We start from the raw sequence: 230,686 nt of genomic DNA on the forward strand, positions 1-230,686 counted from the left end.
TCGACAGCGCTGCTGGTGTTGAACGGCCGGCGGCGCACGAACCTGATCCGGCAGCAGGACGCGGCGCTCGAAGCCGAGCACCAGGCAAGCCGCGCGGCACGCGAAGCGAGTCTCGCGAAAGACACCTTCCTCGGCATGATCAGCCACGAGCTGCGCACGCCGTTGCATGCGATCGTCTCGTCGGTTGAGCTGCTCGGCTTCAATTTTCATTCGGACGGCGACAGCAAGATCATCCGGCGGCTCGAAACGGCGGCGCGCCATCTCGAAGCGCAGATGAAGGACCTGACCGACTACGCGCGGCTCGGCGCCGGCAAGCTCGAATTGCGGCACGAACATTTCGATCCGCGTGAACTGCTGGCGTCGATCGTCGACGAGCATCATGTGGCGGCGTTAGCGAAACAACTGAGGCTCGATGGCGATGCACAGGGCGTGGCAGCGCGCGTCGATTCGGACCCGCACCGCATCCGGCAGATCGTCAACAACCTCGTCACGAACGCGATCCGCTACACCGAGAAGGGCGCGGTGAACGTGCGCTTCGCACTCGATGCAGCGCACGCGCCCGCCGTCCTGTCGATCACGGTTCGCGACACCGGCCCGGGCGTGCCGCACGCGCAGATTCCACTGATCTTCAAGGAATTCACGCAGCTCGATTCATCGCGCTCGCGCCGCTACGAAGGCGCGGGTATGGGGCTCGCGATCGTGCAGGGGCTGGTCGATCTGTTCGGTGGTCAGCTGGAGATCGAAAGCCGGTTGGGCGAAGGCACGACGTTCACGATCTCGATCCCGGTCGCGCTGGTGGAACTGGCCGCGCCGCCGCAGACTGTAGTACCCGCACCGGATGACGGCGCACGGCCGCGCGTGCTGATCGTCGACGACAACGAACTGGTGCGCGAGTCGCTGCGCGAGATGATCGAACACATGGGCTGCGATGCGGCCGCGCTGGGCAGTGCGGACGAGGCGATCGGGTGGCTCGACACCCACCACTGCGACGTCGTGCTGCTCGATCTGCACATGCCGGGCCGCGACGGTTACGCGTTCATCGAAGAGTTTACGGCGCGCAGCGGGCCGGCCGCGGGCGCGCCGGTGATCGTGGTCAGCGCGTATGCGCCCGAGCAACCGTCGGACGAAACCACCGCGTTCTTCGATTGTCTGGCTAAGCCAGTGCACTACGAAGTGTTGCGCGAAGCGGTGCAGCGTGCGCTGACGACGCGCATGCGGCCCGATGTCATGCGCGGTTGAGCCGCTTCGACAGATCGGCGACCAGAATCGCCATACGTGCGGGTTTCTCGTAGCAGGCGACGTCGTAGGTGCGGATCACCGCGCTGATTTCCGATTCGCTCGCCTTGCCGGTCAGCAGTTCGCCGGTCAGCACGAGAATCGGCGCGTCGGGGTTTTCGGAGCCACGTACCGCGCGGATCGCGGCAGCGGATGTCTGGCTGCCGAACAGCCAGTCGATCACGATGCCGTCGAATACCTGGGTCTGCAACGCTTCGGCGAATGCGGTGAGGCCGTAGAGGGCGAGCGCGGCGAAACCGCTGCGTTCGAGATAATCGCGCAGGTTGTCGGCGGATGAGTGATCGTCGTCGACGACGGCGATGAGCGGCTTGTCGGTTTCCGCGCGGCGCGGATAGATCTCAATCTTATGGACTTCGTAGGCGTTCTGATAAAGCGCGCCGTCGTGCCGGACCACGCGCCACTGGCCGAGTTTCGAATAGGCGACGAATTCAGGCCGGCTGCCCGGCTCGAGCGCCGCGCCGACCCATGCGGTACAGGACATGTCGATTGCGCCGACCGAGAACACCGCTTCCTGCGCGATCGCGCCGACCATGCCGGGGTCGAGCGTCTGCGCGCCGAACAGTTGCGCAGCCGGTTCGCCGAACACCTCGGCCACTTTCTTGATCTGCGAGAGCGTCCACGGGCTGTTACCGCGCAGTTTGCGGTGCCCCTGCGAGAAGCTCAGATCGAGAATCCGGCATAGCTCGGTGGTCTGCTGACGCTTACCGATGCCGTGCCGGCTCATCAGCTCGCGGACGCGTTCGGCGACCGCGAGGGAGTCGGGTGAAGTTGCTTCGTTGGCCATGCTGCGAAAAATGCCCGCCGATGTAAATTGGATAGCCGATGAGCCGTTCGAGACGGCGCGATGCAATACCCGGGACGCCTGGCCGGTGCCCCTGGGGACAGCAAATGTACCGCAAAAAAATGCCCCGTTGCTGCTTTTATGCGAAGCGCGGCGCCGGGAGCCGACCTTGGATAGACGTTGTGCACGGGCGTGCGGTCCCGGGCGCAGGCCGGTGCAACGGGATTGCAGCGAGCCGGTGAGCCTGCGAAGATGCTGCGGCACGGGCGTCGCGGGCGTTTTTACCTCGAGGTCCGGGCTGCGACTCAACGCGCATGCCACTCACCACTCACCACGCTGATCCGATGACGACGACCTATCCGCTGCACGCCACGCTGACGCCCGCCGACGAACCGTTTCCCGACGCCGCGGACGTCGTCATTGCCGGGGCCGGCATCATGGGTTGCGCCGCGGCGTACTATCTTGCGCGGCGCGGTTTGAAGGCCGTCGTGCTCGACAAGTCGCGCATTGCCGGGCAGCAGTCGACCCGCGCGTGGGGTTTCGTGCGCCAGCAGGGTCGCGAAGCCGCTGAAGTGCCGCTGATGATGGCCAGCATCGGCATGTGGGCACAGCTCGAAACGGAGCTGAACTTCGATCTCGAATGGCGCCAGGGCGGTTGCCTCTACGCTGCCAGCGACGAAAGCGAGTGGGCTTCGTTCCAGCAATGGATCGACGTTGCGCGCCAGTACGGGCTTGACACGCGGACGCTGGATCGCGCGCAGATCGATGCGCATGTGACCGGCATGCAGGGCACGGCACTCGGCGCGCTCTACACGCCGAGCGACGGCCAGGCCGAGCCGCGGCGCGTGGCGCCGGCTTTTGCCGCCCGTGCGGTTGAAGCGGGCGCGCGGTTTTTCGAAGGCTGCGGCGTGCTCGCTATCGAGCGTGCGGGCGGAGCGATTGCCGGCGTCGTCACCGAGCGCGGCACGATCCGCACGCGTCACTTCGTCTGCGCGGCCGGCGCGAGTAGCTGGCAATTGCTCGCGACACTCGGCATTGCACTGCCGCAGCAAACGGTGCGCGGCACCTGCATGCGCACCAATGCGTTGCCGCCCGTGACGGCAACCGCGTTCTGGGGCGGCGGCGTGGGCATTCGCCAGCGCGCGAATGGCACGATCAATCTGGCCGACGAGATGCAGGTCGACGTCGATATGACGCTCGGTCATCTGCGTGCGCTGAGCTGGTTCCTGCCCGAACTGTGGACGCAGCGCGATTCGTTTAGTTTTCATCTGAACGATGCGTTCGTACGCGATCTGCGCGACCGCCTGCCTGGCGTCGTGCCGGCTCGCGAACGCGTGCTGCAACCACGCGATCCGCAGCCGCAACCGAACCGTGCTCATGCGCCGCGTGCGCTGCACAAATTGCGCACGCTGTTTCCTGCGTTGAAGGATGCGCAGGTGGTCGAAGCATGGGGTGGGTTGATCGATGTGCTGCCGGATGGGATTCCGGTGATCGATGCGCCGTCGCAGATAGACGGGCTGCTGGTGGCGACCGGGTTTTGCGGTCATGGTTTTGCGATGGGGCCGATTGTGGGTCGCTTGCTGGCCGAGTGGATCGACGACGGGCAGCCCTCGCTCGATCTCGCGGCGTTCCGGTTGCGGCGCTTTGCGGACGGTACGACGCAGCGTCCGCGGAGCATGCTGTGACGGGCGGCACCGAACTTCGCCATACCGGCGTGCCGTATTACACGCAATGGGGCAGTCCGGAATGGGTTCGTCCGATCGTCGAGGACGGCGCCGATCCTTGCGATGATCCGGCGTGGACGCGTAGCGGTTTTGTCGACCCCGAGCGCTACCGGTTCTGGGCGAAACGTCTGTGTGGACTGACCTGTCTTGAATCGGCGCTGGACTTCTGGCGTATTGCACATGCGCCGCGCTCCATTCTCCTCGACGACGCGTTACGTCACGAGGTTTACCGGATGCGTGCCGATGGTGGCGTCGATGGATTGATCTATCAGCCGTTCGCGAACTGGGTAGCTGCGGAGTTCGGTTTGCAGGCCGATGTGTTGACCGACATCGCGATCGAGGACATAGCCAAGCGGATCGATAGCGATACGGTCGTCATCGTTTCGGTGAGTCCGGAGGTTCGCTATCCCGACCGGCCGAACAACAGGCGCGGCGGTCATCTGATTCTGCTGCACGGGCGCGATCATGACGGTGTGTGGTTTCATAATCCGTCGGGTGTTGCGCCGTATCAGCAGGATGCCTATCTGCCGTTCGAGACGCTAACGAGGTTCTATGCGCGTCGGGGGATTGTGTTGACTCGCGCTGAGTAGGCACAGCGCCGCGTAATTTCACTTCGGCGTTATATCCCGACGCACCCGCATGATGTGCTGCTCGACATAAAACGCCGCCGCCTCCCCATCGCCACCGACAATCGCCTCATAAATCAACCGATGCTCCGACACATAAAGCCGGATACGCGCCGGGTCATCGATCCCATCGTCCTTGAGCCGTTTCCACAACGGCTGATCCATCGTCTTCGCGACTTCATCGGCGATTTTCACGAGTAACGCATCCCCGGTCATCACCGCAAGCTGGCGATGAAACAGCCGGTCGCTATCGTTCCACAACGCCCGTTGCCCCGCATCGGTCACATCGACGATCGAATCCATCTGCGCGAGATAGTGCTCGGCGAGCGGATCGCGTCGCCCGTGCGCAGCCGCACGTCGGGCGATGGCCGGTTCGAGGATCAGCCGCACGTCGAGCGTCGAACTGGGACTGAAGTCGGGGTCCGCCGCCGGCGCCATGTCGTCAGGCGGGGCGGCTGAAAGCCGCTGCAGCGCATCCGCGCAAACATAGGTGCCGGAGTTACGCCGCGTGAGTACGAGCCCTTCGTTCTGCAGCGCGCCGATCGCTTCGCGCACCGCCGGGCGGCCAACGCCGAACCGCGCGGCCAGTTCGCGCTCGGATGGCAGCCTTGTTTCCGGCGCGAACTGGCCACCACGGATGTCGGCGCGAATCCGCTCTGACACCTGTTCGTAGATCTGCTTCGGGCGAAACGCGCTCTCGGATGCGAAAGTTGTCGTGACCATATCGCCAGGATTCGAGGATTGCGGGGAAACAGCTCAATACAGCTGATCCGTTTTCAAACCAGATCGCCGCGATTATTTTGAAACTGGTTGATGCGAAATCCAATGTGGTCTAGATTTTGGGCCAGTATAAAACAGCATCGAGGAGAACAGGATGGTCGGGGTGAAGGATGTCGGGGCCGCACAACGAGGGCGCGCAACAACATGAAACTGGATCGCGTCATCAGTACGGTTGAGGTGCATACCGGCGGCGAGCCGTTCCGGATCGTGACGAGCGGACTGCCGAAGTTTCCTGGCAAGACCATCGTCGAGCGGCGTACCTGGCTCAAGGAACACGCGGATCATCTACGGCGCGCGCTGATGCTCGAGCCGCGCGGTCATGCCGATATGTACGGCGGTTATCTGACCGAGCCAGTCAGCGAAGACGCCGATTTCGGCATCATCTTTGTCCACAACGAAGGCTATAGCGACCACTGCGGGCACGGCGTGATCGCACTTGCCACCACGGCCGTGGCGCTTGGCTGGGTTGAACGGAGCGAACCGGAAACGCGTGTCGGCATCGATGCGCCGTGCGGTTTTATCGAAGCGTTCGTTCGGTGGGACGGCGATCATGTGGGCAGCGTACGTTTCGTCAACGTGCCGTCGTTTATCTGGCAACGCGATGTGACGGTTGAGACGCCATCGTTCGGCGAAGTGCGCGGCGATATCGCATTCGGCGGCGCGTTCTATTTCTATACGTCGGGTAAGCCGTTCGGACTTGAAGTGTGCGAAAACGCGGTCGATCGACTGATCCAGTTCGGCGCCGAAGTGAAGCGTGCTGCGAACGCGGCCTTCAAGGTCGAGCATCCGCAGATTCCCGAAATCAACCATATCTACGGCACGATCATCGATAACGCGCCGCGTCATGCGGGCTCGACGCAGGCAAACTGTTGCGTGTTCGCGGATCGCGAGGTGGATCGCTCGCCGACCGGTTCGGGCACGGCGGGCCGCGTCGCCCAGTTGTATCTGCGCGGCGAACTGGCGCGCGATGCGACGCTCGTCAACGAATCGGTGATCGGTACGGTGTTTCGTGGCCGGGTGCTCGCAGAAACGAAATTAGGGCACTTCGATGCAGTGATTCCGGAGATCGAGGGCGACGCGCATATCTGCGGTTTCGCGAACTGGCTGGTCGACGAGCGCGATCCGCTGACCTATGGTTTTCTGGTGCGCTGAGCGAGTACGACGCCGCGCATGCGGCGAATCGACACCAATCGATAACGATCGACAACAGGAGCAGCGCAGGATGAGCAGCAGGACCACGCAGATCTACGACGCCACCGCGACCGCGCGTGCCACACCCTATGCGGCGCTCGTCGAGGCATTGCGCCAGGCCACCGGCGATTACGCGAACGGGCGCATCGTGAGCCCCGAGCGGCTGGTCGTGCCGCTCAACGACGGCGGCATCCTGCTGTCGATGCCCGCTACTGCGCCCGACCTCGCGATCCACAAGCTCGTGAACGTCTGCCCGCGCAACGGCGAGCGCTCGCTGGCGACGATCCACGGTCAGGTGATGGCCTTCGATGCCGATACCGGCGAGACGCTGTTTATCCTCGACGGTCCGACGGTGACCGGGCGCCGCACCGCGGCGATGTCGATGCTCGGCGTCGCCACGCTCGGCCGTGCGGCACCGCGCGATGTGCTGCTGATCGGCACTGGCACGCAGGCGGCGAACCACCTGGAAGCGATTGGCGAGTTGTATCCGGATGCGCATGTGCGAGTGCGCGGCAGCGTGCCGGAACGGGCGAGGGCATTCTGCGCGGCGCACGGTGTGAAAGTGCGCCGCCTCGAACCCTGCGACGACGCGCAGACTCCGGCCTCGGTCGATCTCGTGATCGCACTGACGACCAGCCGCGCCGCCGTCTACGACGAAGCGCCGCGCGCAGACCGGCTGGTGATCGGCGTCGGCGCTTTTACGCCGGAGATGATCGAACTCGGGTCGCGTACGGTGCTGGGCAGCACGCTCTTTGTCGACGATCTGGCCGGCGCGAAGCATGAAGCCGGCGATTTCCTGCAGGCGGGTGTCGACTGGAACACCGTAACGGGCATCGCGGCGGCACTGGAGCACCCTGCATCCGTGGTCAGAGCCGACCGGCCGGTCGTCTTCAAGTCGGTTGGCTGCGCGGCGTGGGACCTGGCCGCCTGCCGCGTCGCACGCAGTACGCTCGCTTCGGCGCACGGGTCGCAACCCTCGTAGCCGCGCCGCATGGGCTAACCAGCAAGCCCGCAACGGTCGCGACCTGAACCGCGACGCATGCAAAGCAACCCACATCGACAAAAAAGTGTCGTCTATGTGCCGCATGCTGCTGTGCAAACATTTCCAAAACGTTGCACCATAGGCGTCTTGCGAAAAACGGGCGGCCCGGCAAGATGCGGCCGCGCTGCAGTTTTTCGCGCCGACCTTTACCACGACGCTGCGACCGCACCATGACAACCCAGACCGCTCCTGCTTCGCCCGACCTTCCGCTCGACATGATCATCTTCGGCGGCGGCGGCGATCTGTCGGCCCGCAAGCTGCTGCCCGCGCTGTACATGGCGCATGTGCATGGCAATCTGCCCGCCGATACCCGTATTCTCGCGATCGGCCGCCGACCCTGGTCGCGCGATGAATACCTGTCGTTCATGGAAGAGCACTCGAAGCCGTTCGTCGGCGACAAGGTCATCGACGCAGCCGCATGGGACCGTTTTCTGGCGCTGTTCGAGTACGTGCAAGTCGACGTGGGTGCGGGGGAGGACTATGCGCGGCTCGCGCAGGTGTCGCGTCCTGGTGTGCGCCGGGTGTTCTATCTCGCGACGTCGCCGAACCTGTTCACGACGATCTGCGATCACCTTGCGTCGGCGGGGCTCGTCGACGAGCATTCGCGCGTCGTGCTCGAAAAGCCGCTCGGCTCCGACCTTGCATCGGCACAGGCGATCAATACGTCGGTCGGTACGCATTTCAACGAAGCGCAGATCTACCGGATCGACCACTACCTCGGCAAGGAAACGGTGCAGAACCTGATGGTGCTGCGCTTTGGCAACGCGATTTTCGGTCCGCTGTGGCAGGCACCGTATATCAAGAGCGTGCAGATCACGGTGGCGGAAACGGTTGGTGTCGGTAGTCGCGCGGGGTTCTATGACGAAACCGGCGCGCTGCGCGACATGGTGCAGAACCACTTGCTGCAACTGCTGTGCATCGTCGCGATGGAGCCGCCCGTATCGCTCGATCCCGACGCGGTGCGCGACGAAAAGCTCAAGGTGCTGCGCTCGCTGCGTCGCATGTCGCCCGAAGACATCGCGCACGATACGGTACGTGGTCAGTACACCGCGGGCGCGGTGGGCGGCGAACCGGTGAAGGGTTATCTGCAGGAAGACAACGTGCCGGCCGACAGCCGCGCGGAAACCTTCGTTGCGCTGCGCGTGCATATCAACAACTGGCGTTGGGCGAACGTACCGTTCTTTCTACGTACCGGCAAGCGGATGCAGAAGAAGGTATCGGAGATTGTTATCGAGTTTGCCGACCTGCCGTTCTCGATCATTCCGAGCGGTCCGCGCAACTACGGCAACCGGCTCGTCATCCAGCTGCAACCGGCGGAATCGATCCAGCTGCAGATGCTCGCGAAAGAACCCGGCAGCGGCATGCATATGCTGCCCGTGAACCTGAATCTCGATCTCGAACAGGCCTTCACCGAGCGCCGCGCCGAAGCGTATGAGCGTCTGCTGATTGACGTCGTGCGCGGTCGTCTCACGCACTTCATGCGCCGCGACGAACTGGAAGCAGCGTGGGCGTGGGCCGATCCGATCCTCGAAGGCTGGAAGAAATCGAGTGACCGGCCGCGCGGCTATACCGCCGGCACCTTCGGGCCGTCGGCTGCGACCACATTGGTGGCGCGGGAAAACATCGTGTGGGCTGAGGAATCCTGAGTACGCCATTCGGCGCATGGGTGGGGTAGATCCCTGGCTCGCCGCGCCGACGGTTCCAGCAGATAGAAACGGGCCCGTATCGCCATTGCAACATCGGCGGTGCGGGCCCGTTTTTTGTCGTCCTGTTTCCCCGATTGGGCCCATTCATCCTCCAAATGCGAACTGGCGGGTTCGCATTTTATGTATGTCCACCGGAATTTGCCTGGAAAAATTCGGTAGCGCTCACCCCGACATTTGACTTCGTGAGAGGCTAGATCGGTCATGCCATTTGCACGCTTTTCGCGTCCCGGCATGGCGTTTTCCTATCTTGTCACTTAAAAGAGGCCACACAATGGATCGCCTTAATTCCGCGGTGATAGCTACTCAATTTCTCCGCGAACACGCCGATAGCCCGGACTTTCCGGCCCAACTCCCCGCAGTAAAACAGGAGCGCTTGCCTTTTACGATTCGTATCGTCGCCGACGACAACGGCCTTGAAAAAGCCGTGCAAATGCGGCGCATTGCCTATCGACGCCATTTACCAGATTTTGCAGACAAAATGACGATCGAAAGTAGTGATCGCGAACCGGGTACGGTGGTGCTGCTTGCGGAGTCGAAACTTGATGGTGGGCCGCTCGGGACGATGCGGATTCAGAGCAACGAGTTGGCACCGCTTGCGCTTGAGCAGTCGGTGGTTTTGCCGGACTGGCTCGCCACGAGCCGCCTCGCGGAAGCGACGCGCTTTGGCGTGGACGGTGGGGCGATCGGGCGGATGGTCAAGATCGCGCTCTGCAAGGCGCTGTTCATGTATTGCGGACAGGAGCAAATCGATTGGATGGTGATTACTGCGCGTGCTCCGCTAGACCGCGAATACAAAGCCATGCTATTCGACGATGTTTTTGGTAAAGAAGAATTTCTGCCGATGGCTCATGTCGGCGGAATGCCGCATCGTGTGATGGCAAAACCGGTTGCTCTTGCTCAAAAGCGCTGGGCAGAAGTTCGTCATCCCCTATACCGGTTTGTCTTTCAAACTTATCATCCGGATATCGACCTAAATCGTGTGCATTTATCTTTCGGGCCGGAAACGGTAGGATGCCCGAGAGATTCGCAAATTGCCTAGGCGATCGAAGGAGACATTCCGGAAAGCCGGCAAAACCGGCATGGCGATGGCGGATGCGTTATGTGTTCGTCATCGCCTTCGCGGCGCCCACAGTGCATCACGGACAACCACGTATGGAATCGTCGGCTCTACTTTCGCGGTCAAGATACATGCGCGCGGGCATCAACCGGCTGCTGTATGCGTTTTCGGTCTATGTCGTGCCGATGTTGATCGCGGCGGCCACCATCGCGTCCCTGTTGTGGTCGCCCGAACGCTATGAATCGAGCGGCTCGGTACCCCTCGCACTGCGTGCCATCCACGACGAAAATGCCACCCTCGCTCCCGCGGCGGCGCTGAAACTGCTGCAGCAGGCACCGCTCACGCACCGCTACAGTACCCGGCTCGCCGAAACCCCCATCTGGTTCAGTTTTGACGCGCCTTCTACGGGACCTGCGCGTCCTGTTTTCATCGAATTGCCGTCGCGCCATGCGCAAACGTTGACGTGCTGGAATGCAGCGACACTGACGGCGCTAGGTACGGCTTCCCGCGTGTCCACCAGCGGCCGGATCAATCCGGTCAAGGCCGGCTTCTCGATCCAGCTCGATCCATTCTCCGGCACGCAGCCGGTCCTCTGCCGCGGCACCTTCTCTGGGCCGGCCTATATCAATGCGCTCGCATGGAACCAGCAGAGTCTCGCCGTCTCCGCGCTCCACTTCGAGGAAAGCGCCGCGCTGATCACCGGTGGCCTGCTGACGCTCGCCGTATTCGTGTTCGTGACTGCGCTGATCAATCGCGAAATGACCTATGTGATTTTCGCTGCATGGCTGGTTGGCAACCTGCGGTTGTGTGCGAACGCGCTGGGCTGGGACACCGAATGGCTCGGTCGCGCTCTTGCGCCAGAAGCCATGCAGATGGTGCGACAGGTCACCTTCGGCGTGTACTACCTGTTGACGGTCGCGCTGTTCGGCCAGTTGTTCCGGCGCGAGCTGAAGCGCGTCGGCTACCGGTGGGCATTGGGCATCGTCCAATACAACGGCGTGCTGATGCTGCTCGCGTCGCTGACGCTTTCCTATGCACATTTCATTCCGGTGCTCTGGGTGCTGAGCAGTTTCGGTATGGGTGTACTGATCTTCCTGCTCGTGCGACTGGTCTGGCTGGCGCGTTCGCGCACGGTGTTGTGGTACGTCGCATCGATGGCGGTCGTCCTGTTCGCGACGCTTTCCGAGGTGTTCGGGGCGGCTTTTGGGATCAAGCTGTTGTTCGGCGGTGTGAATCCGGTTATCACGGCGCTGTCGTCTAGCATGATGGCCGCGTTCGCCATCGCCGAGCAGGTGCGTGCCGAGCGCGAGCGCCGCCGGCAGATGCAAACCGAGTTGCGTAACGCCTACGAGGTCACACCGATCGGTCTCTTCACGCTCGACGGCAACGGTAATTTCGTGCGCGCCAATCCCGCACTGCGCACGATGCTCGATCTGCGTCGCGCCGATTATCGCGTGCGCGGCTGGAACGACTACTTCGAGCCTGGCGCGTGGGATGCGTTGCAGGCACTTGCGGCGAAAGGCAGCGACGGTGAACTCGAACTCGATGGCGTGGCGGGCAAAGGGGGCCGGCAGCGGCGTTTTCTGCTGAAGGCGACGCGTTCGAACGGCTGGATCGAAGGATCGCTGCAGGATGTCACCGAGCGCGCCAAGGCTATCGAACAACTGCATTTTCTCGCTGAGCACGATCCACTCACCGGTTCGCTGAACCGCCGCGGTGTGGAGAAGGCGATTGTTGCACAGACGTCGGATCCGCAGCCGTGGGCGCTTGCGTATATCGATCTCGATCGCTTCAAGCTGATCAACGATCTGTTCGGTCACCGCGCCGGCGACGAAGTCCTGAAGCAGGTCGCTGCGCGTACGCGGACGCTCTTCGAGGACCGCTATCCGGTCGGCCGGATCGGCGGTGACGAATTCGTTTGTGTGATGAGCAATACACAGATCGACGATGCTATCGAGCAGTGCCACGAACTGATCACCGTGTTGAGCGCCGCGCCATATCAGGTCGGTCGACGCTCGTTCCAGGTGAAGGCATCGATCGGACTGGTCGAATGTTCAGCGGGCGCGCGCGTGCAGGACACATTGTCGAACGCGGACCGCGCGTGCCGCGAAGCGAAGCGCGTCGCCCATGCGCGGCTTGTCACGTATCGCAAGGGCTCGGCCGCATTCGAGGAGCGCGCGAAAGAGCGGATGCTGGTCGAATCGCTTGGCCAGAATCGTGTGCCGGCCGGTCTCTTTCTCGTGATGCAACCGATCATGTCCCTGAGCGCGCCGACCGCTTCGCTGAACTTCGAGGTGCTGTTGCGCATGCGCGCGCAGGATGGCTCGACGCTACCGGCGGGCAAGGTCGTGGTCGCCGCCGAAGAATCCGGCAACATCGCTGCGATCGACCGCTGGGTGTTGACCACCGTACTTGAATGGGTCGATGCGAACCGCGCCGCGCTGCCGAATACGCGCTTCATTTGTGTGAACCTGAGCGGTGGTTCGTTAAACGACGAGCAGTTCGTCAACGATATCTTCTCGTTGTTCAGCCGCTACCGGTCGGTGGTGCACTACCTGTGCTTTGAGATCACCGAGAGTGTCGCGTTGCACGATCTCGAGAACACGCAGCGCTTCATCGCACGCGTACACGAGATGGGCGGCAAGATTGCGCTCGACGATTTCGGTGCAGGCTATACGTCGTTCCGCTACCTGAAGGACCTGTCGGCGGATGCGCTGAAGATCGACGGCGAGTTTATTCGCACGATGTGCGCGCATCCGGCGGACACCGCGATCGTCGAGGCGATCGTTGCGCTTGCGCGTAATCTCGGTATGCGCAGCATCGCCGAATGGGTCGAAGATATCGACACGCTGCGTGCGCTGAAGGAAATCGGTGTCGACTATGTACAGGGTTTTGCCATCGCAAAGCCGCAGGAGAGCGCGGCGATTCTGGCGGCGAGTTCGGCGGCGAGCTTTGTTATGGACCCGGAGGTCCTGAAATTCGTCGAGAGTTTGACGACGTCAGAAGAGGCACTGCAAGTCTGGAAAATGGGCAAGAAATCGTCTGTTCCGCTGGTGCGTTAAAGAACTAGACCAATCGTTGTCCAGATCGGGGGTAGCGATCTCATCGAAACACAGAGCGTTGCGATCGGATTCGACTCGCTAGCAAATCATGTCATTCGAATAAATTGTCCGCTCAGCCTCTCCAAGGCATTTGATTACTCTCCGTTCTGCCAGCTTCTACACGCTGTATTTATTGTGAGCGTAATATCTCAACAGGATTTATCAATCGAACACAGCTAAATATGAAATGGATTTTGATCGGGACCAGTAAAGACGCTCTCTTGGCATGAATATCCAGTTGGCATATTGTTCGAGATCGAAAATTCGTGTCGTTTCGCTCAGCCTTATGAAGGAACGAGGGTGCGACACAGCAGGGGAGAGGATAAGCGTCCTCTCTCCACATCGGTACAGGCCTGAGCGAAGATAACCAGGACGATGGCAGTACGGACGGAGGGAGTATGGGTTCGGAAGTAAAGAGGTTAGTAAAGATGTTTGTATCTACGGGGCACGACTACGAAAACAGGTTGCGTATCTATGAGCAGGATGCCGATGTCGTCGTCGAGCGCGAAACGATTTTCGGAGCAGGGCGAGAAGATGAGGTGGGCTTTACGGTGGTATACGCGGACACCGCTCTTCGAATTGAAGACTTGATTTCAAAAGATCCGGATAACCATCTGAGCATGCGGGGCACAGAATTTCTGAGCGGCCGGTTCCGGTCCCGTCCGGTTGAACGCGGCGATCAAGTAACGGATCAAGTTCAGACATTGGCAGGTATTACTTCGGAAGCAAAGCTGTGTCGTACGATCCAGGAGATGATTACGCCGTTGGGCGCCAAAGCATTCGGTGCAATATATGTGAGTTCCGACCCGCAGACACATCAACCGCGCACGTACGTGGCGCTGGCCACGGGCGACAACGGATTCCTGCAGATATTCGTACAGAAGAGATGGTTTGCAATCGCTCCTTTCTTGACTCACGCAGCTGTGTCCAACACACCTATCTATAGCTCTACCATCGGCTTGCTGGAGAACCTGACGGGTAGCTGGTACGAGATGGGTGTGACTGGCCGAAATTGTGGGTTATGCAGCTGGGCGGGGTTTCCTACACATCGTCCGGGGACGAATGACTTCGGGATACTTCACATTGCTTCGCCCACACTTCCCGTCGACGGCGGGGAGCGCCCCTTCCAGGAAAACGCGGTTTACTTGCGTGGCCTGGCAGCTGAAATATTTGATTGGCAGTTGGCGGCCAGACGTACGCAGGATCTTAACGACCGCAATTTCAACGCCCGAGATCTTCGGGTACTCAAGGCCGTCGCATCCGGTAACACCGCGAAGGACATCGCGTCGACACTCGATGTCACCGAGCGGGATGTCCTGAAGCGGGTATTTCCCGAGGTAGTCGCAAAAGCGCGCACCAGGAACATCAGGGACGCAGCACGCTATGCGGCCGATCGTGGCTTGCTTCCAACTCTCGACGGCAAGAAGGTCGTTTATGTCGCTGTATCCGATACGCACGGCGTCTACCTCGGAACCCGCATCGGTGAGCCGTTCTGGTCGAAGACCAATCCCTCTGGCATTCGTGACGCCTTTGCTTTTGCTACAGAGACAGAGGCACGCGAGATACTGAGCAATGTCGGGATAAACGACGGGTATCGCTTCGTTCGTGTCGAAGTAGACCAATCCGCCGATACGGTAACTGAGGAGATTTGCGTCGCCTTTGGCCTGCCAGGTTGGAACGACCCGAATGCGCAGTCGAGCCACGGATAGCTCCTGCACATTCCAGTCGCCTTTGCAAGAGAGGGAAAAGGCCGGCAAAGATAACTAGGATCGCCACATGGAAATAACGAAACGTGCTGGCTAGCCGCGCATCGGCGTCTGCCAGCCTTACTTTCATGAACTACGCCGATCTCGCTTCTCCCGATTTCTACCGCGATCCCTATCCGTTCTATCACCGCCTTCGGAAAGCCGGCAATCTCATCCCTATCGCGCCGAGAACGCTGATAACCGGGCATGCCGAAGTTGCCCGGATCGTGCTAGCTGACCGAAAGATGGGGAAAAGCTATCTGGAAGCCGTCCGTACCCGCTACGGGGAAGCTGGAATAAGCCAGCCGATCTTCCAGGCGCTATCAAAAATGTTGCTGATGATGAATCCCCCCGCGCATACACGTCTGCGTGCGCTGCTCATGAAAGCCTTCAATGCAAGACAAGTTGACCTCCTTCGCGATATCTCGCAGTCGTCGGCAGACGAGCTTATCAACGCATTGCAGGCGAACCGTCCGATTGACCTGATGTCGGAATTTGCGTTGCCGATGCCTATCAGGATTATCTGCAAAATAATGGATGTACCCCTCGATCACGCATCGATGCTCGGTGCCGACGTCAGCCAGTTTGCTCAGGCCTTCGAAGCCGCCCCACTCAGCCCGGACCAGATAGCAGCAGCCAATGCCGCACTAGAAAATCTCGAACGCTATTTCAAAGACGTCATCGCAACCCGTCGAGCGCACCCAGGCACCGACCTGATATCAACAATGCTATCGATAAACGACAACGGCGAGACATTCAGCGAAAACGAAATCATCTGGAACGTCATCTTCATCTTTGCCGCGGGTCATGAAACGACCTCGAACATGATCGGCAACGCATTGATTGCGCTATACCGGCATCCGGACCAGCTTGAAAAGCTACGAGCCCGTCCAGAACTCCTGACGCAAGCGATCAACGAATGCATGCGCTACGACAGCTCCGTACAGATCGTGCAACGCGTGGCACTTGAAGATACCGACGTCCACGGCATCGCCATCCCGAAAGGAACGATCGTCCTGTTGTCGCTCGGCGCTACGAATCGCGACCCCATGCAATTTGACCAGCCGGACACGTTGCTTATCGAGCGGCCGGAGAGTGCGAATCCACCCCTCGTGTTCTCAGGCGGAATCCACTATTGTCTCGGCGCGCGTCTGGCCATGTTCGAGCTCGAGACGGCATTGGGAACGATCCTGCGAAGACTGCCCGATCTCCGCCTGACCAATCTGGACTCGCTTCAATGGCATCAGAGAAACACGCTACGCGGCGTAACCTCATTGCTCGCACGTATCGACCAGCATCCGCTCGCCGCGTAGCGACTATGACTACACCGCCCCCCGCTCCCACTGATCCTTCTCCTGCGATTCAAACAACGCCTTGAAATTCCCCTCACCGAATCCGTCTTCCCCACGACGTTCGATGATTTCGAAGAACACCGGACCGATCTGACGTCGGGTGAACCGCTGCAGAAGGATGCGCTGCGACCCAGTCCCATCGACAAGAATGCCCCGGCCGGCCAGGCGATTCACATCGAGCCCATGCCCCGGTAACCGCTCGTCGATACCACCGTAGTAGCTCCGCGAAGGCGCCGCCATAAATTCGATTCCCGCGCGGGCAAGCTTGTCGATCGTGTCTTCGATATCGGAAGTCAGCAACGCGATGTGCTGGATGCCTTCGCCGCCATAGTCGCGAATGAACTCGTCGTTCTGGTTGAGCACGCCGGGTTTGTCGTGGGCTGCTGCCGCGACCGGAATCGACACGCGCCCGCACGGACTGACCATCGATCGGGCGCGCATACCCGACCTGTCGCCTTTGACTTCGAGATATTGCTTCTCGACGAATCCGAAGTTGTCACGATAGAAGTCCGCCCAGCGATCGAGATTGTCGGAACGCACGATGTTCGATGTGTGATCGACTGCGACGATGTTCGCGTCGCCCACTGGCACGTCACGTGGTTCGACTGGCAGGTGAAATACCGCACGAAAATCGGTGTCGACGAAGTACACGAGGCTATCGCCGATTCCGAGGATGGTGGGCGTGTCGGTGACGAACGCACCTTCGCGTTCCGGCGATGCAACGCGCGCACCACCCGCCAGCGCCTGTTCCAGCGCAACACGCGCATCATCGACGCGAATGCCGATTGCCCGCACCGATGCCCCATGCTGCTGCTGGAACGCATTGCGACTCCCGTTCACGATGAACGCGGCCGAGCCTTGCGTCATCAAGACCATGTCGTGCGCTGAGCGGCCACGAAGGCGAAAGCCGAGACGCTCGAACAACTCGATGAGTTCGACGGGGCGTGGCGAAACGAACTCGACGAAAGCGAATCCATCTGTCTTAACCTGGGTGGTCATATCCAGCTCCTGATTTTCAGTGACGTGCGCATGCGCCTTAAGTCTTAAGCCTTAAGCGTCGCGCGTTGCCGCGACCACCTTGATTTCAACGATGAGTTCCGGGCGCGCCAATGCCGCCACACCGAGAATTGTCCATGCCGGGAAATCCGCGCGAATGTATTGCTCTTTCACCGCACGAAAATCCGCGAGCTGCGAGCCGATATCGACGTGATAGGACACGAGTTCGACGATGTCCGTGAAATCCAGATTGAGATGTTTGAGGATCGCTTCGATCCGTTTGAAGGCCACATCGATCTGCTCTTTAGGCGAATCCGGAATCGAACCGTCGGCGCGTAAGCCGATCTGTCCGGCGATAAACACGAGGCCGTTGGCCGTGACGGCTGGTGCGTACTGGAAGAGATCAAACACACGGTTGCTGCCGAAAGTCGCATCGTCTTCCGGGAGGCGCAATCGTTCGATTCTGCTCATGACTTTTCCTTCTCGTAACGTAGAGGGCACGCGGCAGGATTGCCGATGTACCGGACTCTACTGACGAGGAAGGCGCAAGTCTGTATAGGCGTTGACGAAGTCAGCCGAGAAGTTTCGACGGATCGAGCACCCAGATGCGGCGCTGCCTGATCGCGATGGCGCCGACTTCCGACAATCGTTTCAGCGCACGCGTAACGGTCACGCGCGTCGCGCCCGTCATCGCGGCGATCTGCTCGTGCGTGAGCGATATCGTGATGAGCGTGTGTCCGTCGTGCTGTTCTCCATACAGATCCGACAGTCGTCCGAGCAGTTCGCCGATGCGCATTTCCGGCTTGGGGAGCGCCAGGTACTGGATACGCGACGCAAGGATGCGCTGTTTGAGCGCGATGACGCGTAGCAACGAAATCGCAAGTTCCGGGTTGGAGGGTATGGCCGCTGTGATGACCCCGATGTCGAACTCGAGCAACTCGGAGTCTTCGACGGTGATTGCCGTGGCGATGCGCGGATAGCCGTCCACCGCGGGGCTTTCGCCGAACATCGACCAGCGTCCCATGACTTCGAGAATGAATTCGGCGCCATCGTTCTGGAAAATGGACACCTGGACGCGACCCGACAGCAGGAAGTAGAAGGTGGATCCCTGGTCGCCCTGCCGATAGATCGTGGCGCCTTTGCCGTACTTCTTCCGACGTCCAAGATGTGCGGCGCGTATCCACGTGCCCGCCGTGGCATCGTCCATGTGCCAGGTTTCGGTGGTTAGCGTGTCGTGCTTTCTCATGCTTCGTCCTTGGGTGTCGGCGCGTGACGCATGTGGGCCTGTGCACGATCCATCGAGGCCGAAGCTCGCCAGTCGGGCGAACTGAGTGCTTTCTGTCATCGACTGGCCCCTCGTCAGTACCTTCGGGCATAGGAACCCAGGACGCGGATGTCTTTGTGCTCCGGCAGGTACGTTTTGAGCGCGCGCTCGTGCGCGTGGCCAGCGACCTCGATTAGATAGCGGTGGGTGTCGAGTGTCTTTTTGCTCGGCCGCTCGTATATGGTCAGTACCTGGATTCCTGCTTCGGCAAACGATGACAACAGACCGGACAGTTGTGCGTCGGCGACTTCCACGAGCAGGGAGGTCTTGTCGTGGCCTGTTGGCGCCGGCATGGTTTTACCGAGTACCCACCACCGGGTCACGTTCTGCGGTCCCTGTTCGATTCCATCGGCAAGCGAAACCAGACCGTAAATCGCTCCGCCGATTTTTGGACCGAAGGATGCGCTGTCGTGCGCGTCACTCTGTGCGACGGTCTGTGCCGCAGCGCCGCCGCTGCTTGCCGCTACGCGCGTGACAGTGGGCATTTCCTTGTCGAGCCAGGGCTTCACCTCTTCAAATGCGACCGGATGCGCATAGACCCGCCGGATATCTTCGCGACGGGTCCCGGGACGCGCGAGCAGGCTGTAACCGAGCATCTTCGGGTACTCCGCGACGACCTGTACTTCGGGCAGATCCAGTACAGCATCCAGATAGGGCGTAATGCCAACGGCGGAGGTCGTCACGGGCACACACGCGCGCTCGACGTTTCCGGATTCGTACGCTGAAAACAGTGTTTCCCGATCTAGTGGAACCAGTTCGTCCGGACCATAGAGATCCAGACAGGCCTGATGAGTCCACGAGCCGGCGGGCCCGAGATAGCCGATCTTCCCTGACGGATTCGCGGCGACGGTATGGGAGAGCGTCATGATGAGGATGGCAACGCACAGGGTTCGGATGATGGCGAGGTTCACGATAGCTTACTGATCCCATGAGTGACGCGCGGGTCGGCAACCGGATGCTGCGCAGGCAGCACCGGAGAAAGAACGGCTGCACATAGTGTGGTTCTGTACCGGGTGACACAAAAGAACCAGGAATGAACATTCCTGATGATCCAGAACCGGTCGTCAACGAAGTAACGACGCTAGTAGACGTCCACCCGCCCCGGAAACGTTTCATTGATCGCCGCCGCGTCGTCGGCCGGGGCCGCGCCGCGTTGCTCGCGAAACATCACCGGTGGCACGCCGAATTGCTTGCGGAATTCGCGTCCCAGGTGCGAAGCATCCGAGAAACCGCAACTCGATGCGATATCGGCCACGGTGCGATCCGAGCTGGTTAGGAGCCAGGCTGCGGTGCGCAGTCGCACCTGTTTGGCGAAGACCTGCGGGCTCTTGCCGGTCTCGGCCTTGAACAGGCGTTCGAGCTGCCGCGGCGACAGGTCGAGCTTGCACGCGAGTTCTTCGAGCGGCAGCGAACGCCCGACGTGCTGTTCCATCAGCAGGATCGCGCGCTTTACCTTCGGATGCGTAGCCGGTTCGAGCCCCGGCGGATGCGGTTGTGGTGCATTGCCTTTCTGCATTTCCCCGACCAGCAGGATGCGCAGCGCCTTCTGCACGGTCGCATGCTCGAAGTGCCGCAGCAGGATCGCGGCAGCGACGTCGATCGATGCACGGCCACCCGAACACGTAATGCGCCGCCGGTCGATCACGAACAGCCGGTCGGCGATCAGCAGGTCGGAATTCACGGCCGGAAAACGCTCGACGAAGTCCCAGTAGTGAAACCAGCTCACGCAGATCCGGTGCGCATCGAGCACACCGGCGCGCATCAGCGCGAACACGCCGGTGCAGATGCCGACCAGCGTCGCACTGGTGCGCGCGGCTTCACGGATGAACTGCAAGGTTTCGTCGTTAGCCTGTGGCCCCGAATGCAGCAACCCGCCTACGACGACCACGTAATCGAACGGCTCGGCGCTCGCGAAGGTTTCCCACGGGGTGATCTGGATGCCGCAACTCGCGCGCACCGGCGCCAGCGTATCGCCGATTACGCTCCACGAGCAACGTACGGGCTTGCTGTAGTCGCCTTCGTCGGCGGAGAGCCGCAGCATGTCGACGAAGCCCGAAAACGCGGTCAGCGTGAAGTTCGGCAGCAGCACGATGCCGAAGCGGATGCGCTCTTTCGGCGCGCCGTCGATGGAGGTGAGGGGTAACGGTTCTGCGGTTTTCATCGTGAAGCTGGGCCTGCTGTGGTATCGGGCGAACTGCGGGCGCGGCGCGATGGTCCTAGCGTCGCCGATCGGCTGCACGGCGACTTGCGCTTTTCCGCCGTGAACCATCGCAGAAACGAACGGCACGGGCTGGCGGGCCCGTCGTGGCGTCGCCGTCCCACGTCGATGCCGTTTTTGTTCTATCAGCGGATTTTACGCTTTGGTGTACTGGCGCCATCCTGGAGAAACGCGCACCGCGCCGGTTTTCCCCACTTACTCGCGAGGCAGCACCCCATGAACGTCAGCGTCTTCGATCTGTTCAAGATCGGCATCGGACCGTCAAGTTCGCACACGGTCGGCCCGATGATCGCGGCGTGCCGCTTCGCTTCGCACGTCGAGGACGCCAATCTGCTCGGCTTTGTGCGGCGCGTCAAGATCGAGCTGTACGGCTCGCTTGGCGCGACCGGCAAGGGCCACGGCACCGACAAGGCGGTGCTGCTCGGGCTCGAAGGCCATCTCCCGGACACGATCGATCCGGATCTGATCGCGCCGCGGCTCGCCGAGATCCGCGCGCAGAAGTCGCTGCGGCTGCTCGGCCAGCAGGCGGTGCAGTTCGACGAGCGCGAGCATCTGTCGTTCTATCGCAAGCTGATGGCCGGTACCGGTGTCGTGCATCCGAACGGCATGCGCTTCCAGGCCTTCGATGAAAACGGCCAGTTGCTGGTCGAGAAAGAGTATTACTCGGTGGGCGGCGGCTTCGTCGTCAATCGCGAGGGTGATCGGGTGAACGGCGTGCGCGCGGGCGGCGAGGTGCCGTACCCGTTTCGTACCGGCGACGACCTGATGCGCGTATGCCGCGAGAGCGGACTGTCGATTGCCGAGCTCACGCTGCACAACGAGTGCGCGTCGCGCCCCGAACAGGACGTGCGCGACGGTCTGCTCGCCATCTGGCGCACGATGGCAGCCTGCGTCGAACGCGGCTGCAAGGAGCGCGGCGAGTTGCCGGGCCCGATGCGCGTGAAGCGCCGTGCCGCCGATCTGTCCACACAACTGCGCGAGCGTTCCGAAGAGTCATTGCGCGATCCACTGTCGATGCTCGACTGGGTCAATCTCTACGCGATGGCCGTCAACGAGGAAAACGCCGCCGGTGGCCGCGTCGTCACCGCGCCGACCAACGGCGCCGCAGGCGTGATTCCCGCCGTGCTGCATTACTACGTGAAGTTCGTACCCGGTTCGAACGAGACCGGCATCGTCGATTTCCTGCTGACCGCAGCGGCGATCGGCATCATCTACAAGGAAACCGCGTCGATCTCCGGTGCCGAAGTGGGCTGCCAGGGCGAGGTTGGCGTTGCGTGCTCAATGGCCGCGGCGGCGCTTGCTGCCGTCATGGGCGGCACCCCGACCCAGGTAGAGAACGCCGCCGAAATCGGCATGGAACACAACCTCGGCATGACCTGTGACCCGGTCGGCGGCCTCGTGCAGATTCCCTGCATCGAGCGCAACGCGATGGGCGCAATCAAGGCGTTGAACGCGTCGCGGATGGCATTGAAGGGCGACGGCCAGCACTACGTGTCGCTCGACAACGTGATCAAGACGATGCGCGAAACCGGCGCCGATATGAAGACCAAATACAAGGAAACGTCGCGCGGCGGACTGGCCGTGAACGTCATTGAATGTTGAGCCGAATCTTGAACCAACCGATCGTCAGAAAAGCAATCAGCAAGGGACCCGTCACATGAGCCGCTATTCGATATTCAGTCTGTTTCGCAACGGGTTGTCGTATCACGAGAACTGGGAGCGTCAGTGGAGGAGCCCCGAGCCGAAACGCGAATACGACGTGGTGATCGTCGGTGGCGGCGGGCATGGGCTTGCTACTGCCTACTACCTCGCGAAAGAGCACGGCGTGCGCAACATCGCGATTCTCGAGAAAGGCTGGATCGGCGGCGGCAATACGGCGCGCAACACGACGATCGTGCGTTCCAATTACCTGTGGGATGAATCGGCGGCGCTGTACGAGAAGGCGATGAAGCTGTGGGAAGGGCTCTCGCAGGACCTCAACTACAACGTGATGTTCAGCCAGCGCGGTGTGATGAATCTCGCGCACACGTTGCAGGATGTGCGCGATACCGAGCGCCGCGTGAATGCGAACCGGCTCAACGGTGTCGATGCCGAATTCCTCACGCCCGAGCAGATCAAGGCCATCGAGCCGACGATCAATCTGAACAGCCGCTACCCGGTGCTCGGCGCATCGATCCAGCGGCGCGCGGGCGTTGCGCGTCACGATGCGGTTGCATGGGGTTTTGCGCGCGGTGCGGATCAACACGGTGTCGACATCATCCAGAACTGCCAGGTCACCGGCATTCGCCGCGAAGGCGGCGCGGTGATCGGTGTCGATACGGTGAAGGGTTTTATCAAGGCGAAGAAAGTCGCGGTCGTCGCGGCGGGCAACACGTCGACGCTCGCCGATATGGCGGGCATTCGCCTGCCGCTCGAAAGCCATCCGCTGCAGGCACTCGTGTCCGAGCCGATCAAGCCGGTCGTCAACACCGTGATCATGTCGAACGCGGTGCATGCATACATCAGCCAGTCCGACAAGGGCGATCTCGTGATCGGCGCAGGCGTCGACCAGTACACGGGCTTTGGTCAGCGCGGCAGTTTCAACATCATCGAGGGCACGCTGCAGGCCATTGTCGAAATGTTTCCGGTGTTCTCGCGCGTGCGCATGAACCGGCAGTGGGGTGGCATCGTCGATGTGTCGCCGGATGCGTGCCCGATTATCAGCAAGACCGATGTGAAGGGCCTCTATTTCAACTGCGGCTGGGGCACCGGTGGTTTCAAGGCGACGCCGGGCTCCGGCTGGGTGTTCGCGCACACGATCGCGAAGGATGAGCCGCATCCGCTGAACGCGCCGTTCTCGCTCGATCGTTTCTATACCGGCCACCTGATCGACGAACACGGCGCGGCCGCAGTCGCGCACTAACCCCACGCACAACGGAGATAACCACATGTTGCTGATCGAATGCCCGTGGTGCGGACCGCGCGCCGAATCCGAATTTTCCTGCGGCGGCGAGGCCGATATCGCTCGTCCGCTCGATACCGATGCCCTCACCGACAAACAGTGGGGCGACTACCTGTTCATGCGCAAGAACCCGCGCGGCGTGCATCGCGAGCAATGGCTGCATACGCAGGGTTGCCGTCGCTGGTTCATGGCGACGCGCGACACCGTGTCGTACGCATTCCAGGGCTATGAAACCTTCGACCGGCCCGCGCCGGCCAGCACCCCCAGCGAGGGCAATTCCTGATGAGCCAGAAAGACCGCCTCGGCGCCGGTGGGCGCATCAACCGCGCAATTCCGCTGACCTTCACGTTCAACGGCCGCACGTATCAGGGTTTTCAGGGCGATACGCTGGCGTCCGCGCTGCTTGCGAACGGCGTGCATTTCGTCGCGCGTAGCTTCAAGTATCACCGGCCGCGCGGCATTGTGACCGCGGGTGTCGAGGAACCGAATGCAGTGGTCCAACTCGAGCGCGGTGCTTACACGGTACCCAATGCGCGCGCCACCGAGGTCGAGCTCTACCAGGGGCTCGTCGCGACCAGCGTGAACGCGGAGCCGAGCCTCGAACACGATCGCATGGCGATCAACCAGAAGTTTTCGCGCTTTCTGCCCGCGGGCTTCTACTACAAGACGTTCATGTGGCCGCGCAAATGGTGGCCGAAGTACGAAGAGAAGATTCGCGAAGCAGCGGGCCTCGGCAAGGCGCCCGACACGCTCGATGCCGATCGCTACGACAAGTGCTACGCGCATTGCGACGTGCTCGTCGTGGGCGGTGGGCCGACGGGTCTCGCGGCGGCGCATGCGGCCGGTATCGCGGGTGCACGCGTGATTCTCGTCGACGATCAACGCGAACTGGGTGGCAGCCTGTTGTCGTGCCGCGCGGAAATCGATGGACGTTCCGCGCTGCAATGGGTCGAGAAAATCGAAGCGGAACTGTCGCGTCTGCCCGATGTGAAGATACTGAGCCGCAGCACCGCGTTCGGTTATCAGGACCACAACCTCGTCACCGTGACGCAGCGTCTGACCGATCATCTGCCGGTGTCGATGCGCAAGGGTTCGCGCGAACTGCTGTGGAAGATCCGTGCGAAACGCGTGATTCTCGCGACCGGCGCGCACGAACGTCCGATCGTGTTCGGCAACAACGATCTGCCGGGTGTGATGCTCGCATCGGCGGTATCGACCTATGTGCATCGCTACGGCGTGTTGCCGGGCCGCACGGCGGTGGTGTTCACGAACAACGACGACGGCTATCAATGCGCGCTCGATCTGAAGGCGTGCGGTGCGAACGTGACCGTGATTGACCCGCGGCCGCAAGGCAACGGTGCGTTGCCCGGTGCTGCGCGCCGGCATGGGGTGAAGGTGCTCAACGAGCAGGTCGTGACAGCGGCGCAGGGCAAGCTGCGGGTTGCGTCGGTGGAAGTCGCCGCTTATGAGAACGGCAAGGTCGGCGCACGCGAGGCCGATGTACCGTGCGATCTGCTCGCGATGTCGGGCGGCTGGAGCCCCGTGCTGCACCTGTTCGCGCAGTCGGGAGGCAAGGCGCACTGGAATGACGACAAGGCGTGCTTCGTACCGGGCAAGGCCGCGCAGGCCGAATCGAGTATCGGTGCGGCGGCCGGGGAATTCAGTCTTGCACGTGGGTTGCGGTTCGCCGTCGATGCTGGCGTAGAAGCCGCGAAGTCGACCGGTTTCGATGCACCGCGTCCGCAGGCGCCGCAAGCTGCGGACATTGCTGAGGCACCGTTGTTGCCGCTGTGGCTCGTCGGTAGTCGTGAGGCGGCGCCGCGCGGTCCGAAGCAGTTCGTCGATTTCCAGAACGACGTGTCGGCCGCCGATATCCTGCTCGCGGCCCGCGAAGGCTTCGAATCCGTCGAACACGTCAAGCGTTACACGGCGATGGGTTTCGGCACCGATCAGGGCAAGCTCGGCAACATCAACGGGATGGGGATTCTCGCCGATGCGCTCGGCAAGACAATTCCCGAAACCGGTACGACCACCTTCCGTCCGAACTACACGCCGGTCACGTTCGGCACGTTTGCAGGCCGCGAACTGGGCGATCTGCTCGATCCGATCCGCAAGACCTGCATCCACGAATGGCACGTCGAACACGGCGCGGCTTTCGAGGATGTCGGTAACTGGAAGCGTCCGTGGTACTACCCGCAAGGGGGCGAGGACCTGCATGCAGCGGTCGCACGCGAATGCCTCGCGGTGCGCAACAGCGTCGGCATCCTCGATGCGTCGACGCTCGGCAAGATCGATATTCAGGGCCCCGATGCGGCGCAACTGCTGAACTGGGTCTACACAAACCCGTGGAGCAAGCTCGAAGTCGGCAAGTGCCGTTACGGCCTGATGCTCGATGAAAACGGCATGGTGTTCGACGACGGCGTGACCGTGCGTCTCGCCGACCAGCACTACATGATGACCACGACGACGGGCGGTGCCGCGCGTGTGCTGACCTGGCTCGAACGCTGGCTGCAGACCGAATGGCCGAACCTGAAAGTGCGGCTCGCATCGGTCACCGATCATTGGGCGACGTTCGCCGTGGTCGGGCCGAAGAGCCGCAAGGTTCTGCAGAAAGTGTGTAGCGACATCGACTTTGCGAACGCCGCGTTTCCGTTTATGACGTATCGCGAAGGCACAGTAGCCGGTGTGGCCGCGCGCGTGATGCGTATCAGCTTCTCGGGCGAACTGGCCTATGAAGTGAACGTGCCGGCCAATCTCGGTCGCGCGGTGTGGGAAGCGTTGATGGCCGCGGGCGCCGAATTCGACATCACGCCATACGGCACGGAAACGATGCACGTGCTGCGCGCGGAGAAGGGCTACATCATCGTCGGCCAGGACACCGACGGTTCGATCACGCCGCACGATCTCGGTATGGGCGGGCTCGTCGCGAAGTCGAAGGACTTTCTCGGCCGGCGCTCGCTGGCGCGTTCCGATACGGCGAAGGCGGGGCGCAAGCAACTTGTCGGGCTGCTTACCGACGATGCGCAATACGTGATTCCGGAGGGCAGCCAGATCGTCGCCGGGCCGTTCCAGGGCGCTACCGCACCGATGCTCGGGCACGTGACGTCGAGCTACTACTCTCCGATCCTGAAGCGTTCGATTGCACTGGCAGTCATAAAGGGCGGCCTCGACAAGATGGGCGAGAGCGTGACGATTCCGCTCGTGAGCGGCAAGCAGATCGCAGCGAAGATCGCGAGCCCGGTTTTCTACGACACCGAAGGAGTCCGTCAACATGTGGAATGAAACCAGAAGCAATGCGCCGGGCGCCGCTGCGGCGATTGTGCAGGCGGAGTCGCCGCTCGTCGGGGTCGGCGATCTGTTGAAGAAGCATCAGGCAGGCGCCGCGAAGAAGTTTCGGCTCGAGGAACGGCCGTTTCGCGATCTCGTGAATCTGCGCGGAGATGCGAGCGATGCCGCGTTCGTCAACGCGGTGGAAAGCGTCACGGGTTGCCGGCTGCCCGTCAAACCGAATACCGTCGTGCGCGGCAACGGCTACGACGTGCTGTGGCTCGGCCCGGACGAGTGGCTCGTGCGTTCGCAACAGCAACAGGCGGCGACGCTCGAAGGCAAGCTCGCTGCAGCGCTGGCGGGGCAGTTCGCTACGGCGGTCGATATCGGCAGTGGGTATACCGTGCTGGAGATTAGCGGCGAGAAGGTGCGTGAGGTGATTGCGCGCGGCTGTCCGCTCGATCTGCATCCGCGCGAGTTCGCGCCGGGGCAGTGTGCGCAGAGCCACTACTTCAAGGCGTCGATCGTGCTGATTCCGGTGGCTGATACGACCTATGAACTGGTTATACGTCGCAGTTTCGCTGACTACTTCGTGCGCATCATGCTCGACGCGGCTGAGCCGCTGATGTCATGAAGCCTTTTGATGCACCGGTCGCCGCGTTTGCCGCGCCTTTGGTAGAGAGACAGGGGCGCGGCTGGCGCGTGTTCGTCGACGAGCTGATTGTCGCGACACGCGTGGGCATCCATCCGCACGAGCACGTTGCAGCCCAATCGATCTCCCTCGATGCGAGCCTCGTGTATCGCTGCGAGCCGTCGGAAACCGGCGCGCACGGACTGATCGACTACGAGCGGTATTGCGAGCGCGTAACGGCGTTTCTGTCGACGAAGCCGCATACAAGAACGCTGGAGACGCTGGCCGTCGAACTTGCAGTGCTGTCGTTCGGCGAGTGGCCCGCGCTCGATGCGTTGACGCTCGCGTTGCACAAGCCGAAGATTCGCGAGGGCACGCGCCGTATCGGCGTCGAACTCGACTGGACCCGCGCCGACTACGATGCGTGGTTGGTCCGTGCCGGTGCGCCGGGCGTGGCGAGCTGAGCGGCGCAAAGTCCAGGCACCCCCCAGGCGCCACTCATCGACGATGCCGCGCGCCCACACCTCCGAACTCGTCAAACGCGCCTACGATGCCGGCGATGCGCAGGCCGCGATTGCACTGCTTGAGCAAAGTATGGCGTTGGGTCATCGGCGGATTGCGCTGATCCGCTATTTGCAGGCAGAGCATCTGCATGCACCGCTCGATACGCGGTATCACGACTATGTGCGCGATATCGCGGCGAGGATGAGCGCCGCGACGCTGGCGCGTGTGGTCGGCGAAGCGCGAACGCGCGCAAGGCGCGCTCACGATCCTGTTGATGCTTCCATTCGCGACTTCGCTCACGATCCTGTTACTGGGCACGCGGACTGATCGCGGCATGCCACGGTGCGCGCAGCTGGTGCCTGGTGTTGCACGAGCAGACGCAACACTTCGCTCACGATCCCGTTGCCGGACACGCGGACTGATCGCGACATGCCACGGCCACGGCACGTGCAGCTGGTGCCTGACGCTGCCCAGGCAGACGCACTACGCCCGTAGTCAAGGCTGTACCCGCGAGTATCACGCCACAACCGATCGCCATCGCCACCGTGAAGGTTTCACCGAGAAAGAGCGCGCCCCACAGCACACCGAACGCGGGAATCAGGAACAGCGCCGTCATCGCGCGGGACGGTCCGACACTGGCGATCAGCCGGAAGAACAGCACGTAGGCAAACGCGGTGCAAGCGAGTGCGAGCGCGAACAGCGCCGCCCACGCGTGCGGTGCCGGTGCGGTTGCGGGCCACAGCGAAATGGCAGGCACTGCAAGCACGACCGCCGATACGATCTGGCTACCCGTCGCAACCGCGAGCGGCGAGACACCGCCAAGACGGCGCTTGCTGAAGTTCGCCGAGAAACCGTAGAGCAGGGTGGCCGCGAGACACGCGGCGATCGCGAGCGCGGTTGCATGCACCGCGGTATGCGTGGTGGCGTGTGCGCTCGCAATACCGTGCGCGGCGAGCGCGGTCTTGTCCCACACCAGCCACAACACGCCGGCAAAGCCGACGGCCAGACCGGCGACGCGCATGCCGCTCAACCGCTCGTTCAGCCAGAGCCACGCGATGACCGCCGTGAAGAGCGGTGTCGCCGCGGTAAATATCGACGAGAGCCCGGCGGGCAGCGTCAGCGCGGCGAAACTGAACAGCACGAAAGGCAGCGCCGAATTCGTGATGCCGACGAGCGCGATCGGCTTCCAGTGCGCGCGCAACTCGCGCAGGCCGCCTGCGCCACGCAGCGCGAGAAGCGGCGTCAGCAGCAGCGCGGCGAGGGCGGCACGTGCGCCAGCGAGCGGCACGGCGCCGAACTGGCCCGCGCCCATGCGAATGAACAGATACGACGCGCCCCATAGCGCGGCGAGCGAAATCAGCGTGGCTAGATCGGACCGTTTCATGGCAGTGCTCCCTGGTATCTGGATTTCAGCTGCGGGTAGTTTTGGTGCGGCTGGCAGGTGCGGCCGGCTCAACTCCGGCCAGCAACGGCAGCTTGCTGCACAGGACTGCCCGGCTTCGTGTAGACATCATCGACGCCTTCATACACGCGCTGCGTGGCGGGGCGGGTGCGGATCGACTCATACCAGCGCTGCAGGTTCGGAAAATCACGCAGATCCTGACCGTGCGGTGCGTGCGGCACGATCCACGGGTAGCACGCGATGTCGGCGATCGAGTAGCTATCGCCGGCAATGAACGTGCGGCCGGCGAGGCGCGTATCGAGCACCCGATACAGGCGCGCAGTTTCTTTCGTGTAGCGGTCGATCGCGAACGGCACGCGTTCGTTCGCATAGACACGGAAGTAGCCGCTCTGGCCGGCCATCGGACCGAGCCCCGCCATCTGCCAGAACAGCCACTGCAGGATCTCAACGCGCTCAGCCGCCGATGAACCGAGCAGACGCTCCGACTTTTCCGCGAGATACAGCAGGATCGCGCCCGACTCGAAGACCGGCAGCGGTCCGCCGGCGGCGGGTGCGGTTCCGGCGGCGGGCGCGTGGTCGACGATCGCGGGGATCTTGTTGTTCGGCGAGATGGCGAGAAAGGCGGGCGCGAATTGCTCGCCTTTGCTGAGACTCACCGGGACGACGCGATACGGCAAGCCGGTTTCTTCGAGGAACAGCCGGACCTTGAGACCGTTCGGCGTCGGGGAGAAGTAAAGATCGATCATGAGCAACCTCGTGTCAGCTGGAACAGGAAAGCTTGCGCGGTAGGAGCAGAATAGGCATTCTTCTGGTATGTATAAAGCACCATAAATGAGGAATTTTATGGAACCAGAACCGACGGCGGCGGGGTCTTCCTCGATGCCGTCTTCCCCCTTCGAATTCCCGCTGGAACTGCCATCACGCGATTCCCGCAACCTGCTGCGCGAACTGCACCGGCAACTGCGTACGGCGATTCTGGACGGCCGGCTCAAGCCGGGTCTGCGTCTACCGGCCACCCGGGCGTTCGCCGAAGCGTGCGGTGTATCGCGCAATACGGCGATTGCCGCCTACGACCTGCTGCTCAGCGAGGGTTATCTGGTCACGCGTCGCAAGGCCGGCACCTATGTGGCGGAGGTGCTGCCGCAGCCGGCTGCCCGGGCGCCAGTAAGCGCTCAGCCACGGCCGCAGTCGGTTCGACAGGGCGACCCACGCCTGAACGCCTACTGGCGCACAGCGCCGGCACCGTATGTGCCGATGCCGGCGCCCGCGCCACGCGATTTCCAGTTCGGCGTCCCGGAGAAGCAGTTTTTCCGCTTCGATATCTGGCAGCGACTGTCGAGCCGGGCCACCCGGGCGCTAGCAAAAGCACCTGCCATCTATTCGGACGCCCAGGGGCGCACCGCGCTGCGCGAAGCGATTGCGGCGCACGTTGCGTTTGCGCGCGCGGTGGCGTGCCGGGCGGACGACGTCATCGTCACCGCTGGTGCGCAACAGGCCTTCGACCTGCTGGCGCGGATTCTGGTCACGCCGGGCCGCACCACGGTCGCCGTCGAGGACCCAGGCTATCCGCCGATGCGCGCCGCCTTCGCGCTGGCCGGCGCGCGCGTGGTGCCGGTGCCGGTCGATGAGGAAGGGTTGATCGTCGATCGCTTGCCCGCCGATGCGCGGATTGTCTGCGTGACGCCGTCGCACCAGTTTCCGCTCGGCACGGCGATGTCGATGCGCCGCCGCACCGCGTTGCTCGAGTTCGCGCAGACGCACGGCGCGGTGATCATCGAGGACGACTACGACGGCGAATTCCGTCTTGGCGCACGGCCGCTCGATGCGCTACAGACACTCGACCGCACCGCCTCGGTGTTCTACGTCGGAACGTTCTCGAAGAGCCTGTTTCCGGCGCTGCGGCTCGGTTATGTCGTCGCACCGGCGTGGGCGCAGGGGCCGCTGATCTCGCTCAGGCAGCACGCCGAATGGCATCCGGCGGTGCTGCCGCAGGACACGCTCGCGGCGTTCATCGCCGAAGGGCATCTGGCGCGCCACGTGCGCAAGATGCGCGAAATCTATGGGATGCGGCGGCGGGTGCTGCTGGAGTGTCTGCAGCGTGACTTCTCCGGCTCGCTCGAACCGATTGCGTCGGATGCCGGTTTGCATCTGGCGGCGTTCGCGAAAGTGGAGCAGCACGAAATCGAACGCATGCTGAAGCGCGTGCGCGACAAGGGTGTGCGCTTCGAATCGCTCGGTGCGTATTACGCGGGGAGCAATGCGCGCAGCGGGATCGGTTTTGGGTACGGCGGGGTGGATGAAGCAGGGATCCGCGAGGGGCTCGCGATTCTGCGCGATGTGTGGCGCGCGGGATGATAGCTGGTGACAGGGCGCGCGTTACATCGCGCGCCCCGCTTCACGCGCTTACGGCAGCGAGATGGTGAGATTGGCCGACTGCGGCCCAAGCTGCACCACCTGCGAATACGGCGCCAGTGTGTGCTGCGTCGAGTCGCGCAGATACGTGTTCAGGCCCAGGTACGCCAGCAAGGCGACCAGCGCGAACACCGCGCCGATGGCCCAGATCGGTACTTCGCGCTTCAGACGGTGCGCGACCTGGTCGGGCAGTGCCCAGTGCGGAGCGAACGCTGCGCGCTTGCCCTTCATGCGCGCGATTTCGTCGCCGAGCCGACCGGTCAGATAAGCAAGTTTCTCGGGTCCTTCGAGCAGATATTTGCCCTGGAAGCCCAGCAGCAGACACATATGGAATACCTCGAGCGACTGCAGGCGCGCAGCGCCCTGTGCGCGGCATTCCTCGAGGTAGTGATAGAACTTCTCACCGGCAAGCTGCTCGCCGAACAGCACGAGTTGCAACGGACGGCGTTCCCACTCGGTGCGGATCTTGAACGACGACGACAGTACCGATTCGTCGATGGCCGCGCAGAACGCAAACTTCGACGCGTAGACGTCTTCGGCCGCGACGTTCAGTTTTTTCGCGCCGCGCTCGAAGTCGCCGAGAAACTGCTGGATGCGCGACGTGAACTCGCCGGCGTCACCGGGCTCGCGGCCGTTCTTCAACAGGAACAGCATGAAGAAACCGTCGTACAGCAGATCGAGCAGCGAGCGCACCTGATAGCTGGGTTCGCTCAGCGGGGCCGACGACGGGCTGGGGGATGGCGGATTGGCGTCGCCAAACAGGGAGGGCGCGTGGCTCATGATGTGACCGCGATCAGTTCGAGTTTGAGATCGTTAATACCGGACGGCGCGTAGATCATCGCCGACTGGGCCTGCAGCATGCGGTCATACAGCGCGCCGCGCGTTTCGAACGAGAAATAGCATGCACCCGGGCGCACGGGAATGGCGGGGGGCACCTGTGGTGTGTAGACGAGCCGCACGCCCGGCATGGCCGACAACACCAGCTTGTCGACGTCGTCGGGTGCGCCGACCTTGAAGCGCGCCGGTACGGCTTCGACGAGCTCGACGGTCGGCATGTTCGCCGACACGGCGATATAGAACATCGTCTTGTCGTCGATCTTGCCGGAGTCGAGACGACCGACGTGGAACGACGGACGCACTTCATCGAGGGCGATCGCGAAGTAGCGCGTCGAGATCACGGTTTCGAGCAGATCGCGCAGGATCGTGTCGAGACGCGCGAAGCCTGGGCCAGGATCGTCGTGCCGGTACGGCGGCAGATCGGCGAGCGCGTAGCCTTTCGAGAAGGTCATCAACTGGCCGGCGAGGCGCAGCAGTTCCTGGAACAGTCGCTCCGGATGCAGGCCCGCGTGCTGATACAGATGCGCAAGCGATGCGAAAGCCGCGCTCGCGGTGTGCAGCAGCCAGAACGACGCGATGTCGCCGGAACGGAATTCGATGATGTTCTTGGTCGGCTCGCGGTGAAAACCGTACAGCGCATTGACCTTGGCCTGCAGTGCGTCGATCAGCTGGCGCAGCCGTTGATGCAGGATCGGCGATGCGTCGATCGCGAGGCACGGCGGCACGAAAGTCTCATCGAGTTCGAAACCCGAGGTCGCGGTGCGGCGCACGCGCACGAGCGGCACCGACAGCAACTGGTCGCGCGGCTCGCTGTGCGCGAGCAGCTTGACGCTGGTTTTCAGGAACGTGATGTCGGCTTCGGCGGCGTCGGTGAAGTGATCGGCGACCGGCGACTGCTCGCTCACATAGCGCGACACGAACCCCGCGTTCTGATCGGCCGAATAATTCGCACCGGTCTCGCGCAACGGATGCAGCGCCAGATAGAACGTGAATTCGTTGATGCCGTCGGGCAGTGTGTCGAGCGCGATGGGCGGTGGCAGGTCGTCTGCCTGCGGCGCGGAGTAGAGCGCGCCGTCGGGGAACACCAGCGACAGCTCGCTCACGCGCAGCACGTTACTACCGAGCGCGTCGCGATCGAAGCGCACCGAGCGCACGCCCCAGTTGTACGGCTGGATCGCCTGGATCGATTCGAACAGGCGCGCCTCGTGATAGGCGTCCTGCCGCTGAAAATGCTGCGGCCTTAGAAAAAGGCCTTCCCCCCAGAGCACCTTAGCTGAATAACTCATGTCAAACCTGTTATATGCGTCGGGCGAACCGCAGATCCATACAAAGCAACCTTGAATCGCCAAAGACTGTTAAATGACATTTGAGCGACATCCATCACATCGATCCTGTCGCCCCTTATAGGTCCTTTAACCGCAACTGACCGATGAAAGCAGATTCAGCGGTTGTGCGGGCAATCCCTGTTCAGGCGGGATCACGGTGCCGTTGGTTACGGTCATTGCGCAGTTATGCAGGCCAATCATTATGCCGGATTTCTCCGACTTCGCAGGATCGAAAGCGAATTTCCAGCGTTGTAGCGCCGGAGCGCGAAACAGGGCGACGACGCCATAACCCTGCGCCTCGCGCGGGATCTTCTCGGTCACGGTGTAGTGCTGGCCCGGAATCAGCGTCACCTCACGCACACTGATCAGATCTGCACCCAGGGTGGCCTTTTCCTTGTCGGGGTCAGTGAACAGGTCGAACGGCGCCTGCAGGAATGAGGTCGGGTCCTTCAGCGTATACAGCCGCACGACCAGCGCGAGCGGCTTGTTGTCGTTCGCGGCGTTCAGGTTCGGCGCGGCGTAGAGCGTCAGGGCCACATTGCGCGGCGGCTTTTGCGCATCGGGCACATCGGGCTTGGTGAGACCGGTGGCCTGCATGACAGCCGATGCCGCGCTGCCCAGTAACGGCACTGCGGCTGCACAACCGGCGAGTACCACGCACGCGGAAAGAATCGCTGTATAACGGATAAAACGCGAATTCATTTATACCAGCTGGCTTTGCGCCGGCCGCCCCTGTGAAAGCGTTAAGGAAAGTCAAATTGGAACGCACCGTTTTCATGCAAAGCGCATCGAACAGACCGTTACCCCATAAAGAATTCGGAAATTTTTTCCGTGTCCGGCATTTGTCTTGTTTCGACGCCGGAAACTATTTCTTCTTGGCATCGAGACATAACCGGCATACGATTTTTCTGATCCACTGCGACTTCACACGAAAGTTGAATTATCAAAAATTGGCCTGTACTATACCCGCGCACTTCAAGCAAAGCAAAACTCCGGTTTTTCCTTGAATTAAAAAATCGCAAGTCGGTGAAAAACGATGAAACAGAGACTCTTTTTAAAACTATCTGGTGTTGTAGTAGCGTGTGGCGTGATTGCAGGCTGCGCAACACAGGGAAACAACGTTGCACCGACACCGGAGGCTTTTAATAAGAGCCTGGCGGATGCCGATACGGTCGCGAAGGGCGGCGACCAGGATCGCGCAATGGCGCTTTATCAGGGATTGGCCAAGGCCGACCCGACCCGTGAAGAACCATGGTCGCGAATTGCACAGATCCAGTTCACGCAGGGGCATTATGGGCAGGCGATCGTCGCTGCGCAGGAAGCACTGCAGCGCGATCAGACCGACCGGCAGGCGAAGAGCGTGCTGGCCGTGGCCGGGCTGAGAGTGGCAACCCAGTCGCTCGGCGAGTTGCGGCAGGATGCGTCGCTGGCCGGCGATGCGAAGTCGGATGCCCAGGCGCTCGCGAAGGAACTGCGCGACACGCTCGGCGAGGCTTCGCTGTTCCCGCCTGAAGTCGTCGACAAGCCGGTCCGCAAGCCGCGCAAGTATGTCCGCAAGGTGGCGAAGCCCACGGACGCCGCCGCGGCCACCCCGGGCGCAACGCCAGGCACCACGCCGGCGGGCACTACTGCCGCCGCGGCTGTCGTTACCGCGCCGACGCCGCCTGCAGCGATTCCCGCAATCCCGAAACCGCCTGCTCCGCCGCCTGCAGCTGCGAAAGCGCAAGGTGCTGCATCAGATCCTTTCAGTGCGCTGCGTTGAGTTTCGTCTTATCTATCGCTGATATCACACGCTAGTTTTTCTTGCATCTGGGGAGCCGACGATGGCGAAGAAAGAAAGTATTCAAAAGCGCTTGCAAAAAGTGCGCCCGCCGCGCGTTCAATTGACTTATGAGGTTGAACGTGGCGATGCGATCGAAATCAAGGAACTGCCGTTCGTCGTCGGTGTGGTTGCCGACCTCGCGGGGCAGTCCGAGGTCGAGCAACCGAAATTGCGGGACCGCAAGTTCGTGAATATCGACCGCGACAATTTCGATGACGTGATGAAAGGCATCGAGCCGCGTGCGGCGTTCCAGGTGGAAAACCGGCTGGCCGGAGGCGGTAGCAAGTTCGCTGTGGACCTGCGCTTCCATTCACTCGCCGATTTCAACCCGGACGAAGTCGTCTCGCAGATCGAGCCGCTGCAGCGCCTGCTCGACGCGCGTTCGAAGCTCGCGGACCTGCGTAACAAGCTTGCCGGCAACGACAAGCTCGAAGACCTGCTGAGCGAGGTTCTGACCAATACGCAGCAACTGCAGACGCTCAAGGGCGACAGCAGCGTGGGCGAACCGCACGACGGCAAGCCGGACAATGACAAGCAGGGCGAATAGCCACGGGGTGTGAGATGAATCAGCAGACAGCTGCAAATCAGGCAGCGGGCGCACCGGAGGCCAGCGCAGCGACTTCGTTGCTCGATGACATCGTCGAGAAGAGCAAGGTCGCGAAATCCGATTCCGAACATGCGCGCGCGAAGGATCTGATCGGCGAACTCGTGCATCAGGTGCTGGAAGGCACCGTCGTCGTGTCCGACAACCTGTCGGCGACGATCGATGCGCGCGTGGCCGAACTCGACCGGCTGATTTCCGACCAGTTGAGCGCGGTCATGCATGCGCCGCAATTCCAGAAGCTGGAAAGCACGTGGCGCGGGCTCGACTACCTGTGCAAGGAAAGCAATACCGGCGCGACGGTGAAGATCAAGGTGATCCACGCACCGAAGCGCGACCTCGTGCGTGACTTCAAGAACGCGATTGAATTCGATCAGAGCGCGCTCTTCAAGAAGGTCTACGAAGAAGAGTTCGGCACGTTCGGCGGCGCACCGTTCGGCGCGCTGGTCGGCGACTTCGAAATTACGCGTCAGCCGGAAGACGTCTATTTCATCGAGCAGATGGCGCACGTCGCGGCTGCCGCGCATGCACCGTTCATCGCCTCGGCTTCGCCGGAACTGATCGGACTCGAGACCTTTGCCGATCTGGGCAAGCCGCGCGATCTCGGCAAGGTGTTCGACACCGTCGAATACGCGAAGTGGAAGTCGTTCCGCGACTCCGAAGATTCGCGCTATGTCGGTCTCACGCTGCCGCGCTATCTCGGTCGTCTGCCGTTCAATCCGAAAGACGGCGCCACGGCGGAAGGCTTCAATTTCGTCGAGGACGTGGACGGCACCGATCACAGCAAGTACCTGTGGTGTAACGCCGCGTGGGCATTCGCTGCGCGCCTGACCGCTGCATTCGACGATTTCGGCTGGTGTGCGGCGATTCGCGGCGTGGAAGGCGGCGGTCTGGTTGAAGACCTGCCCACCCACACGTTCAAGACCGACGACGGCGAAGTGGCGCTGAAGTGCCCGACCGAAATCGCGATCACCGACCGGCGCGAAAAGGAACTGGCCGATCTCGGCTTCATCCCGCTCGTCCATTGCAAGAACTCGGACTATGCAGCGTTCTTCGCCGCACAGTCCGCGCAAAAACCGAAGAAGTACAGCACCGATAGCGCGAACGCGAACGCCGTACTGTCCGCGCAGCTGCAGTACATTTTCTCGGTGTCGCGTGTGGCTCATTACCTGAAGGCGATGATGCGCGACAAGATCGGCAGTTTTGCGTCCGCGCAGAACGTCGAGGTGTTTCTCAACCGCTGGATTTCACAGTACGTGCTACTCGACGACAACGCGCCGCAAGAGCAGAAAGCACAGTTTCCGTTGCGTGAAGCGTCGATCCAGGTCTCGGAGATTCCGGGCAAGCCTGGTTCGTATCGTTCGGTGGCATTCCTGCGTCCGCACTTCCAGCTCGACGAGTTGTCGATTTCGCTGCGCCTCGTCGCGGATCTGCCGAAGCCGGCCGGCTCTTGAGATTCAAACGAAGTCAAAAATGCCCGGGCTTCCCGGGCTTGCTGTAGAAACCACCTATCTGGGGAGTTGAAGCATCATGGCCAACAAGGACATCTATCTCAAGTTCGGCAGTCCGGCGATTCAGGGCGAATCGGCGGATAAGGATCACGGTAAGTGGATCGAGTGCACCTCATGGAGCCACTCGATTCTGCAACCGCGTTCCGCCACGACTTCGTCGTCGGGCGGCGGCACGTCCGAGCGCTGCGAACACAGCGACATGCGCTTCACGAAAGAAATGGATCTGGTCAGCCCGCTGCTGTATCAGCATGCGTCGGGTGGCACGACATTCGATGAGGTGACGGTCGACTTCATGCGCGCCGACGGTGAAGGCAAGCGCGTCAAGTACCTGCAGCTCAAGATGAAGTACGTGATCATCTCGAGCGTCACGCCGTCCGTCGTGGGTGAAGGCCTGCCGACGGAAGAGTTTTCGCTGAAGTACGCTGCTGTGCAGTGGACGTACACGCAGCAGAACGTCGGCGGTGGCCAGGGCGGTAACGTACAAGGCGCGTGGAGCCTGACGAAGAACGACAAGACCTACGCTGTCTGATGGTTCGGGCGGCCACCGCGCGTGTTGTTGCGCGCAGGTGGCCGCCTGCTGGTCGCTCGGGGTCCATCAGGCGGTCCGCAAGACTCTGCATGGCAACTCTCTCGAGGCGACATGATGCAGCACCACCGGTTCTACCCTTCCCGATGAAGCGATTCGAACCGAGTTTTCTCGACAAGCTGTTCGACGATGAACCGCATTTGCCCGCTTCTCCGGCCATGCGGCAATTGTCGCTGGAAGAATTGAAGGCAACGGTCGCGCGCGATGTCGAAGCGATTCTGAATACGCGCATCGCCTTGACCGAGCATGAACTCCTGGCGCTGCCGGAGTGCCGCAAATCGGTGTTGACCTATGGATTGAACGACTTTGCAGGGCTGAGCCTTGCGAGTCACTACGACCGCACGTTCATTTGCAAGTCGATCCAGGCGGCGATCGAGCGACATGAACCGCGCCTGCAGCAGGTGGCGGTGACGCTCGAAATGAGCCAGCAGTCGACCAATGCGCTGAATTTCGCCATTCAGGCGTTACTGGTTGTGCATCCGGCGGAAGAGCCGGTGAGTTTCGATGCGATGCTGCAGCCGTCGACGCTGCAGTATTCGGTGACGCGCGCACGCGCGAAGCTTTAATTCCGCTGCTTGTCGGGACGCGCCACGGCAGCGGCGGCGAGATCGACCGGGAAGTATCGGGGAGTTCGGGGACGATTGATGGAAGAACTGCTGCCGTATTACGAGCGCGAATTATCTTTCCTGCGGCGTTATTCGCGCGATTTTGCTGAACGATATCCGAAGATCGCGGCGCGTCTCGCCATGTCCGGCGAGCACTGCGAGGACCCGCACGTCGAGCGGATGATCGAATCGTTTGCGCTGCTCGGCGCCCGCATCAACAAGAAGCTCGACGACGATTACCCCGAGTTCACCCAGGCGTTGCTCGAGGTCCTGTACCCGCATTATCTGCGGCCGTTTCCTTCGTGTTCGATTGCGCAGCTCGGCACCGCTGCCGCGTTCAGCCATCTGACCGAACCCGCCACCATCGAGCGCGGCACCGAATTCAAGTCACGCCCGATTCGCGGTGTGCAATGCCGTTTCCGTACTGCCTACGACGTCACGCTCGCGCCGATCCGGATTTCGGAGGCGAAGTACACGTCGGTGGCGATGGCGCCGAGCGCGACCGTGCTGCCCGGCAACGCCACCGCGATCGTGTCGGTGACGTTCGAGTCGACCTCGCCGCAGCTCGATCTCGGCGCGATGAAAATCGACCAGCTGCGCGCCTATCTGCACGGCGAGCAGTCGTTTATCGCCGCGCTGTCCGACTGCCTGTTCGTCAACGGGCTCGCGGCCTATGTGGAAGGCGACCGGCGCGGCGTGTGGACCGCGTTGCGCACGCTGCCTTTCGCCCAGGTCGGCTACAGCGAAGAAGACGCGCTGATCGATTACCCGGCGAAGTCACACCCGGCGTACCGGCTGCTGACTGAATACTTCGCGTTCCCCGACAAGTTCAACTTCGTCGATTTCGATCTGCCCGCGATGACGCGCGCAAGCGGCCGCTGCCAGCGGCTCACGCTGCACATCGTGTTGAAGGAAGTGCGCAGCGACTCGCACGTCGCGCGGCTGCTCGACGGCCTCGCGGCGCATCATATGCGGCTCTTCTGCACGCCGGTCGTCAACCTGTTCAAGCAGCACGGCGAGCCGGTGCGCGTCAGTCATCAGGCCATTTCGTATCCGGTCATCGCGGAATCGCGGCGCGCGTTTGCGTACGAGGTCTATTCGATCGACTCGGTGCAACTCGTGCGACAGCAGGCGCACGAAGAAACGGTAATCGAATTCCGGCCGTTCTATTCGCTGCATCACGGCGAGGCGGCGCGCATGGGCCACTACTGGTTCTCGCGGCGCAACGACTGGGTGGCGCAGAAAAGTCCTGGCTACGAGACCGAGATTTCGATCGTCGATATCGACTTCGAACCGTCGTCGCCGCAAACCGATACGCTGAGCATCGAGCTGACCTGCACGAATCGCGACCTGCCGGCGAGTCTGGCAGTTGGCCTTGAAGGCGGCGATCTGTTTCTCGAAGGCGGCTCGCTGACCGGCAGCATTTCGATGCTGCGCCGGCCGACGCCGAGCGTGCACTTCGAACGCGGCCGCGCCGCGCATTGGCGCCTGATCTCGCATCTCGCGCTCAATCATGTCTCGCTCGCGAGCAACGGTCTGGCCGCGCTGAAGGAAATGCTCGTGCTTTACGATCTGCGGCGCACGGCGGTGTCGGCGCGCTATATCGATGGCATCACTGGCATCGAACAGCATGCGGCCGTGCAGTGGCTGCCCGGCAAGCCGTTCGCCACGTTTGTACGCGGCATTGAAATCCGCCTGACGATCGATGAAGAACATTTTGTCGGCACGAGTCTTGGCGCGTTCGTGCGGGTCATCGATACGTTTTTCGGTCTCTACGTCCATCTGAACAGCTTTGTGCAACTGGTCGTGCTGTCGAAGCGCACCGGCGAGGAAATTCTGCGATGCAAACCCCGCAGCGGCGAATCGATCCTGGCGTAATCGAGCGTCTGCTCGACGAGCCGCACCGCTTCGAGTTCTTCCAGGCGGTGCGGTTGCTCGAACGCTGGTTTACCGACGGCGACACCTCGCTGCGTCCAGGCGATGTCGTGGCCCGGCGAATCGGCTTTCGCAACTCGATCTCGCTTGGCTTTCCGCCGAGCGAGATCGAGAGCACGCTGCCGTACGACGACGAGGGTGTAGCGCTCAAGGAAAAGGCGCAACGCAGCGCGGCGCTCGACGACGATAAAGTGCAACGCGTCGATCTGACGCCCGCGTTCTTCGGTTTGCTCGGCGGGCAGGGCGCGTTGCCGCTGCACTACACCGAGCAGATCGTTGCGCGCGAGTATCTGAAGCGCGACCGAGCGGCGCGCGAATTCTTCGACGTCTTTTCGAACCGCGCGACGGCGCTCTTTTATGCGGCGTGGAAGAAGTACCGGCTACCGCTGCACTACGAGCTGGATCGCGACGAACGTTATCTGCCGCTACTGCTTTCGCTTGCAGGTGTCGCCAACGACGACTCGCGCGAAAGCCTGCAAGAAGGCACCGGCGCGCTGCTGGACGAAGCGATTGCCGGCTATGCGCTGGCCGCGCGGCACCGGCCGGTATCGGCGGCCTACCTGCAGCGCACGCTGTCCGATTACTTCAAGGTGCCGGTGCGGGTCGATCAGTTCGTCGGCAAATGGTACGACGTGCCGAAGGACCAGTTGACCGTGCTCGGCCAGGTGAACGCGCTGCTCGGCGCGACCGCGCTGGCGGGCGAGCGTGTCTGGCAGCGCGACATGCGGGCGCGGCTCGTGGTCGGTCCGCTGTCGAAGCGCGACTATGAAGCGTTTCTGCCCGGCGCGGAGTGCGCGGTGGCGCTTGAGCGCATGTTGACGCTGCTGGCCGGCGTCACGCTCGAATATGAAGTATCGCTGGTGCTGCGACGCGAGGAAGTTGGACCGAGCCATCTCGGCGCCGGCGCGCGGCTCGGCTGGGATGCGTTCCTCTGCACGCACGATGCTGATCGCGATCGCGCCGACGCACGCTACGAATTGCACGTCATACATTGACCGTCATTGACCCATAAGCGCTGAAACCCAGACCTGGATCGCACGACATGAGTACGCCGCTAAAAACCCTGATCGCGAAACTGAACACCACGAGCCGGCAGGCAGCCGAACGGGCCGCGAGCCTGTGTCTGTCGCGTGGCCACTACGAAGTCGATCTCGAGCATCTGCTGCTGACACTGCTCGACGAGCCGGCGAGTGACGTGTCGGTGGTGGTGAATGCCAGCCGCGTCGATGCGCACGCGTTGCGCGCCGATCTCGAGCACGAACTCGAGCGTGTGAAAACCGGCAACACGCGCACACCGGTCTTTTCCGTGCATCTGATCGCGCTGTTCGAACAGGCGTGGCTGATCGCTTCGCTCGATTCGCAGATCGGCCGCATTCGTTCCGGCCATCTGCTGCTCGCGCTCCTCACTGCACCCGATCTCGCGCAGTTTGCGCAGCGGATGTCGCCGCTGCTTGCGCGCATACGCGTCACCGACCTGAAGCACAAGTTCGACGAGTTGACGGCCAGTTCGTGCGAGGTGGAACGCAGCACCGAGGCGACGCCGGAGGGCGCCGCGCAGGATGCGGTCGACACACCGCAGCGAACCGTGTCGAAAACCCCCGCGCTCGATACCTACACGACCAACCTCACGCAGCGTGCCCGCGAAGGCAAGATCGATCCGGTGATCGGTCGCGAAGCCGAAATCCGCCAGTCCATCGACATCCTGATGCGGCGTCGCCAGAACAACCCGATCATGACCGGCGAGGCCGGTGTCGGTAAAACGGCGGTGGTCGAAGGGCTTGCGCTGCGCATCGCCGCCGACGACGTGCCCACGCCGCTGCGCGGCGTCGCGCTGCATGTGCTCGATATGGGGCTGTTGCAGGCCGGCGCGAGTGTGAAGGGCGAATTCGAAAACCGCCTGAAGAACGTGATCGACGAAGTGAAGAAGAGCGCGCATCCGATCATCCTGTTCATCGACGAGGCGCATACGATCATCGGTGCGGGCGGTCAGGCTGGCCAGAACGATGCAGCGAACCTGCTGAAGCCGGCACTCGCGCGTGGCGAATTGCGCACCATCGCCGCGACGACGTGGAGCGAATACAAGAAGTACTTCGAGAAGGACGCGGCGCTTGCGCGGCGCTTCCAGGTCGTGAAGATCGAAGAGCCGAGCGAGGCGCTGGCCGCCGCGATGCTGCGCGGTATGGCCGGACTGATGGAAAAACACTTCAACGTGCGCGTGCTCGACGATGCGATTACCGAGGCCGTGCGTCTGTCGCATCGCTATATCAGCGGACGTCAGCTGCCGGACAAGGCGATCAGCGTGCTCGACACCGCATGTGCAAAGGTTGCGCTCGCGCACGGTTCGACACCGGGTGCGATTGACGATACGAAGAAACGCATCGAGCGCATCGATGCGGAAATTGCTTCGCTCGAACGCGAGGCGGCGAGCGGTGCCACGCACGACGAACGGCTTGCCGAACTGCGCACGCGCCGTGAGGCCGATCTGCAGTCAGTTGCCACCGACGAAGCACGCTACGACAAGGAGCGTGCGCTGGTGACGGAAATCGGTACGTTGCGTGCCGACATCGACGCGGCGCGCGGTGGCAGTGCGGATGCCGAGCAGGCGCAGAAAGCGGAGACTGCCCGCGCCACATTGACAGAACGCGTGAACGAATTGCAGACGCTGCAGGCGGGCCAGCCGATGGTGCCGCTGCAGGTGGACGGCCACGTGGTTGCGGAAATCGTTGCATCGTGGACCGGCATTCCGCTCGGTCGGATGATCAAGGACGAGATTCAGACCGTGCTGAATCTGCAGACGCTGCTCGGTGCGCGCGTGATCGGCCAGGACCACGCACTCGAAGCGATCGCACAGCGCGTGCGGACCGCGAGTGCGAGCCTCGAAGACCCGAACAAGCCGCGCGGCGTGTTCATGTTCGTCGGCCCGTCGGGTGTCGGCAAGACCGAAACCGCGCTCGCACTCGCCGATATCCTGTACGGCGGCGAACGCAAGCTCATCACGATCAACATGAGCGAATACCAGGAAGCGCACAGCGTGTCGGGCCTGAAAGGCTCGCCGCCGGGCTATGTGGGCTACGGCGAGGGCGGCGTGTTGACCGAGGCCGTGCGGCGCAATCCGTATTCGGTTGTGTTGCTCGATGAAGTCGAGAAGGCGCACCCCGACGTGCTCGAGATGTTCTTCCAGGTGTTCGACAAAGGCGCCATGGACGACGCGGAAGGGCGCGAAATCGACTTCCGCAATACGCTGATCATCCTGACGTCGAACGTGGGTTCAACGGCGATCATGCAGGAGTGTCTGAACAAGAGCGCGGAAGAACTGCCCGACGCCGACGCGCTCACCGAGACGTTGCGCCCGCAACTGTACAAGGCGTTCAAGCCGGCATTTCTCGGCCGCATGAAGGTCGTGCCGTACTATCCGATTTCGGACGACGTGCTGGTCGAGATCATCGAACTGAAGCTCGACAGGATTCGCCGGCGCATCGAGGCGAATCACAAGGCGACGTTCGAATGGGACGATTCGCTGGTCGAGGCCGTGCTCGCGCGTTGCACCGAAGTCGATTCGGGGGCGCGTAACGTCGATCACATCCTGAACGGCACGCTGTTGCCCGAGATCGCGCAGGAGGTGCTCGAGCGGATCGCCGAGGGTGCGGCGATCGAGCGGATCACGGTGCGGGCCGATGAATCGGGCGCATTCGCTTACACGGTCGTCTGAATTAAACGCGACTTAGAACGCAACACAACGGATATCAACCGCTTTCGCCATGCTGACCGATCTTAACGCGCTGCTAGCGCCCATCAACGAGTCATCGCCGTGCGGCGACGATATGCTGTTCTCGTCCGACTTCGACGCGATCCAGAACGCGCGACGTTTCGAGGATGCGACGCTCGATCAGGGCGAATGGATCACCGACGTCAAGGAAGCCGACTGGTCGTTCGTCGTCGAGCGCAGTACCGATCTGCTGCAGACGAAGACGAAGGACTTGCGGCTCGCCGTCTGGCTCACCGAAGGCTGGGCGATCGAGGAGGGTGTGGCAGGCTTGACGCAGGGTTACGCGCTGCTCACGGGCCTGTGCGAACGCTTCTGGGAGCAGGTGCATCCGCTGCCTGAAGGCGACGATACCGAATACCGGCTCGGCAATGTCGGCTGGCTGGTGGGGCGCTCGGTGGAACTGCTGCGCGCAATGCCGCTGACCTCCGGCACGCGCTACAGCACGATCGACTGGGAAATGGCCACGCACGTCGCGCAGGCGGTGAAGCGCGATCCGGAAAACGCGGACGATATCGCGCGCGGCAAACCGTCGATCGAGCAGATCGATGCGGCCAAACGCATCACACCGGGGACGTTCTACCTGTCACTGCTGGCCGATCTGCGAGCGTTTGAAGCGGCGGTGCTCGACCTCGAGCAGGAACTGAATCGCCGCGCGGGTGACGCAGCGCCGAGCTTCCGCCAGATCAAGGAGGCTCAAGAGGCCGTTTATCGACTCGTCGAGCGGTTTGCGCGCGAAGTGGGTGTCGATCTCAACGCCGCGCCGAAAATCACGCATCCGTCCGATATCCCCGAACGTAGCGAACCGAGTTTCAAGACCCCGACGTTGCCGGAGGGAAACATGTCGACGCCGAGCGCGCACCCGCATACCGCAACACCGGCGGTCCCGCAGGCCGGAATCCAGACCCGCGCGCAGGCTGTCGACCAGTTGCGCGCCGTAGCGAAGTTCTTTCGTGCCACCGAGCCGCACAGCCCCGTCGCCTACCTGGCCGACAAGGCCGCGGAGTGGGCCGGCATGCCGCTCGACCAGTGGCTCTCGACGGTGGTGAAGGACGACGCGTCGCTCTCGCACATTCGCGAAATGCTCGGCGTGAAGCAAGCAGATGCAGGCGGCAGCTAATTGAATAACTGAGCAGTCTGAACGAAAACGCGGCCGGCTCGCAGGAATGCGATGACGGCCGCGTTGTTTTGCGCCTGCATGAAACTACGAGCGCTTACGAGCCCGCGCGGAACTCGATGCGCCGGTTGCGCGCACGGCCATCAGCCGTATCGTTTGAGGCAATCGGCTGGTCGGGGCCGACACCGGTCGCCGTCAACTGCTGCGACGGAATGCCCTTCGCGATCAGATAACCCTTCACCGTGTCGGCGCGTGCCTGGCTCAGCGCGATGTTCGATGCGCGTGCACCCGAGTTGTCCGTGTGACCAATGATCGCGACGGTGCGCGTGGTCAGCTTCGCGAGTACCGCCGCCATCTGATCGAGAATCAGCGTGCCCTGCGGTGTCAGCGTCGCACTGCCGGTTTCGAATTCGATCGTGCGGTTCGCGAGCGTCTGGTCGAGCACGCCCTGTTCGGATGCGCTCACGCGCAGGCCGTTGCGAATCGTGTAGGTCGGATTCAGCGAGTTTGCCATGTCGCTGGCGATCTTCTGGCGCTGCGATTCGTTAGGGACTTCGCCCTTCACGTCGATCTGCGTGCCGTCGATCGTCAATTGCCCCTTGTGGATCTGCGTCAGTTGCGAGCCGAGTAGCTTCTGGACATTGGTGGCCCAGTTCGGCGGCGTCGCGACATCGCCGACTTCGATCTGATCGACGACATTGCCCGCGCCATAGGTGTTGCGCAGCTGGCCGAGCACCGCGGCCTTGGTCGCTTCGTCCGGCACCTTGCCGCCCACCACGACCTGTCCGGGCACGGGATTCGCCGCAGCCGGTGTAATGGTTGCGGCTGCAGCGCCTGTCGTAGCGTTAGGCGCAGGCGTGGCGGGCAGCACCGTCGTCCGCACCTGCACGCCGCTGTTGTCGATCGGCGTGACGCGCGCGCCGCCGCCATCATCGTCTGCCCATGCGGCACTGTTTGCGAGAGCGCCGACGAGTAGCGCAAGCGGCAACGTACGGCGGATCGTACCGAAGTAGAAGAAGGTCATTGCGTCACTCCCCCGATGAAGGCTTCGCGGAACGTGTCGATGCTGACACGCAGCGACAGTTGCGGTTGATCGAGGTAACTGACCAGCTTGCTGATGCCATGATCGTTCTGTGCGTGATCGTTGATCCACTCGGGGTCGTCGATGTCGATGTTATGCGTTGCATAGGCCTGCGGGTCGACGACACTGTGCAGCGTTTTCGCCGAGGCGCCGTTGAAGCCGATGATGAGCCGCTCGCGCTCCGCAATCGTGCCGATGAAGATGGCCAGTTCGAAATCGGCCTGCGAGACAAACGGGGCGATCAGTTCGAGCCAGAATGCGGCGATCAGCGTGCGATAGAACGGGTCGGTCGGCAGCGGCAGCGTGAGGCCGCGCTCGAGGTGCGACGAGCCGCTTTGCATTACGGGCCGCAGCAGCGAACCGAGTGCGAGCATCGCACCGCGTAGCCGCACGGGATGGCCGCTCGCGAGCAGCATCTGTTCGAGGCCCGAGAGCGTTTGATGTTCGACGAAGTCGTCGAAGGTGCCGTCATGCGGATTGCCGGGCGCGCCGATATCGATCGGCACCTGCATGTCGCCGAGCGCCTGCAATGCGCCCGCTGGTTCGCTGGCGCCGAGCAGCGGCTTCATCTGCGTAGAGACACGCGACCACAACCGCGCGAACGCCAGCGGGCTGCGTGCGAGGAACGCAAGCGGCCGCTCGACTTCGAGCGCGGTTGCCGCGAGAAACGGGAAGCGCCGCGACGACAGATCGTGGCTCGCGACGATATGGCCGGCGATCGCCAGCTTGCTGCGCGAACCGAGAAACGCGAAATGCATCGGCTTCGCGTTTTCGTAGACGATCTTCCAGCGTGGATCGTCGGTGAGCATTTCCATTGCCTGCGCGATCCAGCGGTCGAGCGTCTGTAGCAGCTGCGGGTTGTGCGCACTCTTCACGAAGTCGCCACGCGACGGGATCTTGCCGAAATAGGCGATTTGCGCCTGGACGGTCGGCGTCATTGCGCACCCCCTGTGGTGGCCGGGGCCCGGTTTGCGGCGGGCGCGGCCGGTGCAGGGGCGGAACCAGGCGCCCCTGGCGTGATGCCCGAGGCGATCGCAGCCGCGGCATTCGCTCCGGCGCTGACATCCACGACCGAGGACGGCAGTTGCAGCCCGCGCAGGCTCTGCGCTTGCGGCGTGTCACTGCCGCTGCCGTTGCTGCTGGGCGTCGCCTGCGACGTGCTGATGATGCGCATGCTGACTTCCACGGAGACATTGCCCTGCGTCCACACCAGATCGAACGTGCCGTCCGGGCGGCGTTTGCGCTGCGCGGAGTTGATCAGCTTCTCGAGACCGTAGTGGCCGGGCTCATTGACGAGCTGGATCGTGCGGCCGTCGAATGTCGTCGCCGACAGCGTCGCACCCGGCGAACCGGACGCGTTCGGCCACACGAAGTTGGTCCACTGCGGCGGCGTGTTGCGATAGCGCAGTTGCTGGCCGTCGATCGCGATCGTGTACTCGGTCGTACCGGTGGCCGGCTGCGGCAGGATCTGGAACACGGTCTGCGGCTCGGACGAACCGCCGCCACCGCCGCCCCCACCACCACCTGCAGCACCGCCCGCAAGCGGAGCCACCCAGCGTGAGAAGCCGTTCGTGAGGTCGGGGGTAAGCGCGAGGCCCATGTCACCCCACGTCCGCGCGGTCAGCGTGTCGCCGCGGCGTACCGCGAGCGGTCCGAGCGTCGTGCCGACGAACTTCGCGATCGAGCCATCCGGACCGAACACCTGGCCAATTTCGCTGGCGGCGGCTTCGACCTTCGCGCTGCCTGAGAACGGATACTTGTTCGCGAGCGACCCCTGGAACGTCTGATAGACCTGCGCGTTCCACACCTTGTTGACTTCGACGCTGGCCGGCTGGATCACGACCGCGTACGCCTGCATCAGCGGCCGCACGAGGAGCGGTCGCAGCGCCTTGCGTTGCGTATCGGTGAGGCCAGTCAGCATCTGCTCGTCGACGTACTTCAGCGAATCGGCCAGCTCGGAGCCACTGCCATCGAGCGTCTGCTGCATCAGTTGACGTGCGCCTGGCCCAGGGTCGCCCTGATTCTTGAGGATGTTAAAGCGCGTGCGAACCTTCGACAGCGTGTCCATGTAGCCGCGCAGCATCGACGTATTGTCCTGCGTCGAGACGATCCGCCCGAGGCCCGCGAATTCCACCCCGATCGGCCCCATCGGCGCGTCGACCGGATTCCCGTTGATGTCGATATTCGCGCTCAGCTGGCCGACGGCGGACGGCGCGCGTGACGAGAACAACCGTTTGAACCAGTTCGTGACACCGGTCTGCGCGAGCTTCAGGTTCGCGTTGGCGAGCGACGGGTTATCCCACGATGTCTGGTCGTAAGCGGTTTCGAGCACCTTGCGGATCGGTGAATCCTGCGGGTCGCCGAGCCGGTTCATCGCATCGACAGCCTGATTGAAGCCGCCGAAGTTCTGCACCGCGATGCCCTGCATGAACTTCTGCCAGTGCATCGCGTACTCGGTCTTGTACATCGCGACGAGCGCCTTCTGGATCTGCTCGGGGCTGCCTTCGAGCGTCAGATCGTCGGTGGCCGAGGTATTGAGCACCCAGTCTTTCGCCTGCAGCTCCTTGGTCGCGGCATCGCGGATCGCCGGTTGCACGTACTGGAACCAGGCTTCGCGTGTGAACGTGCCGGGAATCGCGTAGCTACCCGCGACCAGCGCCGTGTTGCCTTCGCCGACAATGCGCGCGATGGTCATCGGTGCGAAGCGGGTCGACGCGCGTGCCTTGATTTCTTCGTACACGCGCTGCCGTGCCGGCATGCCGCGCACGACGTGGCGCAGGTTTTCGCGGGTCTGGTCGACGAGGGCGAGGTTCTCATCGACCATCGGCCAGTCGTCGTCCGACACGCGCGACAGATAGAACGTGATCATCCGCTCGGCGCTCTTGATCATCTGGTCGCGTGGCATGTTGCCGCGATTCGTCTCGAGCCAGCCGCGCCAGAAGCGTGCGATCTGATCGGTCAGATGCGCGGCTTCGACATGGCGCTTGTCGGACAGCATCAGGTAGGTCTTGAGCGCGTTGTAGGCGTCTTCGACGTTGGTCGGCGACGCGTCGCTATACAGGCCGCCCTGATTGTTCGTCGACATCGCCGCCGGGTGCGCGGACACCTGCACCGCGCCGGAATCGGGCGCATGTGTCATCGGCGCGAGTTGATCCGGGTGGGTGTTGACGTCCTTCAGGAACGACGCGAGGTTCTGCGAGACCGGTGCCAGCATGATCTGCTTTACGCCGCTGTAATACTGCGTCAGCAGATGTTGCTCGAGACGGTCGCCCTGATACAGACCGAGCGACACCGACAGCGGCCGGTCGCGGCGGAACTGTTCGAGCTGTTCGATCCGGTCTTCGAGAATGTCCATGGCCTGCAGGCGCGACTGCAGATCGTTGCGGTTCTGCTGCAGACGCACGACATTGTCGAGGTCGGCCTGCACATTCGCGGTGAGCTGCTGGTTGCCGATCGTCGACCATGTCCAGCCGCCCAGCGCGATGGCCAGCGCGGCGACGAAGCCGAAGAACGTCATGTAGCGCATGCGCGCTTTCGCGGGGCTGGCGAACTGCTTGACCGTCTGACGGTCGGCGAAGATCACCTTCGAGAACAGGTCGCGCAGGAAGAAGCCGTTCTTCGAGAATGCGGCGGTCTGTTTGGGCAGGCTGTCGGTGGCGAGACCGAAGCGGGTGGCGATACGCTGCGCGGCGGCGCTATTGGTTTCGCCTTCCTGCAGCGCACTCGTGAAATAGAAGCCGCGGAAAATCGGCTTGTACTGGAACGGGTTGGTTTCGAACAGCGTGGCAAGGAATGCACGCAGCGACGGCTTGATCGTCGAGAACTCAAGCGGGAAGCTGAGCTGTCCCGGCGAGAGCTTGGCACCGCGGTTGATCGACATCTGCGCGATGCTGATTTCCTTCAGCCCTTCGTAGAGTTCTTCGAAGCGTTCGTCGAACAGCGCGACGACATCGCGCTTTTCGTCCGGTTCGTAGGGCAGGGTGGCGCCCCACACGCGGTCGTATTCCTGGCGGTCGTTGCCGGTGAAGAACTCGGTGAAGCCGGTGATCAGGTCGACCTTCGTGAACATCACGTAGACCGGGGCGAACACTTCGAGCTTTTCGGTCAGCTCCTGCACGCGCTGGCGCAGGTTCTTCGCGAGGTTGATCGCGAACTCGGGACGATTGCCGGTCAGCTCCGCGATGCTCGCGGTCACGATGATGCCGTTGATCGGCGCCTTCGGCCGGTAGCGCTTCAGCAGACCGAGGAAGCCGAGCCATTCGCTGCGGTCTTCCTCGTGCACCGAGTAGCGGCCCGCGGTGTCGAGCAGGATGCCTTCGGTGGTGAAGAACCAGTCGCAGTTACGCGTCCCGCCGATGCCGTGAATCACGGCTTCGTTCTTTTCGGTGAAAGGAAACTGCAACCCTGAATTCAGCACGGCGCTACTTTTGCCTGCCGCCGGGTTGCCAATCACGATGTACCACGGCATTTCGTACAGCGCCGAGCCGCCCGACATCTGACCGATTTTCGAGGTCTTGATCGTCTTCACGGTTTCGACGAGACGCTGGCGCAGCGCGTCGAGTTCGGCCTGTTTGGCCGGCGTCGCGGCGACCGTTGTCTTGCCGGCTTCGGCCTGCTGCTCGAGCATGTCACCGAGCTTGCTGTTCGCCCGCCGGGTGCGCAGCACCTTCACGAGCCACACCAGCAGCCAGAGCGCGACGATGACGCCGATCGCGATCGCTGGCCATATCAGCGGAATCTGCAGCGTATCGGCTGCAATGAACAGCACCGCTGCCAGCGCGATCAGGCCGACGATGGAGAGCGTGCGGGGATGGGTCAACACGTTGAGAAAGCGTCGCATATGCCGTTCAGGTCCTGGTGCCTTGATTGCTGCTGTTGGGGCTATCGCTATTCGTTGTAGCAGGGTGCGGTGTTGTAGCGGGCGTAGCGGATGCGCGCTCGCGAGCGTAACGGATTTCGGTTGCGAAACAGTGTCCGCGTGTTGTGGATAGGGTCATTGGCTGGGCACGACTAGCGGTTTCGATTTTCCCATTACGAAGCCGGGTTTGTGATATTCGACGTGCCCGAGGTCCATCAATTTCCAGCGGCCGCCCCATGTCAGGCCAACCTGTTCGGCGCACTGTCCGTACAGTTGATAACCTCGCATGGCCCAGGGATCTTTTTCCGTAATGACGAGCTTGCCGTCGCGCAGAAATGCGTTATCCGCCGCGAGGCCATATTGGTGGTAGCTCTGAAACGCAGCGGCATTTGTGACTCCCCCCATTCTAGACAGCTGGTTTTGCCGTTCCGGGCTACGATAACCTTCCAGCAAAGCCATCTCATAACCGTATTGCTCGTGCATCATTTTGTAAACGAGCAATAAGCGTGTCCTGAAGTCAGCATCGAGCAGATTCCAGTCGCGGCTTGCGCCCTTTAGCGCGGGCCGGATCTGCTGAACTTCCTGCGTCTCGAAAATCTCGGGTGGCAACGGCGGCGGTGGGACAAGTTGTTCGCCGTTCAGGAGTGCGGCTATTTTCTCGTCGGGCACCCTGATAGTGTCGTCATATTGAAAAAACTGTCGTCCGCGTAATGCAATTGCCACCAATGGCGGCGTCGCAAGAATACCTGTGGTCGTAAAAATCAGCAAGCGTCGACGCACGAGTAAATTTTGCATATCGCCGAGCGTGGATTGCGAAATTCTTGCCGATTTTGCAATCTTGCCGCGAGCCTGTGCGGCACCGTGCGAAGCCCGGCGTACTATGCGGTTATGCAGATTGAATACGCCGCCAAAAAGCGATGTCCGAACCGACGGTAATAGCAGAATGGCTGCTACAAGGACGGCGATGGCAAAATAAGCAACCAGTGCAACAGCAATCAAAGAACCCCCGGAAAATTCGAAACAATTGTATTTTGTAATGCTTGCTCTTAGAATCAGGCCAGCCCGAACTTGGGCTCTAGCGTATTATCGCGGCTAAATAAGCCTGAATTCAATGAGCAGGTTTCAAAGAGACAGTGAATGAGTGCGCCGGATAGCTCCGATTCGAACAAAGCCCCTCCCAGCCTGCTTTCCGATAAGGAGAACGCAGCGCAAGCCAATGGCTCGCGCATTCTCGCGAATCTGGAGGGCCGCGTTGCACCACCTCCCGAAAAACCACAGCGTTCCCGTGCACCCATCGCGATCGTCGCACTGCTGGTAATCGCTGCAGGCGGCTGGGGCGCATGGCACCTTCAGCATCGCGGTGGCGAAGGGCAAACCGCCACCGTTGCCGCCGTGCCCGTGCCTGCCAGCGCAAGCCCGGCCGCGCCGGTTGCTGCGAGCGCCACGGCTCAGGTCACGGCGAAAACCGACGACCAGGCTTCGGCACCGCAAGCCGCCACGATCATCTCTGAAGATACGACGAATAAACCCGCGTCCGATTCAACGGCTACGGGTGCTTCGGGTGCCGATAGCGATAACCGCCTGTCGCGTGCACTCGCGACCGGTGCCGAAGAGGCGAGCGGTGTATCGCCGCCGGCTGCCTCGGCGGTGTCCGCTTCGGCTGTCGCAGTGCCTGCCGTCGCGGCGAAGACGACGCTGGCCGGCAGCAACGCGAAGCACGCTGCAAGTGCGGCGCGCGCGAAACGTGAAGCCGCGAATGCGCATCATGCGAGTTCGGCTACTGCGGTTGCGCAGGCGAAGAAGCCGGCGGCGCGCGACGCGAAGGCCGGTGCGCGTACGGATTCCGATGCCGATCTGCTGGCGGCGCTCGTTGCCCGTACCAAACCTGCTGGTGCGAAGACAGATACCGCGGCGGCGAAAAGCGCCCATGCGGCGAAAGCCGCTGCGCCACCGGCAGCCGCCAGCTCGGCAGGCGCCACTTCGCTTGCGCAGCGCGTGAAGGAATGCGGCACGCGCGGTTTCTTCGACGAGCAGATGTGCCGCTGGCACGTATGCGATGGGCACTGGGGCAAAGACCCCGCGTGCCCGAATGCAGCCCAGGCACACCAACCCTGAACTAGGGCCGCGACACTTCTGTCGCGGCTTTTTTCTTTAGCGCATCTATCGTCTGCGATACGTGCGATGCGCACGATCCGGCTAGCGCTCGCTACCGGTCAACTCCATCATCGAACCCATTCACACGAACGTTGCCGCGTATGCCATGCACGCGGCATGACGTTTTGTCCGCGCGATGTTTACGCTTATGATGAAACGCCTTCCGGCACGCCGCGTTCAGTGAACGTAACGAGGCATGGAATCCGGACAGAACATGAACAGGACAGGAGAAGTGTGTGAAGCGATCGATCGTGACGTTGGCGTGCCTGGCAGGATTAACTGCAGGACTAACGGGCATCGCGGCAGGGACCGCATACGGCGGCACCGTGCACACCGGTGGTCCGAAAGTCATCATCGATAGCGACTACAACACGTTGAGCGACGATGGCCAACTGGGCGTGATGGCGGTGCAGTTGCAGGCGCAAGGTCAGATCGATGTGCTCGGTATTACGGTCGTCAGCGGCAACCAGTGGTTGAAGCAAGGGGTAGCGGATGCGCTGAAATCGATGGAACGGCTCGGTGCCGGCAACCGCATTGGTGTCTATGTCGGTGCGAACACTCCGCTCTCGCACGACTACGCGACGATCAAGCAGGAGCTCGCGCAATTCCCCGGCGGCGACGGTTATCTCGGGGCATGGGGAACGCCTGAGCCGAAGTCGAATGCGAACCTGGTCGCACCGCCCGACGGCTTCGCGACGCACACGAAAGTGCAGCGCAAGAGCGCTGTCGATTTCATCGTCGACAGCGTGAAGCAGCATCCCGGCGAAGTGACGATACTCGCGATCGGTCCGCTGACCAACATCGCACTCGCGGCGCGCCAGCATCCGGAAATCGTGCCGATGATCAAGCAGATCATCTACATGGGCGGCGCGATCGATGTGCCCGGCAATACCACGCCGACGGCGGAATTCAACTGGTGGTTCGACCCGGTGGCCGCGCAGGAAGTGTTGCGTCTGCCGGTCAAACAGGTGGTCGTGCCGCTCGACGTAACGGACACGGTGAAGATGGACAAGGCGACCTATGACCGCATTGCACACGATCCCAGACACCAGACCATCATTACGCGGCTATTCAAACAGTTGAACGGCTATGGCTTCGACGGCAAGAACGGCTTCGAAACGAATCCGGGTTACACGACGAGCATCTGGGACACGCTGACCATCGCGTACCTGATGGACCCGACGTTCGCGACGCAAACCGTCGACGAATGGGTCGACGTCGACACACGCGTCGGCGCGAACGACGGGAAGGCCACCGGCTATGCGAACAATCCGCCGGCGGGTCTGCAGAAGATGACGATCGTGAAGCGCTTCGACAACGCGCGCTTTTTCGACTACTACGTCGATCTGCTGACGCGGCCGGTACCGGTGAAACTGCCGCCAAACTGATAACGCCCAGGCGGCCGGTTCAGGCCGCCTGGGCGTTGGATCGCTACATTAGATCGCTGGTTTAGATCATCAGGCCGGATGCAACCCGCCACGCAGCAACTGCCGCACACGCTGCAAATCCTTCTCGACGTGTCCGGCCTGCTCGAACAACTGCGCAAGCCAGTCGACGAACGCGCGCACACGTGGCGACACGCGCCGGCTTTTCACATACGCCACCGATACCGGCATCGGCACCGGCTTCCACTGCGGCAATACTTCGCGCAGCGCGCCGGAATCGAGGTACGCCTGCGCAGCGATCCGCGACGGCTGGATCAGACCGAGCCCTTGCAGGCCGCAAGTCAGATACGCGTGCTCGTCGCTGACCTTCACGAAGCCGTTCACCTTCACGCGCGTTGCGTGGTCGCCCACTTCGAAATCGAAGTCGCAGGCGCGGCCGTTCTGCGACGACATGCAGTTCACCGCGATGTGCGTTGCGAGGTCGTCGAGTTCGAGCGGCGTGCCATAGCGTTCCAGATAGGCGGGGCTCGCGCACGTCACGTGATCGAGCGTGCCGAGGCGCCGCGCGACGAGACCCGAATCGGGCAACTCGCCCAGCAGGATGCTGCAATCGACGGCTTCAGCGATGTGATCGATGCTGCGGTTGCTGATCCCGATCGCGAGATCCACGTTCGGAAAACGCAGGTGGAAATCGTCGAGCGCGGGCAGTATCAGCTCGGTGGCGACGGCGCCTGGCATCTCGACACGCAGGCGGCCATTCAATGCATCGGTGGTACCGCGCAGACCGGCTTCGAGTTCGTCGATGTCGGCAAGAATCTGCGCGCAGCGTTCGTAGTACGCGGCACCTTCGGTGGTGAGATTGAGCCGGCGCGTCGTGCGCGTCAGCAATGCGGTACCGAGCAGAGCCTCCAGGTTCTGCACGATCGTGGTGGCGGTGGCGCGCGGCATGTCCAGCGACTCTGCGGCGCGGCTAAAACTGTTTGTGTCTACGATGCGGACGAAGGTGCGCATCGCCTGAATGCGGTCGATCACGGGACATCTCCAGAGTGAACGAAACGAATTGATTGCGGGTAACGCGTAAAACGTCGACAGCGTGCACGGCAAGCAGCCGGTGCACCTTCCCGTCAGGGAGGTGAACCGGCGCAACGAGCCATGCGTAAGGCGGGGAGCGGGACAGGAGGCCGCGCGCGAGCGCAGCCCCCAGGGGGAAATGCGATGCGGTGTCCGGCTACCTGTCTTACTGCCTTAGCGAGTCGAGATCGATGACGAAGCGGTACTTCACATCGCTCTTCAACATGCGCTCGTATGCGTCGTTAATCTGCTGCATCGGAATCACTTCGATATCCGACGTAATGCCGTGCTCGCCACAAAAATCGAGCATTTCCTGCGTTTCCGCGATTCCACCGATCAGCGAACCAGCCAGACGCCGGCGCTTGAAGATCAGCCCGAACACTTGCGGCGACGGATGGTCGTGCTCCGGTGCGCCGACCAGCGTCATGGTGCCGTCGCGTTTCAGCAGGTTGATGAACGGGTTCAGGTCGTGCTGTGCGGCGACGGTGTTGAGGATGAAATCGAAGCTGTTCAGGTGGGTCTCCATTTCCTCCTGATTCTTCGAGATCACGACTTCGTGCGCGCCGAGCCGCTTCGCATCCTCGATCTTCGACGGCGACGTCGTGAACAGCACGACGTGCGCGCCGAGCGCACGGGCAAACTTCACGCCCATGTGGCCGAGACCGCCCAGCCCGACGATGCCGACCTTGTGGCCGGGACCGACGTTCCACTGGCGCAGCGGCGAGTACGTGGTGATGCCTGCGCACAGCAGCGGCGCGACGCCGGCCGGATCGAGGTTATCGGGTACGCCGAGGACGAACGCTTCGTCGACGACGAGACTGGTCGAATAACCGCCAAGCGTGATATCGCCGGTGACGCGGTCGGCGCCGTTATAAGTGCCGACGAAGCCGTTCTCGCAATACTGCTCGAGCCCTTCGGCGCAACTCGGGCACGTGCGGCACGAGTCGACCAGACAGCCGACACCGACGAGATCGCCCACGCGATGACGCGTGACGCCGGCACCGACCGCAGTCACTCGGCCGACGATTTCATGGCCCGGCACCACCGGGTAGATCGAGTTCCTCCACTCGTTGCGTGCCTGGTGCAGATCGGAATGGCAGACGCCGCAAAACAGCACGTCCATCTGCACATCGAGATCGCGCAGCGCACGGCGATCGAAAGTGAATGGCACCAGCTTCGAATTCGGATTGTGGGCCGCGTAGGCCTGGGTTGTCGTCATGGTCGCTCCTGCAGATGGGTGAGTGCCGCCAGCCGGCCGCGCGACGGGGTTCACGGAAGATTGTGTGAACCTCGTCGCGGGGCAGCGTGTGCGAGCAGAAAAGGGGGCTTCGGGGGCGTGTCCGGGTGTTTCCGGGGTGTTTCGAACGCCGTTGCAACAGGGTTCCCATCGTAGGGGTCGGGCGCGTCCTGGGGAATACCTGAATATCTTGAAGGTTTGCCTATTTCTCTGTGAGACAAGCACCCAAACCTGTTTAATGCTAGATTTCGAGCCTGTTTATCAATTCCCGCAGATTCCGCGATGAACCCGATTCCGTCTTCCTCCCCACTGCCGCCTACGCTCGGCGCGTCCCTCGATGCAGCGGCCACGGCGGTGCAGCAGAGCATGGTCGAGCTGTTCGACGTGCTCGCGCCCGCCGAAGGCTTCACGCAGACACCGCTCGATGGCGTCAAGCTGATGCGTTCGAACCGGCCGGTCGAGCGCAAGCCGGTGATGTACGAACCGAGCATCGTGATCGTGTGCCAGGGCCGCAAGCGCGGCTATATCGGCGAGCAGACATTTTTCTACGACGCGCAGCAGTACCTCGTGATGTCGGTGCCGCTACCGTTCGAATGCGAAACCGAGGCGAGCCCCGAAGAGCCGTTTCTCGGCATCTCGATCCGCGTCGATATGGGCGTCGTGGCCGAGCTGGTGCTAATGCTGAACGACACGCGCGGCGCGACCCACGACGAGCCGCGCGGCATCTATTCGACGCCGCTCGATGCGACGCTCGGCTGCGCGGTGCAGCGGTTGCTCGAGGCAATGGTGTCGCCGCTCGATGCGCGCATCCTCGGGCCCGCCATGGTCCGCGAGATCTGCTACCGGGTGCTGACAGGCGTGCAGGGCGATGCGATCCGCGCGGCGCTCACGCATCAGCATCACTTCGGGCGTATTGCGAAGGCGTTGCGGCGTATTCACGCGGACTACGAGAGCGAACTCGATGTCGAGACGCTCGCGAGCGAAGCGGGCATGAGCCTCGCCGTCTTCCACGCGCAATTCAAGGCCGTGACATCGACCTCGCCGATGCAGTACGTGAAGACCACGCGGCTGCATCACGCGCGGCTGTTGATGGTTCAGGACGGATTGAATGCGGGTGCGGCGGCGGGCAAGGTCGGCTATGAAAGCGCGTCGCAGTTCAGCCGCGAATTCAAGCGGCTGTTCGGACTGAGTCCCGTCGACGAGGTGAGACGGATGCGCAACGCGTTCGAGCCGCCGGCTCCGCGCAGTTTGCCGCCGGTTCGGCAGTATGTGACGGCGGTTTGAAGCCCTTTTAGACGTACACGCTGCCTAGAGTCCGCTGAACCAGTTGTAGCCCTGGTCTTCCCAGTAGCCGCCGGGGTTCGTGTTCGTCACGAAGATCTCGGCGATATGCTTCGGGTTCTTGAAGCCCAGCTTGGTCGGTACGCGCAGCTTGAGCGGATAGCCGTACTTCGGCGGCAGCGGTTCGGTGCCGAAATCGAGTGTCAACTGCGTTTGCGGATGCAGTGCGGTCGCCATATCGAGGCTCGAGTAATAGCGGTCCGCGCATTTGAAGCCGACATAGCGCGCCGTCGTATCGGCGCCGATGCGCTCGAGAAACGTGCGAAACGGCACACCGCGCCATTCGCCGATCGCGCTCCATCCTTCGATGCACACGTGTCGCGTGATCTGCGACGCCTGGGGCAGCGTACGCAGTTGCGCGAGCGACCACGAACGCTTGTTTGCAACGAGCCCCGACACTTCGAGCGCATACGACGCACCGTCGATCTCCGGCACATCGAACTCCTGATAGAACGCGTTGAACGGAAACGGCTTCGTGATCTGGCTCGCCGCATAGGTCGGTGCGAGCCGCGTGCCGCTAAAGAGCCACGCCTGCACGCGATCGTTCCAGCGCGACATCGCCCATAGCACCTTGTCGACAGAATCGCCGTCCTGCATGTTGCAGCCCGACAGCATGGCGAGCGCGCCGACGGAGAGTGTCGAGCGCAGGAACAGCCGGCGTTGCAGGCGTTCCAGTTGCGGACGATGGTCCGCGAGGACGATGCGTTCGGATTTAGCGGGGCGGGGCGTTTCGATGGACGTGTCGTCGACATCGATACGGTCCGCACGTGGGGTGTGCCGGTCGTTCATGCACTGTGACCTTTCTGTGTGTTGCGCGATTTCATCGCACGACCGGTGAACATCGGCGGCAGCGTGCGCGGTACGAGCATCACCAGCGCGAGATGCACGACGACAAAAGCGACCACGCCCGCCATCGCGCCGAAGTGCACCTTGCGCGCGAAGTCGAATCCACCGAATAGCGCGGTGAGCCACGCGAACTGCACGGGCTTCCAGATCGACAATCCGGACGCAACGAGCAGCACGCCGAGCAACAACACCGCGACATAGAGCGCGCGCTGCACGGCGTTGTAGCGACCCGTTTCGTGAGGCAGGCGCAGACGCATCGCCAGCAGTGCATCACGGGCTACTTCGCGCGGATGAACCGGCAGCAACTGCCGCTGCAAGTGCCGGCTCGCGAGTCCGTAAGTCAGATAGACGAGGCCGTTCGCGCACAACAGCCACATCGCGGCGAAGTGCCACGCAATCGACCCACCGAGCCAGCCACCAACGGTCGCCCAGACCGGAAAGCGAAACGCGAAGATCGGTGAGGCGTTATAGATCGCCCAGCCGCTCGCGATCATGCAGGTCATCGCGAACGCGTTGACCCAATGAGTGATCCGGACGACCAGCGGATGCGTGACGACGCGCGATGGGTTCTGCGGCATGGCAATGAGGGAAACCAGAAGACGATCGAATCGAAGCGCCGCCGCACGCAATCAAGCACACGCATGCGGCGGCGCATGCAATCACATCGGCGGAACGACGCCGTTCTTGCCGGCCGAGATGAAGTTCGCCGCGAGCGAACCGTCGGCTTCCTTGTGCGCAAACAGCACCACGTGCGCGCCCGGCACGAGCAGTGAACGGTCGCCTGCTTCGAGATTGACGATCGGCACATCCTGCGGAATTACGACCTTCTTTTCGCCGCCCTTGTAGTTGATCGTGACCGTGCGGCCATTGCTCACGACGACGCTGCCCACCGTGCCATTCGTCATCGAGCTGTTCGCACCCAGATCCCACGGGCGATGGCCGTCACCCATGCCGCGCATGCTGGCCGGAAACACGTGGACTTCGAGTGCTTTGAGCGTACCGTCGGCCTGCGGAATCGCGGCCGTGCCGATATAGCTGTCCGCCTTGATGTCGGCGATGTTAGCGAGCGTGACACCGCGAATCGGCGTGTCTTTGGCGAGCTTCACGTCGACGTCCTGACCGCTGTTTTCATGCACCTTGAGCGTGTCGCCTGCCAGCGCAGTGACCGTGCCGCGCACACCGGCCGGCGCGCTGCCCTGTGCGAAGGCGGCGGGCGCCGTCGTAGCGAAGGCGGCGACGATGAGTGCAGGCGCGGCGACTGTGCGCAAAAAATGGTGTACGGCGCTGGGTACTGCAGGTTTCATGGTGTTTCCCGGTGGTGAAAGACGGCTCAAGCGTAGTGCGCGTAATGGCTCGTGCGTCTGACGTCCGGATGACAAAAACGTCATTCATTCCCGGCGGTGGGCGGCTAGAATGCGGCAAAACACTTTGATGAATGCGCGCTGCCCTGTGTTTGTCCTTCAGTTACCCCCTGCAGTTACCCCCGCAGCGCGCCCGCGGACGATTGAGCAACCATGAGCATTCTCGTCATCGAAGACGACCCGAAGACTGGTGACTACCTGAAGAAAGGGCTTCGCGAGAGCGGCTATGCAGTCGATCTCGCGCGCACCGGCACGGACGGTCTGCACATGGCGCTCGAGCATGCCTACGAACTGGTGGTGCTCGACGTGATGCTGCCGGGCATCGACGGCTGGGAGATCATGCGTACGCTGCGCGCGCGGCGCGACCTGCCGGTCATCTTCCTCACTGCACGCGATCACGTCAGCGACCGCATCCATGGCCTCGAACTGGGCGCGGACGATTACCTCGTCAAACCATTTTCGTTCACCGAACTCGTGCTGCGCATCCGCACATTGCTCAGGCGTGGCGTTGTACGTGAAGCCGATGTGTTCGAAGTCGCGGATCTGAAACTCGATGTGCTGCGGCGACGCGTGACACGCGAAGGCATCGAGATTTCGCTTACCAACAAGGAGTTCATGCTGCTGCATCTGCTGGTGAAGCGGCAGGGCGAGGCGCTATCGCGCACGCAGATCGCATCGGAAGTGTGGGACATGAACTTCGACAGCGATACCAATGTCGTCGACGTCGCGATCAAGCGGTTGCGCGCCAAGATCGATCATCCGTTCGAGCGCAAGCTGATTCACACGGTGCGCAGCATCGGCTACACGTTCGGCCTCGAGACATGAAGTTCTGGACATCGCGCTCGCTCACCACCCGCACCACGATCCTGCTTGCGCTGATCGCGTGTGTCGTGAACGGCGCGCTGGGCGCGTATTTCTACCGCTCCGCGCAGGTGTCGCTGCAGCGCCGCGCCGACCTCGTGTTGCTCGGCCGGGTCGAGCATTTCAGCCGGCTCGTGCGCGAGATGTACACCGTCAGCGAGCTGAAAGACCGACCGTTGCTGTTCGAAACGATGCTTGGCGCCGAGCAGGACGTGTTGCTGTTTCGTCGGCCGGGTGAAACGTCATTCATCGACGTCAATCCGCAGAACGTGCCGGTGCCGGCGCTACGCACGCTGGATATGCAGCGGCTGCCCACGCTCGCCGATATTCAGCAGACCCGTCTGCCGAACGGCGTCATCATGCATTGGGCCGTCGCGCTCGCGCCGGCTCGCGAGGACGGCGCAGCGGTCGAAATCATCGCCGGGCACCCGATGACCGCCGAGAAACGCATGCTGGCCGCGTATCGCGACCTGATCGTTGCCGCGACGCTGGCAGGCATGCTGGCTACGACGTTGCTCGCGTACGTCGTGTTGCGGCGTGGGCTGCGGCCGGTGCGGCACATCGCGGCACACGCGGCGCAGATCAGCCCGACGAATCTCGCGGTGCGACTGAATAGCGACGACGCTCCGGTCGAACTGCGCCAGCTGACGCATGCATTCAACGCGATGCTCGACCGCCTTGCAGATGGGTATCAGCGGCTTTCGCAGTTTTCCGCGGATCTTGCACACGAGATTCGCACGCCGGTCGGCGCGCTGATCGGTCAGACCCAGGTGACGCTCGCGCAGCCGCGCGATACCGCCGAGTACCAGCAGGTGCTCGAATCGAATCTCGAAGAACTGAGCCGCCTGAGCCATATCGCGGAGAACATCCTGTTTCTCGCGCAGGCCGATCATGCGGGGCTGTCGATCGAGCGTTCACCGGTTGCGTTGAGCGACGAGTTGCACAAGATCGCCGACTACTTCGAAGGACTCGCGGATGAACGCGGCATGCGTTTCGCCGTGTCCGCCGATGGAGTCGCGTGGGCGAACCCGATGTTGTGCCGGCGCGCGATCAACAACCTGGTCGTGAATGCCGTGCGCTACGGTGCCCGCGATACGGTGGTGCGCCTGACCGGCAGCCAGGACGGGCAGGGTGCGATTGTCGTCGTGGAGAACGACGGCGCGGCGATTGAGCCGGAACAGCTGCAGCGGCTGTTCGACCGCTTCTATCGTGCGGATGCGGCGCGCAGCCAGTTCACCGAATCGAACGGACTTGGGCTCGCGATCGTCAAGGCGATCATGAACCTGCATCGCGGCACGGCGAGCGCCCAGTGCCCGACGCCGGGCGTGGCGCGGTTCGAATTGCGGTTTCCGGCGCAGGCTGGCTAGGCCAGCAATCGTCACATAGCAGCGCTTGATTCGCGCCGACATTGGCGCAGCGTTCAGTGCGCTTTTCCAGCCGCTGTCTTGAGTTCCTGCAGCCTTGCCAGAAACGCCTTGAGGATCGGTGAGGTGTTGGTCCTGCTATAGCCGATCACTACGTCGACGGTCGGCACTTCACCTTGCAGCGGACGGCTGACTACCGACCATGGCAGCAGATTCTCTGCATAGGCCGGCATCAACGCCAGCCCACGAGTGGAGGCGACAAGCGATACGGCCATCGCAATGTTGTCCACGCCGTGATCGAGCTGAATATCGAGGCCCGTGTGCCGCAGGTATTGCTCTGTGGCGGCTTGCAGGACCCCCGCCTTCTTCGACCCACCGATAAATATCTCGCCGACGAATTCGCGCGGATCGATCGTCGCGTGCGCGGTCAGGCGGTGATCGCTGGGCATCAGCACGATGAGCGGTTCCTGGTCGATCACTTCGTAACACAGGTCGTAACCAGGCTCCGGCCGCATGATCCCCGCGTCGAGCCGCCCTCGCGCCAGCGCGCCTGCCAGGTCCGGCGAGTAGTCGCTGGAGACGGTGACTTCCGCACCTTTGAGCTCGCTGCAGAGCAGGCTCATGACCTTGGGCAGCCACGCGACTTCAAACCCGCTCAGGAAACCCAGCGTGAAGGTTTTCGTGGCCGGGCGTCCTGCCTTGCGTGCCGCTTCCATCGCCGCATCGACCTGGGCCAGCGCGAGGCGCGCGTGGTCGAGGAACGCCTTGCCGGCCACCGTCAGCGCGACACCTTGAGCGCTGCGCGTGAGCAGTTCGATCCCGACCTCGCTCTCGAGATCGCGGATCTGCCGGCTTAACGATGGCTGCGAAGTGTGTAGCCGTTGCTCAGCAGCGGTGGTCAGGCTGCCTTCCTCCGCTACGGCGACGAAGTATCTGAGATGCCGGAGTTCCATATCTTTACCCATGCCTGGAAAGCATGCCGCCAGCTTATAAAGTCTTTTTAAAGAAGGCAACAGGGACCTAGAGTAATGCTCATTGAGGCTGAGTAGCCCCATTTCCCTACATTGAGAGGACACGTTCCATGGCAAACCTGACCAACAAGATCGCGCTCGTCACCGGTGCTTCCCGTGGCATCGGAGCGGCCATCGCCCGACGCCTTGCCGCCGACGGCGCCAGCGTGGCGATTACCTACACCAGAGGCGCCGATGCCGCTGCCGAGGTTGTGAACGCTATCCACGCCGCCGGTGGCAGGGCGATCGCGGTCCAGGCCGATGCAACCTCCACCACGGCCGTTAGCGCCGCGGTGGCGGAAACCGTCAAGACCTTCGGCGGGCTCGACATCCTCGTCAACAACGCGGGCACTGCCATCCCCAAGCCCTTCGAGGAAACCACCCTGGAAGAGTTGGACCAGATGCTCGATCTCAACGTGCGAGGCGTGTTTATCGCGACGCAGGCGGCGCTCAAGCATCTGAAGGAAGGCGGCCGCGTCATCAACATCGGTTCCTGTGTGGGCGAGCGGGCGATAACACCGGGTCTCGCGGCTTACTCCGCCACCAAGGCTGCCGTGAAACTGTTCACGCAGGGTCTGTCGCGCGAAGTCGGTCCGCGCGGCATCACGGTCAACAATGTCCAGCCCGGGCCTATCGATACCGACCTGAACCCCGCCTCAGGCGACTGGGCAAAACCGCAGCTCGAGAACACCGCGTTGAAGCGCTATGGTCATGTCGATGACATTGCCGCGATGGTCGCCTTCGTCGCCGGTCCCGAAGCGAGCTACATCACGGGTGCGAGCCTGACCGTCGACGGCGGCACGATTGCCTGAAGGAGCACGACCATGACGAATCTTTCCGGAAAAACGGCGCTGGTGACCGGCGCTTCACGCGGGATTGGCCGCGCGAGCGCGTTGGCGCTCGCCGCGGCGGGAGCCCAGGTGCTGGTTCATTACGGCAGCAGCGAAAAGGAGGCGGATACGGTTGTTGCCGACATCCGCAAGGCCGGTGGCAAGGCCGAAAAGGTGGGCGCCGATCTGCAAAAGCCCGAAGGCCCGCATGATCTTGCCCGACAGGTCCGCGCGATCGTAGGTGATCGCCTCGACATCCTGGTGGCCAACGCAGGCATCTCGATGGCGGCCAGCATCGAAGACACTACGCTCGAAGACTTCGACAGGCTGTTTGCGGTCAACGTCCGTGCACCATATTTCCTCGTGCAGCAGTTGCTGCCGGTGCTCTGCAAGGACAGCACGATCATCTTCACGTCTTCGCTCGTCGCACGTGCCTCGGCCGGGGCACTGTTTGCCTACGCTGCAACCAAGGGCGCGGTAGACACCATGGTCAAGCACTTTGCGGCCGCACTCGGGCCGCGCGGTATTCGTGTGAATGCGGTCGCGCCCGGCGTCGTCGAGACCGATATGTCGAACTTCACGAAAACCGAAGCAGGGCGCAATGCCGCGCTCGGAATGCAGGCGTTGAAACGGATCGCCCAGCCGGAAGACATCGCACCCGTCGTTGCCTTTCTCGCGTCGAACGACGCGCGCTGGATCACCGGGGACACCATCCACGTGGATGGCGGCTCGAAGCTCTGAATTTTTCACCGAACCAGAGGGAGAGCAACATGCCGATGTCTGCGGTTCGCATAGATCGCAGAGCGCGCCACGTCGCTCCTTGCTACACTTTCGCCTGTCGCCGTCTCCACACAACGCGTCCAGGTCATGAAGCCCTCCCTGCTGGTCCTGATTTCCCTTCGCGACGATAGCTACGCGAGCGTCGCCGCCTCCTTCGACATCCTTTACGCCCCGACGCCCGAGCAGCGCACACAGATCATCGCGTCGCACGGCGCGTCGATCCGCGCAGTGCTGACCAACGGCACGACCGGTCTGACCGCCGACGAGATCGACCAGCTTCCAGACCTCGAATTCATCAGCGCGCTGGGTGCGGGCTACGAGAACATCGCCGTCGATTACGCCCGCGCCCGCGACATCGTGCTAGTGAACGGCGCGGGCACCAACGACGACTGCGTGGCCGATCACGCGTTCGCGCTGCTGCTTGCGGCGGTGCGCGACATCGCGCAGCGCGATCGTGCGACGCGCGACGGCGTCTGGCGCGACAAGCTGCCGTTGCGGCCGAACGTGTCGGGCAAGCGGCTCGGTGTATTGGGGCTGGGCAACATCGGACTGAAGGTCGCGCGCCGCGCGGCGGGCTTCGATATCGAAACCGGCTATCACAACCGTAAGCCGCGTGAAGGGTCGCCGCTGCGCTACTTCGACAGCGTAGTAGCCCTTGCCGAATGGAGCGATTTTCTCGTGATCGCAACACCGGGCGGCGCGGGGACGCATCATCTCGTTGATCGGGCGGTACTCGACGCGCTCGGGCCGCATGGTTTTCTCGTCAATGTGTCGCGTGGCAGTGTCGTCGATACGGCGGCGCTGGCCGCTGCGCTTGAAGCAGGCACGCTCGGCGGCGCGGGGCTCGACGTCTACGAGGGCGAACCGCATCTGCCGCCGGCGCTCGTGCATCTGAAGAACATCGTGCTGACGCCGCACGTGGCCGGATCGTCGCCGGAAGCGATCGATGCATCGGTGCAGAATTTTCTTGTCAATGCGCAACGGCACTTTGCCGGCGAGGCGGTGCTGACACCGATCTGAACACACGCGCCGCGCGCACTTTCTCCTTCACGATTTCTTGCACAAGGATGCGATCACATGGCGACCCACACCGCGACCGTCGAATGGAGCAACAACGGCAGCCGGTTTACCGATCGACGCTATAGCCGCGCACATAGCTGGAGTTTCGATGGCGGTGCGGTCGTGCCCGCGTCGAGTTCGCCGCACGTCGTGCGTGTGCCGTTCTCCGATCCCGCCGGCGTGGACCCGGAGGAAGGCTATGTCGCAGCGCTCTCGAGCTGTCACATGCTGTGGTTCCTCGACATCGCCGCGCAGGCGGGATATGCCATCGAGTCGTATCGTGACGAAGCGCTCGGAGAGATGGGGCGCAACGAAGCGGGAAAGGAAGTCGTGACGCGGGTCGTGCTCAGGCCACTCATCGTATTCGGTGGGACGAAAGTGCCGGACGACGAAGCGCTTCGCCATCTGCATCATGAAGCGCACGAGTCGTGCTATCTCGCGAATTCGGTGAAGACGGTGATCGAGGTGGAGGGGAGCTGGACGCATCCGGATCGCGGCGCGTAAAGCTGCGGTTACACCACACACCGCGCCTCAAAACAGCTGCTTCTGCCCCGAGATCAAAGTCGTAAAGTCGTCGCGCAGCATCGGCAGAATTGCGTCGGCCACGGGTTGCAATTGTCGCGTGAGGTAGTGATCGTAGTCGATCGCCGAGCGCAGCGTTTCCAGCGGCTCCGGTCCCGCGACCGTCATCACGTAGCTAACCCAGCCGCCGTTCTGGTATTGCAGGGGCCGGCCTTGCTGGCGGTTGAATTCGTCGGCTACACGTGCCGCGCGCACATGGGGCGGCACGTTGCGCTCATATTCTTCAAGCGGCCTGCGCAGACGTTTCCGATACACCAGTTGATCGTCGAGCTTGCCAGCGAGCGTATCGCGCACATAGTCGCGCACATAATCCTGATACGGCTGCCGCGTGAAAATGCGCCGGTACAGGTCCTGCTGAAACTGTTGCGCGAGCGGCGTCCAGTCGGTACGTACCGTTTCGAGCCCTTTGTAGACGATGTCCTCGCTACCGTCCGGCAGGACGATCAGCCCCGCGTAGCGTTTCTTGCTGCCGTCCTCGGCACCGCGAACGGTCGGCATGAAGAAGCGCCGGTAGTGTCGTTCGAACTGCAGTTCCAGTGCACTTTCGATGCCGAAGCGTATCGGCAGCTCCCGACGCCACCACGCGTTGATATGCTCGACCAGTGCGCGGCCGATGCGGCCCGCGTCTTCCTCGTTATGCGCATGTTTGAGCCACACGAAGGTCGAATCGGTGTCGCCGTAAATCACCTCGTAGCCTTCGCCTTGAATCAGCTCGCGCGTGGTGTGCATGATTTCATGACCGCGCATCGTGATCGACGAGGCAAGACGTGGATCGAAGAAACGGCAACCGGTCGAACCGAGCACGCCGTAAAAGGCGTTCATGATGATCTTTAACGCCTGCGAAAGCGGCGCGTTATGTTCGCGTTTAGCCGCTTCGCGTCCTTGCCACACCTGGCTCACGATCGCCGGCAAACAATGGCGTGTGCGCGAAAAACGGGCGCCGAGAAAGCCGGGTATGGATTCATCGTCGGTGGGGTTCAGCGTGCCTTCTACGAGACCGAGCGGGTCGACGAGGAAGGTGCGGATGATCGATGGATACAGGCTCTTGTAGTCGAGTACGAGCACGGAATCGTAGAGGCCCGGTCGCGAGTCCATGACGAAGCCGCCCGGGCTTGCCGCGCCGGCTACATCGCCGAGATTCGGCGCGACATAGCCTTGCCGATGCATACGCGGCATGTACAGATGCGTGAATGCCGCAACTGATCCGCCGCTGCGATCCGCGGGTAAGCCGGTAACGGTAGCGCGCTCCAGCAGAAAGGACATCAACTCCGTCTTCGCGAAGATGCGCGTGACCAGTTCGCAATCTTTCAGGTTGTAGTGGGCGAGCGCGGGCTTGTCCTCGTCGAAGCGTCGCTGGATTTCATCCATGCGCTGATACGGATTGTCGATCGCCTTGCCTTCGCCTAGTACCGTGCGAGACACATATTCGAGGCTGAACGAAGGGAAACTCCACGTCGCGGATCGCAGTGCCTCGATGCCGTCGATAATCAGCCGCCCCGCAGCGCCCGCAAAGAAATGGTTTTGCTTCGCGCCGTGCTCGCGCCATTCCATCACCGACCCGCCGCGACCGAGCCGCAACGGCACGCGATACTGTTCGGCATGCTGTCGCAGCACGCGCAAATCGAACTGCACGAGATTCCAGCCGATGATCGCATCGGGGTCGTGTCGTTCGATCCACAGGTTTAGTTTTTCGAGCATCTGCGCACGGGTTTCGCAGTATTCGAGGTCGAAATCGCGGTCGACTGCTTCGCCGTTCGGCGGCCCGAGCATATAGACCTGGCGTTGTCCGCAGCCTTCGAGCGCGATCGAATAGAGCTCGGTGTGTGCACTGGTTTCGATATCGAGCGATACCAGCTTCAACGACGGACGATAACCGTTGACCGGTTTCAGTTCGCCGTTCAGCAGCGAGCCGTCGCGCTGCGTATCCCCGCCGAACTGCACGGGCGCGGTGATGAACCGCTCCATCATGTAACGTTCGGGCGGAAAGATATCGGCTTCGTAGACGTCGACACCGCCTTGCCGCAGATGCTTTGCGAAGCCGGTCAATTGCCGGTACTGCGGGCAATAAAGACCCATGACCGGCCGATGATGAAAGTCACGCAGTTCGAGCGGGCGCAGATCGAGCGGTGCCTCGCGGCGCAGAATGGTCTCGGCGCGCTCGCGATGTGCAGCGGGAATAAATGCAACCGAGGGTTGGTGACGCAGGAGGATGTGACGGGGCCCGCTGTCCGTTGCCAGCCAGAAATCGACCTCCGTACCGGCCGGTGTGTCGCGCCAATGCCGGGTCAAAATGAAACCCTGTTCAAGCTCGGTCAAACTACCACCTCTCACGCGGGCGTCATCGCCATGCGCGATTTTACCGCCCGCGCCTCGCCTAATGAAACACGACGGCTTTCGGTGTGTGGTCGAAGCGGCTCACCATGAGTTCGCAAACGGTGCAATAAAGCTCTGCTGCAAGCGCGTCCCGATGGTTTTTCCAGATCTCAAGGCGTACGCCCGTTGTCGGGTCCACGGTAGTTTGCGCCGCTTCCAGTTTTTCGATCAGCGTGCGCACTTGACGACGCCATCGTCTGACAGTGCGGATATCGTCGTCGGCGGGCTTCAGGCCGAACTGCCGTTCGACTTCGCGCATCGCTGCATCTGCCATCAGCCTCGTCTTTCGCTCGTCTTCGTCGGTCCAGAATCTCGGCTGGTCGCGTGCATAGGTCAGTGACAGGACGATCTGCATCAACATGTCCAGATCTAGTTGTGCAAGCGGGCGAGTGACGTGTTCAATCTGTTCGATCAAGATTTGTTGCAGATCCAGCTGTGTTGGCACGTCTTCCGGCTGACGTAGCCGATGACCATCCGCGAGTGCAATCGCGTCTCGGGCCAACTCCGTCCAGGCGCGGTTGTCGATGCGCGTGCCGACAAGTTCGCGTGCATGCAGCACGGCGAGCCGCGCGAAGATTTCATGTGCGCCACCTTCCTGTACGTATCGGACGAGTCCCCAGCGTCGGTCGTGCAGCAGTCCATACACGACGGCCGGTGCGACATCGGTGAGGTCCGCGCCCAGCGGAATCGCCTCGAACAGCGCGATCGTGCGTGCACGCGCGTAAGCAAGGCTTTCGGTGGCACAGGTCAGTCGCCAGAGCGTATCGATCATGTCGCCGAGGATGCCCGGTACGCCCACTTCCTCGACGAAGAATCCGGCACCGCCGGCCGCACAGTCGGAGGGTGGATGGTCGGCGCTGAACACGCTGTCACGCAGGCGCTTGAGACAGATCCGCTTGCGTGCTGCCTGACCGTGGAAGGCGAGTGCCGACGATGCGCAGAGTTCGTCGGCCCGTGCGGTATTCCACGGCATGCCGGATCCAAAGCGGTCTTCGATCAGCACTTGCAGGCGTGCCGCGGACGGCGCGACGAGCGTAGTGCGTAGCTCGCCCTTGTCGAAGAACAGGACGGTTGGAATACGGTGGATGTCGAAGCGTTTAACAATCGCTTCATGTTCGTCGACGTTCACCCTGACAATTTTCAACGGGCCAGCATGATGTCGCGCAACGCTGTCGAGCAACGGATCGATCGCACCGCACGGCTCGGACCACGGTGCCCAGAAATACAGCAGAACCGGCGACATTGAGTGGGCGACGTCGATCTCGAACCGCGCGTCGGTGGTATCCATAATCTGTGTGGTCATGCCTGCCTTCAATTCCATGGAAACGCTCCTGCGTGTGCCTGCGCATCTGTTTAGCAGGAAATGTAAAACGCGTGATGCAGCGCGAATAACGCGATAGAAACTCGCGATATTCCGGAGTCCGTTGTTGTTAAAGACGAACGAGGCAGAGGAAAGAACCAGCAGAAAGAGGATTCGCGATCACGAAACCGTCAACACGGCGCTCATGACCGGCAAGCTGCTACACGAGCGAGTTAGAAGTCGTACGTGCCGCTCAGAAAGAACAGGCGGCCGGACTGTTGCTCGAGGCGTTGATCCGCGTAGTCGTCATACAGCGCCCGGTTGAAAATGTTCTTTGCGCTAAGCGTCGCCGTCCAGCGTTTGGCGTGGTAATAGACGCTCACATCGGTGCGTGTCTGACCGGATTGCGGATACAGGTACCCAGAAGAATCGACTGCGTTGTAGTGAGCGCGAGCCCACACCCCGATCCCTGCGCCCCAGCCATGCAGGAACGCATTCTGGAAGTCATAGGTCGTCCACAGGCTTGCAACGTGGGCGGGCAGTTGTCCGACTTCGCCGTTGGGGGCCTGCGCATTGCTATACGTATAGCTCGCGATGACATTCCAGCCGGGCAACAGACGGCCCGTGATGTCGAATTCGACGCCGCGATAGGCGATATCCGGGACGACGGCATAGAAGCCCGGATGATTGAAGTCGCTTTGTAGCGCGTTGGATTCCTTGCTGCGAAACAGCGCAACGGTCCCCGTCAGATGATCGTCGAGGAGACTGAACTTCACACCGGCATCGATCGAGTGGCCGATTCTGGGCTGGGGGACGCTGCCGTTAAAAGTAGGAAACGTGTACTGCGGCAGGAAGCTATGCGTCGTGTTCGCAAAGAGGGTGAGGCTGTCAGTCAACTGGTAGGCAACGCCGATGCTGGGGGACCAGTTGGTCGCGCGTTCGGAAGGAATCCCGGCGGCATCGTGGGTGGTCCAGACCTGGCTGCGCCCCAGATTGACCAGCACATGGAGCGGTCCCCATGCCATCTGATCCTGTACGTACAGGGTCGTGAGCGAATCTCGCTGCACAGGAGTCTTGTTGACGCTCGATATCGCGACCGGTGGCAACGGCGGCACCGGTATGGACGTGGTGACCGATGTCCCGCTTCCGAGCGTCTGGGCATAGCGGTCCGACGACCACGCGAAACCGCCAAGCAGCGTATGCGTGATCGGCCCCGTGCGAGTCTTGAACTGCAGGTTGTTGTCGACGCTGATCTGATCCTGCTGGATCTGGTTGGTTTGCGGCAGGAAGGTCCCGCCAGCGGAAGTTAACCCCATGATGAGGTACTCCCGTGAGTTCTGGCTCGACGCGTCGTATCGCGCCTTGCTGTGGAACGTCAGCGAACTCGTGAGCTTGCGCGTGTAGTCGTAGTACAGCGCCGTGTCGTTGATCATGTAGCGGTCATCCGCGCGACCCAGCGGGGACGACAGTTTCATTGGGCCAGTCGGCAGCAGCAGCGAGTTCGGCGCAAACGGTTCCCGGTCCGAGTTCTGTTCCAGTCCCACCACGAGCGTGGTCTGCGCGTCGTGCCAGCCGATCGATGGCGCGACATAGAAATTGCGCTTGCCGTCGTAGCCGATCGAATCCTGGCCCGCGCGCTCTCCGGACATCACGAATCGATACGTCAGTTTTTTGTCGTCCGTGATCGCACCGGCCAGATCGAGCGAGGTCAACCAGTCGCCATATGAACCGGCCTGCACGGTGAGACGCCGCACGGGGTCGGCCTGCGGACGTTTCGTGACGATATTGACGAGCCCGCCCGCGTCCATGCTTCCCGCAAGAATCGAATCCGCGCCCTTGAGCACTTCGACGCGCGACACGGCTACAGGGGGCAGGGACAGCGGAATGTCGGACTGGCTCAACGCGACCGGCAGTCCGTTCAACAGCACGGGCGCGGCGTATCCGCGGATGTAAGGCAAACCCTGCACGCTGTAGCTCGCCACGCGATCGATCGTGATGCTGCTGATATTGCGCAGCACGTCCCGCACCGACTGGTCCTGCTGGCTGGCGAGCGTGTCCTGCGTGACGACGGCGATGGACTGCGGGATCTGGATGATCGGTGTGTCGGTGCGCGTTGCCAGGGAGCTGGATTGCGCGGCAAAGCCGAGGTCGTTCGTCGCGTTCGTGCCATTGACCATCACCGGGGGCAGGACGGTGACGACATCGCTCGGGCGGATCGTCAATGCTTCGGCCTCGGCGGGCGGCCCGTGAATGATGTAGGTCTTCTCGTCGCGCTGCTGCACGGTGAGCTGGGTGCCTTCCAGCAGGCGGTGCAGCGCTTCGGAGACGGTCAGCTTGCCCGACAGCGCGGGCGCGTTGTGATTGGCGGTCAGCTCCGACGGCGCGAGGATGTTGACCGCGCCTTCACGGGCCAGTTGCGAGAGCGAGAGCGAGAGCGCCTGTGCCGGCAGGGCGATCACCGTCTGCGCGTGGACAACCAGGCTTGCCATGCCGAGCGTACCCAGCATACCCGCGAGCGTTGCCAGCCGATATTGCGCGCGTGCCTTGCTTGTCCAGCTCGTTCTCATTCAAGGTCCAGGCGATCTACGTTGCATGCGGCACGCACGATAAAAGTGTGAAGCCAGGGTTGCGAGAGGTGCCAGGATTGAGCCGGCCCGGAAAGAGGACTCATCCTGAACGAAGAAGCCGTTAGAGCGGCTTCGAATAACCACGTCACGTGCCGGGGCGCCTGAGCAGCGAGCGCGCGACAGATGACGAGATAACATCGGTTGTCCTGCTGTGACGAACGTTGCAAACGCTGTTTTCTGGCTGCCGTTGCGGGCTAGTGGCGCGATGCAATGACGGCTGTGCCATCCGGCTTCATGGTAATCGTCACCGGCGCCACGGAAGGCAGTGTCTTGAGCAACTGTTCCGGATCGGCGATCGAGAAGCCGCCGCTCACGCGAAACTTGCCTGCCTTGTTGTCGGCCAGCACGATGGGTTTGCGCCGATAGCGCTGTAGATCCCCGATGACATCGACGATGCTCGTATTGTCGAAATCGAGCCGCTGGTCTTTCCAGCTCAGCATCGCGTTGACCGCCTGCGGTCCATTGACCGGAACCATCGTCGCGCCGTCGGTGCGGAGCGCTTCATTGGCTGTGAGCAGGGCGGGCGGTGTGTCGGCGGATGGCGTCACCGATACGCGGCCTTCAAGTACCGCGACACTCACGCCGGTTGGCAGCAGACGCACGCTGAACTGCGTACCGACGTCGCGGATATCGGCAGTGCCGGCATACACGTGGAACGGCCGCACGCTGCTATGCACGACCGAGAACATCGCTTCGCCTTTTTCCAGCGTCAGTTCGCGCGAATGAAGCCGGTTGACGAAATGAACTGCAGTATCGGTGTTGAGCAGGACGCGGCTTCCGTCGTCGAGATCGAAGGCGAGTTGCTGACCGACCGCGGAAGAACTGGTCTGATGCGACAGCACCGGATTGATGACCCACGTGGCCGCCGCGACCATCGCGCAGCAGGCCATCGCAATGCCGGGCCAGAAGCGCGACAGACCCGGCGCACGTGCGATCGTGGCAGAGGCAGCCGGCACGCGGCTTTCGATGTGACGCGGATAGCGGTTGCGCAGGGTCCCGACGTTGATCTCGACCGCCCGGTTGGCGGCTTCGAGACCCGCGATATGCGCAAGACGTTCGGCATCCCCGCCGGTCCATGTATCGAGGGCGGTCTGCGCTGACTTTTGCTGTGCGATATCGCCGAACTTCGCGGAGGCGAACAGATCGTCAGCGGTGTCGCGTTCTGGCTGACTCAGCGGCATGGGCCGGACGATTCCCAAGATACGAGCGTGGCTGGCCGCGTGCTAGGCGAGCACGACACGGCACTCGCGCAACGCTTGCACCAGATATTTGCGGATGACCGTGGGGCTGATGCCCATTTCATCGGCGGCTTCTTCATAAGTCATGTGATGCAGTTTGCACAGGACAAAGGCTTCCCGGCAACGGGGTGGTAAAGCGTCGATGATATCGCATAGCTGGTCGACGGCCTGACGGCCCGCCAGCGAACGCTCGGGCGTCACCTCCGAACACGCCAGCCGGTCGATATCGTCTTCGACCTCGTCGACCGACTGCCACGATACGCGGGCGAAGCGCCGGCCGCCGTCGATCTGCAGATTACGTGCAATACCGAACAGCAAACCGCGCGGCGAGTGTACTTCATGACTTTGCGCATAACGCAGTGCCCGCTCAAACGACGATTGCGCGACATCAGCGGCATTATCCGTATCCAGCTCGCGTGTCAGCACCCGTTTTAACTCGTGATAGCCGCTGACCAGTTCATCGAAAAGCCCCTTAGCCAAGTTAACTCCAGGCGAGTGCGACGAAGCGCGAGTTTATAGAAAGGAAGGGCGGTTTGACATGCTGCCTCGTATCACCGCTTTAATTACCACGTCCTGCCGAATGTTACCAACTTTTACCCGGCCAGATTTGCAGTGTCAAGCGGCGTCCAGACAGGACTGTCTACATGCTTGCGCTGCGGCGAGCGTGCGTGTAGCGGGCCATCGGATGTGAAGTAAGGGGCTCGATGCGCGGCGATTCGTTGCGGATAAAACCGGCCTGCGATGTTTAGTGAAATTCGGCGACATTGCCGAAGTTTTGCGTGCTTTTGCGCGACGGCGCATTGCCGGTTATTAGCTTATATGTTTCCGGCGATGAAGCGTATTTAACAAATTAACGTTTCGGCAGCGAATTGTCGTATCGAGTGGCGTCGCGCAACACACAAAAATCGACAAAACTATTTGTTGCATGCCGGTCTGTCGATCAACGCGTCGCGTGACGATGCGATGACGTGGTGCGGCGGCGAGTTCGCGACGCGTCGATCGGTATGGCTAACGCGGTGGGTGCGGTGAGCGCGAGATGCGCGCCGCCAGTATGTCTACTGGCGGGCGAGATGGAATACGCGATGGTGCACGCCTGCGCGTACAGGCCAGGCGATGCGAAGCGCGACGCACGGGTGGCGTCGACGCGAGATGACTGTGGTGCGATAACCGCGTACTACGCGGGCTCAGCCCTCGTCGAGCGGCAACACGACCGTCCCGCGGCGCTTGCTGCCACGGACGAGACCCCGGCGTGCCGCTTCCCGGAATGCCGCGTTAATGGTGTTGCGATGAAACCCGAGCGCGTCGGCGATTTCGCGTTGCGGGCGGAACAGATCGCCAGGACGCAGTACGCCGAGGCGCACCGCCTGCTCGATCTGATCGGCCAGCGCGATACGAATATTGCCGCGCAGGAGGGCGAAATCCGGTTGCCACGCCGACACGCGCGTCGCAACCGACGCGGTATGCGTCGCCCGGGGTTCAGGGGCGGATCGATCGGTATCGATCGAAATCCGATGGGGGATATCGCTGCTGCTGTGCGTCGGGATGCTGTGATCCGTGCGCAGATACTGCTGATCCATGCTCATTGCCCGTCCGATGCGATATACGGCGTCGCGACCGAAGCTCGTCCGCTTTCATGGCCTCGCCAAGGGTAAAGACGAACGGTTGAAAAAGTCGGACCAGCGCGGAGGGCGCAATTATTCTTATCGGATGTGAGGATCTGATAGGTATAGCATGCAGGACGCGTGAGCGACCCGTAGTGCGGCTGGGTCTGCGAATTCGCGTATACCCTTAGCTTTGACCCTGCCCGCGTGTGCGGCGTGTGCGAACACTCAGCGCACCTCGTCGACCGCCACGCGATAGGCAGCCACACCATCCACGCGTGTCTCCGACGCCAACGATTCAAGCGCGAGTCCCTTCGTTTCGATGCCAAGCACCCACACGGCAAGGGCAGCCACCACGAACGATAGCGCGCCGAGCGTAAACACGCCGCCCTGACCGAACACCGGCAGCACGACACCGACCGCATACGGTCCGATCAGCGAACCGATCCGGCCGATCGCCGACGCGAAACCGGAGCCGGTCGCGCGGGCACCGGTACCGTACAGCTCGGGCGTGTAGGTGTAGAGCACGGCCCACATGCCGAACAGGAAAAACTGCATCAGCAGGCCGGAACAGATGAGCAGCGTGACGCCCTCGGCGTGCAACGCGGCCTGGCCATACAGATACGCCATCGCGCCACCGCCGATCAGGGAAGCAATACAGGTCGGTTTGCGACCCCAGCGTTCGACCAGCCATGCCGCGCAGAGAAACCCCGGGATGCCGCCGAGCGAAATCAGCACCGTGTACAGCACGGATTTCGTCACTGCAACGCCGGCCTGCTGCATCAGCGCGCCGAGCCACGATGTCAGGCCGTAGAAGCCGAGCAACGCGAAGAACCACAGCGCCCACACCATGATCGTGCGTTGCCGGTAGGCGACGCTCCAGATCTCGCGGAACGCGCTGCGACTGCGTTGGCCGACGGCTTCGACGAGCATCGACGGTGCGGGCAGCGACGTCAGACCCTTCGACTTCATCACTTTCGCTTCGATCTGCACGAGCACCGAGTCCGCCTGATGCAGACGGCCGCGATGTTCGAGCCAGCGCGGCGACTCGGGCACGATGCGCCTGACGAACAGGACAAACACCGCGGGAATGGCGAGCAGCGCGAACACCGTGCGCCAACCGAACTGCGGCAGCACGAAATACGACACGACACCCGCCGTGATGAAGCCGAGCGGCCAGAAGCCGTCCATCAACGCCACGAGCCGGCCGCGCGACGCGGTCGGTACGAATTCGGACAACAGCGTCTGCGCAATCGGAAACTCCATACCCATGCCGATGCCGAGCAGGATGCGATAGACGATCAGCGAGTCGACGGAATGTGCCGTCGAGCAGAGGTAAGACGCGAGGCCCCACAACACCATGCTCCACTGAAACACGGGGCGTCGTCCGAAGCGGTCCGCGAGCAATCCGGCGACGGCCGCGCCGAGCACCATGCCGAAGAAACTCGCACTCGCGACCAGACCCGCGGCCGCGCTCGACAGTCCGAACTCCGTGCGGATCGAACCGAGCACGAAGGTCATCGTGCCGAGATCGACGGAATCGAAGAAGAAGGCGATCGCGATGATCAGGAAGATCGTGCGGTGGTAGCCGGAGAACGGTAGACGTTCTAGCCGGGCTGCGGCGCTGGGACGTGGGGTAGCGGGAGTAGCGGAGGTCGACATGGCATCCTCTGAATGGATGTGAGAAGGCGCGCTGGGACTGGCAACCCCGCCAACGTCTTCGCGGCCTCGATCCTTTCAGTAGACGTGACCATTATTTGCCGACATAGAAGGAATGCGGCATCTGGATAGGATGGGGGCGTCACCCAGGGCAAGCCCGTCAGCCCGTCAGCCCTTCAGCGCTTCACGTCGCGTGAATCGTCTCCGCTGCACGCTTGTGTGCTTCCGTGCCCCGCGCAGGTGCTCCATTCGCGACGAAATACCGCGCAGTGGAGCGCGCCAGTGCCGTCCGCCCGCGAATCTTGTCGGCGATTTTCTCGGCGATCATGATGGTCGGTGCATTCAGGTTGCCGGTTGTGATCAGCGGCATGATCGATGCGTCGACCACGCGCAGTCCGTCGATTCCATGCACGCGACCTTCATCGTCGACCACGGCCATGTCGTCGTAGCCCATCGCACACGAACACGACGGGTGATAGGCCGTTTCGGCACGCGCCCGCACGAACGCATCGATCTCCGCATCGCTCTGTAGCCTGGCACCGGGGTTCAGTTCATCGCCGCGAAAACGGTCGAGCGCCGGTTGCGCAATGATCTCGCGCGTAATCCGGATCGCGTCGCGGAACTCGCGCCAGTCGAGCGCTTCGGCCATGTAGTTGAAGAGGATCGACGGATGCTCGTGTGGATTGCGCGAACGCAGTTTCACGCGACCGCGGCTCGGTGAGCGCATCGAGCCGACATGCGCCTGGAAGCCGTGCATCTTGATCGCGTTCGTGCCGTTGTAGTTGATCGCCACCGGCAGGAAGTGATACTGGATGTTCGGCCACAGGTCATCATCGCGCGTGCGAATGAAACCGCCCGCCTCGAAATGATTGCTCGCGCCGACGCCGGTGCCTTTCAGCAACCACTCGAGTCCGATTGCCGGCTGGTTGTGCAGCAGCAGCGCGGGATAGAGCGATACGGGCTCCTTGCACGCGTACTGCATGTACATCTCGAGGTGGTCCTGCAAGTTCTGTCCGACGCCGGGCAGATCGAGCACCACCGGAATATCGAGTTCACGCAGCCATGCGCCGGGACCGACGCCCGAGCGCTGCAGGATCTGCGGCGAGGCGATCGCGCCACCGCACAGCAGCACTTCGCGGCGCGCGTGCACGGTGACCGGTGCACCGTTGTGCAGATACGCGACGCCGTTAGCGCGTTTGCCGCTGAAGAGAATGCGGTCGGTGGTGGCGTGCGTGACGATGGTCAGGTTCGGCCGCTGCCTGGCCTGGTCGAGATAGCCGCGCGCCGTGCTCGCGCGACGGCCGTGCGCCGTGACCGTGCGATCCATCGGGCCGAAGCCTTCCTGTTGATAGCCGTTCAGATCGTCGGTGCGCGGGTAGCCTGCTTGCACACCGGCCTCGACCATTGCTTCGAACAGCGGGTTCGCGCCGGGCTTGCTGGTGGTCACATGAACGGGGCCGTCGCCGCCGTGATAATCGTTCGCACCGACGTCGCGCGTTTCGGCCTTGCGGAAATACGGCAGACAGTCGAGATAGCTCCAGTCTTCGAGACCTTTGCGTTGCGCCCATCCGTCATAGTCGAGCGCATTGCCGCGGATATAGCACATGCCGTTGATCAGCGACGATCCGCCCAAGCCCTTACCGCGCCCGCATTCCATCCGGCGGTTGTTCATGTGCGGTTCCGGGTCGGTCTCGTACGCCCAGTTGTAGCGCCGTCCCTGCAGCGGATAGGCGAGGGCCGCGGGCATCTGCGTGCGGAAATCGAAGCGGTAGTCGGGGCCGCCTGCTTCGAGCAGCAGCACCGTCACGTCGCGTTCTTCGGTCAGACGCGTCGCGAGCACATTGCCCGCTGATCCCGCGCCGATGACGATGTAGTCGTATTCGTTCGCTGCCATGCGACGCTCCCTCAAAACACCGGTTGATACTTGCCGAGTTCCACCTGAACCGACTTGATGCGCGTGTAGTGCTCGAGCGTCGTGATGCCGTTCTCGCGGCCGACGCCCGATTGCTTGTAGCCGCCCACCGGCATTTCCGCCGGCGATTCACCCCACGTGTTGATCCAGCAGATGCCGGCTTCGAGACGGTGAATCACGCGATGCGCACGCGAGAGGTTCTCGGTGACGACACCGGCGCCGAGGCCGTAGATCGTGTCGTTGGCGCGCGCGATGACTTCCTCTTCGTCGGCGAAACTCAAGAGGCTCATCACGGGCCCGAAGATTTCTTCGCGCACGATCTGCATGTCGTCGCGGCAATCGGCGAACACGGTCGGTTGTACGTACTGGCCTTGCGCGTAATCGCCGTCGACGATCCGCGCGCCACCGGCCACGAGCCGCGCGCCTTCGCGCTTGCCGCTTTCGATGTAGCCCAGCACCTTGTCGAGTTGCGCGGCGCTCGCGAGCGGGCCGAAGTTGGTCGCGGGATCAGACGGCTTGCCGATGCGAATGCGCTTCACACGTTCGACGATGCGCGCTTCGAATGCTTTCTGCACCGACTGATGCACGAACACGCGCGTGCCGTTCGTGCAGACCTGGCCCGAGCTGAAGAAGTTGGCGGTGACGGCGATATCGGCGGCGCGATCGAGATCGGCGTCTTCGAAGACGATCAGCGGCGACTTGCCGCCGAGTTCCATCGTCACTTCCTTGAGCGTCGAGCCACCGGCCAGCGACATCACTTTCTTGCCCGTTGCGACGCCACCGGTGAACGAAATCTTCGCAATGCCTTCGTGCCCGGCGAGCAATGCGCCGACGCGACCATCGCCTTGGACGACATTGAAGACGCCGGGTGGCACACCCGCTTCGAGGTAGATTTCCGCGAGCTTCGATGCGGATAGCGGTGTGACTTCGCTCGGTTTGAAGATCATCGCGTTGCCCGCAGCGAGCGCCGGCGCCGACTTCCAGCAGGCGATCTGGATCGGATAGTTCCATGCACCGATGCCTGCGGTGACACCGAGCGGTTCGCGCCGCGTATAGACAAACGATTCGGCGCGCAACGGAATCTGCTGACCCTCGATCGCGGTCGCGAGCCCCGCGTAATACTCGATCACGTCGGCTCCCGTCACGATGTCGACCGCGCGCGTTTCGGCGATCGGCTTGCCGGTGTCGTGCATCTCGAGTTCGGCGAGCGTGTCGTTGCGCTCGCGCAGCAACTCGACGGCGCGACGCAGGATGCGCGAGCGCTGCATCGCGGTGAGCGCGGCCCACGCGCGCTGGCCTTCGCGTGCCGATTGCACGGCGCGGTCGATATCGGCGGCGCTGGCCTGCTGCACCGTAGCGAGCCTGGCACCGGTGGCGGGATCGAACGTATCGAAGGTCTCGCCGCTGGTGGCGTCGACGTATTCGCCGCCGATATAAAGACGTTGCAGGCCGTAAGAGGTCATGACGGGGTTCTCCTTGTATGCGAGCTGGATACGATGCAAACGCGTCAGGCTTCGTGCGCGAGCAACATGTCGATGTAATCGTTGGCGAGCCGCAGTGCGGCCCGGGTGTCGAAGGGATCGCCGGATAGCGCGCCGCGCAGCCACAGCCCGTCGATCATCGCCGCGAGGCCGCTCGCCGCCCGACGGGCGGCGCCGCGCGGCAGTTCCTTCGCGAATTCCGCGCACAGGTTCGAGTACAGGCGCCGTGTATTGACGCGTTGCAGACGGCGCAACTCGGGCTCGTGCATGCTTTCGGTCCAGAACGCGAGCCAGGTTTTCATCACCGGCCCGCTTACCTGCGACACATCGAAATTCGCGGCGACGACGGCGCGCAACCGCGCGCGCGGCTGCGTCTTCGCGGCGTTGCGCCGACGCGTGGTGGCGGCCCACAGGTCGCGCAGGATATGCCGCATCGTCGCTTCGAGCAGACCGTCCTTGTCGCCGAAATAGTGACTGACGATCCCCGTCGAAATATTGGCGCGCTGCGCCACTGAAGCGAGCGTCGTGCCGGACAGACCCGCCTGATCGATGGTGAGCAGGGTCGCGTCGATCAGCTGGGCGCGGCGCACTTCGCGCATTCCGAGCTTGGGCATGCTGTTGAACCCCGAAAAACCGTAAAAAGCCGTGAAAAACAGGCCGCACGAACCCGACGTCAGAGGACGCCAGGCTGCGAGGAAGCCGTAGCTTAGCGTTTTTTTATTGACCGTTCAATCAACAAAAACCGCAAAAAGCGACCGTGTCGGTTTTAGTCAGACGGATGTCGGGTTTCATACACCGGGTGCGGGTACCAAAGGGCTACGCTCGAAAGAGCGGCGTTCGCCGAATGCCGTGTCGAAATGCGTGACGTCAGACGAACATGGAGACGAGACAATGAGCAGCAATCGCGGTGTCGTGTATCTGGGGCAGGGCAAGGTCGAAATCCAGTCGATCGATTTTCCGAAGATGGTCGATCCGCGCGGTCGCGCGATCGGTCATGGTGTGATCCTGAAGGTCGTGTCGACCAACATCTGCGGCTCGGATCAGCATATGGTGCGCGGCCGCACGACCGCCGAAGTCGGTCTCGTGCTGGGCCACGAAATTACCGGCGAGGTGATCGAGGTGGGGCGCGATGTCGAGACGCTGAAGGTCGGCGACCTCGTGTCGGTGCCGTTCAATGTTGCGTGCGGTCGCTGCCAGACGTGTAAGGAGCAGCACACCGGCGTGTGCCTGAACGTGAACCCGTCGCGTGCGGGCGGTGCGTATGGCTACGTGGATATGGGCGGCTGGATCGGCGGGCAGGCGGAATATGTGCTCGTGCCGTATGCCGATTTCAACCTGCTGAAATTCCCGGATCGCGATCGCGCGATGGCGAAGATCCGCGATCTGACCTGCCTGTCGGATATTTTGCCCACCGGCTATCACGGTGCGGTGATGGCGGGTGTGAAGCCGGGCGCGACGGTGTATATCGCCGGTGCGGGCCCGGTCGGGATGGCCGCGGCTGCTTCGGCGCGGCTGCTGGGTGCGGCGTGCACGATCGTCGGTGACATGAACGAGGAGCGTCTTGCGCATGCGCGTTCGGTCGGCTTCGAAACGGTCGATCTGTCGCGCGATGCGACGCTTGGTGAACAGATTGCGGCGATTCTCGGTAAGCCGGAAGTGGATTGTGCTGTCGATTGCGTTGGGTTCGAGGCGCACGGCCATGGCAGCCATGGCAGCCAGGAAGAAGCGCCCGCTACGGTGCTGAATTCGCTGATGGACATCACGCGCGTGGCCGGTGCGATCGGCATTCCGGGCCTGTACGTGACAGACGATCCAGGTGCCGCCGACGCCGCCGCGCGCCGGGGTAGTCTGAGCATCCGCTTCGGCCTCGGCTGGGCGAAGTCGCATTCGTTCCACACGGGCCAGACGCCGGTGATGAAGTACAACCGCAATCTGATGCAAGCCATCTTGTGGGACCGTCTGCCGATCGCGCAGATCGTGAACGTCACGGTTGTTTCGCTTGAAGAAGCGCCGGATGGTTATCGGAAGTTCGATGGTGGGGCGCCGCGTAAATTCGTGATCGACCCGCATGGGTTGCTGAAAGCGGCTTGATGCGGTGGTGGGCCGCCTGCGTGGGGGCAGGCGGCTCGCGGGACAGCACAGGGTTTGGAAAGCGGCGGGGCCAGGCGTTGCGCGAGCCCTGAAAAGAAAAAAGCGTGGGTGGGCCACGCTTGCCAAAAGAAAAACCGTGCTGAGGAACCGGAAGTCAGACCTGCAGAGCATGCAACATGGTGGACTGCATCGGCTCAACGACACTGGCTTCTTCTTTGCGACCTAGCAGTGCCAACATTGCCTTACGGATATGCGGGTCGGGACTGTCTTCGAGCGCCGTGGCGTAGCTATGCCACATCGGATCGTTCAGTAGATACAGGCACAGCGCTTTCAGTTCGGGGTTCTGATCCTCCGGCAAGCCATTGACGACTTGCCATGCTCCCCGGACGTCTTTGCGCTGAAGCGCCATCAGTACGCGGAAAATCGGCATGTCCCTCGACGCAGGATGGACCTCGTGCAATTGCTGGAGGAGGCTTTCCGCTTCGTCCAACTGGTCGGCCAGGATGGCGTCAACTACGGCCCGCCCCAACCGGGCGGCCTCGCTGGTGTGGGGCAGATCCATAAAATTCCTTATGTTGATTGCGCAAACGGACTCGAATCAGGATTCAACTTTTTCCTGCCATCGTGGACAACGCTTGAGCGAGAAGTTGCTTGATTGATTCGCCCTCCGGAGACTGAGATGCGCCTTTCGTGTCGGTTTCGCTGCCGCCACCGCCTGCCTGGATCGGGCCGATTATCTCTTTCAGGTTCTTTGCCGTTTCAGTGGCGTGCGATACCCCTTCGAGACCATCGCTATGCTCTCCAGTTTTTTTAAGCAACTGCCCACCTGCATGACTAATTGAGCCGAGATTCATATCATTCTCCTGGATTGAAAGTTAATACAGGGTAAGAGCTACACCGAAACCGGTTGCTTCAGTGCCTGCAATCACTGTAGAGGAGAGGATGCGCCCGGAAACGCCAGCGTGCGAAACGAAGCGTGGGAAAGCGAAGCAACGGCGTCACGCGGGACGTCGAGGCGAAGAGGGTGATTCAAGCGACTTGCCGTAAAAAGCGGCGTTTAAACCGCTACCCGCACGCCCCCACTTCCCCACACGCCGTGCAGAAGTCGCAGCCATCCTTACGAATGACCGCATTCGCGCCGCACGTATCGCACTTGCGGCCGAGCATCGTGCGCAGTTCGAGTGGGCCTGCGCCTTCCGGCAACGCGGTAGTGTTGCCGCTATCACCATGATCCGGTTCAGCGGAGCCAGCCACAGGCGCCGCAGCCTCAGCAAGATACCCACGCGGCAAGCGCGCGAGCAACCGCGTCGGTACCTGATTACCTTCTGCATCGAGGAACCCACGTCGATGCAGAATCTGCTGGATCGCATAAGCAAGCGCAGCCACTTCCGAATCGTGCCAGCGTGGCGTCCGGTGTCCATCGAGCCGCAGCACGTCGCCGAGCCGCACCTGGCCGCGATCCCACGACACCTTGCGCAGATCCTGCAGATTGCGCGCCACGAAACCGCCGCGCGCCGCAAGCGACAGCGAACGCATCGTCGCCGTGATCCATTGCTGCGATTCGTCGCGCTGGCCGACCGGAATGAAAAACTCGATCGGCCGCTCGATCGTCATGTCTTCGCCGCCGACTCTGCCCGTCACCTCGATGAACGACACCGCGACATACAGCGACTTCTTGCCCACCTGCGTCAGGTATTCGACCTTCTCGATGATCGCGGGCAGTTCGCCCTTCGGCCGGTGATCGATGGCGACGCGCAGCGGATCGGCGTCGATTTCGGCGAGCGCATCGTCGGTGGATTGGGGCGCCACGCTCAGTACCGCACCGAGTGTTTCGTTGGGCCGGTAGGTGGCGAGTCCCTTCAAACCGCCTTTCCACGCATCGAAGTAGAGGTTTTCAAACGCATCGAAGGGATAGTCGGCGGGGACGTTGACGGTCTTCGAGATCGACGTGTCGATGTACGGCTGCACAGCCGCCATCATGTCGAGGTGATCGCGCGCGGACATGTCGAGCGCGCTCACGAAGTAGTCGGGCAACGCATCGACGTCGCCGCCGAACGCACGATAGACGCGATACGCGTGATCCTCGACCGCAAACGATGCACGGCTGCCATCGGCCATCACCTTCATCCGCGTATAGGTCCACGAGAACGCCGGCTCGATGCCATTCGATGCATTGTCCGCAAACGCGAGGCTCACGGTGCCGGTCGGCGCGATGGAAAGCAGATGGCTGTTGCGGATACCGTCGCGGCGAATCGATGCCTTGATGTCGTCGGGCAGGCGCGAGGCGAACGTGCCGTCGGCGAGATAACTGTCGGCATCGAACAGCGCAAACGCGCCGCGCTCGCGCGCGAGTTCGACCGATGCGCGGTACGCCTCGTCGCGCATCAGTTGCGCGATGCGCGCGGCGAAGTCGCGGCCTTCGGCGCGGTCGTAGCGCAAGCCCAACATGACGAGCGTGTCGCCAAGGCCGGTGAAGCCCACACCGATGCGGCGCTTAGCGCGCGATTCATCGTATTGCTCGGGAAGCGGCCACAGTGTTACGTCGAGCACGTCATCGAGAAAACGCACCTGCGTGCGTGTGCGCGCGGCGAGTTCGTCCCAGTCGAATGACGGCTTGCCGCCGCGCATCTGCGCAAACGGATCGATCACGAAGCGCGTCAGATTGAGCGGGCCGAGATTGCAGCAGCCATAAGCGGGCAGCGGTTGTTCGCCGCACGGATTGGTTGCGCGGATCGTTTCGAGCGTGCGCAGGTTGTTATCCTCGTTCATGCGCGAGATGAACACGACACCAGGTTCGGCGACGTCGTAGGTCGAGCGCATGATGCGCTCCCAGATTTCGCGGGCGCGTTTCTCTGCATACACCCACAAACCGTCTTCACGTTGCCGCAGGTCGCTAGCCGCGCGCAGTGCGGGCGAGGGCTCCGCGCGATGCACGAGTTGCCACGGCAGATCGGCTTCGACGGCCTGCATGAATTCGTCGGTGACCGCGACGGAGACGTTGAAGTTGTTCCAGCGTCCCTTCGAATGTTTGGCCTCGATGAATTCCGGCAGGTCAGGGTGCGTGCAGTCGAGTACCGCCATCTGCGCGCCGCGCCGCGAGCCGGCGCTCTCGACGGTCCGGCACGATGCGTCGAATACATCGATATAGCTGCACGGCCCCGATGCCGACGAACTGGTGGTGTGAACGCGCGCGCCCTTGGGGCGGATCGCCGAGAAGTTGTAGCCGACGCCGCCGCCGCGGCGCATGGTTTCGGCCGCTTGCAGCAGTGCCACGTAGATGCCGGGCAGACCGTTTTCGTCAACGCCCTGAATGCTGTCGCCGACCGGTTGCACGAAGCAGTTGATCAGCGTCGCGGCGATGCCCGTGCCAGCGGCGCTCATGATGCGCCCGGCACCGAGCGCGCCATGTTGCAGGTTCTCGACGAAGCGTGCTTCGACCTCTTCGCGCAGCGCGGGCGGTTCGGCCTGCGCAACACCATGCGCGACGCGCCGGTAAACGTCGTCGACGCTTTGTTCGTCACCCTTCGCGTACTTTTCGAGCAGGACGTCGAGCGAGAATTGTTGCGCAGCGACGGAGAGCGTGCGCACGGCGATATCGGTGTCGTTTTCGGCCATGATTTCCTGCCTCGGGCGAAGGGCTGACGGACTGGAGATCATTCACTATAGCGCCATACGAGGCTTTTTTCTGGCCATGTGTGGGCCACTTCGGACGCGAGGCGCGGGTGCCCCGGAAACAGATGGGAAGGGTGTCAGGGCGATGTCACGCCAGCACTGGCCAGGCGGATGCTTCGAGTCGCGGCGAATGACATACAACCAACCGGAGCGGCGCAAAGCACCGACCGGAAAGACTTGGGAGAAATCGCAGGGAAAGGTGCAGGAGGCGGAGGAGAATCAGGCCGGCAACGCCAGCCCACTTGTGACACCCGGCATGACGTGTGCAAGCGGCGCAACCTGTTTGCGGCGTTCGCGCGTGGGCGCTGTACCGAACGCATCGCGGTAGCTCTTGCTGAAGTGACACGCCGACTGGAACCCGCACGCCATCGTGATGTGCATGATCGACATGTCGGTCTGCAGCAGCAGTTCGCGCGCACGGCGCAGGCGTAACGTCAGGTAGTAGTGAGTCGGCGTCATGCCGAGGTGTTCGCGAAAGAGCCGTTGCAGTTGTCGTTGCGACATGTTCGCGAGGCGCGACAGCTCTTCACGCGACAACGGCTCTTCGATGTTGTTTTCCATCAGCGCGATCACTTCGAACAGCGACTTGTTCGCCGAACCAAGCCGCGCGACGAGCGGCATGCGCTGCTGTGCACTGGTATCACGAACATGCTCGACGATGAACTGCTCTGCGATCTGCGTGACGCGCGGCGTACCGACGCGCGCGGCGATCAGGTTCAGCATCATGTCGAGTGGAGCGACACCGCCGGTGCAGGTCACGCGGTCGCGATCGATGACGAACAGTTCTTTCAGGAAACGCGTGTCGGGAAACTCTTCCTTCAACGCCGACATGTTTTCCCAATGGATCGCACAGGCATAGCCCGCGAGCAGACCGGATTTGGCGAGCGCATACGTGCCGGTGCACAGACTGCCGAGCGCGACACCAGCACGCGCGAAGCGACGCAGCGTGGACAGATGGGCCGGGGTGGTTTCGCGCTGCACGTCGATGCCGCCGCAAACAAATACGATGTCGGGCTGGCCCGCACATTCCGCTGCAGCGGTATCGACGGCAAGACCGTTGCTTGCCGACACGAGACCGCCGTCCGGGCTGATGATCGACCAGCGATAAAGCGTTTGCCCGCTCAGGTAGTTGGCCATGCGCAGCACTTCGATCGCATTGGTGAAGGCGATCATCGTGAAGTTGGGCAGCGGCATGAACGCAAAGTGCGCCAGCGACGCGGTGCGGTCGGGAGACATGGGGGGCGAGTGTTCCTTCGACTCTGATCTCTGGTGTTGCAGCCGACGTGGGGGGGACGGCCGCACTATTCTGAGATCTAGCGCAACAAGCATGCCATACGGCTAAACCCTGGCTGGCACACGTGGCCGGACCAGGCGGGGGCAGCTTGCCGCACCTTGCAAGTGCGGTGGCGGCACTGTTCGCGGGCGAGCCGCGCACGTCGGGAGTGCGATCGCGCTGCGCCGCAGCATACGATCGAACCTCACGAATGATGCTGATACGCCGGAGCGGCCGACGGACGGGCCACACACCGGGCCACTTGTCCAAAACGGACCTGGATGTCGGAAAAGGCCAAGAACGCGTCTGAATTCGTAAATTGACGCGCGAGACAGCGGAGAAGAATAGAGCCGTCGGGAGCCGGTGCCGGCAGGCCAGTCAAGGGAAGCGGGAAGATATAGCGCGCCTGGCCGGTCTGTTCGAGTCGCCGCGCAACCCCATGCTTTCCATGACTAACAGATATCCCCGGGACACCCCATGACGAACGCCAATCCTTTCTTCTCGCAGCCCCTCGTCGAACGCGACGCGCCAGTCCGCAGCGCGCTTCTCAAGGAGCTTGAGCGGCAGCAGTCGCAGGTCGAGCTGATCGCGTCGGAAAACATCGTGTCGCGTGCGGTGCTCGAAGCTCAGGGTTCGGTGCTGACCAACAAGTATGCGGAAGGCTACCCCGGCAAGCGCTACTACGGCGGTTGCGAGTTTGCGGACCAGATCGAGACGCTTGCCATCGATCGTATCAAGCAGATTTTCAACGCTGGTTTTGCGAACGTGCAGCCGCACTCGGGCGCGCAGGCAAACGGCGCGGTGATGCTAGCGCTGACCAAGCCTGGCGACACGGTGCTCGGCATGTCGCTCGACGCAGGCGGTCACCTCACGCACGGCGCCAAGCCCGCGATGTCGGGCAAGTGGTTCAACGCCGTGCAGTATGGCGTGAACCGCGAGACGATGCGCATCGATTACGACCAGGTCGAAGCGCTGGCTAATGAGCACAAGCCGTCGCTGATCATCGCCGGTTTCTCGGCCTATCCGCGTGAACTCGACTTCGCGCGCTTCCGGGCGATTGCCGATAGCGTCGGCGCAAAGCTGATGGTCGATATGGCGCATATCGCCGGGATCATCGCGGCAGGTCGTCACCAGAATCCGGTCGAACATGCGCACGTCGTCACGTCGACTACGCACAAGACGCTGCGCGGTCCGCGCGGCGGCTTCGTGCTCACCAATGAAGAAGACATCGCGAAGAAGATCAACTCTGCTGTGTTCCCTGGTCTGCAGGGCGGCCCGCTGATGCACGTGATCGCCGGCAAGGCGGTTGCATTCGGCGAGGTGCTGCAGGACAGCTTCAAGACTTACATCGACGGTGTGCTTGCCAATGCAAAGGCGCTCGGCGAAGTGTTGAAAGACGGTGGCGTTGACCTCGTGACCGGCGGCACCGACAACCATCTGTTGCTCGTCGATCTGCGTCCGAAGGGCCTGAAGGGCGCGCAGGTCGAACAGGCGCTCGAACGTGCGGGCATCACCTGCAACAAGAACGGTATCCCGTTCGATACCGAGAAGCCCACGGTCACCTCGGGCATCCGTCTCGGCACGCCGGCGGGTACGACGCGTGGTTTCGGTGTGGCGGAGTTCCGCGAAACCGGCCGTCTGATCCTCGAAGTGTTCGACTCGCTGCGTGAGCATCCGGAAGGCGACCCTGCCACGGAACAGCGCGTGCGCCGCGAGATCTTCGCGCTGTGCGAACGCTTCCCGATCTACTGAACTGCAATAAACAACACGCGCGAGACACATGCGCCGCGTTTCCCCACACGCTGATAGCTGGAGCACCGAACCATGAGCACTCTGCACGAGAACAGCATCATCATCGACGGTCTGAACATTTCGAAGTTCGACCGCTCGGTGTTCGAAGACATGCAAAAAGGCGGCATCACCGCGACCAACTGCACGGTGTCGGTCTGGGAAAGCTTCGAGAAGACCGTCGATAACATCGCCCTGATGAAGCAGCAGATCCGCGAAAACAGCGAACTGCTGACGCTCGTGCGCACCACCAACGACATCCTGCGTGCCAAGAAAGAAAACCGCACGGGCGTGATTCTCGGCTTCCAGAACGCGCATGCGTTTGAGGACAACCTCGGCTATATCGAAGCGTTTGCCGACATGGGCGTGCGCGTCGTGCAGCTTTGCTACAACACGCAGAACCTGGTCGGTACCGGTTGTTACGAGCGTGATGGTGGCCTGTCGGACTTCGGTCGCGAAGTGATCACCGAAATGAATCGTGTCGGCATCATGGTCGACCTGTCGCATGTGGGTGGCAAGACGTCGTCGGAAGCGATCGCGTTCTCGAAGAAAGCAGTGTGCTACTCGCACTGTCTGCCGTCGGGGCTCAAGGAGCATCCGCGCAACAAGTCCGACGAGCAGTTGCGGGAAATTGCCGATGCGGGCGGCTTTGTCGGTGTGACGATGTTTGCGCCGTTCCTGAAGCGCGGCATCGATGCAACCGTCGAAGACTACGTCGAAGCGATCGATTATGTGGTGAACATCGTCGGCGAGGACACGGTCGGTATCGGCAGCGATTTCACGCAAGGCTATACCACCGATTTCTTCGACTGGATCACGCATGACAAGGGCCGTTATCGCCGTCTGACGAACTTCGGCAAGGTCATCAATCCGGAAGGCATCCGCACGATCGGTGAATTTCCGAACCTCACGGCCGCCATGGAGCGCGCCGGCTGGAGCGAGACCCGTATTCGCAAGATCATGGGCGAGAACTGGGTGCGCGTCTTCCGCGATGTGTGGGGAACCTGAGAGAACCCGTTGAATATAAAACGATGACGGGCGCCGCTACGAGCGCCTGCATCAAACCAGCACCGTCACGAATCTGCTTACCCCACGGAGTCACCCCGCGATGCAACCGCAACTGCCGATCGACGTCGATCCCAACACCGGCGTATGGACCACCGACGCACTGCCGATGCTGTACGTGCCGCGTCATTTCTTCACGAACAACCACACGGCAGTCGAAGAAGCGCTGGGCCGCGACACGTATGCCGAGATTCTTTATAAGGCCGGTTATAAATCGGCTTACCACTGGTGCGACAAGGAAGCGAAACAGCACGGCATTAGCGGAATGGCGGTGTTCGAACATTATCTGAAGCGCCTGTCGCAGCGCGGCTGGGGCATCTTCAAGATCGTCGAGGCCGACCCGGCGCGTGCGCATGCGCGCATCGAACTGCATCACTCGTCGTTCGTGCTCGCGCAGCCGGACAAGAGCGGCAAGCTTTGCTACATGTTCGCAGGCTGGTTCGCAGGCGCGATGGACTGGGTGAATGATACGACCGAGGCGGGTAAGCAAGCACCGCGTTCGCAGTCGAAGGAAGTGCAGTGCGCCGCCGAACACCACGCGCACTGCGTGTTCGAAGTGTCGCCGCTCGCCTGATTGTCGAGACTTTTACCGCACACCGCCCGAGGTCGATCGCGATGCGTTACCCCAATCTGTTCAAACCCTTGACGCTGAATCAACTGACGCTGCGCAACCGCATCGTCAGTACCGCGCACGCCGAGGTCTATGCCGAACCGGGCGGTCTGCCCGGCGATCGCTACATCCGCTACTACGAAGAAAAAGCGAAGGGCGGGGTCGGGCTGGCCGTGTGCGGTGGTTCGAGCCCGGTGTCGATCGACAGTCCGCAGGGCTGGTGGAAGTCGGTCAATCTGTCGACCGACAAGATCATCGATCCGCTCGCGCGACTCGCCGAAGCCATGCATCGGCACGGCGCGAAGATCATGATCCAGGCGACGCATATGGGTCGCCGCTCGGCATTTCACGGCGAGCACTGGCCGCATCTGATGACACCGTCAGGCGTGCGCGAACCGGTCCACCGCGGCAACGCAAAGATCATCGAGGTCGAGGAAATCCGCCGCATCATCGCCGACTTCGCGGCGGCCGCGAAGCGCGTGAAGCAGGCCGGCATGGACGGCATCGAAATTTCGGCGGCGCACCAGCATCTGATCGATCAGTTCTGGAGCCCGCGTACGAACTTCCGTACCGACGAATGGGGCGGCTCGCTGCAAAATCGCCTGCGTTTCGGCACCGAAGTGTTGAAGGCCGTGCGTGAAGCGGTCGGCGCGGACTTCTGCATCGGCCTGCGGATGTGCGGCGACGAATTCCACGAAGACGGTCTCGACCACGAGCAACTGAAGGAAATCGCCCAGGCGATGGCCGAGACCGGTCTGATCGACTACCTCGGCGTGATCGGTTCCGGCGCGGACACGCACAACACGCTCGCCAACTGCATGCCGCCGATGGCGCTGCCGCCCGAACCGTTCGTGCACCTTGCAGCCGGCATCAAGTCGGTGGTGAAGCTGCCGGTGATGCACGCACAAAGCATTCGCGACGCGGGTCAGGCCGAACGCCTGCTCGCCAACGGCATGGTCGACCTGGTCGGCATGACGCGCGCGCAGATCGCCGATCCGCACATGGTGATCAAGATCCGCGACGGGCGCGAAGACGAGATCAAGCAATGCGTCGGTGCGAACTACTGTATCGATCGCCAGTACAACGGCCTCGACGTGCTGTGCGTGCAGAACGCCGCAACGTCGCGCGAGGCGACGATGCCGCATGTGATCGAAAAGACCCGCGGACCGCGCCGCAAGGTGGTGGTGGTCGGCGCGGGTCCTGCCGGACTCGAGGCGGCACGCGTTGCCCGTTCGCGTGGTCACGACGTCGTGCTGTTCGAAAAGAACGACGCGGTGGGCGGCCAGATCATGCTCGCTGCAAAAGCGCCGCAGCGCGAACAGATGGCCGGCATCGTGCGCTGGTTCGACATGGAGACGAAGCGCCTCGGCGTGGACCGGCGCCTCGGTGTCGCCGCCGACGAAAAGACAATCATGGCCGAGAAGCCCGACATCGTCGTGCTCGCAACCGGCGGCTCGAGCTTTACACAGCAGGTCCCGGCGTGGGGCGTCGAGGAAGGGCTCGCGGTCAGCTCGTGGGACATCCTCTCAGGTCGCGTCGAGCCGAAGCAGCACGTGCTCGTCTATGACGGCGTCAGCACGCATGCCGGTGCGGGCGTCGCGGATTTCATCGCGAGTCGCGGGGCGAAGGTCGAGATCGTTACACCCGATGTGAAGATCGCCGACGATGTGGGCGGCACGACGTTCCCGATCTTCTACCGGCGTCTGTATGCGCTCGGCGTGATCCATACGCCGAACTACTGGCTCGATCGTGTGTATGAGGAGGACGGCCGCAAGATCGCGGTGCTGCGCAACGAATACACCGAAGAACTCGAAGAGCGTGTCGTCGATCAGGTGGTGATCGAAAACGGCAGCACGCCGAACGACGCGTTGTACTGGACGCTCAAGCCCGAATCGGTGAATCGTGGCCAGACCGATGTGCACACGCTGTTTGCGTCGGAGCCGCAACCGTCGCTATCGGAAGAACTTGGAAACGGTCGCTTCCTGCTGTTCCGCGTCGGCGACTGCATCTCGATGCACAACATCCACGGCGCGATCTACGACGCGCTGCGCCTCTGCAAGGACTTCTGACGATGAGCCCGGCGTTTCTCATCACCGCATTGCTGTGGGTATCGGTGGCCGGCCTTGCGTTCGCGGTCGCGAAGCGCTCGGCGTACTGGCGCCTCGGCCGCGCGACTGCGGCGGGCGCGTTCGGCTGGACCAACCTGCTGACGATCCCGAAGCGCTATTTCGTCGATCTGCACCACGTGGTTGCGCGCGATCCGTACATCGCGAAGACCCACGTCGCGACGGCGGGCGGCGCGATTGGCGCGTTCGCGCTGGTGTTTCTCAACTACGGGCTCGCGATCTACTCGCCGTGGCTCGACCGGCTGATCTTTATCGCGGCGCTCATCATGCTGGTCGGCGTGGTGTTCGTGTGGCGTCGCCGGCGCGGGACGAAGGCGGTGCCGGCGCGACTGTCACGCGGACCGTGGGACACGCTGCCGTGGCTGCTTGGCTCGTTTGCACTGGGTCTCGTGCTGTTTGTCGCAGTGCCGGCCGGTGCGATGTCCGGCGCACTTGCGGTGATCTTCGCGTTGCTGATTGCTGCGGGCGCCTTCGCGATGACGGTTGGCGCGGCCCACGGCGGCCCGATGAAGCATGCGTTAGCGGGCCTGCTGCATCTGGCGTTTCATCCGCGCCAGGAGCGCTTTGCGGCGTCCGGCGATGTCCGCCGCGCCGGTACCGTCAGCATGACGCCGCCGACCGCGTTGAAAACGCCGGTGCTGGAGCAGAACGAGTACGGTGTCGGCAAGCCGGTCGAATTCCGCTGGAACCAATTGCTGAGCTTCGATGCGTGCGTACAGTGCGGCAAGTGTGAAGCCGCGTGCCCGGCCTTTGCCGCAGGCCAGCCGCTGAACCCGAAGAAGCTGATTCAGGATCTCGTCACTGGAATGGTCGGCGGTTCGGATGCGGCGTATGCAGGCAGCCCGACACCGGGTTTGCCGGTGGGCCACCATACGGGCGAGCCGAACCGGCCAATCGTATCGAGCCTGATCGAAGCCGACACGCTGTGGTCCTGCACGACGTGCCGTGCCTGTGTGCAGGAATGTCCGATGCTGATCGAACACGTCGATGCGATCGTCGACATGCGCCGCAATCAGACATTGGTACACGGCACGGTGCCGGGCAAAGGCCCCGAAGTGCTCGCGAATCTGCGTGAAACCGGTACGGCCGGCGGCTACGACAAGGCTGCGCGTTACGACTGGGCCGTCGATCTGAACGCACCGGTCGCGCAACCGGGCAAAGCGGTCGATGTACTGCTGGTGGCCGGCGAAGGCGCCTTCGATATGCGCTATCAACGCACGCTGCGTGCCCTGGTGACCGTGCTGAACAAAGCCGGCGTCGACTATGCGGTACTGGGCGGCGAAGAGACCGATACGGGTGACGTCGCGCGCCGCCTCGGCGATGAAGCAACGTTCCAGCAACTTGCGCGGCAACTGGCGGGCACGCTTTCGAACCTCACGTTCAAACGCATCGTCACCGCCGACCCGCACGTGATGCACAGCCTGCGCAACGAATACCGCTCGCTCGGTACGCGTTACGACGTGCTGCATCACACGAGCTTCATCGCGGAACTGGTCGCGTCCGGCAAGCTGTCGCCGAAAGCCGCCGATGCGTTGCGCGACAAACGCGTCACGTACCACGATCCGTGCTACCTCGGCCGCTACAACGGCGAAACGGAGGCACCACGCAAGCTGCTGAAATCGATCGGTATCCAGATCGTCGAAATGGAACGTAACGGCAAGCGCGGACGCTGCTGCGGCGGTGGAGGCGGCGCACCGCTGACCGATATCCCCGGCAAGCAACGTATTCCGGATATCCGCATCGCCGATGCCCGCGCGATCGGAGCGGACGTGGTCGCGGTGGGATGCCCGAACTGTACGGCGATGCTCGAAGGCGTAGTGGGCCCGCGCCCCGAAGTCCTCGACGTAGCCGAACTCGTTGCCGCAGCGCTGGAGTGACGCGATGAACACGACCATCAAACGTATCGATCCGCGGCGGCCGTTCACGATCACGGCGGCAGGTATCCGGCGCATCACGCTCGGTGCGACCTTCGACGCGAATGCATCGAACGATCAGAGCCACGGTGGGGCCTCGGGCGGTGCGCACGCGCACGGCCAGGCTGTGAAGCCACTCCGCACGAGCCAACCTGCGCAGCGCACGGTACTGGTCGCCGCACACAGCGACCGCGGCGCACTCGACGAACACACGCGTCAGGTGCTCGCTGCCGCAGCGCTGATCGCAGACGCACAGACCCAGGTGGCGCTCGTCGTGTTCGGCGAACTGAAGGACGATGCGGCGGTACTCGGCGCGGATCGTATTGTTGAACTTGCAACGTTCGATCGTCGCAGGTTTGCGCCTGAGCGCGAGCTTCAGGCGCTGGCCGCATGCGTCGCACAGATTGCGCCGGCGCACATCCTGATGCCGGACAACGCAACCGGAGACGGCGACCTCGGTCGGCGTTACGCCGCTTATGCAGGCGCGAGTATCGCCACGCAGGTTGTCGAGATCGATGCTGCGCGTGTGAGCAGCTATGCGCAGGCGAAGCAGGCCTACGCGAGCCGCGCACTGCCCGATGTGGTGCTGCTGGCGGCAGGCGCAGTCGATCCGCGGTTGCCGTTTGTCGGCGCGGGAGAGCGCGTCGAGATTGCGCTGCCAGCCGAGGCTATAGGAACCGCAGAAGCTACCGGTTACAAAGATCTCGGCATCGAAGAAATCGACGCCGCGCAAGTCGCACTCGAAGAGGCGGATTTCATCGTCTCGGCGGGCAACGGCGTGGCCGATGTCGCCGCGTTCGAACAACTGGCCGGCGCGTTCGGCGCGGCGATCGGTGCGAGCCGCGTCGCGGTCGACAACGGCCTTTTCCCGCGCGACAAGCAGATTGGTGCGACCGGCAAGACCGTCGAGGCGAGCGTCTATATCGCGTTCGGCATTTCGGGCGCGGTCCAGCATCTGCAGGGCATCAAGGATTGCCGGCACGTGATCGCCGTGAATCTGGATGGCAGCGCGCCGATCGTCAAGCGCGCGAACCTGACGATCATCGGCGATACGCAGGCGACGATCGCGTCGCTGATCGACGAGGTCGCGCGTGCGCGGTCCACGCGTGCGTCGGCCGGGGCCACAGCTGCGACACCCGCCGCAACCGTTGCAGAAGGAGTCGCCGCATGAACCGCAAGCTCGCACGGATTGCCGTGCTCGTCTCGGTTGGCCGCCATCCGGTGAGTGGCGTGGCGCGGTACAGCCGCAACGATGCCGCCGCACTCGAAACCGGCCGCGCACTCGCTGAAAAGCACGGCGCGCTGCTCGACGTCGTGCATGCCGGGGACCCGTCCAGCCCGGCGCTCGAAGCCTATCTGGCGCTCGGCGCCGCACGCGTCGAGGTGCTAGTTTGCGATCCCGCCGACGATGCCGTAGCCGCGCTCGCACAGCGTGTGCAGGGCTACGATCTGGTGCTGACCGGCACCTGCGCGGAAGGCGCGTTCGACAGCGGCATGCTGCCGTATCGCCTTGCCGCTGCGCTGGGTTATCCGCTGGTCGGCTCGGCGGTCGACGTCGTGATCGAAAGCGGCGAGGTGACGACGGCGACGGTCAGGCAATTCTTGCCGAAGGGCGTGCGTCGCCGCGTGCAGACACCGCTGCCGGCCGTCGTTGCCGTGCATCCGCTTGCACCGGTCCAGCCGCTATACGCCTATGCAAGGCTGCGCGCCGGCACCGTCGACACCCGCACCGTCGCGCCGCGCGGCGCAGACGCCGAAGCAGCCCACTGGACTTTAGTGCCGGTGACCCGCAAGCCCGTGCGGCTCGCCGCATCGGAGAAGCGTTCCGGGCACGCGCGGATGATGTCCGCGACCACGACCGAAAGCCGCGGCGGCAGCGTCGTAATTGAAGGGACTTCGGTCGAAAAAGCACAAGTGATACTCGGCTATTTGCGCGAGCATCAACTCATCGACTACTGAAAAAGAGCGTTCCGGAGCACACGATGAAAGTATCGGCAGACATTCGCGCGCTGGTCGATCGGCGCAAGAAGGGTTACAGCCTTGAGGCACCGTTTTACCTGAGCGAAGAGATTTTCGCGCTCGACATGGACGCGATTTTCCGCCAGCACTGGATCCAGGTCGCCATCGAGCCGGACATCCCGGAGCCCGGCGATTACACGACGGTCCAGTTGGGCCACGATTCGATCCTGATCGTGCGCGACGACGACATGGAAGTCCGCGCGTTCCACAACGTGTGCCGCCATCGCGGTGCGCGCCTGTGCAATGAGGAGAAGGGCTCGGTTGGCAATATCGTGTGTCCGTATCACAGCTGGACCTACAACCTGAGCGGCCAGTTGATGTTCGCCGAGCACATGGGCGAGAAGTTCGACCGCTGCAAGCACAGCCTGAAGAGCGTGCACGTGCAGAACCTGGCCGGGCTGATCTTCATCTGCCTCGCGGACGAACCGCCGGTCGACTTCGAAGTCATGCGCGCCGCGATGGAGCCGTACCTGCTGCCGCACGATCTGCCGAACCTCAAGATCGCCGCCACGATCGACATCATCGAAAAGGGCAACTGGAAGCTGACGATGGAGAACAATCGCGAGTGCTATCACTGCGTCGCGAACCATCCGGAGCTGACTATTTCGCTGTACGAGTATGGATTTGGTTATCAGCCGTCGGCGGCGAATGCCGAGGGCATGGCCGCGTTCGAGCGCACCTGTGTCGAACGCGCGGCGCAGTGGGAAGCGATGAACCTGCCGTCGGTCGAAGTGGATCGACTGTCTGACGTGACCGGTTTTCGCACGCAGCGTCTGCCGCTCGATCGCAGCGGCGAATCGCAAACGCTCGACGCGAAGGTTGCATCGAAGAAACTGCTCGGCGAATTCAAGCAGGCCGATCTGGGCGGACTGTCGTTCTGGACGCAGCCGAACTCGTGGCATCACTTTATGAGCGACCACGTCGTGACGTTCTCGGTGATTCCACTGTCGGCCGGCGAGACGCTGGTGCGCACGAAGTGGCTCGTGCACAAGGACGCGAAAGAAGGCGTCGATTACGACGTGAACAACCTGACGGCTGTGTGGAACGCGACCAACGATCAGGACCGTGCGCTCGTCGAGTATTCGCAGCGTGGGGCATCGAGCAGCGCGTATGAACCCGGTCCGTATTCGCCGTTCACTGAAGGGCTCGTCGAGAAGTTCAGCGACTGGTATGTAGGACGGGTCGCGGCGCAGATCGACGAGAAAAGTGAAGCGCGCGCTCACAGCTAGCGCGTAGCAAGCAACGAACACAAGCAGACAACTGGCTGCCTCGGGCAGGTGGAGCAAACGATGATGCGGGATGCGGCAACTTTCGAACCCGTTGAGAGCCGGCTAACCAAGCCGCAATTCTGGGGCGCGCTGCCCGAGCGCTGGACGAGCGACGTCGAAGAGACGCTCGTGTGTTGCCAGGTGCGCGAGGAAACGCACGACGTGAAGAGCTTTTTCTTCCGTTCGCCGCAAGGTCGCGCGTTTGTGTTCGAACCGGGTCAGTTCGTTACGCTCGAACTGGAGATCAACGGCGAGACGATCAACCGTTGCTACACGATATCTTCGTCACCGACCCGGCCGCATACGATCTCGATCACCGTAAAACGTGTGCCCGGCGGCCCCGTGTCGAACTGGCTGCACGACAACCTGCAGGCCGGTGCGCAGGTTCGTGTGCTCGGACCGTCTGGCGAATTCACCTGCGCGCGGCATCCGGCGCGCAAGTATCTGTTTCTGTCGGCGGGTTCGGGTGTGACACCGCTGATGTCGATGAGCCGCGCGCATCATGAGCTGAGCGAGGATCGCGACATCGTGTTCGTGCACAGCGCCCGCACGCCCGACGACATCATCTTCGCGCGCGAACTCGATCTGATCGCATCGAACCAGAGCAATTTCCGCACCTCGTTTATCTGCGAACGCGTCGGTCCGCGCACCAACTGGCACGGCGTGACCGGTTTCCTCACGTTGCCGCTGCTGCAGGCCATTGCACCGGACTTCATGGAGCGCGAGATCTTCACGTGCGGCCCGGCGCCGTATATGAAAGCCGTGCGCGATCTGCTCGGCGACGCGGGTTTCGATCGCACGCACTATCACGAGGAAAGCTTCTCGTTCGAGACGCTGACGCAGTCGGCGCCCGAGATCGTCGTCGAAGCGCTCGCCGCCGATCCCACGGAACAGACCACGAAGACTTTTACGGTCAGCTTTGCGCGCAGCAATCGCGAGATTAGTTGTGGCAGCGATCAACACGTGCTCGATGCCGCGCGTCAAGCGGGAGTACGGCTGCCGTCGTCGTGCACGCAGGGCATGTGCGGTACCTGCAAGGTCAAGCTCGTCTCCGGCCAGGTCGAGATGAAGCACAACGGCGGCATTCGCCAGCGGGAAATCGATCAGGGGATGGTGCTGCTCTGCTGCAGCAAACCATTGACGGACCTCGTCGTCGAGAAGTGACAATCGACCTGTCCCAAACCGGACCGCATGGCATGAACCACCGATGCGCGCGGCCCGTGAATCCGGTCGCCCGACGGTTCAACGCACGAAGTTGATGCGTGTCGCATTTCCACAAACCGCTGTCGCAACAGACTATCCGCCGTCAATTCTGGCTGGCGATGCTCAGTGCTACACCGCGCTAGCGGCTATAAGGAGATCGACCATGAAACGCCTTAAAAAACTCTTGCTGTGCGGTGCACTCGGGGCCGCGCTGATCGCGACGATGAGCGCGAGCGTGACCGCCACAGCGGATACCAAACCGACGATCAAGATCGGTTACGTCGAAGGATGGGATGACAGCGTCGCGACCTCGAACGTGGCCGCGCAGATCATCGAAAAACGGCTTGGCTATCCGGTACAGCTTGTACCGGTCGCGGCAGGGATCATGTGGCAGGGCGTGGCGCGCGGCGATCTCGACGCAACGCTGTCAGCGTGGTTGCCGGTGACGCACGGCGCGTACTGGGACCAGTTCAAAGGTAAGGTCACCGACCTCGGGCCGAATTTCAACGACGCGAAAATCGGTCTGATCGTACCCGCGGACCTGCCCGAGAAGAGCATCGCCGACCTCGAAGCGCATAAGGCGGACTTTGGCGGTCGCATCGTCGGGATCGATGCGGGCGCGGGCGTGATGAAGAAAGCGGGCGAAGCGATCCAGGCCTACAACCTCAGTTTGCAGCTGATGCCCAGCTCGGGCAGTGCGATGACTGCGGAACTTGCGCGCTCGATGCATGCCAATAAACCTATTATCGTGACCGGCTGGGTGCCGCACTGGATGTTCGCGAAGTGGAAACTGAAGTTCCTCGACGATCCGAAGAAGGTATTCGGCGAGTCGGAGCATGTCGATAACGTAATCAACCCCGGGCTCGAGACAAAGGCGGCACCCGTGGTTGCGTTTCTCAAGAAATTTCAATGGAAGCCGGGCGAAATCGACAGCGTGATGCTGGCGACGCAGAACGGCGCCAAGCCTGCTGCCGCAGCCGATACATGGATCGCCGCGCACGGCGACCGGGTCGATAGCTGGGTGGCTGGAGCGCAATAACGTCTTCGCATTGACGTTGTCACGCAGTGTGCGGATCGCCGTTGCAGGGCGATTCGCATGCTGGGTTCAGGTTCACGCGTTCCAGTCCAGGCACAGGCTCTCTACAGGAGGCTCTGGATGGAACAGGCAAGACTGCGCACGCGCAGCACCCACGACGCTACACAAGGCGCCGCTCATGAAGAAGGCCACACGCTGCAACGCGGCCTCACATGGAAGGATGCATTCTGGGTGACGAGCGGTGTGCCGGCCGGCATTCTGTTCACGATAGGCGGCGTATGCGCGACGATCGGTCAACCTGCGTGGGCGATCTGGATCGCGGCGATCTCGATGGGTTTGATCCAGAGCGCGACGTATGCCGAGATTTCCTCGCTGTTTCCTCATAAGTCCGGTGGCGCGTCGGTGTATGGCGCGATGGGCTGGGTTCGCTACGGCAAGCTGATTGCACCGGTGTCGGTGTGGTGCAACTGGGTCGCGTGGTCGCCGATGCTGGCGCTCGGCACCGGTCTCGCCGCGAGCTATGCGCTTACCACGCTGTTCGCCCCCGATGCACTGATCAACACGTGGCAATGGACGTTGCTCGATCTCGGCTTCGTCAAGCACGGTCTTACGCTGCGCATCAACGCGACCTTCCTGCTTGCCGTCGCATTCCTGCTGATCACCTTCAGGCTGCAGCACAGCGGCGCAGCGAAAGCGGCGAAGACGCAGCGCCTGCTCGGCATCGCGTCGCTGACGCCGCTGCTGATTGTCGGCATCGTGCCGTTCGTGACCGGTGACGTGCCCGCTGCGCATTTGTGGCCGCTGCTGCCGCTTGCACACGATGCGCACGGCAACCTCAGTGCGGCATCGTTCGGCTCGTGGAACGGCACCGGTATCACGATGGTGTTCGGCGCGATGTTCATGGCGGGCTGGGCTGCGTACGGTTTCGAAACGGCCGTCTGCTACACACGTGAGTTTCGTAATCCGCGTACCGATACAGTCAAGGCGATTTTCTGGTCGGGTGCGCTGTGCCTGGTCGTCATGACGCTGGTGCCACTCGCGTTTCAGGGAGCGCTGGGTACGGCGGGTATGTTGAATCCGAAGATCGTCGACGGCACGGGTGTCGGCGCTGCGATGGCGCATATGGTGGGCGGTGGCGCTGTGGTCGCGAACGTGATCGTCGTCATGCTGATGCTGTCTATTTTGCTGATCGTGATGACCTCGATGATGGGATCGTCGCGCACGTTGTATCAGGCGTCGGTGGATGGCTGGTTGCCGCGCTACCTGTCGCATGTGAACGAACACGGCGCACCGACACGCGCGATGTGGACCGATCTCGGCTTCAACCTGATCCTGCTGATGATGTCCGATTACATGACGGTGCTATCCGTGTCGGGCGTGTGCTACATGATCTTTGTGTTTCTGAATTTGCAGTCGGGGTGGATTCACCGGATGGATCGTCCGAACGCGGACAGGCCGTTTCGCTGCCCGACCTGGTTGCTGGCGGCTGGTGCGGTGTGTGGTTATCTCGACCTTGCGTTCATCGGTGCGGGGGCCGATTTGCAAGGCGAGGGCACGCTGCGTAACGGCTTGATCGCGATGCTGCTGATAGTGCCGGTGTTCGTGTTCCGCCATTACTGGCAGGACCGTGGGCGCTTTCCTGCGCGGATGACGCAGGATATGGAAATGGAGCCGGGCAGTGGGGTGAGCGGCGTGCGGCGTGTGTTGCCTTATGGTGCGTTGGTGCTGGCCGCGCTTGTGGTGTGGGCTTCGCATTATCTTGCGAAGCCCTTTTATTGAGAGGCCACGGCCCATCACTCAGATCTGCATTCCTCCCGCAACTTCGATCCGCTGAGCGTTAACCCAGCCGAATGCGTCGGATAGCAGACCCGCAATCACCGGACCCACATCGTCGGGCACACCGACGCGTCCGAGCGCCGTGTGATCGGCCACCATCTTGTTTATCGCGGGGTTGTCGCGGACGATGCCCCCGCTGAAGTCAGTGGCAATGGCGCCCGGTGCCACGACATTCACCGCGATCCGGCGCGGCCCGAGTTCCAGTGCCATATAACGGCTGAGCGACTCGACCGCGGCCTTCATGGGGCCGTAGATCGCGCGGCCATTCATCGCCACCCGGGCAAGACCCGACGAAATGTTCACGATCCGGCCACCGTCGTTCATGAATGGCAGAAGCGCCTGCGTCAGCAGGAAAACCCCCTTGAAATGCACATTGAACTGCGCATCCAGTTCGGCTTCCGTGCCTGTCGCCAGCGATGCAGCAGAGGAAGTCCCAGCGTTGTTCACGAGATAGTCGAAGCGCTCCACGTTCGCTTCGCGCAAAGCGCGTGTGACTCGATCGATGAAATCCCCGAAACCTGCAGCGTTTCCGGTGTCGAGTTGCAGGGCGATAGCTGGAACGCCCAGATCCGTCGTCAGTGCGATGACCTTTTCTGCTTCTGCCTGATTCGAGTGGTAGGTGAAGATCGACCGCACACCGCGTTTTGCGAGGCTTATCACGGTGTTGCGTCCAATGCCCCGGCTACCGCCGGTGACAATAGCGATCTTGTTCGTTGCTGGGGTTGAATGTTCGACTGCCATGTTCGTGCTCCCGGTTAGAAACTGGAACCGAGTATAGGTTTGGGCATGACACAATCTGAATACCCAAATCGCCTCATTTCTTGCCTATTCCGACTCGGCGACGTATGGTGGTCAGTCAATGCCCGGAGCGGAGATCAGGCTCATGCTGGAAGATTTAGTGGCAGCGATGCTGCGATACACAGACCGCCAGGAGGGCGCGAGCCCCTACTTTACGGCGATCGATAGCGTGTTCATTCTTCGCTCGGATCACCCCAAGCCACCTGTCCATCGGATCTCGCAACCGGCCATGTGTATCGTGGCTCAGGGTGCCAAGTGGGCCAGCTTTGGCGAGACGCGTTACGAATACAGGGCGGGTGAGGCATTGATTGTCGGAGTCGAAGCCCCGTCGGTTGGCAAGGTAAGCGCAGCCAGCCCGGACCGACCTTGTCTTGTCCTCGCGTTCGAACTCGATCTTGCGATCATGCGCAGCGTTGCAGCGGAACTGGACGCGCCGCCGAAGGCGAGTGGCGACGTCGGTCGAGGTGTTTTCGTGACCGATTTTCTGGGGCCGCTCGCCGACTGTGCGCTGCGTCTCGTCAGATTGCTCGATACACCCGGCGCGATTCCAGCGCTTTACCCGCTCATCATGCGTGAGATCTGCTACTGGCTTCTAACCGGGCCGCACGGCGGAGACGTTGCGCGTATGGCACTGACCAATGCGCCGTCGAAAGGCGTGCTCAACGCGATGCGCTGGCTGCGCGAAAATCTTGCTGCACCGATTCGTGTCGAAGAATTAGCGACTGTTGCGCAGATGAGTCCGTCTTCTTTCAATCGACACTTCAGGGCACTGACGTCGCTCTCGCCACTTCAGTTTCAAAAGCAACTGAGGCTGCTCGAAGCCCGCAGGCTGATGGTATCGCTCGGGGCGAACGTCGAAACAGCCGCTTTTCAGGTGGGCTACGAAAGCCCGTCGCAATTCAGCCGCGAATATTCGCGCATGTTTGGCGAGCCGCCCAAGCGGAACGTGAAGCGGCTAGGGTCCGAGGTCGGTGAGACCGCACGCCATGCCGATCGCGAGATTGCCGTGAGAGGCGTTGCCTGAGCGGATGATGGCAAAGATTCAGCGGAAATCCCGTTCGAATCTCGGCAGTGGCTAGCCGCGCCTGGCCGGCCACCACCCGATATCGCACAGCAAGACATTCAAACGATATAGCTGGCTCTCGCCTCTTGCAGATAATCGGCAAGCCGCTTCGGAGAGCGTCCGATGAGCGACTCGAGATGGTCGGTGACGATAGAAAGATTTCCCGCCCGAACTTCCACTTCAATCGACGCCAGTGCGGAAACAAACACGTCAGGAACACCCGCCGCTTTCAGTCCCGCGACGAATTGCTCGTCAGTCACATGGACGACGACAAGCGGCTTGCCTGTAGCCCGGCTAGCAAGGTCGGCGATTTCTTCGTTGGACAACGCTTCCGGGCCTGTAAGCGTGTAGGTCCGGCTATCGGAGGCTGACGCGGCCAGCGCCGCGGCAATCGCTTCAGCGTAGTCCTCCCGTCCGGCGGACGACGTTCTCCCGCCTTGAGTCGCCGAATACCATTGCCCGCTCTTCAGCGCATGGGGGAGCGACCTGTGCAGATTCTCGTGATACCAGCTGTTGCGGAAAATCACGTGCGGCAGGCCGGTAGCCTTGATAGCCCGCTCTGTTTCCAGGTGGTCCGGCGCGAAGCTCAGAAGCGAGCTGTCCGGATTGGGCTGCGACGTATAGGCGAGACGCTTGACACCTGCCGCGACCGCCGATGCGACCGCATGGCGATGCTGCTTCAATCGTGTGTCGACCCCATCCATGGCATCTGTCGAAATGATCAGGACGGTATCGACGTTTTTGAAAGCTTCGATCAGCCCCTGAGGGTCTTCGAAGTCCGCTTCGCGAACCTCAATGCCTGCTGCTGCGAGACCGGCAAGTTTTTCGGGGCTGCGCGTGCCAGCGACGATGCGCTCGCGCGTCACGCCGCGTGCAAGCAGATGCTTGATAACAAGCTGCCCGAGTTGACCGGATGCGCCGGTGACGAAAATGGTGTCGCTCATGTACTCGCCTCATTGTGAGTGTTACTCTCTTTTTGAGAGTGACTCGATAGTCAGGCTTCGGTGCTCATCCGTAAAGAAGGCAGTTTTTCAGGAGATAGTTACCAGATGGGAACCACCAAGGTATCGACCAGCGTGCTCAAAGCGAGGCTGGAGAAGGCCCGGGCCGAACACGGCGCCTGGGCGAATTGCCCGGTGCGCGACGTCGTCGATGTGATCAGCGGGCGGTGGAGTTCGTTACTGATGACGGCGTTGGCCGAGCACCCATGTCGATTCGGGGAGCTGCGCCGGCTGGTGCCCGACATTTCACAGCGCATGCTGACGCAGACACTTCATGAATTGCAACGCGATGGTTATGTGTATCGCGAGGTCTTTCCGACCAAGCCACCGGGCGTCGAATACAGCCTGACCGATCTCGGGCATTCGATGTTCGATGCGTTGAACGTGCTGATTCAGTGGGCCGACGACAATCATGCTGCGGTCACGGCGGCCCGCCTGCGCTTCGATAGCGAGAAGGAATCTGCGTAAGCAGTCTTACGCCCCACCGTCAGGCGTGCAGGACCAGCTTCTGCACACGCCAGTTGAGCAGTTCGGCGACGAACAGCACGTTCTCCGATGGGCACGCCATCTGATGAATCCAGCCGAACTGCTTCGGCTGCTTACCCGCTTTGCCGAGCACACCGAGTATCTTGCCGTCGAGCGTCATCTTGTAGATGCGACCCGGAAAAGCATCGGAGCTATAGAGCACCTGGTTCGGCCCCGGCGAAATGCAGATCGCCCACGGCGAGCCTGGTGCAAACGTGCCGGCTGCGATGTCCGCTTCATTCGGCATGTTGCCGATCGCAGGGCGCGCATCCGCGGGCACCGGAACGTCGATCGTGAATTGCCGCAGGAACTTGCCTTCGGTGTCGAACACCTGAATGCGCCGGTTGCTGCGGTCCGCGACATAGACGTTGTCGTGTGCATCGAGTGCGATGCTATGCGGCGTGTGAAACTGTCCAGGCCCGGTGCCGCGGTCACCCCACGACTTGATCTAGTTGCCGTCGCGATCGACCTTCGCCACGCGCGAGTTGATATAGCCGTCGCTGATGTACGTGTTGCCTGCGATGTCCCACGCGACATCGGTGACCTGGCGAAAGCGCCCGGGTTCGGCGGGTAGCGGCGGGTTAGGGTGCTTGAGCGGACCGGTCTCTTCGTCGGCGGCTTCCTGCTTGCGGCCGAACACCATCGCGACGCGTCCCTCCGGTGTGAACTTGATCACCATGTCGGAGCCCTTGTCCGTCACCCAGATGTTGTCCTGCCGGTCGACCTTGACCGAATGCGCGAACGACCAGGCATACAGGTTGTGTCCTATCTCGCGGATGAAGCGTCCGTCGGGTGCGAACTCCAGCAGTTGCGCCGCAGCCGCGCCATAGGCCGGCCCCGTTGTGTTGCCGCGCGACAGCACGAAGATGTGCCCTTGCGAGTTGAGCGCGACACCCGAGCATTCGCCGAAGTAGGTGTCTTCAGGTAAACGAACGGGATCGGCAATCGAATCGTAAGGAATCGACTGCACCGGTTGTGCGTCCGCGAAAGCCGGCGGCATCACGAGTCCCGCAGCCGTGCCGGCGACGAGACTCATAAAAGTACGGCGACTCATCGCCCGATGCTCTGCGTTGCCACAGCACGGGCAAAACGACCCATAGTGCTCGCTCATCCGATGTCTCCTTGATAGTGCGTTCAACGTACCGAACGTGCAGAGGCAATCGTAGTGCACAAAACGTTGAATCGCTAAGTCGCAATGTGGGTCGCGAGGACGGCCATCGATTAGTGGAACGGCGATTGCCTCAGCAGGCGCTCGTTGCTATCGCTACTGCTGCTAAACGGCGTGCCGCCTTTGAAATCCGCTGCGAGCGTGCTCTGGATCGACGACAGGATGGCCGCGTTTGTCGTCTCGAGACCCAGCTCGCGATTCTTCGTCAGCGATGCCACCGAGAAATTCTCCGAGCCGATAAAGAGGTTCGCTTGCGGCGTGCCGTAATCGACGAGGATCGCTTTCGCGTGAATGTACAGCGACGCGCTCGATGCGTAAGTGCTGATCTGCACGCCGGCGGCGCTGAGCTTGTCGAAGTTGCTGACCCAATCGCTGCTGTAGGTCATCGCGACCTGGACGGTTACCCCGCGTTTTGCTGCGTTGACGAGTGCGGTGACGATCTTCGTATTGCTCATCTCTTCGTTCTCGACTTGCAGCGTGCTTTGCGCCGAGTTGATGAGATTGACCAGATCCGTTTGCGACTGCGTTGGGCTCCACACCAGATCGTCTCCAGCGGGCGGAGTGATCGAGCTGCTGTTGAAATCGGCGTTGAAGACCGTCTCGATAGCGGCCACGTCGTTGGCGTCGCTGTCGATCACCGCGAAATCGCGCGACGTCGAATAGTAGCGGCTCGTCAGATTGAGCGTCATGATCGCCGCTGTTTTTCCATCGACGACAATCGTCTTCTGATGCGTAGCCGCATAAGTCGGGTTGGCCCAGACGACGTTGACACCGTTCTGCGACAGGTAAGTGTAGGCTGCCTGGTTGTTGCTCGACTCGAGGTTCTGATCGAGGATCACGCGCACTGTGACGCCGTTGGCTGCGAGCTGGACGAGCGTCTGCTCGGCCGTCGTATCGACGAGTTCGTACATCGTCATGTCGAGCGTCCTGGTTGCCGATTGCATGAACGTATAGATCGGCGTGAGACCCTGATCAGGTTCGGTGATCAGCGTGGGGCTTGAAGCAGTTGCAGTGGCAGGCGTTTGAGCGGGCAGTGTAGCGGCCTGGGCGGTAGCGGATAACACTGTCAAGGCGCAAAGCAAGACAGTCAAAACGGTTCGACTCATGGACGACCTCCAGAAATTTGGGTATTCCCCGGGGGTACAGGTCTTGTCGTTTTGTGCGATCGGACATCTCGCCTGATCGGAATGGGTGCATTGAAATGTAGATGCACGCGACGTTATCGTCCATTCCGATGACATTTACTTGTCAGCGGGATTGAGTATTCGCTCAGGTACTACGGGAGGGTCATGTCAAGCGCATAGGCTTGCGCGTTGCTTTCAAGAAGGGAATGCGTGCGGTCTTGTTTATTCTGCGGGACTTAGGTCTATGGGTTGCGAAGACTTCAGACAGCTTGTCCCAACATTAACGCCGACTCATCATGGCGCCTGGGTCGCCGTGCGTTCGGGGAAGCGCATTGCATAAGATTCGAGCGGCAATTGCAGAGCATTGGTGAGGTAGCTTACGGTTCGGTAAAGACCTGCCAGCATCAGCATTTCAAGAATCGCTTCCTCGGAGACGTGGGCGCGTAGCGCCTGCCATGTGTCTTCGTCGATGTCGCAGTCGTTATGTAACGCGTCACACATTTGCAAAACGACTGAGTCTTCGGTCGACCAGCATGGGTCGTGAGGTGTGCCATGCACGAGCGCCTTGATTTGTTCCTCCGTGAAACCAGCACGTGTGCCAAAGAAGGTCACGTGTACACCCCATTCATACTCGGACCGACATAGGGCAGTGGTTCGATCGATGATCAACTCGCGCTGCCGTAACGTCAGGTGTCCACGACCCAGCAGACCGGAGGCGAAGAATTTTCCAAATAACCGCTCGTCGCGAGCTAGCGTGGTGAACAGGCTAAGCGCCGGAACACCCTGCGGCATGGTCTTCTCAATGCTTTCCTGAATGAACGGCGAAAAAGGTGGCTGAGCAGGTTCGATACGGGCTGGCATGGCGGATCTTTTTGCTATAATTTCGATAGCACATTCTGGGTATTTTGCTATGAAAAGTAAAGCATGAAAACACCGAAAGCTGGAAAGCCTGTACGCGGGTCGACGACAGGGCGGCCCATCATGGTTGCGCTCGACCTGCTAGGACGCCGGGCAGCGCTGCGTATCCTCTGGGAATTACGCGGCGAACCACTGACGTTTCGCGCACTACTGGAGGCGGCCGATACGAATCCCAGCTTGCTCAATACCCGGTTAAAGGAACTGCGCGAGGCAGGACTCATCGATCACGCGGGAGAGGGGTATTGCCTGACCGAGGGAGGGGTTGCGCTACGGGTAGCGTTGCGGCCGCTAAATAATTGGGCGGAGACCTGGTGCAAGTGATGTCCGGCTTCGCCTTCCATGCGACCCCCGCCCGCCTGGGGTATCTCAAGCGATGACCTTCTACCCGGCGGCAGCCTGCTCACGTATGCGACGGGCTTCGTCGCGAAGGAACTGCTGGTAATCGTCCAGATCGCCGTCGAAGGGTTCGACGCCGCCTTTGGTGACCAGCCAGAACTCATCGCATACGGCACGCAACAGGGCCCGGTCGTGACTGACCAGCATGACGGTGCCTTCGAATTCGTTAAGCGCCATGGCAAGCGCTTCGCGTGTGGCCAGGTCGAGGTGGTTGGTCGGCTCGTCGAGCAGCAGCAGGTTGGGGCGCTGCCACACGATCATGCACAACACGAGCCGCGCCTTTTCGCCGCCGCTCATCGTGCCAACCGCCTGATGCACCATGTCGCCACTGAAGTTGAAGGTGCCGAGGAAAGTGCGAAGCGATTGTTCGGTGCCGCTCTGGCCGGGGGCGCGCATGTGCTGCGGCGTGTCCTTCGCCAGCCGGATCATGTGTTCCATCGGCGTGTCGAGCGGGCGCAGCACGTCGAGTTCCTGCTGGGCGAAGTAGCCGATGTTGAGGCCCTTGCCTTCGCTGATTTCGCCGGCAATCGGCGTCAGCGCGTGCGCCACCGTCTTCACCAGCGTGGACTTGCCCTGGCCGTTGGCACCGAGGATGCCGATGCGCTGCCCGGCCAGCACGGAACGGTTGATGCCCCGCACGATGACCGTGGGCGGCGTGTCCGGCGGTGCGTCGGCCGGCGCCGGGTAGCCGAAGCTCGCGTCCAGCATCGACAGCAACGGGTTCGGGACGTTGAGCGGCTCCTTGAACTCGAAGGTGAACTCTGCATCGGCCAGCACGGGCGCGATCTTCTCCATGCGTTCGAGCGCCTTGACCCGGCTCTGCGCCTGCTTCGCCTTCGAGGCCTTGGCCTTGAAACGGTCGATGAATTTCTGCAGGTGGGCGATCTTCTCCACCTGCCTGGCCATCGCGGCCTGCTGCAACAGGAGCTGCTCAGCGCGCATGTCTTCGAACTTGCTGTAGTTGCCGCCATAACGCACGAGCTTGGCGTTGTCGACATGCACGGTCACCTGCGTCACCTCGTCGAGGAATTCGCGGTCGTGGCTGATTACGACCATGGTGCCTTGATAGCGCTTGAGCCAGGCTTCCAGCCAGACCAGTGCGTCGAGGTCCAGGTGATTGGTCGGTTCGTCGAGCAGCAGCAGGTCGGACGGGCACATGAGCGCGCGCGCCAGCTGCAGTCGCATGCGCCAGCCGCCGGAGAAACTGTTGACCGGGTGGCTAAGCTGCGCATCGGTGAAACCAAGGCCCAGGATCAGCGCCTGGGCGCGTGCGGGGGCGTCGTGCGCACCGGCGTCGTGCAACTCCATGTAGGCGTGCGCCATGCGCATGCCGTCGTCGCTGGCCTCAGCGGCGGCGACTTCGGCCTGCGCGGCCAGCAGCACGGTGTCACCGTCGACGACGAAGTCGGTCGCGCTCTGCTCGGTCTCCGGCATGTCCTGCGCGACCTGGCCCATTTTCCACGCAGCAGGAATCGAGAACTCGCCGCTATCTTCGTGCAACGTGCCGTTGAGAAGGCCGAAGAACGACGACTTGCCGGCGCCATTGCGGCCGACAAGACCGATTTTTTCGCCGGGGGTGAAGGTGATGGACGCGCTGTCGAGTACGACATTGACGCCGCGGCGCAGCGTGAGATTACGGACGGAAATCATAAGGAGCTACTTCGGAGAGGATTGGCATGATAGCTGACCGGACGTGCAGGGCTGTTTCTTTTCTGAGCCGCTTGCGCTTTTCGGCGCCCGCCGGCGGCAATGCAAGGCAGGCCCGGGCGTACCGGGCGCGGGGCCAGCGAACCGGCTGCGGGTGCCCAGTGACCGCCCATCGGAGACGCATTCAATAGCCTGATAGCATAGCGATCTACACAACCCAATCGACAAGAACATGACAAAACCCGTCCGGCGCTTCTCGATGATTCGTGAATTTCATCTTGCTGACTGGTTCACACTCGGTAACGCCGCCTGCGGCACCGGCGCGCTATTTTCGATCATCTCCTACATCGCGACGAACGACGTCCTGCACGTCTATTACGCGGCCGGTCTGATACTCGCTGCCCTCGTGTTCGACGTTCTGGACGGAAGGATTGCCCGCTGGCGCCAGAAATCGTCGACGTTGGGCCGGGAACTGGACTCGCTTGCCGATGTGATTTCGTTCGGCGTGGCACCGGCCATCATCGCTTATGGGTGCGGGATGCGCGGATTGTACGACCGGTTACTGTTGGTTTATTTCGTGGTGTGCGGTGTGTCGAGACTGGCCCGATACAACGTGACAGCCGAAGCGCTCTCGCAGGAAACCGGGAAAGTGTCCTATTTCGAGGGCACGCCGATCCCGACATCGATTGTGCTCGTGCTGGTGCTGGTCATCGCCGCGAAGCTCGATGCGATTGGCCCGAATCTGTGGTTCGGTGAGGTTCATATGCACGGCGGCACGCTGCATCTGATGACGCTGCTTTTCGGTTTGTCCGGGTCGTTGATGATTAGTCGTATCCGGATTCCGAAACCGTAATTGGGTGAGGGTGGCCGGATGCCGGTCGATAACCGCATTAGTCTTCGAGTCGAATGCGATAGCGGAAAGCTTCTGCGAATCCATATGCCGCTGTCTTCCTGAAACGCTCGATCAAGACACCGCCGCAAGCCGTAATGACCTTCTGCGAAGCCAGATTATCTGGAGCAACGGTAAGTTCGACATAGGGCAGGCCATGTCCTTTTGCTTCGAGCAGCATTAAATGCAGCGCCTGCGTGGCGTAGCCGTTGCGCCGCTTCCATGGCACGACTGAAAATCCGATGTGTCCGAGCACATAGGGCGGTAATTCTGCCGCGCCAGCTTGCCAGCGAAATCCGATTGTGCCGCTAAAAGAGTCGTCCCAGATCCATCGGATGATGCCGGGCAGGCGGGCGACGCTAGAGCCATCGGGCAAAGGAATCGGTCCGCCTGAGGCGGAAGGGTCATCTAGTGCGTCGACAAACGCTTCCGCGTTCGTTTTGATGGCGTGTAACTGTTCACGAGCAGCTACTTCTTTGCGAACGTTGTCGGGTGACCAACCGGTCTCGAGGGCCGCAACGTAGCCTGGTAATAACGCCGTCGTGGGTTTCAATAGTTGGATCTTGATCATTTGAGTCGGTACATCTCCGGAGATATCGACGACAGGTGATGGGTGATCGTTTCGATAGCCTGCGCAACCGAAACGTTAGCGGTATCGAATACAAGGTGCTCTGATTCCCACGGGTCATATTGACGCTCAAGCACGCTTTTCCATGTCGGTAGTTCATGACCAGGAATGTCGGCCCGTCGGCGCTCGACCCTCAAACGATGCATCGTTGTATCAGAACAAATCAACTCGATCTCAAGGATCGGTACACCTGCTTCGAGCGCCACGTTTTGCCAGGCGCTACGCGTAACGTGCAACGAATTGACGGAGTCCGCGATGACGGTCAGTCCAAGACGCAGGTTATCGGCGGCAACAGCATATCCGGCCAGATAACCCGCACTTCCGATATCCATCCGGTTGCTCGCCGATGCGATGAATGCCTGTTCCAAAGTATCGATACGCAAATAGACTGCGGCGAGCTTACGGGCCAATGTTTGAGCTACCGTCGTTTTCCCGGTTCCCGGTAGTCCTCCGAAGACAATCAACATTTTCAGTGCTCCGTGGTCAAAGAGAACACATAGCAATCTCTTGCCACGTCGCCGAACGCAGGAAGCACCAACCACTTCCGCAGCGTCCCCTCACAGTAAAAACCCAGCTTCTCCAGAACGCGCCGGGAGCCAACGTGTTCAACATCACACACGGTCCAGATTCGTTGAATGCCATGCGAGCGCCAAAGTGCGGAGATCGCAGCATGGCCAGCTTCGGCTGCGAGTCCGTGCCCCCAGAAGCGCTCACCGATTCCATAGTGAATTTCGATTCTGTGCGCCTCTGGAATCGCGACAAACACACCGATGGGTTCATCGTCGTCTCGCGTCGCGATGACCCACGAGAATGGCGCACCAGCCTCATCCCAGAATGCGTCGCACCACGTGTCGAGCATGGTGGCGGTACGAGCGATGTCTTGATGCACGCTACGCTGCAGGAAGCGCGAGCAGCTATGCACCCCCGTGTAGTTTTCGAACAGCACTGGAGCATCACCCTGGCGCGCGCGACGCAGCCGCAGGCGCTTTGTCAATAATTCAACCCGATCTTCCATTCCGAATCCCCATAGGTACTCGCTCGTTACAGCCCGATCGTTGCGAATCCCTCCGACCATGTCGCGAGGATATCGTGGGCGCAAGGACGTCGAAATACCCCTTCAGCCCGACTTCGCCACCAACGCTGCAGTCCGGCGTAGCCAGTCGGCGGGGTCCCCACGATGATAGATGTGCTCCGACGGTTCGATATTGTCGATGAACCGCTGATAGATCACTGCGCGTCTCGCCGTGGCGATCGGTGCAAGGAGGTCGATGGCGCGTGCAGGGTCACAGCCGGGCACCCTGGCCAGCCATTCGTGATTCCAGTGCGCCTTGATGGTCTCTACGTTTTCCGGCGCAACCGCATCGAGAAAGGCCGGTTGATCGAGCAACGGGTGGCCGATGCCGCTGTCGCCCCAATCAAGGAGTGTGAGGTTCGACGGTGTTCCGCGAAAATTGCCGGGATGGCAGTCGCCGTGGACAAGCGTATTCGGCAAGCCGCAGGCATCGGCTTCGGCAAATCGAGCTGAGAGATCTGTCACAAAGCGATCGAGCAGGGCACGTTCGTCATGAGACAGCTCGTCGCTAGTCCGCTGCACGACGTCGGCGATCTGCAGAGACAAACTCGGACCACGCCAATCGGGCAACTGCATCGCCCGCAATTCCTCGACGCGATCGATCCACGAAGCCTGTATGTCGACCAGCAGCGTCACCATGTCGACAAGCAGTGGCAGCGCAGCCTCGTACAGGTCATCGCCAGGAATTTCCGCAAGCAGAATACGCCCGCACTCATCACTACCCAGCAGGGTTGGAACTTGTCGGCCGGTCAACGCTGCAATAACGCGGCCTTCATGCCCGAGGAACGGCGGCACGACTTTCAGCCACGCTGACTGTTCGCCGAGCGGTACGCGCCAGACGCTGGAGAGATTCCAGGTGCGAATCTGGACGGGTTTGACGGTAGGTACCAGGCCGTGTCCGGCAAGTACCTGCGCCGCCCACGCGAGATCGGCGGCGGGACCACCGGGCTGGGCGTAACGTTGGCGCAGCGAATCGGCCTCCAACCTCCCAGTCCAGCGTTCTGCCGCTACAGGTTGCGCAATCTCGGCCAGATACGTGACTTCCCCGCCAGGCGCCCGCTCGAGATCTGCTTCGAGCAGGCGCAGGATCGTCACATCTATTCCATAGCGTTCGCGGGCTGCGCGCACAACAGACTCCATTTCCTGCCACCAGGGAATCTCGACAGGAATCGGCGGCAAGCAGCCGACCACCGCACCATCAGGCGTTACCAACACGAGCCGCGCTGTACGCTGCTGCATTGCCGTTTGCTCTTTGCTCTCCATCTTTTGTGTGCCTCTCGTCTTTAACCTATCTCGCGCTTACCCGTTTCTCTGCCGCGACCCGAGCGCGCACGTGTCCACTCATTCTGCCTCACGCAACCCGCCACCAAACCTGCGATCCACATACCGCGGAATATTCGCCGGAGTCACCACCACCACAGACGAAACATCGCCGATCGCCGACACCGGCAGCAGCTTATGAAAATGCATGATCTGATGACATGCGTTGCGCAGATCCAGCCGAAGATCATGATGCAACACCGCGCTAATACTGCCGTCGCGCAGCAGCCGGATGTTATCCCTGTCGAGGTCATGCGCAATGAAGCATCGTGGCGCTTTCCCCATGGCATGCAGGGCACGCAGTATCGCGACATTACCGGCTCCCATCGAATACACCGCCGCGATGGCTCTTTTTCTACCGACTGCTTTCCGCACATGCTCCTCGGTCTGATCATTCAACCCGTGGCCGCCGCTAGCGTCGACCAAAGTCAGTTTCGGATAGCGCCTGCGTAGTTCATCGCGAAAGCTGTCCTTGCGCTCCTCCTCGCCTCTGAAGCTGTCATCGCTCATCGTGACAAGGACGTTCCCTTGCGATTGTGCAAGCCACTGGCCGACCAGATAGGCGGCGGTCGCGCCCGCCACGTGATTGTCGAGACCCGCGTAGGCGATTCGCGCCGATTGCGGTATGTCGGTGAAGATCGTCACGACAGGAATGCCGCGTTGGTGTAGCAGGGAAATCGCCCCCGCGATCTCGGGCACGTCACGGGCCTTGAGCAAGACGCCATGGCTGCCGCGGCGGCCTATCGCGTCCAGGGCGTCGACAACCTGTGCAGTCGTCATGGTGTCCTGCATCGTGAAGCGAGGCCTGAATACAGCCGGTCGAAGTGCGGGAAGCTCCGATTCGAACGCCTCGCGTATCTCGTCGCAGAATCGGCCCGGCGCTTCCACGAGAACGTCGACGACAAGCTTTCTACCGGTCACCGCCAGTTGAAACTGCTGTTTCTCCAGTTCCTTGATCGCCTGCTGAACCCGCTGACGGCTACGCTCGTGCACGTTGAGACGGCCATTCAGCACACGGTCGACCGTGGCCAGCCCCACACCTGCCTGCAGGGCGATTTCTTTCATTAGAAAGCGATGAGCCATGGGGTGCCGATTGAGGTGTTTTTGATGTGTTTATGGTAACGCAGCGCGATGCAACGGCAGTATCGTTAGCAAAATCAATCGGGAGACGACATGGACCAGCAACGCGCACGCCAGGAGCCCGGGCGGAGAAAACCGTACCGCGAGCAGGACTGTACGGTGGACGATTTTCTTGCCGTACTGCACGACGGTCGCGATGCAGTGCAAATCAAATACGCAGACGAGCTGGTTGAGGACGTGCCGGTTTACGATTGCATTCCGCTGAATCGGTTACTCAAGGATGCGACGCTTCGCGCGGAGCTGCAAACCGAGTGGGCAGGCGTTCTCGAGCATGGTGCCGGTGTTTTCGTACTAAAGCGGGCTTTTCCCGATCCCGCGCCGATCGACGATGCCACCGGGATCTTCGACACCATCATTCGCGACGAGCGGGAAGCAGGCAGCGCGGCAGCCGATCATTTTGCAAAGGCAGGCGCCAACGACAGGATATGGAACGCGCAGCAAAAGCTTTGCTTGCGTGCTCCGTCGGTGTTCGCACATTACTACGCAAATCCGCTGCTGGTTGCCGCGGCAGAAGCATGGCTAGGTCCGTGTTTTCAGGTGACTTCGCAGGTGAATGTCGTGCGCCCCGGTGGCGCTGCGCAGCAGGCGCACCGTGACTACCACCTGGGGTTCCAGACCGTCGAGCAGGCCGAACGCTATCCGGCGCACGTCCACACCATGTCTGCTTTCCTGACGCTACAAGGTGCCGTCGCACACAGTGATATGCCCGTGGAAAGCGGGCCTACCAAGCTGCTTCCGTTCTCGCAGCGGTACGCGGAAGGCTACGTTGCCTGGCGACGGCAGGATTTCCGCAACTACTTCGAGGCCAATTACATTCAGTTGCCCCTCGAAAAAGGCGACGTGATTTTCTTCAACCCCGCGCTCTTCCATGCCGCGGGAGCGAACCGGACGGCAGGCGTTCAACGCATGGCGAATCTGCTGCAGATTTCGTCGGCCTACGGCCGTGCAATGGAGTCGCTGGATCGCACGTCGATGTGCGAAGCGCTGTACCCGGTTTTGCTCGATCAGCTCGCGAATCGCCGGTTATCCGAGGCTGAAATCGATGCGGTGATTGCATCGAGCGCGGACGGCTATCCGTTTCCAACCAACCTCGATAACGACCCGCCTGTTGGCGGCCTCGCGCCGGAGAGCCAGCAGATGTTGTTCGCGAGAGCGCTTCGGGAGTGGTGGACAGTCGAAGCGTTTACCGCCGCCGTTCGTCGGCAAGCGGCGCAACGGGAAGCCTGAAATCGATGACGCATTCGCGTAGGTCCGGTCAGCGTACGTCCGGTCAGATTGAACCTCGCGAGTTCGTCTTTACACCAACTGCGCTAACCAGACGCCCGCGATTTTTTGCGCAAGTAAAAGAACACGATGGCCGGGATGCCACAGAAAAACAGAGCGAACAGCGCTAGAGCAAGCGGACCGATCCACAGCCAGATCGACTCGATTTCGGCGTGCCCCGGATTGTTGGGATCGTAGAGAACGGGAATCGCGTCTCCGTCGGCGTACGGCTGATCGGTGGAACCGCTCCTGGAAGTGGCCTTAAAGGTGCGACCGTCTGGCGTAGTGAATTGAGCCTGCGGATACAGAAACGACCCGCCATGATTGCCACCGGACTTCGCAACGGCGCCCACGAAGGCTCCTTCGGTTCGGGTTGCGTGAACGACGAAGCTCAGCGTCTGCGTGAACGTCACCGCGAATGCGACCAGACAGATCAGGCCGATGATGAATGGCGGCAGGACAAAGAAGGTAGAACGGCGCTGGGGCATGGCAATTCCCGTTGACGTTTGCAGATCAGATCACTGTTCCTGGCAACACGGTATGCGCTCAAGCCGTCTTGCATGCCGGGACAACGCAAGCATACGCCCCGTTCCTGCCCGCTTCACGTTCGATCTTCAGGTACCTGTCGACGTGTACTTCCGCACGCCCAACCGCCACGCGGCAAAGCTAAGCGCAAGGAACAGGAATCCGACTACCGGCGTTAGAGGCAACAACCACTGGGGCGCACCCAGCGGGTCCGCTTTGTGCAGGATGGCCAGCACTGGAAAGTACGCGACGCAGGCAATCGGCACCACGAAGATCAGGAAATTACGGAACCAGCTCGTATAAAAGGTGAGGGGATACTGTGCAGCCTGCACACCGCCATAGGTGACGACGTTGACCACTTCGAGGCTTTCAACGGTCCAGAATGCGAGCGTTGCCTGCAGGACCAGCACGCCGAAGAACAACGCCACACCGCCCGCGATCGTCCAGATCGTCAAGGCAACCGCACTGACATCCCAGTGAAAATCGAGTGCGCGGGTGGCAACCACGATCACCGCGAGTCCCTGCGCGAAGCGCCCCAGGACCCGCAGCCTGAAATCATGTCCCATGAGCTGCAGCGTTGCGGCGCGCGGGCGCAACAGCACTCTGTCGAAGTCGCCCGTGCGCACGAACTGACTACCGAACACGTCGAAGCCGCGAGTCAAAAAATCGGCGATCGAAAAGCTGATGCTGATCGTGCCGAAGAACATGCAGATATCGCCAAACTGCCAGCCCTGTACGGCGCCGAACCGGTTGAATAACGCCCAGATTCCGGCGAGGTCGATGGCATTGGTCAGGAATGCACCGAAGCTCAACATCAAAGTCGAGGCGGGATATTGCAGTTGTGTACGGATCGATGTGACGAAGTAGCGATGCAACAGATAAAGGGAGTTCATCGCGTCAGCCCCCTTGCACTTCGAGGCGGCTCATCACAACGCTGAGTCCCTTGCGGCCAAGCATGACAAAGATCAGCGTCCAGAACACCTGGAAAACCAACCCCGCCCACGCCGCGCCACCGCTAAGCGCACCGATATAGATTCGCGAAGGAATGTCGAGCATGCCCGCGAACGGTTGAGCGATGAGAGCGGGTTGTAGCCAGTCGGGAAACAGACCGAGTGGGACGAGATTGCCCGAAAACAGGATCACGAAGGACGGTGCGAGTGTATTGATTCCCCGGTCCGTTAGCGTCGCGGTAATGCAGACGTTGATCAGCATGGTGAAAGCCGCGCCTAGCAGGATCATCAGCACTAGAGAGATCGCAAAGAGCCCCGCCTGGACGACGTCGGCCGGCGCTCTCCACGACCAATCGCCGAGGCCTGCGAGTGGCAGCAGAACAGCGGCAGCAGCGAACATCAGCGCGGCGCGCGGCAATGCGCGTGAGGTCATCCATGCCGTTGCCCGGATGAACCACCACGTGTACGTGTCGACCGGTCGCAGGCGGTCGTAGCCCACGGCGCCGGTCCGCACGGCACTCGCGACTTCGGGATCGCCACTCCACGGTTGCAGCGCGAGCAACGCCTGCCCCAGCCACGTATAGGTGATCACCTGTGCCAACGACATCGATGCATGCGCATGCGTCGAATGGCGATAGAACGCGGCGTACACCATAACCTTCAGCCCGCCCCACCAGCACTGGGTAGTGAAACCAGCGAGCGCGGCGGCCCGGTATTGCAGCATGGTCTTGAAGCGGGCGACGAACGCCGCGACGTAGGGACGAAGGACGTTCATCGAATCAGGCTTCCACGGCGCCGTGCAAGTGGTAGAACCGGGCGATGACTTCTTCGATCGCGGGTTGCTCGACGCGAATGTCCTCGACGGCATGTTCGGCCGCAATGCGCGCGATGAGCGCCGGTGCACCGATGACGCGAGGATCGAAAGCGAGTTCCACCGATCGACCTTCACGCCGAAGAAGCTGTGCACCATCGATATCAATAGCGGGCGCTTCGCCGGCGAAATCCACCAGCAGGCGACGATCGACCAGCACGTCGGCGCGTAGGGAATCGAACGATTGATCGGCCAGCACGCGGCCATGACCGATGACGATCACGCGCTCGGCCAGCGCCTCGATGTCGTGCATGTCATGCGTGGTGAGCAGTACCGTGACGCCGCGCTCGTGGTTCAGCTTCTTCACGAACTCGCGTACGGCGAGCTTCGACGGCGCATCGAGGCCGATGGTTGGTTCGTCGAGGAAGAGAATCGGCGGGGTGTGTAGCAGTGCAGCCGCAATCTCGGCGCGCATTCTTTGCCCAAGCGACAGTTGACGCACCGGCTGATCAAGCACGCGTTCGAGTCGCAGTAGCGCGACCAGTTCGTCACGAGTCCGCGCGTAGGCTGCCGGTTCCACGCGATAGATATCGCGCAGCAGATCGAAGCCGTCGATGACAGGCAAGTCCCACCACAACTGGCTGCGCTGCCCGAATACCGCGCCGATACGCGCGACGTGAGCGATGCGGTTATCGAACGGCACGCGACCTTCGATCACGACCTTGCCTGCCGTAGGGCGCAGGATGCCGGAGAGAATCTTGATGGTGGTCGATTTGCCCGCGCCGTTGGGGCCGATGAATCCGAGCAGTTCGCCGCGCTGCAGGCTGAAGCTCACATCCTTGAGGGCTTCGATCTCGCGCCAGCGACGGCGAAACATGCCGAGTACGCCGGGTTGCTTTTCGCCGACGCGATAGGTTTTCGCCAGGCCCTCAACCACGATCTGAGACATGCCATCTCCATTGAGTCGTTCACCGGGCTAACGAGTGTCGTCAGCCGGGTCATGCCAGCGGAAGAGGGCGAGATGTTATCAGAGGTGGAATGTCCCTGGCGATGTCGAAAGAGGTCGCGCAGTCGACACGTTATGGCCCAATGAACTACAACACCACCGTCCGATCCCCATTGATAAACACCCGCCGCTCGACAAACGCCTTCACGGCCCGCGCAAGCGTAATGCATTCGACATCACGCCCAACCGCAAGTAACCGCTCCGGCTTATACGAGTGATCGACGCGCTCGACGACCTGTTCGATGATTGGACCTTCGTCGAGATCGTCGGTGACGAAGTGCGCCGTCGCGCCGATCAACTTGACGCCACGCGTATGCGCCTGGTGGTACGGCCGCGCACCCTTGAAGCCCGGCAGGAACGAATGATGAATATTGATCGCGCGGCCGGCCAGCTTGCGGCTCGTCTCATCCGACAGGATCTGCATGTAACGCGCAAGAATCATCAGTTCGGCACCGGTCGAGGCGAACAGATCGAGCACCTGCTGTTCCTGCTGCGCGCGGTTATCCGCATTCACCGGCAGGTGCCAGAACGGCAGTCCGTGCTGCGCGGCGAGCGGTTCGAAATCCGGATGGTTCGAACCAATACCGACGATATCCATTTTCAGTTCGCCCATGCGCCAGCGGAACAGTAGATCGGCGAGGCAATGTTCGAGCTTCGACACCATGATCAGCACCTTGGGCCGCGCGTCGACATCGTGGATCGCCCACGTCATGTCGAAATCGGCGGCGATCGGGACGAATTCGCGACGTAGCGCGTCGAGGTCGAGCGCCGGGCGGTCCGATGCGTTCTCGCCACTGTCCGCGACACCGTGAAACACGCAGCGCACGAAAAAACGCTCGCTCAGGTCGTCATCGAACACGCTCAGCTCGTCGAGGTAGCAGTGATGGCGATCAAGCAGCGCGACGACGGCGGCGACCTGTCCTGCGGCGCTCGGGCACGACAGCGTCAGGACGTATTGATGGAAACGATCGGTAGCGGGCATGCGGGTCCTCGGCTTTTCATAGGATGGCCCGCATGAAGCCGACGGCGGCACAGGCGGGATGCTGCAGTAGAGCAGCCCAATTTCCCCGTGCATAGAATCGATACGCCGTGCTGCTAGTACCGGCACGCCAGGGCGGCGTGCCGGGTTTGGCGCAACAAAGATGAGCGTCGGGGCGGGGGCGACGTCGACCGCGCCCCGACTGATACCGCGAACTACTTGCGCCGGCGATGCACGTCGTGCGTGACGAAGCCCGCGTCGTTCTGCGGCAACGCAAGCGCATCCGGCACCGAGAGCGTTTTGCGGATGTCGGCGAGACCGGCGGCCCAATGGTCGCGCATCGTTGAAACTCCGAACTGGTAGTCCTTGTACTGATGTTCGTAGTTCTTTCGCTGGTAGATCAGATGCTGGACGTTGTAGCGCTTGCTCGACGACAGCGCTTCGGCTTCCTTGCACCACGGGTCGTCGCGGCGCTGCTTCTCGGGCACCTGGTCGAGCACCTGGCGCAGCAGGTTGCGATAGCGCTGCTCGCGCTGCATCGTGTCGGTCACGAAGCGCGTGCGGCTCGAATACTGCACGTCCTTCGTGCGCTCGGCGACACCCGCCATCGTTTCCGGCACCGGCCCACGCGCACTCCACAAGTCGACCTGAAACGCGAGCGTGTCGCGGCGCGGCGAGCTTTGCAGCACTTTCATCAACGGTGTGTTCGAGACGATGCCACCATCCCAGAAGAATTCGCCATCGATCTCAACCGGCGCGAACGCCGGCGGCAACGCGCCCGATGCCATGAAATGCTCGGGACGCAACTCCATGTGCGTATTGTCGAAGTAGACGAAGTTGCCCGTGCCGACATTGACCGCGCCTACCGAAACCCGCGTACTGCCGTCGTTGATGCGATCGAAATCGCATAGCGCAAGCAGCGTGGCGCGCAACGGCGAGGTGTCGTAATAGCTCACCTTGCCGGGTTCGCCCGGGATGCCGTCGATCGGCGGCGGAAAGCGCGGCACGAAGAAGCCTTTTTGTCCCTGCAGTATCGCGCTCATCGCCTGCGATGCGGTGAAGATCGAGCGCACCGATTCGTGGCTGTTGAACAGCGCAAATTCAAACGCGGCGGGCAGCGCAGGAAAGAACGCCGGCTGGCAGATCGTTTCCCAGAACTCGCGCAGCCGTTCCACACGCCGCTCGGGCGGGTTGCCGGCGATCAGCGCGGTATTGAGCGCGCCGATCGAGATACCGGCAATCCAGTCGAGCGGCATCTCGGCTTCGTGCAGACCTTCGAACACGCCGGCCTGATACGCGCCGAGCGCGCCGCCCCCTTGCAGCACGAGGGCGATGGTCTCGTAGGGCAGCGCGCGCACCGGCGTCGCGCCAACCTCGTTGTGCAGGTCGGTCGGATCGACGGCCTGCTTTTCGGTGCGGGCGCGTGGCTTCATTGCATGTACCAGCCGTGGCTGACCACGAACGACTGACCGGTCAACGCGGCGCTCGGGAAGGCCGACAGGAACAGCACGGTCTGCGCGACGTCCTCGACGGTCGTGAACACGCCGTCCACGGTATCGCCAAGCATGACGTTCTTCACGACATCGGCTTCGCTGATGCCAAGTTCCTTCGCCTGCTCGGGGATCTGCTTGTCGACGAGCGGCGTACGCACGAAACCCGGACACACAACGTGCGAACGCACGTTGTGCTTCGCGCCTTCCTTGGCCAGCACGCGTGCGAGGCCGAGCAGACCGTGCTTGGCCGTCACGTAGGCCGACTTCAGCGGCGATGCTTCATGTGAATGCACCGAACCCATGTAGATCACCACGCCGCCCTGATCGCCCTTGTACATGTACTTGAGTGCGGCCTTGGTCGTAAGAAACGCGCCGTCGACGTGAATCGCCTGCATCTTCTTCCAGTCGGAGAACGCATAGTTCTCGATCGGATTGACGATCTGGATGCCCGCATTCGACACGAGGATGTCGATCGTGCCGAACGCTGCCGCGACCTGATCGATACCGGCATTCACGGCTTCTTCGCTGGTCACGTCCATCGCGATACCGATGGCTTTGCCGCCGGCCGCCTTGATCTCGTTCGCGACTGCGTTGGCGCCATCCAGATTCAGGTCGGCGATCGCGACGGCCGCACCGGCCTTTGCATAGGTCAGCGCGATTTCCTTACCGATGCCGCTGGCCGCGCCAGTGACGACCGCTACTTTTCCGTTCAGATTGCTCATGACTGGGTTCCTGTTCGTTGTTCGTAAGTGAGTGAGAGGCGGCTGCGTTACTGCGCGAGATAGTCGTGCACGACTTCGCCGAGACCGAGCGTCAGGTCGGCGATCAGATGCCGCGCTTCGACGATTTCGAGTACCGGCAGATCGGCCACGGGCGCCAGCGCATGGTGCGCCAGTTCGAGCGATGCAGGGCCGGTCCACGCACCCTTCATCGTAATGTCCTGCAGGTAGTAGCGCACGAGTTCGCACACGCGCGCCGTACCGTCGACGTGCGGGATGATTTTCAGCAGGAAGTTCGGGCCGGCCAGGCGCTGCTGCTCTTTCGCGATGTCGAGCTGGCTGTGCTTGTAGCCCATCGTGCCGGTTGCGACGCGCACCGGACCGTAATCGAGCGTGCCGAGTAGCGTGTCGGTGTGAACCGCAAGCGTCGGCGAGGCGAGTTTTTTCGGGAAGCCCCACAGTTCACGGCCACCGGCGATAGGCGGGTGATCGTCGAGATACATCGCGAGCGTGTAGCCGCCTGCTACGCCGTTGTATTCGACCGGAATGACCTGGCCGCTTTCGGTGTAGTCGCCGAAACCGGTGGAGTCGGCCATGCGGATGAATTCGTAGTGGACGAGCGGCGAGGTGACTTTGAGCGGCTCGGGCACGATCTCGCGCAGACGGTCGATATCGGTGCGGTAGGTGATGATCAGGAATTCGCGACCGACGAAACGGTAAGGGCCCATCGGGAATGCGGGACTGGTAAGCGGCATCGCAAACGCCTTCGAGCGTACCTGGTCTTCTTTCATGCGTACTCCTTTGTCAGTCGTTTCGGTAGAAAGCGGCTCCGTCATCTTATGACGGACTGCGCAGGTTGTGCGACGCCGCAACTGGAAAAGTTCGTTGCGTAAATCGACTAAGTCATCCTATAAATGTTGCACCCGGCGGAACAACGGCGATACGAATGCACGGTGCCCGGCGTAGCATAACCACACCAGATGACATGCGTATGGGGAATTGTATTCGCTGGAGAAGGGCACGGAGCCCTGTGGGACGGTCTGTGTACTCGCGGACACAGGAAAGCCCGGTGATCGATGTTTGTTGGGTAATTGTCAGGATCGGCTGAAACGCGCGTCATGCCGGCGCGAATTCATTGCACCTTGCGACGATGTTGCGGCGCGGTGCTATCCGGTGCGATCTTGTATAAATCGACGCTAAGCGGCCAGCGCCCGGCATTCGTCGAACAGCCAGCGGCGAAACAGCGGCACCGCCGCAGCTTCAGGACGGGCGAGCGGGCAGACGAGGAAGTAGCCGCGCGCGGTGACAACCGGCTGGTTGAGCAGACGCACGAGCTGACCCGTCGCGACGAGTTCGTCGATAAGCGGTGTCCAGCCGAGCGCAACACCCTGGTTCATCAGCGCAGCATGGACCACGAGCGCATAACTGTTAAATGTCATGCCGTGTGCGTTCTCGCCGGATTCGACGCCAAGCGCTGCGAACCAGCTGTGCCAGGCAAGCCAGCGTTCGGGCTCGGTGGGTTGCACGTGCAGCAGCGGTAGATGAGCGAGATCGCCGGCGTGAACGATGTCCGGATGTGCGGCGGCGAACGCGGGCGAGCAGACCGGTGTGACTTCTTCGGGAAAGAGCCGTGTCGACGTGCACGGCGCCCAGTCGCCGTCGCCGAACGCAATCGCGATGTCCGCGTGATCGCGATGCGGATCGAAGCCCTCTTGGGACGTAACGATCTTCACGCTGACGTCGGGCATCGAATGTTTGAGACGCGCGAGGCGCGGCATCAGCCAGTAGGTGGCGAAGCCGAAATCCGTGAGCAGTGTGAGCGCGCCGGTGGCGCTGCGCGCGCGGATGTCGGCGGTCGCGACGCGGATTGCGTCGAGGCTCTGCCGTACCGCACCGAAGAGCCGTTCGCCGTCGGCGGTCAAGGTCACACCGCGGTGTCCGCGCTCGAAAAGCGGTGTACCGAGGTCGGTTTCGAGCTGCACGACGCGCTGGCTGACGGCGGGTTGCGTCGAACCGAGTTCGCGCGCAGCTGCGGTGAAACTCGCGAGCCGCGCGGCCGATTCGAATACCGATAGCGTCTGCATCGGCGGCAGGCGATCTTGTCTCGGCATAACCCCCCCTTATGGACCTATAAGCATTGCGCGCCTTCACAGAGCGTGATTAAGCGGCAATAGTGAGGACGCTTTCGTGCGCGGTGCGATGGTTCTGCCATTTCCGGTGCCGCACGCCACGATGCAGGCTAGACGGGCAACGCGGGCGATGCAGCCAGGTCGTTGCGAACCCGCCGCCGCAAACGAACTCTCGATTCTAATCGACCCCGCCCATGAGCCTTAACACAAAGCAGAATATCCTTATCTTGATGGCCGACCAGATGACGCCGTTTGCGCTGCGTTCATATGGTCATACCGTGTCACTGACGCCGCGCATCGACGCACTGGCACGCGAGGGTGTCGTGTTCGATTCGGCGTACTGTGCGAGCCCGCTGTGCGCGCCCGCGCGTTTCTCGATGATGGCGGGCAAGCTGCCGTCGAAGATTGCCGCCTACGATAACGCCGCCGAATTTCCCGCGCAAACCCTGACGTTCGCTCACTATCTGCGCGCGGCCGGCTACCGGACGATGCTCTCCGGCAAGATGCACTTCTGCGGTCCCGACCAGTTGCACGGTTTCGAAGAACGCCTCACCACCGATATTTACCCCGCCGACTTCGGCTGGGTACCGGACTGGGCGCAGCCGGAAGTGCGGCCGAGCTGGTATCACAACATGAGTTCGGTGCTCGACGCGGGCCCTTGCGTGCGCACCAACCAGCTCGACTTCGACGACGAAGTGACCTTCACCGCGCGCCAGAAGCTGTTCGACATCGCCCGCGAACGGGCTGCCGGCGGCGATGCACGGCCGTTCTGTCTGGTCGCGTCGCTGACGCATCCACACGATCCGTACGCGATTCCCCGCGAATACTGGGACCTGTATTCCGACGAAGAGATCGATATGCCGAAGGTCGAGCTGTCGCGTGAAGCGAGCGATCCGCATTCGCGGCGCCTGCGCGACGTCTATGAAGCCGACGTGACACCGCCCACTGCGCAGCAGGTGCGGGCGGCGCGCCATGCGTACTACGGCGCGCTTTCGTATGTCGATACGCAGTTCGGGCAGATTCTCGACGCGCTCAAGGCAACCGGGATGGCCGACGACACGATCGTGATCGTGACCTCGGACCACGGCGAAATGCTCGGCGAACGCGGGCTCTGGTACAAGATGACCTGCTTCGAAGGCGGCGTGCGCGTGCCGCTGATCGTGCACGCGCCGGGCCGCTTCGATGCGCACCGCGTGGCCGCGTCGGTATCGCACGTCGATCTGCTGCCGACGCTCGTCGAACTCGCAACGGGCGAGCGCCGCAGCGCATGGCCCGACCCTGTCGATGGTCGCAGCCTCGTCCCGCATCTACGCGGCAGTGGCGAAAAAGATCAAGCGGACAACAGCGCTCACGACGAAGCGATCGCCGAGTACCTGGCTGAAGGCGCAATCGCACCGATCGTGATGATCCGGCGCGGCGACTTCAAGTTCATCCACACGCCATGCGATCCCGACCAGCTCTACAACCTCGCCGCCGATCCGTTCGAGCTGCACAACCTCGCCACCGATCCCGCCGCAGCCACTGTACTTGACGCGTTTCGCGCGGAGACGTCGCGCCGCTGGGATCTCCCTGCGCTACACGACGCCGTGCTCGCCAGCCAGCGTCGGCGACGCTTCCACTTCGAGGCGACGACACAGGGGCGCATCCAGTCGTGGGACTGGCAGCCATTCACCGATGCGGGCCAGCGCTACATGCGCAATCACATCGAACTCGACACGCTCGAAGCGATGGCGCGTTTTCCGCGCATCGTTCGCTAGTGCATTCTTTATACGAACGAGAGGCCATGATGAAAAAACGCTACACGTGGTTGTTGTCTCCGCTGCTTTCGCTGCTGCTTGCCGCAGCGGGTGCAGAGATTGGCGCTATCGCCACCGTCACCCCGGCTGCCGCGGCCGAACCGCAAAGCTGCACCCAGGTGCGCATGGCTGACCCCGGCTGGACCGACATCGATGCGACCAACGCGATGGCCGGCGTGCTGCTGAAGGCGCTCGGCTATCAGCAGAACGTGTCGAACCTGTCGGTGCCGATCACCTACCAGGGGCTGAAGAAAGGGCAGATCGACGTGTTTCTCGGCAACTGGATGCCCGCGCAGGGACCGCTCGTGAAGCCATTCGTCGATGAGCATTCGATCGACGTGCTGCACGCGAACCTGACCAACGCGAAGTTCACGCTCGCGGTGCCCGACTACGTCGCCGCGGCCGGCATCCACTCGTTTGCCGATCTCGAGAAACATGCGAGCCAGTTCGACAACAAGATCTACGGTATCGAGCCCGGGGCGCCGGCCAACCAGAACATCAAGAAGATGATCGCCGACAAGGCGTTCGGGCTGGGCGGCTGGTCGATTGTCGAATCGAGCGAAACGGGGATGCTCACGCAGGTCGAACGCGCTGCACGCGACAAGAAATGGATCGTGTTTCTCGCGTGGGAACCGCATCTGATGAACACGAAATTCCACCTCACGTATCTGTCCGGTGGCGACACGTACTTCGGGCCGAACTACGGCGGTGCGACTGTCAACACCGTGACGCGGGCGGGCTTTGCCGGTCAGTGCACGAACCTCGCACGGCTGTTCCAGCAGATGACCTTCAACGTCGACCTCGAGAACCAGATCATCGCGAACGTGCTGCAGAACAAGGTCAATGTGAACACGGCGGCGCTGCACGCGTTGCAGGGCAATCCCGCGCTGGTGTCGGCCTGGCTGAAGGGCGTGACGACCGCCAGCGGCGCGGATGGCCTGCAGGCCGTGCAGACCCAGCTCGGTATCCGCTAAACCCTCAACTTGCGTTGCGTCCGCCGCCTTGGTCTGGGGCGGCGCGTTCGCATTGTCGTTTTCCCCCGGTTGTCGCATTCCGACTAATCGATGTCGCTTCAGATCGTATTGGCCGGAAATTGGATTTGTAATGTCCATCATCGGCGACGGGTTATGCGTGGTGGCACCCGCGACGAGCGTTGCACCGACAGTGCGTCATTCCAGCAAGACAGGCGATTTCGCCCGGTTAGCGGCGGAATCCTCTTTCCATCCAGCCAGGCAAGAGAGAACCACACAATGAAAAGACTGAATGCCGCAGCATTCTCCGGCGCAGCCCTCGTGCTCGCCAGCGTCCCGGCCATTAGCCATGCGCAGAGCAGCGTGACGCTGTACGGCGTCCTCGACGCCGGTATCACCTACGTGAACAACACCGGCGGCTCGCATGTCGTGAAGTTCGACGATGGCATTTCGTATGGCAACCGTTGGGGTTTGAAAGGCGTCGAAGATCTCGGTGGCGGGCTGTCCGCCGTGTTCGTGCTCGAAAGCGGCTTTCACCTCGGCAATGGCCAGCTCGGTTTCGGCGGTTCGGAATTCGGGCGCCAGGCGTATGTCGGCCTGAAGAACCAGTGGGGCACGCTGTCGTTCGGTAACCAGCTCGACATGACCGAAGAGATGGTCTATCTGTACAACATCTCCAGCTGGGGTAGCGGCTACGCGATCCACCAGGGCGACTTCGACCGTTTTAACGGCGACCGTCTGCCGAACTCGGTGAAATTCCTGTCGAATGAATTTGCGGGCTTCATGTTCGGCGGTATGTATTCGTTCGGCAACGTGGCCGGCAACTTCCACCAGAACAGCGCATACAGTCTCGGCGCGCACTATGCGAACGGTCCGTTCACGTTAGGCGCCGCGTACACGCAGTTGAACAACCCGAACGGCATCTACGCGTTCGATCCGTACGCGATGATCGGCACGAGCACCTTCCTCGGCCGTCCGACGGTCAGCGTCAACCAGACGACGGGCGCCATCACCGATCTGTATTCAAGCTCGTCGTTTCCGGTCGACAAGCAGGGCACGTTCGGCGTCGGGTCGAGCTACGCGATCGGCAACGTGACGCTAAATGGCGACTTCACGTACACGACGATCAAGGCGTTCGGCGTGTCGTCGCACATGAAGGTGCTGGAAGGCGGCGCGATCTGGCAGGTCACGCCGGCGTTCAGCACGATCGGCGGCTATCAGTACACGAACTTCGAAGGGCATCACTGGAACCAGGTGTCGGCGGGCTTCCACTATCTGCTCTCCAAGCGCACCGATGTGTACATCTCGGGTGACTACCTGAAGGCGTCGCAAGGGGTCGATGCGGTGATCGGTTATAGCTTTACGCCGTCTACGACGACGACGCAGGCTGATGTGCGGATCGGGATGCGGCATTCGTTCTAAACGCCGCGCGCGCTTGCGGCATGGCGCGCGCGACCTGAAGTGCCAGACATCATCGATGGGTAATGGGTAACGGCCCGCATCGCGAAGTTCGTGCGATGCGGGCCGTGTTGCGTTGTGTCGTGGTTCCAGCCAGCGAAGCTTCGCGATCCTGCTCGCAGAAATGGCTTACTGCGCAGCGACCCGCACCGGACTACGATCACGCCGCGGACTCGCACCAAACTTCGCACGATACGTCCGCGAGAAATGCGACGGCGATTCGAACCCGCACGCAACGCAGATCGACGTAATCGTCATGTCGGTCTGCTGCAACAATTCGCGCGCACGATTGAGCCGTAGCTGCAGATAGAAATGCGTCGGCGTGTCCTTTAGCGACGAGCAGAACAGCCGCTCGAGTTGCCGCCGCGTCACGCCAATCTCCTGCGCGAGCGCGTCGGGTGCGAGCGGTTCTTCCATATGCTGTTCCATCACGCCGATCACCTGGATCAGCTTGCGATTGTGCACGCCATAGCGTGCAGCAATCTCCATGCGTTGATGGTCCGAGCGCTGCCTGATCCGGCTCACGACAAACTGCTCCGACACTGCCGACGCCAACGCCGCGCCGTGACTGCGGCCAATCAGGTCGAGCATCATATCGATCGAAGCGGTGCCGCCCGCACAGGTGATGCGCCGCGCGCCGATCTCGAACAACTCCTGGCTGGCCTGTAGCGCCGGATAGCGCTCGCGGAACGCGGGCAGCGCTTCCCAATGCACGGTCAGGCTATCCGCCGCGCCGAAAAGCCCGGCCTCGGCGAGCACGAAACTCCCCGTATCGATTCCCCCGAGCGTCGCGCCCGCCTGCGCCAGTCGCCGCAGCCAGCCGGCGAGCGCGCGGCTGTAGCACGCAAGCGGATCGAAGCCCGCGACGATGAAAACGGTGTGTGCGTGATCGACCGTATCGAACGCAGCTTCGGCATTCAGCGAGATGCCGTTGCTCGCAGCGACCGGCGCGCCGTCGACGCTGAGAATGTGCCAGCGGTACAGATTCTCGCGAAAGCGGTTCGCGACACGCAGCGGTTCGACGGCCGACATGAAGCCGATCGCCGAGAAGCCCGGTAGCAGCAGGAACGAAATGTCTTCGGGCATCGTGCGGAGCGTGGGGTGCCTGGCGTGGACGGTTGCGGGGGACAGACGGTGGTGATCCGGGCGAGCGTAGCAAGCGGTGCACGCGCCCGCAAGGCCCGTCAATATTGGCGTTCACCGGATCGCGGCGATGTGCGCGGCGGCCATGCTGGTTTTCCCTCATGGTCGCAAGCAAGCAAGAACGGGTCGCAGCCGGTCGCTTTGGCGGGAATATGCGCTAGTACCTTTGCATCACGCCACGCAATACACGGTGTCCGGCCAGTCCGCCTTCCGGCGAATGGCGCCGCGACCCACCCACCAGGTATCAGAGGGGGAACGTCATGAAGCTTCGCGTCAAAGCCTTGTCCGCTGGTTTGCTATGCGCTGCAGCAGCACTGCTGCAACCGGCCTTCGCGCAAGACCCGGCCACCTGCCGCAACGTGCGCTTTGCCGACATCGGCTGGACCGACATTACGTCGACCACGGCGCTGGCGTCGACGGTCTTCGAAGGGCTCGGCTACCAGCCGGTCACGACGGTCGCATCGGTGCCGATCTCGTTCGCGGGTCTGAAGACCAAACAACTCGATGTGTCGCTCGGCTACTGGTGGCCGGTGCAGGAAAAGGCGATCGCGCCGTTCGTCGATGCAAAGACGATCGAGGTGCTGCAGCCGCCCAATCTGTCGGGCGCGAAGGCGACTTTCGCGGTGCCGACCTACGAATACGACGCTGGGCTCAAGACCTTCGCCGACATCGCGAAGCATCGGACGGAGCTGGACGGCAAGATCTACGGCATCGAACCGGGCAGCAGCGCGAACGCCGCGATCAAGAAGATGATCGACACGAACCAGTTCGGTCTGGGTGGCTTCAAGCTGATCGAGTCCAGCGAGGCCGGGATGCTGATCACCGTCGACCGCGCGATCCGCGACAAGAAGTGGGTGTTGTTCCTCGGTTGGGAACCGCATCCGATGAACATCCAGATCGACATGAAATATCTGACCGGCAGCGACGGTGTGTTCGGACCGAACGATGGTGAAGCGCGCGTCTATACGCTGACGGCGCCCGATTTCCTGACGCGTTGTCCGAACGCCGGCAAGCTCGTCAGCAATCTGCGCTTCACGACGCAGCTCGAAAACGTTGTGATGCAGTCGGTGATGAACAAGGAAAAACCGACAGATGCCGCCAAGGCTTATCTGAAGAAGAACCCTCAGGTGCTGGACACTTGGCTTGCCGGTGTGAAGACGTATGACGGCAAGGACGGGCTGCCGGCGGTGAAGGCTTATCTCGGGCTTTAACGTTACGGGCCGGGCGCGCGAGCGGCCGATTCGACATGAACAGACAGGACGACCCCGCATGAACCACGAAGTCATCGTTACCTGCGCCGTGACCGGTGCCGGCGATACGGTCGGCAAACACCCGGCCATCCCCGTCACGCCGAAACAGATCGCCGAGGCCGCGATCGAAGCCGCGAAAGCGGGCGCGACCGTTGCGCACTGTCATGTGCGCGATCCGCAGACCGGCCGCGGCAGCCGCGATCCGAACCTGTACCGCGAGGTGGTCGACCGCATCCGCTCGTCGGGCACCGACGTGATCATCAATCTGACCGCGGGCATGGGTGGCGATCTCGAGATCGGCGCCGGCGAAGATCCGATGCGCTTCGGTGCGGGCACGGATCTAGTGGGTGGTTTGACGCGACTCGCGCACGTCGAGGAATTGCTGCCGGAGATCTGCACACTCGATTGCGGCACGCTCAATTTCGGCGATGGCGACTACATCTATGTGTCGACGCCTGCGCAATTGCGGGCTGGTGCGAAGCGTATTCAGGAACTCGGCGTGAAACCGGAGCTGGAGATTTTCGACACGGGGCACCTGTGGTTTGCGAAGCAGTTGCTGAAGGAAGGGCTGCTCGATGCACCGCCGATGTTCCAGATCTGCCTCGGCATTCCATGGGGCGCGCCCGCCGACACCACGACGATGAAGGCGATGGCCGATAACCTGCCGCCCGGTGCGCAGTGGGCCGGCTTTGGCATCGGCCGGATGCAGATGCCGATGGTTGCGCAGGCGATGCTGCTCGGCGGCCATGTGCGCGTCGGGCTCGAGGACAACATCTGGCTCGACCGCGGTGTGCCGGCGAGCAACGGCACGCTCGTGCAACGTGCGGTCGAAATTATCGAGCGCCTGGGCGGCCGGGCGCTGACGCCGGCCGAAGGGCGTCGCAAGCTGGGCTTGCCGGCGCGCGGTGAACGTCTGCTCGAGCGGCGGCCGGCGGCGCAGTTCGCATAAGCAGTTTGCATAGGTGGTTGGCATGAACGTACTTTTTGCAGGGGATCGTCAGCAATGGCAGTGATCGTCGATATCAAGACATTTGCAGCAATCGGAGCCGGCGTGATCGGCAGCGGCTGGGTCGCGCGAGCACTCGCGAACGGACTCGACGTGGTGGCATGGGACCCCGCACCAGGCGCCGAGCAGCAGTTGCGCGCCAACGTTGCGAACGCGTGGCCCGCATTGGAGCGCGCGGGGTTGAAGGAGGGCGCATCGCAAGATCGGTTGCGCTTCGTCGCGACCATCGAAGCGTGTGTCGCCGACGCGGATTTCATCCAGGAGAGTGCGCCTGAGCGCGAAGAACTGAAGCTTGCGTTGCACGAGCAGATCAGCACGGCGGCGAAGCCCGATGCGATCATCGGTTCGTCGACATCGGGCCTGCTGCCCACTGACTTTTATGCGCGCGCGCTGCATCCCGAGCGCTGTGTGGTCGGTCATCCGTTCAACCCGGTGTACCTGTTGCCGCTCGTCGAGGTGCTCGGCGGTGAACGTACCGCACCCGCGACGATCGACGCCGCACAGCAGATTTACCGTTCACTAGGCATGCGACCATTGCGCGTGCGCAAGGAGGTGCCGGGCTTTATCGCGGACCGTCTGCTCGAAGCGCTATGGCGCGAAGCGCTGCATCTCGTGAACGAAGGCGTCGCGACGACCGGTGAGATCGACGATGCGATCCGCTTCGGCGCAGGTCTGCGCTGGTCGTTCATGGGCACCTTCCTCACGTACACGCTTGCGGGCGGCGATGCGGGGATGCGACACTTCATGCAGCAGTTCGGCCCCGCGCTCGAATTGCCGTGGACCAAGCTGGTCGCGCCGCCACTCACCGACGAACTGATCGATCGTGTGGTGGAAGGCACGGCCGAGCAGGTCGGCCCGCGCTCGATCAAGCAACTGGAACGCTATCGCGACGACTGCATTACGAGCGTGCTGACGGCAATCCGCGAAGCGAAGGCGCGGCACGGTTTGCATCCCGACGAGTAACCGTAGCGTGTAGATCAACCATCACAACGCGAAAGGAGCACGCTGCCCATGCCAGGACTGGAGATCTATCGCGACGAAGTACGCGCAGAGTGGGTCGATTACAACGGCCATCTGCGCGACGCGTTCTATATGCTGATCTTCAGCTTCGCGACCGATGCGCTGATCGAGCACATCGGTCTCGACGATGCCGTGCGCCGCGCGCGCGGCCGCTCGATCTACACGCTCGAAGCGCATATCAACTATCTCCACGAGATCAAGCTCGGCGCCAAAGTGCGCGTGACGGCGCGGTTGCTCGCGCACGATGCGAAGCGTCTGCACCTCTACCTCGAGATGTATGCCGACGCGCTCAGCGAGCCGGTTGCGGCGAGCGAACAGATGTTGTTGCACGTCGATACGAATGGTCCGCGGTCGGTCGCGTTCGATCCGGATGTTGCAGAGCGTGTGCAGGCACTGGGTGCATCGCAGGCCTCACTGCCGCCGGCGCGATATGCAGGGCGTGTGATTGGCCTGCCGCCTGCGCTTCGATAATCGACCACGTCGAACCCACGCGATCATGCTCGAACCTGAAATCGCCGCATTCATTGCGCGGACCGTAGCGATCTATCCCGCACACACGGCGCAGCGCCCGGTTGCTGAGCAGCGGGCCATTTACGACCGCTACGCGGCCGCCTTGACGCCGCCATTACCGCCGGGCGTATCGGTTGAAGATGCGCAGTTCGAATCAGCAGCAGGTCATTCGATCCGGCTGCGTCTCTACCAGTCCACACAGCATCCTGCGCACGGCACCGTGCTGTATTTTCACGGCGGCGGCTTTGTGCTGGGTTCGCTCGACAGCCATCAGATCGTCACGGCACGCATCGCCGCCGACACCGGGCTATCCGTAATCGCCGTCGATTACCGGCTTGCGCCCGATCATCCCGCACCCGCGGCACACGACGACTGCGTCGAGATCACACGGGCTGCGCTTGAAGGACGATTGCCGTTTGCCTCGTGGCAACGAACGTTGCCGGTGCCACTGCAACTCGCTGGCGATAGCGCCGGCGGCAATCTTGCCGCAAGCGTTGCGGTGTACCTGCGCGATTCGGGCGCCGACGGCGCGGCCGGAATTGCAGGAATGGCGCTCGTCTATCCGATGCTCGGTTTCGAGCCGCAACTGCCTGCCCGCGATACCGAGGCTCAAGCGCCCATGCTCACGCTGGCCGACGTCCATGCGTTTCGTCGGTTGTACTGGGGTGACATGCCACTGCCTGGGTGGACCGTACCGCTCGATGCGGGCCGTTTCGACGGTTTGCCACCCGTGCTGGCGATCGGCGTCGAGCACGATCCGCTGCGCGACGACGCGAGCGTGTTCGTCGAACGTATCCGTGCAACGGGTGGTGATGCGCGATTCTGGCTTGGCAAGGGGCTCGTGCACGGTTGCTGGCGTGCGCTTGATGCGAGCCCGGGCGCACAGCGCATGCACGACGAAGTGTGCCGCTTTCTGCGCGATACGGCGGCAGGCAACACCCACGGTATTCACGACGTCCCGGCCGTTTGACCCACACGGCATCGGGCGTTTTCTTCGGGAGACATGAGATGCAGGTTGCCGGATCGATGGTTGAAGACTGGCGCGCGTTTGCAACGAGCGCGACGATTGCCGGGACGACGCTCAGCGACGATGCGGTCGTCGTGCAGTGGAGCGATGCGCGCCGCTCGCCGTATCACTTCGTCTGGTTGCGCGACAATTGCGCGTGCAACCAGTGCGTGCATGCGCTGACTCGCGAGCAGGTCTTCGAGATCGCTGACATACCGGATGACCTGGCCGCCGTCGAGGTATCGATTGACGATGCAGGCGCGATGCAGGTGCGATGGTCGGACGGCCACCGTAGCGTCTACGCACCCGGCTGGCTGCGTGCGCATGCGTACGACGATGCATCGCGTGCAGAACGGCACGGTGGCAATACACGAAAGATCTGGGACGCGTCGGGTGGGTCGACACTTGCCGTCTTCGACTGGCGCGACGTCATGCACGACGAACGCGCGCTGCATGCCTGGCTCGTCGCGCTGCGCGATACCGGGCTCACGCTCGTGCGCGGCGTACCGACGGAGCCCGGCAGCGTCGCCGATATCGCGCGGCGCATTTCGTTTATCCGCGAAAGTAACTTTGGCGTGCTGTTCGACGTGAAATCGAAGGCGGTACCCGACAGCAATGCCTACACGTCGATCAACCTGCCGCCGCATACCGATCTGCCCACCCGCGAGTTGCAACCGGGCCTGCAGTTTCTGCATTGCCTCGTGAACGATGCGCCTGGCGGCGACAACGTGTTCGTCGACGGCTTTGCGCTGGCCGACGCGTTGCGCACGCACTGGCCCGACGATTTCGCGGCACTTACGACCGTGCCGTTTGAGTTCTGGAACAAGAGCGCTTCGAGCGATTACCGTTGCTCGGCGCCCGTGATCGCGCTGGACGGGCGAGGCGAAGTCAGCGAAGTACGGCACGCGAATTTTCTGCGCGGGCCGATCGACGCAGCCGCGCAGACGATGCCCGCGGTGTACCGTGCGTATCGCCGCTTCATCGGGCTCGCGCGCGATGCGCGGTTCCACGTGCAGCGGCGGCTCACAGCCGGCGAGATGTGGGCGTTCGACAACCGCAGAATCCTCCATGCCCGCACCGCGTTCGATCCGCGCGGCGGCGCCCGGCATCTGCAGGGTTGCTATGTGGATCGCGACGAATTGCTGTCGCGGATCAGGATTCTCGAACGATCGCTATAAGAACGGCGGGGCCGCCGCCTATATTTCGTCTGGTGCAATTTGTATTTAATATAAATGCATTCCGGTGTCTGTCCGGATAAGTGAGCGCACTGGAAAATTGACTAGTCAATCTGATAAATAACGGCGCTCGCAGCAACTTCCCGGTAGTTGCGGGTGCAACCAGGTCAATTTTCTTTGCCGGAAGTAACAGCCCGGTCATATTCCATCTTATCGCCCCGCCGACAACTACCCGGGCGCGTCAGTGATTTCCATGCAACTACATTTTCCGGTGGTGAAAATTAAAATTCTTCTTGTACAATTCGTCCAACCTAAGTGACGGCAAACGCAACCAGAGTCACGTCCGCGACAAGATCGTAGCGCCCTGCAGTGCCGACAGGCAGCGCGATGCAAGAACGCGAAGAGCGGACAGCGACTTTGAGGGCGACAGCCAGCGCCATCAGGATTCAAGAAGAAACGGACAGGGAATGCCGCGACGTCAAGCGATATAAACCGCTTGCCGGTGCGGGTGAAAAAAATGAATCGACAAGGGGTTTGACCGGAACGGAACAGGCAGAGATCTCCGCCAGATAGCACCACGTGCTGACAGGCAGGCCACGCATCGCTTTTTGCGAATACGGGCTGCCCCGGGCAGGGGTGTGTGCGCCCTGATAGTTAACGCGATTACGCGAAACGAGAATTATCGAAAGAGGCTCCTGTTGATTCGGGACTTTGGGGAATCGCTCGTGATTTCATCGGTGATTCACATTTGAATTCAGGATCGGAGTGCCGTCGCATGTAGTTGCGGGGGCAACAACCCGGTCGTGCATTAACAGAATTATCAGAAGCCGGTTATTTTGTTTTTTGCATGTTGCGCTTCGTTATGGGGGCGCACGTTTCCAACAAGAAACGAGGATAGAAATGAAGTATCGCGTGCTTGCGTCGTGTGCCGTGGTGGTGTTGGCCGCCTGTGTGCAAAACCCTCAGCAGGGCAATCTCGTCAGGATTTGCGACGACCACGGGTGTTCCGACCGGCCCAAAGATCAAGGGACGTTCGAAGCCGCCAATAATGCGCCCGATGAAAATGCCGACCCGCGTATCACTGCGCTAAAAGCGGCCGCCGAGAAAGAGCCGCGCGCGGCCTACGATCTCGGCCTGCGTTATTTCCGCGGCGACGGCGTACGGCAGGACAGCTATCAGGCGCTGGTCTGGATGCGCAAGGCCGGCGAAGCCGGAAACCTGCAGGCCGAAAAAGCCTTGGGGAGCTTCTATCTGTTCGGTCTCGAAGAGATGGGACCGGACCCGCGTGAAGCAGAGAAGTGGTTGATGCTCGCGGCGAGCCGCGGCGACCAGGAGTCGAAGAAGCTTCTGGTGCAGGCACGAGCCGACAAACTGGCCGACGCGGCCGACTACAAACGACAAAAAGAAGAGCGCGAGCTGTATTACGGCTACTGGTATTCGGGTTACGCGTATCAGGGCTATTGGCGTCAGCAGGCGTGGTACTGGTACTGAGCCCACCTCAGGACGGTACCGACGCGAGATTTGAGGCGGCCATTACGGGGGCTGCTTCATCAGGGGCTTATTTCGGATCGCCAGGACGAATAAGTCGAACATCGAGATCACTTACTACGACCATCAACCTATGAACCTCATTTCGAAATATTCGGGCGTCAAGGACGCCATCGCGATCGCCCTGGTCGGGTCTCTGGCTGCATGCGGGGGCATGGTGACCACGGGCAACCAGAATCTTGGCGTGACAGGCGCGGCGGGCGGTGCCACGAGCGCTGGCGCTGACGAATCGTTGCAGCGTTGTCCGGCGCCCCTCGGGACGATTGCCGTCGACGACGGCCGCAACGCCGACTGGTTCGGTCCGTTCGGCAGCGCCACGCAGGTGACCAGCATCGATCCGCTGCTGCGTCTCGCCGTGCAGGAATCCAACTGCTTCGTCATTACGTCGATCGGTAACCAGAAGACCGACTCGCGCCTGTCGCGCATTACGGACCTGCAGCGCAACTCCGGCGAATACCGCGCCGGCTCGAAGCAGCAGAAAGGCCAGCGCGTCGCGGCTGACTACTATATGGAACCGTCGATCGTCATCAGCAACTCGCCGATTGGCGGGATGGTCGGTGCGCTGGGCGGTCTGATCCCCGGGGGAGGGGCGATAGCGGCGATCGCCGGCAGCGTTCAGACGAAGGCATCGGTCGTGACGTTGACGCTGTTCGACGTGCGCTCGGCGGTGCAGATTGCGGCGGCCGAAGGCAGTTCGACGGCCACGAACTATGGTGCGGCGCTGGGGGCACTCGGTGGCAGCGCCGGCGGTGGCCTGGGCGGCTTCTCGAAGACGCCGGAAGGCAAGGCGACGGTGTCCGCGTTTATCGATGCGTGGAACAAGATGGTCGTCTCATTGCGCAGCTACAAGGCGCAGGACGTGAAGGGCGGCTTGGGCCGGGGTGGTCAGCTCAAGGTGAACTGACGCGTCTGCGGCGCTATATCGAGGCTGCCGTTTGTCGGGGCCCGCTTGCACGGTTCGTGTGAGCGGGCCTTTTGTTTCTGGATCAGGCCTCGGCGGTCAGCCCGCAGAGAATTTCAGCGGAGATCATGGCGGCGGCATTCGACGGTGCAGGGCGTTCAGCCGGTCGGAAGACGGCGTCGCCGCGACGGATCTTGCGGCGCGACACCGCACAGGTGCCCGAGGTGTGCGCAGAACGGCGGCGCCAGCGCTGCTCGCCATAATGACAGCGGCCGGGCTCGACCCAACGGATCACAAGGGTGGTGTCGGAGCGTTCGAGAATCTCGATACGAACGCCATTGGCGCCGGTCAGGGGGATGGACTCTGTGGTCTTCATCATCGGCTCCGGTAGGTGTGGTGTGCCGAATGTAGTCCTGCCGGGGACGGAGTGCCATTGTGCGCCAGTTGAAACACCGTTCTCCAAATAGCAACAATCGAACCCGAGCAATGGCCGACTACCGGGGGACGCGGCTTTGCGGGAACAATGGTTGCGATAGGACGGATTTTTGCAACAGAGTGTTGTACCGGGTGAGACAAGCCGAAGCGGTGTAGGCTGGCTGCAGCGCATCCATTAAGATGGGCGCTCTCGCCGGAATGCGCGGGCGGAGGGCAGTGTACCGCGCCTGTGCAGACCGGCGTCGCCAGCTCCGCAACCCGTATGAGGCTCCATGATCCAGCGTCCGTCGTCGCAAGACCCTCACTCTCCCAATCGCGCGCAGATGCAGCAGATCGCGTCGGCAGTTCTGTACGGCGTGCTGGTCGTGCTCGCGTTATGGGTCGTGCACAACTTCATTCCCGCGGTGGTCTGGGCGGCCGTGATCGCGATTGCGCTGTGGCCGGCGATGCGGGCAATCGAAGGGCATCGGCTGTTCAAGGGACGCACGACGCTGATCTCGATCGTGCTCACGACAGCGGTCGGACTGCTCGTCGTGCTGCCGATCGGTCTGGGGATCACCCAGGCGGCGCGCGAGGCGCACGACCTGATCGTTTGGACGCGCACCATCCAGGATAACGGTGTGCCGTTGCCTGCATTTGTCGAGCATCTGCCGTTCGGCGCGCAGCAGATCAGCACCTGGTGGCAGGCCAATCTCGCGCAGCCGCTGAATGCATCGCCGGCCATGAAAGGGCTGCACAGCGAAGCGGTGGTCACGTTCGGCCGGCATTTCGGCGCGCGTGCCGCGCATGGCTTGCTGGTGTTCGGCTTCACGCTGGTCACGCTGTTCGTGATCTTCCAGGCCGGACCGCGTCTGTCAGGTGCCTTGCTGAAAGGCGCGCGCCGGGCGTTCGGCGCCGACGGTGCGCAGATCCTGCAGCGCATGGCTGGTGCGGTGCGCGGCACCGTGACGGGGCTCGTGGTGGTCGGGCTCGGCGAAGGTGCGCTGCTCGGTGTCGCCTACGCCATTGCCGGTGTGCCGCATGCGGCGCTGCTGGCGCTCGTCACCGCGGTTGCGGCCATGCTGCCGTTTTGCGCGCCGATCGTATTTTGCGGCGCTGCGTTGTGGCTCTTTGCCGTGCAGGGCGCGGTGGCAGGCGCGATCGGTGTGGCGGCATTTGGCGTGGTCGTCGTGTTCGTCGCCGAGCATTTCGTGCGGCCGGTGTTGATCGGCAACTCGACGCGCCTGCCGTTTCTGCTGGTGCTGTTCGGCATCCTGGGCGGCGCCGAGACATTCGGTCTGCTTGGGCTCTTCATCGGTCCGGCGCTGATGACGGTGCTCGTCGTGCTGTGGGCGGACTGGGTGCAGTAGAGGGCGCGCGTCGCTGCCCGAAGCGCCTCGTCAGGCGGGGATGCGTACGCGCGGCGTCAGCACGCGTCCCAGCGGTACCGATGCCTTTGCCACGAGCAGCAGCGCACTGACCGCGACGGCATCGGCCAGCAGACCGAGCGGCACATTCAGATAACCGTCGGTGGCGGTATACAGCAGCGAATCGACGACAAGCGAAATCACCGCCCCCGCGACAAAACACAACAACCCCTTGCGTCCGACCAGGCCGATCCACGGCAACCACTGCGCAAGCTTCTTCGCGAAACCTATGCGGATCAGGTTCGCGACAAGCCACGCGATCGCCAGAAAATTCCCCACCCGTAACCACGACAGGTTCTGCTTGAGGCTACCGTCGGGCAGCGAGCTTTCGATAAAGATCTTGTAATACGCCGCGGCGATAACGATGGCGAGCGCCGCGAGGCTCACGATCCAGCCGAACCGATGTGCGGCGACCCGCTGGTACACCGGCTGGTAGCGCGCGAGTGCGCCGAGTACGAACAGCAGTTGCCAGGCAAACGGATTGAAGTCCCAGTGCGCGTCTTCGACTGTCGGCAGATAGCCTTGCAGCGGTCGCGCGACGGCCCACAGCGCCACGCTGCCCGCGAGCAGCAGCCAGGGCTTGCGGCGTGCGAGCGGCAGGATGGCGGGCGTGGTCAGCGCGAAGAAGGTGTACATCGGCAGTACCGATGCGAGATACGGCTGGCGTCGGAACAGCACGATGTCGCGCAGCCCGGCGAGCGGCGCGGCGATGAATTCGTCGAGGTCGTCGGTGGTCATGTTCGGCGCGTCGATGCTGAGCGCGACCAGTACCGCGCTGACCAGCAGCATCAGGGCCGCGGTGATCAGAAAGGCGCGATAGATTTCGAGCGCGCGCCGCAGGAAACGCTGCCGCGCGATGGCCTCGTTGCGCCGTTCGGCGAGTGCCGCATAGGCGGTCGCCGTTGCAAAGCCACCGAGAAATACGAACACTTCAGCCGCATCGCACAGCGCGTAGGCATGCAGCGTGAAGCGCGACAGAATGCTGCCACCGATGTGATCGACCACGATGATCAGCAGCACGAGCCCACGAAAAAAATCCAGCTCGATCAGACGGGAAGACGACGTTTGCATGCGTGTTGACAAAAGCGGTTCGTTGCCGCGGCGCGCGAAAGCTGGGGGACGCGTCGGCATGAACCTGAATTGGGAAGGCGGACGATATACGCAACGTTGCGAGCGGGCGGGGTCTCGTGCATCGTCCGATGCCGCCGTATCGTGAAAACAAGTGCGCGGCGGCAGCGTCGTAGAAACTGACACGACCCTGGTTCACGAGTTCCACCACGCGAGCGCAGATAGCCGTTCGGAATATTTCGTCGAATTACCCCGACGTCTGACGCACACCATCGAGCCGGCTCCGCGCAACTTGCCATCCAGATATCGCTCGCGCGCGGCAGCGCCCGATCGCGTCAATGCCGCCGATTGACGCACCCGACGTGGGCCTTTCACAACGCTTCATCCATCGGGCGTGAGTCGCTAATAGACGAGAATATTACATTATGTAAGGATTGCGATCGTCGCGCGGGCACAGCCGCCGGCATCAGTGGAGAACGCGACCTGAAACGACAGGCCGTCTCAAAAATAAGTTGTCCGTAGAGTTTGGAGATCGCAATGAAAAAGCAGGTTATCGCGCTGGCGGCATCCGCCGCTTTTACCGCACCCGTCTTCGCACAGAGCAGCGTCACGCTGTATGGCGTGATCGATGAGGGCTTCGTCTACACGAACAATACGAATGCCCAGGGCAAGGCGTCCTATCAGATGCAGAGCGGCTACGCACAGGGCAGCCGTTGGGGGCTGAGGGGGAGCGAAGATCTCGGCGGTGGCCTGAAGGCAGTCTTCACGCTCGAGAACGGGTTCGAACTGAACACCGGCAAGTTGCTGCAGGGCAACCGGATATTCGGGCGGCAGGCGTTCATTGGTCTCGCGGACGATAAGTACGGTACGGTCATGCTCGGTCGTCAATACGATTCGCTCGTTGACTATCTCGCGCAAATGACGGCGAACGGCAACTGGGGCGGTTTCCTGCTATCGCATCCGCTCGATAACGACAACACCGACAACTCGTTTCGCGTGAACAACACGGTGAAGTACGCGAGTCGGACTGTCTCCGGCTTGCAGTTCGGCGGTACGTACAGCTTCAGCAACGGCACGAACTTCGCGAACAATCGACAGTACAGCGTCGGCACGCAATACACGCGCGGACCGCTGCTGCTCGCGGCTGCGTATCTGCAGGCGAACAATCCGGGGGTTGGTGACAGCGGCGCGATCGCGGCCAACGATGCGAACTTCACGTCTGATCGCCTACGTGTTTTCGGCGGCGGTGCGAAGTATACGTTTGGTTCGGCAACCGTCGGCCTCGTCTACACCAACACGAACGTTAAGAATCCGGCGGGCACGGTGTACCTGACGGACGCATCGGGTAACTTCTCGCCGCTGGTCGGCGCGGGCGGCACGCTGAGCGCACTGAAATTCCAGAACTTCGAAGTGAACGGAAAGTATCAGGTCACACCGGGCTTCTTCGTCGGCGCGCAGTATGTCTATACGCTCGTGAATTACGAGGCATCGACGGGCAACCTGAGACCGAAGTTCCACACGCTTGGCCTGATGGCCGACTACAACCTGTCGAAGCGCACCGACTTCTACGTGCAGAGCGCGTATCAGAAGGTTGGTGGCGACAAGACTGGTACCGTGCTCGATCATGCAGCTATTCCGGGCTCGGGTGGGGTTTCGTCGGCGGCGAACCAGTTCGCGGTTCGTGCGGCGGTTCGGCATAAGTTTTGAGGTTTGGGTGGCGCGGCGCTGTGGCGTGGCGTCGCCACAAGCTTGACCTGGTTGGTCGGGTTTTCTTGTTTCAAGCTGATTCGAGTATCGATCCGAGAGGAAGGTGCTGCAACACGCTGGCAAGGTGTTCCAGGGACTATCCACGGAAGCGTTGTCGAGGGCGCTGAAGGCCAGCGTGTTACCGGAGGTTTGTTGTGTCGAGCAAGATCATTGAATCCCTGCGTGACGACCTGGCCGCACTGCATCAAGCGGGTGCGATCAGTAAGGTGACGTTGCGTGAATTCGACGCGATCGCCACCCCGCCTCTACACGCGTACGGCACGCGATTTTCTCGGCCGTGCCGTACGCGCAGTGTCCGGTTCACCCAGCAACTTCGCGACCCAATCGACGAAAATCCGCACCCGCGGCGCCAGATGCCTCCCGTGCGGAAACACTACCGAAAACGGTAGCGGCGGCGCTTTCCATTGCGGCAGCACCTCGACCAGCTCGCCGGTTTGCAGCAGCGTTTCCATCCCGGCGCGCGGTGCCTGGATCAACCCGAGGCCGGCCACGCAGCAAGCCAGATACGCATGCGCGCTGTTGACCGAGATCGCGCTGCGCATCGCAAGGCTACGTGCCTGCCCGTCCTCCTCATACTCCCAATCGAGATCCCGGCCGGTGCGGCTCGAAAAGAAACCGACCGCCTGATGATCGGCGAGATCGTCCGGTGTGCGCGGCAATCCGTAACGTTCGATATAGCCACGCGACGCGCAGTTGATCTGCTCGAACGCACCGAGTCTGCGTGCGACGAGCGTCGTGTCGCGCAGTTCGCCCACCCGCACTGCACAGTCGACGCCATCCGCAATCAGATCGATCATGCGGTCCGTCGCGCTGAGTACGACGCGAATGTCTGGATACTGCGCGAAAAAGTCCGGTAGAGCGGGGATCACGGTTTGCAGCGCAAGTCGCTCGGGCAGATCGACGCGCACTGAGCCACGTGGGCTCGCTGCCGCGTCGGCGAACAGCGACTCGGCGTCGTCGAGATCGGCGAGCACCTGCACGCAGCGCAAGTGGTAGGCCGCGCCTTCGGGCGTCAGCGCGACGCGTCGCGTCGTACGGTGCAATAGTCGCACGCGCAGATGCGTCTCCAGATACTGGATCGCGTTGCTGACTGTCGGCCGCGGCAACTGCAACTGTTCCGCGGCCTTCGAGAAACTGCCGAGCTGCGCGACTCGCGCGAAGACTCGCATCGCCTGCAGGTGATCCATGAGCATGACTCCATGAGCTCGGGTGGGCGCGGCAAGAGCATGTCGGACGTAACGGGCATAGCGGACGTAGTGGTCCTGAAGCACCGCGACTGTTAACACCCGTCGAACAGACTGATCGAACACCGCGTATTTATCGATTGACGCCGCGTACGCAGAATAGCGTTCATGCACATGGGCCGTTCAGCGCGAACCGCATTATCGGTCCGGATGTGCGCCCGTTCGAAAACATTCTGGAGCTGACACCATGAACACCCGCCAACTCGGTCACCAGGGCCCGCACGTTTCTGCCATCGGTCTCGGCTGCATGGGCATGTCCGATTTCTACGGTCCCGCCGATCGCGAAGAAAGCATCGCCACGATACACGCCGCGCTCGACGCCGGCATCACTTTGCTCGATACCGGCGATTTCTACGGCATGGGCGACAACGAAATGCTGATCCGCGATGCATTGCGCGGCCGGCAGCGCGAGAACGTGCAGGTGAGCGTGAAGTTCGGCGCGCTTCGCGATCCATCCAACGGCTGGGCCGGCAACGACACGCGGCCGGTAGCAATCCGCAACTTCCTTGCCTACACGCTGCGCCGCCTCGGCACCGACTATGTCGATGTCTATCGGCCGGCGCGGCTCGATCCGTCGGTTCCAATCGAAGACACGGTCGGCGCCATCGCCGATCTGGTCAAAGAGGGCTACGTACGGCAGATCGGTCTGTCGGAGGTAGGCGCTGCGACGTTGCGGCGTGCCCAGGCCGTCGCACCGATCGGCGATTTACAGATCGAATACTCGCTGATGTCGCGCGGCATCGAAGCGGAGATCCTGCCGACCTGCCGCGAACTCGGCATCGGCGTGACGGCTTACGGTGTGCTGTCGCGTGGACTGCTCGGTGGACAGTGGTCGAAAGCACGCGGCGAGCAGCGCGATTTCCGCAGCGTAAGCCCGCGTTTTCAGGGCGAAAATCTCGACCGCAACCTCGCGCTAGTTGAAACGCTGCGCGCAATCGCAGAGACGCGTCATAGCAATCCGGCACAACTCGCGATCGCATGGGCGCTATCGCGCGGCGACGATATCGTGCCGCTGGTCGGCGCACGTCGCCGGACTCAGTTGACCGATGCACTCGCCGCAGCGAGCCTGCAACTCGACGCCGACGAACTCGCGCGCATCGAAGCAGCCATTCCGCCGCAAGCGGTGGCCGGCGCGCGCTACAACGAAGTGCATCTGTCGCACCTCGATAGCGAGGGCAGTGCGCACTGAATGCACGTCGTGTGCACTCTCCCGGGATCGATCTGGCCGCTGCGTGGTCGTAGTACCCGCATCAACCGTACTATCGGGATGCAGATCCGCTGCGTTCCTTTCCCGGAGAACGACGTTCATGACCAATCGCGCGAACCAGATCCTTCCGCATCATCGCTTTGCCCCGTCGCTTGCTGCACCGCTCGCGTGTATTCAAGGCACGATCAGCCGCGTGTTCACGAGCCCGGAGAACCACCATGGCGCGAACCATCAGCAGTTCATCGTGACGATCGACAAGGTGGTGAAGTTCGACGGCGGTACCCAGAATCTCGTTGGTACCGAAGTTTTCCTCGCGGTGCGTTTCGGCGACAGCGAAGGGCTGGCTCATGAAATTCCTGGTCTGCAGGCGGGGCAGCCCATCGAGGCGCAAGGCGAGTACATCGCCGAGGCCAGCGCCTATCCCACCGAAGACAACGACAACCCGGTGCTGGCCGTGCTGCATTTCACGCATCATCCGGTGGGTTATGTGCTGTATCAGGGGCAGTACTACAGCTGATCTGCGTTTTTCTTTTCCTCCATCAAGTTCGTTCGCCGGGTTGCGCCGTCAGGAAACTGGCGGTGCGCCCGCGTCTGCGTTCGCGCTGAACACCAGACGTAAACATTTGTATCAGTTTGTGTTTCCTGCCCAGGTTTTTGTGACGCGCATTTTACAATGGCGCCCTGAAGGTTGAATGCCAGTCCGACCCCGTTTAGAGACGAACGAGGTGCTTTGCGCGCTTTTGCGTGCCGAAGTCGACTGGATGCATGATCGGGACCGGTTGCGGCTGCCGCGAGGCGGGCTCTCCGCAGGAAGCATCGGTCCCGGCGAATCGAGCAGGAGTCGAACATGTTGGGAAGTCGCTTCGACATCACGAAGATCGGTCTCGCGAGCCTTGGGCTCGCGATCGTAGTGAGTGGGTGTACGAACGTTGCACAGCAGAACCCGCCGACAATGGGCGCTACGCCGGTGGCGTCGGCGTCTACGGCAGTTGCGTCGGGCACCGCGGTGCCGACAGTGGCGGCCAGCCAGCCGGCAGCTACGCCGGCGCCAGCGCAGTTCTACGAGGTCCAGCGCGGCGATACGCTGAGCCGCATTGCGCAAGATCACAATTGCAGCGTGGCCGATCTACAGACGTGGAATGGCCTGAAGCGCGCGGGTCGTCTGAAGGCCGGGCAGACCTTGCGTCTGTCGCCGCCCGATGCGGAGAGCGCCGATGCTTCTTCGCAAACGGCGAAGCCTGCGAACGTACAGCGGGCCTCGAGTGCTGTAACTGCAAGCCCGTCGACCACGCCGAGCACCAATGCAACAGATACGACGCCGGATACCTCCGCCGCCCCCGATCCGGCAGTCAAACGTCAGGTGATGGCACAGACCGCACGTCACGCAAACCGTGTCACGTTGGCGTGGCCTGCGCAGGGCAAGGTCGTCGAGTCGTTCCAGCCTGGCGAAACGCGCGGCATCGAGATCAGCGGCAAGCCTGGCGATCCGATACGCGCGGCTGCGAGCGGCAAGGTCATGTATGCCGGCACCGGGCTCAACGAATACGGCAGCCTGATCATCGTCCAGCACAACAAGGATTTTCTGACGGCTTACTCGCATAACCGCAAGCTGCTCGTGAAGACCGGCGATTTCGTGCAGCAAGGGCAGCAGATCGCGGAGATGGGCGACGAAAACAATTCGCGTGTTGCGTTGCTGTTCGAAGTGCGACGCGACGGCAAGCCGGTCGATCCGATGCCGTATCTGCCGGGGAAGCAAGGTTGAGCTAGATTTCAGCTCCGCATAAAGCACTAACCGCGGCGTTTGAGTCGCCGGGGCTAGTGCTTTTCTACATGCGTGGAATCTAGAACGTATCGCCGGGAACCCGTACCCAGCCTTCCATCAACACGCGCGCGCTGCGGCTCATGATGGCTTTCTTCACGACCCATTCGCCGTCTACCTGGCTGGCCTCGGCACCGACACGCAGCGTGCCCGACGGATGCCCGAAGCGCACCGCCTGGCGTTCACCGCCACCGGCTGCGAGATTCACGAGCGTGCCCGGAATCGCGGCTGCGGTGCCGATGGCCACCGCAGCGGTGCCCATCATCGCGTGATGCAGTTTGCCCATCGACATCGCGCGCACCAGCAAGTCGACATCCGCAGCGGCGACCTGTTTGCCGCTGGAGGCCACATATCCGGCAGGCCGCGCAACGAACGCGACCTTAGGCGTATGCTGCCGCGTCGCGATTTCATCGATATGCTTGATCAGGCCCATGCGCACCGCGCCGTGCGCGCGAATCGTCTCGAACTTCGCCAGCGCCTTGTCGTCGCTATTGATCGCGTCCTGCAGTTCGGTGCCCTTATAACCAATCGCTTCAGCGTCGACGAAAATCGTCGGAATACCTGCGTTGATCATGGTGGCCTTCAACGTACCGACGCCCGGTACATCGAGGTCGTCGATCAGATTGCCGGTGGGGAACATCGAGCCGCCCACGCCGTCTTCTTCGGCGGCGGGATCGAGGAACTCGAGTTGCACTTCGGCGGCGGGGAAGGTCACGCCGTCCAGTTCGAAGCTGCCGGTTTCCTGCACCGCGCCATCGGTGATGGGCACGTGACCGATGATGGTCTTGCCGATATTGGCCTGCCAGATCCGCACGATGGCTACACCGTTGTGCGGAACACGGCTTGGGTCGACGAGCCCGGCGCTGATGGCGAACGGTCCCACCGCGGCGGACAAGTTGCCGCAATTACCGCTCCAGTCGACAAACGCCTTATCGATGGATACCTGGCCGAACAGGTAGTCGACGTCGTGATCGGGCTTGCTGCTCTTCGAAATGATGACGGTCTTGCTCGTGCTAGACGTCGCGCCACCCATGCCGTCGATCTGTTTGCCGTACGGGTCCGGACTACCGATCACACGCAACAGCAACGCATCGCGTGCGGCGCCCGGTGTCCGGGCAGCTTCGGGCAAATCCTGCAGACGGAAAAACACGCCTTTGCTGGTGCCGCCACGCATGTAGGTGGCGGGAATCTTGATCTGCGGTACGTGTGCCATGGCGTAGTTCTGTCCTGTTAAGACGCGGGCGAAGCGTCACCGCATCGCCCGCGTATCAAGCCCGGCGCGCAGCACAACACTGCTGTACGCCGTTGTTTCTCTCCATCAAGCCGCTGCTTTCGACGACTCAAGAAAGTCCTGCGCAAAGCGCTGCAGCACGCCGCCTGCTTCGTAGATCGACACTTCTTCCGCGGTATCGAGACGGCAGGTTACCGGTACTTCGACGCGCTCGCCGTTCTTGCGATGGATCACCAGCGTGAGATCGGTGCGCGGTTTGCGCTCGCCGGTGACATCGAACGTCTCGCTGCCGTCGATGCCGAGCGTCAGACGGTTCACGCCCGGCTTGAACTCCAGCGGCAACACGCCCATGCCGACCAGATTGGTACGGTGGATGCGCTCGAACCCTTCAGCGACGATCGCTTCAGCACCAGCCAGACGTACGCCTTTAGCGGCCCAGTCGCGCGACGAGCCCTGGCCGTAGTCGGCCCCCGCGATCACGATCAGCGGTTGCTTGCGTTCCATGTAGGTTTCGATCGCTTCCCACATGCGCGTGACCTTGCCTTCAGGTTCGATGCGAGCAAGCGAACCGGCCTTCACCTTGCCGTCTTCGAGCACCATCTCGTTCTTCAACGTGGGGTTGGCGAAGGTGGCGCGCTGCGCAGTCAGGTGGTCGCCGCGGTGCGTCGCGTACGAGTTGAAGTCTTCCTCCGGCAAACCCATTTTCGCCAGATACTCGCCCGATGCGCTATCGGGCAGGATCGCGTTGGAAGGCGACAGGTGATCGGTGGTGATGTTGTCGCCGAGCACGGCGAGCGCACGCATGCCCGCGAGCGTGCGCTCGCTGGCGAGCGCACCTTCCCAATACGGCGGGCGGCGGATGTAGGTGCTCATCGGGCGCCAGTCGTACAGCGGATCGGCGCGTTCGCCGGTGTCGGCGGTGACGGCAAACATCGGCTCGTACACCTTGCGGAACTGCTCCGGCTTCACGCTCGAAGCAACGATCGCGTCGATCTCTTCGTCGGATGGCCAGATGTCCTTGAGCATCACCGGATTTCCGGCGGCGTCGGTGCCCAGCACATCTTTCTCGATGTCGAAGCGGATCGTGCCGGCAATCGCATACGCGACTACCAGCGGCGGCGAGGCGAGGAAAGCCTGCCTGGCATACGGATGAATCCGGCCGTCGAAGTTACGGTTGCCGGACAGCACGGCAGTCGCGTACAGATCGCGCTCGACGATTTCTTTCTGGATTACCGGGGCCAGCGCGCCGGACATGCCGTTGCACGACGTGCACGCATAAGCGACCACGCCGAAGCCGAGCTGCTCCAGTTCCGGCAGCAGCTTCGCTTCTTCGAGGTAAAGCGTGACCGCTTTCGATCCCGGCGCAAGCGAACTCTTGACCCACGGCTTGCGCGTCAGACCGCGTTGATTGGCATTGCGCGCGAGCAGTGCCGCGGCAATCATGTTGCGCGGGTTGTTGGTGTTCGTGCAGCTCGTGATTGCTGCAATGATCACTGCGCCGTCGGGCATCAGCCCCGGCTCGTTCTCCACCTTACCGCTGATCCCGCGTGCGGCCAGCTCAGACACCGGCAACCGGCGATGCGGATTCGACGGACCGGCGAGCGTACGAACCACCGTCGATAGATCGAACTTCAACACGCGTTCGTATTGCGCAGTCTTCAGGCTGTCGGCCCACAGGCCGGTTTCCTTCGCGTACGTTTCCACGAGTTTGACGAGTTCGTCGTCGCGGCCCGTGAGCTTGAGGTACTTGATCGTCTGCTCGTCGATGTAGAACATCGCGGCCGTCGCGCCGAATTCGGGCGCCATGTTAGCGATCGTGGCGCGATCGCCGAGCGTGAGGTTTGCCGTGCCTTCGCCGTAAAACTCGAGATACGCACCGACCACTTTTTCCTTACGCAGGAATTCGGTCAGCGACAACACGGTGTCCGTCGCCGTGATTCCTGGACCCGGCTTGCCGGTCAGTTCCACACCGACGATATCCGGCAGACGCATATACGAAGCACGTCCCAGCATCACGCTTTCCGCTTCGAGGCCACCCACGCCGATGGCGATCACGCCGAGCGCATCGACCATCGGTGTATGCGAATCGGTGCCGACCAGCGTATCGGGAAACGCCACGCCGTCTTTCACCTGCACGACCGGGCTCATCCGCTCGAGGTTGATCTGGTGCAGGATGCCGTTGCCCGGCGGAATCACGTCGACGTTCTTGAACGCCTTCTTGGTCCAGTTGATGAAGTCGAAGCGGTCTTCGTTGCGTCGGTCCTCAATAGCGCGGTTCTTGTCGAACGCGTCGGGATCGAAGCCACCGCACTCGACCGCGAGCGAGTGGTCCACCACCAGTTGGGTCGGCACGACCGGGTTGACTCGCGCCGGGTCGCCACCCTGTGCAGCAATCGCATCGCGCAGGCCGGCGAGGTCGACGAGCGCGGTCTGGCCGAGGATGTCGTGGCAGACCACGCGTGCCGGGAACCACGGAAAGTCGAGATCGCGCTTGCGTTCGATGATCTGCCTGAGCGATGCATCGAGCGATGCCGGGTCGCAACGGCGCACGAGGTTTTCGGCGAGTACGCGCGAGGTGTACGGCAGCATGTCGTACGCGCCCGGCTGGAGCGCCTCGACCGCGGCGCGCGTGTCGAAGAAGTCCAGCTTGGCGCCTGGCAGGGGTTTGCGGTTTGCAGTGTTCATACCGTGGGGAATAAGAATGTGGTGCTCAGTGCTCTGCATGGGGGCGTCTTGCCGGACATCGCAGGACGTCAGCGGCAATTATCCCCCTTTCCCGATCAGCGCTTCACATCAACGTTTCGCGCGCGGCACGAATTTCAGGTTCTCCGGGCCGGTGTAATTTGCACTGGGCCGGATGATCTTGTTGTCGATGCGCTGCTCGATGATGTGCGCGCTCCAGCCGGCCGTGCGCGCGATCACGAACAGCGGCGTGAACATCGCCGTCGGCACGCCCATCATGTGGTACGACACCGCGCTGAACCAGTCAAGATTCGGGAACATCTTCTTGACATCCCACATCACGCTCTCGAGCCGCTCCGCGATATCGAACAGCTTCAGGTTCGAGGCTTCCTTCGACAGCTTGCGCGCCACTTCCTTGATCACCTTGTTGCGCGGATCGGAGATCGTGTACACCGGGTGACCGAAGCCGATCACGACTTCCTTGTTCTCGACGCGTTTGCGGATGTCGGCTTCTGCCTCGTCGGGGTTGGTGTAGCGCGATTGAATTTCGAAAGCGACTTCGTTTGCACCGCCGTGCTTCGGCCCGCGCAGCGCACCGATTGCACCGGTAATCGCCGAATACAGGTCCGAACCCGTGCCAGCGATTACGCGGCCGGTGAAGGTCGACGCGTTGAACTCATGCTCCGCGTACAGATTCAGCGACACATGCATCGCATCGACCCACGACTTCGACGGCGCAACGCCGTGCAGCAGATGCAGGAAGTGACCACCGATCGAATCGTCGTCGGTCTCGACCTCGATGCGCTTGCCGTTATGCGAGTAGTGATACCAGTACAGCAGCATCGACCCAAACGACGCCATCAGGCGGTCGGCGATATCGCGTGCGCCAGGCAGGTTGTGGTCGTCCTTCTCGGGCAAGACGGTACCGAGCACCGATGCGCCGGTGCGCATCACGTCCATCGGATGAGCCGAGGCGGGGATCCATTCGAGCGCGGCCTTCAGGTTCGCGGGCAGGCCGCGCAATGCCTTGAGCTTCGTCTTGTAGGCGGCGAGTTCGGCGGTATTCGGCAGCTTCTCGTGTACCAGCAGATAAGCGATTTCCTCGAATTCGCACGCACCGGCGATGTCGAGAATGTCGTAGCCGCGGTAGTGCAAATCGTTGCCCGTACGCCCGACCGTGCACAGAGCCGTGTTTCCTGCCGTTACGCCCGAGAGCGCGACGGATTTCTTCGGTTTGAACGCACCTGCGTTCGGGGTGCTGTTGTCTGCTTCGCTCATCGTATTTCTCCGGCGGCGTTCGTTACAGTGAGATTACTTTTGTGCGGCAAACAGCGCGTCGAGTTTGTCCTCGTACGTGTGATAGCCGAGGTAGCGATAGAGATCGGCGCGTGTCTGCATCGTAGCGACGGCGGCTTTCTGCGTGCCGTCACGCATCACCGTCTCGTAGAAGTTCAGCGCCGCGGCGTTCATCGCGCGGTAGGCGCCGCAGCAGTACAACGCGATGTCGACGTTCGCTTCGCGCAACTCGGTCGTCGTGAAGAACGGTGTCGAACCGAACTCCGTCAGGTTGGCGAGGATCGGTACTTTTACCGCGGCCTTGAAGCGGCGGTAGTCGTCGAGCGTGCGCATCGCTTCCGGGAAAATCATGTCAGCGCCAGCCTCGACATACGCGATGGCGCGCTCGATCGCGGCGTCGATGCCTTCGGCGTCGGCGGCGTCCGTGCGGGCCATGATCACGAAATGATCGTCGGTGCGCGCATCGACGGCCGCCTTCACGCGGTCGACCATCTCCGCAGTCGGCACGCATTCCTTGCCCGGCCGGTGGCCGCAGCGTTTCTGACCGACCTGATCCTCGAGATGCACCGCTGCAACACCTGCCTTGATGAACGAGCGGACCGTGCGCGCGATATTGAAGGCGCCGCCCCAGCCGGTGTCGATGTCGACGAGCAGGGGCAGGTTAGTCGCATCGGTGATGCGGCGCGCGTCGGTCAGGACGTCGTCCATTGTGCTGATGCCGAGATCGGGCACGCCGAGCGAATTCGCCGCTACGCCGCCGCCCGACAGATAAACGGCCTTGAAGCCGACCGCTTCGGCCATTTTCGCTGCGTAGGCCGTGACGGTGCCGACTACCTGCAACGGTTGCCCTGCGGCGACTGCCGCGCGGAACTGCGCGCCGGCGCTGGCCGGAGTTCGATGTGCTGTGCTCATGAAGCCTCCTGATAACAATGGCGTCGTGTTGTGCAAGGACCGGGCCAGCGGGCGTCGGGCCGCCCAAGTGCTTGATTCGTCGCTGGAACCGTCTGTAGTGGTGGGTGCTGGATATTCCATTTATGAAACATGAAATTTCATAAATGGAAGATTGGTTCATAATCGCGGCACGAACGTCGCACCTTTTCCACCATGTTTCCACCATGAACCGTCCTCCCGACACCCGCCCGCGTCCCCGCATCTGGGCCATCGGCATCAGCAAACTGCGCGACCTGTTTCGCGACATCGCCGGCGAATACGACAGCCGCGCCGAACTGCGGCTCGTATCGCGCGGCTACGAAGACGCGGTCACCGAAATCGCTGCGGCCGGCGCGCAGCGCCCGGATATCGTGGTCGCGGCGGGCTCGAACGGCACGTATCTGAAAGCGCGGATCCAGGTGCCGGTCGTGCTCGTTCATCCGACCGGTTTCGACGTGATGCACGCGCTCGCACGAGCCCGCCGCGATGCTTCGCCGGTTGCGCTCGTGACGCACGGTGAGACGCCGGCCGAAGTGCGCCGCTTCGTCGCGGCCTATGGCATCGATGTGGTGTTTGCGTCGTATCAGTCCGCGCAGGACGCGGAGGTCTGCGTGCTCGATCTGCGCGATCGCGGTATTGGCACGATCGTCGGGCCGGGGCTCGTTACGGACCTGGCCGCGCGAGCGGGCATGGCTGCGGTGTTCCTGTATTCGCGTGCGTCGGTGCGCGCGGCGTTCGATACCGCACTCGACGTCGCTCAAGCCACATCGAGCGAAGCGCTGCGCCGCCAGCGCCTCGACAACGTGTTGCAGCACCTGCGCGACGGCGTCGTCGCGCTCGATGCGCAGGGCCGCGTCGAAGCGATCAACCAGCAGCTTGCGCTCGCACTTGGCATCGATGCGGCGACGGCCGTCGGCCAGTCGCTGCTCGCGGTCGCGCCGGATCTGGCCGGCGCGATTCCCGATGCGGATGGTGAAACGCTGCAGACCGTGCGGGGTGTCGGCTACGTCGTGCATCGCGGGCCGCTCGTCGCTGCGGGACCGGACACGGCGACTGGCAGCGTGCTGACGTTTCACGAATCGCGCGCAGTCGAGCGGCTCGATCGCACGTTGCGTTCGCGGCAGCGCACGCAGCAATTCGTCGCGCGTTACCGTCTCGACGATCTGGTCGGCGAGTGCGCGGCGATCGAACGCGTGCGGCAACTCGCGCAGCGCTACGCGAAATCCGAGGCGACCGTGCTGATACTTGGCGAGAGCGGAACGGGCAAGGAGATGGTCGCGCAGGGTATCCACCGGATCAGCGCGCGTCGCGATTTTCCGTTCGTGGCGATTAACTGTGGCGCGTTTCCTGAGGCATTGCTCGAGAGCGAGTTGTTCGGCTACGAAGAGGGCGCTTTCACCGGTGCGCGGCGCGGCGGCAAGGCGGGACTCATCGAGGCGGCGCATCGCGGCACGCTGTTTCTCGATGAAATCGGCGAGATGCCGCTGCCGCTGCAGAGCCGGTTGCTGCGCGTGCTGCAGGAGCGTGAAGTCGTGCGGCTCGGCTCCACCGAGCCGACGCGCATCGATATCCGGGTTGTCGCGGCCACACATCGTGCGTTGATAGCTGCCGTCGATGCCGGCGTGTTCCGCGCCGATCTTTACTACCGGCTCAATATCCTGAACCTCGTGTTGCCGCCATTGCGCGAACGTGTGTCCGATGTGATGCCGCTTGCCGCCGAGTTGCTGCGCCAGGCTGCACGCCGCGAGCCACGACTCACCGCACGTATCCGCACACGCGAGGATGCCGCACGCGTGCTCGCGCTAGTCGGCGAACCGCTGCGGCAACATGCGTGGCCGGGCAATGTGCGGGAACTGCAGAATGTGATCGAGCGGATTGCGGTCGAACTCGCCGATAGCGACCCGGCTCGCGACGACGCTGCGAGCGTGCCGGAACTGACGCGCGACGTGCTTCATTCGATTGCGCCCGAGGTGTTTGGGCACGCGCAGCAGGTCGCGGCCGCACTGACGCTGCGTCAGCGCAGCCGGCGCGTCGAGGCGGAGCAGGTACAGGCGGCACTCGATGCGTGCGGTGGAGATCGCGACGAGGCATGTCGGGCGCTGGGTATCAGCAAGACGACGCTGTGGCGCAAGCTGAATGGCGGGCGGTGACGCGCTGGGCCGGGTCAGTTTGCGGGTGAGTCACGAAGCGTGCCAAAGATCAGGACACAAGCCGCGCCACAGATCAGCCCGCAAGAAAATCAAGCACAGCCGCGACGATCGCTTCAGGCGCATCTTCCTGCATCAGATGACCGGCGTGCGCCACCGGTGCGAAGCGTGCGCCAGGCACGATACCGGCCAGATGACGGCCGCGTTCGATGGGAATCCACTGATCGTCCTCGCCCCAGAGAATCTGCGTGCGGCAGCGTATCTGCGCGTAGCGGCTTTCGATCTCGTCGGTATAGCGCTGATCCATCTGCGCGATCTGCCGGTAGAACGCAGCCTGGCCCATATCGCCGAGCCACGGTGAGACGTACGGCGCGAGTTCGCTGTCCGCTATGTCGCGTGCAATTGCACCGCGCACATACGCATTGACGATGGCCTCGTGAATATACGGCGGCAGTCCCTCGAATGCGGCACTGTGTTCGCGCACGTGGCGCACGAACGGCGAACCCCATGGCGCGACCGCCACCGGATCGATCAGCGTGAGGCTGCGATATTCACAGCCGTCGAGCAGATGAGCGCGCAACGCGGTCGCGCCACCGAAGTCGTGCGCGACGACATCGGGTCTATCGAGCTGCCAGTGCGCGAGCAGTTCCGCCAGCAGTGCGTTCTGCACCCCCAGCGAGACGTCCTGTTCCTGCCGTTTTTCCGACTGGCCATAACCGAGCAGATCGTAAAGATGGACAGTCCGCACCCTTGCGAGATGCGGCGCGATGCGATGCCAGACATACGACGAGAACGGCGTGCCGTGTATCAGGACGAGCGGGGGACCGCTGCCTTCCACCCGAAAACGCACGGCCTGATTGCGAAACACGTAGTGCTGATCGAGCGGCCAGGGTTTCATTGGGCGTGATTGCGGTAAAGGGCGATCTGCTGACGTTAGCAGGGCCCGGTATCGCGTCTCAATCGGGGATTGCGCGAGGCGCCGAACGGGCTTTCATAATTGAAAGTTAAATGTAATGTGCCAAACTTTTTAAGGCGGCGTCAAATAAAGTTTGACGGGTAAATTTTTTCCCTGATATCTTCTGCACCCAACAGGAAACCGAAAGCTATATTACGTCGGACCGTTGTTCAGCCTACGATACCCCGTCTTTTATTACCTACGATTTCATGCAATTGCATGACGAGGGCGGCGCTTTGGGTGCGGTCGGGACAAGTTTTAGATGGGAAATAGGTACTAACCCGAATCAGTCGGAGTTAATGGCCAGAATAAGAGCCAGGGTTTCGCAACGTGTTAATCGGCAAGCCGGGCAAAACCACGATTTCAGTCAGTGCAATAAGCATAACGAAAAATTAGAGTGCGAATCTTTTCAAGCAGATTAGGTATACGAATCAAATAGTAACGCGGTGATGAATGCACCGCCCGGCAGTGAATACGAGGTGTCGCAAGCAGAGTGGATGGCGGTCGCGCCAGCACCTGCAACAGGTGGGTCAGGTAGTGGGCTTCAGGGCACGAGAAAGGATGCGGCGTTGCAACGCCGTGCATAGCGCGCCGACGGACGGTGTCGCGGCGCGAAACCGGTTGGATCTTACCGACGAGTGAGAGGGGAATAATGAAACAAAGAGCATTGGCCGTAGCGATCAGACGCATCGTTTGGGCCGAACTGGCATTTGCAGCGACGCTGGCCACACCGGCCTTTGCGCAGAGCCAGCCGGTGGCTGGCCCGGCATCGGCAGCCGATACGCTGGCGCAGGCCCCGGTGATCGTCGCGCAAGCGAACACCCCTTCGACTGCTCAGGGCACCAAGTCCCACACAACCCCGGGCGCGTCGGCCACCACACCCGCTACTCCTGCCACTTCCGCTACCTCCACGACACCCAATACGATCACGCAGGGCAAGGACGGCGTCGCGCAGCTCAAGCGCTTCGAGGTGACGGGCTCGCTGATCCGCAGTTCCGACAAGGTCGGCTTCAATCAGGTTCAGACGGTCACCGCGAAGGACATCGAGAACAGCGGTCAGAACAGCGTCGCCGACTTCCTGCGCAGTACCTCGGCGAACTCGGCGAGCAGCTGGGCGGAAGGCACGACGAACAGCTTCGCGCCTGGCGGCGCCGGCATCGCACTGCGTGGCCTGAGCGAGAAGTACACGCTGGTGCTGATCGACGGTCTGCGGGTGGCGCCGTATGCGTTCGCGACGAACGTCACCGATCAGTTCTTCGACCTGAACACGCTGCCGCTGAACATCATCGACCGGATCGAAATCGTCAAGACGGGCGCGGTGTCGCAGTACGGCTCCGACGCGATCGCGGGCGTGGTCAACATCATCACGAAGAAGAACTTCCAGGGCTTGCAGCTCGACGGTAGCTACGGCGGCGCGACGCAGGATGGCGGCGGCGCGGGCACGACCAAGTTGAGCGTGCTGGGCGGCTTCGGCGATCTGAACTCGGACCGCTTCAACGTCACGGCAGCCCTCAGCATGTATCGCTTCAACGGCGTGTCGGCCGCGGATCGCGATACCACGCAGAATCAGAATTTCTCGAACTTCCCCGGCGGCCTGTACAACCAGTCGACGTCGTACTGGCGGGATCCGACAGGCGCGAGGGTGCCGCTCAGCCCCTGTCCTTATAACGGCTCGCCGATCTCGGGCACGGCTACTGCACGGATTAACGGCGCGGGCACGGTGTGCCAGAACAACACGGCATACGCAACCTCATTGTCGCCGTGGACCGAGCGCCTGAGCGCGAAGGTGCACGCAGACTTCAAGATCAGCGACTCGATGCAGGCATTCGCCGATCTGTGGGAAAGCAACAACCGGACGAACACGAACAACTTCGTCGGTGGTCTCGGCAACAACACGCAGGCGTACGATCCGGCGACCGGCGGCCTGCACGTGATCTCCAACGTGGTGCCAGCGAGCAACCCGTACAACCCATACGGCGTGCCATCCAGGCTTGTCTATTCGTTCCCGAATACGCAATCGGTGCTTACCACAGCAAACTTCTGGCGTGCAGCTACTGGGTTGAAGGGCACGATCTCGACGCCGTACGTCGGAGACCTGGACTGGGCCGCGTCGTACTCGCATTCGCAGGACACGGTTTCGAACGAATTCACGAACCGGCTCAGCGCGAGCGCACTGCAGAACATCGTCCAGAACGGTGTGTTCAACTTCGAGAATCCTTCGGCGACGCCGAACGGTCTTGCAGGCCTGTACCAGAGCACCAACACGCAGGCGATCACGAAGCTCGATGCATTGGACGCGACGCTGTCGACGCCGACGCTGTTCAAGCTGCCCACGGGTAACGTCGGGCTGGGTCTCGGGGCGCAGTTCATGCACCAGAGCCAGTATGTCGGCGAAGGTCTGGGCTGGGCGGACGGTTCGCTGGTGACGCCGGCGCTGCAGTCGGTCACCGGCCAGCGCAATGTCGCGGCGGTCTACTACCAGATCGATATCCCAATCCTGCAGAACCTGACGTTCAGCCAGTCGGGCCGCTACGACCACTACAGCGACTTCGGCGGCGCATTCTCGCCGCGCTTCGCATTGCGTTACCAGCCGGTTCGCGAGCTGACGATGTACGGCTCGTATAACCGTGGCTTCCGTGCGCCGACGCTGATCGAGAACACCTCGTCGAAGAGCTTCAGTGCGCAGGCTGCGGTCGACCAGCACGATCCGAACAATCCGGGCGCGTTTGGTCTCATCGAGGAAGTCCAGGCCGGCAACCGCAGCCTGCAACCGGAACGCACGAAGAACTACAACGTGGGCTTCCAGTTGTCGCCGGCCCGCAACACCGATATCGGTTTCGACTGGTACAAAATTCACATCGACAACGTGATCGGCACGCAGGACATCCAGGCGACGGTCGACGCGAACGATCCGACGCAGGTGGTCCGCAATACGAACGGTTCGATTGCCTATGTGTTGATGCCGTTCCAGAACCTGGCGTCGCTCGACACCGACGGTTTCGAGACCACGTTCCGTCAGTCGCTGCCGACGAAGATCGGTACCTTCACGCTGTCCGGCGACTGGGCGTACGTGTGGCACTTCAAGATGCCGGTGGGTGGCGTATCGACCGACTTCGCGGGTAACAACGGTTCGCTGAACCAGCCGTTCGGCGGCAGCTTCCCGCGCTGGAAGGGCAATACGAACCTGAACTGGAACTACCAGAGCAAGTGGAACGCCACGCTGACCTGGCAATACACGGGTCCGTACACGCAGGCGATCCTCCAGCCGGGTCAGTATCCGAACCTGCAAAGCAGCGTGGCGTCGTATAGCCAGTTCAATCTGTTCTTCAGCTATACGGGTATCAAGCACTGGACGCTGTACGCGGGTATCGACAACATCTTCAACCGCGCGCCGCCGTTCGATCCGGTCTACATGAACTCGAGCTACCAGACCGGTTACGATTCGTCGCTGTACACCTACATCGGTCGCTTTGCACAAATCGGCGCAACGTATAAGTTCTGATGTAGCCTCGCGTCTATCGGGCATTTGACGGGCCGTTCCAGTCTCCGAACATCGGCGGGAACGGCCCGCTTCATTTACCCGACACCCTGCCGGGTTCGATGCGCAGTGAATATGTCAAGCCCGGTGGCATCGTACCGATTCAACGTCGGCCGCGTGCCGACGTATTCATGTATCCACGTATTCACGACCGGACGGATGATGAAATTTGCAACATCGCGTGCGAAGCAGATCACGCGGGCAGCCGCCGCGCTGCTAGTGGCGCTCACGGCATATGTGATGGCGCCGGATGCGGCGCAGGCCGTCACCGGGCTCGCGCAGTACGGCCAGCCGAAATACCCGCCCGGTTTCACGCATTTCGACTATGCGGACCCTGACGCGCCGGCCAACGGCACCCTGAATTACGAAAACTACGGTCCCGCGCAGAGCTACGATTCGCTGAATCCGTTCCTCTTGCGCGGTTCCCCCGCGCCCGACATCCAGATTCTGATGTTCGACACGCTGCTGCAGCGCAGCTGGGACGAACTGGCATCGTCGTACGCGCTGATCGCCGACGACGTCGAGGTAGCGCCGGACGGCCTGTCGGCAACCTTTCATGTGAACCCGGCCGCACGCTTCTCGAACGGGGATCCAATCACTGCCGCCGACGTCAAGTATTCGTTCGACACGCTGACGAGCCCGCAAGCGTCGCCGATCGTCAGTGCGCAGTTCTCGATCATCAAGCGGGCGACGGTCGTCGACCGGCAGACTGTCCGCTTCGACTTTGTCCGCGCCGATCGCAGCGCGCCGCTGATCGCTGGCGACCTGCCGGTGTTCTCGCCGAAGTGGGGGATGGACGCTAACGGCAAGCGCCCGCCGTTCGACCAGATCGCGACCGTGCCGCCCATCGCGAGCGGCGCGTACCTGATCGATCGGCGTCAGAACGACAAGCAGATCTCGTATGTCCGCATTCCGAACTACTGGGCGGCGAACCTGCCGACCCGGCGCGGGATGTTCCGCTTCCAGCGCGTCCTGTTCAAGCTCTATCTGGATCACTACACACAGCTCGAGGCGTTCAAGGCGGGCGATACAGATGCGCGGATGGAGTACAGCTCGAGCACATGGGCGCGCAAGTACGTCGGCAAGAATTTTCGCAACGGGATGCTGAAGAGGGCCACTTTCCCGGATGGTCCCGCGCAGATGCAGGGCCTGCTGATCAATATGCGCAAACCGATGTTCAAGGATGTGCGCGTGCGCCACGCACTGACACTTGCGTTCGACTACGACTGGATGAACCGGATGATGTTCTCGGACCAGTACCGGCGCACCAACAGCTTCTGGGAGGCGAGTCCGTTCAAGGCGACCGGCGTGCCGACCAGCAAGGAACTCGCATTGCTCGAGCCGTTTCGCGCCGAGCTGCCTGCCGAGGTGTTCGGGCCGATGACCCAGCAGCCGTCGACGCTGCCGCCGCGCTCGCAGCGCGCGAACCTGCTCGAGGCGCGTGATCTGCTCGCGCAGGCCGGCTGGCACTATCGCGATGGCGCACTGCGCGATGCGAACGGCACGGCGATGACGATCGAGATCATGGATGACCAGCCCGGGATGGACCGGATCATCCTGCCGTACACGCAGGCGCTCGCGATGCTCGGCATCCAGGCTCATCTGCGGGAGATCGATAGCGCGCTGTATCAGAAGCGGCTCGACAACTTCGAATACGACATGACGACGCTGATCTACAACCCGGTGACGATTCCGGGCGCGGAACTGACACGTCGGTTCGGCAGCGCGGCGGCGTTGCAACCGGGCTCGGAGAATTACCCCGGAGTGCGCTCGAAGGCCGTCGATGCGCTGATCGCCGCGGCGCTCAACGCGCAGTCGCTCGACGACCTCGAAACGGCGATCCATGCACTCGATCGGGTGCTGATCAATATGTACATCCTCGTCCCGGAGTACTACCTGCCGAACGCACGGATCGCGTACAAGAGCACGCACGATCATCCGAAGATCGTGCCGGATTCCTATCAATACGAAGACTGGATCATTAACTACTGGTACCAGAAACAGCCGGCGTCGTCCGGTGCAGTGCACTAGCGAGGACGAAACGATGCTCACCTACATACTCAGACGTTTGTTGCTAATGGTGCCCACGCTGCTAGGCGTCGTCACACTGACCTTTGTCGTCACGCAGTTCGTGCCGGGTGGGCCGGTCGAACAGGTGATGATGCAACTCCGCCACGGCACCAGCCGTGGCGGAGAGGCGGGGTCGGGCGGTGGCGGCTATCACGGCAGCCAGGGCGTCGACCCGCAGCAGATCGAACAGATCAAGAAGGAGTTCGGTTTCGACAAGCCGCCACTCACGCGTTACGTGCTGATGCTGAAGAACTACGCGACCTTCAACCTCGGTCAGTCCTACTACCAGCACGACAGCGTGTGGGACGTAATCCGCTCGAAGCTGCCGGTATCGATCACGCTCGGGTTATGGACCGTGCTGCTCACGTACCTGATATCGGTGCCACTGGGGATCGCGAAGGCGGTACGCAACGGCTCGCGCTTCGACACGGTGACGAGCGTACTGGTGCTCGCCGGTTACGCGATACCGGGCTTCGTGCTCGGCGTGCTGCTGATCATGCTGTTCGGTGGCGGCACGTTCTGGCAGGTGTTCCCGATGCGCGGCATCACTTCCGACAACTTCAGCGATCTCAGCGTCGCGGGCAAGATCCTCGACTATCTGTGGCACATCGCATTGCCGGTTACTGCATCGGTGGTCGGCAACTTCGCGATCGTCACGATCCTCACCAAGAACACCTTCCTCGAGGAGATCGGCCGGCAATATGTGCTGACCGCGCGTGCCAAGGGGGCCGCCGAGCGTGACGTGCTGTGGAAGCACGTGCTGCGCAACGCGGCCATTCCGCTGCTGACCGGTCTGCCGGCCGCCTTCGTCGGTGCCTTCCTGAACGGCAACCTGCTCATCGAAACGCTCTTCTCGCTCAACGGTATGGGTCAGCTGTCCTACGACTCCGTGATCCGCCGCGACTATCCCGTGGTGCTCGGCTCGCTGTTTCTGTTCACGCTGATCGGCCTCGTAACCAAACTTATTGCTGACGTCTGCTATGTCCTCGTCGACCCCCGCATCCAGTTCAACCGCATGGACCACTGAGTCCGCGGTCGTCACCCAGGCACCGTCACCTTCTCCGTGGCGGCGCACGTGGTGGCGCTTCAGACAGCAGCGGCTCGGTTACTGGAGCCTCATCATCTTCGGTGCGCTGTTTGTCATCAGCCTCTTTGGCGAGCTGCTGGCGAACGATCGTCCGCTCGTCGTGCGCTACGAGGGCCATTACTACTTTCCGATCGTGAAGGACTATTCGGAGCTGGTGTTCGGCGGCGACTTCCCGGCGCGTGCGAACTACCTCGATCCGTATATCCGCTCACGGCTCGAATCGAAGGGTAACTTCGCGATCTATCCGCCGAACCACTACCACTACGACACCATCGATTACTTCGCCGCGCACCCGTTTCCGGCACCGCCGTCGGCGACTAACTGGCTCGGTACGGACCAGTTCGGGCGGGACGTACTGTCGCGCCTGCTGTACGGGTTCCGGCTGTCGGTGCTGATGGCGCTTGCGCTGACGGTATCGGGTGTCCTGCTCGGGGTGCTGACAGGGGCCGTGCAGGGCTTCTACGGAGGACGCACCGACCTGATCGGCCAGCGCCTGATCGAGATCTGGAGTTCGATGCCGGATCTGTACCTGCTGATCATCTTCGCCTCGATCTTCGAGCCGACGCTGTGGCTGCTGTTTATCCTGCTGTCGATGTTCGGCTGGCTGGTCCTGTCCGACTACGTGCGCGCCGAATTCCTGCGCAACCGCTCCCTCGATTACGTGAAGGCCGCCCGTACCATGGGTCTCACGAACTGGCAGATCATGTGGCGCCACGTACTGCCCAACAGCCTGACGCCGGTCATCACGTTCCTGCCGTTCCGCATGAGTGCCGCAATCCTCTCGCTGACCAGTCTCGACTTCCTCGGTCTCGGCGTCCCACCGCCCACCCCAAGCCTCGGCGAGCTGCTGCAGGAGGGCAAGAACAACCTCGATGCGTGGTGGATCTCGATCTCGGCGTTCTCGGCGCTGGTGATTACGCTGCTGCTGCTGACCTTCATGGGCGATGCACTGCGTAACGCGCTCGACACGCGCATGCGCGGTTCGGCATTCGGCGGAGGCAAGTGATGGCCCAACCTCTACTGGAAATCGACCGCTTCTCGGTGCGCTTTGGCGACAAGGTTGCGGTGCAGGAACTAAGCCTGTCGATCGGGCGCGGCGAACGCGTCGCACTCGTCGGTGAATCGGGCTCGGGCAAGAGTGTCACCGCACTGTCCATCCTGCGGCTTGTCGCGCAGGCGGAACTGAGCGGACGCATCCTGCTCGACGGTGATGACCTGCTGCAGAAGACCGAGCAGCAGATGCGTGGCATTCGCGGTGCCGATGTGGCGATGGTGTTTCAGGAGCCGATGACCGCGCTCAACCCGCTCTATACGATCGGCAAGCAGATTGCGGAGAGCCTGCGGTTGCACGAGGGCTTAAGACCCAATGCGGCCCGTCAGCGCGGTATCGAACTGCTCAAACGCACCGGCATTCCCGAGCCGGAACGGCGGATCGACAGCTTTCCGCACCAGTTGTCGGGCGGCCAGCGCCAGCGCGCGATGATCGCGATGGCGCTCGCGTGCCGGCCACGCCTGCTGCTCGCCGACGAGCCGACCACCGCGCTCGACGTGACCGTGCGCCAGCAGATCGTCGACCTGCTGATCGGCCTGCAGGAGCAGGAAGCGGCAGACCGCGGCATGGCCGTGCTGCTGATCACGCACGACCTGAACCTGGTAAAACGCTTCGCGCAGCGCGTGGCGGTGATGGAGAAGGGCGTGCTGGTGGAAACCAACACCACCGAAGAACTGTTCTCGAACCCGCAGCACCCGTACACGAAGCGGCTGCTCGACAGCGAGCCGCAGCGCGCAATCGATGCGATCGAACCGGATGCGCGCACACTGCTCGACGTGGAGGGACTCGCGATCGATTACCGGATTCCGGCCAAGGGCTGGCGTTCGATGTTCGGCCGCGCGACGTTCCGCGCTGTACACGAACTCGATCTGAACCTCAAACGTGGAGAAACGCTGGGTATCGTTGGCGAGTCGGGCTCCGGGAAATCGACGCTGGCGGCGACCGTGCTGGGGCTGCAGCGACCTGCGACCGGTGAGATCAGGATCGACGGCATACCGTTGCCGAAGTCAGGACAGAGCCGCGAGCGTCGCGAACTCTGCGCACGCATGCAGGTGGTGTTTCAGGACCCGTTCGGCTCGCTCTCGCCGCGCATGACCGTCGAACAGATCATCGGCGAAGGGCTCGCGGTACACCATGCGCATATCGATCCCAAGGACCGGCGCGGACGGGTTGCAGCGCTACTCGAGGAAGTCGGCATGCCGGCCGAATCGATGGTGCGCTATCCGCATGAATTCTCGGGTGGCCAGCGGCAGCGGATCGCAATTGCACGCGCACTCGCGGTCGAACCGGAACTGCTCGTGCTCGACGAGCCGACCAGCGCGCTCGACGTGTCGATCCAGAAGCAGGTGCTGAACCTGCTGACGAAACTGCAGAAGAAATACCAGCTGAGCTATCTGTTCATCACGCACGATCTGGCGGTGATGCGCGCGATGGCGCATCGGGTGATCGTGATGAAGTCAGGGCGCATTGTGGAATCCGGTGATACGCTCGATGTGCTGCGCACGCCGTCGCATCCTTATACCCAGTCGTTGCTGGCGTCGTCGATTGGCAATCTGTCGTGAAGCGTGATGAGGTTGCTGCTTGACGATCTGAGTCTGGTGATGGAGTGCTCGCCGCCGATCACGATCAAGGTGAGCACTTCCAGGAGGGCGCTGCGTTTCATGATCGAAGCGCAGCCCCCAGCGTCAATGCATCATCGTCATTCAAGCCCACGCAGCACCTGCGCGACCCGACCATGCTCATGCAGCACCGCCGGGCTCGCCTGCAGCAACGGCAGATAGCGCTCAAGAAACGCGTTATTCGGTGTATCCGCCGAAAAGAGCGCACCCACCGACTGCGCGGCGGCAATACGATCCTCCGCAGTCGCCTTATCGTCGTCGAGCACTTCATCGACATTCGCAATCGTCGTCGACAGCGCCGACAACCAGCGAAACCCCGACCCATTGATCAGCACCTGCAGGAACGCAGCCGGCGTAGCGGGACCGAACTCCTGCTCATACGCTGCGCGCTCGTGATCGAGAATCGACTTGTGCAGCGCGAGCAGCGGCTTGCGCACGTCCGACAGAAACTGGATGGCTTGTGCTTCGTTCATGGTTCGGCTCCGTGCGGATAGATCGAAATGGTTTAGCGGCGAATCGTGGGCTCGCTCTATATATGGTTCCAGTCGCCGCCACTACAACTGCAATATCCATCGACGCCGCTTTTCCCGCAGCGCTACAATCATCGCACCTCTTCTGCACGGGCAGTCTACCGGGCAGTGCGCTCTTCAACGGCGGGATCGCTTCACTGTATCAGGGTCTATTGGCGTCTCTTGCAGAATAGATTGAGCGAGTCGCCGCATTTTAGTGTCGTGCCGGCATACAAACCGGCCAGCAAGACAGTCGACCCACCCTCGACTCACGATCAATAAACAACAACCCCACAACCGGAGCAGCCCATGACAACGCTCACCATCAACGGTCAGACCCACACCGTCGACGCGCCTCCCGACATGCCTCTGCTATGGGTGCTGCGCGATCTGATCGGTCTGACCGGCACCAAGTTCGGCTGCGGTATTGCGCAGTGCGGCGCCTGTACGGTCCATCTCGACGGCGTGGCGGTCCGGTCGTGCGTGCTGCCCGCAGCAGCCGTCGGCGACCGCAAGATCACGACGATCGAAGCGGTTGGCGACACGCCCGCCGGCAAGAAAGTCCAGCAGGCATGGCGGCAGCTCGACGTGGTGCAGTGCGGCTACTGTCAGTCCGGGCAGGTCATGTCGGCGGCGTCGCTGCTCGCACAGAACGCCAGTCCTTCCGATGCGGACATCGATGCGGCAATGGCAGGCAACATCTGCCGCTGCGGCACCTACAACCGCATCCGCGCAGCGATCAAGCACGCTGCGAAGGAGGCGTGACATGTCCCAAGGACTGCTCGATGCGCAAAACGGCGCATCACGCGCGACCGACGGGTCGCGCATCACACGTCGCACGTTCCTCAAATTCGGTGTGACGGTTGGCGTAGCGACCGGCGGTGGCCTGTTGCTCGGTTTCAGCCTGCCGGCGGCTAGCCAGGGCGGTACCGCCGCACTTCGCAAAACGGTGATCGGTGGCGATGGAAATGAAACCGCGCAGAACGGTGTGTTCGCGCCGAACGCGTTCATCCAGATCGATACCGCGGGCAAGGTCACGCTCGTGATCCCGAAGGTCGAGATGGGTCAAGGCGTGTACACGTCGATTCCGATGCTGATCGCGGAAGAACTCGAAGTGCCGCTCGACAGCGTCACGATCGATCACGCGCCGCCCGACGAAAAGCTCTTCATGGATCCGCTGCTCGGCGGACAGCTGACCGGCGGCTCGACGTCGATCCGCTATGCATGGGAACCGATGCGCCGTGCCGGTGCGACTGCCCGTGTGCTGCTGATCGGCGCTGCTGCGCAGCAATGGCAGGTCGATCCGGCGTCGTGTCACGCGGAGAGCGGTCAGGTGATCCATGCGGCGAGCAAGCGCAGTGCTGGCTACGGTCAGCTCGTCGGCGCGGCTGCGAAACTGCCGGTACCGAAGGACGTCCCGCTCAAGAAACCCGCCGATTTCAAGCTGATCGGCACGCCGGCCAAACGGCTCGATTCGCCGGAGAAGGTCGACGGCACCGCGGTGTTCGGGCTCGACGTGCGGCTGCCGGACATGGTCTATGCCGCGATCGCGAATTGCCCGGTGTTTGGCGGCACGCTCGAAAGCGTCGACGATACGAACGCGAAGAAGATCCCCGGTGTGCGCCAGGTGGTGAAGATCGACAACGCGGTAGCGGTGATCGGCGACCATACGTGGGCCGCCAAACGTGGCGTGATGGCGCTCGACATCAAGTGGAACGAAGGCGAGGGCGCGAACCTGTCGATGAAGCAGATCGTTGCCGATCTCGCCCAGGCGTCGCAGCGCAACGGCGCGGTCGCACGCAAGGAAGGCGATGTCGGCAACGCGTTCTCGAATGCGAAGACGCGCATCGACGCGGTCTACCAGCAACCGTTCCTTGCGCACGCAACGATGGAGCCGATCAACTGCACGGTGCACGTGCGGTCCGACGGCTGCGATATCTGGGTCGGCACACAGGTACCGACGCGCGCAGTCGATGCCGGCGTGAAGGTGACCGGGCTGCCAGCGGAGAAAATCGTCGTGCACAACTATCTGCTCGGCGGCGGTTTCGGGCGGCGGCTCGAAACCGATGCGATCACGCAGGCGCTGAAGGTCGGCAAGCAGCTCGGTGTGCCGGTCAAGGTGGTGTGGACGCGCGAGGAAGACATCCAGCACGACATGTATCGCCCGTACTACTACGATGCGATTTCGGCGGGGCTCGATGCGAATGGCAAGCCGGTCGCGTGGCAGCACCGGATCGTCGGCTCGTCGATCATGGCGCGCTTCGCGCCGCCTGCGTTCAAGAACGGTCTCGATCCGGACGCGGTCGAGGTCGCCGCCGATCTTCCCTACGATCTGCCCAACCAGCTCGTCGACTACGTGCGCCAGGAGCCGCACGCGGTGCCAACCGCGTTCTGGCGCGGTGTGGGGCCGACGCGCGGCACGTTTGTCGTCGAGAGTTTTATCGATGAACTGGCGGCGCAGGCCAAGGTCGATCCGGTCAAGTACCGGCGCGATCTGCTCGGCAAATCGCCGCGCGCGCTTAACGTGCTCGATGTCGCCACCAACGCGGCCAACTGGGGCAAGACGACCGTGCCGAAGGGGCAGGGACGTGGCGTGTCGGTGATGCATGCGTTCGGCAGCTTCTTCTCGATGGTCGCGGACGTGACTGTCGATCAGGGCGAGGTGACGGTGAACCGCATCGTGTGCGCAGTCGATTGCGGCATGGTTGTCAATCCGAACACGATCGAGGCGCAGGTGCAGGGCGGCATCATCTTCGGGATCACGGCGGCGCTCTACAGCGAGATCACGATCGAAGAAGGCCGTGTCCAGCAGAACAACTTCACCGACTACCGCATGTTGCGTATCGATCAGGCGCCGGAGATCGAAGTGCATATCGTGAAGAGCGCGGAAGCGCCCGGAGGCATCGGCGAGCCCGGCACGTCCGCGCTCGCGCCGGCGGTTGCAAACGCAATCTACGCGGCGACGGGCAAGCGGCTGCGGCAATTGCCGGTTGGCACGCAGCTCAAGACCGCATAACGGGAGACAGACATGAATCGCACACTCAAGCTTGTGAGCGCGGCTGTCTTCGCTACGTATGCGGTGCTGCCGTCGCTGGTCCAGGCTCAAGGATCAACACCGGCCGCGACAGCCACTGCCGACGATACGTTAGTGCAGCGTGGCGCCTATCTCGCGAAGGTCGGCGACTGCATCGCCTGCCATTCGGCGCCGCGCGGCAAGCCATTCGCCGGCGGCCTGCCGATGACGACGCCGATGGGCGCGATCTACACGACCAACATCACGCCCGACCCGGAGACCGGTATCGGCAACTACACGGAGGAAGATTTCTCGCGCGCGCTGCGCGAGGGCGTCGCGAAGGACGGCCACAACCTGTACCCGGCGATGCCTTATCCGTCGTACGCCAAGGTCAACGACGACGATACGCGCGCGCTCTATGCGTACTTCATGCACGGCGTCGCACCGGTGAAGCAGGCGAACCGCGAATCGGATATCAAGTGGCCGCTCAACATGCGCTGGCCGCTCATGTTCTGGAACATGGTGTTCCTCGACAAGGGCGTCTACCAGGACAAGACCGGCAAGGACGTTGCATGGAACCGCGGGGCCTACCTGATTCAGGGGCTCGGCCATTGCGGTTCGTGCCATACGCCGCGCGGTGTTGCATTCCAGGAGAAGGCGCTCGACGAAACCGGCAGCGCGTATCTGAGCGGTGGCGTACTCGACGGCTGGTTCGCGGCGAACCTGACCGGCGAGCATAACGTCGGACTCGGCCGATGGTCGGAACAGGACGTCGCGCAGTTCCTGAAGACGGGCGCGAACCAGCACGCGTCGGCGTTCGGTTCGATGACGAGCGTGATCAACAACAGCACGCAGGCGATGACCGATCCCGACGTCACCGCGATGGCGCGCTATCTGAAGTCATTGCCGCCGGTGGGCGGCAACGGTGCCGCGCCGTATACGTATGACGCACAGGCGACGAAGGCGTCGCTCGCGCGACCCGCGAACGATGCCGGCGCACGCGTGTACACCGCGTACTGCATGCATTGCCACGGCGTGGACGGGCGCGCCTTCGCACCGCTGCTCGCGCCGCTGGCGGGCAATCCGAACGTGCTGGAGGCGGATGCGTCGTCGCTCGTCAACGTCACGCTGAACGGCACCGGCGATCTGGTGATTCAGGGGATTCCGGCGGCGTATCCGATGCCGAAGTTTGCACCGGTGCTCAGCGATCAGCAGATCGCGGATGTGCTGACTTTTGTGCGCGCGGGGTGGAACAATCATGCGCCGGGTGTCACGGCTGCAGAGGTGGCGAAGCTGCGTAAGTCGACGCAGGCTGCTGCGCGATAGGGGCTTGTGCGACCGGCCGCCGGTTTGCGTGGCGGCCGGTTGTTCGTTGCCGGTTCCGTTGCAATCGTGTCCGATGATTGCCGGTGTGATGACGCGCTTTAAGGGCTTTGACTGCGCTGCCATCACGTGCGTTGACGTCGGGTTCCGGCGTCGCATCCGCAATGGTCGGTTCTGGTCGCGACATAGCCCTCGATAACACCTCTGCTTCGGATCTGCCGGTATTTCTTCGCATTGTTGCCGAGGGTGAGGACTCGACGTTCGTATGATCGACGGTGGATTGCTGTGCTGACACCGAGGAGCGTCATGAATCATCCCGCAAGAGTAACCGGCGACGCCCATCGCTATTGGGGAGATCCTCTTAAAGAGACCGGTTCTGTGTCTGTGTCCGGGCGCGCATCGCCGCAATCACCCATTCACGCAGGGCGGTTTGATTTGCCGCAGGCACCGAAGGCGCTGCTATTGACACGGACAGGGTCGCCGGGCGCGCCGCCGCTACCACCGAAGGAGTTGCCGGACCCGGATACTTCGGGCGGTGTGCCGCCGCAACCGCAGAGGGCAACATCGCCGGCTCAGCCACCTCCGCCGTACGAACCCGAGGCGAGGGATGCACCGCTGATTCCGCCGAGCGGATCGTCGTATCGGCCGCCGGTGCCACCGAAGCCGTGGTTGAGCCCGAAGGCTGCGGACAACGAACAGGCGCAGCGGCCGGGGGTAGCGTTGCTGGCCCAACCCTCTCCGCCGTACGAACTTGACGCAGGGTATGTACCGCTGAGTCTGCTGAGCGGGTCGTCATACCGGCCGCCGGTGCCACCGAAGCCGTGGTTGAAGCCGAAGACTCCGGATTGTGTGCAGCCACAACCGCAGAGATCAGCATCGTCGGCTCAGTCACTTCCTCCAACGTATGAACTTGAGGCGGAGTATGTACCGCTGACTCCGCGGAGCGCGTGGTCGGACGGGCCGCCGGTGCCACCGATGCCGTGGTTGGATCCAACCGCTTCGGGCGGCGCACAATCGCGACTGCCCGGATCATCACCACCCGTTCAACAACCTGTGCGCTATGAACTCGAGGCGGTGCCCGCCTCGATGGGGCAGCAGTGGACACCGCCAATGCAGACGTCCGGCCCTGACGCGTATCGGCGTGACGGACCGTTCGGCGAAACGTCGTTGGGTATGCCGGTAGGCCACGAGGGCGCACGTCCGCCGTATCGCGCTCAGACGATGCTCCCCGGACGGCGGGTATCCACCGTAGAGCAGTACCCGGTGGACATTGATTTTGAGCCGCAGGAACGGAAAAAGGAACTCGGCCCTGTGTTCTCGCCGGGGCTCGAGGCCTTCGGTGACCACTACCTTGGGAGTAGCCGGCCGCATCGATTGACAGCGCCCGGCAGGCTCCGAGGTGCGATGCGTTCTCTAAGGTCGGGCTTCAGGAAGCTCTTCTTTCCGTTCTCGCCGGGGAATCCAGATCGCCTGAAAAAGTACGAGTAACCGCTCTTCCACCTTGCTAGCCGCCGCGAAGGAGACCCGGTAGCGTCCAGGACGTGGTCGTTCTTCTGAACGCTACCGGTGCTGCCCGACCTTCTGGCGCTTCTCAAGCACCCGGGCGTACCACGTCAACGGAAAGCACATCGCGAAGTACAGCACCGCGACCATGCCGTAGATGGGAAACGGACGGAACGCGGCGTTAGTAATCATCGTGCCGGTTTTCGTGAGTTCGGTGAAACCGATGATCGACGTGAGCGCCGTGCTTTTCACCACCTGCACGAGAAAGCCCACAGTGGGCGCGACGGCAATTTTTCGCGCCTGCGGCCACACGATGTAGCGCAACTGCTGGCCGAACGTCATGCCGAGACTCGCGCCCGCGGCCCACTGGCCGCGCGGGACCGCTTCGACGCAGCCGCGCCAGATATCGACGAGATACGCGCTCGTGTAGAGCGTGAGCGTAACGGTCGCCGCGACCCACGGCGATACCTCGATGCCTATCAGCGGCAGACCGAAGAAGGCAAGGAACAACTGCATCAGCAGCGGGGTGCCCTGGAACAGCTCCACATACAGCACGACCACGCGTCGTAGCCACGGGAACGGCGACACACGCGCCGCGAGCAGCGCAAGACCGACGGCGCCGCCACCGACGAATGCGATCAGCGAGAGCAGGATGGTCCAGCGTGCGGCGAGCAACAGGTTGCGGGCGATGTCCCACAGCGTAAATTCGATCATCGGGCACGCTCCGTCGGCAGGGCGCGAGACGCGTGAGCGCGGCTGCTGCGCCACCTGAACCACGTATGCAGACGAACCGTTGCACCGGAGGTAGTGCGTGGCGCGCGCCCGGCAAAGAGGCCACCGCCGAGTCGGCTCAGCACCTGCCGCAACACGATTGACAGCGCCAGATAGACCACGGTGATGATCACGTAGCTCTCGAACGAGCGGAAATTGCGCGACTGGATGAAGTTGGCCGCATAGGTCAGATCGGGGACAGAGATCTGCGACACGACCGCCGAACCGAGCATCACGATCAGCACCTGACTCAGCAGCGCCGGGAACACATTGGCGAGCGCCTGCGGCAGCACGACATGGCGAAACACCTGCCGGCCATGCAGCCCGAGCGCATGCGCGGCCTGCACCTGGCCACGCGGAATCGATTCGATACCGGCACGGACAATTTCGATCGCGTAGGCGCCCAGATTCACAGTCATCGCGAGGATGGCGGCCTGGATTTCGTCGATGTGAATGCCGAGGCTCGGCAGGCCGAAGAACACGAAGAACAGTTGCACGAGAAACGGCGTGTTGCGGATCGCCTCGACATACGCTGAGATCAGCGTGCGAGCCCAACGCGGCCCGGACACCGCGACGCTTGCGCCCGCCACGCCGACAATTCCACCCAGCACCGTCGATACCGCAGTCAGGCCGAGCGTGACCCCCGCGCCGCGTACGAGCATGCCGGCATACAGGCCAAAGCCGCTGAAATCGAATGCATAGGTCATCGTGAAGTCTTCGTCGTGAGGCGAGCCACTGTACTCGACCAGAAAGATTTGCAGAAATAGCGTCGCCGGGATGGTCGAAGCGCCTGGTCGGGATAGCGATCGATCAAAAATCTCTCATTTGGGAGTTTGTTGACTTCCATTTGAGAAGTTTCTAGAATGGGAGTTACAAAATGACCAGATGAGAAGGGCCTCCATGACTGTGCTATCACACTCAGCGCTTGCTTCGGCAAAGCACGCAGCGTCCAGTGCCCGCAAGGCATTGGTCGGCTCGGGTGCGCTCGGCTCGCAGCCGCACGACTTCGAGACCTTCAGGAAAATGGATCCGCTGGAGCAACGTCTTACGATCCGGGAGGGCATGGACGCCATCATCGTCGAGCGGATTGCAAAGGAACTGCTCCATATCCCGTTGCAGACGGTACTCGCCGGCCTTGGACTGCCGAGCTCGACAATCCTGCGGAAGATTTCGAAGGAAGAGCGGCTGTCCGGCGCCGAATCGGATCGGGTCGCGCGGGTGCTTTACGTGCTCGAAGAAGCGACGCAGGTGTTCGAGGACGATGCGCTGGCTGCCGAGTGGTTGCAGCGGCCGCATGCCGAGCTAGGTGGGCTGAGGCCGCTCGAAGTACTCGATTCGCAACCGGGCTACGACCGGGTGCGCGATCTGTTGATGCGTATCACCTTCGGTGTCTCTGCATGAGGGTGTACCGGCTCGCGAAGGAGCGTCCCGGGCGCTATCTTGCGGACGATGTCAGCGGCAATGGCGCGGCACTGGCCGGCGGGCGCTGGAATCCGCGTGGGATGCGCGTGCTGTACACCTGTTGTCACGCTTCAACCTCGCTGCTCGAGGCGCTCGTCCACCTGGCGGGCCTTCTGCCTGCCGGTGGCTATTTCCTCGTCACGCTCGAGGTTCCGGACAGCGCGTACGATAACGCGTACGTCCCCGAGTTACCGCAGGATTGGGCCGAACTTACACGCGATCCGCTGTCGACAGTGGAGATCGGTCGGCGCTGGCTCGAGGCCGGGACCGATCTTGCGATGCGGGTGCCGTCGGTGGTGTGCCCGACTGATTTCAATCTTCTGCTGAACCCGATGCATGCCGATATGAAGGGGGTTCGCGTCATCAGCAAGGAGCTGTTTTCGCTGGATCCTCGTCTGTTTGGTTGATATGACGAAGATCGTTGCTGCATGATTTTTCCTGACCCGTGATGCATTCCCCGTCCATGCGCCGACTCCCCCCACTCAACGCACTGCAGATCTTCGAAACGGTCGCACGCCACCGCAGCTTCACGCGCGCCGCGGAGCATCTGTGTCTGACGCAGGGGGCCGTCAGCCGGCAGATTCTTGCGCTCGAGGAGTACTACGGTTTCCCGCTCTTCAAGCGCCACGCCAAGGGACTCACGCTGACCGCAGAAGGCGAACTGCTGCTACCGGCGGTCAAGGAGAGTTTTGCGCGCATCGAAGAAATCTCGTTGCGTCTCACGCGGCAGCGCACCGATCTCGCGCTGAAGATGCCGACCTGCGTGATGCGCTGGATGCTGCCGAAGATCACGCAGTTCCAGGCCGAGTATCCCGACCTGCATGTGCAGATCACGACGACATGGCAGCACGACATCGACTTTCAGGCAGAGCCGTTCGATGCGGCGATCATCTACGGGACGTCGCCAGGTGTCGACGTGCAGGCCGTGCCGTTATTTGAGGAACGCCTGACGCCGGTGTGCGCGCCCGAGCTGTTACGCGACCGGCCGCTCGCCGTGCTTGCCGATCTCGCACGCCACACACTGCTGCATCCGACGCGCGATCACCGCGACTGGAAAATGTGGCTCGACCATGTGGATGCGCGCGACATCGATGCGGCGCTCGGACCGAGCTTCGACACGCTCGATCTCGCGACCAACGCCGCCTTGCAGGGCTTCGGCGTGGCGATCAGCGATCTCGCGTTGATCGAAGAGGACGTCGCGGCGAAACGCCTGCTGCGACCATTCGATGCGGTGCTGACAACCGGCGCCCGTTATTACTTCGTGTATCCGGACGCCGTCGCGCATCAGCAGAAAGTGAAGCTCTTTCACGACTGGATCGCGGCGCACTGGGCGGAGTAGGCGCGCAGCGCGCGGGCTCGCTCGCGCGTGTCGCTAGGGCGCAACCGATAGAAACAGATATGCCGCGAACAGCGACAGATGCACCGCACCCTGCAGGATATTGGTACGCCCGGTGCTGAGCGTGAAGGTGCTGATCAGCAGCGTGAGAAACAGCAGCACCGTTTCCTTCCCACCGAGGCCAAGCGCGAGCGGCTGGCCGGTCCACAAGAACACGACCGCCACCGTCGGAATGGTCAACCCGATACTGGCAAGCGCGGAGCCGAGCGCAAGGTTGAGGCTGGTCTGCAGTCGGTCAGCACGCGCTGCGCGCACGGCGGCGAGCCCTTCGGGCAACAGAACCAGCGCGGCGATTACGATGCCGACCACAGCCTCCGGTGCGCCCGCCCCGAGCACGGCACGCTCGACCACCGGCGACAGCAGCTTGGCGAGCAGCACCACGGCGACGAGACAGACCAGCAGCAGCGCGCCGCTCAGCGCGGCGACGCCGCCGCTCGGTGGCGCGGCGTGAATGTTTTCGTCGGCGACGTTGGTGCTGTCCGCGAGGAAGTAGTCGCGATGGCGCACGGTCTGCACGAACACGAAGACGCCATACAGCACCAGCGACGAGATACCCGCGAAGGCCAGCCCCGAGGGGCTCAGCACCGGGCCGAGTTCGGTGCTCGTATAGTTGGGCATGACGAGCGTCAGCACCGACAGCGATGCGAGTACGGCAAGCGCCGCATTCGCGCCACGAATCTGGAAGTCCTGCTCGCGATGCCGTAGACCACCCACCAGCAGACAGATCCCGACGATGCCATTGCAGACGATCATCACAGCCGCGAACACGGTGTCGCGCGCGAGCCCGGCTTTTTCCGGGCCTGCGCTCAGCATCACCGATACGATCAGCGCGACCTCGATCACGGTGACGGCGATCGCGAGGACGAGCGTGCCGAACGGCTCGCCCACCCGATGCGCGACGACTTCGGCGTGATGCACGGCCGCGAAGACCGACCCCGCGAGCGCGACGCCGATGAGCACGAGCAGCCAGCCGCTGCCGGGCGCGGCAAGCGACGCCGCAAGGACGATCCATGCGGCGATCGGCACGCCGATCGTCCAGCGGGGCAGCATGGTGGAGGTCGTTGTCATGCGAAGTGTCCTGGTCGGTAAGCGAGAATGCGGGGACAGCTTGCCGTACGCGGTGCACGGGAACGCGGCGGCCAATGCTCAACCATTATGTCAAGAAAGTTGCGTATCGTATTAAAATAAAACAGATATTTCGTTTTAATCCTCGTGTTTGCGTACCCCTTAAAGCAGGTTCTGAAGGAGCCATTGTGATTCGTAGCCAGGAAACATTGAACCTGCTGCTCGACAGCATCGCGCGTTTCGTCCGGGAGCGGTTAGTGCCGAACGAGGAACTGGTTGCCGAAACCGACCAGATTCCCGCCGCACTACTCGATGAAATGCGCGAACTCGGCCTGTTTGGCCTGTGTCTGCCGGAAGAATACGGCGGGCTCGGCCTGACGATGGAAGAAGAAGTACTCGCCGCGATCGAACTGGGCCGGACGTCACCGGCGTTCCGTTCGGCAATCGGCAGCAACAACGGGATCGGCTCGACGGGCATCGTGCTCGACGGTACGCCCGAGCAAAAAGAGCGCTACCTGCCGCGGCTCGCGTCCGGCGAACTGATCGGCTCGTTCTGCCTGACCGAGCCAGAGGCCGGCTCCGACGCGGCATCGCTGCGCACCACAGCCGTGCGCGACGGCGACCACTACGTGTTGAACGGCACGAAACGTTTCATCACGAATGCGCCGGAGGCCGGCATCTTCACCGTGATGGCACGCACCGATCCGGCGGGCAAGGGGGCGGACGCGATCTCGGCGTTCGTCGTCGAGGCGGGCACACCTGGCCTGACACTTGGCAAGATCGATCGCAAGATGGGTCAGAAGGGCGCGCATACCTGCGATGTGATCTTCGATAACTGTCGGGTGCCGGCTGCGAACCTGATCGGCGAAAAGGAAGGTGTCGGTTTCAAGACGGCGATGAAGACGCTCGACAAAGGGCGCCTGCATATTGCCGCTGTCGCGACAGGTGCCGCGGAACGCATGCTGGCCGACGCGGTGCGCTACGCGACCGAGCGCAAGCAGTTCGGCAAGCCGATCGCCGAATTTCAGCTGATTCAGGCGATGCTCGCGGACAGCCAGGCGGAAATCTACGCGTCGCGCTGCATGATTGTCGACGCGGCGAGACGCCGCGATGCGGGCGAGCGCGTGACGAGCGAAGCCTCGTGCGCCAAGATGTTCGCGACCGAGATGTGTGGCCGGGTGGCCGATCGCGCGGTGCAGATTTTCGGCGGTGCAGGGTATATGAGCGAGTACGGGATCGAACGCTTCTATCGCGACGTGCGGCTCTTCCGTATTTACGAAGGCACGACGCAGATCCAGCAGATCGTGATTGCGCGCGAGTTGTTGCGCACGTTTAGCGGCTAACTGTTGCTGCGCACTGTCAAACGCCGCCCTTCATGACGAAGGGCGGCTGCCGCCATCGTATGGCGGGTTCTACTGCTTACTGACCTTCCGGACGGATCGACAGTGCGTTCTTCACCGAGGTCACGCCGGCCACACCCTGGGCGGTCTGCGTGGCCGTGTCGCTCTGTGCCTGCTCGGGTACCGAGCCTTGCAGGACGACGTCGCCGCCGCGTGCGCGCACCGTGATGTTTGCCATCGAGATGCCGCCTGCCTTGGTGAGTGCATTACGCACCTTGCGTTGCAGTGCGCGGTTGGCGGTTCTGACTGCTTTCTTCTCGGCCTTCGTTGCGCCGGGTGCGGCCGTCGTAGCCGGTGCGGCCATCGTGCCCGCCGGGGCGGTCGCGTCGCTCGATTGTGCGTACACATTGAGCGAAGCCAGAACGACGAGTGCGCTGCCGACGATCTTGATTGCCTGGGTTGCCTTCATTTGCTCTCTCCTGTTGTCATGCATGGCGATGGCCCCCGTTCGGGCCGGTGCACTACACTGCTGGAACACTGCGGATCAAACCGTTGACGGGACTCTACTGCGGGTCCTGCGATGATGCGCTGCGGATACTCACGCGGCGCGGTGCGCCTGCGTGCCGGTCGGGCTGTATCTTATCGTTTGCCGACGACGGCTGGGAGTAAAGATACTCCAATTGATGCAACGATGAGTTGAAGTTGCGCGCCACTACGCGTTTCGGCAAACCGACGCCGCGTTACCTTCGTCTGCCTATTCATTCCACTCTTGTCACGTTCCGTATGACTGTTGCTGCGCTTCCTGTCCGTGCGCTAACCCGCGACGACCTGCCTGTCGATACCGTCGAACTCGCCCGCTTCATGGTCGGCAAGTACCTCGTGCACGATCTGCCCGAGGGTCGACTGAGCGGGCGGATCGTCGAGACCGAGGCGTACCCGCTCGGCGATTCGACCAGTCACGCGTTTGCGGGCCGTCGCCCGCACAACGGGTCGATGTTTCTGGCGCGCGGCCATGCGTATGTGCGACTCACCTACGGGCTCTCGTACATGCTGAATATGTCCAGCGAGCAGGAAGACGTGGGCGCCGGCATTCTGATTCGCGCGGTCGAACCGCTCGAAGGAATCGCCGCGATGCAGGCGCGTCGTCCCGGCATCAAGCTGCTCGATCTGGCGCGCGGCCCAGGCCGTCTGACGATGGCGTTCGCGGTTGGTCCGTCGTTCGATGGTGTTGATCTGTGCACGGGCCGCGGGCTCTGGATCGGCAAGATGCGGACAGGCAAGGTGCAGGAACACGAGGTCGCGGCGACGAAACGGATCGGGTTGTCGCGGGAAATGCACCGGCTGCTGCGTTTTTACGAAGCGGGTAGCCCGTTTGTCAGCGGGCCGCGCAAGCTGTTGACGGGGCTCGTTCCGGGCGACGACGCGCGCAGCTGACCTCGTTTTTCAATCCCCCTGCAATTATTACGGAACACAGTCTACCGATCGGACTGAATTACGCATGCGCCAAGCATTCTTCCAGATTCTGCAACTATGTTTCTTCCAATTAAGGGTTTTCCCTTGATGATGAGCCTCCTACACTGAACTCACTGGCTTCACACATCGTGTGGGGAGCGCAGCAAAAAAACATCTGGAGGTAATCATCATGAAGACGTTCATCAAGGCAGCACTCATCGCCAGCGTTCTCGCCGTACCGGTCGCTTCGTTCGCCCAGGAAGTCGATGCGCCGGTGTCGCGCTCGCAGGTCCGCGCCGAACTGCTGCAACTGGAACAGAATGGCTACAACCCGGCGCAATCGAGCGACGCCCAGTACCCCGCCAACATTCAGGCTGCCGAACACCGCATCGCTGAAGCGAACGGCACGGCGCAGGCAGGTGCGAACGTGGCCGATACAAGCGGCTACGGCGCGTCGACCAACGGCTCGTCGCAATCCGGCGCCGTACAGCCGATGACATCGCAACGCTCGATCTACTTCGGTAACTGATCGACGTAGCAGAATTAGAGGCGGTTAAAGGCGCTCAAAGGCAATACCCGCCGGCAGGCGAGGCACCGGATAACCGGTGCCTCAAACGGCGGGGCGACACGCGACGCATGCGCGCCAACCCGACATGCGACGTAGCGGACAGGTTCGCAATAACGAACGAATCCACTACCGATACAAGCTCAAGAACCTCCGCTGCCGCAAGGTAGCTTCGCCCAACCTCACGGCTTGGGCTTTTTTTGCAGCATGTCGCGCAGGCAAGCGAGGGCGAGGGTGCGCTCAGGTGTGTTCGCCTGATATGTACTGCTCGAGCTGCTGGATCGTGAAGCGCTGGTCGGCGATGATGTTCTTCACCAGGTCGCCGATCGACACCATACCCACCAGTTTCTCCTGATCGATGACCGGCAGATGGCGCATGCGGTGATCGGTCATCAATGCCATGCATTCGTCGGTGGTCTGGTCGAGACGCACGAAGCGGACCGCTTTGCTCATGATCTCGCGCACCAGCGTTTCCTTCGACGAGCGCTCCATCAGCACGACCTTGCGGGCGTAATCGCGCTCCGTGACGATGCCGGCGATCGCGTCGCCGTCGGTGACGACCAGCGCGCCGATCTGCTTGTCCGCCATCAGTTTGATGGCGTTGTAGACGGAATCCGACGCGGAGATCGTGAAGACGCTATTGTCCTGCTTCGACTTGAGTACCTGGGCAACGCTAGACATGGGGCGGCTCCGTTTCGCAGTGCAGCACGCCAGCGTGTGACGCGCCGTTGTGAGGGACAGACAGATCCAGTATAAGCGGGAGCGGCGCGCGCGTCGCGCGCCATCCGATGCGTGATGCCGATTAGCGGTAAACTCCACTTCCCAACTTTATCCCCGGTGGTTCACGGGTTCATGTCAGTACCACAGCACAACGCCATGCCCACGTCTCACACACCGCCGCCCGTCGACTGCCCAGACGGCGAATGCGTCGTTCTCGACGCTACCGCCACGCTTCCCACGCGCTACGGCACGTTCCGGTCGTATGTGTTTCGCGTCAAGGATAGCGGCGAGGAACATCTCGCGCTTGTCATGGGCGACGTCGAGAACCAGCAGTCGGTGCTGACGCGCCTGCATTCGGAATGCCTGACCGGCGACGTGCTCGGCTCGTATCGCTGCGACTGCGGCGAACAGCTCGATCTCGCGCTGCGCTATATCGCCGCCGAGGGCCGCGGCGTGCTGCTCTACCTGCGTGGTCACGAAGGGCGCGGCATTGGTCTGAGCAACAAGATCCGCGCGTATGCGCTGCAGGAGCAGGGGCGCGATACCGTCGAGGCAAATCTCGATCTCGGTCTGCCCGACGATTCTCGCGAATATGACTCCGCCGCCGGCATCCTGCGTCTGCTGAAAGTGACGTCAGTGCGTTTGATGAGCAATAACCCGAAGAAATTCGATTCGCTGTCGGCGCACGGTATTCCCGTCTGCGAACGGGTCGCGCTCGCGATCCCGATGCGCGAGGAAAACGAGCGGTATATCCGGACGAAGCAGGCGAAGTTTGGGCATTACTTCGACGAGAACGAGTAGCATGGTTCGTCTGCTGTTGTGGGGCACACGCTATGTGCTGGTGGTGCGAGGAGCGGGGGCCTGCGGCATGACTGCCGCGAAGACCTGCGCAAGTTCAGTCGTACCGAAGCGCTGTTCGCCCACGCCTGCTTCGACATCGATGTGCCCTGCATTGTGCGCGTCGTACAGATCGACGATCAGTTGCGCATGCCCTTCGCTCAGTCCCGCACGCAGCAGGGTGGCGGTCCATGCGTCGCGCGGTAGTTCGCGTGCCGCAACCGGCCGGCCGCTAACATCGCTCAACACGCCCGCAACACCGTGCGCATCGACGCGTCGCGGACCTTCCACGCTCACGATGCGCAGCGGTGCTGTTGCTGCGTCGTCCATCAGCAGTTTCGCGGCGAGCGTCCCGACATCCTGGGCAGCGACGGTCGGAAAGCGCTTGTCGAGCGGATGATGCAGGCTCGGCAACTGGCCGGTCGCCAGCGCAGCAGGCATCACACGATTCCAGTTATGCATGTGCTCCGCTGCACGCAGCAGGATGAGTTGCGTCCTCGATCCGGCGAGTGGTTTCAGTTGCGTCTCGAGGTAGTGAAACAGCATCGTGATGCCAGTGCCTTGCTCGATCTGCGCGCCGTAGTCGGATAGCGCGAGCAGAACCGCCGGTGGCTGCGCACGCAATGCGATGGTTGCTGCGTCGATCATGCTGCGCATCGTGTGTTCGGGATGAGGGTCGCCCTGCGGTACCGGGCACAGCATCTGTACCGCCGTTGCTCCTTCCAGTGCCTGCTCAATCGATGCGCTGTCAGCAAGGTCCGCAAGCACGACACTGCAGCCGAGTTGCGCGAACGGTTCGCCTTGCTGCGCGTGACGCACGACAGCTCGAACCGGTTTGCCTGCGCGCCGCAGCGCTGCGATGCTGGCACGTCCCACATTGCCCGATGCTCCAAAGATCACATACACGGTTTGCTCCTTGTCTGTCTGACGATGAAGCGATCGTAGACGCGACAGGCATGCACCGCGCGCAGACGCGGATCGCGATGCGCAGATCCGGATGACGATTTTCGCGGGAGCCGGTCACGCCATCCGGCGGCGTCATGCAAAACGACTCGAAACGCAGCACAATGGTCGCTGACCTGCCTCCTGTGTAAGGACCCGCGATGCCTTCCGCCACACCAGACAAGCTGCCGTATTCAAACCCACAGGCGAGCCTGCGATCCAGTTCCGGTCGTGGCTGGAAAGGCTTCGGCGCGGAACTGGTTGCGGTTCCAGCCGGCCTGCACCGGGTTCCGCCGAGCTTGCATCATCGCGTGGGCGTACATGTCGGCGCGCCGGTCAAGGCGCGTTGCAGGTGCGACGGCCGGCGCTCGTCGCGCATCCAGGCACATGGCGATGCCGACGTGATTCCGGCCGGACTCGACGGCGAGTGGACCGATGAAGCCGATTGCACGATTCTGCGCATCTGGATCGGCAGCGAGTTCGCGCGCACGACGTTCGAACAGCTCGGTGTGTCCGCGTCGAGCGCGCAGATCGAGCCACGTTTCCAGATGCGCGATCCGCGCTTCCAGCATCTTGCGTGGGCGTTGCGTGCGGAACTCGAAGCCGACGACAGCTCCGACCCGCTGTACGCGGAAAGCCTTTGCACGGCGATGCTCGTGCGTTTGACGCAGGGCGCGCCGGCACTCGTCGAGCGACGCCGCACGCTGGCGCCGCGCACGGCAGCGCGGCTGATCGACTACATCGAAAGTCATCTCGATCAGCGCCTCACCTTGACCGAACTGGCTGCGCTTGCAGAACTCAGCGTGCCGCATTTCAAGGTGCTGTTTCGCGAAACACTCGGCATGCCGGTGCATCGTTATGTCGTGCAACGGCGTGTCGAACGGGCTCGCATGCTGCTGTTGCAAGGCAAGTTGTCTGCAAGCCAGGTCGCGCTCGAAACCGGCTTCGCGCATCAGAGCCACATGGCGCACTGGATGATGCGCCTGCTCAACGTGACACCGCGCGAGCTCGTCAAATCGACGAAGCATGCGATGCGCATTGCAGAACCTTCGAACGACGGCAACCGCGCCGCACCGACGTCTTTGCTGCAGTCGCGTTAAGCAGTTTGCGTGCGGGGCAGCGCGAACTGACGTGGAGTGCGCGCACTATTGATCATGTGATGGCTTCGAGTGCTAAATACGCCGACTTTGCACCGGAGACCGTCATATGACGAAATCAAAAGGTTCTCGTGTCGCTGCCTGGGCGCTGGCTGTCGCGCTGGGCAATGCATCGCTCGTCGCGCTACTCACGCTCGGTATTCCCGCGAGCATCGCTCCAGCCGTTGCCGCTACCTCGGCTGCCACCGATAACTACGCCGCTACCCGCTATCCGATCGTGCTCGTGCACGGTCTCGCCGGCACCGATAAATTCGCCGATGTGGTCGACTACTGGTACGGCATGCAGGCCGATCTCGAACAGCACGGCGCGACCGTTTATGTCGCGAACCTGTCGGGCTTTCAAAGCGATGTCGGACCCAACGGTCGCGGCGAGCAGTTGCTGGCATACGTGAAGCAGGTGCTCGCCGCGACCGGCGCAACCAAGGTCAATCTGATCGGTCATAGCCAGGGCGGCCTCACGTCACGCTATGTCGCAGCCGTTGCGCCCGAACTCGTGGCATCCGTCACGACAATCGGCACACCACATCGCGGCTCCGAGTTCGCAGACTTCGTGCAGAACGCATTGCAGAGCGATCCAACCGGGCTGTCTACGCCGATCATCGCAACCTTTGCGAACATTTTCGGTGCGCTCACGAGCAGCACGCACAACACGAACCAGGACGCGATCGCGGCGTTGAATGCGCTGACCACGGCAAGTACCGCGAACTACAACACGCTTTATCCGAGCGCGGGGCTCGGTGCACCTGGCTCGTGTCAGACGGGCGCTTCGAGTGAAACGGTGAACGGCAATACGCACCTGCTGTACTCGTGGGCCGGCAGCGCGATCCAGCCCGTGACGGTACTCGGTGTGACCGGTGCCGTTGATACGAGCGTCAGTGCGGCCGATAGTGCCGAGGTGCTCGATATCTCGACGCCCGCGCTGTACGCGACCGGCACCGTGATGATCGGTCGTCAGTCCGGTCCGAACGACGGGCTCGTGTCGGTATGCAGTGCGCTCTATGGCCAGGTGATCAGCACGACCTACAAGTGGAATCATCTCGACGAGATCAATCAGTTGCTCGGTGTGCTTGGCGCCAATGCCGCCGATCCGGTCGCGGTGCTGCGTGCCCATGCAAACCGGTTGATGCTGCAAGGTGTCTGACCGATGGCGCTCGCGCATGAGCGACGCATTCGTGTACGCAGGACGTGGCTCGTTGCTGGTGCGCTTGCGGCATCGGCTGCTGCGGCGTTCTGGCTCGATGCGGCAACCCATCGCGGGCATCGCGCGAGCGACGCGGCGCTTGCGGACCAGTCTCGTGCGGCGCAATTCGCCGCTTTCCATCCGGCCGGCGCGTCCGCTGCGAACGCGGCGCAGTCGCCGTTAAATGCACTACCGGATTCGCTGCAGGGATCGTCGCCGCCGCCTTTGCCGCTCGAAGCCGGTGGGCATCTTGCACGCACGCGCGCGGTCCGCGACTTCTTCGATTATTTTCTGACCGCGAGTAGCGAGCGTTCCACGCAGGCGCTCGATCTACTCGTGCGCCGCTACATCAAGATCCAGCTGGACGGCACACCTGCTGCCGATGAGGCTGTGGACGCGTGGCAGCGCTACACGGCATACCGCACGGAGCTAGATCAACTGCCACAACCGGCGGCCTCGCCTGGTGGCAAACCGGATCTCAACGCGATGCAGCTCGTACTCGACGAACGCTCGCTGCTTGCCTCACGTGTCATGGGCGAATGGAGCGTGCCGTTCTTCGGTACCGAGCTGCAGCGGCAGCGCAACGATCTTGCGCGGCTGCGCATCGCATCGGACTCGTCGCTGAGCGCTGCCGATAAAGCCGCGCGGCTCGCCGCGCTCGACGCCGCGTTGCCGCCGGCCGAGCGCGCCTTGCGTGAGCGTGTGCAGCAACAGCAGGCATCGATCGATACGATCGCGCAGATGCAGAAGCAGGGCGCGTCACTCGATGCGATGCGCGCGCAGGTCACACAGACGCTTGGCCCGCAGGCCGCCGCACGCGTCGTGCAGATGGAGCAGGACGAGCAGGCATGGCAGGCGCGCTACGCCGACTATGCCGCGCAGCGGGCGCAGATCGATCAGAGGGGGCTCGCCCCGCAGGATCGCGATGCGCAGGTCACGCAGCTGCGGCAGCGTTTTTTTACGCGACCTGGTGATGCGTTGCGTGCTGCGTCGCTGGATCGGGGCGCCGGTGGTTGAGCGATAGCCGTTCGGCTCTTCGCGATAGCCCAACTCCAATCTGCCGGAAACGCGCCCGGAGATTCGCCGTGGTCCCAATTCCCCCGCTTTAACCATCGATTTTCAGGTCACACCTCTTCCCAATCCAGAGTCACCAACGGTTTCAAAATCCAATTCACGCCCCACAACGGGTCATCCCCCCGAGTTTTAACTTTCCTTAACAATCAAAAAGCCGAAATTTAACAATCCATGACAGTAGTTTTTCCGAGATATCTCGAAAATACATTCATACGCTGCGGTACCGAATAACGTGTGTGGCAATCGTCGATTTAACACACGGAGCGGCGTCGATTCAGCAGTACCAGCAACGGACAATCGCTACGGGGCGAAAGCTGACGCTCGCAAGAGAAGTCGGCGCTCGGGGAGAACAAGAGCGGATCTGAAGTTCGCCATGTTTCTGGGGAGGCGGGACGGCTGTGTAAAAGATCCCGATTGCGGCGACGGCGACGACGGCAGGTGCGTGGTCGGCGGGCATGAGCAACGTCCGGGCGGACGTCATAGTCGATGGGGTGCGCGTGATCTACGAGGGGAGATCATGCAGCGTCACCGTCCAGCTCAGCCAAGACGACAATGCGCAGGCACGCGTTGGGCGCGACACCGGAAATCCGGATGCGACGCCCGATGCAGCGAAAGTGTCTGACAGGTTGTCGCCGTCGCGTTTTTGCCTGGAGCAGTTGCGAGCAGCATCACAGAATACCGAGGACGAGGCGGCGGGGCCATCCGGCGGGCAGACCGGCACGAAGCAAGGAAAGAGGCGCCCGCGCAAGCGGGCGCACAATCAACGCGGCGCGCTCCATCGCGCGCCCCGCGGCGGGACCGCGCGAAGAGACCAACCAGACAGTACCCGCACGACAGGGATCCGGCGTAGCGACATCGAACTCGATGCCGCTACGTCGATGCCTATGCGCAGGTTTAACCCGTCATCTAACAATCCTTAAACGATTTAATCCAGGACCCTTCTTATACTCGTCGATTGTTAAAAGTCTTCACGATTGCCCGCATATCGCTTTGACGACGGCACGCGAAACTTGCAATCGACGCAGGAAACGACAGGAAAAAAGAATGTTGTCCTTACGCAGGGAAAGGGATGCTTTTTAGACCTGGCACTACGCGTCTTCCATTTGGGGCGAGCGAGCGACCGCGCAAGAGCAACCGCCGTCTGCAGCGCGTCGAACTGGATCCATCAACCGATGCCCACGCGCGTGCGGCAATCGAGGCGTATGCGGATTCGTGTTCGAGCGACATGCCGTGGCTGGCGGAACTGCTGCGTGCATCGGCGGTGCCTGAAGCGGGCGCACTGACACATTGCGCGGCGACCACGCAGCGCGTTTTCGCGCTTGCGCAGCAATGGGCCGCGCAGCAACCGGACTACGCGCATGCCGCGTGGGAACACGTGCGCATTCATCTGGACGCGGCGCTACAGGTCAGGACACCCGCTAACGATGTACCGGGTTCGACGGCCACGTCTGGCGCCTCCGGCACGGACCCGCGCCCGCAGCTTGAAAGAGAGAGCCCGGCAAAGCCCGGGCCGGAACCTGAGAGAGAGTAGGTGGCTCGCCCGCGAGCCGGAAAACAGGATGCGGATATAGCGCATCCGTAAGGGGATGGCTGTTTTTCGATTATGATGAAAGCCCCGATCGCAAACGCAGGGCGACATGGCCGACATGTCGCCCTGCGCGCACGATGGATCGGATACCTTGCTGCACGGAATCATCTTGAGGTGTCCGGCGCTTTGTCGATGATCGATCAATAGCGTTGTCGCTGGTGCATATCGCATTAGCTGGCAGCGAAGCTATCCAGATCCGACGAACGTTGTTGCGTTGCGGGGTTTTATGAGAATTGCAGTTCTGGATGATGATCCGGCTCAGGCCGATTTTGTGTGTGCGACGCTGTCGGCGGCGGGACACATTTGCCATGCGTTCGCCGAAGGGCGGGCGCTCGTGAAGCAGTTGCGCCGCCAGACTTTCGACTTGCTGGTGCTCGACTGGAACGTGCCCGACATGTCCGGCGACGAAGTGTTGCGCTGGGTCCGGCAAAGCCTGTCGGAGCGCTTGCCGGTGCTGTTCATGACGAGCCGCAGCCGCGAGACCGACATCACGTCGATGCTCAACACGGGTGCCGACGATTACGTCGTGAAGCCGGTGCCCGCAGGTGTGCTGCTTGCACGTGTCGGCTCGCTGCTGCGACGGGCGTATCACCTGAACTCGGTGGCGGCCAAAGAGGTGTTCGGCGAGTTCGAGTTCGATGTGAGCGCGAAGCAGGTGCAGGTGAAGGGCACGTCGGTCGCGCTGACGGCGAAAGAGTTCGATCTTGCGCTGCTGCTGTTCCAGCATCTAAGTCGACCGCTGTCGCGTGCGCACATTCTCGACGTGATCTGGAAGCAGGCCACCGAGATTCCGTCGCGTACGATGGACACCCACGTGTCGATGCTGCGCGCCAAGCTCGGGTTGCGTCCGGAGAATGGCTATCGGCTCACGCCGATTTACGGTTATGGTTACCGCCTGGAGCGGATAGAGAAGGGGGATGCGTGATTAGTGCGTTAGCCGTGACTTCAATCACACCGGTAGCACCGCGGTTGCGGCTGCGCCGGCGGGCGTTGCCGCTTGCGCTCGCGTGTTTGGTTGCCACGTCCGGGCTGTTCTCGGGCCCCGCCAGCGCACAAAAGCCGAAGCCTTCTGCGGCACAGGCTACGACCCCTTACGTCACGAAAGCCGGCGATACGCTGTATGAAATCGCCGTGCGCTATCTCCGCGATCCAGGCGACTGGAAAGCCCTGACCCGCCTGAACCACGTCCCTGCGCCGCGTCGTTTGCCGGCGGGGATGCAGTTGCGTCTGCCGGTCGCATTGCTCAAGCAGGAGCGCATGTCGGCCCGGGTGATCGCGACGAGCGGTCCCGCCGAGCACGCGTCCGGTAACAGCCCCTACACGCCGCTTGCCACCGACATGACGCTCGGCGAAGGCGATCATCTGCGCACCGGCCCGAACGGTTTCGCCACGCTCGAACTGGCCGACGGCTCGCATCTGTCGGTCCCGCAGAACAGCCAGATTGATATCGGCTCGCTGCGCCAGACCGTGTTGACCGGCGTCAACGATCGTGTGATCGATCTGAAGCATGGTGAAGTCGACAGCGAGGTCACGCATGCGGTCAAGAAGGACGATCGCTTCCAGATCCGCTCGCCGTCGGTGGTGGCGGGTGTTCGCGGGACCGTGTTTCGCGTGAGTTACGATCGCGCCGATCAGTCGACGGCGGTCGAAGTACTCGACGGTGCTGTTGGCGTCGATTCGGCGGCAACGGCACCACGCGCGCCTGGCGTTCCGCTCAACGCCTCCTCGCAACTCGTGCCCGCCCACTTCGGTAGCGTCACGCACGCGAGTGGCGCCGTAGGCGGTCCGGTCGAGTTGCTGCCGCCACCGGCCGTCGCCGATCCGGGCAAGATCCAGGACGCCAAAGACGTCGTGTTCGACGTCGTGCCGTCGGCCAGCGCCCGCGGCTATCGCGTGCAGATTGCGCGAGATGCCGATCTGCTCGACATGATCCGCGACCAGCGCGTCGCCGAACCGAAGGCATCGTTTGGCGACATGCCGGACGGCACGTACTTCGTGCGCGTATCGAGCATCGACGTCAACGGTCTGCAGGGCCTGCCGCAGGTCTACGCGTTCGAGCGCCGTCAGCTCGGCCTGACCGCTTCCGCCGCGCAGCGCGCCGGCACGCACGATTACGAATTCCGCTGGTTCGTCGGCCGCCAGGGTGTGCCGACCCGGTTCCGCTTCGTGCTTGCCGGTTCCGCCGATCTGCACGATCCGATCATCGACCGCACTGATCTGACGAACGGCCAGATCGTCGTCAGCGACTTGCCAAAGGGCGTCTACTACTGGACCGTAGTCGCCGAGCAGTTCGAGAACGGCAAGTTCTATGCAAAGGGCAGCTCGGTGCGCTCGTTCACACTCGCCCGCTGATGCGGGCACTGGAGGCTCGCGCATGAGTCTCGATCCGCGGGCGCGCCTCGGGCGTCCGGTTGGGCGCCGGTTCCTGTTCGAATGGGCGGGCATCGGCTGCTTCGGTCTCATCGTGATTCTGCTCGGCGCGCTGGGGCGCCTCACCACCGGCGTTGACCATCTGGTCTACGACCGACTGCTGGCCTTTCATCCGGTACCGGTGCTCGACAAGCTGGTCGTCGTCGAGATCGACAATGCGAGCATCGCGCAAATTGGCCGCTGGCCGTGGTCGCGTAACGTTCACGCGCAACTGCTGGTACGGCTCGCCCAGGCGCAACCGGCTGCCGTTGTCTACGACGTGCTCTTCACCGAGGCATCATCCGACGATAGTTCGTTTGCCCGCGCAATCGCCGCCAACCGGACCTATCTGCCGGTGCTGCTGAGCCCGGAAGGGGCCGACGGCAAGCGCGATGTCGTCAAGCCGGTCGACCCGCTCGCGCAAGCTGCCGCGGGCCTTGGTCACATCAATCTCGAAGTAGACGGCGACGGAATTGTGCGCAGTGTCGCGCTGTTCGAAGGCGATGCGCGCTCGCACTGGCCGCAGCTCACGGTGCCGTTGTGGCGTGCGATTGCTGCAGGCAAGGTGCCGCTCACGCCGCCGTCGGGTGGCGCGTGGCATGTGCCCGGTGCGCAGTTCGACGGTAGTAGCGAGTCGCGCTTTCTCATCCCTTTCAGTCCACTCGCCGAAAGCTATCGCAAGGTGTCGTTCGCCAGCGTGCTGAACGGCGAGGTGTCGCCCGACGTCCTGCGTGGGCACATCGTCCTGATCGGCGCGACTGCATCGGGCCTCTACGATCGTTTTGCCACGCCGGTGTCGGGTGAGCTTGGTCTGCTGCCGGGTGTCTACATTCACGCAAACGTGCTCGACGCACTGCTCACCGGTCGCACGATCGAGCCCACCCAGGGCTGGCAGGTCTTCATCGTCTCGCTGGTGCCGCTCGCGGTGCTGCTGGCCGGGTTCCTCGTGCTGTCGCCGTGGCGCTCGTTGCTGCTCACAGCCGGCCTGTGCGCGGCGATGATCGCAGGTAGCGCCGCGCTGCTATACGGCGCGCGGATCTGGATGTCGCCGATGCCGGCGATCGTCGGATTGATCGCGGTCTACCCGATCTGGAACTGGCGCCGGCTCGAAATGACGATGTCGTATCTGCGCAGGGAACTGCAGCATCTTGCCGAAGAACCCTATCTGTTGCCCGGTGCGCCGCGCCAGCGTGCCGATTTCGGCGGCGATGCGCTCGAAAAAAATATGGCGCTGATGGCGCAGGCAGCGCAGCGCGTGCAGGACATGAAGCGCTTCGTGTGGGACAGTCTCGACAGCGTGCCTGAACCGATTCTCGTGAGCGACGTTCACGGCGTGGTGCTGATCGCGAACCAGGCGGCGAAGGCGCACTTCGCGCGGCTCGGCGCACCGACACCGGAAGGTAAACCGATCCGCGAAGTGTTCGGTGATCTGACGTACGTGAAATCGATCGATGAGAACCCGGACGCCGACGGTTTTGCGCGCACGCACTGGCCCGCGGTGCTTGATCCGGCGCGCTCGGAGTTCGCGGCGCTGATGGAGCGGGGCATCGAAGTGCAGGATCGCGACGCGCGCGATCATCTGCTGCGCTATGCGAAGTGCGCGAATGCGCAAGGCGAGGCGACCGGGTGGATCGCGGGTCTCGTCGATGTGACTGCGCTGCATGAGGCCGAGCGGCATCGCGAAGATGCTTTGCGGCTGTTGTCGCACGACATGCGCTCGCCGCAGGCGTCGATTCTCGCGCTGGTCGAGATCGAGCGCTCGCGTATCGAATCGGGTCGCATGCACGAGCTGCTCGAACGGATCGAACGCTATGCGCAGCGCGCGCTGACGCTGGCCGACGACTTCGTTCAACTGGCCCGCGCGGAATCGCAGACCTATGTGCTGGAGCCGGTCAATTTCGCCGAACTACTGATCGATGCCAGCGACGAGGTCTGGCCGCAGGCCCATGCGAAGCAGATTCGTCTCGAAACACCGCTGCCTGGCGCAGATGCCGACGCAGGCGATAACGGCGACGCTGCAACCGCCAGCGAAGACGACACCTACTGGATCTGCGCGGACCGCTCGCTGATCACGCGTGCGCTCGTCAACATCCTGAACAACGCGGTCAAATATAGCCCGCCCGACACGCGCATCGTCTGTACGATTGCGCGCGTCCAGGGCACGCCGGCCCATGTGCAATGTACGATTCGGGACGAGGGCTACGGCATTCCGACCGAGCAGCAGGCGAAACTGTTCGAACGTTTCCGGCGTTTTCACGAGTCGGAGCGACCCGAAGTGGGCGGCGCCGGGCTCGGCATGGCGTTCGTCAAGACCGTGGTGACGCGGCATGGCGGCGACGTCCACGTCGACAGCGAACCGGGCAAGGGCACGGCGTTCACGGTGTCGTTGCCGGCACTCGACGAAACCGCCGCACAGCCGTTCGAGGTGGACTGATGAACACGGACACAGGTACGGACCGCACTCTTATCGGAGCATGAACATGATGAAACTGAGGTCGATCTGCACCGCGCTCGCTGCGGCGAGTTGCGCGGTAGCGCTGGCGGGATGCGCCGGCGTGAAGACCGACGTGCATGCGTCGGCGCCGGCGGCTCCGCTGCAAGGCAAGACCTATACGGTCACGCGTCTGCCGTCGCAGGATTCGAATCCTGCCTATGCGCAGTACGAGACGCTTGTACAGAGCGAGCTTGCAAAGTATGGCTTCAGCGCAGCAAACGATGGTCACACGCGCTATCTGCTTTCGCTAGCTTATGAAACGCGTCCGGCGACGGTCGGTGTTGCGACGGGGGACTGCGCAGCAGCAGCGAGCGCCGCCACTGCGGACTGCCGCAACGCGGGCGAAACCTCCGCGTCTTTCTTCGGCCGTCGCGCGTATCGCCATACGCTGACGCTGCGCTTCCTGGAACGTGCTTCCGGCGAGGAGGCTTACAAGGTCAGCGCGACGAGCCGCGATCACGACGCCGACCCGCTGCATGCGATTCCGTATCTGGTGAAAAGTGCGCTCGCGCAGTTTCCGTACTCAGGGCATACGGACTGGCAGGTGAAGCTGCAAGCGAAGGACGAGACCAGTGCGCCGGATGTCGTATCGGTTAAACCGGTCGTGCCCTGATCCGGTTCCTGTGTGAGTGGTTCTTGCGGTGCGGGGACCATGCACTCGTGCATCGTGAACGTGCCCTAGCTCGACGACGGTTCGTCCTCAGGCCAGCCGTTCTCAAACACACAGCCAGTAAGGGGCATACGCGTCGCCCAACCTTCCTTTTCGAGCATCGGTTCGTCGTAGAACTGCGCGACATGACCGATGCACAGGATCGCCACCGGCCTGGCGCCGGCGGGCATATGCAGCAGCGCGGCGACTTCGTCGACGTCGAAGATCGACACCCAGCCCAACCCCAACCCCTCCGCGCGCGCGGCGAGCCACATGTTCTGGATCGCGCATGCCACCGATGCCAGATCCATCTCCGGCAGCGTGCGTCGTCCGAACACATGCTTCTCGCGACCGTCCATCAATCCGACGACCAGCAACTCGGCGCAGTCGAGCATGCCCTCGACCTTCAGCTTCATGAACTCGTCGCGCCGTTTGCCGAGCGCATCGGCGGTTTTCACGCGTTCGCGTTCGACCGTGGCGTGCAGCGCGTGACGCAGTGCGTCATCGGTAACGCGCGTGATGCGCCACGGCTGCATGTAGCCGACGCTCGGTGCATGGTGTGCAGCATCGAGCAGGCGTTGCAGTGTGGCCGGATCGACCGGATCGCGCACGAAATGGCGCATGTCGCGCCGCTCATAGATCGCGCGATAGACGGCTGCGCGTTCGCTGTCGTTAAAGGGTTGCGCCATGGAACAGGGCGGCCGTGAAAGCCGGATTGGACGGCCAGTAGCCGTGCATATAGGTCGCGACGATCGAACCCGAGCGGTACACGGACTCGCCGCCCGCAGCCGGCCCCGCGGCGTGCGGCCGGGTGGCGGTCAGTACGGGATCGAGTGGGGTGGTCATCTGCGTATAGTGGAACGTATGGCCTCTCAGTGTGCCGTGTCGCCCGTTCAGCTGCTGCATGCCGAGCGCCGCGAGTCGCGCCTGCATCGTTGCGTGGCCGGGTAGCAGGCCGAGCATCGGTGTCTGCGTACCGTCGATATCCGTCAGGCTGTCGAGCAGGTACAGCATACCGCCGCATTCCGCGACGATGGTCTTTTTCGCTGCTGCATGTGCGTGAATCGAAGCTGCCGTGCGAGTGCTGCGTGCGAGCGTGGCGGCGTGCAGCTCCGGGTAACCACCTGGCAGGTAGAGCGCGTGAGCATCGATTGGGACGGCTTCGTCGGCGAGCGGCGAGAAGAACGCGATCGTGGCACCCAGCGTTTCGAGTAGCGCGAGATTCGCCGGATAGATGAAGGAGAACGCGGCATCGCGTGCGATGGCAATCCGCATTCCGTCGAGCAGGCGCGGCAGCGGGGCGTTTTCATGCACACCGGATGCGGACGTGAAACCGACGGTGGGCGGCAGCGCGGCAAGCGCAGTTGCGGCGAGCGCATCCGCTACGCGATCGAGCCGCGCGTCGAGATCGTCGATTTCGTCGGCTTGCCGCAAGCCCAGGTGGCGGTCGGGGAGTTCGATGGCGGCATCGCTCGCCATGTGGCCGGTCCACGCGATGTCCGGCGGCAAGGCTTCCTGCAACAGTTGCGCATGACGCGCCGAGCCCACGCGGTTGGCGAACACGCCATGAAACGGCACCTGCGGATGAAACTTCACGAGTCCGAAGGCGATCGCGCCGAACGTCTGCGCCATCGCTTTCGCCGAAATAACCGCGACGACCGGTACGCCGAACGTCGTGGCGAGATCGGCACTGCTCGGCGTGCCGTCGAAAAGACCCATCACGCCTTCAATCAAGATCAGATCGACCTGCGTCGCGGCCTCGGCAAGCAGATCGCGGCACGCGTCTTCACCGACCATCCACAGATCGAGCGATTCGACGGGCGCGCCACTTGCCCGCTCGAGGATAGTCGGGTCGAGAAAGTCAGGTCCGGTCTTGAAGACGCGCACCCGCCGTCCCCGCCGCCGATGGTAACGGGCAAGCCCCGCGGTGATCGTCGTCTTGCCCTGACCCGACGCAGGCGCGCTGATGAACAACGCAGGACATGCCGGCATCGTCAGAACTCCACGCCGCGTTGTGCCTTTACATGCTGCTCGCGATACGGATGCTTGACGAGGCGCATTTCGGTGACGAGATCGGCGGCTTCGATCAGCGCATCGGGTGCGTGGCGGCCGGTCACGACGACGTGCAGCGCCGCGGGCCGGGCGTTTAACACGGCGAGCACTTCGTCGAGCGGCAGGTATTCGTATTTCAGCACCGTGTTGAGTTCGTCGAGGATCACCATCTGGTAGTCGCCGCTGTCGATCATGCGGCGCGCCTCGTCCCAGCCTTTGCGCGCGGTGGCGATGTCGGCGTCGCGATCCTGCGTGTTCCACGTATAACCGTCGCCCATCGTGACGAAATCGCAGTGCGCCTGGGCGCCGAGAAAATCGCGCTCCGAGGTATGCAACGCACCCTTGATGAACTGCACGACGCCGAGCCGCATGCCGTGGCCGAGTATGCGCACGGCCATGCCGAACGCGGCCGTGCTCTTGCCTTTGCCGTTGCCCGTGTTGACGATCAGCAGGCCCTTTTCGACGGTGGCCGTGGACTGCTTCTTTTCGTGTCCTTCGCGACGCCGTTGCGTCATGCGTTGATGCGATTCGGGATCGGTTTTCATCGGTCGAGGTCCTGGTCGGTGGAAGGGGATGGAGTGGAGCTAATGATTGGGTCGGCAACGAGCGCGACGGTGACGCCGTTATGCACCGTCTTGCCGACGATCAACTGGCCATAAGGTGCCGCGAGCCGCGCGCAGGGTTCGCACACACCGTCGATGCCTAGATGCGCTCGCACAGTGGTTGAGCGCATATGCGGCGCAAGCGGTACGGCAGCGATCTGCGTGGATGTGAAAAGGCGCAACGGCAAAGCATGACGTGCGCAAAATTCGAGCAGGCCGGGTTCGTTCGCTTTCGTCTCGACGGTGGCGATTTCCCGGATCTCGGCGAGCGAGCGCGTACCGAGCACGGCATGCAGCGCGGCATCGATCTGATCCGCCGACACATTGCGTCGACAGCCGATGCCGGCGATCAGAGTCTTCGTCATGGATGGATTTCGGATCGGGCGATGTGTGTCGGCAGAGCTCGACAGCGCAATAGCGATCGCTTGTTATCTTGGCGCCGTGTGTCTGTCCCCCGCAGACCCAGCGTTCGGCGCCGTCCTCGTCGCGTTCGACGTGGACGTACGCCCCCTCGTCTGGCCGGTATCCGGGCTGGCGGCCTCATGTCGTTGCCTTCCCATCCGCGCGGCGGACAGTGGCTTCGAACGACAGGTGCGGCTCAAAGGCCGCGGGCCGTTTACCGTTGCGGGGACAGCACAGGTTGAGCGCAATGCGCGCTTTCTGTTTCCCGTTTAACTGCACGCGCGAGCGCGCGTGCGGGCACCAAACGAGCGCATACGATATCACAGGGTGCGCGTGTTACACGGGGCGCATTCCTTGACGCAGCAAGGCCGGCGGCCTACACTCGCACGCACTCTGGTGCTCGCGTGCGCGCCTCCCGCGCACGCAGTTAAACGGGAAACAGGGCGTCCTCCCACCGCGGAACGGACCAACCTGTGCTGCCCCCGCAACGGTAAGCGAAAGCAGCGCGCAAGCGCTGCAAGACCGGCTTCGCTGCATGCACATCAACCCTGCATGCAATCGACCACTGCGCGACATGAGCGTCGCGTGGGAAGGTGAAGCGGTTCATTCGTTAGCCCGGATACCGGCCAGACAAAATGGGTTCGCGCCGCGGGGATGCGGCGTGTCGTCCACGATTTCCTTGTGTTTCCATTAGCGCCGGACTCTGCGTCATCGTCCCCGCGTTTCGTCTTCTACTCGCCTGTCACGGCGGCGTTCTGTCATATGGACGAGCAGTTGAACGACGTATCGCGAAGCACGTAGCGGAGCCCTCCGGTGGCGTGGACACACGCGGGTTGTCGGCGAATCCCTCACCGCCACCACGGAGCAGCGATGCAGACACAGATGCGCAAGATTCCCGCCACGATCGTCACGGGCTTTCTCGGTAGCGGCAAGACGACACTGCTGCGACACATTCTTCAACATGCAGGCGGCCTGCGCATTGCGGTGATCGTCAACGAGTTCGGCGAACTCGGCATTGACGGCGAGATTCTCAGGGGCTGCGGTATCGGTTGCGATGAGGACGGGCGCGAAACGGGGGGCCAGGTCTACGAGCTGGCGAACGGATGCCTGTGCTGTACGGTGCAGGAAGAATTTTTCCCGGTCATGGAGCAGCTTCTCGAACGGCGCGAGCAGATCGATCATGTGCTGATCGAAACCTCAGGGCTCGCGTTGCCGAAACCGCTCGTGCAGGCGTTCAACTGGCCGACGATCAAGAACAACTTCACGGTAGACGCCGTCGTCACCGTGGTTGATGGACCCGCTGCCGCGAGCGGTCAGTTCGCGGACAACCCCGTCGCCGTCGACGCACAACGCAAGGCCGATCCGAATCTCGACCATGAATCGCCGCTGCACGAACTGTTCGAAGACCAGCTTGCTTCCGCCGATCTGGTGATTCTCAACAAGACCGATCTGCTCGACGACGCGCAGCAGGCCGCTGTCGAAGCACTGATCCGTGAGGAGATTCCACCGCAGGTGAAGGTCGTCCGCGCGCAGAACGGTCAGCTCGACCTGCATGCGTTGCTCGGGCTCGAAGCGGCGTCGGAAACCACGATTCATCTGCGGCACGATCATCATGGTTCTGCAGACGATCCCGATCATCACCACGACGACTTCGATTCGGTGGTGGTCGAATGTACGGCGCTATCGCATGAGGCGACGATCGCCGCGTTGCAGCGGCTTGTCGAAACACACACCATCTATCGTGTGAAAGGTTTCGCGGCGCTGCCTGGCGCACCGATGCGGCTCGTCGTGCAGGGTGTGGGGCGCCGCTTCGACAGTTACTTCGATCGGCGCTGGTGCGCGGACGAACAAGCGAACGAGTCGCAGAAGAGCCGCTTCGTGCTGATCGGCGAAGATCTCGACCAGGTCGCACTGCAACGTGCGTTCGATGCTGCGCTGAACCCCGCGGTAAACGCGGAAGCACAGCGGGCCTGACGCGCCATGCATCTGCTGCGCACTACGCCGGGCGGTTTTGTCGACGATACAGCGGGCGTTGTCCGGATCGACCAGCGGCCCGCGGACATCGTGGTACTCAGCTCCGCCGATACCACGCTGTCGCTACTTGCAAGCGTAGTAACGCGGCTCGGCCCGGATTTCCCGAGCGTACGGCTCGCCAACGTGACCTACCTGCGCCAGCCCGCATCGGTGGATTTCTATGTCGACGACGTGCTGCAACATGCGCGCGTTGTCGTGGTCGACCATCTGGGCGGCGAAGCGTACTGGCCGTACGGCATCGAACAGGTAGTGGCGCTTGCCGGGAGGCGTGGGCAACTGCTGGCGATGTTTTCCGGCGATCTCCAGGAAGACCCGAACCTCGTCGCCAAAAGCACCGCCGATGCCGCGCTATGCGAACGGCTGTGGCGCTATCTGCGCGAAGGCGGTCCGCAGAATGCTGAGGCGTTTCTGCGCTGCATCGCCTGGCAGGCGTTTAGCTGGGGCAGTGAGCCCGCGTTGCCGCGATCGCTGCCAGCCGCCACGCTCTATCACCCGCAGCACGACCTGCCGACCATCGAAGCGTGGCAAACGCGTTGGCAGACTCACAGTGCAGCCGATCACGCGCCGGTAGTCGCGATCCTGTTCTACCGCGCGCATCTGCAGGCGGCCAATACGGCGGTTTTCGATGCGCTGATCGAAGCGCTCGAAGCACGCGGGTTGAATCCACTGCCGATCGCCATCACCTCGCTGAAAGACACCGTGAGTCGCGATGTGATCCAGCAACTGTGTGCGCGCCACAACGTCGCGCTCGTGCTGAACACGACCGCATTCGCCGCGAGCGCAATCGACGATCCCGAGCCGCTCGCGCTAGCCGGCGACGCCCCGGTGATGCAGGTGATCCTGAGCGGCGGCAATCGCGACGACTGGGTGAAGGACAACCAGGGTCTCAATTCGCGCGACATCGCGATGCACGTTGCGCTGCCCGAAGTGGACGGACGAATCATCACGCGGGCGATCAGTTTCAAGGGGCTCGCGTATCGCTGTCCGCATACCGAAGTGGATGTGGTGCGTTATCAACCGGATGCCGAGCGCGTCGCGTTCGTCGCCGAGTTGAGCCGGCGCTGGTGCCGGCTGCGTCAGTTGCGTAACGACGAGAAACGGCTTGCGCTGATTCTCGCCAACTATCCGCAGAGCGAAGGGCGTATCGGTAACGGTGTCGGTCTGGATACGCCGGCTTCAGTGGTCGGCATACTCGCGATGCTGCGCGACGAAGGCTATCGTGTGAGCGACCTTCCAGCCGATGGCGCCGCGTTGATGCAGCAGCTCACCCAGGGCGTCACCAACGATCCGGCCGTGCGCGACCTGCGACCTGCGCTGCAGAGTCTCGCGCTCGCCGACTATCTCGCGCATTTCGCACAACTGCCCGAGGAAGTGCGCCATGCATTGAATGCTCGCTGGGGACCGCCTGAGAACGATCCGACGCTGCGCCGCGGGCGCTTCATGATCGCCGGCTGGCGTTGCGGGAATGTGTTCGTCGGTATTCAGCCGTCGCGTTCGCGCGGCGAAGGCGACTATGCGAGCTATCACGATGCGGACCTCGTGCCACCGCACGCGTATCTCGCTTTTTACGTCTGGCTGCGTGAGCATTTCGGCATCGATGCAGTCGTGCATGTCGGCAAGCACGGCAACCTCGAATGGCTGCCCGGCAAGAGCGTCGCGTTGAGCGATACCTGCTGGCCCGACCTGGTGCTCGGACCGCTGCCGCATCTGTATCCGTTCATCGTGAACGATCCGGGCGAGGGCAGCCAAGCGAAGCGGCGCGCGCAGGCGGTGATCATCGATCATCTGATGCCGCCGCTCACGCGCGCAGAAAACTATGGGCCACTTCAGGATCTCGAGCGACAGGTCGACGAGTACTACGATGCGCTGATGGTCGATGCGCGCCGCGCCAAACTCCTGCGGCGCACGATCCTCGCGACCATCGTCGAGCATCGGCTGCATGAGGAACTGAGCCTCGCGGAGCCGGTCGGGCAGGATGCGGAAGATGCGGTGCTGACGCGCGTCGATGCATGGCTGTGCGAGTTGAAGGAAGCGCAGATTCGCGATGGTCTGCACACGTTCGGGCAATCGCCGGAGGGGGTGCAACGTCGTGACACGCTGCTCGCACTTGGCCGCTTTCCGGTTGGCGACGGACAGGGTGCGAACGCTGGTCTGATCGATGCGCTTGCGCGTGACCTGCAGATCGATCATCTGTTCGATCCGCTAACGGCGGACTGGTCCGCACCGTGGAGCGGGCCGCGTCCGGCGCTGCTCGAACAGGTGAGTGATGCGCCGTGGCGGCATAACGGCGATGCGCGTGAGCGGCTTGAGGGGCTGGCTGCTGCGTTGTTAGTGGCGTTGTGCGACGGTACGGGCGTGGATGTGGATGGAAGTGCAGACGTAGGCGCAAATGCAAGCACAGACGCAAGCGCGAACGCAGACACAAAGGTAGATGCAACTGCACACGCAGTCGTACCGTCCTGGCTACCGGCACCGGGCGAGTTGCCGCACGCCGAGCGCGTACTCACGCGCTTACGCAACAGCGTGCTACCCAGCCTCGACGCGTGCGGCGAACAGGAAATGCGTCATCTGCGGCGCGGCCTCGAAGGCCGCTTCGTGCCGCCAGGCCCGAGTGGTTCGCCATCACGTGGACGCCCCGACGTGCTGCCGACGGGCCGCAACTTCTATTCGGTCGATACGCGCGCAGTGCCGACCCAGGCCGCGTGGTCGCTCGGACTCAAGTCCGCACAGCAACTGATCGAACGTCATCTGCAGGAACACGGCGACTATCCGCGCGCGATCGGTCTGTCCGTATGGGGCACGGCGACGATGCGGACCGGCGGCGACGACATCGCCCAGGCCATGGCGCTGATCGGCGTGCGGCCGAAGTGGGCAGCAGGCAGCCATCGCGTGACCGATTTCGAAATCATGCCGATCGAAGCTTTCGACCGGCCGCGCATCGACGTCACGTTGCGCGTGTCGGGATTCTTCCGCGATGCGTTCGCGAACGTGATGCATCTGTTCGACGCCGCCGTGCAGGCGGTGGCCGAACTGGACGAACCACCCGAACTGAACCCGATCCGCGCGCGCGTGATGGCCGAACGCGACAGCTGGATTGCCCGCGGACTCGATCCGGCAGCGGCGCGTCAGCGGGCCGGCTGGCGTGTATTCAGCTCGCGGCCCGGTGCATACGGCGCAGGTTTGCAGCAGATGATCGACTCGCGCCAATGGCAAACGGACGCGGATCTCGCCAATGCTTACCAGGCATGGGGCGGCTACGCGTACGCGCAGAAGAGTGCCGGCGCTGAAGCGCGCGACGTTTTCGGCACGCGCCTCGCCGCACTCGATGTCGTACTGCAGAACCAGGACAACCGCGAACACGACGTGCTCGATTCGAACGACTACTACCAGTTCCAGGGCGGCATGACCGCAGCGGTGCGCCACCTTGCCGGCGCGCAGCCCCATGTCTATCACGCCGATCACAGCAACCCGGCGGCACCTCGCGTGCGCACACTGCATGAAGAGATCGCACGCGTGATCCGTTCCCGCGTCGTCAACCCGAAGTGGCTGGACGGCGTGAAGCGGCACGGCTACAAGGGCGCAGCAGAAATTGCCGCGACCGTCGACTATCTGTACGGCTACGACGCAACGGCTCGCGTCGTCGCGGACCATCAGTACGCGCTCGTTGCCGATGCCTATCTGAACGACGCCGACACGCGCGCATTTCTCGAACAGCACAATCCACATGCCTTGCATGCGATCTGCGAGCGACTGCTCGAAGCGATGCAGCGCGGCTTGTGGCAACAGCCCGGCGCGTATCGTGCGCAGCTTGAAGAGCATCTGCTGGCGAGCGAGCAACATATCGAAGGAACACGGTCATGAATGGGTCACTGCCTGCTTTTCCGTTCGCCGCGCTGATCGATCAGCAACCGCTGCAACAGGCGCTGCTGATCGCAGCCGTCGATCCCGGCATCGGTGGCGTGCTGGTTAGCGGTCCGCGCGGGACGGCGAAATCGACTGCTGCGCGCGCGCTTGCCGAGCTGCTGCCTGAAGGTCAACTGGTCACGCTGCCGCTCGGTGCGAGCGAAGAGCGTCTGATCGGCACGCTCGATCTCGAAGCGGTGTTGCGCGATGGCGCTGTGAAATTTTCGCCCGGGTTACTCGCGCAGGCGCATCGCGGCGTGCTGTACGTCGACGAAATCAACCTGCTACCCGATACGCTCGTCGATGCGTTGCTCGATGCAGCCGCGAGTGGTGTGAACACCGTCGAACGTGATGGTGTGTCGCATAGTCACGACGCGCGCTTCGTGCTGGTGGGCACGATGAATCCGGAAGAGGGCGAATTGCGGCCGCAACTGCTCGATCGTTTTGGCCTGATGGTGGAGCTGGAGAACTGTTTCGATCCGCAGGTGCGACAGCGGATCGTCAAGGCAAGATTGGCCTTCGATCTCGATCCGCACGGGTTTCGCCGTGCTTATGCAGCGCAGCGGTCGGACATCGTGCAACAGGTTAGCGCGGCGCGTAACGCATTGCCGGAGCTGTCCTTCGACGATGCGGTACACGAGCACGTGAGCCGGTTGTGCATCGACGCGGCCGTCGATGGTTTGCGCGCCGATCTCGTGATGCTGCGAGCAGCGCGTGCGCTTGCGGCGCTCGACGGTGCGGAGGCGGTGACCGTGGCGCATGTCGAGCAGGTCGCGACATCGGTGTTACTGCATCGACGACATGCGGGGGATGTGCGATCGGAGGTCGACGCAGCATCGCAGGAAACGGCTACTAGAAGCACCGATAAGCAAACGGAGAGCGGACAACCGGATTCATCGAACGCGAAGCCCGATGGATCTACTGGCGACTGGGGTTATCTGCCACCGGAGCCCGCAGGCATCGCGAACGTCAAAAGCGTCATCCCGCTCGCCCCAAAAAAACGCTAGGCCATCGGAACGGTGTCGCCGCTGATCAGCCCAGCGGTTTCCGGTGGTTGCAAGGCACGCGCAGCCGCACACGTACCCGCACGGTCGATGGTGTACCGGGTACGCGCATCGCATGGCCCGCGACGCTCGCCGCGAAACGTCACGCGCTGCTACGTGCCGATCATCTGCGTTTCGTGCGCGAGGCATCGCGAAGCGGTGAACTGCATTGCTTCGCGCTCGACTGCTCCGCTTCGATGCTCGCCGGTGCGCAACTTGCGCTTGCGAAGGGGCTACTGGTTGCGCTGTTCGACCGCGCCGCGCGCGAACGTGCGGAAGCGGCGCTGATCTGTTTCGGTGGTTCACGCGCTGATCTGCGGTTCGGGCCAGCCGTGCCGCGCTGGTGGAACGAGCGCTGGTTGAGGCCGATTGGCGGTGCTGGTGGCACGCCGCTCGCGCTGGGTGTGCAGCGCGCGGCGCATCTGCTCGAACGTGCGGCTCGCCGCAGGCCTGCGCAGCAGCGCTGGCTCTGGGTGTTGTCCGATGGCCGCAGCCGCGACTGGCCGGTGCGACCGGCCGCTGCGGATCGGATCGTATTCGTGGACTTCGAACGTGCGGGAGTGAACCTCGGACGATGTGCGCAACTCGCGCAGGCCTGGGGCGCGTTATGTTGCGTGCCCAAAGATTTGATCGAGCGCTGAGGTTTCGGCGTGGCTTATACGCGGCTCGATTTGGGGCGAGTGCGGCTCTAGTGTCGCTCAAGCATGGCGCAGGCGGGGCTCAAGCCAGACTCAGGCTCGGTTCGAGTCCAGCCCAAACACGGATCGAGCATGGTTCAAGCACGGCTGATTCCCGACTCAAACACACAGCGAAGTCACCCATACCACCGCGGCGTATAAACCCACTCACGCTCCCCATCACGAGCAAAACCCCGCGTCGTCGACGATCCGACGATCACCATCGTGCGCATATCCACATCCGATGCCCGCAACTGCCCGAGCGTGGTAGTAGTCAGCGCACCACCCGGTCTGCCGATATCGCGCCCAAGCACCACACGCGTCGCCGGCGCACGATAGGCACGCACGATATCGAGCGCCCGGTCGAGTTGCCAGGGTCGCGCATGCGAGATCGGGTTATAGAACGCCATCACGAGATCGGCCTCGGCTGCATGCCGCAGACGTGCCTCGATGATCGGCCACGGTTTCAGGTTGTCCGATAGCGAGAGCATGCAGAAGTCGTGACCGAGCGGCGCACCTGCCTGCGCGGCGGTCGCCATCGCGGCCGACACACCGGGGACGATGCTGAGTTCGACTGCGGCCCAGCGTGAGTTACCGGAAATTTCGAGTGCTTCGAGCACCGCAGCCGCCATCGCAAACACGCCCGGGTCACCGGACGAAACGACGACGGCCGAACGGCCCGTGCTCGCAAGTTCGAATGCATGGCGGGCGCGCTGCAATTCCTCGCGATTGTCGCTGCGATGTACCTGCTGATCGTCGCGAAACGGACCCGCCATTTTCACGTAGGTTGCATAACCGAGGATATCGGTGGCTTCGGCCAGCGCGTCGCGTGCCGCGGGAACCATCAGTTCGGCACAGCCGGGGCCGATGCCGATCACCGTGAGCCGGCCGCGTGCCTGACCGACGCGGGTGGGATCGAGCGGTGCGGCGGCGACCGCGAGTGCAATCGACGAACCGGAGCGGTGCAGCACATCGTGTGGAACAGGCAACGCCGCAGCGAGCAGGCGATGATGGATTTCATTGCTTTCGCCAACGAACCCGTCGGTGCCTGATTCAGCGAATCGCAGCGACACATCGAGCGTACGTGCTGCATGAGTAAGCGCAGCATCGCCGATACGATCGAGCGGTGCAAGCAACATGGCGAGCGACGAACGGGCAAGCTTGTGTACATCGAGCGCATCAACAATATGTTCTGCGATCGTGGCACCGTCGACAACCTCGCGCCCAGCACCGATCGCAGCAACGACACTGCGAGGATGAATCAACAAATCATCAGACTCGCCCACACCAGCGAACGGCGTCACTCGAATCGCAAGACGCGCCGACGGCGCGCGCGGCAACGACGCATCGTCGAACCAAGGCGCATCGCCTTCGATGCGTGTCGACTCACCCGCCAGCAGATCGGAGACGAAACGCTTGCCCTGAGCAAGGTCTGCAAGCGCGTAGCCCGGCGGTGGATTCAGTACGCATGTACCGAAGCGCAACTCGCCGCTGGTCGTGATGGCGGGCGAAACCGCAAGCATTGCGGCTATTTCGCGCGCCATCGTATTGACACCAACCAGCCCGCCGAGCAACGGAACGACAGCACTGCCGTCTTCTGCCAATGCGAGCACGGGCGGTTCCGCACCCTTGTTCAAGAGCAGCGGCGCGACGCAGCGGATGACGATGCCAGCCGCGCACAACGCGACGATCGGCGTACCACGCGCATACAGTTCACGCAGATGCGTACCTAGCTCGGTATAGCGCACATCGGCGTCAACACGTTCCGCAAGGCCATGTACCTGCGAGCCCGGATAACAGGCCTGCACGCGCCGCGCAAGTGCGAGCGCGCTCGCACCGAGTATCACGATGGCCGGTGGCGTCATGCTTGCCATTTCTTCCCCGGCACGACGAGCAGCGAAAAATACGGCGATGCCATCGGGTCGACGTCGGCGAGCGGCACGATCCGCTGGTTCGCCATCGTCGCGCGCTCGACATACAGCGCGCGCTGCGCGAGCCCGAGTTCGTCGAGAACACGCCGCACCTTGTCGAAATTGCGACCGAGCTTCATGACGACGGCTGCGTCCGCATCCGCGAGCCGCCTCCGCAATTCGTGTTCGGGCAACACACCCGACAGCACCGCCAGCGTCTGGTTGCGATAGACGAGCGGTGCGCCGAGCACGGCGGCACCACCGAGCATCGAGCAGACACCGGGCACGACTTCAGTCTCGAAGCGTGTAGCGAGCCGGTCGTGCAGATACATATACGAGCCATAAAAGAATGGATCGCCTTCGCAGATCACCGCCACGTCGCGCCCCGACTGCAGATGCGTAGCGACCACACCGGCCGCCGTGTCGTAGAAGTCCGCAATGATCGCTTCGTACGACTGCGGTGGCTCGAGCGCTTCGGTCGTAACCGGATAGACGAGCGGCAGATGCAGTTGCGTATCGTCGAGATGCGCTTCGACGATTCCGTAGGCGTTGCCTTTCTTGCCCTTGGCGACGAAGTACGCGACCACCGGCGCGGCCTGCAGCAGACGCACTGCTTTCAGCGTCAATAGTTCGGGGTCGCCGGGACCGACGCCGATGCCGAAGAGACGTCCTGCCTGGGTCATTTATTCGTCCTCCGAGGCGAGTGCGTTAACGGCGGCAGCGGCCATCGCGCTGCCGCCACGTCGACCTGCGACGATCACCCATGGCACATCGTTGTCACGCGCCGCAAGCGCCGCTTTCGATTCAGCGGCGCCGACAAAGCCGACCGGAAAACCAAGAATCAGCGCGGGGCGCGGGGCGCCTGCGTCGAGCATGTCGAGCAGATGGAACAGCGCGGTCGGCGCGTTGCCGATCACGACGACGCTGCCCGCCAGGTGCGGGCGCCACAATTCGAGCGCAGCCGCCGAGCGCGTATTGCCGAGTTGTCGCGCGAGTTCGGGTACGGCGTCGTCGCCGAGTGTGCAGAGCACGGGGTTACGCGCAGGCAACCGTGCGCGTGTGATGCCTTCGGCAACCATGCGTGCGTCGCACAGTATCGTGGCGCCGGCGACGAGCGCCGCACGACCGGCGTGGCCCGCGCCTGCGGAGAATTGCAGGTCGTCGACGATATCGGTCATCCCGCATGCGTGGATCACACGCACGGCGAGTTTTTCGAGGTCCGCGGGGATGTGCGACAGGTCGGCTTCCGCGCGGATCGTCGCAAACGACTGGCGGTAGATCTGTTGACCGTCGCGAAGGTAGTCATGCATCGGGTGGTGTCCGGGCTGGGCGATTCAGTTGAGCGGCGGCTTGTTCGATGCTCAGGTGGCGCGCGATGCACACGCCGAAGCGGCTTTCGTCGGGTGAGTCGACGCGCTGGTAGAGGTCGTAGCGACCGGTTGCGACTGCGAGCAGCGTATGCGGCGCGCAATGTGCGGCCGCGCAGGATCGCGTGCAGCCGGTCAGATGAACGCCGGACGAAGTGGGTCTGTCGTGAGTCAGTAATGAAGCGAGCTGTTGAGCATCCGCTTTAGTGTCGGCGGCGCTTTTCATACAGCCTGTCGAACCAGCACACGCGACGATTGCCGCATACGGATGCGACGGATCGCAGGCGAAGCCGAGCGCACGCAAACTCTCCAGCACTGCGTTAACTGAGTTCGTGGCGAGGTCCGGTAGCAGCACGCTTTGCCACGGTGTGATGCGCAGTGAGCCATCGCCATATCGTGAAGACAACGCGCCGAGATCACGCAGCGTTGCGGCATCGATTCTTCCGGCGAGCGGCTGGCCGCCTGCGTACCATCGTTGCGGATCGCGTTGCCGATGTGCGCCGAGCCGCAAGGTTGCATCGGTGGGAGTGCGGCGCCACGCGTCGACCTGTGAGCCACGTTGCAGTGCGATGCCTGCGCGATCGGCGGCACGTTGCAGCAGCGTGTGCGCGTCGTGGATAGCGAGCAGGTCGCGCATGCGCGTGTCGTCGGGACCGGCGAGATCCAGGAAGGTGTGCAGCAGAGCATCCAGCAACGCCAGCGCGTCGGTGTGGGTGACGGTAGCGAGTGCGCTGCCTGCGTCGAGCGACGGGCATCCCGCGAAACCGATCGCAAAGCGCGGCTCGTTCTTGTCGACCGGCATGGCGGAGAGCCAGATGTCGTGCGGATGATCGGTCGCCATCAACCGCTCGCCGCCATCGAGCAGCAGCGCGAATTTCGGCGACAGCGCCGCGAAACGCGGCTCGCCTTGCAGCAACACGAGAATCTGCGTGGCCAGCGCGCAGGTGTCGCAAAGCGCATGCGGATCGCGACCCGCGAGCGGGCTGATCATCACGTTTCGGATACCGTCGATAGCCTCGATGGTGTCGGGCGTGCTGTCCGATGTTTGCGGCCCGAGCCCCGCTTGCAGAAGCCGTGCGGTCAGCGCGGCTTCGTGTCCCGCCTTCACACCACGCAACTGCAGGTTCGCGCGATTGGTCAGTTCGATCACGCCCGATGCATACCGCGTGGCGGCTTCGGCAATCGCGGCCGCTTCGTGCGCATGCAGCACGCCGCCGGGCAACCTGATCCGGCACAATCCGCCGTCGCGCGCATCAACGATACGCGCAAGCGCCGGACACGCCGACGCGCGACGTAGCACCGGCGACGCAGGCGCGCCAGACGAATCAATAGACAAAGCAGCGGACGGAACGTGGTTCAAGCGATTACCGGGTTGGCGTCGCGCGACGGCCCGGTTTGTTCCTCGAGGAGGCAAACGCGGCATCGGTACACCCCGCCCGATGATGGCTGGCGCGAACAGTCTGGCCGGCAGGTCTCCTGGCTAGCAGGTCGTCGTCCGCACCAGCCTTCCCGGTTGAACCAGTGGCGTGTGGAGCGCGGACTCGCTGCATACAGTTGCGGGGGCAGCCACAGTGTCACTGTGTTCCCTGTTCGGCCCCGAAGGGCACCGGCGAGGCTGTATTATGCCTTCTTTCCATAGCGCCATGACCGGGGGCCCTTATGCGGCGCGCCATGGCGAGCAATCGAGAGAACGACGATGAGGATGGTGGGATGCCTGCCTGGCTGACCGTAGTGGGCATCGGCGAAGAAGGCTTCGCCGGTCTGGGACGCGCGGCGCGGCGCGCGCTCATCGATGCGTCGGTGGTGGTGGGCGGCGAGCGTCATCTTGCGATGTTGCCAGCGCGTCTGCGCGCGCGTCGCGAGTCCTGGCCGCGGCCCTTCGATCTCGCGCCGCTGCTCGCGCATCGGCACACGCCGGTATGCGTGCTGGCGAGCGGTGACCCGATGCTGTTCGGTGTCGGCGCGACGCTCGCCCGTGAGCTTCCCGCCGACGAACTGCGCGTGCTGCCCGCGCCGTCGTCGTTGTCGCTGGCTGCGGCGCGCGTTGGCTGGCCATTGCAGGACGTGACGGTGCTGTCGCTGGTTGGCCGGCCGCTTGCCGCGTTGCATGCGCATCTGCACGATGGCGCGCGTCTGCTGGTGTTGAGCAGCGACGGCGCGTCGCCGGCGGCGCTCGCAGCGCTACTCGAGGCACGTGGTTTCGGCGCAACCCGGATGATCGTGCTCGAACGTCTGGGCGGCCCGCTCGAACGCCGTATCGATGCACGCGCCGATGCCTGGCAAGCAGGCGAGGTCGCGGCACTGAATCTCGTTGCACTCGAATGCCGCGCGAGCGGCGACGCATCCGCATGGCCACTTACGCCAGGTTTGCCCGACGATGCCTACCTCAACGACGGTCAACTGACCAAGCGCGACATCCGCGCGCTCGCGCTGGCGCATCTTGCGCCCGTGCCTGGCGAACTGCTGTGGGATGTCGGTGCGGGGGCGGGTTCGATCGGGATCGAATGGATGCGCGCGCATCCATCGTGCCGCGCGATCGCTATTGAGGCCGATCCACAGCGGCAGACTTTCATCGCGCACAACCGCGATGCGCTTGGGGTGCCTGGCCTGCAGCTCGTCGCGGGTAGTGCACCTGCTGCACTGGCGGGGCTGCCTGCGCCGGACGCGATTTTCATCGGCGGCGGTGTCACGACGGCGGGCGTGCTCGATGCGTGCTGGGCTCATCTGCGGCCCGGTGGCCGGCTGGTGGCGAACGCGGTGACGGTGCAGGGCGAAGCGATGCTGGTCGAGTGGCGCGACGCGCATGGCGGCACGCTGACGCGCATCGCACTCGCGCATGTGCAGCCACTGGGCGGTTTCGATGCGTGGCGGCCGACGTTACCGGTCACGCTGCTCGATAGCCGCAAGCCACTCGATGAACCGGCGGTGTCGACTGCTGCGGCGGTTGTCAGTCCCGCACCACCTCAATGACGCGCATCCTGCTGCTCGGCGGCACCGGCGATGCGTTGCGAATCGCGCGCGCGTTACCTTCGACCAATGAACCTGATCGCCCCCACGTCTATAGCCTCGCTGGCCTCGGCAAGGTACCCGACGATCTCGCCTGTGCAGTGCGCGTCGGCGGCTTTGGCGGCGCGGCCGGACTTGCGCGCTATCTGCTGGACGAACGGATCGGGTTAGTAGTCGATGCGACCCATCCGTACGCCGCGCAGATCAGCGCGAATGCAGCGGCAGCAAGCCGCTCGGCGAACCTGCGTTACTGGGCGCTGCGGCGCGCAGGCTGGCAGCAGCAAACCGGCGACGACTGGCGCTGGTGCGATGACTGGGACGGCATCGTCGGTTTGCTCGCACCGTTTGCGCGGCCACTCTTCACACTGGGCCGCGAACCGCTTGCGCATCTCGACGCGATCCCCGTGCACCAGCAGTGGACCATCCGCTGTCTCGACGCCCATCCGGTCAATGCCCGCGCGCGCGTGCTCGATGCTCGCGGCCCGTTTACGCATGCAGGCGAACGCGCCTTGTTCGATAGACATGCATTCGACGTCGTAATCAGCAAGAATAGCGGGGGCAGTGCGACCTCGGCAAAACTCGACGTCGCACGCGAACGGAGCGTGCCGGTCATCATCCTGCGGCGCCCCACGTTGCCCGCGGCCGATCGCGAGTTCGACGATCCGGCCGACCTGCTGCACGCACTGCGGAACCTACCCTGATACGACGTGCGTGCGACACCTCGCAGCGCTCACAGCGTTTGACGAGCGCTGCCTCATCGCAGCTTCCTATTCATTCATTCTTTCTGATCACGGAGTGTGGCATGACGGTGTTTTTTATCGGCGCAGGGCCGGGCGATCCCGAACTGATCACCGTAAAGGGGCAGCGTCTCGTGCGCACCTGCCCGGTGATTCTGTATGCAGGCTCGCTGGTGCCGTCTGCCGTGCTCGACGGGCACGCGGCGGAGCGCGTCGTGAACACCGCCGATCTCGATCTCGACACGATCGTCGCGCTGCTGGTCGATGCCCACGACAAAGGCCAGGACGTGGCGCGCGTGCATTCCGGCGACCCGTCGCTGTATGGCGCGATCGGCGAGCAGATCCGGCGTCTGCGCGAACGGGGTGTGCCTTACGAGATCGTGCCGGGCGTCACCGCGGTCGCTGCGGTCGCGGCGGCACTGGGTTGCGAACTGACACTGCCGGACGTGTCGCAGACCGTGATCCTGACGCGCTTCGCCAGTAAAACGACGATGCCGCCCGGCGAACAGCTGGGCGATCTCGCGCGACATCGCGCGACGATGGCGATCCATCTTGGTGTGCGTCATCTGGCGAACATCGTCGATGAACTGATGCCGCATTACGGCGCGACGTGTCCCGTGGCCGTGGTGTATCGCGCGAGCTGGCCCGATGAGGAACGTGTGTCGGGCACGCTCGCCGATATCGTCGCGAAGGTGAAAGCGACCGACATCGAGCGAACCGCGCTGATTCTGGTCGGTCGGGTGCTGACGGCGGAGAAGTTTTCGGATTCGACGCTGTATGCGAAGGATGCGGGACGGCCGGCGGGTTGAGTGCCCGGGTGCGATGTGCAATGAGCCGCACGCCGTGTTCACGGCATGCGGCTCATTGCGCTAACAACGCTCAGTTACCAACGGCTCACGACGAACCGCTCACTAAGCCCGCGTCTGCGCAGCAGTTTCCCCAGACTGCACCCGCGGCTGCGTTAGCGCGCTCACCACGACGAACACGATGATGTTCAACGCGAGCGCGATGAAACCGATGTTCACGTCCTTCAGCGTGTCCGGGAGGAACGGCAGCAACTGGCCGACGCTCAGATGCATCAACGTCGTCACCGCCACCACCGCCACACCGGTGACGATCCCGCAGAACGCACCTTGCTTCGTCGCGCGGTTGCGCGGCGCAAGGCTGCAGATCAGCGCCGGGAACAGCTGCGTGACGAAGCTGTAGCCCATCAGCAGCAACGCCACGATCGTCTCTCCGCCGTGCAGCGTGAACGCCACCGCGACCAGCGCAACGGCCGGCACGAGTACGCGTGCAATCCGCGTCACGGTCGCGTCGGATGCATCGCGCCGTAGCCCGCCGCGGTACACGTCGTTGGCGAGCAGGGTCGACGCGGTCGTCAGGATCATCGAGCCCGGCACGAGTGCGGTCAGCACGCCGGCGGCACCAACCACACCGACGAACCACGGGTCGAAGGTCTGGATCGTCAGGCGGAACAGCGACAGGTCGATGTCGCCGCCCTTGAGGCCCGGTATTTTCAGCGTCGCCGCGAAGCCGACGAAGAACACGAACAGCAGGATCAACTGATAGAGCGGCAGGACAGCCGCGTTGCGGCGGAAGATGCGCTCGTCTTTCGCGGTGAAGACCGAGCCGAACGTATGCGGCCACATGAAGAAGCCAAGCGAGGTGAGCAGCACGGTCGACTGGAACCAGATCACGCTCGAACCCTTCGCGGGGAAGCTCAGGAAACCGGGCCGCGCGGTATCGATTGCATGGAACATGTCGCCGAGGCCACCGTAATAGTGGATCGGCAGATAGATGCCGAGAAACAGCACGACGCCGAGGATCAGTGTGTCCTTGACCACCGAATTCCACGCGGAGCCGCGCACGCCCGAGACGATCACATAGGCGGTGACGATGAGCGCGCCGATCCACACCGCGGCGCTCGAGGAAATCGCGCCATACGATGTGATCGCAACGATGATGCCGAGCCCCTTCAACTGCAGCACCAGATACGGAATCAGCGCCGCGACGCCGACAAGCGCCACAAGGACCCCGAGAGCGGGGCTCGCGTATTTGCGCGTGAAGAAGTGCGGCTGCGACACGAGCCGGTTCGCTTTGGCATAGCGCCAGACGGGCGGCAGCATCCAGTACGACAGGATGTACGCGAGCGTCGCGTACGCGAGGATGTAGTAGACCGGCGCGCCCTTGCCGTAGGCGAAGCCGCTGCCGCCAAGGAACGTGAAGGTCGTGTAGATCTCGCCGGCCATCAGCAGGAACACGAAGGCCGTGCCGAAGCTGCGACCGCCCACGGTCCACTGTTCGAGATTCATGTCGTGCCCGCGCCGGGCCCGCACACCGAGATACAGCGCGAACAGCGTGACGGCCGCGATGATGACGAGCGCGCTGCTCATGAACGGACCTCGGCGGCTGCGTCGGCGGGCTGCCGGTTGACGGGATCGAAACGGTAGACGATGGCCATGATGACCGCACTCAGCACGACCCAGAGTACGATCCAGGCGAGCACGAGCGGCATGCCGAACACCAGCGGCTCGACGCGGTTGACGAACGGAACGCCGAGCAGGATACCGATGAACGGCAGCGCGGCGAGCAGACGAAGGAACATAGGGACAACTCCTCGAACCGGGTTGAGCATCGCGTGAACAAGCGGGGCTTCGGCCCCGACTGTATGCCGGATGGTTCTGCGCCGTAAAGGTTGTCAAAAATGTGAAGGGGGGTTGAAAGACGTTGCACCGCCGGCCGCGGCCGTTTATAGACCGTGTTGCAGAATGCTGCGGACGATTTGTTGCGGTTACACTGAGCGGCCGGGCGCATCGTGCATCGGGCAGCAGCATGTTGCGACGCAAGAAAAAAACGACTGGCCGGCATCCTGACGATAGCGACGATGCGGGCCAGCGGTCAGCCGATGTGGACTCGACACCGACATGATCAATAGCCTTATTCCAGACATTCTGTTCGGCTTCACCGGACTCATCAGCATCATCAATCCGGTGGGCGTGGCTTTCGTCTTTCTCGATCGCGCCGAATCGCTCAGCAGCGTAGAGCGGACCGCACTCGCGCGGCGCGTGGCGATCAACTCGTTCTTCGTGCTGCTGGTGGCGTTCTTCGTCGGCACGCCGATCCTGCATTTCTTCGGTATTTCGATGGAGGCGCTGCGCATCGGCGGCGGTCTGGCGGTGGCGGTGAGCGGCTGGAAGATGCTTAACGCGCCCGACCGGCGTCCGGACGAAGCAGCGGTCCAGCAACTGAGCGCGGACGACGTGAAATCGAAGGCCTTCTTTCCGCTCACCATGCCGCTCACTACCGGGCCCGGCACCATTGCCACCGCGATCGCGCTGAACGCCAACCGTACGCACAAGCTCTCGGAGTTCGTCATGTCGGCGGTGGCGTCGGTGTCGATCAGCGTGCTGGTGATGTTCGCGATCTACCTGACCTACAGCCGCGCGGAAGTGTTCGCGCGCTACCTCGGCGTCGACGGGACGAAGGTCGCGCTGCGCGTGTCGGCGTTTCTGCTGCTGTGCATTGGCGTGCAGATCATTCTGACCGGGGTTTCGGAATTTCTCGCACCGCTTGCCGGCGTGCGCGGAGCCAACTGAGAGGAGACCGACCATGTGTCGCTGGCTTGCCTACACGGGGAACCCGATCCAGCTCGAAACGGTGCTGTTCCGGGCGCAGCATTCGCTGATCGACCAGAGCCTGCATGCACGCCTCGGCGCGACCACGACCAACGGCGACGGCTTCGGGGTCGGCTGGTACGGACATCCAACCGACATCCCGTTTCGCTATCGTTGCGTGCAGCCCGCGTGGAGCGACCGCAACCTGCGTGAGGCTGCACGCGCGGTGCGTGCCGGACGTTTCGTCGCGCACATTCGCGCGGCAACCGACACACCAGTGCAGGAAACCAACTGCCATCCGTTCCGTCACGGGCGCTGGCTCTTCGTGCACAACGGCTCGATCCGCAATTTCCCTGCGGTGCGACGCGACCTGATACTGGCGGTCGCGCCCGAGTTGTTCATGGGCATGGAAGGCTCGACGGATTCGGAACTGATGTTCTTTCTCGCGCTGACGTTCGGGCTCGAACATGAACCGGTCAGTGCGCTCGAACGGATGGTGGGGTTCGTCGAGGAAACCGGCAGACGGCACGGTGTCGAGCATCCGATCACCATGACCGTGTGTGCGATGGACGGCGAGCGGATTATCGCGGTGCGCTATTCGAGCGAGACCGACTCAAGGTCGCTGTTTCATAGTACGTCGTTCAGGCATCTGCACGAGCTGTACCCGGAGGACCCGCGCATCAAGGCGGTGGGCGACGATGCGTACCTCGTGTTGTCCGAACCGCTCGTCGATCTGCCGGGTGTGTGGGAAGAGGTGCCGGAAGCGACGGCGATCGTCGCGCACGGCGAGGATATCCAGCAGCGCGTATTTCGGCCTCAGGCGGGTTAGGCGGGCGGGCGCCGCTTTCTACGCACGTCAATCGATGTATCCGTGAATGGGTGAACGCATGACACAGGACTTCGGAAAGACACTCCAGGGGGAGACGCCCGGACGTCGATCGATACCTGTTAGCGCGGCGCTTGTCGTGGTGATACTCGCGGGTGTGCTCGGCTTTGAGGTCTACACATGGCACGCAGCGTGGAGCGACCCAGGGAGGACGACGCACACTGTCGGCGCTCACCTCTACGGCGAGTTACAGGCCGCGGAATCCGATGTTCTTTCGGGCAAGATCAAGGACGCGAATGATCCACGACTGGCCGCGATCGGGGACGAAATTTCAACGTACGAGAATACCCGTCAGGACCGGAGTTTCGAGGACACGGTGTTGTTCGAAGGGCTGCATGAATACGCGGTGGAGTTAGGCGCGATCGCAGGGCTCGATGTGAGCCGATTGCCGCCGATGGTTCGTGAAGACGATCTGATGCCGCTCAAGCAGCGTAAGGCGGAGATCGAGAAATACGTGAATTGAGCTAAACCTTTTAAAAACAGGAACGTCATGAAAATGCGCGCGGGTCTCGTTGTCGAACTGGTGTGCAATCTGCTCCTGCCGTGGCTCGCGTACCGCACGGCGCTACCGCTTTGGGGGCCCGTCGGGGCGCTCTATGCATCGGCTGTCCCGCCTGTCGTGTGGAGCGTGATCCAGTTCGCGCAATCGCGCCGGGTCGATGCGTTGAGTGCGCTGGTCGTGCTCGGTATTGTCCTGTCGCTGCTGATGATGGCGTTGGGTGGCAGTCCGAGTCTGCTGCTGATACGCGAATCGTTGGTAACCGGCGCGATAGGCGCGGTATTCCTGTTGTCGCTGATGTTCAGCAAGCCGGCAATTTTCTACCTCGCCCGTGCAACGGTGGCACGGAAACGCGAGAACGGCGAGGCAGATTTTGAGGCCAGGTGGAGCAAATGGCCGGAGATGCGCGCGTCGATCCGCCTGATGACATGGGTGTGGGGCATCGGACTCGTAGGGGAGTGCGCGTTGCGCTGCTGGCTCGTATGGCAATGGTCTGTCGAGCGCTATCTGGTGGTGTCGCCGGTCATCGGCTATGGCATCTTCGGTGGTTTGACGTTGTGGACCATGTGGTACGCACGAAAGATGCGGGAGCGAGCGAGTCTGGCCTCGGCTGGCTAGTTGGTTAGCCGGAACAGGACGAACGATGCTGAGCGGCAAGCGGGTTTCGATGGTCGCGGCCATGGGCCGGAACCGGGTGATCGGAATGGGCAACGACATTCCGTGGAAGATTCCCGGCGAACAGCGGCGTTTTCGTCACTTGACCGAGGGACAACTGGTCGTGATGGGTCGACGGACCTATGAATCGATCGGGCGACCGCTGCCGAATCGCGACGTGCTCGTGATCGGCTCGGTGCCCATCGTCGCGCCACGTGTGACAACGTGTGCCTCCATGGAGCAGGCGACAGCCGTGATTGCCCGCGACGCTCGCGACGAAGTATTCATCGCGGGTGGCGAGCAGATCTACCGGCTGTTTCTTCCGTATGCGGATCGGGTCTATCTCACCGAAGTAGACCTGGCGCCAGAAGGCGACGCGCGGTTTCCGGAATTGCCTGCTGGTTTTGTGTGCCTCGACGAAGTGATGGTCGAGGGTCCAGTCGGCTATGTGCACCGGACCCTGGCAATCAAGGCGTCCACCGATGCACGATGATGCTCGCGTTGTTGTAGTTATCTTTCGTGATCACATACTGCCCGGTCGACTGCAGGTACGCTCTGAGGCCATACATCGAATCGACGTCGTTACCGACACTCACACTGCTTGAGTTGGCGTTGATCAGTGTGGTGTCGAGCTTGCCGGTGGTCAGATTGAACACATCGATGTTGGGCACGGTGTGAACGTATCCGGCGAACAGATAGTTGCCGGCTGCCGTGATCGACTTGGGATTGCTGACAGTGAACACCGGGTTGGGGTTAGTCATATTGCCCGCGGCCCAGCCGTGATACACCTCGATCCGCGTTCCGATCGACGTCCAGTCCGCGCTGCCGATAATGCCTTGCGCGAGGATCATCGTGTCGCTCTCCGCGAGGTAGAGGATGCGCGTCAGTGGCTGGACGCTGGCCGGAATGGGCAGTGGAATGGCCGGGCCCCATGACGGCTTGCCGCTGGCGTCGAACCCCGTCAACGGATAGTGATAGATCTGGTTCGTCTGGTCGAGACCGGCCCAGATGTCTCCCTTGCTATCGAGAGAAAATCCCGCCGTGACCGCTGCGGTCGTGTTGAACGCCGTACCCGGAAGCGAGGCATCTGGTATCGCGATGTAGCCGTTCGCCGCGTTGAAATGGAACAGGTAGAAGACCGCGGGGTTCTGTCCGGACGCGACCAGAATCCGGTTGCCGCCTACCGAGACGAGCTGGCCGAAGTGTTCGTCGCGCTGCGTGTCGTTGATGTTGAGGCGCGGATCAGACGGATAGGTGAACGGATCGACGGTGTTCGCGACAAAGGTTCCGCCCGAGGTGCCGCTATAGACGTTAGTGCCGCTATAGAAGTAAGCCCCGTCCGTCCCCGGGTCCGGCGCGGCGACGCCCTCGAAGTTCAGTGATTGCAACTTCCACTGCGGGTTGCCCTGACTGTCGTAAGCGTGAAGGTCGGTGCCGCCGTTGCGACCGAGATCCCAGCCGCCGCCCCATGGGTTGTTGAGCACATACAGGTTGCCTGCGGCGTCTTTGCCGATGCCCGCGACGCGCGTGAAGCGCTTGTCGCCGACCTGACCTTTGGTGCCCGCCGTGCTGTCGAGATATCCGCCCTGAATACCAAATGTGCTGGCCAGCAAGGGTGTGCCTGCCAGCTTGTACACCTTGATGTTCATGTCGGGCCCTTCGTCGCCGACCATCAGCAACCCCGTCGACGCATCGAAATACAACGCCGACGGTTGCGAGCCAGTGGGCATCTGGATGGTATTCAACTGCGTGCCAGTCGAACTGAATTCGGCGATCGTGCCCGCACTCTTCTGCGCGATCCAGAGATTGCCGGAGCCGTCGATGGTGAGCGCGCCAGGGCCTGCGATGTTGATGTCCTGTTGCCAGACGCCGTCGGTGGTGTAGACGCGGACCCGATTGCCAGGAAGGTCGCTTGCATAAAGTTGTGAGCCCGATGTCGCGAGTCCGGTGATCACATCGGCCCGTTTCTCGGTGGTGTCGGCGCTGACGTTGATGAGCACATCGCGCTTTTGCGTGGTGCGGTTGTAGCGTCCCACCGCGCCGCTTCCGTACACCCGGCTCGCCTGCAAGGCGACGAAGATCGAGGTGGCGTTGCCGGTAATGGCGCTGCCCTGAAACTCGTTGTGCAGGCCCATTGCCCCGATGCTTTTGCCACTCTGGTAGAGCGCGACGCCGCCCTCGTTTTCATCCCAGAACGAAGCCGTGTAAATGACCCCTTCGGGCGCGACCCAGATGGAACGCGCGGCGCTACCCACGTAGGTGGTGCTGGTTCCAAACGTGTTGGCGATCCACTCGGTGGTGTACTGCTGCGCCTGACATGTCGGCGCAATCGTGGCGATCGTAGCGATCAGCACTGCAGCAAATGATGCGGAACAGATGCGTTGCGTGATCATCATCGATGCTCTCCTGACTGTAGCCGGGCGATGGCGCGTGCTCAGTATCGGAGAAAAAAATATTCGTCTGACAATAAAAAAATTCGCGCCCGTGACAAACCGGTACGCGAATGGGTATTCGAAAAACGATCGCTTCAGGAACGTGGATTGCTACTCGCTGCCAGCCATTGTCGAAGTCAACTCGTTGGCGCGGCGCCTCGCGTGCTTCGCTCGGTCAGCGCTTTGCCAAGAATCATCGATGGGCGTTCTATCAGGTGGTACGTGACAGCCGCCACTGGAATGACCAGCGCAGCGGCGAGAGCGAGCGCTACCCATGCGGTATCGGCTGATGGCATCAGATGGATGATCGAGAGCAGCACCACCGTATGCGTGAGATAGAGGCTGTACGAGAGCGAGCCTAAATACATCACGGGCTTAAGCTCGAGCAGCGACGTGATGCGGCTTGATGCGATCGATGTGCACAGGATCCCGGCAGCGCCTGCCGCGCATCCCCAATCGAACAGAAAATCTCCGACGCCATTGGGCGCGATACCGGGAATCGCTCTCGACATAAAGTAAAGCGCTAGCGATACCGCGAGGACCGCCATCTTGCGACCGCGACTGGACAACCATGCCTGCCAGCGTGCGCGGTGAATGGCAAGCACGGCACCGACGATGAAGATGGCGGCGTAATGCGCGGTCAAGGTCCAGTCGACGCGCAAATTGGCGTTCGCCGGTTCGCCGTTCCTCGTGACGAGGAGCACATACGCACCGGCGGATATCAGCATGGCCATCGCAAGCGAACCGCGGGGCTGCGCGCGTGCGGCTACGTACACCACCAGCGGAAAGAACAGCGAGATGCGCATTTCATAGATCAACGTCCAGATCACCGGGATGACATGATCGGCGTGGTATTTGCCGATGAACGTGACATGGCTCACGACGTCATCTTTTGAGAACGAACCGTCCCAGGCACTATTGGCCCACCCGCCTGCCCAGGGAACGGGGCCGTGAAATACCACGCTGATCACACCGTACGTAAACACCAGCACAACGACGTACGGCAGGTAGATCCGACAGATCCGCTTGATCAGGTATTGACTAAAGGTGGGGCCTCGCCGCGAAGTCAGTTGAAGCGTCAGAACGAAGCCGCTGATGATAAAGAACAGAATGACAGCGTCGTGACCGGTCAAAAGAAAACGCAATGGTGTGTTCCAGACCCAATGAAGCGGAGTGAGGATCGAGAGATGATTGAACACGATGGTTAGCGCGGCGATGCCGCGTAACGCGTCGAGTTGCTTGAAGTATGAGCTTCTGGGCCGGGTACCGTTGTTCATCGAGAAATCAACCACTCGAACAACTGCAGTGACATGCCGGCCAGGCGGATAGGGTCGATTTGAAGTAATGCACCAAAAGAATTTTCACCGGAACGAGGAGGGACCCTGAGGGGCGACACGGGGGGACGTCAGCAAGACTCGTTCCTCGAATGTCTCATCGTTCGGTGATAGCGTGAAAGACGGTTACGCGCACGTCCTTCAATGAAGGTCGATGCGCGAGACTTCACCGACCTGCGGATCTTTCGTTCATGCGATGTAGATTCTGCCAGCCGCTATAGCGCGTTTTACCGGGCTTTCGGTGCACGCCGATGGTGCGCGATAGCGCTGGCCAACGGCGTGCGATGAGTTTTATTGCGTTATTGCGCGTGTGAAGAAGTCGTGGCAGTTGCGCCGCTCGCTGCGGACGTGCCCGATGCGCTCGATGCTGCAGCAGCAGCCCGCGGCGGCGCATTTTTCACATAGCGGTCGAACCAGCGCTCCATTTCATACACGAGTTGCTCGTTCGATTCGAGCGCCGAATACCAGTGCGGTTCGTGCGGCAGCATCACCAGCCGTGTCGTCCCGCCGTTGCCACGCAGTGCTTCGTACAGCAGCGTGGACTGCAGCGGCGTAGTGCCCGGATTGGCATCATCCATGCCGTGCACGATCAGCAGCGGCGTCTTCAACTGATCGGCGTAGAAGAACGGCGACACCTTCAGATAAACGTCTTGCGCCTGCCATACCGAGCGTCGTTCGTTCTGGAAGCCGAACGGCGTGAGCGTCTTGTTGTACGAGCCGCTCGTTGCCACACCGGCACGGAACAGATTCGAATGCGCCAGCAGATTGGCAGTCATTAGCGCGCCGTGGCTATGACCTGTCACGCCGATGCGGTCCGGATCGACGACGCCAAGCCGCACGGCCTCGTCGACCGCCGCCTGGGCGTCGGCGACGAGCTGCTCGTTGTAGGTGTCGTAGGCGTGCTTCGGGTCGCCGATGACCGGGAACGACACGTTATCGATAATCGCGTAACCGGCCAGCAGCATCAGCCGGTAGTTCTTCAGGCGCGTGAACGTCTGCTCGGACCCGCTCACCTGGCCGGCTGTTGCCGCATCGGCATAGTCGAGCGGATAGGCGTACAGGATCGCCGGAACGCGCGTGCCTTCGCGATAACCGGGCGGCGTGTACAGCGTGAACGACAGATCGAGCCCATCGGCGCGCTTGTACTTGACCAGACGCTTCTTGATCTGGCGCACCACCGGCGTCGGATCGACGAGATGCGTGAGGGCGGTCGTGCTCGACGCGTAGCGTGCTTCACCTGCGGGCGCGTCGACCGGGGCGCCGAGTGTGCGCTGGAACAGGTTCGGCGGATCGATCGGCGTCTGGCGCCAGGTCAGGAACGACTGCGTGCCCTGACCGGTGAACGCGACAAAATACTCGAGGGCAGTCTTGTCGCTGCGGAACAGGCGTTCTGTTTTAAGTGTCGCGAGGTCGAGCCGGTCGAGGAACGGCCGGTTGCCCACGGGCGATGCGCCTTGTCCATCGAGAAAGATCGCGCCGTCGTCGACACGGATCACGCGAAAGCCATTCGGTTGCATCCGTGTGACCGGTGTACCGGGATTTGCATATTGCTCGTCGCTCGACAGATCCCACAGCACACGTTGCGTGATCTGCGGAGCGTCGACGTCGACCATGAACGTGCGCTGCCAGTGACGGTTGTTGTCGTACTCGGAGAGCAGCGCGAGATTGGGTTGCGAGGTCCAGCCGAAGCCCGCATAGCGTTGATGCAGACGCGTCAGCTCACGCGGCGCGCCATCGAACGGCGCCTTCAGCATCATGACCTTGTCGCGCTCGGGCACATCGACGTTCCAGTCGCCACCGTCCAGCGCCTCGGCCCACACCAGCGTAGCGGGGTCGGTCGGCCGCCACGAGAAGTCACGCGGCCCGAGCGGCACGCCGGAGATCGGCACACGGTCGGCGAGCGGGCGCGACACGATCAGGTGAGTCGCGATCTGTGTGCGGTTCGCAATGTCCCAGACCGTGTAATGGTGCGGAAAGCGCTCGGCAGTCGTCACGTACGAATACGGCCGGCGGATCGTGGACACCAGCAGGTGCCGCCCGTCCGGCGCCGGTGCGATGTCATCAAGCAATGCGGGCGACCCGAGCGGCGTGACAGCGGCCGTGCGTGTGTCGACCAGTGCGAGCTGCGAGGTGGCGTAGTAATCGAACAGCGCTTCGTCGTGGACGTTCCTGAGCGTGTCGCGTGCCTCGTACGTGCTGCTCTGGCCGCGCCGTCCGTCGGATTCCTGGATGCCTGGGCCAACCGATTCATCGCTGGCAACCGGTGGCGGGCCCTGGTGCGTGGGAATCATCTTGACGAGCAGCGAGGTCTGATCGGGCATCCACGTCAGATCGTCACCGAACATCGGATTCAACTGCACGCCGGGAAGGCGGCGCACTGCGCCTGTCTCCCCGTCGCCGACCCACAGGTCGACCGAATGCGCGGTTACGTTTTCGAAGGCGAAGCGCTTGCCGTCGACGCTCCAACGAGGGCGCGTCGCGCAGACGCCGGGAGGTAGCGCTATCGGCCGCGTGGCGCCGGTTGCGAACGGCACCAGTTCGAAACGGGTCGCGCACGCGGGGATGCCGTAGCCGCCCGGGGTGTCGTGGCGGCTGCGGTTGGCGGGTTCGACGCGCACGCCGGCAAGCCGCAGGAACGGTGTCGCCACTCGTCCGATGGACGGATATTCCTGAGCAGTGACGAGCAACGCGCGGTCGGTGTTCGGGCTGACGACTGGTGCCGGCAGCGGTGGCGCAAGCATTACATCGAGAATGGCTTTCGATGGCTGGTTATAAGCGGAGGCGGCGGACCTGGCCGGGGCTGTCGTCGACGTTGGGGTTGCCTGGGCGAATGCAGTTTGGGCCGTGAGCGACACTATGAACGCGGCAACAGCGAGACGGGATGTAACGAAGTGAGAGGTCATCGTATGCGTGGCAGATTGTGCGGACATCAAGTCTTGGGGCGATGTAACACCGCGCAGTATTGCATGTGGCTGGCGCGATGCCTTCAGCACATGTCAAATTCGAAGTCCGGTCGTAGGGGACCGGGCAGAGTGCGCAATATGCCCGGAAAACCGGACCTCGTGTTTGCTCGAGGCGATTTTCAGTGTTCGGGAGAGGGATAAAGATAGACGGCGTCAGCAGCGAATCGACGCGTGGCGGTTGCAGTACGGAGCCGCAGACGATGTCGAGGCTCGATGCGATAGATAGACAGCGCAGGCGCCTATTCGAATGCCCCTACGGATGTCTTTGGCACATTCTGCGTGTCGATATCAGGCGAGTGAACAGACGTCGCGCTCGCGATAAGCACATGGGCTTCAGATCGATTGTGCGGATTCGTCGTGATGTGGTTGAACGACCGGCCGCGCGACATCGCGCGCATGAGCGTTAGTGCGCGCCTCGATCGCCGTCAGTACCGCCGCCATATCGGCCCCCCCGTGCCCGAGTGCCTGCGTTTCGCGGTACAGCGCGTGACAGACATCCAGCAGCGGTGACGCGATACCGGCATCGCGTGCGGCTTCGGCGATCAACCGGTTGTTCTCCAGCACGTTCGAGATCGCAGCCTGAACCGCAAAATCGCGACCGATAAGCTTCGGTCCTTTTACACGAGACACATCGCTGGCCATCGGACCGGCGTCGAGAATGGCGACGAGCTGCGCCGTGTCGAGCCTGTTACGATCGGCGAAATGCACGGCTTCGGCGAGACCGGTCACCATCGAGATCAGATACAGATTGACCGCGAGCTTCATCAGCAGCGCGTTCGGCACGCTGCCGCAGAGCATCGTTTCGCGGCACATCGGTGCGAGCACCGGACGCACGCGCGCGGTCGTGCCGGTGTCGCCAGCGAGCATCGCGACGAGCTGACCCGCTTCGGCGGGCTTGCGCGAACCTGACACCGGTGCCTCCGCATAATGGCCGCCCACTGCGCGGATATCGGCTTCGAGCCCGCGCGAAAAACTGGGCGAAGTCGTGCCCATGTGAACGACGATCCGGTCTTTGACACGCGACGCGAAGTTCGGACCATGACGGTCGAGCACCGCATCGACTGCATCGCCGTCGACCAGCATCAGGAACACGATGTCCGCACGCGCAAATACATCGGCGGCGCTGTCTGCGACTTGCGCGCCGGCCGCGGCGAGCGGCGCCGTTTTCTCCAGCGAACGGTTCCACACCAGCAGCGGCGTGCCGGCCTTCGCGAGATTCAGCGCCATCGGCTCGCCCATTGCGCCAAGCCCGATGAAGCCGATCGGTCGTGCGGCGTCACTCATCTGTTTACTCCGTGTGTGTGGTTCAGGTCGAATCAAGGATCCGCGCCGCACGCAGCGAATCGCTGCACGGTTCATGCGCGAGCCGGTGCGGCGGGTAAGCGCGGCGCGTGCGCGGTGGTGTCGTCGATGGGGAAGTGCAGCAGCGCGGCGAACAGTCCGGCGAGTGCGGTGGCGCCCCACACCAGCGAATACGAGCCGGTCGTATCGAACACGAAGCCACCCGACCACGCACCGAGGAACGAACCCACCTGATGGCTCAGGAAACACACACCGAACAGCGTGCCGAGATGGCGTGTGCCGAACACCTTGGCGACGAGGCCGCTCGTCAGCGGCACGGTGCCGAGCCACGTGAGACCCATCACGGCCGCGAAGATCACGACCGAGAGCGATGTTTTCGGCAGCAGAAAGAACGCACCGATCGTGGCGCCGCGAATCAGATACAGCCACCCCAGCACGTACTGCTGGCGGAAGCGCCCACCGAGCCATCCGCAGGCCCAGCTACCCACCATGTTGAACAGACCGATCAGCATCAACGCTGTCGCGCCGAGTCCGACCGGCATGTGGCAGAGGAACAGATAGCCGGGCAGGTAAGTAGCAATGAACGCGAGCTGGAAGCCGCATGTGAAGAAGCCGAGTGTCAGCAGACGGAAACCGCGGTGTCTGCATGCCTGCGCCAGAACCTGGCGCAAAGGGGCAGCGGGCGGTTCGACGCGTGTGGCGTCGGCGGCTGAACGGCGATCGAGGACGATGCCGAGTGGTGCCGCGGCGAGCATCAGCAGCGCGAGCACGAGCAGCGATAGGGCGATGCCCGAGCTTTGCCGGACGCTTTGCGCGAGCGGGATCATCAGGACCTGGCCGAGCGATCCGCCGGCGCTGGCGAGACCCATGGCCAGACTGCGCTTTTCCGCCGAGGCAGCGCGACCAACCGCCGTCAGCACGACACCGAAGCTCGTACAACTGATGCCGATGCCGACCAGCAAACCGATACCGATCACCAGCATCGCACCCGACGGTACGAGTGCCGCGAGCGTGAGGCCGGCTGCGAAGACCGCCGCGCCGAACGCGACGACGCGCGCGCAGCCATAGCGGTCGGCGGCTGCACCGGCGAACGGTTGCGCGAAGCCCCAGACCAGGTTGTGCAAGGCGATCGCGAGCGCAATCTGCGTGACGGGAATACCGCGGTCATAAGAGAACGGGCCGACGAACAACCCGAAGGTCTGCCGGATCCCCATCGCAGCACTGAGAACGAGCGCCGCGGAGATCACGACGAGTGTCACCTGGTATTTCGCGGGTATTGCCGGGATAAGGTGTCCTTTCCTCACTGTTGCCATCGCCCCTTCCTCCTCCGGCCATAGTGGCAGCGGGCGAGCGGGGCGGCAAAGGAAAAGATTTTGATGACAGGTGAGGGATATTCACCTGTGAGACGCGCGAGTAGCTAACGGGTTACTGCGGGGTTACCGCGTTGTCACCGCGCGTGAAACGGCTGCCGTATCGTTTCCGAGCGGATCGTTCTCGAAGCGCTCCGCTTCAGCCAGTAGCCATTGCCGGAAATCGAGCAGATCGGGCCGCCGGTCCGCGTGCTCGGCGCTGACAAGCCAATAGACCGTACCTGCGGCAATCGTCAGTGGGCTGGCTTCGACCAGCGTGCCGGCCGCGAGATCGCGATCGGCGAGCGGCCGCCGGCCCAGCGTGACGCCGAGACCCATGATTGCTGCCTCGGTGGCCAACTGGATCGTGTCGACGCGCAGGCCAGCGGTCGGCTCGATGCCCTCTGTGACGGTGCGCTCGAGCCACGCCTGCCAGTCCTCGCTTGCGGTGCTCACGTGAATCAGCGTCGCGCGGCGTAGGTCGACGTTGCCGTGTTCATCGACGAGGCTGTCGCGATAGGCCGGGCTGCACACCGGCACCAGTTGCTCGCCGAACAGCCGGGTCCACGCGGCGCCCGCCACCGGCACCCGGCTCAGGCGGATGGCGAAATCGAAACCATCGACGGGGAAGCCGACCTGGCGATGTGATGTATCGACGGTGACATCGATATCGGGCCAGCGGCTGCGAAAGTGCGGCAGTCTCGGTAACAGCCAGCGAGACGCAAGGGTCGGCGCACAGCTGACGGCGATCGCGCGATGCGTCCCGCGCGTGGGCAACCGTTGCGTGCCGGTCGCAATCAGCGAGAACGCTTCCGACACATAAGACAGATAGTCGGCGCCCGCCGGTGTCAACGACAACCCGCGTGCTTCGCGCACGAACAACTCGACGCCGAGCGCCTCTTCCAGCCCGACAATGCCGTGGCTCACCGCGCTCGGCGTCACGTTCAACTCCGCTGCGGCGAGCTTGAAACTTTGATGCCGTCCGGCCGCTTCGAAGAAGCGCAGCGACGACAGTGGCGGAAGACGAAGCGGCATCACGCATCTCCGGCAGTGTGCGCAGCGTGGGTCGCGGCGCGGCTGCCTCGCAGATCAAAAAGCGACGCCGTTAGAGGGCGCCATCGGTAAGGACGAAGGGCTGGTCGCGGTCGACCGGCGCACGGCTGGAGCATACCCGATCGCCTGTGTGCCATATCATGTATCATTTGGAGTTATATGAATCGCGACAGCCGACTTTCCTCGATCCTCCACGTTCTGCTCCATATGGCGCACAGCGATCGCCCGCTGACGTCGGACGAATTGGCCGCCTTTCTCGACACGCATTCCGCGTTTGTGCGGCGCGAGCTGGCGGGGCTGCGCGAGCTCGGCTACGTGCGCTCGGAGAAGGGGCATGGCGGCGGCTGGACGATATCGTGCGACCTGTCGCGCGTGTCGCTGCGCGACATCTTCGATGCGCTCGGCACACC

Annotated in this window: 195 protein-coding genes, 1 pseudogene and 3 riboswitches (2 of these 199 only partly in view); of the genes and pseudogenes, 106 read left to right on the plus strand and 90 right to left on the minus strand. The window is 62.5% G+C overall.

From position 1 onward, the window contains the following. Positions 1 to 1,239: the 3' portion of an ATP-binding response regulator gene (locus BWP39_RS19805; RefSeq protein WP_096723285.1), read on the plus strand. The gene continues 618 nt to the left of window position 1, outside the view; 1,239 of the gene's 1,857 nt are visible here — the last part of the coding sequence; its start codon lies off the left edge, out of view; its stop codon occupies positions 1,237 to 1,239. Here BWP39_RS19805 and BWP39_RS19810 read toward each other — a convergent pair. Beyond that, the gene (locus tag BWP39_RS19810) at positions 1,226 to 2,080 is read right to left on the minus strand and encodes a helix-turn-helix domain-containing protein (RefSeq protein WP_096723287.1); all 855 of its coding nucleotides are present in this window, start codon (positions 2,078 to 2,080) and stop codon (positions 1,226 to 1,228) included. The two genes, BWP39_RS19805 and BWP39_RS19810, sit on opposite strands and share 14 nt — an antisense overlap. Before the next feature lie 341 nt (positions 2,081 to 2,421). On the opposite strand from BWP39_RS19810, the gene BWP39_RS19815 reads away from it, so the two are divergent. Continuing rightward, positions 2,422 to 3,762 carry an NAD(P)/FAD-dependent oxidoreductase gene (locus BWP39_RS19815; RefSeq protein WP_096726046.1) on the plus strand — a complete coding sequence of 447 codons (1,341 nt, stop codon included), beginning with the start codon at positions 2,422 to 2,424 and terminating at the stop codon, positions 3,760 to 3,762. Further along, a complete protein-coding gene (locus tag BWP39_RS19820) occupies positions 3,759 to 4,391 on the plus strand; it encodes a C39 family peptidase (RefSeq protein WP_096723289.1) in 633 nt (210 codons plus the stop codon). Before BWP39_RS19815 ends, BWP39_RS19820 begins: the two co-directional genes overlap by 4 nt. A gap of 18 nt (positions 4,392 to 4,409) precedes the next feature. Here the strand turns inward: BWP39_RS19820 and BWP39_RS19825 are convergent, their stop codons facing one another. Next, positions 4,410 to 5,150 carry a FadR/GntR family transcriptional regulator gene (locus BWP39_RS19825; protein ID WP_096723292.1) on the minus strand — a complete coding sequence of 247 codons (741 nt, stop codon included), beginning with the start codon at positions 5,148 to 5,150 and terminating at the stop codon, positions 4,410 to 4,412. A gap of 201 nt (positions 5,151 to 5,351) precedes the next feature. On the opposite strand from BWP39_RS19825, the gene lhpH reads away from it, so the two are divergent. The 7 genes from lhpH (at position 5,352) to BWP39_RS19860 (ending at position 16,362) form a co-directional block, all read left to right on the plus strand. Then, the gene (lhpH, locus tag BWP39_RS19830; RefSeq protein ID WP_096723294.1) at positions 5,352 to 6,359 is read left to right on the plus strand and encodes a trans-3-hydroxy-L-proline dehydratase; all 1,008 of its coding nucleotides are present in this window, start codon (positions 5,352 to 5,354) and stop codon (positions 6,357 to 6,359) included. Positions 6,360 to 6,429: 70 nt separating this feature from the next. Continuing rightward, a complete protein-coding gene (lhpI, locus tag BWP39_RS19835) occupies positions 6,430 to 7,380 on the plus strand; it encodes a bifunctional Delta(1)-pyrroline-2-carboxylate/Delta(1)-piperideine-2-carboxylate reductase (protein ID WP_096723296.1) in 951 nt (316 codons plus the stop codon). Positions 7,381 to 7,610: 230 nt separating this feature from the next. Beyond that, positions 7,611 to 9,086, plus strand: a complete 1,476-nt coding sequence (zwf, locus tag BWP39_RS19840; protein WP_096723298.1) for a glucose-6-phosphate dehydrogenase — start codon at positions 7,611 to 7,613, stop codon at positions 9,084 to 9,086. 331 nt (positions 9,087 to 9,417) lie between these two features. Next, positions 9,418 to 10,185, plus strand: coding sequence for an N-acyl amino acid synthase FeeM domain-containing protein (locus BWP39_RS19845; protein WP_096723301.1), 768 nt, complete (start codon positions 9,418 to 9,420; stop codon positions 10,183 to 10,185). 149 nt (positions 10,186 to 10,334) lie between these two features. Further along, positions 10,335 to 13,265, plus strand: coding sequence for an EAL domain-containing protein (locus BWP39_RS19850; protein WP_207556978.1), 2,931 nt, complete (start codon positions 10,335 to 10,337; stop codon positions 13,263 to 13,265). Between the two features lie 437 nt (positions 13,266 to 13,702). Beyond that, positions 13,703 to 15,013 carry a helix-turn-helix transcriptional regulator gene (locus BWP39_RS19855; protein WP_133116900.1) on the plus strand — a complete coding sequence of 437 codons (1,311 nt, stop codon included), beginning with the start codon at positions 13,703 to 13,705 and terminating at the stop codon, positions 15,011 to 15,013. Positions 15,014 to 15,138: 125 nt separating this feature from the next. After that, positions 15,139 to 16,362: a cytochrome P450 gene (locus BWP39_RS19860; protein ID WP_096723307.1), complete on the plus strand. Its 1,224-nt coding sequence runs from the start codon at positions 15,139 to 15,141 to the stop codon at positions 16,360 to 16,362. A 9-nt stretch (positions 16,363 to 16,371) separates the two neighbouring features. Here BWP39_RS19860 and BWP39_RS19865 read toward each other — a convergent pair whose 3' ends face one another. From BWP39_RS19865 to BWP39_RS19885, 5 genes are all read right to left on the minus strand, one after another. Further along, positions 16,372 to 17,400, minus strand: coding sequence for a 4-hydroxyphenylpyruvate dioxygenase family protein (locus BWP39_RS19865; protein WP_096723309.1), 1,029 nt, complete (start codon positions 17,398 to 17,400; stop codon positions 16,372 to 16,374). A gap of 51 nt (positions 17,401 to 17,451) precedes the next feature. Continuing rightward, positions 17,452 to 17,868, minus strand: a complete 417-nt coding sequence (locus BWP39_RS19870; protein WP_096723311.1) for a RidA family protein — start codon at positions 17,866 to 17,868, stop codon at positions 17,452 to 17,454. 100 nt (positions 17,869 to 17,968) lie between these two features. Continuing rightward, entirely contained in the window at positions 17,969 to 18,643 is a 675-nt protein-coding gene (locus BWP39_RS19875) for a Crp/Fnr family transcriptional regulator (protein WP_170043882.1), read from the minus strand. A 113-nt stretch (positions 18,644 to 18,756) separates the two neighbouring features. Further along, on the minus strand, positions 18,757 to 19,587 hold the full coding sequence (locus BWP39_RS19880) for a prephenate dehydratase (protein WP_096723315.1): 831 nt from the start codon (positions 19,585 to 19,587) through the stop codon (positions 18,757 to 18,759). Positions 19,588 to 19,802: 215 nt separating this feature from the next. Then, positions 19,803 to 20,882 (minus strand): GlxA family transcriptional regulator, encoded by a 1,080-nt coding sequence (locus tag BWP39_RS19885; protein ID WP_096723318.1) that lies wholly within the window; start codon positions 20,880 to 20,882, stop codon positions 19,803 to 19,805. A 273-nt stretch (positions 20,883 to 21,155) separates the two neighbouring features. On the opposite strand from BWP39_RS19885, the gene BWP39_RS19890 reads away from it, so the two are divergent. From BWP39_RS19890 to BWP39_RS19920, 7 genes are read left to right on the plus strand one after another with little or no spacing between them, the layout of a single operon-like run. Beyond that, positions 21,156 to 22,541: an L-serine ammonia-lyase gene (locus BWP39_RS19890; RefSeq protein WP_096726047.1), complete on the plus strand. Its 1,386-nt coding sequence runs from the start codon at positions 21,156 to 21,158 to the stop codon at positions 22,539 to 22,541. 55 nt (positions 22,542 to 22,596) lie between these two features. Further along, a complete protein-coding gene (locus BWP39_RS19895) occupies positions 22,597 to 23,841 on the plus strand; it encodes a sarcosine oxidase subunit beta family protein (RefSeq protein ID WP_091017935.1) in 1,245 nt (414 codons plus the stop codon). A 25-nt stretch (positions 23,842 to 23,866) separates the two neighbouring features. Beyond that, positions 23,867 to 24,163, plus strand: a complete 297-nt coding sequence (locus tag BWP39_RS19900; protein ID WP_096723320.1) for a sarcosine oxidase subunit delta — start codon at positions 23,867 to 23,869, stop codon at positions 24,161 to 24,163. After that, a complete protein-coding gene (locus tag BWP39_RS19905; protein ID WP_096723322.1) occupies positions 24,163 to 27,162 on the plus strand; it encodes a sarcosine oxidase subunit alpha family protein in 3,000 nt (999 codons plus the stop codon). The genes BWP39_RS19900 and BWP39_RS19905 overlap by 1 nt, the downstream gene beginning before the upstream one ends. Next, positions 27,152 to 27,781, plus strand: coding sequence for a sarcosine oxidase subunit gamma (locus BWP39_RS19910; protein ID WP_096723324.1), 630 nt, complete (start codon positions 27,152 to 27,154; stop codon positions 27,779 to 27,781). Before BWP39_RS19905 ends, BWP39_RS19910 begins: the two co-directional genes overlap by 11 nt. Then, positions 27,778 to 28,242: a dihydroneopterin aldolase gene (locus BWP39_RS19915; RefSeq protein WP_096723326.1), complete on the plus strand. Its 465-nt coding sequence runs from the start codon at positions 27,778 to 27,780 to the stop codon at positions 28,240 to 28,242. The genes BWP39_RS19910 and BWP39_RS19915 overlap by 4 nt, the downstream gene beginning before the upstream one ends. A gap of 43 nt (positions 28,243 to 28,285) precedes the next feature. Next, positions 28,286 to 28,609, plus strand: a complete 324-nt coding sequence (locus BWP39_RS19920; protein WP_207556981.1) for a hypothetical protein — start codon at positions 28,286 to 28,288, stop codon at positions 28,607 to 28,609. 64 nt (positions 28,610 to 28,673) lie between these two features. Here BWP39_RS19920 and BWP39_RS19925 read toward each other — a convergent pair whose 3' ends face one another. Together BWP39_RS19925 and BWP39_RS19930 are read right to left on the minus strand one after the other, a co-directional pair. Further along, a complete protein-coding gene (locus BWP39_RS19925) occupies positions 28,674 to 29,666 on the minus strand; it encodes a DMT family transporter (RefSeq protein WP_096723328.1) in 993 nt (330 codons plus the stop codon). 68 nt (positions 29,667 to 29,734) lie between these two features. Continuing rightward, entirely contained in the window at positions 29,735 to 30,430 is a 696-nt protein-coding gene (locus BWP39_RS19930; RefSeq protein ID WP_096723330.1) for a glutathione binding-like protein, read from the minus strand. 97 nt (positions 30,431 to 30,527) lie between these two features. Between BWP39_RS19930 and pdxR the strand changes: the two genes are divergently transcribed. Next, on the plus strand, positions 30,528 to 32,039 hold the full coding sequence (gene pdxR / locus BWP39_RS19935; RefSeq protein ID WP_207556982.1) for a MocR-like pyridoxine biosynthesis transcription factor PdxR: 1,512 nt from the start codon (positions 30,528 to 30,530) through the stop codon (positions 32,037 to 32,039). Between the two features lie 48 nt (positions 32,040 to 32,087). Here pdxR and icmH read toward each other — a convergent pair whose 3' ends face one another. The 3 genes from icmH to tssJ all read right to left on the minus strand — a co-directional run bounded on the left by icmH (position 32,088) and on the right by tssJ (position 34,960). After that, positions 32,088 to 32,876, minus strand: coding sequence for a type IVB secretion system protein IcmH/DotU (gene icmH, locus BWP39_RS19940; protein ID WP_096723335.1), 789 nt, complete (start codon positions 32,874 to 32,876; stop codon positions 32,088 to 32,090). Beyond that, positions 32,873 to 34,219 (minus strand): type VI secretion system baseplate subunit TssK, encoded by a 1,347-nt coding sequence (tssK, locus tag BWP39_RS19945; protein WP_096723337.1) that lies wholly within the window; start codon positions 34,217 to 34,219, stop codon positions 32,873 to 32,875. Before tssK ends, icmH begins: the two co-directional genes overlap by 4 nt. A 126-nt stretch (positions 34,220 to 34,345) precedes the next feature. Beyond that, on the minus strand, positions 34,346 to 34,960 hold the full coding sequence (gene tssJ, locus BWP39_RS19950; RefSeq protein WP_096723339.1) for a type VI secretion system lipoprotein TssJ: 615 nt from the start codon (positions 34,958 to 34,960) through the stop codon (positions 34,346 to 34,348). Positions 34,961 to 35,294: 334 nt separating this feature from the next. Here tssJ and BWP39_RS19955 point away from each other — a divergent pair, with 334 nt between their 5' ends. The 9 genes from BWP39_RS19955 (at position 35,295) to tssA (ending at position 46,201) form a co-directional block, all read left to right on the plus strand. Next, positions 35,295 to 36,020 (plus strand): tetratricopeptide repeat protein, encoded by a 726-nt coding sequence (locus BWP39_RS19955; RefSeq protein WP_096723341.1) that lies wholly within the window; start codon positions 35,295 to 35,297, stop codon positions 36,018 to 36,020. A 61-nt stretch (positions 36,021 to 36,081) separates the two neighbouring features. Beyond that, on the plus strand, positions 36,082 to 36,627 hold the full coding sequence (gene tssB / locus BWP39_RS19960; RefSeq protein ID WP_096723343.1) for a type VI secretion system contractile sheath small subunit: 546 nt from the start codon (positions 36,082 to 36,084) through the stop codon (positions 36,625 to 36,627). Between the two features lie 14 nt (positions 36,628 to 36,641). After that, on the plus strand, positions 36,642 to 38,135 hold the full coding sequence (gene tssC / locus BWP39_RS19965) for a type VI secretion system contractile sheath large subunit (protein WP_096723345.1): 1,494 nt from the start codon (positions 36,642 to 36,644) through the stop codon (positions 38,133 to 38,135). A 76-nt stretch (positions 38,136 to 38,211) separates the two neighbouring features. Next, positions 38,212 to 38,721, plus strand: coding sequence for an Hcp family type VI secretion system effector (locus BWP39_RS19970; RefSeq protein WP_096723347.1), 510 nt, complete (start codon positions 38,212 to 38,214; stop codon positions 38,719 to 38,721). 143 nt (positions 38,722 to 38,864) lie between these two features. Beyond that, entirely contained in the window at positions 38,865 to 39,344 is a 480-nt protein-coding gene (gene tssE / locus BWP39_RS19975; RefSeq protein WP_091017970.1) for a type VI secretion system baseplate subunit TssE, read from the plus strand. A gap of 78 nt (positions 39,345 to 39,422) precedes the next feature. Next, positions 39,423 to 41,261 carry a type VI secretion system baseplate subunit TssF gene (tssF, locus tag BWP39_RS19980; RefSeq protein WP_096723349.1) on the plus strand — a complete coding sequence of 613 codons (1,839 nt, stop codon included), beginning with the start codon at positions 39,423 to 39,425 and terminating at the stop codon, positions 41,259 to 41,261. Further along, positions 41,225 to 42,313, plus strand: a complete 1,089-nt coding sequence (tssG, locus tag BWP39_RS19985; RefSeq protein ID WP_096723351.1) for a type VI secretion system baseplate subunit TssG — start codon at positions 41,225 to 41,227, stop codon at positions 42,311 to 42,313. The genes tssF and tssG overlap by 37 nt, the downstream gene beginning before the upstream one ends. A gap of 47 nt (positions 42,314 to 42,360) precedes the next feature. Further along, the gene (tssH, locus tag BWP39_RS19990) at positions 42,361 to 45,027 is read left to right on the plus strand and encodes a type VI secretion system ATPase TssH (protein WP_096723354.1); all 2,667 of its coding nucleotides are present in this window, start codon (positions 42,361 to 42,363) and stop codon (positions 45,025 to 45,027) included. A gap of 49 nt (positions 45,028 to 45,076) precedes the next feature. Continuing rightward, the gene (gene tssA, locus BWP39_RS19995; RefSeq protein ID WP_096723356.1) at positions 45,077 to 46,201 is read left to right on the plus strand and encodes a type VI secretion system protein TssA; all 1,125 of its coding nucleotides are present in this window, start codon (positions 45,077 to 45,079) and stop codon (positions 46,199 to 46,201) included. 94 nt (positions 46,202 to 46,295) lie between these two features. On the opposite strand, the gene BWP39_RS20000 is transcribed toward tssA, so the two are convergent. The 4 genes from BWP39_RS20000 to BWP39_RS20015 all read right to left on the minus strand — a co-directional run bounded on the left by BWP39_RS20000 (position 46,296) and on the right by BWP39_RS20015 (position 53,136). Beyond that, on the minus strand, positions 46,296 to 47,222 hold the full coding sequence (locus BWP39_RS20000; protein WP_096723358.1) for an OmpA family protein: 927 nt from the start codon (positions 47,220 to 47,222) through the stop codon (positions 46,296 to 46,298). Next, a complete protein-coding gene (gene tagF, locus BWP39_RS20005; protein WP_096723361.1) occupies positions 47,219 to 48,217 on the minus strand; it encodes a type VI secretion system-associated protein TagF in 999 nt (332 codons plus the stop codon). Before tagF ends, BWP39_RS20000 begins: the two co-directional genes overlap by 4 nt. Beyond that, positions 48,214 to 52,119: a type VI secretion system membrane subunit TssM gene (gene tssM, locus BWP39_RS20010; protein WP_096723363.1), complete on the minus strand. Its 3,906-nt coding sequence runs from the start codon at positions 52,117 to 52,119 to the stop codon at positions 48,214 to 48,216. Before tssM ends, tagF begins: the two co-directional genes overlap by 4 nt. Before the next feature lie 153 nt (positions 52,120 to 52,272). Beyond that, positions 52,273 to 53,136: a M15 family metallopeptidase gene (locus BWP39_RS20015; RefSeq protein ID WP_096723365.1), complete on the minus strand. Its 864-nt coding sequence runs from the start codon at positions 53,134 to 53,136 to the stop codon at positions 52,273 to 52,275. Between the two features lie 138 nt (positions 53,137 to 53,274). Between BWP39_RS20015 and BWP39_RS20020 the strand changes: the two genes are divergently transcribed. Then, positions 53,275 to 54,252, plus strand: a complete 978-nt coding sequence (locus BWP39_RS20020) for a hypothetical protein (RefSeq protein WP_096723367.1) — start codon at positions 53,275 to 53,277, stop codon at positions 54,250 to 54,252. 335 nt (positions 54,253 to 54,587) lie between these two features. After that, a complete protein-coding gene (locus BWP39_RS20025) occupies positions 54,588 to 55,679 on the plus strand; it encodes a nucleoside hydrolase (protein ID WP_407944809.1) in 1,092 nt (363 codons plus the stop codon). Between the two features lie 69 nt (positions 55,680 to 55,748). Here BWP39_RS20025 and BWP39_RS20030 read toward each other — a convergent pair whose 3' ends face one another. Beyond that, on the minus strand, positions 55,749 to 56,708 hold the full coding sequence (locus tag BWP39_RS20030) for a LysR family transcriptional regulator (RefSeq protein ID WP_096723372.1): 960 nt from the start codon (positions 56,706 to 56,708) through the stop codon (positions 55,749 to 55,751). A gap of 205 nt (positions 56,709 to 56,913) precedes the next feature. After that, positions 56,914 to 57,966 carry an NAD(P)-dependent alcohol dehydrogenase gene (locus tag BWP39_RS20035; protein WP_096723374.1) on the minus strand — a complete coding sequence of 351 codons (1,053 nt, stop codon included), beginning with the start codon at positions 57,964 to 57,966 and terminating at the stop codon, positions 56,914 to 56,916. A 300-nt stretch (positions 57,967 to 58,266) separates the two neighbouring features. Between BWP39_RS20035 and BWP39_RS20040 the strand changes: the two genes are divergently transcribed. Beyond that, positions 58,267 to 59,268, plus strand: coding sequence for an AraC family transcriptional regulator (locus BWP39_RS20040; RefSeq protein ID WP_096723376.1), 1,002 nt, complete (start codon positions 58,267 to 58,269; stop codon positions 59,266 to 59,268). Positions 59,269 to 59,292: 24 nt separating this feature from the next. Here the strand turns inward: BWP39_RS20040 and BWP39_RS20045 are convergent, their stop codons facing one another. From BWP39_RS20045 to BWP39_RS20055, 3 genes are all read right to left on the minus strand, one after another. Continuing rightward, positions 59,293 to 60,114, minus strand: coding sequence for a molybdopterin-dependent oxidoreductase (locus tag BWP39_RS20045; RefSeq protein WP_096723378.1), 822 nt, complete (start codon positions 60,112 to 60,114; stop codon positions 59,293 to 59,295). Next, positions 60,111 to 60,749 carry a cytochrome b/b6 domain-containing protein gene (locus BWP39_RS20050; RefSeq protein WP_096723380.1) on the minus strand — a complete coding sequence of 213 codons (639 nt, stop codon included), beginning with the start codon at positions 60,747 to 60,749 and terminating at the stop codon, positions 60,111 to 60,113. The genes BWP39_RS20045 and BWP39_RS20050 overlap by 4 nt, the downstream gene beginning before the upstream one ends. Before the next feature lie 81 nt (positions 60,750 to 60,830). Continuing rightward, entirely contained in the window at positions 60,831 to 61,475 is a 645-nt protein-coding gene (locus BWP39_RS20055) for a hypothetical protein (RefSeq protein WP_096723382.1), read from the minus strand. A gap of 210 nt (positions 61,476 to 61,685) precedes the next feature. Between BWP39_RS20055 and BWP39_RS20060 the strand changes: the two genes are divergently transcribed. Then, complete coding sequence (locus tag BWP39_RS20060; RefSeq protein WP_096723384.1) at positions 61,686 to 62,357, plus strand: heavy metal response regulator transcription factor; 672 nt, start codon at positions 61,686 to 61,688, stop codon at positions 62,355 to 62,357. Then, a complete protein-coding gene (locus tag BWP39_RS20065; protein ID WP_096723386.1) occupies positions 62,354 to 63,760 on the plus strand; it encodes a heavy metal sensor histidine kinase in 1,407 nt (468 codons plus the stop codon). The genes BWP39_RS20060 and BWP39_RS20065 overlap by 4 nt, the downstream gene beginning before the upstream one ends. A gap of 53 nt (positions 63,761 to 63,813) precedes the next feature. Here the strand turns inward: BWP39_RS20065 and BWP39_RS20070 are convergent, their stop codons facing one another. After that, on the minus strand, positions 63,814 to 64,710 hold the full coding sequence (locus tag BWP39_RS20070) for a LysR substrate-binding domain-containing protein (protein WP_096723388.1): 897 nt from the start codon (positions 64,708 to 64,710) through the stop codon (positions 63,814 to 63,816). Positions 64,711 to 64,838: 128 nt separating this feature from the next. Here BWP39_RS20070 and BWP39_RS20075 point away from each other — a divergent pair, with 128 nt between their 5' ends. The 4 genes from BWP39_RS20075 to BWP39_RS20090 all read left to right on the plus strand — a co-directional run bounded on the left by BWP39_RS20075 (position 64,839) and on the right by BWP39_RS20090 (position 67,940). Further along, positions 64,839 to 65,579 carry an SDR family NAD(P)-dependent oxidoreductase gene (locus BWP39_RS20075; RefSeq protein ID WP_096723390.1) on the plus strand — a complete coding sequence of 247 codons (741 nt, stop codon included), beginning with the start codon at positions 64,839 to 64,841 and terminating at the stop codon, positions 65,577 to 65,579. 12 nt (positions 65,580 to 65,591) lie between these two features. After that, complete coding sequence (locus tag BWP39_RS20080) at positions 65,592 to 66,338, plus strand: SDR family NAD(P)-dependent oxidoreductase (RefSeq protein WP_096723392.1); 747 nt, start codon at positions 65,592 to 65,594, stop codon at positions 66,336 to 66,338. A gap of 126 nt (positions 66,339 to 66,464) precedes the next feature. After that, a complete protein-coding gene (locus BWP39_RS20085) occupies positions 66,465 to 67,397 on the plus strand; it encodes a 2-hydroxyacid dehydrogenase (protein WP_096723394.1) in 933 nt (310 codons plus the stop codon). A 57-nt stretch (positions 67,398 to 67,454) separates the two neighbouring features. After that, positions 67,455 to 67,940, plus strand: coding sequence for an OsmC family protein (locus tag BWP39_RS20090; protein ID WP_096723396.1), 486 nt, complete (start codon positions 67,455 to 67,457; stop codon positions 67,938 to 67,940). Between the two features lie 27 nt (positions 67,941 to 67,967). Here BWP39_RS20090 and BWP39_RS20095 read toward each other — a convergent pair whose 3' ends face one another. The 10 genes from BWP39_RS20095 to betI form a co-directional block, all read right to left on the minus strand. Then, positions 67,968 to 70,334, minus strand: coding sequence for a DNA polymerase II (locus tag BWP39_RS20095; RefSeq protein ID WP_096723398.1), 2,367 nt, complete (start codon positions 70,332 to 70,334; stop codon positions 67,968 to 67,970). 58 nt (positions 70,335 to 70,392) lie between these two features. After that, entirely contained in the window at positions 70,393 to 71,712 is a 1,320-nt protein-coding gene (locus BWP39_RS20100) for a thioredoxin family protein (RefSeq protein WP_096723400.1), read from the minus strand. Between the two features lie 212 nt (positions 71,713 to 71,924). Then, complete coding sequence (locus tag BWP39_RS20105; RefSeq protein WP_096723402.1) at positions 71,925 to 74,258, minus strand: TonB-dependent siderophore receptor; 2,334 nt, start codon at positions 74,256 to 74,258, stop codon at positions 71,925 to 71,927. 254 nt (positions 74,259 to 74,512) lie between these two features. Continuing rightward, the gene (locus BWP39_RS20110; RefSeq protein WP_096723404.1) at positions 74,513 to 75,499 is read right to left on the minus strand and encodes a FecR family protein; all 987 of its coding nucleotides are present in this window, start codon (positions 75,497 to 75,499) and stop codon (positions 74,513 to 74,515) included. A 42-nt stretch (positions 75,500 to 75,541) separates the two neighbouring features. Next, a complete protein-coding gene (locus BWP39_RS20115; protein ID WP_096723406.1) occupies positions 75,542 to 76,036 on the minus strand; it encodes an RNA polymerase sigma factor in 495 nt (164 codons plus the stop codon). Positions 76,037 to 76,740: 704 nt separating this feature from the next. Beyond that, positions 76,741 to 77,139 carry a winged helix-turn-helix domain-containing protein gene (locus BWP39_RS20120; protein ID WP_207556984.1) on the minus strand — a complete coding sequence of 133 codons (399 nt, stop codon included), beginning with the start codon at positions 77,137 to 77,139 and terminating at the stop codon, positions 76,741 to 76,743. 246 nt (positions 77,140 to 77,385) lie between these two features. Beyond that, complete coding sequence (locus tag BWP39_RS20125; protein WP_096723410.1) at positions 77,386 to 78,819, minus strand: MFS transporter; 1,434 nt, start codon at positions 78,817 to 78,819, stop codon at positions 77,386 to 77,388. A gap of 181 nt (positions 78,820 to 79,000) precedes the next feature. Beyond that, positions 79,001 to 80,710: a choline dehydrogenase gene (gene betA / locus BWP39_RS20130; protein WP_096723412.1), complete on the minus strand. Its 1,710-nt coding sequence runs from the start codon at positions 80,708 to 80,710 to the stop codon at positions 79,001 to 79,003. Positions 80,711 to 80,721: 11 nt separating this feature from the next. Continuing rightward, positions 80,722 to 82,191, minus strand: a complete 1,470-nt coding sequence (gene betB, locus BWP39_RS20135; protein ID WP_096726048.1) for a betaine-aldehyde dehydrogenase — start codon at positions 82,189 to 82,191, stop codon at positions 80,722 to 80,724. Positions 82,192 to 82,235: 44 nt separating this feature from the next. Further along, entirely contained in the window at positions 82,236 to 82,823 is a 588-nt protein-coding gene (gene betI / locus BWP39_RS20140; RefSeq protein ID WP_096723414.1) for a transcriptional regulator BetI, read from the minus strand. 277 nt (positions 82,824 to 83,100) lie between these two features. Between betI and fdhA the strand changes: the two genes are divergently transcribed. After that, positions 83,101 to 84,300: a formaldehyde dehydrogenase, glutathione-independent gene (fdhA, locus tag BWP39_RS20145; protein ID WP_091018034.1), complete on the plus strand. Its 1,200-nt coding sequence runs from the start codon at positions 83,101 to 83,103 to the stop codon at positions 84,298 to 84,300. 154 nt (positions 84,301 to 84,454) lie between these two features. Here fdhA and BWP39_RS20150 read toward each other — a convergent pair whose 3' ends face one another. The 4 genes from BWP39_RS20150 to BWP39_RS20165 form a co-directional block, all read right to left on the minus strand. Continuing rightward, positions 84,455 to 84,862, minus strand: coding sequence for an HrpB1 family type III secretion system apparatus protein (locus BWP39_RS20150; RefSeq protein ID WP_096723416.1), 408 nt, complete (start codon positions 84,860 to 84,862; stop codon positions 84,455 to 84,457). A 43-nt stretch (positions 84,863 to 84,905) separates the two neighbouring features. Continuing rightward, positions 84,906 to 85,154: a hypothetical protein gene (locus BWP39_RS20155; protein WP_096723418.1), complete on the minus strand. Its 249-nt coding sequence runs from the start codon at positions 85,152 to 85,154 to the stop codon at positions 84,906 to 84,908. A 211-nt stretch (positions 85,155 to 85,365) separates the two neighbouring features. Further along, positions 85,366 to 87,915: an adenosylcobalamin-dependent ribonucleoside-diphosphate reductase gene (locus BWP39_RS20160; protein WP_096723420.1), complete on the minus strand. Its 2,550-nt coding sequence runs from the start codon at positions 87,913 to 87,915 to the stop codon at positions 85,366 to 85,368. Between the two features lie 276 nt (positions 87,916 to 88,191). Next, on the minus strand, positions 88,192 to 89,301 hold the full coding sequence (locus BWP39_RS20165) for a GlxA family transcriptional regulator (RefSeq protein WP_407944801.1): 1,110 nt from the start codon (positions 89,299 to 89,301) through the stop codon (positions 88,192 to 88,194). Positions 89,302 to 89,722: 421 nt separating this feature from the next. Here BWP39_RS20165 and BWP39_RS20170 point away from each other — a divergent pair, with 421 nt between their 5' ends. The 11 genes from BWP39_RS20170 (at position 89,723) to BWP39_RS20220 (ending at position 104,052) form a co-directional block, all read left to right on the plus strand. Continuing rightward, positions 89,723 to 90,997, plus strand: coding sequence for a serine hydroxymethyltransferase (locus BWP39_RS20170; RefSeq protein WP_096723424.1), 1,275 nt, complete (start codon positions 89,723 to 89,725; stop codon positions 90,995 to 90,997). A 72-nt stretch (positions 90,998 to 91,069) separates the two neighbouring features. Next, positions 91,070 to 92,041, plus strand: a complete 972-nt coding sequence (locus BWP39_RS20175) for a dipeptidase (RefSeq protein ID WP_096723426.1) — start codon at positions 91,070 to 91,072, stop codon at positions 92,039 to 92,041. A 100-nt stretch (positions 92,042 to 92,141) separates the two neighbouring features. Beyond that, a complete protein-coding gene (locus BWP39_RS20180; RefSeq protein WP_096723428.1) occupies positions 92,142 to 92,672 on the plus strand; it encodes a DUF5943 domain-containing protein in 531 nt (176 codons plus the stop codon). A gap of 41 nt (positions 92,673 to 92,713) precedes the next feature. Continuing rightward, the gene (locus tag BWP39_RS20185; protein ID WP_096723430.1) at positions 92,714 to 94,777 is read left to right on the plus strand and encodes an NADH:flavin oxidoreductase; all 2,064 of its coding nucleotides are present in this window, start codon (positions 92,714 to 92,716) and stop codon (positions 94,775 to 94,777) included. 2 nt (positions 94,778 to 94,779) lie between these two features. Beyond that, positions 94,780 to 96,711 carry a (Fe-S)-binding protein gene (locus BWP39_RS20190; RefSeq protein ID WP_096723432.1) on the plus strand — a complete coding sequence of 644 codons (1,932 nt, stop codon included), beginning with the start codon at positions 94,780 to 94,782 and terminating at the stop codon, positions 96,709 to 96,711. A 4-nt stretch (positions 96,712 to 96,715) separates the two neighbouring features. Beyond that, a complete protein-coding gene (locus BWP39_RS20195) occupies positions 96,716 to 97,918 on the plus strand; it encodes an electron transfer flavoprotein subunit alpha/FixB family protein (RefSeq protein WP_096723434.1) in 1,203 nt (400 codons plus the stop codon). After that, positions 97,915 to 98,706 carry a drug:proton antiporter gene (locus tag BWP39_RS20200; RefSeq protein ID WP_096723436.1) on the plus strand — a complete coding sequence of 264 codons (792 nt, stop codon included), beginning with the start codon at positions 97,915 to 97,917 and terminating at the stop codon, positions 98,704 to 98,706. Before BWP39_RS20195 ends, BWP39_RS20200 begins: the two co-directional genes overlap by 4 nt. A 23-nt stretch (positions 98,707 to 98,729) precedes the next feature. Further along, a complete protein-coding gene (locus BWP39_RS20205) occupies positions 98,730 to 99,995 on the plus strand; it encodes an aromatic ring-hydroxylating oxygenase subunit alpha (RefSeq protein WP_096723438.1) in 1,266 nt (421 codons plus the stop codon). Positions 99,996 to 100,055: 60 nt separating this feature from the next. Continuing rightward, positions 100,056 to 101,198 carry a hybrid-cluster NAD(P)-dependent oxidoreductase gene (locus BWP39_RS20210; protein ID WP_096726049.1) on the plus strand — a complete coding sequence of 381 codons (1,143 nt, stop codon included), beginning with the start codon at positions 100,056 to 100,058 and terminating at the stop codon, positions 101,196 to 101,198. 202 nt (positions 101,199 to 101,400) lie between these two features. Next, entirely contained in the window at positions 101,401 to 102,276 is an 876-nt protein-coding gene (locus tag BWP39_RS20215) for a glycine betaine ABC transporter substrate-binding protein (RefSeq protein WP_096723440.1), read from the plus strand. A gap of 117 nt (positions 102,277 to 102,393) precedes the next feature. Next, the gene (locus tag BWP39_RS20220) at positions 102,394 to 104,052 is read left to right on the plus strand and encodes an APC family permease (protein ID WP_096723442.1); all 1,659 of its coding nucleotides are present in this window, start codon (positions 102,394 to 102,396) and stop codon (positions 104,050 to 104,052) included. Positions 104,053 to 104,070: 18 nt separating this feature from the next. Here the strand turns inward: BWP39_RS20220 and BWP39_RS20225 are convergent, their stop codons facing one another. Continuing rightward, the gene (locus BWP39_RS20225; RefSeq protein WP_096723444.1) at positions 104,071 to 104,850 is read right to left on the minus strand and encodes an SDR family NAD(P)-dependent oxidoreductase; all 780 of its coding nucleotides are present in this window, start codon (positions 104,848 to 104,850) and stop codon (positions 104,071 to 104,073) included. A gap of 118 nt (positions 104,851 to 104,968) precedes the next feature. Here BWP39_RS20225 and BWP39_RS20230 point away from each other — a divergent pair, with 118 nt between their 5' ends. Further along, positions 104,969 to 105,931 (plus strand): AraC family transcriptional regulator, encoded by a 963-nt coding sequence (locus BWP39_RS20230; protein ID WP_207556985.1) that lies wholly within the window; start codon positions 104,969 to 104,971, stop codon positions 105,929 to 105,931. Positions 105,932 to 106,029: 98 nt separating this feature from the next. Here the strand turns inward: BWP39_RS20230 and BWP39_RS20235 are convergent, their stop codons facing one another. Further along, positions 106,030 to 106,914 carry an SDR family oxidoreductase gene (locus BWP39_RS20235; protein WP_096723448.1) on the minus strand — a complete coding sequence of 295 codons (885 nt, stop codon included), beginning with the start codon at positions 106,912 to 106,914 and terminating at the stop codon, positions 106,030 to 106,032. Between the two features lie 105 nt (positions 106,915 to 107,019). Here BWP39_RS20235 and BWP39_RS20240 point away from each other — a divergent pair, with 105 nt between their 5' ends. Then, positions 107,020 to 107,439: a winged helix-turn-helix transcriptional regulator gene (locus BWP39_RS20240; RefSeq protein ID WP_096723450.1), complete on the plus strand. Its 420-nt coding sequence runs from the start codon at positions 107,020 to 107,022 to the stop codon at positions 107,437 to 107,439. Positions 107,440 to 107,458: 19 nt separating this feature from the next. Here BWP39_RS20240 and BWP39_RS32135 read toward each other — a convergent pair whose 3' ends face one another. From BWP39_RS32135 to BWP39_RS20255, 5 genes and pseudogenes are all read right to left on the minus strand, one after another. After that, positions 107,459 to 107,827 (minus strand): NHL repeat-containing protein, encoded by a 369-nt coding sequence (locus BWP39_RS32135; protein WP_235851462.1) that lies wholly within the window; start codon positions 107,825 to 107,827, stop codon positions 107,459 to 107,461. Positions 107,828 to 107,833: 6 nt separating this feature from the next. Beyond that, positions 107,834 to 107,944, minus strand: a pseudogene (locus BWP39_RS32510) (peptidyl-alpha-hydroxyglycine alpha-amidating lyase family protein); the annotation flags it as partial. Beyond that, positions 107,945 to 108,607 (minus strand): NHL repeat-containing protein, encoded by a 663-nt coding sequence (locus tag BWP39_RS32140; RefSeq protein WP_207556986.1) that lies wholly within the window; start codon positions 108,605 to 108,607, stop codon positions 107,945 to 107,947. A gap of 110 nt (positions 108,608 to 108,717) precedes the next feature. Then, a complete protein-coding gene (locus tag BWP39_RS20250; RefSeq protein ID WP_096723452.1) occupies positions 108,718 to 109,770 on the minus strand; it encodes a phospholipase D-like domain-containing protein in 1,053 nt (350 codons plus the stop codon). Between the two features lie 312 nt (positions 109,771 to 110,082). Further along, a complete protein-coding gene (locus BWP39_RS20255) occupies positions 110,083 to 110,649 on the minus strand; it encodes a carboxymuconolactone decarboxylase family protein (RefSeq protein ID WP_096723454.1) in 567 nt (188 codons plus the stop codon). Between the two features lie 120 nt (positions 110,650 to 110,769). Here BWP39_RS20255 and BWP39_RS20260 point away from each other — a divergent pair, with 120 nt between their 5' ends. Then, a complete protein-coding gene (locus BWP39_RS20260) occupies positions 110,770 to 111,027 on the plus strand; it encodes a winged helix-turn-helix transcriptional regulator (protein WP_207556987.1) in 258 nt (85 codons plus the stop codon). A gap of 60 nt (positions 111,028 to 111,087) precedes the next feature. Here the strand turns inward: BWP39_RS20260 and BWP39_RS20265 are convergent, their stop codons facing one another. After that, complete coding sequence (locus tag BWP39_RS20265) at positions 111,088 to 112,752, minus strand: ABC-F family ATP-binding cassette domain-containing protein (protein WP_096723458.1); 1,665 nt, start codon at positions 112,750 to 112,752, stop codon at positions 111,088 to 111,090. Between the two features lie 229 nt (positions 112,753 to 112,981). Between BWP39_RS20265 and pssA the strand changes: the two genes are divergently transcribed. Beyond that, a complete protein-coding gene (pssA, locus tag BWP39_RS20270; protein ID WP_096723460.1) occupies positions 112,982 to 113,602 on the plus strand; it encodes a CDP-diacylglycerol--serine O-phosphatidyltransferase in 621 nt (206 codons plus the stop codon). Positions 113,603 to 113,639: 37 nt separating this feature from the next. Here the strand turns inward: pssA and BWP39_RS20275 are convergent, their stop codons facing one another. The 5 genes from BWP39_RS20275 to BWP39_RS20295 all read right to left on the minus strand — a co-directional run bounded on the left by BWP39_RS20275 (position 113,640) and on the right by BWP39_RS20295 (position 117,723). After that, positions 113,640 to 114,209: a GNAT family N-acetyltransferase gene (locus BWP39_RS20275; RefSeq protein ID WP_096723462.1), complete on the minus strand. Its 570-nt coding sequence runs from the start codon at positions 114,207 to 114,209 to the stop codon at positions 113,640 to 113,642. Continuing rightward, positions 114,206 to 114,733, minus strand: a complete 528-nt coding sequence (locus tag BWP39_RS20280; RefSeq protein ID WP_096723464.1) for an AAA family ATPase — start codon at positions 114,731 to 114,733, stop codon at positions 114,206 to 114,208. Before BWP39_RS20280 ends, BWP39_RS20275 begins: the two co-directional genes overlap by 4 nt. 2 nt (positions 114,734 to 114,735) lie before the next feature. Further along, positions 114,736 to 115,281: a GNAT family N-acetyltransferase gene (locus BWP39_RS20285; protein WP_157915160.1), complete on the minus strand. Its 546-nt coding sequence runs from the start codon at positions 115,279 to 115,281 to the stop codon at positions 114,736 to 114,738. Positions 115,282 to 115,383: 102 nt separating this feature from the next. After that, on the minus strand, positions 115,384 to 116,577 hold the full coding sequence (locus BWP39_RS20290) for a phosphotransferase family protein (RefSeq protein WP_207556988.1): 1,194 nt from the start codon (positions 116,575 to 116,577) through the stop codon (positions 115,384 to 115,386). A 102-nt stretch (positions 116,578 to 116,679) separates the two neighbouring features. Further along, a complete protein-coding gene (locus BWP39_RS20295) occupies positions 116,680 to 117,723 on the minus strand; it encodes a LacI family DNA-binding transcriptional regulator (RefSeq protein ID WP_207556989.1) in 1,044 nt (347 codons plus the stop codon). 108 nt (positions 117,724 to 117,831) lie between these two features. Here BWP39_RS20295 and BWP39_RS20300 point away from each other — a divergent pair, with 108 nt between their 5' ends. Then, the gene (locus BWP39_RS20300) at positions 117,832 to 119,025 is read left to right on the plus strand and encodes a phytanoyl-CoA dioxygenase family protein (RefSeq protein WP_096723472.1); all 1,194 of its coding nucleotides are present in this window, start codon (positions 117,832 to 117,834) and stop codon (positions 119,023 to 119,025) included. An 83-nt stretch (positions 119,026 to 119,108) separates the two neighbouring features. Here BWP39_RS20300 and BWP39_RS20305 read toward each other — a convergent pair whose 3' ends face one another. From BWP39_RS20305 to BWP39_RS20345, 9 genes are all read right to left on the minus strand, one after another. Further along, positions 119,109 to 119,549 carry a DUF3592 domain-containing protein gene (locus BWP39_RS20305; protein ID WP_096723474.1) on the minus strand — a complete coding sequence of 147 codons (441 nt, stop codon included), beginning with the start codon at positions 119,547 to 119,549 and terminating at the stop codon, positions 119,109 to 119,111. Between the two features lie 126 nt (positions 119,550 to 119,675). Then, complete coding sequence (locus BWP39_RS20310) at positions 119,676 to 120,479, minus strand: ABC transporter permease (protein WP_096723476.1); 804 nt, start codon at positions 120,477 to 120,479, stop codon at positions 119,676 to 119,678. A 4-nt stretch (positions 120,480 to 120,483) separates the two neighbouring features. After that, positions 120,484 to 121,311, minus strand: coding sequence for an ABC transporter permease (locus BWP39_RS20315; protein ID WP_096723478.1), 828 nt, complete (start codon positions 121,309 to 121,311; stop codon positions 120,484 to 120,486). A gap of 4 nt (positions 121,312 to 121,315) precedes the next feature. Beyond that, positions 121,316 to 122,296: an ABC transporter ATP-binding protein gene (locus tag BWP39_RS20320; RefSeq protein ID WP_096723480.1), complete on the minus strand. Its 981-nt coding sequence runs from the start codon at positions 122,294 to 122,296 to the stop codon at positions 121,316 to 121,318. A gap of 145 nt (positions 122,297 to 122,441) precedes the next feature. Beyond that, the gene (locus BWP39_RS20325; protein WP_096723482.1) at positions 122,442 to 123,335 is read right to left on the minus strand and encodes a formyltetrahydrofolate deformylase; all 894 of its coding nucleotides are present in this window, start codon (positions 123,333 to 123,335) and stop codon (positions 122,442 to 122,444) included. Positions 123,336 to 123,547: 212 nt separating this feature from the next. Beyond that, positions 123,548 to 124,765, minus strand: coding sequence for a DUF3734 domain-containing protein (locus tag BWP39_RS20330; protein ID WP_096723484.1), 1,218 nt, complete (start codon positions 124,763 to 124,765; stop codon positions 123,548 to 123,550). Next, the gene (locus BWP39_RS20335; RefSeq protein WP_096723486.1) at positions 124,762 to 125,547 is read right to left on the minus strand and encodes a 3-hydroxybutyrate dehydrogenase; all 786 of its coding nucleotides are present in this window, start codon (positions 125,545 to 125,547) and stop codon (positions 124,762 to 124,764) included. The genes BWP39_RS20330 and BWP39_RS20335 overlap by 4 nt, the downstream gene beginning before the upstream one ends. 47 nt (positions 125,548 to 125,594) lie before the next feature. Then, positions 125,595 to 126,335 (minus strand): acetoacetate decarboxylase, encoded by a 741-nt coding sequence (locus BWP39_RS20340; RefSeq protein WP_096723488.1) that lies wholly within the window; start codon positions 126,333 to 126,335, stop codon positions 125,595 to 125,597. 405 nt (positions 126,336 to 126,740) lie between these two features. Then, the gene (locus tag BWP39_RS20345; RefSeq protein WP_096723491.1) at positions 126,741 to 127,655 is read right to left on the minus strand and encodes a choline sulfate utilization transcriptional regulator; all 915 of its coding nucleotides are present in this window, start codon (positions 127,653 to 127,655) and stop codon (positions 126,741 to 126,743) included. 212 nt (positions 127,656 to 127,867) lie between these two features. Here BWP39_RS20345 and betC point away from each other — a divergent pair, with 212 nt between their 5' ends. The 3 genes from betC (at position 127,868) to BWP39_RS20360 (ending at position 131,862) form a co-directional block, all read left to right on the plus strand. Continuing rightward, entirely contained in the window at positions 127,868 to 129,430 is a 1,563-nt protein-coding gene (betC, locus tag BWP39_RS20350; protein ID WP_096723493.1) for a choline-sulfatase, read from the plus strand. Between the two features lie 26 nt (positions 129,431 to 129,456). Continuing rightward, positions 129,457 to 130,443 (plus strand): choline ABC transporter substrate-binding protein, encoded by a 987-nt coding sequence (choX, locus tag BWP39_RS20355; RefSeq protein WP_407944802.1) that lies wholly within the window; start codon positions 129,457 to 129,459, stop codon positions 130,441 to 130,443. A 276-nt stretch (positions 130,444 to 130,719) separates the two neighbouring features. Then, complete coding sequence (locus BWP39_RS20360; RefSeq protein WP_096723495.1) at positions 130,720 to 131,862, plus strand: porin; 1,143 nt, start codon at positions 130,720 to 130,722, stop codon at positions 131,860 to 131,862. Positions 131,863 to 132,027: 165 nt separating this feature from the next. Here BWP39_RS20360 and BWP39_RS20365 read toward each other — a convergent pair whose 3' ends face one another. Further along, the gene (locus tag BWP39_RS20365) at positions 132,028 to 132,984 is read right to left on the minus strand and encodes a GlxA family transcriptional regulator (protein ID WP_096723497.1); all 957 of its coding nucleotides are present in this window, start codon (positions 132,982 to 132,984) and stop codon (positions 132,028 to 132,030) included. 317 nt (positions 132,985 to 133,301) lie between these two features. Here BWP39_RS20365 and BWP39_RS20370 point away from each other — a divergent pair, with 317 nt between their 5' ends. The 8 genes from BWP39_RS20370 (at position 133,302) to BWP39_RS20405 (ending at position 141,460) form a co-directional block, all read left to right on the plus strand. Next, positions 133,302 to 134,252, plus strand: a complete 951-nt coding sequence (locus tag BWP39_RS20370; RefSeq protein WP_096723499.1) for a choline ABC transporter substrate-binding protein — start codon at positions 133,302 to 133,304, stop codon at positions 134,250 to 134,252. 58 nt (positions 134,253 to 134,310) lie between these two features. After that, positions 134,311 to 135,240, plus strand: a complete 930-nt coding sequence (locus BWP39_RS20375; protein WP_096723501.1) for a BKACE family enzyme — start codon at positions 134,311 to 134,313, stop codon at positions 135,238 to 135,240. 54 nt (positions 135,241 to 135,294) lie between these two features. After that, positions 135,295 to 136,260, plus strand: a complete 966-nt coding sequence (locus tag BWP39_RS20380; protein WP_096723503.1) for an L-carnitine dehydrogenase — start codon at positions 135,295 to 135,297, stop codon at positions 136,258 to 136,260. A gap of 48 nt (positions 136,261 to 136,308) precedes the next feature. Beyond that, entirely contained in the window at positions 136,309 to 136,788 is a 480-nt protein-coding gene (locus BWP39_RS20385; RefSeq protein WP_096723505.1) for a thioesterase family protein, read from the plus strand. A gap of 25 nt (positions 136,789 to 136,813) precedes the next feature. After that, positions 136,814 to 137,797 (plus strand): alpha/beta hydrolase, encoded by a 984-nt coding sequence (locus tag BWP39_RS20390; protein ID WP_096723507.1) that lies wholly within the window; start codon positions 136,814 to 136,816, stop codon positions 137,795 to 137,797. Positions 137,798 to 137,835: 38 nt separating this feature from the next. Next, on the plus strand, positions 137,836 to 139,011 hold the full coding sequence (locus tag BWP39_RS20395; RefSeq protein ID WP_096723509.1) for a TauD/TfdA family dioxygenase: 1,176 nt from the start codon (positions 137,836 to 137,838) through the stop codon (positions 139,009 to 139,011). Positions 139,012 to 139,908: 897 nt separating this feature from the next. Beyond that, a complete protein-coding gene (locus BWP39_RS20400; RefSeq protein WP_096723511.1) occupies positions 139,909 to 140,499 on the plus strand; it encodes a tetratricopeptide repeat protein in 591 nt (196 codons plus the stop codon). A 130-nt stretch (positions 140,500 to 140,629) separates the two neighbouring features. Further along, on the plus strand, positions 140,630 to 141,460 hold the full coding sequence (locus BWP39_RS20405) for a hypothetical protein (RefSeq protein WP_096723513.1): 831 nt from the start codon (positions 140,630 to 140,632) through the stop codon (positions 141,458 to 141,460). 82 nt (positions 141,461 to 141,542) lie between these two features. Here BWP39_RS20405 and BWP39_RS20410 read toward each other — a convergent pair whose 3' ends face one another. Next, positions 141,543 to 141,833 (minus strand): DUF3331 domain-containing protein, encoded by a 291-nt coding sequence (locus tag BWP39_RS20410; protein WP_091018153.1) that lies wholly within the window; start codon positions 141,831 to 141,833, stop codon positions 141,543 to 141,545. Between the two features lie 331 nt (positions 141,834 to 142,164). Here BWP39_RS20410 and BWP39_RS20415 point away from each other — a divergent pair, with 331 nt between their 5' ends. Then, entirely contained in the window at positions 142,165 to 143,241 is a 1,077-nt protein-coding gene (locus BWP39_RS20415; protein WP_096723515.1) for an AI-2E family transporter, read from the plus strand. Between the two features lie 30 nt (positions 143,242 to 143,271). Here the strand turns inward: BWP39_RS20415 and BWP39_RS20420 are convergent, their stop codons facing one another. Next, positions 143,272 to 144,369 carry an OpgC domain-containing protein gene (locus BWP39_RS20420; RefSeq protein ID WP_096726051.1) on the minus strand — a complete coding sequence of 366 codons (1,098 nt, stop codon included), beginning with the start codon at positions 144,367 to 144,369 and terminating at the stop codon, positions 143,272 to 143,274. Between the two features lie 534 nt (positions 144,370 to 144,903). Between BWP39_RS20420 and BWP39_RS20425 the strand changes: the two genes are divergently transcribed. Continuing rightward, entirely contained in the window at positions 144,904 to 146,073 is a 1,170-nt protein-coding gene (locus tag BWP39_RS20425; protein ID WP_096723517.1) for a porin, read from the plus strand. Positions 146,074 to 146,378: 305 nt separating this feature from the next. Here BWP39_RS20425 and BWP39_RS20435 read toward each other — a convergent pair whose 3' ends face one another. Next, positions 146,379 to 147,320, minus strand: a complete 942-nt coding sequence (locus BWP39_RS20435; protein ID WP_096723519.1) for a LysR family transcriptional regulator — start codon at positions 147,318 to 147,320, stop codon at positions 146,379 to 146,381. Between the two features lie 244 nt (positions 147,321 to 147,564). On the opposite strand from BWP39_RS20435, the gene BWP39_RS20440 reads away from it, so the two are divergent. The 3 genes from BWP39_RS20440 (at position 147,565) to BWP39_RS20450 (ending at position 150,346) form a co-directional block, all read left to right on the plus strand. After that, positions 147,565 to 148,566: an aldo/keto reductase gene (locus tag BWP39_RS20440; RefSeq protein ID WP_096723521.1), complete on the plus strand. Its 1,002-nt coding sequence runs from the start codon at positions 147,565 to 147,567 to the stop codon at positions 148,564 to 148,566. A gap of 118 nt (positions 148,567 to 148,684) precedes the next feature. Continuing rightward, positions 148,685 to 149,101 carry a hypothetical protein gene (locus BWP39_RS20445; protein ID WP_096723523.1) on the plus strand — a complete coding sequence of 139 codons (417 nt, stop codon included), beginning with the start codon at positions 148,685 to 148,687 and terminating at the stop codon, positions 149,099 to 149,101. Between the two features lie 330 nt (positions 149,102 to 149,431). Beyond that, positions 149,432 to 150,346, plus strand: a complete 915-nt coding sequence (locus BWP39_RS20450) for a peptidoglycan DD-metalloendopeptidase family protein (protein ID WP_096723525.1) — start codon at positions 149,432 to 149,434, stop codon at positions 150,344 to 150,346. 79 nt (positions 150,347 to 150,425) lie between these two features. Here BWP39_RS20450 and prpF read toward each other — a convergent pair whose 3' ends face one another. The 4 genes from prpF to prpB form a co-directional block, all read right to left on the minus strand. Continuing rightward, a complete protein-coding gene (gene prpF / locus BWP39_RS20455; protein ID WP_096723527.1) occupies positions 150,426 to 151,616 on the minus strand; it encodes a 2-methylaconitate cis-trans isomerase PrpF in 1,191 nt (396 codons plus the stop codon). A 105-nt stretch (positions 151,617 to 151,721) separates the two neighbouring features. Next, positions 151,722 to 154,319, minus strand: coding sequence for a Fe/S-dependent 2-methylisocitrate dehydratase AcnD (gene acnD, locus BWP39_RS20460; RefSeq protein ID WP_096723529.1), 2,598 nt, complete (start codon positions 154,317 to 154,319; stop codon positions 151,722 to 151,724). 108 nt (positions 154,320 to 154,427) lie between these two features. Next, positions 154,428 to 155,594 carry a bifunctional 2-methylcitrate synthase/citrate synthase gene (prpC, locus tag BWP39_RS20465; RefSeq protein WP_096723531.1) on the minus strand — a complete coding sequence of 389 codons (1,167 nt, stop codon included), beginning with the start codon at positions 155,592 to 155,594 and terminating at the stop codon, positions 154,428 to 154,430. 33 nt (positions 155,595 to 155,627) lie between these two features. After that, the gene (gene prpB, locus BWP39_RS20470) at positions 155,628 to 156,524 is read right to left on the minus strand and encodes a methylisocitrate lyase (RefSeq protein ID WP_096723533.1); all 897 of its coding nucleotides are present in this window, start codon (positions 156,522 to 156,524) and stop codon (positions 155,628 to 155,630) included. 203 nt (positions 156,525 to 156,727) lie between these two features. Here prpB and prpR point away from each other — a divergent pair, with 203 nt between their 5' ends. After that, positions 156,728 to 158,692 (plus strand): propionate catabolism operon regulatory protein PrpR, encoded by a 1,965-nt coding sequence (gene prpR / locus BWP39_RS20475; RefSeq protein WP_096723535.1) that lies wholly within the window; start codon positions 156,728 to 156,730, stop codon positions 158,690 to 158,692. A gap of 73 nt (positions 158,693 to 158,765) precedes the next feature. Here the strand turns inward: prpR and BWP39_RS20480 are convergent, their stop codons facing one another. Further along, positions 158,766 to 159,587 carry an alpha/beta fold hydrolase gene (locus BWP39_RS20480; RefSeq protein WP_096723537.1) on the minus strand — a complete coding sequence of 274 codons (822 nt, stop codon included), beginning with the start codon at positions 159,585 to 159,587 and terminating at the stop codon, positions 158,766 to 158,768. A gap of 709 nt (positions 159,588 to 160,296) precedes the next feature. Here BWP39_RS20480 and BWP39_RS20485 point away from each other — a divergent pair. The 5 genes from BWP39_RS20485 to BWP39_RS20505 all read left to right on the plus strand — a co-directional run bounded on the left by BWP39_RS20485 (position 160,297) and on the right by BWP39_RS20505 (position 168,952). Further along, positions 160,297 to 163,146 carry a TonB-dependent receptor gene (locus BWP39_RS20485; RefSeq protein ID WP_096723539.1) on the plus strand — a complete coding sequence of 950 codons (2,850 nt, stop codon included), beginning with the start codon at positions 160,297 to 160,299 and terminating at the stop codon, positions 163,144 to 163,146. A 198-nt stretch (positions 163,147 to 163,344) separates the two neighbouring features. Continuing rightward, on the plus strand, positions 163,345 to 165,213 hold the full coding sequence (locus BWP39_RS20490; protein ID WP_207556992.1) for an extracellular solute-binding protein: 1,869 nt from the start codon (positions 163,345 to 163,347) through the stop codon (positions 165,211 to 165,213). A gap of 13 nt (positions 165,214 to 165,226) precedes the next feature. Then, a complete protein-coding gene (locus BWP39_RS20495; protein WP_096726052.1) occupies positions 165,227 to 166,279 on the plus strand; it encodes a microcin C ABC transporter permease YejB in 1,053 nt (350 codons plus the stop codon). Further along, positions 166,233 to 167,345 carry an ABC transporter permease gene (locus BWP39_RS20500; RefSeq protein ID WP_096717034.1) on the plus strand — a complete coding sequence of 371 codons (1,113 nt, stop codon included), beginning with the start codon at positions 166,233 to 166,235 and terminating at the stop codon, positions 167,343 to 167,345. Before BWP39_RS20495 ends, BWP39_RS20500 begins: the two co-directional genes overlap by 47 nt. After that, positions 167,345 to 168,952: an ABC transporter ATP-binding protein gene (locus BWP39_RS20505; RefSeq protein ID WP_096723543.1), complete on the plus strand. Its 1,608-nt coding sequence runs from the start codon at positions 167,345 to 167,347 to the stop codon at positions 168,950 to 168,952. Before BWP39_RS20500 ends, BWP39_RS20505 begins: the two co-directional genes overlap by 1 nt. Positions 168,953 to 169,089: 137 nt before the next feature. Here BWP39_RS20505 and BWP39_RS20510 read toward each other — a convergent pair whose 3' ends face one another. Next, positions 169,090 to 169,482, minus strand: a complete 393-nt coding sequence (locus BWP39_RS20510) for a hypothetical protein (protein ID WP_096723545.1) — start codon at positions 169,480 to 169,482, stop codon at positions 169,090 to 169,092. A 345-nt stretch (positions 169,483 to 169,827) separates the two neighbouring features. Here BWP39_RS20510 and BWP39_RS20515 point away from each other — a divergent pair, with 345 nt between their 5' ends. From BWP39_RS20515 to BWP39_RS20525, 3 genes are read left to right on the plus strand one after another with little or no spacing between them, the layout of a single operon-like run. Beyond that, the gene (locus BWP39_RS20515; RefSeq protein WP_096723547.1) at positions 169,828 to 170,283 is read left to right on the plus strand and encodes a (2Fe-2S)-binding protein; all 456 of its coding nucleotides are present in this window, start codon (positions 169,828 to 169,830) and stop codon (positions 170,281 to 170,283) included. A gap of 1 nt (position 170,284) precedes the next feature. Then, positions 170,285 to 172,534, plus strand: a complete 2,250-nt coding sequence (locus BWP39_RS20520; RefSeq protein ID WP_096723549.1) for a xanthine dehydrogenase family protein molybdopterin-binding subunit — start codon at positions 170,285 to 170,287, stop codon at positions 172,532 to 172,534. 12 nt (positions 172,535 to 172,546) lie between these two features. Then, positions 172,547 to 173,857 carry a cytochrome c gene (locus tag BWP39_RS20525; protein WP_096723551.1) on the plus strand — a complete coding sequence of 437 codons (1,311 nt, stop codon included), beginning with the start codon at positions 172,547 to 172,549 and terminating at the stop codon, positions 173,855 to 173,857. 1,557 nt (positions 173,858 to 175,414) lie between these two features. Here the strand turns inward: BWP39_RS20525 and BWP39_RS20535 are convergent. Together BWP39_RS20535 and BWP39_RS20540 are read right to left on the minus strand one after the other, a co-directional pair. Next, on the minus strand, positions 175,415 to 176,071 hold the full coding sequence (locus BWP39_RS20535; RefSeq protein WP_096723555.1) for an amino acid ABC transporter permease: 657 nt from the start codon (positions 176,069 to 176,071) through the stop codon (positions 175,415 to 175,417). After that, the gene (locus tag BWP39_RS20540) at positions 176,068 to 176,835 is read right to left on the minus strand and encodes an amino acid ABC transporter permease (RefSeq protein ID WP_096723557.1); all 768 of its coding nucleotides are present in this window, start codon (positions 176,833 to 176,835) and stop codon (positions 176,068 to 176,070) included. Before BWP39_RS20540 ends, BWP39_RS20535 begins: the two co-directional genes overlap by 4 nt. 193 nt (positions 176,836 to 177,028) lie before the next feature. Between BWP39_RS20540 and parS the strand changes: the two genes are divergently transcribed. From parS to BWP39_RS20555, 3 genes are read left to right on the plus strand one after another with little or no spacing between them, the layout of a single operon-like run. Beyond that, positions 177,029 to 177,529: a type II RES/Xre toxin-antitoxin system antitoxin gene (gene parS / locus BWP39_RS20545; RefSeq protein WP_207556993.1), complete on the plus strand. Its 501-nt coding sequence runs from the start codon at positions 177,029 to 177,031 to the stop codon at positions 177,527 to 177,529. Continuing rightward, positions 177,526 to 177,996: an RES family NAD+ phosphorylase gene (locus tag BWP39_RS20550; RefSeq protein ID WP_096723559.1), complete on the plus strand. Its 471-nt coding sequence runs from the start codon at positions 177,526 to 177,528 to the stop codon at positions 177,994 to 177,996. The genes parS and BWP39_RS20550 overlap by 4 nt, the downstream gene beginning before the upstream one ends. Positions 177,997 to 178,052: 56 nt before the next feature. After that, the gene (locus tag BWP39_RS20555) at positions 178,053 to 178,928 is read left to right on the plus strand and encodes a LysR substrate-binding domain-containing protein (protein WP_096723561.1); all 876 of its coding nucleotides are present in this window, start codon (positions 178,053 to 178,055) and stop codon (positions 178,926 to 178,928) included. A gap of 33 nt (positions 178,929 to 178,961) precedes the next feature. On the opposite strand, the gene BWP39_RS20560 is transcribed toward BWP39_RS20555, so the two are convergent. Next, positions 178,962 to 180,053 carry a calcium:proton antiporter gene (locus BWP39_RS20560; protein WP_096723563.1) on the minus strand — a complete coding sequence of 364 codons (1,092 nt, stop codon included), beginning with the start codon at positions 180,051 to 180,053 and terminating at the stop codon, positions 178,962 to 178,964. Positions 180,054 to 180,238: 185 nt separating this feature from the next. On the opposite strand from BWP39_RS20560, the gene BWP39_RS20565 reads away from it, so the two are divergent. Next, positions 180,239 to 181,393: an acyl-CoA dehydrogenase family protein gene (locus BWP39_RS20565; protein ID WP_096723565.1), complete on the plus strand. Its 1,155-nt coding sequence runs from the start codon at positions 180,239 to 180,241 to the stop codon at positions 181,391 to 181,393. 76 nt (positions 181,394 to 181,469) lie between these two features. Here the strand turns inward: BWP39_RS20565 and BWP39_RS20570 are convergent, their stop codons facing one another. After that, positions 181,470 to 181,859 (minus strand): BON domain-containing protein, encoded by a 390-nt coding sequence (locus BWP39_RS20570; RefSeq protein ID WP_096723567.1) that lies wholly within the window; start codon positions 181,857 to 181,859, stop codon positions 181,470 to 181,472. A 314-nt stretch (positions 181,860 to 182,173) separates the two neighbouring features. Here BWP39_RS20570 and BWP39_RS20575 point away from each other — a divergent pair, with 314 nt between their 5' ends. Continuing rightward, positions 182,174 to 182,824 carry a DNA-3-methyladenine glycosylase gene (locus BWP39_RS20575; RefSeq protein WP_096723569.1) on the plus strand — a complete coding sequence of 217 codons (651 nt, stop codon included), beginning with the start codon at positions 182,174 to 182,176 and terminating at the stop codon, positions 182,822 to 182,824. A gap of 208 nt (positions 182,825 to 183,032) precedes the next feature. Beyond that, on the plus strand, positions 183,033 to 183,371 hold the full coding sequence (locus BWP39_RS20580; RefSeq protein WP_096723571.1) for a DUF4148 domain-containing protein: 339 nt from the start codon (positions 183,033 to 183,035) through the stop codon (positions 183,369 to 183,371). Positions 183,372 to 183,647: 276 nt separating this feature from the next. On the opposite strand, the gene BWP39_RS20585 is transcribed toward BWP39_RS20580, so the two are convergent. Continuing rightward, positions 183,648 to 184,088, minus strand: coding sequence for a CBS domain-containing protein (locus BWP39_RS20585; RefSeq protein ID WP_096723573.1), 441 nt, complete (start codon positions 184,086 to 184,088; stop codon positions 183,648 to 183,650). Between the two features lie 195 nt (positions 184,089 to 184,283). On the opposite strand from BWP39_RS20585, the gene ribA reads away from it, so the two are divergent. Then, positions 184,284 to 184,928, plus strand: a complete 645-nt coding sequence (ribA, locus tag BWP39_RS20590; protein ID WP_096723575.1) for a GTP cyclohydrolase II — start codon at positions 184,284 to 184,286, stop codon at positions 184,926 to 184,928. A 30-nt stretch (positions 184,929 to 184,958) separates the two neighbouring features. Here ribA and BWP39_RS20595 read toward each other — a convergent pair whose 3' ends face one another. Next, positions 184,959 to 185,870 carry an NmrA family NAD(P)-binding protein gene (locus BWP39_RS20595; protein ID WP_096723577.1) on the minus strand — a complete coding sequence of 304 codons (912 nt, stop codon included), beginning with the start codon at positions 185,868 to 185,870 and terminating at the stop codon, positions 184,959 to 184,961. Positions 185,871 to 186,067: 197 nt separating this feature from the next. Here BWP39_RS20595 and BWP39_RS20600 point away from each other — a divergent pair, with 197 nt between their 5' ends. The 8 genes from BWP39_RS20600 (at position 186,068) to BWP39_RS20640 (ending at position 196,421) form a co-directional block, all read left to right on the plus strand. Next, positions 186,068 to 187,006 carry an AraC family transcriptional regulator gene (locus tag BWP39_RS20600; RefSeq protein ID WP_096723579.1) on the plus strand — a complete coding sequence of 313 codons (939 nt, stop codon included), beginning with the start codon at positions 186,068 to 186,070 and terminating at the stop codon, positions 187,004 to 187,006. A gap of 106 nt (positions 187,007 to 187,112) precedes the next feature. After that, the gene (locus tag BWP39_RS20605; RefSeq protein ID WP_096723581.1) at positions 187,113 to 188,204 is read left to right on the plus strand and encodes an esterase/lipase family protein; all 1,092 of its coding nucleotides are present in this window, start codon (positions 187,113 to 187,115) and stop codon (positions 188,202 to 188,204) included. A 3-nt stretch (positions 188,205 to 188,207) separates the two neighbouring features. Further along, on the plus strand, positions 188,208 to 189,260 hold the full coding sequence (locus tag BWP39_RS20610) for a lipase secretion chaperone (protein WP_096723583.1): 1,053 nt from the start codon (positions 188,208 to 188,210) through the stop codon (positions 189,258 to 189,260). 1,126 nt (positions 189,261 to 190,386) lie between these two features. Further along, positions 190,387 to 190,848, plus strand: coding sequence for a hypothetical protein (locus BWP39_RS20620; RefSeq protein ID WP_207556994.1), 462 nt, complete (start codon positions 190,387 to 190,389; stop codon positions 190,846 to 190,848). Positions 190,849 to 191,131: 283 nt separating this feature from the next. Beyond that, on the plus strand, positions 191,132 to 191,830 hold the full coding sequence (locus BWP39_RS20625) for a response regulator transcription factor (RefSeq protein ID WP_096723588.1): 699 nt from the start codon (positions 191,132 to 191,134) through the stop codon (positions 191,828 to 191,830). Between the two features lie 14 nt (positions 191,831 to 191,844). Next, positions 191,845 to 193,257, plus strand: coding sequence for a FecR domain-containing protein (locus tag BWP39_RS20630; protein ID WP_096723590.1), 1,413 nt, complete (start codon positions 191,845 to 191,847; stop codon positions 193,255 to 193,257). Between the two features lie 22 nt (positions 193,258 to 193,279). Beyond that, positions 193,280 to 195,748, plus strand: coding sequence for a CHASE2 domain-containing protein (locus tag BWP39_RS20635; protein WP_096723592.1), 2,469 nt, complete (start codon positions 193,280 to 193,282; stop codon positions 195,746 to 195,748). Between the two features lie 46 nt (positions 195,749 to 195,794). Next, positions 195,795 to 196,421 carry a DUF4136 domain-containing protein gene (locus BWP39_RS20640; protein WP_096726053.1) on the plus strand — a complete coding sequence of 209 codons (627 nt, stop codon included), beginning with the start codon at positions 195,795 to 195,797 and terminating at the stop codon, positions 196,419 to 196,421. Positions 196,422 to 196,486: 65 nt separating this feature from the next. On the opposite strand, the gene bluB is transcribed toward BWP39_RS20640, so the two are convergent. The 4 genes from bluB to BWP39_RS20660 are packed head-to-tail and all read right to left on the minus strand — an operon-like array spanning position 196,487 to position 199,476. Continuing rightward, positions 196,487 to 197,146 (minus strand): 5,6-dimethylbenzimidazole synthase, encoded by a 660-nt coding sequence (gene bluB / locus BWP39_RS20645; RefSeq protein ID WP_096723594.1) that lies wholly within the window; start codon positions 197,144 to 197,146, stop codon positions 196,487 to 196,489. Beyond that, positions 197,130 to 198,449 (minus strand): cobyrinate a,c-diamide synthase, encoded by a 1,320-nt coding sequence (locus tag BWP39_RS20650; RefSeq protein ID WP_096723596.1) that lies wholly within the window; start codon positions 198,447 to 198,449, stop codon positions 197,130 to 197,132. Before BWP39_RS20650 ends, bluB begins: the two co-directional genes overlap by 17 nt. A 2-nt stretch (positions 198,450 to 198,451) precedes the next feature. Further along, on the minus strand, positions 198,452 to 199,054 hold the full coding sequence (gene cobO / locus BWP39_RS20655; protein ID WP_096723598.1) for a cob(I)yrinic acid a,c-diamide adenosyltransferase: 603 nt from the start codon (positions 199,052 to 199,054) through the stop codon (positions 198,452 to 198,454). Further along, positions 199,051 to 199,476 (minus strand): cobalamin biosynthesis protein, encoded by a 426-nt coding sequence (locus tag BWP39_RS20660; protein ID WP_096723600.1) that lies wholly within the window; start codon positions 199,474 to 199,476, stop codon positions 199,051 to 199,053. The genes cobO and BWP39_RS20660 overlap by 4 nt, the downstream gene beginning before the upstream one ends. A 135-nt stretch (positions 199,477 to 199,611) precedes the next feature. Further along, positions 199,612 to 199,833: riboswitch (cobalamin riboswitch) on the minus strand. A 57-nt stretch (positions 199,834 to 199,890) separates the two neighbouring features. Beyond that, positions 199,891 to 200,158: riboswitch (cobalamin riboswitch) on the plus strand. Between the two features lie 225 nt (positions 200,159 to 200,383). Here BWP39_RS20660 and cobW point away from each other — a divergent pair. The 4 genes from cobW to BWP39_RS20680 are packed head-to-tail and all read left to right on the plus strand — an operon-like array spanning position 200,384 to position 207,134. Next, entirely contained in the window at positions 200,384 to 201,487 is a 1,104-nt protein-coding gene (cobW, locus tag BWP39_RS20665; RefSeq protein WP_096723602.1) for a cobalamin biosynthesis protein CobW, read from the plus strand. 6 nt (positions 201,488 to 201,493) lie between these two features. Then, positions 201,494 to 205,408 carry a cobaltochelatase subunit CobN gene (gene cobN / locus BWP39_RS20670; protein ID WP_096723604.1) on the plus strand — a complete coding sequence of 1,305 codons (3,915 nt, stop codon included), beginning with the start codon at positions 201,494 to 201,496 and terminating at the stop codon, positions 205,406 to 205,408. Further along, complete coding sequence (locus BWP39_RS20675) at positions 205,405 to 206,457, plus strand: ATP-binding protein (protein ID WP_096723606.1); 1,053 nt, start codon at positions 205,405 to 205,407, stop codon at positions 206,455 to 206,457. Before cobN ends, BWP39_RS20675 begins: the two co-directional genes overlap by 4 nt. 47 nt (positions 206,458 to 206,504) lie before the next feature. Beyond that, positions 206,505 to 207,134: a vWA domain-containing protein gene (locus tag BWP39_RS20680; protein ID WP_096723608.1), complete on the plus strand. Its 630-nt coding sequence runs from the start codon at positions 206,505 to 206,507 to the stop codon at positions 207,132 to 207,134. Positions 207,135 to 207,307: 173 nt separating this feature from the next. On the opposite strand, the gene cobJ is transcribed toward BWP39_RS20680, so the two are convergent. The 4 genes from cobJ to cobG are packed head-to-tail and all read right to left on the minus strand — an operon-like array spanning position 207,308 to position 211,807. Then, complete coding sequence (cobJ, locus tag BWP39_RS20685; protein WP_096726054.1) at positions 207,308 to 209,035, minus strand: precorrin-3B C(17)-methyltransferase; 1,728 nt, start codon at positions 209,033 to 209,035, stop codon at positions 207,308 to 207,310. Next, a complete protein-coding gene (locus tag BWP39_RS20690; protein ID WP_096723610.1) occupies positions 209,032 to 209,763 on the minus strand; it encodes a precorrin-2 C(20)-methyltransferase in 732 nt (243 codons plus the stop codon). The genes cobJ and BWP39_RS20690 overlap by 4 nt, the downstream gene beginning before the upstream one ends. Continuing rightward, on the minus strand, positions 209,764 to 210,390 hold the full coding sequence (locus tag BWP39_RS20695) for a precorrin-8X methylmutase (RefSeq protein ID WP_096723612.1): 627 nt from the start codon (positions 210,388 to 210,390) through the stop codon (positions 209,764 to 209,766). After that, positions 210,383 to 211,807, minus strand: coding sequence for a precorrin-3B synthase (gene cobG / locus BWP39_RS20700; protein WP_235851463.1), 1,425 nt, complete (start codon positions 211,805 to 211,807; stop codon positions 210,383 to 210,385). The genes BWP39_RS20695 and cobG overlap by 8 nt, the downstream gene beginning before the upstream one ends. Positions 211,808 to 211,896: 89 nt before the next feature. Beyond that, positions 211,897 to 212,073: riboswitch (cobalamin riboswitch) on the minus strand. An 84-nt stretch (positions 212,074 to 212,157) separates the two neighbouring features. Between cobG and cbiE the strand changes: the two genes are divergently transcribed. From cbiE to cobM, 3 genes are all read left to right on the plus strand, one after another. Next, entirely contained in the window at positions 212,158 to 213,417 is a 1,260-nt protein-coding gene (cbiE, locus tag BWP39_RS20705; RefSeq protein ID WP_096723616.1) for a precorrin-6y C5,15-methyltransferase (decarboxylating) subunit CbiE, read from the plus strand. Beyond that, positions 213,414 to 214,154: a cobalt-precorrin-6A reductase gene (locus BWP39_RS20710; RefSeq protein ID WP_096723618.1), complete on the plus strand. Its 741-nt coding sequence runs from the start codon at positions 213,414 to 213,416 to the stop codon at positions 214,152 to 214,154. The genes cbiE and BWP39_RS20710 overlap by 4 nt, the downstream gene beginning before the upstream one ends. 101 nt (positions 214,155 to 214,255) lie before the next feature. Beyond that, positions 214,256 to 214,999 (plus strand): precorrin-4 C(11)-methyltransferase, encoded by a 744-nt coding sequence (cobM, locus tag BWP39_RS20715; RefSeq protein WP_096723620.1) that lies wholly within the window; start codon positions 214,256 to 214,258, stop codon positions 214,997 to 214,999. Positions 215,000 to 215,101: 102 nt separating this feature from the next. Here cobM and BWP39_RS20720 read toward each other — a convergent pair whose 3' ends face one another. Both BWP39_RS20720 and BWP39_RS20725 read right to left on the minus strand, forming a co-directional pair. Further along, a complete protein-coding gene (locus BWP39_RS20720) occupies positions 215,102 to 216,583 on the minus strand; it encodes a sodium:solute symporter family protein (RefSeq protein ID WP_096723622.1) in 1,482 nt (493 codons plus the stop codon). Beyond that, a complete protein-coding gene (locus BWP39_RS20725; RefSeq protein ID WP_096723624.1) occupies positions 216,580 to 216,795 on the minus strand; it encodes a DUF3311 domain-containing protein in 216 nt (71 codons plus the stop codon). The genes BWP39_RS20720 and BWP39_RS20725 overlap by 4 nt, the downstream gene beginning before the upstream one ends. Positions 216,796 to 217,114: 319 nt before the next feature. On the opposite strand from BWP39_RS20725, the gene BWP39_RS20730 reads away from it, so the two are divergent. From BWP39_RS20730 to BWP39_RS20750, 5 genes are read left to right on the plus strand one after another with little or no spacing between them, the layout of a single operon-like run. Beyond that, positions 217,115 to 217,786 carry a MarC family protein gene (locus BWP39_RS20730; RefSeq protein ID WP_091006138.1) on the plus strand — a complete coding sequence of 224 codons (672 nt, stop codon included), beginning with the start codon at positions 217,115 to 217,117 and terminating at the stop codon, positions 217,784 to 217,786. A gap of 13 nt (positions 217,787 to 217,799) precedes the next feature. Further along, positions 217,800 to 218,633 (plus strand): class II glutamine amidotransferase, encoded by an 834-nt coding sequence (locus tag BWP39_RS20735; protein WP_096723626.1) that lies wholly within the window; start codon positions 217,800 to 217,802, stop codon positions 218,631 to 218,633. A gap of 46 nt (positions 218,634 to 218,679) precedes the next feature. Next, positions 218,680 to 219,153 (plus strand): hypothetical protein, encoded by a 474-nt coding sequence (locus tag BWP39_RS20740; RefSeq protein WP_096723628.1) that lies wholly within the window; start codon positions 218,680 to 218,682, stop codon positions 219,151 to 219,153. A 27-nt stretch (positions 219,154 to 219,180) separates the two neighbouring features. Then, positions 219,181 to 219,807, plus strand: coding sequence for a VC0807 family protein (locus tag BWP39_RS20745; RefSeq protein ID WP_096723630.1), 627 nt, complete (start codon positions 219,181 to 219,183; stop codon positions 219,805 to 219,807). A 25-nt stretch (positions 219,808 to 219,832) separates the two neighbouring features. Then, on the plus strand, positions 219,833 to 220,336 hold the full coding sequence (locus tag BWP39_RS20750) for a dihydrofolate reductase (RefSeq protein ID WP_096723632.1): 504 nt from the start codon (positions 219,833 to 219,835) through the stop codon (positions 220,334 to 220,336). Here BWP39_RS20750 and BWP39_RS20755 read toward each other — a convergent pair. The 6 genes from BWP39_RS20755 to BWP39_RS20780 form a co-directional block, all read right to left on the minus strand. Continuing rightward, positions 220,311 to 222,236 carry an SMP-30/gluconolactonase/LRE family protein gene (locus tag BWP39_RS20755; RefSeq protein WP_096726055.1) on the minus strand — a complete coding sequence of 642 codons (1,926 nt, stop codon included), beginning with the start codon at positions 222,234 to 222,236 and terminating at the stop codon, positions 220,311 to 220,313. The two genes, BWP39_RS20750 and BWP39_RS20755, sit on opposite strands and share 26 nt — an antisense overlap. Positions 222,237 to 222,412: 176 nt before the next feature. Further along, complete coding sequence (locus BWP39_RS20760) at positions 222,413 to 223,552, minus strand: acyltransferase family protein (protein ID WP_096723634.1); 1,140 nt, start codon at positions 223,550 to 223,552, stop codon at positions 222,413 to 222,415. 356 nt (positions 223,553 to 223,908) lie between these two features. After that, positions 223,909 to 226,539, minus strand: a complete 2,631-nt coding sequence (locus BWP39_RS20765) for a S9 family peptidase (protein ID WP_207556997.1) — start codon at positions 226,537 to 226,539, stop codon at positions 223,909 to 223,911. A gap of 366 nt (positions 226,540 to 226,905) precedes the next feature. Next, positions 226,906 to 227,856: an NAD(P)-dependent oxidoreductase gene (locus BWP39_RS20770; protein ID WP_096723636.1), complete on the minus strand. Its 951-nt coding sequence runs from the start codon at positions 227,854 to 227,856 to the stop codon at positions 226,906 to 226,908. Positions 227,857 to 227,927: 71 nt separating this feature from the next. Beyond that, entirely contained in the window at positions 227,928 to 229,187 is a 1,260-nt protein-coding gene (locus tag BWP39_RS20775) for an MFS transporter (RefSeq protein ID WP_096723638.1), read from the minus strand. Positions 229,188 to 229,310: 123 nt separating this feature from the next. Beyond that, complete coding sequence (locus tag BWP39_RS20780; protein ID WP_096723640.1) at positions 229,311 to 230,258, minus strand: LysR substrate-binding domain-containing protein; 948 nt, start codon at positions 230,256 to 230,258, stop codon at positions 229,311 to 229,313. Between the two features lie 177 nt (positions 230,259 to 230,435). On the opposite strand from BWP39_RS20780, the gene BWP39_RS20785 reads away from it, so the two are divergent. Further along, on the plus strand, positions 230,436 to 230,686 hold the 5' portion of the coding sequence (locus tag BWP39_RS20785) for an Rrf2 family transcriptional regulator (protein ID WP_096723642.1). Its footprint extends 214 nt past the window's final position; 251 of the gene's 465 nt are visible here — the first part of the coding sequence; it begins with the start codon at positions 230,436 to 230,438; the stop codon falls past the right edge of the window.

Source organism: Paraburkholderia acidicola (assembly GCF_002362315.1).
GTDB lineage: Bacteria > Pseudomonadota > Gammaproteobacteria > Burkholderiales > Burkholderiaceae > Paraburkholderia > Paraburkholderia acidicola.

What these genes read in the sequence shown, in the direction of transcription:
- tssJ (WP_096723339.1), bottom strand. Translation starts at nt 34,960, where the DNA reads ATGAATTCGCGTTTTATCCGTTATACAGCGATTCTTTCCGCGTGCGTG.
- BWP39_RS20625 (WP_096723588.1), top strand. Translation starts at nt 191,132, where the DNA reads ATGAGAATTGCAGTTCTGGATGATGATCCGGCTCAGGCCGATTTTGTG.
- BWP39_RS20110 (WP_096723404.1), bottom strand. Translation starts at nt 75,499, where the DNA reads ATGCCGCTGAGTCAGCCAGAACGCGACACCGCTGACGATCTGTTCGCC.
- tssG (WP_096723351.1), top strand. Translation starts at nt 41,225, where the DNA reads ATGCAAACCCCGCAGCGGCGAATCGATCCTGGCGTAATCGAGCGTCTG.
- BWP39_RS20305 (WP_096723474.1), bottom strand. Translation starts at nt 119,549, where the DNA reads ATGCCCCAGCGCCGTTCTACCTTCTTTGTCCTGCCGCCATTCATCATC.
- BWP39_RS19955 (WP_096723341.1), top strand. Translation starts at nt 35,295, where the DNA reads ATGAAACAGAGACTCTTTTTAAAACTATCTGGTGTTGTAGTAGCGTGT.
- betB (WP_096726048.1), bottom strand. Translation starts at nt 82,191, where the DNA reads ATGACCTCTTACGGCCTGCAACGTCTTTATATCGGCGGCGAATACGTC.
- BWP39_RS20535 (WP_096723555.1), bottom strand. Translation starts at nt 176,071, where the DNA reads ATGATCGAATTTACGCTGTGGGACATCGCCCGCAACCTGTTGCTCGCC.
- BWP39_RS20210 (WP_096726049.1), top strand. Translation starts at nt 100,056, where the DNA reads ATGATGCGGGATGCGGCAACTTTCGAACCCGTTGAGAGCCGGCTAACC.
- BWP39_RS20515 (WP_096723547.1), top strand. Translation starts at nt 169,828, where the DNA reads ATGACAACGCTCACCATCAACGGTCAGACCCACACCGTCGACGCGCCT.
- BWP39_RS20235 (WP_096723448.1), bottom strand. Translation starts at nt 106,914, where the DNA reads ATGAGCGACACCATTTTCGTCACCGGCGCATCCGGTCAACTCGGGCAG.
- BWP39_RS19920 (WP_207556981.1), top strand. Translation starts at nt 28,286, where the DNA reads ATGCCGCGCGCCCACACCTCCGAACTCGTCAAACGCGCCTACGATGCC.
- zwf (WP_096723298.1), top strand. Translation starts at nt 7,611, where the DNA reads ATGACAACCCAGACCGCTCCTGCTTCGCCCGACCTTCCGCTCGACATG.
- BWP39_RS20525 (WP_096723551.1), top strand. Translation starts at nt 172,547, where the DNA reads ATGAATCGCACACTCAAGCTTGTGAGCGCGGCTGTCTTCGCTACGTAT.
- BWP39_RS20725 (WP_096723624.1), bottom strand. Translation starts at nt 216,795, where the DNA reads ATGTTCCTTCGTCTGCTCGCCGCGCTGCCGTTCATCGGTATCCTGCTC.
- BWP39_RS20190 (WP_096723432.1), top strand. Translation starts at nt 94,780, where the DNA reads ATGAGCCCGGCGTTTCTCATCACCGCATTGCTGTGGGTATCGGTGGCC.
- BWP39_RS19870 (WP_096723311.1), bottom strand. Translation starts at nt 17,868, where the DNA reads ATGAGCAGAATCGAACGATTGCGCCTCCCGGAAGACGATGCGACTTTC.
- BWP39_RS19905 (WP_096723322.1), top strand. Translation starts at nt 24,163, where the DNA reads ATGAGCCAGAAAGACCGCCTCGGCGCCGGTGGGCGCATCAACCGCGCA.
- BWP39_RS20055 (WP_096723382.1), bottom strand. Translation starts at nt 61,475, where the DNA reads ATGAAACCTGCAGTACCCAGCGCCGTACACCATTTTTTGCGCACAGTC.
- BWP39_RS20425 (WP_096723517.1), top strand. Translation starts at nt 144,904, where the DNA reads ATGAAAAAGCAGGTTATCGCGCTGGCGGCATCCGCCGCTTTTACCGCA.
- BWP39_RS20090 (WP_096723396.1), top strand. Translation starts at nt 67,455, where the DNA reads ATGGCGACCCACACCGCGACCGTCGAATGGAGCAACAACGGCAGCCGG.
- BWP39_RS19815 (WP_096726046.1), top strand. Translation starts at nt 2,422, where the DNA reads ATGACGACGACCTATCCGCTGCACGCCACGCTGACGCCCGCCGACGAA.
- BWP39_RS20000 (WP_096723358.1), bottom strand. Translation starts at nt 47,222, where the DNA reads ATGACCTTCTTCTACTTCGGTACGATCCGCCGTACGTTGCCGCTTGCG.
- BWP39_RS20740 (WP_096723628.1), top strand. Translation starts at nt 218,680, where the DNA reads ATGGGTGAACGCATGACACAGGACTTCGGAAAGACACTCCAGGGGGAG.
- BWP39_RS20695 (WP_096723612.1), bottom strand. Translation starts at nt 210,390, where the DNA reads ATGCATGACTACCTTCGCGACGGTCAACAGATCTACCGCCAGTCGTTT.
- BWP39_RS19930 (WP_096723330.1), bottom strand. Translation starts at nt 30,430, where the DNA reads ATGATCGATCTTTACTTCTCCCCGACGCCGAACGGTCTCAAGGTCCGG.
- tssK (WP_096723337.1), bottom strand. Translation starts at nt 34,219, where the DNA reads ATGAGTTATTCAGCTAAGGTGCTCTGGGGGGAAGGCCTTTTTCTAAGG.
- BWP39_RS20165 (WP_407944801.1), bottom strand. Translation starts at nt 89,301, where the DNA reads ATGCTTGTTGCGCTAGATCTCAGAATAGTGCGGCCGTCCCCCCCACGT.
- BWP39_RS20620 (WP_207556994.1), top strand. Translation starts at nt 190,387, where the DNA reads ATGCTTTTTAGACCTGGCACTACGCGTCTTCCATTTGGGGCGAGCGAG.
- BWP39_RS19885 (WP_096723318.1), bottom strand. Translation starts at nt 20,882, where the DNA reads ATGAAAACCGCAGAACCGTTACCCCTCACCTCCATCGACGGCGCGCCG.
- BWP39_RS20450 (WP_096723525.1), top strand. Translation starts at nt 149,432, where the DNA reads ATGTTGGGAAGTCGCTTCGACATCACGAAGATCGGTCTCGCGAGCCTT.
- cobO (WP_096723598.1), bottom strand. Translation starts at nt 199,054, where the DNA reads ATGAAAACCGATCCCGAATCGCATCAACGCATGACGCAACGGCGTCGC.
- BWP39_RS20330 (WP_096723484.1), bottom strand. Translation starts at nt 124,765, where the DNA reads ATGAAGCCACGCGCCCGCACCGAAAAGCAGGCCGTCGATCCGACCGAC.
- BWP39_RS20585 (WP_096723573.1), bottom strand. Translation starts at nt 184,088, where the DNA reads ATGTCTAGCGTTGCCCAGGTACTCAAGTCGAAGCAGGACAATAGCGTC.
- tagF (WP_096723361.1), bottom strand. Translation starts at nt 48,217, where the DNA reads ATGACGCCGACCGTCCAGGCGCAAATCGCCTATTTCGGCAAGATCCCG.
- BWP39_RS20440 (WP_096723521.1), top strand. Translation starts at nt 147,565, where the DNA reads ATGAACACCCGCCAACTCGGTCACCAGGGCCCGCACGTTTCTGCCATC.
- BWP39_RS20065 (WP_096723386.1), top strand. Translation starts at nt 62,354, where the DNA reads ATGAAGTTCTGGACATCGCGCTCGCTCACCACCCGCACCACGATCCTG.
- lhpH (WP_096723294.1), top strand. Translation starts at nt 5,352, where the DNA reads ATGAAACTGGATCGCGTCATCAGTACGGTTGAGGTGCATACCGGCGGC.
- BWP39_RS20760 (WP_096723634.1), bottom strand. Translation starts at nt 223,552, where the DNA reads ATGAACAACGGTACCCGGCCCAGAAGCTCATACTTCAAGCAACTCGAC.
- BWP39_RS20185 (WP_096723430.1), top strand. Translation starts at nt 92,714, where the DNA reads ATGCGTTACCCCAATCTGTTCAAACCCTTGACGCTGAATCAACTGACG.
- BWP39_RS20580 (WP_096723571.1), top strand. Translation starts at nt 183,033, where the DNA reads ATGAAGACGTTCATCAAGGCAGCACTCATCGCCAGCGTTCTCGCCGTA.
- BWP39_RS20360 (WP_096723495.1), top strand. Translation starts at nt 130,720, where the DNA reads ATGAAAAGACTGAATGCCGCAGCATTCTCCGGCGCAGCCCTCGTGCTC.
- BWP39_RS20520 (WP_096723549.1), top strand. Translation starts at nt 170,285, where the DNA reads ATGTCCCAAGGACTGCTCGATGCGCAAAACGGCGCATCACGCGCGACC.
- BWP39_RS20690 (WP_096723610.1), bottom strand. Translation starts at nt 209,763, where the DNA reads ATGACCCAGGCAGGACGTCTCTTCGGCATCGGCGTCGGTCCCGGCGAC.
- ribA (WP_096723575.1), top strand. Translation starts at nt 184,284, where the DNA reads ATGCCCACGTCTCACACACCGCCGCCCGTCGACTGCCCAGACGGCGAA.
- BWP39_RS20240 (WP_096723450.1), top strand. Translation starts at nt 107,020, where the DNA reads ATGGGAACCACCAAGGTATCGACCAGCGTGCTCAAAGCGAGGCTGGAG.
- BWP39_RS19895 (WP_091017935.1), top strand. Translation starts at nt 22,597, where the DNA reads ATGAGCCGCTATTCGATATTCAGTCTGTTTCGCAACGGGTTGTCGTAT.
- BWP39_RS20260 (WP_207556987.1), top strand. Translation starts at nt 110,770, where the DNA reads ATGGTTGCGCTCGACCTGCTAGGACGCCGGGCAGCGCTGCGTATCCTC.
- BWP39_RS19825 (WP_096723292.1), bottom strand. Translation starts at nt 5,150, where the DNA reads ATGGTCACGACAACTTTCGCATCCGAGAGCGCGTTTCGCCCGAAGCAG.
- BWP39_RS19970 (WP_096723347.1), top strand. Translation starts at nt 38,212, where the DNA reads ATGGCCAACAAGGACATCTATCTCAAGTTCGGCAGTCCGGCGATTCAG.
- BWP39_RS20610 (WP_096723583.1), top strand. Translation starts at nt 188,208, where the DNA reads ATGGCGCTCGCGCATGAGCGACGCATTCGTGTACGCAGGACGTGGCTC.
- BWP39_RS20720 (WP_096723622.1), bottom strand. Translation starts at nt 216,583, where the DNA reads ATGAGCAGCGCGCTCGTCATCATCGCGGCCGTCACGCTGTTCGCGCTG.
- BWP39_RS20205 (WP_096723438.1), top strand. Translation starts at nt 98,730, where the DNA reads ATGAAAGTATCGGCAGACATTCGCGCGCTGGTCGATCGGCGCAAGAAG.
- BWP39_RS20445 (WP_096723523.1), top strand. Translation starts at nt 148,685, where the DNA reads ATGACCAATCGCGCGAACCAGATCCTTCCGCATCATCGCTTTGCCCCG.
- tssF (WP_096723349.1), top strand. Translation starts at nt 39,423, where the DNA reads ATGGAAGAACTGCTGCCGTATTACGAGCGCGAATTATCTTTCCTGCGG.
- BWP39_RS20200 (WP_096723436.1), top strand. Translation starts at nt 97,915, where the DNA reads ATGAACCGCAAGCTCGCACGGATTGCCGTGCTCGTCTCGGTTGGCCGC.
- BWP39_RS19850 (WP_207556978.1), top strand. Translation starts at nt 10,335, where the DNA reads ATGCGCGCGGGCATCAACCGGCTGCTGTATGCGTTTTCGGTCTATGTC.
- betA (WP_096723412.1), bottom strand. Translation starts at nt 80,710, where the DNA reads ATGGCAGCGAACGAATACGACTACATCGTCATCGGCGCGGGATCAGCG.
- BWP39_RS20650 (WP_096723596.1), bottom strand. Translation starts at nt 198,449, where the DNA reads ATGCCGGCATGTCCTGCGTTGTTCATCAGCGCGCCTGCGTCGGGTCAG.
- BWP39_RS20335 (WP_096723486.1), bottom strand. Translation starts at nt 125,547, where the DNA reads ATGAGCAATCTGAACGGAAAAGTAGCGGTCGTCACTGGCGCGGCCAGC.
- BWP39_RS20395 (WP_096723509.1), top strand. Translation starts at nt 137,836, where the DNA reads ATGCAGGTTGCCGGATCGATGGTTGAAGACTGGCGCGCGTTTGCAACG.
- parS (WP_207556993.1), top strand. Translation starts at nt 177,029, where the DNA reads ATGACTGTGCTATCACACTCAGCGCTTGCTTCGGCAAAGCACGCAGCG.
- BWP39_RS20435 (WP_096723519.1), bottom strand. Translation starts at nt 147,320, where the DNA reads ATGGATCACCTGCAGGCGATGCGAGTCTTCGCGCGAGTCGCGCAGCTC.
- BWP39_RS20605 (WP_096723581.1), top strand. Translation starts at nt 187,113, where the DNA reads ATGACGAAATCAAAAGGTTCTCGTGTCGCTGCCTGGGCGCTGGCTGTC.
- BWP39_RS19890 (WP_096726047.1), top strand. Translation starts at nt 21,156, where the DNA reads ATGAACGTCAGCGTCTTCGATCTGTTCAAGATCGGCATCGGACCGTCA.
- prpC (WP_096723531.1), bottom strand. Translation starts at nt 155,594, where the DNA reads ATGAGCGAAGCAGACAACAGCACCCCGAACGCAGGTGCGTTCAAACCG.
- BWP39_RS20125 (WP_096723410.1), bottom strand. Translation starts at nt 78,819, where the DNA reads ATGTCGACCTCCGCTACTCCCGCTACCCCACGTCCCAGCGCCGCAGCC.
- BWP39_RS20675 (WP_096723606.1), top strand. Translation starts at nt 205,405, where the DNA reads ATGAATGGGTCACTGCCTGCTTTTCCGTTCGCCGCGCTGATCGATCAG.
- tssH (WP_096723354.1), top strand. Translation starts at nt 42,361, where the DNA reads ATGAGTACGCCGCTAAAAACCCTGATCGCGAAACTGAACACCACGAGC.
- BWP39_RS20315 (WP_096723478.1), bottom strand. Translation starts at nt 121,311, where the DNA reads ATGAACGTCCTTCGTCCCTACGTCGCGGCGTTCGTCGCCCGCTTCAAG.
- icmH (WP_096723335.1), bottom strand. Translation starts at nt 32,876, where the DNA reads ATGAGCCACGCGCCCTCCCTGTTTGGCGACGCCAATCCGCCATCCCCC.
- BWP39_RS20275 (WP_096723462.1), bottom strand. Translation starts at nt 114,209, where the DNA reads ATGATCAAGATCCAACTATTGAAACCCACGACGGCGTTATTACCAGGC.
- BWP39_RS20765 (WP_207556997.1), bottom strand. Translation starts at nt 226,539, where the DNA reads ATGTCCGCACAATCTGCCACGCATACGATGACCTCTCACTTCGTTACA.
- BWP39_RS19900 (WP_096723320.1), top strand. Translation starts at nt 23,867, where the DNA reads ATGTTGCTGATCGAATGCCCGTGGTGCGGACCGCGCGCCGAATCCGAA.
- BWP39_RS20195 (WP_096723434.1), top strand. Translation starts at nt 96,716, where the DNA reads ATGAACACGACCATCAAACGTATCGATCCGCGGCGGCCGTTCACGATC.
- cobJ (WP_096726054.1), bottom strand. Translation starts at nt 209,035, where the DNA reads ATGACGCCACCGGCCATCGTGATACTCGGTGCGAGCGCGCTCGCACTT.
- BWP39_RS20345 (WP_096723491.1), bottom strand. Translation starts at nt 127,655, where the DNA reads ATGCCGAGACAAGATCGCCTGCCGCCGATGCAGACGCTATCGGTATTC.
- prpR (WP_096723535.1), top strand. Translation starts at nt 156,728, where the DNA reads ATGAACCGTCCTCCCGACACCCGCCCGCGTCCCCGCATCTGGGCCATC.
- betI (WP_096723414.1), bottom strand. Translation starts at nt 82,823, where the DNA reads ATGCCCAAGCTCGGAATGCGCGAAGTGCGCCGCGCCCAGCTGATCGAC.
- BWP39_RS20285 (WP_157915160.1), bottom strand. Translation starts at nt 115,281, where the DNA reads ATGGAAGATCGGGTTGAATTATTGACAAAGCGCCTGCGGCTGCGTCGC.
- BWP39_RS20150 (WP_096723416.1), bottom strand. Translation starts at nt 84,862, where the DNA reads ATGGATCTGCCCCACACCAGCGAGGCCGCCCGGTTGGGGCGGGCCGTA.
- BWP39_RS20080 (WP_096723392.1), top strand. Translation starts at nt 65,592, where the DNA reads ATGACGAATCTTTCCGGAAAAACGGCGCTGGTGACCGGCGCTTCACGC.
- BWP39_RS20770 (WP_096723636.1), bottom strand. Translation starts at nt 227,856, where the DNA reads ATGAGTGACGCCGCACGACCGATCGGCTTCATCGGGCTTGGCGCAATG.
- BWP39_RS19810 (WP_096723287.1), bottom strand. Translation starts at nt 2,080, where the DNA reads ATGGCCAACGAAGCAACTTCACCCGACTCCCTCGCGGTCGCCGAACGC.
- BWP39_RS20600 (WP_096723579.1), top strand. Translation starts at nt 186,068, where the DNA reads ATGCCTTCCGCCACACCAGACAAGCTGCCGTATTCAAACCCACAGGCG.
- BWP39_RS20035 (WP_096723374.1), bottom strand. Translation starts at nt 57,966, where the DNA reads ATGACGACAACCCAGGCCTACGCGGCCCACAATCCGAATTCGAAGCTG.
- BWP39_RS20480 (WP_096723537.1), bottom strand. Translation starts at nt 159,587, where the DNA reads ATGAAACCCTGGCCGCTCGATCAGCACTACGTGTTTCGCAATCAGGCC.
- BWP39_RS20555 (WP_096723561.1), top strand. Translation starts at nt 178,053, where the DNA reads ATGCGCCGACTCCCCCCACTCAACGCACTGCAGATCTTCGAAACGGTC.
- BWP39_RS20310 (WP_096723476.1), bottom strand. Translation starts at nt 120,479, where the DNA reads ATGAACTCCCTTTATCTGTTGCATCGCTACTTCGTCACATCGATCCGT.
- betC (WP_096723493.1), top strand. Translation starts at nt 127,868, where the DNA reads ATGAGCCTTAACACAAAGCAGAATATCCTTATCTTGATGGCCGACCAG.
- BWP39_RS20570 (WP_096723567.1), bottom strand. Translation starts at nt 181,859, where the DNA reads ATGAAGGCAACCCAGGCAATCAAGATCGTCGGCAGCGCACTCGTCGTT.
- BWP39_RS20225 (WP_096723444.1), bottom strand. Translation starts at nt 104,850, where the DNA reads ATGGCAGTCGAACATTCAACCCCAGCAACGAACAAGATCGCTATTGTC.
- BWP39_RS20215 (WP_096723440.1), top strand. Translation starts at nt 101,401, where the DNA reads ATGAAACGCCTTAAAAAACTCTTGCTGTGCGGTGCACTCGGGGCCGCG.
- BWP39_RS20365 (WP_096723497.1), bottom strand. Translation starts at nt 132,984, where the DNA reads ATGCCCGAAGACATTTCGTTCCTGCTGCTACCGGGCTTCTCGGCGATC.
- BWP39_RS20075 (WP_096723390.1), top strand. Translation starts at nt 64,839, where the DNA reads ATGGCAAACCTGACCAACAAGATCGCGCTCGTCACCGGTGCTTCCCGT.
- BWP39_RS20505 (WP_096723543.1), top strand. Translation starts at nt 167,345, where the DNA reads ATGGCCCAACCTCTACTGGAAATCGACCGCTTCTCGGTGCGCTTTGGC.
- BWP39_RS20160 (WP_096723420.1), bottom strand. Translation starts at nt 87,915, where the DNA reads ATGGCCGAAAACGACACCGATATCGCCGTGCGCACGCTCTCCGTCGCT.
- BWP39_RS20385 (WP_096723505.1), top strand. Translation starts at nt 136,309, where the DNA reads ATGCCAGGACTGGAGATCTATCGCGACGAAGTACGCGCAGAGTGGGTC.
- pssA (WP_096723460.1), top strand. Translation starts at nt 112,982, where the DNA reads ATGACAAAACCCGTCCGGCGCTTCTCGATGATTCGTGAATTTCATCTT.
- tssA (WP_096723356.1), top strand. Translation starts at nt 45,077, where the DNA reads ATGCTGACCGATCTTAACGCGCTGCTAGCGCCCATCAACGAGTCATCG.
- bluB (WP_096723594.1), bottom strand. Translation starts at nt 197,146, where the DNA reads ATGGCGCAACCCTTTAACGACAGCGAACGCGCAGCCGTCTATCGCGCG.
- BWP39_RS20710 (WP_096723618.1), top strand. Translation starts at nt 213,414, where the DNA reads ATGACGCGCATCCTGCTGCTCGGCGGCACCGGCGATGCGTTGCGAATC.
- BWP39_RS20340 (WP_096723488.1), bottom strand. Translation starts at nt 126,335, where the DNA reads ATGAAAGAAGACCAGGTACGCTCGAAGGCGTTTGCGATGCCGCTTACC.
- BWP39_RS20745 (WP_096723630.1), top strand. Translation starts at nt 219,181, where the DNA reads ATGAAAATGCGCGCGGGTCTCGTTGTCGAACTGGTGTGCAATCTGCTC.
- BWP39_RS20020 (WP_096723367.1), top strand. Translation starts at nt 53,275, where the DNA reads ATGAGTGCGCCGGATAGCTCCGATTCGAACAAAGCCCCTCCCAGCCTG.
- prpF (WP_096723527.1), bottom strand. Translation starts at nt 151,616, where the DNA reads ATGGCACACGTACCGCAGATCAAGATTCCCGCCACCTACATGCGTGGC.
- BWP39_RS19860 (WP_096723307.1), top strand. Translation starts at nt 15,139, where the DNA reads ATGAACTACGCCGATCTCGCTTCTCCCGATTTCTACCGCGATCCCTAT.
- BWP39_RS19875 (WP_170043882.1), bottom strand. Translation starts at nt 18,643, where the DNA reads ATGAGAAAGCACGACACGCTAACCACCGAAACCTGGCACATGGACGAT.
- BWP39_RS20380 (WP_096723503.1), top strand. Translation starts at nt 135,295, where the DNA reads ATGGCAGTGATCGTCGATATCAAGACATTTGCAGCAATCGGAGCCGGC.
- tssB (WP_096723343.1), top strand. Translation starts at nt 36,082, where the DNA reads ATGGCGAAGAAAGAAAGTATTCAAAAGCGCTTGCAAAAAGTGCGCCCG.
- BWP39_RS20490 (WP_207556992.1), top strand. Translation starts at nt 163,345, where the DNA reads ATGAAATTTGCAACATCGCGTGCGAAGCAGATCACGCGGGCAGCCGCC.
- BWP39_RS20400 (WP_096723511.1), top strand. Translation starts at nt 139,909, where the DNA reads ATGAAGTATCGCGTGCTTGCGTCGTGTGCCGTGGTGGTGTTGGCCGCC.
- prpB (WP_096723533.1), bottom strand. Translation starts at nt 156,524, where the DNA reads ATGAGCACAGCACATCGAACTCCGGCCAGCGCCGGCGCGCAGTTCCGC.
- BWP39_RS19855 (WP_133116900.1), top strand. Translation starts at nt 13,703, where the DNA reads ATGGGTTCGGAAGTAAAGAGGTTAGTAAAGATGTTTGTATCTACGGGG.
- BWP39_RS20220 (WP_096723442.1), top strand. Translation starts at nt 102,394, where the DNA reads ATGGAACAGGCAAGACTGCGCACGCGCAGCACCCACGACGCTACACAA.
- BWP39_RS20575 (WP_096723569.1), top strand. Translation starts at nt 182,174, where the DNA reads ATGACTGTTGCTGCGCTTCCTGTCCGTGCGCTAACCCGCGACGACCTG.
- cobM (WP_096723620.1), top strand. Translation starts at nt 214,256, where the DNA reads ATGACGGTGTTTTTTATCGGCGCAGGGCCGGGCGATCCCGAACTGATC.
- tssM (WP_096723363.1), bottom strand. Translation starts at nt 52,119, where the DNA reads ATGCGACGCTTTCTCAACGTGTTGACCCATCCCCGCACGCTCTCCATC.
- BWP39_RS20660 (WP_096723600.1), bottom strand. Translation starts at nt 199,476, where the DNA reads ATGACGAAGACTCTGATCGCCGGCATCGGCTGTCGACGCAATGTGTCG.
- choX (WP_407944802.1), top strand. Translation starts at nt 129,457, where the DNA reads ATGATGAAAAAACGCTACACGTGGTTGTTGTCTCCGCTGCTTTCGCTG.
- pdxR (WP_207556982.1), top strand. Translation starts at nt 30,528, where the DNA reads ATGGAACCAGAACCGACGGCGGCGGGGTCTTCCTCGATGCCGTCTTCC.
- BWP39_RS20180 (WP_096723428.1), top strand. Translation starts at nt 92,142, where the DNA reads ATGCAACCGCAACTGCCGATCGACGTCGATCCCAACACCGGCGTATGG.
- BWP39_RS20250 (WP_096723452.1), bottom strand. Translation starts at nt 109,770, where the DNA reads ATGAGTCGAACCGTTTTGACTGTCTTGCTTTGCGCCTTGACAGTGTTA.
- BWP39_RS20755 (WP_096726055.1), bottom strand. Translation starts at nt 222,236, where the DNA reads ATGATCACGCAACGCATCTGTTCCGCATCATTTGCTGCAGTGCTGATC.
- BWP39_RS20300 (WP_096723472.1), top strand. Translation starts at nt 117,832, where the DNA reads ATGGACCAGCAACGCGCACGCCAGGAGCCCGGGCGGAGAAAACCGTAC.
- BWP39_RS20635 (WP_096723592.1), top strand. Translation starts at nt 193,280, where the DNA reads ATGAGTCTCGATCCGCGGGCGCGCCTCGGGCGTCCGGTTGGGCGCCGG.
- tssE (WP_091017970.1), top strand. Translation starts at nt 38,865, where the DNA reads ATGAAGCGATTCGAACCGAGTTTTCTCGACAAGCTGTTCGACGATGAA.
- BWP39_RS20405 (WP_096723513.1), top strand. Translation starts at nt 140,630, where the DNA reads ATGAACCTCATTTCGAAATATTCGGGCGTCAAGGACGCCATCGCGATC.
- BWP39_RS20085 (WP_096723394.1), top strand. Translation starts at nt 66,465, where the DNA reads ATGAAGCCCTCCCTGCTGGTCCTGATTTCCCTTCGCGACGATAGCTAC.
- BWP39_RS19925 (WP_096723328.1), bottom strand. Translation starts at nt 29,666, where the DNA reads ATGAAACGGTCCGATCTAGCCACGCTGATTTCGCTCGCCGCGCTATGG.
- BWP39_RS20170 (WP_096723424.1), top strand. Translation starts at nt 89,723, where the DNA reads ATGACGAACGCCAATCCTTTCTTCTCGCAGCCCCTCGTCGAACGCGAC.
- BWP39_RS20325 (WP_096723482.1), bottom strand. Translation starts at nt 123,335, where the DNA reads ATGCCCGCTACCGATCGTTTCCATCAATACGTCCTGACGCTGTCGTGC.
- BWP39_RS20290 (WP_207556988.1), bottom strand. Translation starts at nt 116,577, where the DNA reads ATGCAGCAGCGTACAGCGCGGCTCGTGTTGGTAACGCCTGATGGTGCG.
- BWP39_RS20390 (WP_096723507.1), top strand. Translation starts at nt 136,814, where the DNA reads ATGCTCGAACCTGAAATCGCCGCATTCATTGCGCGGACCGTAGCGATC.
- BWP39_RS20050 (WP_096723380.1), bottom strand. Translation starts at nt 60,749, where the DNA reads ATGCCGCAGAACCCATCGCGCGTCGTCACGCATCCGCTGGTCGTCCGG.
- BWP39_RS20775 (WP_096723638.1), bottom strand. Translation starts at nt 229,187, where the DNA reads ATGGCAACAGTGAGGAAAGGACACCTTATCCCGGCAATACCCGCGAAA.
- BWP39_RS19880 (WP_096723315.1), bottom strand. Translation starts at nt 19,587, where the DNA reads ATGACGCTCTCCCATACCGTCGCCGCGAATCCGTCAGGGAAGATCGGC.
- BWP39_RS20175 (WP_096723426.1), top strand. Translation starts at nt 91,070, where the DNA reads ATGAGCACTCTGCACGAGAACAGCATCATCATCGACGGTCTGAACATT.
- BWP39_RS20375 (WP_096723501.1), top strand. Translation starts at nt 134,311, where the DNA reads ATGAACCACGAAGTCATCGTTACCTGCGCCGTGACCGGTGCCGGCGAT.
- BWP39_RS20040 (WP_096723376.1), top strand. Translation starts at nt 58,267, where the DNA reads ATGAACCCGATTCCGTCTTCCTCCCCACTGCCGCCTACGCTCGGCGCG.
- BWP39_RS20155 (WP_096723418.1), bottom strand. Translation starts at nt 85,154, where the DNA reads ATGAATCTCGGCTCAATTAGTCATGCAGGTGGGCAGTTGCTTAAAAAA.
- BWP39_RS20060 (WP_096723384.1), top strand. Translation starts at nt 61,686, where the DNA reads ATGAGCATTCTCGTCATCGAAGACGACCCGAAGACTGGTGACTACCTG.
- BWP39_RS20370 (WP_096723499.1), top strand. Translation starts at nt 133,302, where the DNA reads ATGAAGCTTCGCGTCAAAGCCTTGTCCGCTGGTTTGCTATGCGCTGCA.
- BWP39_RS20750 (WP_096723632.1), top strand. Translation starts at nt 219,833, where the DNA reads ATGCTGAGCGGCAAGCGGGTTTCGATGGTCGCGGCCATGGGCCGGAAC.
- BWP39_RS19845 (WP_096723301.1), top strand. Translation starts at nt 9,418, where the DNA reads ATGGATCGCCTTAATTCCGCGGTGATAGCTACTCAATTTCTCCGCGAA.
- cobN (WP_096723604.1), top strand. Translation starts at nt 201,494, where the DNA reads ATGCATCTGCTGCGCACTACGCCGGGCGGTTTTGTCGACGATACAGCG.
- BWP39_RS20255 (WP_096723454.1), bottom strand. Translation starts at nt 110,649, where the DNA reads ATGCCAGCCCGTATCGAACCTGCTCAGCCACCTTTTTCGCCGTTCATT.
- BWP39_RS19915 (WP_096723326.1), top strand. Translation starts at nt 27,778, where the DNA reads ATGAAGCCTTTTGATGCACCGGTCGCCGCGTTTGCCGCGCCTTTGGTA.
- BWP39_RS20415 (WP_096723515.1), top strand. Translation starts at nt 142,165, where the DNA reads ATGATCCAGCGTCCGTCGTCGCAAGACCCTCACTCTCCCAATCGCGCG.
- BWP39_RS20560 (WP_096723563.1), bottom strand. Translation starts at nt 180,053, where the DNA reads ATGACAACGACCTCCACCATGCTGCCCCGCTGGACGATCGGCGTGCCG.
- fdhA (WP_091018034.1), top strand. Translation starts at nt 83,101, where the DNA reads ATGAGCAGCAATCGCGGTGTCGTGTATCTGGGGCAGGGCAAGGTCGAA.
- BWP39_RS20265 (WP_096723458.1), bottom strand. Translation starts at nt 112,752, where the DNA reads ATGATTTCCGTCCGTAATCTCACGCTGCGCCGCGGCGTCAATGTCGTA.
- BWP39_RS20295 (WP_207556989.1), bottom strand. Translation starts at nt 117,723, where the DNA reads ATGAAAGAAATCGCCCTGCAGGCAGGTGTGGGGCTGGCCACGGTCGAC.
- BWP39_RS20730 (WP_091006138.1), top strand. Translation starts at nt 217,115, where the DNA reads ATGATCAATAGCCTTATTCCAGACATTCTGTTCGGCTTCACCGGACTC.
- BWP39_RS20500 (WP_096717034.1), top strand. Translation starts at nt 166,233, where the DNA reads ATGTCCTCGTCGACCCCCGCATCCAGTTCAACCGCATGGACCACTGAG.
- BWP39_RS20780 (WP_096723640.1), bottom strand. Translation starts at nt 230,258, where the DNA reads ATGCCGCTTCGTCTTCCGCCACTGTCGTCGCTGCGCTTCTTCGAAGCG.
- cobW (WP_096723602.1), top strand. Translation starts at nt 200,384, where the DNA reads ATGCAGACACAGATGCGCAAGATTCCCGCCACGATCGTCACGGGCTTT.
- BWP39_RS20735 (WP_096723626.1), top strand. Translation starts at nt 217,800, where the DNA reads ATGTGTCGCTGGCTTGCCTACACGGGGAACCCGATCCAGCTCGAAACG.
- BWP39_RS20045 (WP_096723378.1), bottom strand. Translation starts at nt 60,114, where the DNA reads ATGAACGACCGGCACACCCCACGTGCGGACCGTATCGATGTCGACGAC.
- BWP39_RS20495 (WP_096726052.1), top strand. Translation starts at nt 165,227, where the DNA reads ATGCTCACCTACATACTCAGACGTTTGTTGCTAATGGTGCCCACGCTG.
- BWP39_RS20320 (WP_096723480.1), bottom strand. Translation starts at nt 122,296, where the DNA reads ATGTCTCAGATCGTGGTTGAGGGCCTGGCGAAAACCTATCGCGTCGGC.
- BWP39_RS20510 (WP_096723545.1), bottom strand. Translation starts at nt 169,482, where the DNA reads ATGAACGAAGCACAAGCCATCCAGTTTCTGTCGGACGTGCGCAAGCCG.
- BWP39_RS19910 (WP_096723324.1), top strand. Translation starts at nt 27,152, where the DNA reads ATGTGGAATGAAACCAGAAGCAATGCGCCGGGCGCCGCTGCGGCGATT.
- BWP39_RS20070 (WP_096723388.1), bottom strand. Translation starts at nt 64,710, where the DNA reads ATGGAACTCCGGCATCTCAGATACTTCGTCGCCGTAGCGGAGGAAGGC.
- cbiE (WP_096723616.1), top strand. Translation starts at nt 212,158, where the DNA reads ATGCCTGCCTGGCTGACCGTAGTGGGCATCGGCGAAGAAGGCTTCGCC.
- BWP39_RS20640 (WP_096726053.1), top strand. Translation starts at nt 195,795, where the DNA reads ATGATGAAACTGAGGTCGATCTGCACCGCGCTCGCTGCGGCGAGTTGC.
- BWP39_RS20485 (WP_096723539.1), top strand. Translation starts at nt 160,297, where the DNA reads ATGAAACAAAGAGCATTGGCCGTAGCGATCAGACGCATCGTTTGGGCC.
- BWP39_RS20280 (WP_096723464.1), bottom strand. Translation starts at nt 114,733, where the DNA reads ATGTTGATTGTCTTCGGAGGACTACCGGGAACCGGGAAAACGACGGTA.
- BWP39_RS20410 (WP_091018153.1), bottom strand. Translation starts at nt 141,833, where the DNA reads ATGAAGACCACAGAGTCCATCCCCCTGACCGGCGCCAATGGCGTTCGT.
- lhpI (WP_096723296.1), top strand. Translation starts at nt 6,430, where the DNA reads ATGAGCAGCAGGACCACGCAGATCTACGACGCCACCGCGACCGCGCGT.
- BWP39_RS20420 (WP_096726051.1), bottom strand. Translation starts at nt 144,369, where the DNA reads ATGCAAACGTCGTCTTCCCGTCTGATCGAGCTGGATTTTTTTCGTGGG.
- BWP39_RS32140 (WP_207556986.1), bottom strand. Translation starts at nt 108,607, where the DNA reads ATGAGCGAGCACTATGGGTCGTTTTGCCCGTGCTGTGGCAACGCAGAG.
- BWP39_RS20230 (WP_207556985.1), top strand. Translation starts at nt 104,969, where the DNA reads ATGCCCGGAGCGGAGATCAGGCTCATGCTGGAAGATTTAGTGGCAGCG.
- BWP39_RS20540 (WP_096723557.1), bottom strand. Translation starts at nt 176,835, where the DNA reads ATGACCTATGCATTCGATTTCAGCGGCTTTGGCCTGTATGCCGGCATG.
- BWP39_RS20100 (WP_096723400.1), bottom strand. Translation starts at nt 71,712, where the DNA reads ATGGAATTGAAGGCAGGCATGACCACACAGATTATGGATACCACCGAC.
- BWP39_RS20105 (WP_096723402.1), bottom strand. Translation starts at nt 74,258, where the DNA reads ATGAGAACGAGCTGGACAAGCAAGGCACGCGCGCAATATCGGCTGGCA.
- acnD (WP_096723529.1), bottom strand. Translation starts at nt 154,319, where the DNA reads ATGAACACTGCAAACCGCAAACCCCTGCCAGGCGCCAAGCTGGACTTC.
- BWP39_RS19865 (WP_096723309.1), bottom strand. Translation starts at nt 17,400, where the DNA reads ATGACCACCCAGGTTAAGACAGATGGATTCGCTTTCGTCGAGTTCGTT.
- BWP39_RS20120 (WP_207556984.1), bottom strand. Translation starts at nt 77,139, where the DNA reads ATGAGCATGGATCAGCAGTATCTGCGCACGGATCACAGCATCCCGACG.
- tssC (WP_096723345.1), top strand. Translation starts at nt 36,642, where the DNA reads ATGAATCAGCAGACAGCTGCAAATCAGGCAGCGGGCGCACCGGAGGCC.
- BWP39_RS20550 (WP_096723559.1), top strand. Translation starts at nt 177,526, where the DNA reads ATGAGGGTGTACCGGCTCGCGAAGGAGCGTCCCGGGCGCTATCTTGCG.